This window comes from Pseudomonas sp. OVF7 (assembly GCF_030644265.1).
GTDB classification, from domain to species: Bacteria; Pseudomonadota; Gammaproteobacteria; order Pseudomonadales; family Pseudomonadaceae; genus Aquipseudomonas; species Aquipseudomonas gorinensis.
Genome location: NZ_CP128996.1, coordinates 2,570,815 through 2,800,851, shown reverse-complemented (window position 1 = coordinate 2,800,851; position 230,037 = coordinate 2,570,815). Strand labels below are relative to the sequence as shown.

The 230,037-nt window shown below is 55.5% G+C and carries 201 protein-coding genes, 2 tRNA genes, 24 pseudogenes and 1 other annotated feature (2 of these 228 cut by a window edge); of the genes and pseudogenes, 89 read left to right on the top strand and 138 right to left on the bottom strand.

The window, feature by feature from the left end; all coding sequences use genetic code 11:
• The 11 genes and pseudogenes from QU606_RS12870 to QU606_RS12820 form a co-directional block, all read right to left on the bottom strand.
• A protein-coding gene (locus QU606_RS12870) for a 2-hydroxychromene-2-carboxylate isomerase (protein WP_134939508.1) crosses the window boundary here: on the bottom strand, nt 1–53 show its beginning. 550 nt of this gene lie to the left of the window's left edge; only the first 53 of its 603 coding nucleotides appear in the window; it begins with the start codon at nt 51–53; its stop codon lies off the left edge, out of view.
• A gap of 204 nt (nt 54–257) precedes the next feature.
• On the bottom strand, nt 258–1,262 hold the full coding sequence (locus QU606_RS12865; RefSeq protein WP_134939507.1) for a dihydrodipicolinate synthase family protein: 1,005 nt from the start codon (nt 1,260–1,262) through the stop codon (nt 258–260).
• A 45-nt stretch (nt 1,263–1,307) separates the two neighbouring features.
• A pseudogene (locus QU606_RS12860) lies at nt 1,308–1,943 on the bottom strand (OmpW family protein).
• Nucleotides 1,944–2,015: 72 nt separating this feature from the next.
• The gene (gene nahC, locus QU606_RS12855) at nt 2,016–2,924 is read right to left on the bottom strand and encodes a 1,2-dihydroxynaphthalene dioxygenase (RefSeq protein ID WP_304998426.1); all 909 of its coding nucleotides are present in this window, start codon (nt 2,922–2,924) and stop codon (nt 2,016–2,018) included.
• A 27-nt stretch (nt 2,925–2,951) separates the two neighbouring features.
• Nucleotides 2,952–4,403, bottom strand: coding sequence for an aldehyde dehydrogenase (locus tag QU606_RS12850; RefSeq protein WP_134939504.1), 1,452 nt, complete (start codon nt 4,401–4,403; stop codon nt 2,952–2,954).
• Nucleotides 4,404–4,449: 46 nt separating this feature from the next.
• A complete protein-coding gene (gene hcaB, locus QU606_RS12845) occupies nt 4,450–5,229 on the bottom strand; it encodes a 3-(cis-5,6-dihydroxycyclohexa-1,3-dien-1-yl)propanoate dehydrogenase (RefSeq protein ID WP_134939503.1) in 780 nt (259 codons plus the stop codon).
• A 69-nt stretch (nt 5,230–5,298) separates the two neighbouring features.
• Nucleotides 5,299–5,880 carry an aromatic-ring-hydroxylating dioxygenase subunit beta gene (locus QU606_RS12840; protein WP_134939502.1) on the bottom strand — a complete coding sequence of 194 codons (582 nt, stop codon included), beginning with the start codon at nt 5,878–5,880 and terminating at the stop codon, nt 5,299–5,301.
• 15 nt (nt 5,881–5,895) lie between these two features.
• Nucleotides 5,896–7,245 (bottom strand): naphthalene 1,2-dioxygenase system large oxygenase NdoB, encoded by a 1,350-nt coding sequence (gene ndoB, locus QU606_RS12835; protein WP_134939501.1) that lies wholly within the window; start codon nt 7,243–7,245, stop codon nt 5,896–5,898.
• 52 nt (nt 7,246–7,297) lie between these two features.
• Nucleotides 7,298–7,624, bottom strand: a complete 327-nt coding sequence (locus tag QU606_RS12830) for a non-heme iron oxygenase ferredoxin subunit (RefSeq protein WP_134939500.1) — start codon at nt 7,622–7,624, stop codon at nt 7,298–7,300.
• 127 nt (nt 7,625–7,751) lie between these two features.
• On the bottom strand, nt 7,752–8,738 hold the full coding sequence (locus QU606_RS12825; protein ID WP_134939499.1) for a 2Fe-2S iron-sulfur cluster-binding protein: 987 nt from the start codon (nt 8,736–8,738) through the stop codon (nt 7,752–7,754).
• Between the two features lie 502 nt (nt 8,739–9,240).
• Nucleotides 9,241–10,273 (bottom strand): annotated as a pseudogene (locus QU606_RS12820) (IS110 family transposase).
• Nucleotides 10,274–11,030: 757 nt separating this feature from the next.
• Here QU606_RS12820 and gstA point away from each other — a divergent pair.
• Nucleotides 11,031–11,636, top strand: coding sequence for a glutathione transferase GstA (gstA, locus tag QU606_RS12815; RefSeq protein ID WP_134939338.1), 606 nt, complete (start codon nt 11,031–11,033; stop codon nt 11,634–11,636).
• Nucleotides 11,637–12,197: 561 nt separating this feature from the next.
• On the opposite strand, the gene QU606_RS12810 is transcribed toward gstA, so the two are convergent.
• On the bottom strand, nt 12,198–13,178 hold the full coding sequence (locus QU606_RS12810) for an IS5 family transposase (protein ID WP_134939339.1): 981 nt from the start codon (nt 13,176–13,178) through the stop codon (nt 12,198–12,200).
• A 636-nt stretch (nt 13,179–13,814) separates the two neighbouring features.
• A complete protein-coding gene (nahR, locus tag QU606_RS12805) occupies nt 13,815–14,717 on the bottom strand; it encodes an HTH-type transcriptional activator NahR (protein ID WP_134939340.1) in 903 nt (300 codons plus the stop codon).
• Between the two features lie 148 nt (nt 14,718–14,865).
• Between nahR and salA the strand changes: the two genes are divergently transcribed.
• The 12 genes and pseudogenes from salA to QU606_RS32925 form a co-directional block, all read left to right on the top strand.
• The gene (salA, locus tag QU606_RS12800) at nt 14,866–16,170 is read left to right on the top strand and encodes a salicylate 1-monooxygenase (RefSeq protein WP_134939341.1); all 1,305 of its coding nucleotides are present in this window, start codon (nt 14,866–14,868) and stop codon (nt 16,168–16,170) included.
• A 435-nt stretch (nt 16,171–16,605) separates the two neighbouring features.
• Nucleotides 16,606–16,926, top strand: a complete 321-nt coding sequence (locus QU606_RS12795; RefSeq protein WP_134939342.1) for a 2Fe-2S iron-sulfur cluster-binding protein — start codon at nt 16,606–16,608, stop codon at nt 16,924–16,926.
• 14 nt (nt 16,927–16,940) lie between these two features.
• Nucleotides 16,941–17,864 (top strand): catechol 2,3-dioxygenase, encoded by a 924-nt coding sequence (locus tag QU606_RS12790; RefSeq protein ID WP_134939343.1) that lies wholly within the window; start codon nt 16,941–16,943, stop codon nt 17,862–17,864.
• Nucleotides 17,865–17,898: 34 nt separating this feature from the next.
• The gene (locus QU606_RS12785; RefSeq protein ID WP_134939344.1) at nt 17,899–19,359 is read left to right on the top strand and encodes a 2-hydroxymuconic semialdehyde dehydrogenase; all 1,461 of its coding nucleotides are present in this window, start codon (nt 17,899–17,901) and stop codon (nt 19,357–19,359) included.
• A 7-nt stretch (nt 19,360–19,366) separates the two neighbouring features.
• Nucleotides 19,367–20,260 (top strand): alpha/beta fold hydrolase, encoded by an 894-nt coding sequence (locus tag QU606_RS12780; RefSeq protein ID WP_134939345.1) that lies wholly within the window; start codon nt 19,367–19,369, stop codon nt 20,258–20,260.
• Nucleotides 20,245–21,030 carry a 2-oxopent-4-enoate hydratase gene (gene dmpE, locus QU606_RS12775; protein ID WP_134939346.1) on the top strand — a complete coding sequence of 262 codons (786 nt, stop codon included), beginning with the start codon at nt 20,245–20,247 and terminating at the stop codon, nt 21,028–21,030. Before QU606_RS12780 ends, dmpE begins: the two co-directional genes overlap by 16 nt.
• Before the next feature lie 20 nt (nt 21,031–21,050).
• The gene (locus QU606_RS12770; RefSeq protein WP_016355711.1) at nt 21,051–21,974 is read left to right on the top strand and encodes an acetaldehyde dehydrogenase (acetylating); all 924 of its coding nucleotides are present in this window, start codon (nt 21,051–21,053) and stop codon (nt 21,972–21,974) included.
• 13 nt (nt 21,975–21,987) lie between these two features.
• Nucleotides 21,988–23,028, top strand: coding sequence for a 4-hydroxy-2-oxovalerate aldolase (dmpG, locus tag QU606_RS12765; RefSeq protein ID WP_016355712.1), 1,041 nt, complete (start codon nt 21,988–21,990; stop codon nt 23,026–23,028).
• The gene (dmpH, locus tag QU606_RS12760) at nt 23,025–23,819 is read left to right on the top strand and encodes a 2-oxo-3-hexenedioate decarboxylase (RefSeq protein ID WP_134939347.1); all 795 of its coding nucleotides are present in this window, start codon (nt 23,025–23,027) and stop codon (nt 23,817–23,819) included. Before dmpG ends, dmpH begins: the two co-directional genes overlap by 4 nt.
• 54 nt (nt 23,820–23,873) lie before the next feature.
• Complete coding sequence (locus QU606_RS12755) at nt 23,874–24,065, top strand: 2-hydroxymuconate tautomerase (protein ID WP_134939348.1); 192 nt, start codon at nt 23,874–23,876, stop codon at nt 24,063–24,065.
• Between the two features lie 46 nt (nt 24,066–24,111).
• Nucleotides 24,112–24,543, top strand: a complete 432-nt coding sequence (locus QU606_RS12750; RefSeq protein WP_304998425.1) for a heme-binding protein — start codon at nt 24,112–24,114, stop codon at nt 24,541–24,543.
• A 21-nt stretch (nt 24,544–24,564) separates the two neighbouring features.
• Nucleotides 24,565–24,844, top strand: a pseudogene (locus QU606_RS32925) (hypothetical protein); the annotation flags it as partial.
• 63 nt (nt 24,845–24,907) lie between these two features.
• Here the strand turns inward: QU606_RS32925 and QU606_RS12740 are convergent.
• The 14 genes and pseudogenes from QU606_RS12740 to QU606_RS12670 form a co-directional block, all read right to left on the bottom strand.
• A pseudogene (locus tag QU606_RS12740) lies at nt 24,908–25,270 on the bottom strand (DUF6691 family protein).
• Nucleotides 25,267–25,648 (bottom strand): annotated as a pseudogene (locus tag QU606_RS12735) (YeeE/YedE family protein). The pseudogenes QU606_RS12740 and QU606_RS12735 overlap by 4 nt, the downstream one beginning before the upstream one ends.
• 69 nt (nt 25,649–25,717) lie before the next feature.
• The gene (locus tag QU606_RS12730; RefSeq protein ID WP_134939350.1) at nt 25,718–25,930 is read right to left on the bottom strand and encodes a hypothetical protein; all 213 of its coding nucleotides are present in this window, start codon (nt 25,928–25,930) and stop codon (nt 25,718–25,720) included.
• Nucleotides 25,931–26,133: 203 nt separating this feature from the next.
• Nucleotides 26,134–27,534 (bottom strand): FAD-binding oxidoreductase, encoded by a 1,401-nt coding sequence (locus tag QU606_RS12725; RefSeq protein ID WP_134939351.1) that lies wholly within the window; start codon nt 27,532–27,534, stop codon nt 26,134–26,136.
• A gap of 225 nt (nt 27,535–27,759) precedes the next feature.
• Nucleotides 27,760–29,310, bottom strand: a pseudogene (locus QU606_RS12720) (IS3-like element ISPpu4 family transposase).
• A gap of 41 nt (nt 29,311–29,351) precedes the next feature.
• A complete protein-coding gene (locus tag QU606_RS12715; RefSeq protein WP_232566699.1) occupies nt 29,352–29,927 on the bottom strand; it encodes a methyl-accepting chemotaxis protein in 576 nt (191 codons plus the stop codon).
• A complete protein-coding gene (locus QU606_RS12710; protein ID WP_304998423.1) occupies nt 29,924–30,223 on the bottom strand; it encodes a hypothetical protein in 300 nt (99 codons plus the stop codon). Before QU606_RS12710 ends, QU606_RS12715 begins: the two co-directional genes overlap by 4 nt.
• A gap of 184 nt (nt 30,224–30,407) precedes the next feature.
• Complete coding sequence (locus tag QU606_RS12705) at nt 30,408–31,100, bottom strand: OmpW family protein (RefSeq protein ID WP_232566701.1); 693 nt, start codon at nt 31,098–31,100, stop codon at nt 30,408–30,410.
• Nucleotides 31,101–31,205: 105 nt separating this feature from the next.
• A complete protein-coding gene (locus QU606_RS12700) occupies nt 31,206–32,846 on the bottom strand; it encodes a long-chain-fatty-acid--CoA ligase (protein ID WP_134939329.1) in 1,641 nt (546 codons plus the stop codon).
• An 84-nt stretch (nt 32,847–32,930) separates the two neighbouring features.
• Entirely contained in the window at nt 32,931–34,589 is a 1,659-nt protein-coding gene (locus QU606_RS12695) for a GMC family oxidoreductase (protein ID WP_134939328.1), read from the bottom strand.
• Nucleotides 34,590–34,627: 38 nt separating this feature from the next.
• A complete protein-coding gene (locus QU606_RS12690; RefSeq protein ID WP_022963143.1) occupies nt 34,628–36,079 on the bottom strand; it encodes an aldehyde dehydrogenase family protein in 1,452 nt (483 codons plus the stop codon).
• Between the two features lie 41 nt (nt 36,080–36,120).
• Nucleotides 36,121–36,648 (bottom strand): rubredoxin, encoded by a 528-nt coding sequence (locus QU606_RS32920; protein WP_134939327.1) that lies wholly within the window; start codon nt 36,646–36,648, stop codon nt 36,121–36,123.
• Between the two features lie 40 nt (nt 36,649–36,688).
• Nucleotides 36,689–37,093 (bottom strand): rubredoxin, encoded by a 405-nt coding sequence (locus tag QU606_RS12675; protein ID WP_134939326.1) that lies wholly within the window; start codon nt 37,091–37,093, stop codon nt 36,689–36,691.
• A gap of 282 nt (nt 37,094–37,375) precedes the next feature.
• Nucleotides 37,376–38,584, bottom strand: a complete 1,209-nt coding sequence (locus tag QU606_RS12670) for an alkane 1-monooxygenase (RefSeq protein WP_134939325.1) — start codon at nt 38,582–38,584, stop codon at nt 37,376–37,378.
• A gap of 351 nt (nt 38,585–38,935) precedes the next feature.
• Here QU606_RS12670 and QU606_RS12665 point away from each other — a divergent pair, with 351 nt between their 5' ends.
• On the top strand, nt 38,936–40,027 hold the full coding sequence (locus tag QU606_RS12665; RefSeq protein ID WP_076611188.1) for an IS630-like element ISPpu2 family transposase: 1,092 nt from the start codon (nt 38,936–38,938) through the stop codon (nt 40,025–40,027).
• Nucleotides 40,028–40,053: 26 nt separating this feature from the next.
• On the opposite strand, the pseudogene QU606_RS12660 reads toward QU606_RS12665, so the two are convergent.
• Nucleotides 40,054–41,150 (bottom strand): annotated as a pseudogene (locus QU606_RS12660) (IS630 family transposase).
• Nucleotides 41,151–41,553: 403 nt separating this feature from the next.
• Here QU606_RS12660 and QU606_RS12655 point away from each other — a divergent pair.
• The gene (locus tag QU606_RS12655) at nt 41,554–44,028 is read left to right on the top strand and encodes a LuxR C-terminal-related transcriptional regulator (RefSeq protein WP_232566702.1); all 2,475 of its coding nucleotides are present in this window, start codon (nt 41,554–41,556) and stop codon (nt 44,026–44,028) included.
• A 48-nt stretch (nt 44,029–44,076) separates the two neighbouring features.
• Complete coding sequence (gene alkT, locus QU606_RS12650; RefSeq protein WP_134939323.1) at nt 44,077–45,234, top strand: rubredoxin-NAD(+) reductase; 1,158 nt, start codon at nt 44,077–44,079, stop codon at nt 45,232–45,234.
• Between the two features lie 86 nt (nt 45,235–45,320).
• On the opposite strand, the gene QU606_RS12645 is transcribed toward alkT, so the two are convergent.
• From QU606_RS12645 to QU606_RS12630, 4 genes and pseudogenes are all read right to left on the bottom strand, one after another.
• On the bottom strand, nt 45,321–45,533 hold the full coding sequence (locus QU606_RS12645) for a hypothetical protein (protein WP_134939322.1): 213 nt from the start codon (nt 45,531–45,533) through the stop codon (nt 45,321–45,323).
• Nucleotides 45,534–45,804: 271 nt separating this feature from the next.
• Nucleotides 45,805–46,281, bottom strand: a pseudogene (locus QU606_RS12640) (IS110 family transposase); the annotation flags it as partial.
• A gap of 277 nt (nt 46,282–46,558) precedes the next feature.
• Nucleotides 46,559–47,583 (bottom strand): annotated as a pseudogene (locus QU606_RS12635) (IS110 family transposase).
• 99 nt (nt 47,584–47,682) lie between these two features.
• Nucleotides 47,683–49,211: pseudogene (locus QU606_RS12630) on the bottom strand (IS3 family transposase).
• 80 nt (nt 49,212–49,291) lie between these two features.
• On the opposite strand from QU606_RS12630, the gene QU606_RS12625 reads away from it, so the two are divergent.
• Together QU606_RS12625 and QU606_RS12620 are read left to right on the top strand one after the other, a co-directional pair.
• Nucleotides 49,292–50,188, top strand: a complete 897-nt coding sequence (locus QU606_RS12625) for an IS3 family transposase (RefSeq protein ID WP_134939491.1) — start codon at nt 49,292–49,294, stop codon at nt 50,186–50,188.
• Nucleotides 49,508–49,624, top strand: a sequence feature (AL1L pseudoknot). (Overlaps the previous gene by 117 nt.)
• Before the next feature lie 41 nt (nt 50,189–50,229).
• Nucleotides 50,230–50,853: pseudogene (locus tag QU606_RS12620) on the top strand (transposase); the annotation flags it as partial.
• A gap of 122 nt (nt 50,854–50,975) precedes the next feature.
• On the opposite strand, the gene QU606_RS12615 reads toward QU606_RS12620, so the two are convergent.
• The gene (locus QU606_RS12615; RefSeq protein ID WP_232566710.1) at nt 50,976–51,272 is read right to left on the bottom strand and encodes a group II intron maturase-specific domain-containing protein; all 297 of its coding nucleotides are present in this window, start codon (nt 51,270–51,272) and stop codon (nt 50,976–50,978) included.
• A gap of 75 nt (nt 51,273–51,347) precedes the next feature.
• A complete protein-coding gene (locus QU606_RS12610) occupies nt 51,348–51,527 on the bottom strand; it encodes a hypothetical protein (RefSeq protein ID WP_134939492.1) in 180 nt (59 codons plus the stop codon).
• Between the two features lie 77 nt (nt 51,528–51,604).
• Here QU606_RS12610 and QU606_RS12605 point away from each other — a divergent pair, with 77 nt between their 5' ends.
• A complete protein-coding gene (locus tag QU606_RS12605) occupies nt 51,605–51,808 on the top strand; it encodes a hypothetical protein (RefSeq protein WP_134939493.1) in 204 nt (67 codons plus the stop codon).
• Nucleotides 51,809–52,399: 591 nt separating this feature from the next.
• Here the strand turns inward: QU606_RS12605 and QU606_RS12600 are convergent.
• Together QU606_RS12600 and QU606_RS12595 are read right to left on the bottom strand one after the other, a co-directional pair.
• A pseudogene (locus tag QU606_RS12600) lies at nt 52,400–52,648 on the bottom strand (integrase core domain-containing protein); the annotation flags it as partial.
• Between the two features lie 4 nt (nt 52,649–52,652).
• Nucleotides 52,653–53,399, bottom strand: a pseudogene (locus tag QU606_RS12595) (IS30 family transposase); the annotation flags it as partial.
• 68 nt (nt 53,400–53,467) lie between these two features.
• On the opposite strand from QU606_RS12595, the gene QU606_RS32915 reads away from it, so the two are divergent.
• Nucleotides 53,468–53,677: an HNH endonuclease gene (locus QU606_RS32915; RefSeq protein WP_134939495.1), complete on the top strand. Its 210-nt coding sequence runs from the start codon at nt 53,468–53,470 to the stop codon at nt 53,675–53,677.
• Nucleotides 53,678–54,245: 568 nt separating this feature from the next.
• On the opposite strand, the pseudogene QU606_RS12590 reads toward QU606_RS32915, so the two are convergent.
• From QU606_RS12590 to QU606_RS12540, 11 genes and pseudogenes are all read right to left on the bottom strand, one after another.
• Nucleotides 54,246–54,390 (bottom strand): annotated as a pseudogene (locus QU606_RS12590) (transposase); the annotation flags it as partial.
• Between the two features lie 263 nt (nt 54,391–54,653).
• A pseudogene (locus QU606_RS12585) lies at nt 54,654–55,289 on the bottom strand (IS110 family transposase); the annotation flags it as partial.
• 768 nt (nt 55,290–56,057) lie between these two features.
• Nucleotides 56,058–56,282 (bottom strand): YgdI/YgdR family lipoprotein, encoded by a 225-nt coding sequence (locus QU606_RS12580; protein WP_009399080.1) that lies wholly within the window; start codon nt 56,280–56,282, stop codon nt 56,058–56,060.
• Nucleotides 56,283–57,018: 736 nt separating this feature from the next.
• Nucleotides 57,019–57,531 (bottom strand): acyloxyacyl hydrolase, encoded by a 513-nt coding sequence (locus QU606_RS12575; RefSeq protein ID WP_080604754.1) that lies wholly within the window; start codon nt 57,529–57,531, stop codon nt 57,019–57,021.
• 158 nt (nt 57,532–57,689) lie between these two features.
• Nucleotides 57,690–57,946 (bottom strand): annotated as a pseudogene (locus QU606_RS12570) (type II toxin-antitoxin system RelE/ParE family toxin); the annotation flags it as partial.
• Nucleotides 57,946–58,218 (bottom strand): annotated as a pseudogene (locus QU606_RS12565) (CopG family ribbon-helix-helix protein). The pseudogenes QU606_RS12570 and QU606_RS12565, both read right to left, overlap by 1 nt.
• Nucleotides 58,219–58,299: 81 nt before the next feature.
• A complete protein-coding gene (locus QU606_RS12560; protein WP_232566703.1) occupies nt 58,300–58,671 on the bottom strand; it encodes a GIN domain-containing protein in 372 nt (123 codons plus the stop codon).
• Nucleotides 58,647–58,955, bottom strand: a complete 309-nt coding sequence (locus QU606_RS12555) for an OsmC family protein (protein WP_232566704.1) — start codon at nt 58,953–58,955, stop codon at nt 58,647–58,649. The genes QU606_RS12560 and QU606_RS12555 overlap by 25 nt, the downstream gene beginning before the upstream one ends.
• A gap of 14 nt (nt 58,956–58,969) precedes the next feature.
• On the bottom strand, nt 58,970–59,746 hold the full coding sequence (locus tag QU606_RS12550; RefSeq protein WP_009399088.1) for an SDR family NAD(P)-dependent oxidoreductase: 777 nt from the start codon (nt 59,744–59,746) through the stop codon (nt 58,970–58,972).
• Nucleotides 59,747–59,803: 57 nt separating this feature from the next.
• On the bottom strand, nt 59,804–60,388 hold the full coding sequence (locus tag QU606_RS12545) for a TetR/AcrR family transcriptional regulator (RefSeq protein ID WP_009399092.1): 585 nt from the start codon (nt 60,386–60,388) through the stop codon (nt 59,804–59,806).
• The gene (locus QU606_RS12540) at nt 60,385–61,065 is read right to left on the bottom strand and encodes a cupin domain-containing protein (RefSeq protein ID WP_009399094.1); all 681 of its coding nucleotides are present in this window, start codon (nt 61,063–61,065) and stop codon (nt 60,385–60,387) included. The genes QU606_RS12545 and QU606_RS12540 overlap by 4 nt, the downstream gene beginning before the upstream one ends.
• A gap of 251 nt (nt 61,066–61,316) precedes the next feature.
• Here QU606_RS12540 and QU606_RS12535 point away from each other — a divergent pair, with 251 nt between their 5' ends.
• The 3 genes from QU606_RS12535 to QU606_RS12525 all read left to right on the top strand — a co-directional run bounded on the left by QU606_RS12535 (nt 61,317) and on the right by QU606_RS12525 (nt 63,598).
• Nucleotides 61,317–62,528, top strand: a complete 1,212-nt coding sequence (locus tag QU606_RS12535) for a hypothetical protein (protein WP_057710746.1) — start codon at nt 61,317–61,319, stop codon at nt 62,526–62,528.
• Nucleotides 62,529–62,611: 83 nt separating this feature from the next.
• Nucleotides 62,612–63,088, top strand: a complete 477-nt coding sequence (locus QU606_RS12530; protein ID WP_229999811.1) for a hypothetical protein — start codon at nt 62,612–62,614, stop codon at nt 63,086–63,088.
• Between the two features lie 84 nt (nt 63,089–63,172).
• A complete protein-coding gene (locus QU606_RS12525) occupies nt 63,173–63,598 on the top strand; it encodes a hypothetical protein (RefSeq protein WP_057710748.1) in 426 nt (141 codons plus the stop codon).
• A 128-nt stretch (nt 63,599–63,726) separates the two neighbouring features.
• Here QU606_RS12525 and QU606_RS12520 read toward each other — a convergent pair whose 3' ends face one another.
• Both QU606_RS12520 and QU606_RS12515 read right to left on the bottom strand, forming a co-directional pair.
• On the bottom strand, nt 63,727–64,269 hold the full coding sequence (locus tag QU606_RS12520; protein WP_057710749.1) for a DUF1523 family protein: 543 nt from the start codon (nt 64,267–64,269) through the stop codon (nt 63,727–63,729).
• A gap of 199 nt (nt 64,270–64,468) precedes the next feature.
• Nucleotides 64,469–65,638 (bottom strand): hypothetical protein, encoded by a 1,170-nt coding sequence (locus QU606_RS12515; protein WP_169878783.1) that lies wholly within the window; start codon nt 65,636–65,638, stop codon nt 64,469–64,471.
• A 378-nt stretch (nt 65,639–66,016) separates the two neighbouring features.
• Between QU606_RS12515 and QU606_RS12510 the strand changes: the two genes are divergently transcribed.
• Complete coding sequence (locus tag QU606_RS12510) at nt 66,017–66,325, top strand: antitoxin Xre/MbcA/ParS toxin-binding domain-containing protein (protein WP_229999808.1); 309 nt, start codon at nt 66,017–66,019, stop codon at nt 66,323–66,325.
• A 705-nt stretch (nt 66,326–67,030) separates the two neighbouring features.
• On the opposite strand, the gene QU606_RS12500 is transcribed toward QU606_RS12510, so the two are convergent.
• The 9 genes and pseudogenes from QU606_RS12500 to QU606_RS32910 all read right to left on the bottom strand — a co-directional run.
• Nucleotides 67,031–67,786 carry a TIGR03747 family integrating conjugative element membrane protein gene (locus QU606_RS12500; protein ID WP_008437388.1) on the bottom strand — a complete coding sequence of 252 codons (756 nt, stop codon included), beginning with the start codon at nt 67,784–67,786 and terminating at the stop codon, nt 67,031–67,033.
• An 18-nt stretch (nt 67,787–67,804) separates the two neighbouring features.
• The gene (gene traD, locus QU606_RS12495; RefSeq protein ID WP_024073353.1) at nt 67,805–70,021 is read right to left on the bottom strand and encodes a type IV conjugative transfer system coupling protein TraD; all 2,217 of its coding nucleotides are present in this window, start codon (nt 70,019–70,021) and stop codon (nt 67,805–67,807) included.
• A 3-nt stretch (nt 70,022–70,024) separates the two neighbouring features.
• Nucleotides 70,025–70,435, bottom strand: coding sequence for a hypothetical protein (locus QU606_RS12490; protein ID WP_008437384.1), 411 nt, complete (start codon nt 70,433–70,435; stop codon nt 70,025–70,027).
• Nucleotides 70,395–70,679, bottom strand: a complete 285-nt coding sequence (locus QU606_RS12485) for a hypothetical protein (RefSeq protein ID WP_024073354.1) — start codon at nt 70,677–70,679, stop codon at nt 70,395–70,397. The genes QU606_RS12490 and QU606_RS12485 overlap by 41 nt, the downstream gene beginning before the upstream one ends.
• A gap of 7 nt (nt 70,680–70,686) precedes the next feature.
• Nucleotides 70,687–71,190 carry an integrating conjugative element protein gene (locus QU606_RS12480; protein WP_008437383.1) on the bottom strand — a complete coding sequence of 168 codons (504 nt, stop codon included), beginning with the start codon at nt 71,188–71,190 and terminating at the stop codon, nt 70,687–70,689.
• Nucleotides 71,187–71,744 carry a lytic transglycosylase gene (locus tag QU606_RS12475; RefSeq protein WP_008437382.1) on the bottom strand — a complete coding sequence of 186 codons (558 nt, stop codon included), beginning with the start codon at nt 71,742–71,744 and terminating at the stop codon, nt 71,187–71,189. The genes QU606_RS12480 and QU606_RS12475 overlap by 4 nt, the downstream gene beginning before the upstream one ends.
• A complete protein-coding gene (locus QU606_RS12470; RefSeq protein ID WP_024073355.1) occupies nt 71,729–72,481 on the bottom strand; it encodes a TIGR03759 family integrating conjugative element protein in 753 nt (250 codons plus the stop codon). The genes QU606_RS12475 and QU606_RS12470 overlap by 16 nt, the downstream gene beginning before the upstream one ends.
• A gap of 40 nt (nt 72,482–72,521) precedes the next feature.
• Nucleotides 72,522–73,238, bottom strand: coding sequence for a hypothetical protein (locus QU606_RS12465; protein ID WP_024073356.1), 717 nt, complete (start codon nt 73,236–73,238; stop codon nt 72,522–72,524).
• Between the two features lie 159 nt (nt 73,239–73,397).
• Nucleotides 73,398–73,629 (bottom strand): annotated as a pseudogene (locus tag QU606_RS32910) (DEAD/DEAH box helicase); the annotation flags it as partial.
• Nucleotides 73,630–73,820: 191 nt separating this feature from the next.
• On the opposite strand from QU606_RS32910, the gene QU606_RS12460 reads away from it, so the two are divergent.
• From QU606_RS12460 to QU606_RS12440, 5 genes and pseudogenes are all read left to right on the top strand, one after another.
• Nucleotides 73,821–74,153 carry a transposase gene (locus QU606_RS12460; RefSeq protein WP_073844970.1) on the top strand — a complete coding sequence of 111 codons (333 nt, stop codon included), beginning with the start codon at nt 73,821–73,823 and terminating at the stop codon, nt 74,151–74,153.
• Nucleotides 74,150–74,485 carry an IS66 family insertion sequence element accessory protein TnpB gene (tnpB, locus tag QU606_RS12455; protein WP_024073357.1) on the top strand — a complete coding sequence of 112 codons (336 nt, stop codon included), beginning with the start codon at nt 74,150–74,152 and terminating at the stop codon, nt 74,483–74,485. The genes QU606_RS12460 and tnpB overlap by 4 nt, the downstream gene beginning before the upstream one ends.
• Nucleotides 74,486–74,546: 61 nt before the next feature.
• Nucleotides 74,547–75,854 (top strand): annotated as a pseudogene (locus QU606_RS12450) (IS66 family transposase); the annotation flags it as partial.
• Between the two features lie 578 nt (nt 75,855–76,432).
• Nucleotides 76,433–78,094 carry a group II intron reverse transcriptase/maturase gene (ltrA, locus tag QU606_RS12445; RefSeq protein ID WP_024073359.1) on the top strand — a complete coding sequence of 554 codons (1,662 nt, stop codon included), beginning with the start codon at nt 76,433–76,435 and terminating at the stop codon, nt 78,092–78,094.
• Nucleotides 78,095–78,198: 104 nt separating this feature from the next.
• Nucleotides 78,199–78,420: pseudogene (locus tag QU606_RS12440) on the top strand (transposase domain-containing protein); the annotation flags it as partial.
• Nucleotides 78,421–78,458: 38 nt separating this feature from the next.
• Here the strand turns inward: QU606_RS12440 and QU606_RS12435 are convergent.
• Nucleotides 78,459–79,421 carry an arsenic resistance protein gene (locus QU606_RS12435; protein WP_024073360.1) on the bottom strand — a complete coding sequence of 321 codons (963 nt, stop codon included), beginning with the start codon at nt 79,419–79,421 and terminating at the stop codon, nt 78,459–78,461.
• A gap of 93 nt (nt 79,422–79,514) precedes the next feature.
• On the opposite strand from QU606_RS12435, the gene QU606_RS12430 reads away from it, so the two are divergent.
• From QU606_RS12430 to QU606_RS12415, 4 genes are all read left to right on the top strand, one after another.
• The gene (locus QU606_RS12430) at nt 79,515–79,949 is read left to right on the top strand and encodes a helix-turn-helix domain-containing protein (protein ID WP_024073361.1); all 435 of its coding nucleotides are present in this window, start codon (nt 79,515–79,517) and stop codon (nt 79,947–79,949) included.
• A gap of 265 nt (nt 79,950–80,214) precedes the next feature.
• Nucleotides 80,215–80,346: a hypothetical protein gene (locus QU606_RS12425; protein WP_024073362.1), complete on the top strand. Its 132-nt coding sequence runs from the start codon at nt 80,215–80,217 to the stop codon at nt 80,344–80,346.
• 514 nt (nt 80,347–80,860) lie between these two features.
• Nucleotides 80,861–83,320 (top strand): heavy metal translocating P-type ATPase, encoded by a 2,460-nt coding sequence (locus QU606_RS12420; protein WP_024073364.1) that lies wholly within the window; start codon nt 80,861–80,863, stop codon nt 83,318–83,320.
• 46 nt (nt 83,321–83,366) lie between these two features.
• Nucleotides 83,367–83,765: a zf-TFIIB domain-containing protein gene (locus QU606_RS12415; protein ID WP_073844972.1), complete on the top strand. Its 399-nt coding sequence runs from the start codon at nt 83,367–83,369 to the stop codon at nt 83,763–83,765.
• Between the two features lie 124 nt (nt 83,766–83,889).
• Here QU606_RS12415 and QU606_RS12410 read toward each other — a convergent pair whose 3' ends face one another.
• Nucleotides 83,890–84,150, bottom strand: a complete 261-nt coding sequence (locus QU606_RS12410) for a DUF411 domain-containing protein (protein WP_306418380.1) — start codon at nt 84,148–84,150, stop codon at nt 83,890–83,892.
• Between the two features lie 254 nt (nt 84,151–84,404).
• Between QU606_RS12410 and QU606_RS12405 the strand changes: the two are divergent.
• A pseudogene (locus tag QU606_RS12405) lies at nt 84,405–85,249 on the top strand (IS66 family transposase); the annotation flags it as partial.
• 761 nt (nt 85,250–86,010) lie between these two features.
• Here the strand turns inward: QU606_RS12405 and QU606_RS12400 are convergent.
• Entirely contained in the window at nt 86,011–86,685 is a 675-nt protein-coding gene (locus tag QU606_RS12400) for a heavy metal response regulator transcription factor (protein ID WP_019818115.1), read from the bottom strand.
• A gap of 495 nt (nt 86,686–87,180) precedes the next feature.
• Nucleotides 87,181–88,524: an OprD family porin gene (locus QU606_RS12395; RefSeq protein WP_024073368.1), complete on the bottom strand. Its 1,344-nt coding sequence runs from the start codon at nt 88,522–88,524 to the stop codon at nt 87,181–87,183.
• 392 nt (nt 88,525–88,916) lie between these two features.
• Here QU606_RS12395 and QU606_RS12390 point away from each other — a divergent pair, with 392 nt between their 5' ends.
• The 7 genes from QU606_RS12390 (at nt 88,917) to QU606_RS12360 (ending at nt 98,744) form a co-directional block, all read left to right on the top strand.
• Complete coding sequence (locus QU606_RS12390) at nt 88,917–90,188, top strand: TolC family protein (RefSeq protein ID WP_131672237.1); 1,272 nt, start codon at nt 88,917–88,919, stop codon at nt 90,186–90,188.
• 67 nt (nt 90,189–90,255) lie between these two features.
• A complete protein-coding gene (locus QU606_RS12385; protein ID WP_024073370.1) occupies nt 90,256–91,500 on the top strand; it encodes an efflux RND transporter periplasmic adaptor subunit in 1,245 nt (414 codons plus the stop codon).
• 24 nt (nt 91,501–91,524) lie between these two features.
• A complete protein-coding gene (locus QU606_RS12380; protein WP_024073371.1) occupies nt 91,525–94,677 on the top strand; it encodes a CusA/CzcA family heavy metal efflux RND transporter in 3,153 nt (1,050 codons plus the stop codon).
• 149 nt (nt 94,678–94,826) lie between these two features.
• Nucleotides 94,827–95,153, top strand: a complete 327-nt coding sequence (locus QU606_RS12375; RefSeq protein ID WP_019818112.1) for a DUF2790 domain-containing protein — start codon at nt 94,827–94,829, stop codon at nt 95,151–95,153.
• A gap of 789 nt (nt 95,154–95,942) precedes the next feature.
• Complete coding sequence (locus QU606_RS12370) at nt 95,943–96,362, top strand: GtrA family protein (protein ID WP_024073372.1); 420 nt, start codon at nt 95,943–95,945, stop codon at nt 96,360–96,362.
• Entirely contained in the window at nt 96,328–97,311 is a 984-nt protein-coding gene (locus QU606_RS12365) for a glycosyltransferase family 2 protein (protein ID WP_024073373.1), read from the top strand. Before QU606_RS12370 ends, QU606_RS12365 begins: the two co-directional genes overlap by 35 nt.
• Entirely contained in the window at nt 97,305–98,744 is a 1,440-nt protein-coding gene (locus tag QU606_RS12360) for a glycosyltransferase family 39 protein (RefSeq protein WP_019818109.1), read from the top strand. The genes QU606_RS12365 and QU606_RS12360 overlap by 7 nt, the downstream gene beginning before the upstream one ends.
• Before the next feature lie 187 nt (nt 98,745–98,931).
• Here QU606_RS12360 and QU606_RS12355 read toward each other — a convergent pair whose 3' ends face one another.
• From QU606_RS12355 to QU606_RS12340, 4 genes and pseudogenes are all read right to left on the bottom strand, one after another.
• Nucleotides 98,932–99,162 (bottom strand): hypothetical protein, encoded by a 231-nt coding sequence (locus QU606_RS12355; protein WP_019818108.1) that lies wholly within the window; start codon nt 99,160–99,162, stop codon nt 98,932–98,934.
• 575 nt (nt 99,163–99,737) lie between these two features.
• On the bottom strand, nt 99,738–101,153 hold the full coding sequence (locus QU606_RS12350) for a heavy metal sensor histidine kinase (protein ID WP_019818107.1): 1,416 nt from the start codon (nt 101,151–101,153) through the stop codon (nt 99,738–99,740).
• Nucleotides 101,150–101,824 (bottom strand): heavy metal response regulator transcription factor, encoded by a 675-nt coding sequence (locus tag QU606_RS12345; protein ID WP_019818106.1) that lies wholly within the window; start codon nt 101,822–101,824, stop codon nt 101,150–101,152. The genes QU606_RS12350 and QU606_RS12345 overlap by 4 nt, the downstream gene beginning before the upstream one ends.
• A 486-nt stretch (nt 101,825–102,310) precedes the next feature.
• A pseudogene (locus QU606_RS12340) lies at nt 102,311–103,217 on the bottom strand (cation diffusion facilitator family transporter).
• An 848-nt stretch (nt 103,218–104,065) separates the two neighbouring features.
• Between QU606_RS12340 and QU606_RS12335 the strand changes: the two are divergent.
• Nucleotides 104,066–104,806 (top strand): NADPH-dependent F420 reductase, encoded by a 741-nt coding sequence (locus QU606_RS12335; protein WP_073845723.1) that lies wholly within the window; start codon nt 104,066–104,068, stop codon nt 104,804–104,806.
• Between the two features lie 485 nt (nt 104,807–105,291).
• Here QU606_RS12335 and QU606_RS12330 read toward each other — a convergent pair whose 3' ends face one another.
• From QU606_RS12330 to QU606_RS12250, 17 genes are all read right to left on the bottom strand, one after another.
• A complete protein-coding gene (locus QU606_RS12330) occupies nt 105,292–105,516 on the bottom strand; it encodes a hypothetical protein (protein WP_019818103.1) in 225 nt (74 codons plus the stop codon).
• A gap of 83 nt (nt 105,517–105,599) precedes the next feature.
• Nucleotides 105,600–106,205 carry a DUF3275 family protein gene (locus QU606_RS12325; protein ID WP_019818102.1) on the bottom strand — a complete coding sequence of 202 codons (606 nt, stop codon included), beginning with the start codon at nt 106,203–106,205 and terminating at the stop codon, nt 105,600–105,602.
• A gap of 77 nt (nt 106,206–106,282) precedes the next feature.
• On the bottom strand, nt 106,283–106,618 hold the full coding sequence (locus QU606_RS12320; RefSeq protein ID WP_019818101.1) for a hypothetical protein: 336 nt from the start codon (nt 106,616–106,618) through the stop codon (nt 106,283–106,285).
• Between the two features lie 74 nt (nt 106,619–106,692).
• Nucleotides 106,693–107,190: a hypothetical protein gene (locus tag QU606_RS32905; RefSeq protein ID WP_019818100.1), complete on the bottom strand. Its 498-nt coding sequence runs from the start codon at nt 107,188–107,190 to the stop codon at nt 106,693–106,695.
• 108 nt (nt 107,191–107,298) lie between these two features.
• A complete protein-coding gene (locus QU606_RS12310; RefSeq protein ID WP_103451914.1) occupies nt 107,299–107,835 on the bottom strand; it encodes an STY4534 family ICE replication protein in 537 nt (178 codons plus the stop codon).
• 95 nt (nt 107,836–107,930) lie between these two features.
• Nucleotides 107,931–108,182, bottom strand: coding sequence for a hypothetical protein (locus tag QU606_RS12305; RefSeq protein ID WP_008437363.1), 252 nt, complete (start codon nt 108,180–108,182; stop codon nt 107,931–107,933).
• 1,535 nt (nt 108,183–109,717) lie between these two features.
• Nucleotides 109,718–110,158 carry a type IV pilus biogenesis protein PilM gene (gene pilM / locus QU606_RS12300; protein WP_019818097.1) on the bottom strand — a complete coding sequence of 147 codons (441 nt, stop codon included), beginning with the start codon at nt 110,156–110,158 and terminating at the stop codon, nt 109,718–109,720.
• Nucleotides 110,159–110,215: 57 nt separating this feature from the next.
• Nucleotides 110,216–110,653 (bottom strand): hypothetical protein, encoded by a 438-nt coding sequence (locus QU606_RS12295; RefSeq protein ID WP_124356003.1) that lies wholly within the window; start codon nt 110,651–110,653, stop codon nt 110,216–110,218.
• On the bottom strand, nt 110,586–111,902 hold the full coding sequence (gene pilV / locus QU606_RS12290; protein ID WP_019818096.1) for a shufflon system plasmid conjugative transfer pilus tip adhesin PilV: 1,317 nt from the start codon (nt 111,900–111,902) through the stop codon (nt 110,586–110,588). The genes QU606_RS12295 and pilV overlap by 68 nt, the downstream gene beginning before the upstream one ends.
• Nucleotides 111,892–112,833 carry an ATPase, T2SS/T4P/T4SS family gene (locus tag QU606_RS12285; RefSeq protein ID WP_008437359.1) on the bottom strand — a complete coding sequence of 314 codons (942 nt, stop codon included), beginning with the start codon at nt 112,831–112,833 and terminating at the stop codon, nt 111,892–111,894. Before QU606_RS12285 ends, pilV begins: the two co-directional genes overlap by 11 nt.
• A gap of 10 nt (nt 112,834–112,843) precedes the next feature.
• Nucleotides 112,844–113,359 (bottom strand): type 4 pilus major pilin, encoded by a 516-nt coding sequence (locus tag QU606_RS12280; RefSeq protein WP_019818095.1) that lies wholly within the window; start codon nt 113,357–113,359, stop codon nt 112,844–112,846.
• A gap of 25 nt (nt 113,360–113,384) precedes the next feature.
• On the bottom strand, nt 113,385–114,524 hold the full coding sequence (locus QU606_RS12275; protein WP_019818094.1) for a type II secretion system F family protein: 1,140 nt from the start codon (nt 114,522–114,524) through the stop codon (nt 113,385–113,387).
• Nucleotides 114,514–116,073, bottom strand: a complete 1,560-nt coding sequence (locus tag QU606_RS12270) for a GspE/PulE family protein (RefSeq protein ID WP_103451918.1) — start codon at nt 116,071–116,073, stop codon at nt 114,514–114,516. The genes QU606_RS12275 and QU606_RS12270 overlap by 11 nt, the downstream gene beginning before the upstream one ends.
• Nucleotides 116,074–116,085: 12 nt before the next feature.
• Nucleotides 116,086–116,658, bottom strand: coding sequence for a type IV pilus biogenesis protein PilP (gene pilP / locus QU606_RS12265; RefSeq protein WP_008437355.1), 573 nt, complete (start codon nt 116,656–116,658; stop codon nt 116,086–116,088).
• Complete coding sequence (gene pilO2, locus QU606_RS12260) at nt 116,648–117,979, bottom strand: type 4b pilus protein PilO2 (protein ID WP_024073376.1); 1,332 nt, start codon at nt 117,977–117,979, stop codon at nt 116,648–116,650. Before pilO2 ends, pilP begins: the two co-directional genes overlap by 11 nt.
• A gap of 3 nt (nt 117,980–117,982) precedes the next feature.
• Entirely contained in the window at nt 117,983–119,797 is a 1,815-nt protein-coding gene (locus tag QU606_RS12255; RefSeq protein WP_019818091.1) for a PilN family type IVB pilus formation outer membrane protein, read from the bottom strand.
• Nucleotides 119,797–120,954: a TcpQ domain-containing protein gene (locus QU606_RS12250; RefSeq protein ID WP_019818090.1), complete on the bottom strand. Its 1,158-nt coding sequence runs from the start codon at nt 120,952–120,954 to the stop codon at nt 119,797–119,799. Before QU606_RS12250 ends, QU606_RS12255 begins: the two co-directional genes overlap by 1 nt.
• 456 nt (nt 120,955–121,410) lie before the next feature.
• Between QU606_RS12250 and QU606_RS12245 the strand changes: the two genes are divergently transcribed.
• Genes QU606_RS12245 through QU606_RS12225 form a run of 5 tightly spaced genes read left to right on the top strand, consistent with a single transcriptional unit; the run spans nt 121,411 to nt 124,855 of the window.
• Nucleotides 121,411–121,761, top strand: a complete 351-nt coding sequence (locus QU606_RS12245) for a metalloregulator ArsR/SmtB family transcription factor (RefSeq protein ID WP_008437351.1) — start codon at nt 121,411–121,413, stop codon at nt 121,759–121,761.
• A gap of 22 nt (nt 121,762–121,783) precedes the next feature.
• Entirely contained in the window at nt 121,784–123,073 is a 1,290-nt protein-coding gene (locus QU606_RS12240) for an arsenic transporter (protein WP_103451920.1), read from the top strand.
• A 9-nt stretch (nt 123,074–123,082) separates the two neighbouring features.
• A complete protein-coding gene (locus tag QU606_RS12235; protein ID WP_008437349.1) occupies nt 123,083–123,553 on the top strand; it encodes an arsenate reductase ArsC in 471 nt (156 codons plus the stop codon).
• A complete protein-coding gene (gene arsH, locus QU606_RS12230) occupies nt 123,553–124,287 on the top strand; it encodes an arsenical resistance protein ArsH (RefSeq protein ID WP_008437348.1) in 735 nt (244 codons plus the stop codon). Before QU606_RS12235 ends, arsH begins: the two co-directional genes overlap by 1 nt.
• Before the next feature lie 19 nt (nt 124,288–124,306).
• Nucleotides 124,307–124,855 (top strand): arsinothricin resistance N-acetyltransferase ArsN1 family B, encoded by a 549-nt coding sequence (locus tag QU606_RS12225; RefSeq protein WP_008437347.1) that lies wholly within the window; start codon nt 124,307–124,309, stop codon nt 124,853–124,855.
• A 255-nt stretch (nt 124,856–125,110) separates the two neighbouring features.
• On the opposite strand, the gene QU606_RS12220 is transcribed toward QU606_RS12225, so the two are convergent.
• The 21 genes from QU606_RS12220 to QU606_RS12120 all read right to left on the bottom strand — a co-directional run bounded on the left by QU606_RS12220 (nt 125,111) and on the right by QU606_RS12120 (nt 144,817).
• Nucleotides 125,111–127,066 (bottom strand): DEAD/DEAH box helicase, encoded by a 1,956-nt coding sequence (locus QU606_RS12220; protein ID WP_024073377.1) that lies wholly within the window; start codon nt 127,064–127,066, stop codon nt 125,111–125,113.
• The gene (locus QU606_RS12215) at nt 127,063–128,943 is read right to left on the bottom strand and encodes a hypothetical protein (RefSeq protein ID WP_019818088.1); all 1,881 of its coding nucleotides are present in this window, start codon (nt 128,941–128,943) and stop codon (nt 127,063–127,065) included. The genes QU606_RS12220 and QU606_RS12215 overlap by 4 nt, the downstream gene beginning before the upstream one ends.
• Nucleotides 128,944–129,053: 110 nt before the next feature.
• On the bottom strand, nt 129,054–130,958 hold the full coding sequence (topA, locus tag QU606_RS12210; RefSeq protein WP_008437341.1) for a type I DNA topoisomerase: 1,905 nt from the start codon (nt 130,956–130,958) through the stop codon (nt 129,054–129,056).
• A gap of 99 nt (nt 130,959–131,057) precedes the next feature.
• The gene (locus QU606_RS12205) at nt 131,058–131,255 is read right to left on the bottom strand and encodes a CrpP family ICE-associated protein (RefSeq protein WP_073845721.1); all 198 of its coding nucleotides are present in this window, start codon (nt 131,253–131,255) and stop codon (nt 131,058–131,060) included.
• A gap of 178 nt (nt 131,256–131,433) precedes the next feature.
• Complete coding sequence (locus QU606_RS12200; protein ID WP_008437339.1) at nt 131,434–131,859, bottom strand: hypothetical protein; 426 nt, start codon at nt 131,857–131,859, stop codon at nt 131,434–131,436.
• Between the two features lie 110 nt (nt 131,860–131,969).
• Nucleotides 131,970–132,434: a single-stranded DNA-binding protein gene (locus tag QU606_RS12195; protein WP_008437336.1), complete on the bottom strand. Its 465-nt coding sequence runs from the start codon at nt 132,432–132,434 to the stop codon at nt 131,970–131,972.
• Nucleotides 132,435–132,449: 15 nt separating this feature from the next.
• Nucleotides 132,450–132,989, bottom strand: coding sequence for a DUF3158 family protein (locus QU606_RS12190; RefSeq protein ID WP_008437334.1), 540 nt, complete (start codon nt 132,987–132,989; stop codon nt 132,450–132,452).
• A gap of 5 nt (nt 132,990–132,994) precedes the next feature.
• Complete coding sequence (locus tag QU606_RS12185; protein ID WP_008437331.1) at nt 132,995–133,720, bottom strand: PFL_4669 family integrating conjugative element protein; 726 nt, start codon at nt 133,718–133,720, stop codon at nt 132,995–132,997.
• Between the two features lie 520 nt (nt 133,721–134,240).
• Entirely contained in the window at nt 134,241–135,542 is a 1,302-nt protein-coding gene (locus QU606_RS12180) for an STY4528 family pathogenicity island replication protein (RefSeq protein ID WP_019816979.1), read from the bottom strand.
• Nucleotides 135,539–136,234 (bottom strand): DUF2857 domain-containing protein, encoded by a 696-nt coding sequence (locus QU606_RS12175; RefSeq protein ID WP_008437329.1) that lies wholly within the window; start codon nt 136,232–136,234, stop codon nt 135,539–135,541. The genes QU606_RS12180 and QU606_RS12175 overlap by 4 nt, the downstream gene beginning before the upstream one ends.
• 28 nt (nt 136,235–136,262) lie before the next feature.
• On the bottom strand, nt 136,263–138,029 hold the full coding sequence (locus tag QU606_RS12170) for a ParB family protein (protein WP_008437328.1): 1,767 nt from the start codon (nt 138,027–138,029) through the stop codon (nt 136,263–136,265).
• Complete coding sequence (locus QU606_RS12165; protein WP_008437327.1) at nt 138,026–138,262, bottom strand: Arc family DNA-binding protein; 237 nt, start codon at nt 138,260–138,262, stop codon at nt 138,026–138,028. The genes QU606_RS12170 and QU606_RS12165 overlap by 4 nt, the downstream gene beginning before the upstream one ends.
• 33 nt (nt 138,263–138,295) lie before the next feature.
• On the bottom strand, nt 138,296–139,297 hold the full coding sequence (yejK, locus tag QU606_RS12160) for a nucleoid-associated protein YejK (RefSeq protein ID WP_008437326.1): 1,002 nt from the start codon (nt 139,295–139,297) through the stop codon (nt 138,296–138,298).
• Nucleotides 139,297–139,536 (bottom strand): type II toxin-antitoxin system HicA family toxin, encoded by a 240-nt coding sequence (locus QU606_RS12155; protein WP_008437325.1) that lies wholly within the window; start codon nt 139,534–139,536, stop codon nt 139,297–139,299. Before QU606_RS12155 ends, yejK begins: the two co-directional genes overlap by 1 nt.
• The gene (locus QU606_RS12150) at nt 139,533–140,054 is read right to left on the bottom strand and encodes a hypothetical protein (protein ID WP_008437321.1); all 522 of its coding nucleotides are present in this window, start codon (nt 140,052–140,054) and stop codon (nt 139,533–139,535) included. The genes QU606_RS12155 and QU606_RS12150 overlap by 4 nt, the downstream gene beginning before the upstream one ends.
• Before the next feature lie 180 nt (nt 140,055–140,234).
• A complete protein-coding gene (gene dnaB, locus QU606_RS12145; protein WP_008437319.1) occupies nt 140,235–141,584 on the bottom strand; it encodes a replicative DNA helicase in 1,350 nt (449 codons plus the stop codon).
• Entirely contained in the window at nt 141,581–141,799 is a 219-nt protein-coding gene (locus QU606_RS12140; protein WP_008437317.1) for a hypothetical protein, read from the bottom strand. Before QU606_RS12140 ends, dnaB begins: the two co-directional genes overlap by 4 nt.
• Nucleotides 141,783–142,502, bottom strand: a complete 720-nt coding sequence (locus tag QU606_RS12135; RefSeq protein ID WP_020301295.1) for an HNH endonuclease signature motif containing protein — start codon at nt 142,500–142,502, stop codon at nt 141,783–141,785. Before QU606_RS12135 ends, QU606_RS12140 begins: the two co-directional genes overlap by 17 nt.
• Nucleotides 142,499–143,200, bottom strand: a complete 702-nt coding sequence (locus tag QU606_RS12130; protein WP_008437315.1) for a DUF2786 domain-containing protein — start codon at nt 143,198–143,200, stop codon at nt 142,499–142,501. Before QU606_RS12130 ends, QU606_RS12135 begins: the two co-directional genes overlap by 4 nt.
• Nucleotides 143,197–143,955, bottom strand: coding sequence for a hypothetical protein (locus tag QU606_RS12125; RefSeq protein WP_008437314.1), 759 nt, complete (start codon nt 143,953–143,955; stop codon nt 143,197–143,199). The genes QU606_RS12130 and QU606_RS12125 overlap by 4 nt, the downstream gene beginning before the upstream one ends.
• 1 nt (nt 143,956) lies before the next feature.
• On the bottom strand, nt 143,957–144,817 hold the full coding sequence (locus tag QU606_RS12120) for a ParA family protein (RefSeq protein WP_008437313.1): 861 nt from the start codon (nt 144,815–144,817) through the stop codon (nt 143,957–143,959).
• 241 nt (nt 144,818–145,058) lie between these two features.
• Here QU606_RS12120 and QU606_RS12115 point away from each other — a divergent pair.
• Nucleotides 145,059–145,135: transfer RNA gene (locus QU606_RS12115), tRNA-Pro, on the top strand.
• 193 nt (nt 145,136–145,328) lie between these two features.
• Here QU606_RS12115 and QU606_RS12110 read toward each other — a convergent pair.
• From QU606_RS12110 to QU606_RS12100, 3 genes are all read right to left on the bottom strand, one after another.
• Nucleotides 145,329–146,627 carry an NAD(P)/FAD-dependent oxidoreductase gene (locus QU606_RS12110; RefSeq protein ID WP_017845476.1) on the bottom strand — a complete coding sequence of 433 codons (1,299 nt, stop codon included), beginning with the start codon at nt 146,625–146,627 and terminating at the stop codon, nt 145,329–145,331.
• A gap of 60 nt (nt 146,628–146,687) precedes the next feature.
• The gene (locus QU606_RS12105) at nt 146,688–146,861 is read right to left on the bottom strand and encodes a DUF3094 family protein (protein WP_024073379.1); all 174 of its coding nucleotides are present in this window, start codon (nt 146,859–146,861) and stop codon (nt 146,688–146,690) included.
• An 89-nt stretch (nt 146,862–146,950) separates the two neighbouring features.
• On the bottom strand, nt 146,951–147,580 hold the full coding sequence (locus tag QU606_RS12100; RefSeq protein ID WP_017845475.1) for a DUF1780 domain-containing protein: 630 nt from the start codon (nt 147,578–147,580) through the stop codon (nt 146,951–146,953).
• A 100-nt stretch (nt 147,581–147,680) separates the two neighbouring features.
• On the opposite strand from QU606_RS12100, the gene QU606_RS12095 reads away from it, so the two are divergent.
• The 3 genes from QU606_RS12095 to QU606_RS12085 all read left to right on the top strand — a co-directional run bounded on the left by QU606_RS12095 (nt 147,681) and on the right by QU606_RS12085 (nt 149,126).
• On the top strand, nt 147,681–148,148 hold the full coding sequence (locus QU606_RS12095) for an FAD/FMN-containing dehydrogenase (RefSeq protein WP_069075203.1): 468 nt from the start codon (nt 147,681–147,683) through the stop codon (nt 148,146–148,148).
• Nucleotides 148,145–148,834: an energy-coupling factor ABC transporter permease gene (locus QU606_RS12090; RefSeq protein WP_024073381.1), complete on the top strand. Its 690-nt coding sequence runs from the start codon at nt 148,145–148,147 to the stop codon at nt 148,832–148,834. Before QU606_RS12095 ends, QU606_RS12090 begins: the two co-directional genes overlap by 4 nt.
• Before the next feature lie 76 nt (nt 148,835–148,910).
• Nucleotides 148,911–149,126: a hypothetical protein gene (locus tag QU606_RS12085; RefSeq protein ID WP_003171680.1), complete on the top strand. Its 216-nt coding sequence runs from the start codon at nt 148,911–148,913 to the stop codon at nt 149,124–149,126.
• Here QU606_RS12085 and yacG read toward each other — a convergent pair.
• From yacG to QU606_RS12065, 4 genes are read right to left on the bottom strand one after another with little or no spacing between them, the layout of a single operon-like run.
• Nucleotides 149,123–149,323 (bottom strand): DNA gyrase inhibitor YacG, encoded by a 201-nt coding sequence (gene yacG, locus QU606_RS12080; protein WP_017845472.1) that lies wholly within the window; start codon nt 149,321–149,323, stop codon nt 149,123–149,125. The two genes, QU606_RS12085 and yacG, sit on opposite strands and share 4 nt — an antisense overlap.
• Nucleotides 149,320–149,943 (bottom strand): dephospho-CoA kinase, encoded by a 624-nt coding sequence (coaE, locus tag QU606_RS12075; protein WP_024073382.1) that lies wholly within the window; start codon nt 149,941–149,943, stop codon nt 149,320–149,322. The genes yacG and coaE overlap by 4 nt, the downstream gene beginning before the upstream one ends.
• Nucleotides 149,940–150,806 (bottom strand): A24 family peptidase, encoded by an 867-nt coding sequence (locus QU606_RS12070; RefSeq protein ID WP_069075202.1) that lies wholly within the window; start codon nt 150,804–150,806, stop codon nt 149,940–149,942. The genes coaE and QU606_RS12070 overlap by 4 nt, the downstream gene beginning before the upstream one ends.
• A complete protein-coding gene (locus QU606_RS12065) occupies nt 150,803–152,011 on the bottom strand; it encodes a type II secretion system F family protein (RefSeq protein WP_193690171.1) in 1,209 nt (402 codons plus the stop codon). The genes QU606_RS12070 and QU606_RS12065 overlap by 4 nt, the downstream gene beginning before the upstream one ends.
• A gap of 201 nt (nt 152,012–152,212) precedes the next feature.
• Here QU606_RS12065 and QU606_RS12060 point away from each other — a divergent pair, with 201 nt between their 5' ends.
• The 4 genes from QU606_RS12060 to QU606_RS12045 all read left to right on the top strand — a co-directional run bounded on the left by QU606_RS12060 (nt 152,213) and on the right by QU606_RS12045 (nt 154,638).
• Complete coding sequence (locus tag QU606_RS12060) at nt 152,213–152,626, top strand: pilin (protein ID WP_024073385.1); 414 nt, start codon at nt 152,213–152,215, stop codon at nt 152,624–152,626.
• Nucleotides 152,627–152,660: 34 nt separating this feature from the next.
• Nucleotides 152,661–154,070: an O-antigen ligase gene (locus tag QU606_RS12055; RefSeq protein ID WP_304998420.1), complete on the top strand. Its 1,410-nt coding sequence runs from the start codon at nt 152,661–152,663 to the stop codon at nt 154,068–154,070.
• A gap of 39 nt (nt 154,071–154,109) precedes the next feature.
• Nucleotides 154,110–154,182: transfer RNA gene (locus tag QU606_RS12050), tRNA-Thr, on the top strand.
• 150 nt (nt 154,183–154,332) lie between these two features.
• Nucleotides 154,333–154,638 carry a DUF6388 family protein gene (locus tag QU606_RS12045; protein ID WP_024073387.1) on the top strand — a complete coding sequence of 102 codons (306 nt, stop codon included), beginning with the start codon at nt 154,333–154,335 and terminating at the stop codon, nt 154,636–154,638.
• A 121-nt stretch (nt 154,639–154,759) separates the two neighbouring features.
• On the opposite strand, the gene nadC is transcribed toward QU606_RS12045, so the two are convergent.
• Nucleotides 154,760–155,608 (bottom strand): carboxylating nicotinate-nucleotide diphosphorylase, encoded by an 849-nt coding sequence (nadC, locus tag QU606_RS12040; protein WP_024073388.1) that lies wholly within the window; start codon nt 155,606–155,608, stop codon nt 154,760–154,762.
• Nucleotides 155,609–155,852: 244 nt separating this feature from the next.
• On the opposite strand from nadC, the gene QU606_RS12035 reads away from it, so the two are divergent.
• The 6 genes and pseudogenes from QU606_RS12035 (at nt 155,853) to QU606_RS12015 (ending at nt 162,210) form a co-directional block, all read left to right on the top strand.
• Nucleotides 155,853–158,003, top strand: a complete 2,151-nt coding sequence (locus QU606_RS12035; protein ID WP_304998419.1) for a DUF1631 domain-containing protein — start codon at nt 155,853–155,855, stop codon at nt 158,001–158,003.
• 61 nt (nt 158,004–158,064) lie between these two features.
• Entirely contained in the window at nt 158,065–158,628 is a 564-nt protein-coding gene (gene ampD / locus QU606_RS12030; RefSeq protein ID WP_024073390.1) for a 1,6-anhydro-N-acetylmuramyl-L-alanine amidase AmpD, read from the top strand.
• On the top strand, nt 158,625–159,461 hold the full coding sequence (gene ampE, locus QU606_RS12025; protein WP_024073391.1) for a regulatory signaling modulator protein AmpE: 837 nt from the start codon (nt 158,625–158,627) through the stop codon (nt 159,459–159,461). Before ampD ends, ampE begins: the two co-directional genes overlap by 4 nt.
• Before the next feature lie 184 nt (nt 159,462–159,645).
• Nucleotides 159,646–160,785 (top strand): annotated as a pseudogene (locus QU606_RS32900) (HAMP domain-containing protein); the annotation flags it as partial.
• A 348-nt stretch (nt 160,786–161,133) separates the two neighbouring features.
• Nucleotides 161,134–161,643 (top strand): annotated as a pseudogene (locus QU606_RS32895) (methyl-accepting chemotaxis protein); the annotation flags it as partial.
• A 129-nt stretch (nt 161,644–161,772) separates the two neighbouring features.
• Nucleotides 161,773–162,210: a hypothetical protein gene (locus QU606_RS12015; protein WP_304998417.1), complete on the top strand. Its 438-nt coding sequence runs from the start codon at nt 161,773–161,775 to the stop codon at nt 162,208–162,210.
• Here the strand turns inward: QU606_RS12015 and QU606_RS12010 are convergent.
• Nucleotides 162,157–162,933 carry a TatD family hydrolase gene (locus tag QU606_RS12010; RefSeq protein ID WP_277379134.1) on the bottom strand — a complete coding sequence of 259 codons (777 nt, stop codon included), beginning with the start codon at nt 162,931–162,933 and terminating at the stop codon, nt 162,157–162,159. The two genes, QU606_RS12015 and QU606_RS12010, sit on opposite strands and share 54 nt — an antisense overlap.
• A gap of 2 nt (nt 162,934–162,935) precedes the next feature.
• Entirely contained in the window at nt 162,936–163,931 is a 996-nt protein-coding gene (gene cra, locus QU606_RS12005; protein WP_024073395.1) for a catabolite repressor/activator, read from the bottom strand.
• Nucleotides 163,932–164,225: 294 nt separating this feature from the next.
• Between cra and ptsP the strand changes: the two genes are divergently transcribed.
• From ptsP to QU606_RS11985, 4 genes are all read left to right on the top strand, one after another.
• Nucleotides 164,226–167,084, top strand: a complete 2,859-nt coding sequence (ptsP, locus tag QU606_RS12000) for a phosphoenolpyruvate--protein phosphotransferase (protein ID WP_024073396.1) — start codon at nt 164,226–164,228, stop codon at nt 167,082–167,084.
• A complete protein-coding gene (pfkB, locus tag QU606_RS11995) occupies nt 167,085–168,026 on the top strand; it encodes a 1-phosphofructokinase (RefSeq protein ID WP_150055866.1) in 942 nt (313 codons plus the stop codon).
• A gap of 11 nt (nt 168,027–168,037) precedes the next feature.
• Nucleotides 168,038–169,756 carry a PTS fructose-like transporter subunit IIB gene (locus QU606_RS11990; protein ID WP_277379136.1) on the top strand — a complete coding sequence of 573 codons (1,719 nt, stop codon included), beginning with the start codon at nt 168,038–168,040 and terminating at the stop codon, nt 169,754–169,756.
• Nucleotides 169,757–169,845: 89 nt separating this feature from the next.
• On the top strand, nt 169,846–171,387 hold the full coding sequence (locus QU606_RS11985) for an alkaline phosphatase (RefSeq protein WP_304998416.1): 1,542 nt from the start codon (nt 169,846–169,848) through the stop codon (nt 171,385–171,387).
• Nucleotides 171,388–171,460: 73 nt separating this feature from the next.
• Here the strand turns inward: QU606_RS11985 and QU606_RS11980 are convergent, their stop codons facing one another.
• Together QU606_RS11980 and QU606_RS11975 are read right to left on the bottom strand one after the other, a co-directional pair.
• A complete protein-coding gene (locus tag QU606_RS11980) occupies nt 171,461–173,986 on the bottom strand; it encodes a sulfite reductase flavoprotein subunit alpha (RefSeq protein ID WP_304998415.1) in 2,526 nt (841 codons plus the stop codon).
• A 135-nt stretch (nt 173,987–174,121) separates the two neighbouring features.
• Entirely contained in the window at nt 174,122–176,404 is a 2,283-nt protein-coding gene (locus tag QU606_RS11975) for a TonB-dependent siderophore receptor (protein ID WP_024073401.1), read from the bottom strand.
• A 205-nt stretch (nt 176,405–176,609) separates the two neighbouring features.
• On the opposite strand from QU606_RS11975, the gene QU606_RS11970 reads away from it, so the two are divergent.
• Nucleotides 176,610–177,290: a Fe2+-dependent dioxygenase gene (locus QU606_RS11970; RefSeq protein ID WP_304998414.1), complete on the top strand. Its 681-nt coding sequence runs from the start codon at nt 176,610–176,612 to the stop codon at nt 177,288–177,290.
• Between the two features lie 2 nt (nt 177,291–177,292).
• Complete coding sequence (locus QU606_RS11965; RefSeq protein WP_304998413.1) at nt 177,293–178,042, top strand: tetratricopeptide repeat protein; 750 nt, start codon at nt 177,293–177,295, stop codon at nt 178,040–178,042.
• A gap of 50 nt (nt 178,043–178,092) precedes the next feature.
• On the opposite strand, the gene QU606_RS11960 is transcribed toward QU606_RS11965, so the two are convergent.
• From QU606_RS11960 to QU606_RS11940, 5 genes are all read right to left on the bottom strand, one after another.
• Nucleotides 178,093–179,256, bottom strand: a complete 1,164-nt coding sequence (locus QU606_RS11960; protein WP_024073404.1) for a type III PLP-dependent enzyme — start codon at nt 179,254–179,256, stop codon at nt 178,093–178,095.
• Nucleotides 179,257–179,671: 415 nt separating this feature from the next.
• The gene (locus tag QU606_RS11955; protein WP_024073405.1) at nt 179,672–180,829 is read right to left on the bottom strand and encodes a betaine/proline/choline family ABC transporter ATP-binding protein; all 1,158 of its coding nucleotides are present in this window, start codon (nt 180,827–180,829) and stop codon (nt 179,672–179,674) included.
• Between the two features lie 222 nt (nt 180,830–181,051).
• On the bottom strand, nt 181,052–181,744 hold the full coding sequence (locus tag QU606_RS11950; protein ID WP_168232455.1) for an ABC transporter permease: 693 nt from the start codon (nt 181,742–181,744) through the stop codon (nt 181,052–181,054).
• Nucleotides 181,745–181,756: 12 nt separating this feature from the next.
• On the bottom strand, nt 181,757–182,650 hold the full coding sequence (locus tag QU606_RS11945) for a glycine betaine ABC transporter substrate-binding protein (protein WP_069075193.1): 894 nt from the start codon (nt 182,648–182,650) through the stop codon (nt 181,757–181,759).
• A 20-nt stretch (nt 182,651–182,670) separates the two neighbouring features.
• A complete protein-coding gene (locus tag QU606_RS11940) occupies nt 182,671–183,423 on the bottom strand; it encodes an ABC transporter permease (protein WP_370531114.1) in 753 nt (250 codons plus the stop codon).
• 295 nt (nt 183,424–183,718) lie between these two features.
• Here QU606_RS11940 and QU606_RS11935 point away from each other — a divergent pair, with 295 nt between their 5' ends.
• From QU606_RS11935 to QU606_RS11915, 5 genes are all read left to right on the top strand, one after another.
• Nucleotides 183,719–185,302 (top strand): peptide chain release factor 3, encoded by a 1,584-nt coding sequence (locus tag QU606_RS11935; protein WP_024073408.1) that lies wholly within the window; start codon nt 183,719–183,721, stop codon nt 185,300–185,302.
• A gap of 249 nt (nt 185,303–185,551) precedes the next feature.
• Entirely contained in the window at nt 185,552–186,925 is a 1,374-nt protein-coding gene (locus tag QU606_RS11930) for a DUF6002 family protein (RefSeq protein ID WP_277379140.1), read from the top strand.
• A 27-nt stretch (nt 186,926–186,952) separates the two neighbouring features.
• Nucleotides 186,953–187,987 carry a hypothetical protein gene (locus tag QU606_RS11925; RefSeq protein WP_304998411.1) on the top strand — a complete coding sequence of 345 codons (1,035 nt, stop codon included), beginning with the start codon at nt 186,953–186,955 and terminating at the stop codon, nt 187,985–187,987.
• Nucleotides 187,980–189,179: an MFS transporter gene (locus tag QU606_RS11920; RefSeq protein ID WP_304998410.1), complete on the top strand. Its 1,200-nt coding sequence runs from the start codon at nt 187,980–187,982 to the stop codon at nt 189,177–189,179. Before QU606_RS11925 ends, QU606_RS11920 begins: the two co-directional genes overlap by 8 nt.
• 298 nt (nt 189,180–189,477) lie before the next feature.
• A complete protein-coding gene (locus tag QU606_RS11915; RefSeq protein WP_024073409.1) occupies nt 189,478–189,744 on the top strand; it encodes a hypothetical protein in 267 nt (88 codons plus the stop codon).
• Nucleotides 189,745–189,944: 200 nt separating this feature from the next.
• Here QU606_RS11915 and QU606_RS11910 read toward each other — a convergent pair whose 3' ends face one another.
• The 11 genes from QU606_RS11910 to QU606_RS11860 all read right to left on the bottom strand — a co-directional run bounded on the left by QU606_RS11910 (nt 189,945) and on the right by QU606_RS11860 (nt 206,588).
• The gene (locus QU606_RS11910; RefSeq protein WP_102624186.1) at nt 189,945–190,916 is read right to left on the bottom strand and encodes a peptide ABC transporter ATP-binding protein; all 972 of its coding nucleotides are present in this window, start codon (nt 190,914–190,916) and stop codon (nt 189,945–189,947) included.
• Complete coding sequence (locus QU606_RS11905; RefSeq protein WP_024073411.1) at nt 190,916–191,884, bottom strand: ABC transporter ATP-binding protein; 969 nt, start codon at nt 191,882–191,884, stop codon at nt 190,916–190,918. The genes QU606_RS11910 and QU606_RS11905 overlap by 1 nt, the downstream gene beginning before the upstream one ends.
• A 10-nt stretch (nt 191,885–191,894) precedes the next feature.
• Nucleotides 191,895–192,806, bottom strand: coding sequence for an ABC transporter permease subunit (locus QU606_RS11900; protein ID WP_026139829.1), 912 nt, complete (start codon nt 192,804–192,806; stop codon nt 191,895–191,897).
• Between the two features lie 10 nt (nt 192,807–192,816).
• Nucleotides 192,817–193,827, bottom strand: coding sequence for an ABC transporter permease subunit (locus QU606_RS11895; protein ID WP_003215992.1), 1,011 nt, complete (start codon nt 193,825–193,827; stop codon nt 192,817–192,819).
• Between the two features lie 76 nt (nt 193,828–193,903).
• The gene (locus tag QU606_RS11890; protein WP_304998409.1) at nt 193,904–195,502 is read right to left on the bottom strand and encodes an ABC transporter substrate-binding protein; all 1,599 of its coding nucleotides are present in this window, start codon (nt 195,500–195,502) and stop codon (nt 193,904–193,906) included.
• Nucleotides 195,503–195,582: 80 nt separating this feature from the next.
• Nucleotides 195,583–196,980, bottom strand: coding sequence for an OprD family outer membrane porin (locus QU606_RS11885; protein ID WP_024073414.1), 1,398 nt, complete (start codon nt 196,978–196,980; stop codon nt 195,583–195,585).
• A 171-nt stretch (nt 196,981–197,151) separates the two neighbouring features.
• Nucleotides 197,152–198,696, bottom strand: a complete 1,545-nt coding sequence (locus QU606_RS11880) for an ABC transporter substrate-binding protein (protein ID WP_370531113.1) — start codon at nt 198,694–198,696, stop codon at nt 197,152–197,154.
• Nucleotides 198,697–199,061: 365 nt separating this feature from the next.
• A complete protein-coding gene (locus QU606_RS11875; RefSeq protein WP_024073416.1) occupies nt 199,062–200,690 on the bottom strand; it encodes an ABC transporter substrate-binding protein in 1,629 nt (542 codons plus the stop codon).
• Between the two features lie 258 nt (nt 200,691–200,948).
• Nucleotides 200,949–202,550, bottom strand: a complete 1,602-nt coding sequence (locus QU606_RS11870; RefSeq protein ID WP_069075192.1) for an ABC transporter substrate-binding protein — start codon at nt 202,548–202,550, stop codon at nt 200,949–200,951.
• 110 nt (nt 202,551–202,660) lie between these two features.
• Nucleotides 202,661–205,336: a dermonecrotic toxin domain-containing protein gene (locus QU606_RS11865; protein ID WP_304998408.1), complete on the bottom strand. Its 2,676-nt coding sequence runs from the start codon at nt 205,334–205,336 to the stop codon at nt 202,661–202,663.
• A gap of 538 nt (nt 205,337–205,874) precedes the next feature.
• A complete protein-coding gene (locus QU606_RS11860; RefSeq protein WP_024073419.1) occupies nt 205,875–206,588 on the bottom strand; it encodes an SIMPL domain-containing protein in 714 nt (237 codons plus the stop codon).
• A gap of 205 nt (nt 206,589–206,793) precedes the next feature.
• On the opposite strand from QU606_RS11860, the gene QU606_RS11855 reads away from it, so the two are divergent.
• From QU606_RS11855 to QU606_RS11840, 4 genes are all read left to right on the top strand, one after another.
• A complete protein-coding gene (locus QU606_RS11855; RefSeq protein WP_024073420.1) occupies nt 206,794–208,056 on the top strand; it encodes an ATP-binding protein in 1,263 nt (420 codons plus the stop codon).
• Nucleotides 208,049–208,609, top strand: coding sequence for a response regulator transcription factor (locus QU606_RS11850; RefSeq protein WP_010565532.1), 561 nt, complete (start codon nt 208,049–208,051; stop codon nt 208,607–208,609). The genes QU606_RS11855 and QU606_RS11850 overlap by 8 nt, the downstream gene beginning before the upstream one ends.
• Before the next feature lie 100 nt (nt 208,610–208,709).
• A complete protein-coding gene (locus QU606_RS11845) occupies nt 208,710–210,434 on the top strand; it encodes an ABC transporter ATP-binding protein/permease (RefSeq protein ID WP_024073421.1) in 1,725 nt (574 codons plus the stop codon).
• Nucleotides 210,435–210,574: 140 nt separating this feature from the next.
• The gene (locus tag QU606_RS11840) at nt 210,575–211,600 is read left to right on the top strand and encodes an IS110 family transposase (RefSeq protein ID WP_024074122.1); all 1,026 of its coding nucleotides are present in this window, start codon (nt 210,575–210,577) and stop codon (nt 211,598–211,600) included.
• A 280-nt stretch (nt 211,601–211,880) separates the two neighbouring features.
• Here the strand turns inward: QU606_RS11840 and QU606_RS11835 are convergent, their stop codons facing one another.
• Nucleotides 211,881–212,318 carry a YhcB family protein gene (locus QU606_RS11835; protein WP_010568046.1) on the bottom strand — a complete coding sequence of 146 codons (438 nt, stop codon included), beginning with the start codon at nt 212,316–212,318 and terminating at the stop codon, nt 211,881–211,883.
• A gap of 147 nt (nt 212,319–212,465) precedes the next feature.
• Between QU606_RS11835 and QU606_RS11830 the strand changes: the two genes are divergently transcribed.
• The 3 genes from QU606_RS11830 to zapE all read left to right on the top strand — a co-directional run bounded on the left by QU606_RS11830 (nt 212,466) and on the right by zapE (nt 215,649).
• Nucleotides 212,466–213,095 carry an alpha/beta hydrolase gene (locus QU606_RS11830; protein ID WP_069075248.1) on the top strand — a complete coding sequence of 210 codons (630 nt, stop codon included), beginning with the start codon at nt 212,466–212,468 and terminating at the stop codon, nt 213,093–213,095.
• Between the two features lie 24 nt (nt 213,096–213,119).
• Nucleotides 213,120–214,475 (top strand): tryptophan--tRNA ligase, encoded by a 1,356-nt coding sequence (locus tag QU606_RS11825; RefSeq protein WP_069075249.1) that lies wholly within the window; start codon nt 213,120–213,122, stop codon nt 214,473–214,475.
• A gap of 79 nt (nt 214,476–214,554) precedes the next feature.
• Nucleotides 214,555–215,649 (top strand): cell division protein ZapE, encoded by a 1,095-nt coding sequence (gene zapE, locus QU606_RS11820; protein WP_024073425.1) that lies wholly within the window; start codon nt 214,555–214,557, stop codon nt 215,647–215,649.
• 112 nt (nt 215,650–215,761) lie between these two features.
• Here the strand turns inward: zapE and QU606_RS11815 are convergent, their stop codons facing one another.
• Entirely contained in the window at nt 215,762–216,682 is a 921-nt protein-coding gene (locus QU606_RS11815) for a GlxA family transcriptional regulator (RefSeq protein WP_190300997.1), read from the bottom strand.
• Nucleotides 216,683–216,902: 220 nt separating this feature from the next.
• Between QU606_RS11815 and QU606_RS11810 the strand changes: the two genes are divergently transcribed.
• A complete protein-coding gene (locus tag QU606_RS11810; RefSeq protein ID WP_024073427.1) occupies nt 216,903–218,039 on the top strand; it encodes an acyl-CoA dehydrogenase family protein in 1,137 nt (378 codons plus the stop codon).
• Nucleotides 218,040–218,176: 137 nt separating this feature from the next.
• Here QU606_RS11810 and QU606_RS11805 read toward each other — a convergent pair whose 3' ends face one another.
• Nucleotides 218,177–219,217, bottom strand: a complete 1,041-nt coding sequence (locus QU606_RS11805) for an NADP(H)-dependent aldo-keto reductase (protein ID WP_024073428.1) — start codon at nt 219,215–219,217, stop codon at nt 218,177–218,179.
• Nucleotides 219,218–219,465: 248 nt separating this feature from the next.
• On the opposite strand from QU606_RS11805, the gene rplM reads away from it, so the two are divergent.
• The 7 genes from rplM (at nt 219,466) to QU606_RS11770 (ending at nt 224,349) form a co-directional block, all read left to right on the top strand.
• Nucleotides 219,466–219,894: a 50S ribosomal protein L13 gene (gene rplM / locus QU606_RS11800; RefSeq protein WP_010568039.1), complete on the top strand. Its 429-nt coding sequence runs from the start codon at nt 219,466–219,468 to the stop codon at nt 219,892–219,894.
• A 14-nt stretch (nt 219,895–219,908) separates the two neighbouring features.
• Nucleotides 219,909–220,301 carry a 30S ribosomal protein S9 gene (rpsI, locus tag QU606_RS11795; protein ID WP_003171743.1) on the top strand — a complete coding sequence of 131 codons (393 nt, stop codon included), beginning with the start codon at nt 219,909–219,911 and terminating at the stop codon, nt 220,299–220,301.
• A 266-nt stretch (nt 220,302–220,567) separates the two neighbouring features.
• Nucleotides 220,568–221,161, top strand: a complete 594-nt coding sequence (gene petA, locus QU606_RS11790; protein WP_024073429.1) for a ubiquinol-cytochrome c reductase iron-sulfur subunit — start codon at nt 220,568–220,570, stop codon at nt 221,159–221,161.
• A complete protein-coding gene (locus QU606_RS11785; protein WP_003171746.1) occupies nt 221,161–222,372 on the top strand; it encodes a cytochrome bc complex cytochrome b subunit in 1,212 nt (403 codons plus the stop codon). The genes petA and QU606_RS11785 overlap by 1 nt, the downstream gene beginning before the upstream one ends.
• Nucleotides 222,372–223,148, top strand: a complete 777-nt coding sequence (locus QU606_RS11780; RefSeq protein ID WP_024073430.1) for a cytochrome c1 — start codon at nt 222,372–222,374, stop codon at nt 223,146–223,148. Before QU606_RS11785 ends, QU606_RS11780 begins: the two co-directional genes overlap by 1 nt.
• 146 nt (nt 223,149–223,294) lie before the next feature.
• On the top strand, nt 223,295–223,912 hold the full coding sequence (locus QU606_RS11775) for a glutathione S-transferase N-terminal domain-containing protein (protein WP_024073431.1): 618 nt from the start codon (nt 223,295–223,297) through the stop codon (nt 223,910–223,912).
• Between the two features lie 17 nt (nt 223,913–223,929).
• Nucleotides 223,930–224,349 (top strand): ClpXP protease specificity-enhancing factor, encoded by a 420-nt coding sequence (locus tag QU606_RS11770; protein ID WP_024073432.1) that lies wholly within the window; start codon nt 223,930–223,932, stop codon nt 224,347–224,349.
• A 65-nt stretch (nt 224,350–224,414) separates the two neighbouring features.
• Here the strand turns inward: QU606_RS11770 and QU606_RS11765 are convergent, their stop codons facing one another.
• Entirely contained in the window at nt 224,415–226,004 is a 1,590-nt protein-coding gene (locus QU606_RS11765; protein ID WP_304998407.1) for a glucan 1,4-alpha-maltotetraohydrolase domain-containing protein, read from the bottom strand.
• Nucleotides 226,005–226,235: 231 nt separating this feature from the next.
• Between QU606_RS11765 and QU606_RS11760 the strand changes: the two genes are divergently transcribed.
• Nucleotides 226,236–226,985: a FadR/GntR family transcriptional regulator gene (locus tag QU606_RS11760; protein ID WP_024073434.1), complete on the top strand. Its 750-nt coding sequence runs from the start codon at nt 226,236–226,238 to the stop codon at nt 226,983–226,985.
• 431 nt (nt 226,986–227,416) lie between these two features.
• Here QU606_RS11760 and QU606_RS11755 read toward each other — a convergent pair whose 3' ends face one another.
• Together QU606_RS11755 and QU606_RS11750 are read right to left on the bottom strand one after the other, a co-directional pair.
• Complete coding sequence (locus QU606_RS11755) at nt 227,417–227,791, bottom strand: hypothetical protein (RefSeq protein ID WP_304998406.1); 375 nt, start codon at nt 227,789–227,791, stop codon at nt 227,417–227,419.
• A gap of 136 nt (nt 227,792–227,927) precedes the next feature.
• Entirely contained in the window at nt 227,928–229,082 is a 1,155-nt protein-coding gene (locus QU606_RS11750) for a phospholipase (protein WP_304998405.1), read from the bottom strand.
• Nucleotides 229,083–229,316: 234 nt separating this feature from the next.
• On the opposite strand from QU606_RS11750, the gene kdgD reads away from it, so the two are divergent.
• Nucleotides 229,317–230,037, top strand: partial view of a 5-dehydro-4-deoxyglucarate dehydratase gene (gene kdgD, locus QU606_RS11745; RefSeq protein ID WP_024073438.1) — the 5' portion only. Its footprint extends 191 nt past the window's final position; 721 of the gene's 912 nt are visible here — the first part of the coding sequence; its start codon is at nt 229,317–229,319; the stop codon falls past the right edge of the window.

Genomic DNA, 230,037 nt, shown 5'->3' with positions numbered 1-230,037 from the left:
TTAGCTAAGTACGAGAAAGGGCTCAAAAAATCGAAATAGAAATCAATAATCACAATTAAAAACTCCAAATACAATAAAAACCCTGCAATAATAGGGTATTCTCATCACGGGGGGCATCCCCGTTTTCCCGCATCCAATGCTCATAAAGATCAGCACTCGCCTATACTTTGGTTACTGCCAGATCAACTAACCTGTTGATCTGGCGATTCCTATAGCAAGAAATTCTCTATATCTCGCTTATTTCCTGAGAAGGTGAGCTATTTCAACTCCTTACTATATTTAGTGTGCAGCGCAGCCCAAGCCTTGCCTGACTTTTGTGCGCCAGTGATGTAGTCTTCTGGAACAAGGTTGTAGGGTGGACGGCAGGGCCCCGCCGTGAGCCAGCCAGCGGCATCCATGCGTGCTTTTTCAAGTCCGATATTGTATTTCGAGAACTCCGAAAAGTCGCCACGCGGAAACAATGTCGAATCGGCTGCCCGCATATCATCGGAGATGTCTTTGGCTTTGACCCAGTCACCGGTGTTCTTGGCCTGCTCCACTACGTCACGCAACCTGATGGCGGTGGCGGGGCCGCACATAGAGCCGCTTGACCAAAACGCGGTCACCCGCTCGGGATTGATGCGTGCGGCCGCGTAATAGTCGTCTTCGTGTGGAAGGAAACGTATGTTGGGAGCAAGTGTTAGGTCCAAGTCAAGCATTCCGATACCTAGATACTTGGCAGTTACTACCTGCGGAATTTTTGACATTTCCGCCCAGAACGCGCGAGGAAAGTCGAACTTGAAGGCCTCTGGGTTGGCGTAAATCGCAATGGCAGCGTCTGGAACCGCCTCTGCAACGTCACGATAGAATTGGACCGCTGTAGGTAGATCCATTTTCACCCACATAGGAACACCGAGCATGGTGCCGCTTGCCCCAATATCCATAAGCTCACGAGTCTGGCGGATAACTTCACGGGTATTCAATGCCGTGGTTCCACAAAAATAAGGCACGCGACCACGAACGGTTTCGACAATGGTCGAAACATAATTACATTTCTCCTCCCAAGTTAATGTTGCACACTCCCCGAAAGTGCCCATACTCAAAATTCCGTTGACGCCTGCGGCAATCAACTCTTCAACTATGCGGGCAGTCTCCTTTACATCAACTGTATTAGCACTACGCCAGTTCGAAGCATCGGGAGTGGCCGGCGTTGGCATAATAGCCCAGACACCGTGTATCTCATCAGCAGTAATACGCGCTGGCTTAATAGTTTTATTCGACATAGAAATATACTCCTCAATTAGGTGAAAAATCTAGAGTTAACCTATTCAGAATCTGTATCCGATAGCGAGCGACGTCAGCAATGGATCTAGAGTTACCTTAGCTTTTGCCTCTTGGGGCCCCAAGTACCCAGAAGCGTCGGTTTTTAGGAACAATTTTCGGATATCGATGCTAACGAATCAGTTATTAGTTACGTCAATATCAGCACCAACTTGCAGCGCGGGGGCCCATGCGTGGTCTGCATCGAACGATTTGAGATTAGTATCCTCACTCGCCACAATTCGCGTATAATTTACTCCTGCGCCGATGTGAGGGCGAATTGGACCTAAAGAAGGTAGATTAAAGTTCAAAGTCAATACAGCTGGTGCATATTTAATCTTTCCCAACTGCATGCCTGGAAGAGAGCCTGCGCCTGTAACTTTGGTTGTGGGCGGAACACCAAAAATAAAACGTACATTCCACAGGTCGGTGATGTCGTATCCGATGTCAAAGGTGAGCGCGTTGTTATCGCTTGCATCAGCACTTCCTCCTGGCACCCTGTGCCCATCCAAGTAAACTTTGGCGCTTGCATCGAAGGCGACATTAGTCACTCCTACACGGTATGTCCAAGGCGACTCATCGGCCCATGCTGTGCTGAGCGAAGACACTGCTAAACAAGCGAGGAAAAACCTTTTTGTTAACATCGACTTCTTCCATATTATTTATTATTTTTATTTAATAAAGAAACGCAAGGTGTATACCTATTATTCAATATCTCAACTAAGCTTCACATCCAACCCATATCCAGCTGCCTCGACCTCATGTCCGAATATGTCCCCAACGTGATACTCAGATTGGTCGATGGACGTAGCGCCGCGCCAGCCGGGCTCAATAAGCCAGCCGGAAGGTGTTGCACCATAGAACGTCAACGCTTTGTCGTTGGCATGAATGCCAAGTTGCAACGCGATGTCAATCTCGTTTTTCACAAACTGCTGGTGGGTATATCCCAAGTCTTCCATGTGGGTGTACTCGATCATCAAGTGATTGAGTCGCTTAGTAGAGGGCATGGCACCAAATGCAATGGAGTGATCACGTGCGTTACAGTGCATGAACGAAAGCTCCGCAGTCATACCATTGGGCAGTGGAAGACGATATTCGACGTCCCCACGGAAGCCCAGTAGACTATAGAACTTATGTGCCGCTGCAACATCTGTTTGGCGAACAATGCAATGACCCAAGCCTTGTTCACCAGTCAGAAACTTGCCGTGCAGAGGGCGACCGGGATGAAACGGATTGCTCATGTCGATTCGCGGCCCCCAGAATATTTCGGTTGGATTCCCGCCTGGATCTTCTGTTTTCATTAGACCCAGCACCATACGCTCCTGAGCCTCGGCTTTGTCGCAGACGCGGACATTGTAACCGGCATCAATAAGCTTTTGACCCAGAGCTTCAAACTCCGGCTTACCGGAAACACGCCAACCTAGGTACTCCAAGTCGTCCTGTCCATTATTATGGACTATGATGCGATGATGCCAGTAATCCATCCTCAGATAAAAGCGGTCCTTTTCACCTTCATCTAGTACTTGCAGGCCCAACATATTAGTAGCGAATGATTTCCACGCATCAGGGTCTTTGACCGAGATACCCATGTATCCGAGCTCAATAACGCCAGCTTTCTCACTCATAGTTTGAGTCCTTGAAGTTAGTACTGATTAAAAGGGATACTGCTGCTTGATAGGCTCGATAGTTAGCCACTTGAGTTCTGTGAACTCGTCGAGCACCGCACGGCCGTCAAATCGACCGTAGCCGGTATTCTTGGTGCCCCCATAAGGAGCCTGTGCTTCACTCTGGACTGTCGATCCGTTAATGTGGACACAGCCATATTCTATGGACATGCCCACGCGCAATGCGCGGTTAATGTCGTGGCCAAATACGCCTGACGACAGACCATAGGCGCTGTCGTTGGCAATGCGAATAGCTTCTGCTTCGCCTTTGCAACGGATCACCACAGTGATGGGGCCGAAAGTCTCCTCATCGTAGATCCTCATGTCAGAATTGACGTGATCAAGTATCGTGGCTGGCATAACCGCACCTTTGGCCACACCTCCGCAGACAATTTTGGCGCCTTTGTCAATCGCGTCTTTGAGTAAACCATTGATCCGCTCGCCTGAGTTTGACGAGACCATCGGGCCTATAATGCAGTCGCCAGTCACGCATGGGTCGCCCGCGCTCAAATGCTTGGTCTTTTCGGCGAATTTTGCGACAAATTCATCGGCGATCTTTTCATCAACCACTAAACGCTCAGTGGACATACATATCTGACCTTGGAACAGAAAGCTACCGAACACCGCGGCGTTGACTGCGGCTCCAATGTCCGCGTCATCCAGAATAATAAGCGGGGACTTACCGCCTAGCTCTAGCAGACAGCGCTTGAGATGTTGTGCGGCTTTCTGCGCGATAATGCTACCGACGCGGGTGGAGCCAGTGAAGTTGATGCGTCGGATCTCCTTGGCGGCGATTAATGCGTCGGCGATCTCCGGCGAGCGATCAGGCGAAGAGTTGATGTAGTTGAGAGCTCCTGCAGGCAGCCCAGCTTCCTGCACGCACTGAGTAATCAGGGCATGCGTTGCGGGACTAAACTCAGAACCTTTGAGCACCACAGTGTTGCCGCAGACCAGCGGATAAGCTATAGCTCGTGCCGCCAACACGGCCGTGCCGTTCCATGGCACGATGCTCAGGATCGGTCCAACCGGTTGACGTAAAGTCATAGAAAGCGTGTCGGGTTTGTCCGTCGGGATAGTTTCTCCCTGTATTTGTGTAGCTAGCGATGCCGCTTCGCGGAACACATTGGCTGACATCTGGACATTGAAGCCAGCCCAAAGAGCGGAGGCTCCAACCTCCCTGGCCATCACTTCGACAAACTCAGGTGTTTTACTTTCCATAACCTCAGCGACTCTAAGCAGAACACGGCGTCGCTCCGAAGGTCCGACATTCTTCCATGTCTGGAACGCCTCTTGGGCAGCTTGGGCGGCTTTTAACGCATCCGTCACCGTGGCGTTTGCACACTCCGTCATCACCTCACCACTGACTGGGTGCTTTCGATCGAAGGTCTGTTGGTCACTGGAATTGATCCAGACGTTGTTGATAAACAATTTTGTATTCATTCGGTTTGACCAGAAATGTAGTTATAATTTTAAGGTACGCACAAACCTACTTGCGACCGAGCGCCATCCCACCATCAATGCTAATTACTGTACCTGTAATGAATTTTCCGTGATCTCGCGATGCCAACAACAAATAGGGTGCCACTACGTCTTCGGCCTTGGCTGCAAATCCCAGGGGTGTTAGGCCCTTGATCATGTCTTCGATACCGGGCATGTTGTTCATGTGTGTTTTTTCGAAGCCGGCGCTCGCAGGACCGCTTAGAGATGTTACGGTGCCGCCTGGTGCAACGGCGTTGACCCGAATATGAGGGGCTAATTCGTAAGCCAAAGCCTTCATCATTCCCAGGACCGCATGCTTGCTGGCGATGTAGCAAGAACCACCACCACCGACCGCATGGGAAGACACAGAGGCGGTCATCACCACTGATCCGTTAGTTTTTTTTAGTTCTAGCAGGGCCGCTCTTATACCGCTGAAATAGCTCTTGACATTGATGTCGAATACCTCGTCAAAACTGCTCGATATTTTCTCCCAAGGTTCTTCGATGCTGAGCATGTAATCCCAAATACCTGCATTTGCAATGAAGCAGTCGAGATGGCCAAACCTATCGATTGTTTGCTTTATCAGCTTTTCATTTGTTGCGTGGTCCCGTACATCACCCACGACAATCTCGAGTGTGTCCTTGAACTCGTTGAAAAGGCTTGCCTTTTGCTCTTCGTTTCGCACTAGGGCGGATACATAATAACCGGCCGATTTAAAGGATCGAACCAGTTCGAGACCAATTCCTGAGCCAGCACCGGTTATCGAAACGACTTGTTGATTGCTCATACACACAAATGTCCTTTTGAGAATGGTGGGCGCTTGTGGTGTCCACCATTTTTAGAAACGATCATTGGGTCACAGAAAGACCATTAGATTGTGCGTTTGAAGAATGCGCTCAGGATAATCCACCCATCGCCGGACCAGTTTGCGCACGCCATCTTCGCCGCGCTTCCATTTGTCTTCCCGTGTGGCGTAGAAGACATCGACTTGATTGCCGCGTCGTGCTCGTTGAAGAATCAGATTGGAGCGGATGTGAAGTACATCTTCATCCTCATCCATTGCGGCCTGGAGATTGGTGATAAACCGAGTAAAGCGTAACTTTGGGCTGTTTCCCCAGTTTTGCGGATCTAGTTGATGCTCGACTCGAACCATCAGTTGTTGATAGTTCTCATTGAAAATGTTCATGGTGTCATTGAGCCGATAACGGCGTTCGGAAGCTGCGCGCAGTTCGCGTGAGACAACCTGATATTGCACCTCTGAGTCCACACAGTGTTTGAGCCAGGCCCGGTAAGCCTGAATGTCCAACAGATGCGCTTCCCGGGTCAGCACCATGGCGGCTTCTTGTTGCAAAGCAATATCGCGGGAATTGAAGAAACGAAGAAACTCTTCAGCGTCATGGGCGGAGACAAGCTTGTCTTCTTGGATATTGATCATCATAATCCCTCTCGGCTGTTAGCGATCATTAGTCTTTGTCAGCTCGGTATGCCAATTACTAGAAGCATCCTCGAATTCAGCCCAGCTGGAGCTACTGATATGTGCGCCGTAAGCCCGATAGAATCCACGATAACTGGTCTCGCCAATAGCAGATTTTCCTACGACGCCAGGATAGGCCGTGTCACCATATACGTCCCCGCCGAAACCCAAGTTAGAAATAAGATCGCTATCTCGGGATTGATATTTTTTGGCGTTTTGCGATTCAGTTTCCATATTGTCATTGTCATCGCTTTCCCAGAAACCCGCAGGCCCGAACGTTCTCTGAACCGCGTCGGCCAAGCGTCGCTTGAGATCTTCAGGCATGTCTTTTTCGACCATGGCGTAGGTCCATACTTCAGTAGTATTCGCGTCGATGGGGTTCCATACCTTGAAGACACCCGAGCATGTCAGAAAGCTATTGTTCGGGAAAACAGTGCCGTTGAGGTGGCTGCGATAAATCCGCGCGCGAACGTCGCCAATTTCTTTGTTCAACCTTTCCTGTTTAGCACCGCCGAATGCCATTAAGTCCGGGACCAAGTCTGAGCTATGCACACCTGAATATCCGTCCCATAACACACCCATGCCACTGCCATATTTAGAGGTCATTTGCAGGCCTGCGCCTTCAGGGGGCAGCACTGCGTTGCCTGCTAACGAAGAGAAGATTGACTGACCCGAGCGAAGCGAAGACGCATGAGTCCAACCCACGTGGTATGCATCCCCCACAAAGTTTTCTGCGGGTGCTTTCCAGTTGGCCTTGATGATTACCTTTCCTGGGGGACCGATCAGTTCTAAACCACCAGAATGCTTGAAAATGGGCTCTAGGTACCAGGCTGCATCACCTAGGTAGTCCATAAGCGGTGGTGCCTCCTGATCGAAGCAACCATAAATGAAGCCATGGAAGCTCTCTACACGAGCGACTTCTTTCAATCCCATACATTTTTTGTTGAGCGACTCGCCATACAGTTCTTTTTCAAACGGGACGCTCTGTAGCTCACCGTTGGATCCGAAGCCCCAGCCGTGATAGCTGCAAACGAAACCTTTGGCATTACCGGCTTCAGCGTTCACTAGCGTTTTACCACGGTGACGACAAACATTAAGAAATGCACGGATCGAACCGTCGTTCTGCCGGGAGACTATGACTTCATCAATTCCCATTTTTGCGGTTACATAGTCGCCAGGGGAAGGAATCAGACTGTCATGGGTGAGGAAAAGCCAGTTACGCGCAAAAATGGTTTTCAGCTCGTGTTGGAAAAGCTCTTCGTCGCCATGAATCAAGTGTTTTTGAGTCAGCGCAGATTCACTTACCAAGTTTTTATTTTTGTAATTCATGCTTTCACCTAAAAGATGGAATGGGGGTACGCTCTAGGGTCCGGGGTGCCTCCTATTTAAACTCACAGCTCAAATCAAGCATTACTCGCATGTTTTCAATCTTTACAGGATATGTTTTGATATTCTGTGTCAGTGGAGCGCACAGGGCTCTGCCTGTGCATACATCAAACCGACCTTGATGCAAGGGACATTCGATTTCTCTGCCTTCGAGAAAACCGTCACTCATGCGGGCGGCGCCATGTGTGCATAGATTGTCGGTAGCGTAAATTTCGCCCTCCACTTCATACAACGCCAACTCCCTTCCCTCGACTGTCACGCCGAGGACGTCCCCTTGAGGGATATCTGAAAGAGCTACTGCTTCAATCCATCTTTTTGTCATAAAGCTATCTTCAAATTGGGTAAATTATGGATTCAGAGATCATTCCACTGTCGTAAATAATCAGACGCAGCTGTTTTTCTTGTTGAGGGATTCTCGATGCACAGAGATGCAGGGGCGGTGGGGTAATTCAAACCCCACTGGAGTAGAAGGCATCGGCATAAATATGTTCAGACGATATTCCAAGGCCTTTCACGACGCCGCAAAGCGCTTCAACCATCGCTGGTGCGCCGCATAGATAGGCTCTCCACCCAGCCAGCGAAGGAATGTCTTTTTCGATCAAATCAGTAATTAGGCCTGCTCGCTGGTCCTGATTAATTGGGCCAGTTGCGATCACTGTATGGATTTTGAGTTGAGGGTGCATAGCGGCGAGGTCGTACAATCTGTCTACGTCGTAAAGGTCTTGCTGACTGCGCACCCCGAAATATAGGTGGATAGGGTTCGTCATACCAGACTTCAGCGCCCCGCGGACAATCGACAGTACCGGCGCGAGTCCAGTCCCGCCGCCCACACACAGCATTGGCCCGGTATGGGCCTGACGCAGATATGCCGTGCCGAGAGGCCCGCTCAACTTGACGTTTGTACCTTCGCGAAGGTGCTCGAAAATATAGTCTGTAACACGCCCACCCGGCACTTTTCGTATGTGAAACTCCATTTCTTGGTCATCTGGCAGACCTGCCATGGAATAAGGACGCGCATGCTCGGGACTGAACTGCAGCATCGCATACTGTCCGGGTGAGAACTCGAATGGCTTGGCAAGGCGGATGCGGATGCGGCGGATATCGTGAGTGGGTGACTCGATGGCGACAACCATGCCTTTGATGACTCGCGCCGGGTGGGTGACTATGTCGTCAGCTTCTACGATTTCAATTGCGCAATTGCTCGTGAGTACTGACTGGCAGGCGAGCACATAATGTTCGTCGACGAGGTTTGAGTCACCACTTTCCGCCGCTGAACTGATGACGCTGCCATCTGTAATTCGGCAGCGGCATGTACCACAACGTCCAGACATGCAGCTATAGGAAATACCCACACCGTGCTCACGGAGTACTTCCAAAAGGTTAGCACCGGACTCAAATGGCAGGCGGCGGTTGTTCGGTTGTACGAGAAGTTCCATAGCTCTGATTCGTCATTATAGGTTTTGTGTCCACCATCCTCATAGACCAACTCCTATATGTCAATAAAGCATAAATGAATATTAGTATTACCGCTGTGAATAATGGTGCTTGGATCGTTCTCATGAAATGGCATGAGATGGCGCTTTTTTCTGGTGGAACGAGCGCTCTGAAAGGCAGGTAACCAGGTCGCGGTAGGGACGGCAGTTACCTGCCGCCCCCCGCACATACATGGACGCCCCCGGGTTGCCAAGCTTTCAATCTGTGACGGCTCGATGGTATAGATTACACTCATACATCTGGACTTTCGGTGCGGCGTTGCCGCTGTCCCTGATGGAATCCGCTGGCCGAGTTCTCAATAGATCCGTGTGCTCATGGCACGCTGTGCGGTTCAGATTTTCTTGGCCACGGTCTTACCAGTTTTGCCATCAATTCATGCTCACCTGAGCAATCAATAGCGTTGGTCTACTACAGGGTTGAGTTGACGTCTTCAAGCCACTCCGATTACGCGACGACGGTCGTGTAATCGGAGCGGAACTCGCGGTCACAGGCCAACAAGGCCCATATAATTCGGGCGTTTTTATTCGCCAGTGCAACGGCTGTCACATTGGCGTTACGCCGCTTAAGTAGCCGGCCAAGCCAGCTGTCAGAGATATCTTTTCGTTGTGCTGCGTAGATCATCGACCGTGACCCCTGGATCAGTAGCGTCCGTAGATAGGAGTCCCCCCGCTTACTCATCCCCAACAGCACCGTCTTACCCCCAGTGGAGTTCTGCTTCGGCACCAGCCCAAGCCAAGCACTCACCTGTCGGCCATTCTTGAAACTCTTGGCATCGCCAAGAGAGGCTACCATCGCACTGGCCTTGATTGGCCCGATGCCTGGAATCTTGGCCAGCTTGCGGCTGTTTTCGTTCACGCGATGCCAGGCGACAATTTGACTCTCGATCTCACGAACCTGATGATCGAACCCCTTCAACTGTTCCTGTAGACGCGGCACAAGCAGACGAAACAAGCCCGGCAACTCGTTGTGCTCATCCTCAATAAGCTCCGGCACACGCTTGGCGATATGTGCGATGCCCTGTGGGATTGGATTACAAGACCAAATTCGGCCAGCAGCCCACGGATCTGATTAGCCTGCGCTGTCCGAGCCTTCACCAATCCCTGACGAACCCGATGCAGCGACAGCACAGCCTGTTGCTCTATGTCCTTAATCGGCACAAAACGCATGTTTGGCCGACCTACCGCTTCGCAGATAGCCTCAGCATCAGCTACATCGTTTTTGTTCGTTTTCACATATGGCTTTACGAATTGCGGGGCCATCAGCCTCACATCATGACCAAAGCTGCGCAGCTTGCGAGCCCAATGGTGGGCGCTTCCACAGGCCTCCATACCGATCAGGCACTGCGGCATGATTGCAAAAAGGTGGCGACCTGTTCGCGCTTGAGTTGCTTTCTCAGAACGGTCTTGCCATGTTCATTAACACCGTGCACCTGAAATACATTTTTCGCCAGATCGTTACCAACGGTCATAATTTTCATGCCAGATGCTCCTCTTGGTTTGTGGTTTCTGAAGCACTTCTACTATTGCACGTTGAAGCCACTGGTTTGTGGATGGGGGCGTCCATACCAATAGATCCGTACGTGCGGAACTACCACATACGGCTCCTGCCTCGGATATGTGACGCGAAGTGATCCTCAGGGTAAGGATGTGCATTTCTAGGTCTAGGTATATAGAGGTCTGCAAGGCGTCCGTAGCGTGACCACTGGAGTCTATTACGCTTGCTGCGTCGCTTGAGGGCTTGCCGCCATAGACGGCATACCGCCAACCTAAAACCACCAAGACGTATCAGATTCCCCGGCACCGCGTGGTAATTGAAGTACCCGCTGATCACCCGGGTAAGCCACTGACCTACGACTCGAACTGGCTCATGACGTTGGCGTTTCAGCTCATCCCAAATGGCCAGCAGCGTCGCACGCATCCGCTTCTTGACCGTCAGCCGCAGTATTTGAAACCCACCGCTATCAAACAGGCCATTCGCGAGCGGTTCAGGGTATCTGCTCTTGTTCGGCGGTCATGCTGCTGCCGAACGTACCTAGGCTGACCTGGAGCCGCAAGTGTATATTGATCGTGGTGGGGAGTATTCCTCGCCAACGCCGACCTATCGGTGCTGGCGCATGGCCACGCCGTTCAATCCGCTTGATATCTCCACTGTCTATACCGTAGGTGAAAAAGGCTACCCCCAATTATCCCGCTTACGCAGGTTTGTAACTGCCACCACAACAAGGAGACACACTTATGAAACTGTACTATGCACCTGGTGCCTGTTCGCTGGCCGTACACATCGCGCTACAAGAAACCGGGTTTGACTTTGCGCTCGAAAAAGTGGATCTGGCCACGCATAGGACGGAGTCCAATATCGATTTCAGCACCATCAATCCCAAGGGCTACGTGCCTGCGTTAGTACTCGATGATGGCGAGCTGCTAACCGAAGTGTCGGCGATTTTACTCTACCTGGCAGATCGCGCCGACAAGAGCCTGGCACCTTCGGCCGGCAGCATGGCACGCTACCACCTGTACTCATGGCTCAATTTCATTACATCGGAGTTGCACAAAGCCTTTAGCCCCCTGTTCAATCCCTGCGCGCCTGATGAATGGAAAATACAGATCAAACAGACGCTGACAAAGCGGTGTGAGTATGTCGCGGCACAGCTTGCGGGCAAACAGTTCCTTCTCGGCGACAGTTACACGGTTGCCGATGCCTATCTGTTTACCGTGTTGGGTTGGTCGCGATTGGTGCAGTTCGATCTTGCGTCCTGGCCCACGATCAACGAATACCTGGGGCGCATCGCCGGGCGTCCTGCCATACAGGCGGCCCTCAAAAGAGAGGGCCTGCTCGGCTAAGGCACGATAATCGTTGGGTTGATCCTGAAAATAAGTGTTTCTCCACTTTTTACAGGACGCGGTACGAACCATCCTGTGTAACTTGCGGGTGGCTCGTGGCTGCGTTCCTAGGTCTGGGTATTTGACGGCTTCAGCATCAGCTCCGGCAGCAGTCGTCGAAATAGGTCGCTGGAAAGGATTCCAAGCCCGTCTACTTTCAGGGCCAGCTCAGTTCCAAACCGGGAATCGAACCCGTCCGATACAGATTGGTCAGTGCCGACGCATCAGTAGGCGGAGAAACACTACCGGAGCCTATCCCCTGGACACCAGTGTTTTCCTGCAGTAGTCGCCAGCGATCTTTGTCATCTCATTTAATTGAAAAGCCGTGTTGAACTCTTTAATTCCCCTGCCAAGCTTGATCTAGTGTGCTGTCTCTGAAATAAGTTTCTAACCCTAGGGATGCTCCGATCAACTTGCCGCGCAGCGGTGGCAAGCCGTAATTTGCCAGGCACATAGCGCTATTTTTCTGAAAACGGTCTGATGCAGTGTGAGTCGAGCGCGTTTTTCGCTCGGTTTTCCGTGTTAAGCGCGCAACTCACCCAAACCCATCAGTCGCTTTCGAGCCATCCACAGGTTCGACAGGGCGAACAGCGTGGTCAGTTGGGCCGTGTTTTTCATCAGCCCACGAAAGCGTACTTTCACGTAACCAAACTGGCGCTTGATGACCCGAAACGGATGCTCGACCTTGGCGCGTGTCTGCGCTTTGCAGTACTCGCTCTTGCGCTTGGCTTTGTACAACAGGCTGCGTTTGTTCAGCTTGGAATACGTGCTGCGCCGCGCCGCGATTTGCCAGATCACGTTACGATTTTCGTGCTCTTCACGCTTCTCGACACCGGTGTAGCCAGCGTCCTCATAGACCGCGTTTTCTTCCCCGTGGAGCAGTTCGGCGACTTGAGTGACATCGGCCACATTGGCCGCAGTGCCATGGACGTGATGAACCAGTCCAGACTCAACGTCAGCGCCGATGTGGGCCTTCATACCGAAGAAATACTGGTTACCCTTCTTTGTCTGATGCATCTCGGGATCACGCTCGCCGTCTTTGTTCTTGGTCGAGCTTGGGGCATGAATAATAGTGGCATCGACGATGGTGCCCTGGCGCAGCGACAGGCCTTTTTCCTGCAAATAACCGTTGATGACCGCGAGGATTGCAGGAGCCAGTTGATGTTTCTCCAGCAGGTGCCGGAAGTTCATGATCGTGGTGTCTTCCGGTATCGGCGCACTCAACGTCAGGCGTGCAAACTGGCGCATGGGGGTGATTTCGTAGAGCGCTTCTTCCATGGCCGGATCACTCAGGGAGAACCAGTTCTGCAGCAGGTGAATGCGCAGCATGGTTTCCAGCGGATAAGGTTTTCTGCCACCGCCGGCCTTGGGGTAGAACGGTTCGATCGGGCCCAGCAGACCTGTCCAGGGGACGACATGATCCATCTCGGCGAGGAAGCGTTCGCGGCGTGTCTGCTTGCGCTTGCTGGCATATTCGAAATCGGAAAAGCTCATCTGGCTCATGGGAGGCTCGGATCAGGTGGTCAGGCGATTTTCGCATAACCGGGACTTGTTCGGAGATTCCCTAGGTTCGGTTTATCGCTCAACGCTTTGAAGACACGACTGATCGAGTTTGATCGTTTTGCTGCGAGAAATTGTAGGAAGCGAGCCTTGGGTAAACCGGAGGCTTTTGACTGCCTGGGCTTTACACACTTGTAGGACCAACAGAACCGGTGGGTTTCAAATCCTGTGGCTGACGGTCAAGGAGTGGAGGCGTGCGATGCTGCTGGCCATTCGGGATAAGCTAAAACGCCGACGTCATGAGCCAGTTTGAGTCGTGGTCAGTCGCTTAACCGAGTGGTTAGTGGATTCTTCAAGCACCATGCAGTACAGGGAAATCTGACACGTCTCGGTGGTTTTCGGTTGGCGGCAAGCGCCTCAAGCGACGCAGCCAGCGTAACCGGCTCCAGTGGCCAATCTACGGACGCCTTGCCGCCCTCAACATACCTAAACCTAGGAATGGCACAGTCGGTGCGACTGGCGTATTGCTAAGGTCCCCCTGCATGAGTAGCTAGTTGCTTGGCTTCCTCGGTTGCCAACCAATATGCGAGCGGCTGCTCAAGATTACTGATAGCCCCAACGATCACCCCGGATTGTGGCTCAATTCGAAAACAAATCGAACATCAGTTGTCGCAACCAGATGTTGGCTAGGTCCTTGTGGTATTTTGCGTGCCAGAACATGTTAATGGGGATTTCTGGTAGGTCGATGGGGATAGGCAGCACGCTCAAGCCGAAGGGGTCTACACAGCAGTCAGCGAAGCGCTCAGGTACGGTCGCGAGTAGCTCCGTATGCTGGAGGATATGGCCGACGGCGACGAAATGCGGAACCTCTAGGCGGATGTCACGTCGGATGCCGGCCCGCGCCATATGGGAATCTACTTCGCCGTGGCCAGTGCTGGTGGCGATGACTCGTATATGGCCGTAGGCGCAGAAGCGCTCCAAGGTCAGTGGCTCTCTGGTGGCCGGGTGGTTCTTACGGCAAAGGCACACGTAGCGGTTGTGGAGCAGCCGACGCTGTAAGAAGCCGGCCTGTAGGTTGGGTAGCAGGCCTACGGCCAAATCTACTGTACCGTCTTGTAACGACTGTACCAAGCTCACCGAGCTGTCGCGTACAGTGCTGATTATGCAATGGGGGGCCTGATGAGTGAGCGCATCCATCAGCCGGGGCATGAAATATATCTCACCAATGTCGGTCATGGCCAGGGTGAAGGTGCGCTCGCTGGTCAGAGGATCGAAGCGCTCTTCGTGATGTAGTGCTTCGCGCAGACTGTGCATGGCATGGGCGATGGGCTCGGCTAAATGGGCAGCGTAGGGCGTAGGTTCCATGCCTTGGTGGGTACGTACGAATAGTTCGTCCTGCAGTGCGGTGCGCAGGCGCTTCAGGGCGTTGCTTACGGCAGGTTGGGTTAGACCTAGGCTTTGCGCGACGGTAGAGACACGCCTGTCGACGAGCAACTGATTGAATACTACTAGCAGGTTTAAATCCAGGTCATGTAGTTCCATGGAGCCTCGCTATGTTGTCGCTGTCGTTCTGCCTGAACGGCAGCATTATTCTCAATGCGAATATATAGTATAGGATTTAGTGTATTTATCAATAGTTATAGCTTCGCTATTGTTGGAGGCATCCAATAATAAAGTTGACAGGTATTGCATGAACAATAAGAAACCGGCCTTGCGCGTTGGTATAATCGGCGGCGGAATTTCAGGTGTCGCCTTGGCATTGAGCTTGTGCCAGCACTCCCATCTCGAGGTACAGCTATTCGAGGCGGCCCCCGCGTTCGGTGAAGTAGGTGCTGGTGTGTCCTTCGGGCCTAACGCCGTGCGCGCCATTGCCGGTTTGGGTTTGGGTGAGGCCTACCTGCAGGTTGCTGATCGTACCCCACAGCCTTGGGAGGATGTTTGGTTTGAATGGCGGCGCGGGAGCGATGCTAGCTATTTAGGTGCCACCATTGCGCCGGGCGTAGGTCAGTCTTCTGTACACAGGGCGGATTTCCTTGACGCCCTAGTAAGACACCTTCCAGAAGGCATCGCACAATTCAGGAAGCGTGCCACCGAGGTCGAACAGCAGGGTGGTGAACTGCAAGTGCTATTCGCCGACGGCACGGAGTACCGTTGCGATCTCCTAATCGGCGCCGACGGCATTAAGTCAGCGCTTCGTAGTCATGTGCTGGAAGGTCAGGGACTGGCCCATCTAGGACCACGTTTTAGCGGCACCTGTGCATTCCGGGGGATGGTAGATAGCCTGCAACTGCGCGAAGCCTATAGGATCAATGGCATCGCCGAGCACTTGGTGGATGTACCGCAGATGTACTTAGGACTCGATGGCCATATTCTTACCTTCCCTGTAAGAAATGGTAGCAGCATCAACGTGGTAGCCTTCATTTCCGACCGTAGCCAGCCGGAGCCAACTTGGCCCGCCGATGCCCCTTGGGTCCGGGAAGTGAGCCAGCTCGATATGCTTGATGCTTTCTTCGGGTGGGGGGATGCCGCACGTATCCTACTGGAGTGCATCCCGAACCCCACTCTCTGGGCATTGCATGATTTGGCGGAGCTGCCAACCTATGTGCATGGTCGGGTCGTCCTAATCGGTGACGCAGCCCACGCTATGCTTCCGCATCAAGGTGCCGGTGCCGCTCAGGGGCTTGAGGACGCCTACTTTCTCGCTCGTCTGCTGGGCGATCCTCATGCGGATGCAGAAACTCTACCCGAGCTGCTTAAAGCCTACGACGACCTACGCCGCCCTCGTGCCTGTCTCGTGCAGCGAACCTCCTTCGAAACCGGCGAACTATACGAATTGCGCGACCCCATCGTCGGTGCGAACGAGCAACTGCTGGGGGAGACCCTGGCGACCCGCTTTGATTGGCTATGGAACCATGACCTCGACACCGATCTGGCTGAGGCCCGAGTGCGCATGGGGTGGGAGCCGCGTGACCAAATTGCGCAGCGTCAAGGGTAAGTGGGCGTGTAGATTGTGGCTGGGGTTTCGAGGGCAAGTATTGAAGCATTTTCTGCGCACGGGTTACGTGATGCGTATGGGTTTGCCTTTGGTGCTAGGTGCAAGATATCACTTTGCTTCAGCCGCTAGGCCGACGCTGATGAGAGCCGTTGGATCTGTAGATAAACTTAGATTCTGATCTAAACACGGGCAGCCACCGCATTGGTACCAGGGCAACGCAGACACCACGGTAACCCATTAGTATTTCCTACACGCTGTGCCGAAGAGCACCGCTAGAGATAACAATGCAAACCAATAACAAGCGCTCGTTCCGTTCCACAATCAGAGCTCGCGCGATGACAATCAATACTTCCCTAGCAATCACCAAGCTGGCTAGGATTTGTCTTTTGGGGTCCTGCAGCTGTGCCCAGTGACGCAGGTGTCGATGGAGGCGGGATGCAAACTGTCTTTGAAATCACTGTGCGGCCTGATGGGGAGAGCTTCGTCTGCCAGCCGCAGCAGTCAGTGCTGCGTGCTATGGAGGCCCAGAACAAGTACTGCTTACCAGTTGGCTGTCGCGGCGGCGGGTGCGGCGTGTGTAAGGTGCGGGTGCTGACCGGTGATTACGAATGCGGACGTATGAGCTGCAAGCACCTATCTATAGAGGCTCGAGAACAAGGTTACGCCTTGGCATGCCGACTGTTTGCCCGTAGTGATTTATGTATCGAACGTTATTCAAACCCCCCAAACGAAGAAATAGTCAACCCACAACAATGAGAAAAGGTGACGCCATGAGTAAAGGGATAATGCGCCCCGGCCACGTGCAGCTAAGGGTACTGGATATGGCCGAGGCCCTAAAACACTACGTCGATTTATTAGGCCTGATCGAGATGGACCGTGACGAGCACGGCCGTGTCTATCTGAAGGCCTGGACAGAAGTTGACAAGTTTTCCGTGGTGCTACGTGAAGCCGATGAGCCTGGTATGGATTTTATGGGTTTCAAGATGGTAGATGAGGATTCTCTCCGGCAACTTGAGCAGGATCTGCTGGCATATGGCTGTGCCATCGAGCATGTACCGGCGGGCGAACTGAACGGCTGCGGTAGGCGCGTGCGCTTCCAGGCCCCCTCTGGACATCACTTCGAGTTGTATGTGGACAAGGAATACACTGGTAAATGGGGTGTGAATGAGATTAATCCCGAGGCCTGGCCGCGCGATCTGAAAGGGATGGCGGCTGTCCGCTTCGACCATTGCTTGCTGTATGGCGACGAATTACAAGCCACAAATGATCTGTTTACCGAGGTGTTAGGCTTCTATCTAGCCGAGCAAGTAATCGATGCAGAAGGTAAACGCCTAGCTCAATTTCTCAGTTTGTCGACCAAGGCACATGATGTTGCTTTTATTCAGCATGCGGAGAAGGGCAAGCTCCATCATGCCTCATTCCTCCTTGAGAGTTGGGAGGATGTGTTGCGCGCCGCCGACCTGATCAGCATGACCGACACCTCAATAGACATCGGTCCGACCCGTCATGGTCTAACCCACGGTAAGACTATTTACTTTTTCGATCCCTCTGGCAACCGCAATGAGGTGTTTTGCGGCGGTGATTACAGTTACCCGGATCACAAGCCTGTGACCTGGATGGCTAAGGACCTGGGAAAGGCGATCTTCTATCATGACCGGGTGCTCAATGAACGATTCATGACTGTCTTGACCTGAAGGCCCGAGTCGATATATTCCAGAGGTAGCGCAAATGAAAGAGATTAAGCATTACATCAACGGTGAGTTCATCGGCTCGGCCAGCGGCCGCACTTTCGAAGATATCAACCCAATCAACGGCCAAGTGATCGCCAGTGTCCACGAGGCCGGCCGCGCAGAGGTCGACGCCGCGGTCAAGGCTGGCCGTGCCGCGCTCAAGGGGCCATGGGGCAAGATGACGGTAGTGGAGCGCGCTGAGATTCTGCATCGAGTGGCCGATGGCATCACGGCGCGCTTCGACGAGTTCCTCGAGGCCGAATGCCTGGACACCGGCAAGCCTAAATCCCTAGCCAGGCACATCGACATTCCGCGCGGGGCGGCCAACTTCAAGGTGTTCGCCGACCTGCTTAAGAATGTAGCCAATGAAGCCTTTGAGATGGCTACCCCGGACGGTGCTGGTGCGCTCAACTACGGCGTGCGCAGGCCCAAGGGGGTGATCGGGGTGATCAGCCCGTGGAACCTGCCGCTGCTGCTGATGACCTGGAAAGTCGGCCCGGCGCTGGCCTGCGGCAACTGCGTGGTGGTCAAGCCATCCGAGGAAACCCCGCTAACCGCCACCCTGCTCGGCGAGGTGATGCAGGCCGCCGGCGTGCCAGCAGGCGTGTACAACGTTGTACACGGTTTCGGCGGCGATTCGGCAGGGGCCTTCCTCACCGCCCACCCGGACGTCGACGCCATCACCTTCACTGGCGAGACCGGCACTGGCGAAACCATTATGCGCGCCGCCGCCAAGGGCGTGCGCCAGGTGTCGCTGGAACTGGGCGGCAAGAACGCTGGTATCGTCTTCGCCGACTGCGATATGGACAAGGCCATTGAGGGCACCCTGCGCTCAGTCTTCGCCAATTGTGGCCAGGTTTGCCTCGGCACCGAGCGGGTATATGTCGAGCGGCCGATCTTCAACGAGTTCGTCTCCCGCCTCAAGGCTGGTGCCGAGAGCCTGGTGATCGGTCCGCCGGACGACACGAGCAGCAACTTCGGTCCGCTAGTCAGTCTCAAACACCGTGAAAAAGTCCTCAACTACTACCAGCAGGCGCTCGACGACGGCGCCAGCGTCATCACCGGCGGCGGCGTGCCGGACATGCCGGCGCACCTGGCTGGCGGCGCCTGGGTGCAACCGACCATCTGGACCGGGCTGGCCGACGATTCGGCGGTGGTCACCGAGGAAATCTTCGGCCCCTGCTGCCATATCCGTCCGTTCGACAGCGAAGAGGAGGCAGTCAAACTGGCCAACAGCCTGCCCTATGGCTTGGCATCGGCGATCTGGACCGAAAATAGCTCGCGCGCCCACCGCGTCGCCGGGCAGATCGAGGCCGGCATCGTCTGGGTCAACAGCTGGTTCCTACGCGACCTGCGCACCGCTTTCGGCGGCAGCAAGCAGTCGGGCATCGGCCGTGAAGGGGGGGTGCACTCGCTGGAGTTCTACACCGAGCTAAAAAACATCTGCGTGAAACTCTGAGGTGCCTATGACTGCATCATTGAAGGCCCCCCCGCAGGTTACGGAACCTAGCCCCGAACTGGGTCGCCAGATCCTCGCTGCGGGCTGGCGCACTAACCTGCATGACCAGGGTGAAGGTTTCCCGGTGCTGCTGATTCACGGCTCCGGCCCCGGCGTCACTGCCTGGGCCAACTGGCGTGGGATAATTCCGCAGCTGGCCCAGAACCGCCGGGTGCTCGCCCCAGATATGCTCGGTTTTGGTTTCAGTGAACGCCCGGCTGATGCCTTCTACAACCAGGCGCGCTGGGTCGAGCATGCCATCGGCGTGCTCGACGCGCTCGGCATCGCCCAGGCCGACATCGTCGGCAATTCGTTTGGTGGCGGCCTGGCGCTGGCCCTGGCCATCCGTCACCCCGAGCGGGTGCGTCGGCTGGTGCTGATGGGTAGCGTCGGCGTGACCTTCCCCATCACAGAGGGGCTGGATGCAGTCTGGGGTTACAACCCTTCATTTGAAGAGATGCGCCGCCTGCTTGATGTATTCGCCTATGACCGCAATCTAGTCAATGACGAGCTGGCAGAGCTGCGCTACCAGGCGAGCATCCGTCCAGGCTTCCAAGAGTCGTTCGCCGCGATGTTCCCGGCGCCGCGCCAGCGCTGGGTCGACGGCCTGGCCAGCGACCCGAAACAGATCAGCACCCTGCCCCACGAGGCGCTGGTAATCCATGGCCGCGAGGATCGAGTGATCCCCCTGTCCGCCTCGCTGGCCTTGTCCGAGCTGATCCCCAACGCCCAGTTGCACGTCTACGGCCACTGCGGCCACTGGACCCAGATCGAGCACGCCGGCCGTTTCGCCCGCTTGGTCGAGGATTTCCTCGCCGAGGCCGCCCCCCTTCCTGAGAGAGAACTATGGACCAGATATTAATCAACGAGCTCGGCGACGAGCTGTACCAGGCGATGGTCAACCGCGAGGCGATCGCGCCGCTGACCGAGCGCGGTCTCGCCATCAGCATCGATGACGCCTACCACATCTCCCTGCGCATGCTCGAACGCCGGCTGGCCGCCGGCGAGAAGATTATCGGCAAGAAGATCGGCGTCACCAGCAAGGCGGTGCAGAACATGCTCAACGTGCACCAGCCCGACTTCGGTTACCTGACCGACGCCATGGTGTTCAACAGCGGCGAAGCCATGCCGATCAGCCAGAGGCTGATGCAGCCCAAGGCCGAGGGCGAGATCGCCTTCATCCTGAAAAAAGATCTGCTCGGCCCCGGCGTAACCAACGCCGACGTGCTGGCCGCCACCGAATGCGTGATGCCCTGCTTCGAGATCGTCGATTCGCGCATCCGCGACTGGAAAATCAAGATCGAGGACACAGTGGCGGACAACGCCTCCTGCGGGCTGTTCGTGCTCGGCGACACGGCGGTGTCGCCACGCCAGGTCGACCTAGTCACCTGCGGCATGCTGGTGGAGAAGAACGGCCAGTTGCTCAGCACCGGTGCCGGCGCCGCGGCCCTGGGTTCGCCGGTCAACTGCGTGGCCTGGCTGGCCAACACCCTGGGCCGCTTCGGCATCCCGCTGAAGGCTGGCGAAGTGATCCTCTCCGGCTCGCTGGTACCCCTGGAGCTGGTCAAAGCCGGCGACTTCATGCGCGTCGAGATCGGCGGCATCGGCAGCGCCTCCGTGCGCTTCACCTGATCGAACAGAGGACAACCCCCATGAGCAAGAAACTCAAGGCGGCCATTATCGGCCCCGGCAATATCGGTACCGATCTGGTGATGAAGATGCTCCGTTCCGAGTGGATCGAGCCGGTGTGGATGGTCGGCATCGACCCCAACTCCGATGGCCTCAAGCGCGCCCGCGAATTCGGCATGAAGACCACAGCCGAAGGCGTCGACGGCCTGCTGCCACATGTGCTGGACGACGACATCCGCATCGCTTTCGACGCCACCTCGGCCTATGTGCATGCCGAGAATAGCCGCAAGCTCAACGCGCTTGGCGTGCTGATGGTCGACCTAACCCCAGCGGCCATCGGCCCTTACTGCGTGCCGCCGGTCAACCTCAAGCAGCACGTCGGCCGCCTGGAAATGAACGTCAACATGGTCACCTGCGGCGGCCAGGCAACCATCCCTATGGTCGCCGCGGTCTCCCGCGTGCAGCCTGTGGCCTACGCCGAGATCGTCGCCACCGTGTCCTCGCGCTCTGTCGGCCCTGGCACGCGCAAGAACATCGACGAGTTCACCCGCACCACCGCCGGAGCCATTGAGCAGGTCGGCGGCGCCAGGGAGGGCAAGGCGATCATCGTCATCAACCCGGCCGAGCCGCCGCTGATGATGCGCGACACCATCCACTGCTTGACCGACAGCGAGCCGGACCAGGCCGCGATCACCGTCTCGGTCCACGCGATGATCGCCGAGGTGCAGAAATACGTGCCCGGCTACCGACTGAAGAACGGCCCGGTGTTCGACGGCAACCGCGTGTCGATCTTCATGGAAGTCGAAGGCCTGGGCGACTACCTGCCCAAGTACGCCGGCAACCTCGACATCATGACCGCCGCCGCGCTGCGCACCGGCGAGATGTTCGCCGAGGAAATCGCCGCCGGCACCATTCAACTGCCGCGTCGCGACATCGCGTTCGCGTGAGAGGAGTAGCACCATGAATTTGCACGGCAAGAGCGTCATTCTGCACGACATGAGCATGCGCGACGGCATGCACGCCAAGCGCCATCAGATCAGCCTGCAACAGATGGTCGCGGTGGCCAAGGGCCTCGATGCGGCAGGTATGCCGCTGATCGAGATCACTCACGGCGACGGCCTTGGCGGTCGTTCGATCAACTACGGCTTCCCGGCGCACAGCGACGAGGAGTACCTGCGAGCCGTGATCCCGCAGCTCAAACAGGCCAAGGTGTCCGCCCTGCTGCTGCCCGGCATTGGCACCGTCGAGCACCTGCGCATGGCCCTGGACTGCGGCGTCTCGACCATCCGGGTGGCCACCCACTGCACCGAGGCGGATGTTTCGGAGCAGCATATTGGCATGGCACGCAAGCTCGGCGTCGACACCGTCGGCTTCTTGATGATGGCGCACATGATCAGCGCTGAGAAAGTCCTTGAACAGGCCAAGCTGATGGAAAGCTATGGCGCCAATTGCATCTATTGCACCGACTCGGCCGGCTACATGCTGCCCGATGAGGTCAGCGAGAAGATTGGCCTCCTGCGTGCCGAGCTGAATCCGGCCACAGAGGTCGGTTTCCACGGACACCACAACATGGGCATGGCCATTGCCAACTCCCTGGCTGCCATCGAGGCAGGTGCAGTGCGCATCGATGGCTCAGTCGCCGGCCTCGGCGCCGGTGCCGGCAACACCCCGCTGGAAGTGTTCGTCGCGGTGTGCAAGCGCATGGGTGTGGAGACCGGTATCGACTTGTACAAGATCATGGACGTCGCCGAGGACCTGGTGGTGCCGATGATGGATCAGCCGATCCGCGTCGACCGCGACGCCCTAACCCTGGGCTACGCCGGGGTGTACAGCTCGTTCCTGCTGTTCGCCCAACGCGCCGAGAAGAAATATGGCGTCTCGGCCCGCGACATCCTAGTCGAACTGGGCCGACGCGGCACCGTCGGTGGCCAGGAAGACATGATCGAAGACCTGGCCCTGGACATGGCGCGGGCTCGTCAGCAGCAGAAGGTGAGCGCATGAACCGTACTCTGATCCGCGAACAGGTGCTGGCCCTGGCCGAGCACATCGAAAATGCCGAGCTGAATGTCCACGATATCGGCAAGGTGACCAACGATTTTCCTGATATGACCTTCGCCGACGCCTACGACGTGCAGTGGGAAATCCGTCGGCGCAAGGAGGCCCGCGGCAACAAGATCGTAGGCCTGAAGATGGGGCTGACCTCCTGGGCGAAGATGGCGCAGATGGGAGTGGAAACGCCGATCTATGGCTTCCTCGCCGATTACTTCAGCGTGCCGGACGGCGGCGTAATCGATTGCGCCCAACTGATCCATCCGAAGATCGAGGCGGAAATCTCAGTGGTGACCAAAACGCCTCTGCACGGCCCGGGCTGCCACCTCGGCGATGTGATCGCGGCGATCGACTACGTGATCCCCACCGTCGAGGTGATCGACTCGCGCTATGAGAACTTCAAGTTCGACCTAATCAGCGTGGTCGCCGACAACGCTTCCTCGACCCGCTTCATCACCGGTGGCCGGATGGCCAGCCTGGAGGAGGTCGACCTGCGCACCCTCGGCGTGGTCATGGAGAAAAACGGCGAAGTGGTCGAACTCGGTGCCGGCGCCGCAGTGCTCGGCCATCCGCTGTCCAGCGTGGCGATGCTGGCCAACCTGCTGGCCGAGCGCGGCGAACACATCCCGGCCGGTACCTTCATCATGACCGGCGGCATCACCGCCGCCGTGCCGGTTGCGCCGGGCGACAACATAACCGTGCGTTACCAGGGCCTCGGCTCGGTGTCCGCACGCTTTATCTGACCCCCCGCGGCCGGTCTGCACGGACGGCCGCCCCCTTTTTTCGGAGGACGAGGTATGCCCATCGCTCAGTTGTACATCCTAGAAGGTCGCAGCAACGAACAGAAGGAAACCCTGATCCGCGAAGTCAGCGACGCTATGTCGCGCTCGCTGGACGCACCGATCGAACGAGTACGGGTCATCATCACCGAGATGCCGAGTAACCACTTCGGCATCGCGGGCAAAAGCGCCAAGGCTCTCGGTCGATGATCCCACCTGATCCTGCACAATCCTGGGTGCCCGACACGTGAAAACCATGACCGAACGCTCGCTGCACTGGGAAGTAGCCTCTGCCGTCGCACGCGCCGCCGTGGCCCATGCCGACGAGCTTGGCGTGCGCATTCACGTCAGCGTGGTGGACCGCGCCGGCCTGCCGCTGGCCTATCTGCGCATGAACGGCGCCTTCCTGCATTCTCAAGGTATCGCCGAGGACAAGGCCTATACTGCTGTCAGCTTCGGCTTTCCCACTCGCGACTGGCTCGAAGTGCTGGGTGATAACCCGCGCCTGTGCATCGGCCTGCCAAAACGCGAGCGGCTGGTGGTGTTCGGCGGAGGCCTGCCTATCCTTCTGGACGGCGAATGCATTGGTGGTATTGGCGTCTCCGGAGCCAGTGAGGAACAGGACGAAGCCTGTGCTGAAGCGGGTCTGTGGGTGCTCCGTGAATCTGCTCATGCACAAAACGACTGAACTTGCCATGTTTCTGCAGGGGATGCCGCTACGGCCTTCATCAAGCCGCGCTGGAAGCCGCTGGTGATCACCTCTGAACGCCTCAGCCTGCGTTTCTACGAAATCTGCGCCCTGTCCGACAGTACATGGAAGAGTGCATACAGCTGCTGGACAAGCAGATGGCCACCGTCACCTGGTTGGTCAAGGTCAACGGGCTGCGCGATGCCATCCTCACAGAGTCCGGGTTGAAGATCACCCCGCGGGATTCTGCGGTACCCGTTACCGAGCAGCGCTGAGCAACCAGACCAGCCAGTTGCTGCCGCCAGCGACAATGCGCAGGCTACGGTCAATGGTTCCAATGTTTGCTTTCATGGCGATCTCCCGATTAATGGTTGCGCCGGGTTTCCAGCGCGGTAAACAACAACATACCGGACTGCATGGCCAACATGAATACGATCGCTTGCAAGCGTCCTGTCAGCAGAATTGCCACTGCAGGGCCAGGACAGATGCCCGCTGCTACCGCCAATCAAGCGCGGGTCTAACTTATGTTTGATCGGTAACTGAATTGGTCTTCCCAGCAGCGAGCTAGATTGTTGTCGCGGCTTGGTTATTGGGCCAACGCCAAGGAAGGGTCTCAAGCACCAGTTAAATCCAGGAAAGCGAGTACTTTACTGAGGTTGGCCATACCTGCCAGAACCAGACCTAAGCAGACCAGCAGACCAGCAATGAATGCACTCAGTTTGATCATGTCACCCCCTTTAGAAGATGACGCAAGAAAACACTGTGGCGGACACGAACGTGAAACACACAGTTGCAACCATTGATCGCGGCGAAAGGTGCGATATGCCGCGCACCCCATGGCCACTGGTGCAACCTGAACCGTATCGTGTACCGGCGCCCACCAACATACCGGCGACGATCAACCCGAACCAACCACTTTGGAACTCAATCTGCGGCAGCGCGGCGAACAAGCCCCATAGAAGCGGCGCGATAAGCAGGCCCAGGAGAAAACGTACTTCTCACTCGCCCCACGCTCCCACGCTGTAAAAGACTACCGATCAGACCGCGGATGCCTGCGACACGTCCGTTGGCGACGAGAAATAGGCTTGGACGCCAGACCGATCAATACGCCGCCTGTAAGGGGTGACCAGGGCGCTGACGATAAAGCCGCTGATCACGCCTTGGTAGTAGGAGCTCAGCGGCCGCAGACCGGAAGCTTGGAGGCCACCAGCTTTTCGCTGGTGTCGGAACCCGACAGCGCCGAGCTGCTGCCGTATGTGAGCGAGTCGAAGTTAATCTCCGACGGCGACATGGCGAAAATCGGGCAGATGATCGAGGTCAGGAACGTCATCCACTTGGAGAAGTACATCTCATTGTATTCGACAACGAAGCGCTCGAAGGAGGCCATTGAGTCCTCATTCTTCGACAACAAGACCGGCAACGACCAAGCGGTGTTCACGCCCTTTACGGAGTTGTCTCACTAGCGCTTGAAAGCGTAGATGTCCTGGGCTGTGTAGTTATCGGACATGTGAAGCATCCCCTTCGGGATAGCGTTAGAAAAGCCTCCAGCACGACATGTCTGTGTTGAAGACGTGGATTTCACCTTGGGCATCAAACTTCGGGAAGGACTTTTCCGGGGTTCATCAGTCCTAAGGGATCCAGCGCTTGCTTGATCAAACGCATTACTCCAACGGCTGCACCATGTTCCAGCGCCATGTACTTTATTTTCCCCAAACCAATTCCATGCTCACCAGTGCATGTGCCGTCCAGCGCAAGAGCGCGCTCGACCACACGCTCATTGAGTGCCTCGGCCTCAGCCATTTCTGCTTCGTTATCCGGATCGACCACCAGTCCCAAGTGGAAATTGCCATCGCCCACATGGCCGACTACGCCTACGAAAAATGAGACCTTGGCGACATCTTCAGCTGTTTCGGCGATGCATTGGGTCAACGCCGAAATCGGCACGCACACATCGGTACTCCAGATCCGCGCATTCGGACGCATGGACTGCATCGCATAGTGAACATTGTGTCTGACACGCCATAGCTCACTGCGGGCATCAGCATCGGCTGCAGTCTGGAAACCCAGTGCGCCGTTGCTCTCAACAATTTCCTGCGTCAGTTCCACCTGCTCCGCAACGCTGGCCGGGGATCCGGCGAACTCGAAAAAAAGTGTCGGTGTTTCTGTCAGCCCCATCTGGGAAAATCGGTTTACAGCCTGCACCGTGCGCGCATCCAGCAACTCAACGCGTGAGACCGGGATCCCATATTGAATAATTGAAACCACCGAACTCACCGCCGCGGCAATTGTCGGGAAAGTGCACACCGCCGCGCATGTGGTTTCAGGAATGCCGTAAAGGCGCAGCGTGACTTCAGTGATGATGCCCAGAGTACCTTCCGAGCCAACCAATAATCGCGTGAGGTCGTAACCAGCAGCAGACTTGCGTGCACGGCCGCCGGTCTTGATCACCTGGCCATCGGCCATTACTACCGTGAGATTCAATACGTTTTCGCGCATCGTTCCGTAGCGCACTGCATTAGTGCCTGACGCCCGGGTCGCCGCCATGCCGCCTAAAGTGCTTTCTCCCCCCGGATCGACTGGAAAGAACAACCCTGTGGTGCGCAGTTCGGCATTTAACTGCGTGCGAGTGACGCCTGCTTCGACAGTCACGTCCAGATCGTCCGGACGAACGTCGATGATTCTCTGCATGCGGCTCAGGTCAATACAGACGCCCCCCATTGCGGCGCCCACATGGCCTTCCAGCGACGTGCCAGCACCAAAGGCGATGATCGGAACCCGCTGTGCGGCGCAGAGTTTAACGATAGTCGAAACCTCGGACGTTGACTCGGCATAACACACTGCGCCCGGCGGGAGTGCCTGATGATATGACTCTCCGCGCCCGTGTTGCTCGCATTCGGCACGGCTGGTACTCAATCGCCCACCGATCAGCTCGCGCAAAGCATCGAGCAGAGTGGGCGTGGGAGATATTTGTGGCGCATTGTGAGTGCCCATTGGATGGTCCATTTATTGTTGATTTAATAATCCAAGGTACAACAACTGGCATACAAGTTTAAAGCCGCCGTTCCGTTATCATTGTGAACCGCCCCGGCTATCGCGGAGGCTCCACCTTTTTAGAAACTGGGGCCACTATGCCAAAGCCACCGAAGTTTTCCCCTGATGTCCGCGAGCGCGCCGTACGCGGCGTTTTGCAAGGTAGTTGTCGCGTCAGCTGTGTTTTTATGCGGCTATTTTCAGTGTCGGTAAGTCCCTTTCCGGATTGAGTGTGACAGCACCGATGGGCTGCCAATTGCGTGTCGCACCCGACCAGCGGTGTGGATGCTGATTGCGGGCTTGCTGATACAGCGCATGACGCTTGGCTAAGATCTCTTGATCCTCGCCTCGATGACGCTGTGCCGGGGTCACGAAGCGGATGCGGCTGTGGCGGTGTGGTGGTTGTACCAGCGGATAAAATCGCGCACCCAGCTGCGTGCCGCGTCCAAATCTGCAAAACCACCAGGAGGCCATTGCGGGCAATATTTCAGGGTTCTAAACAGCGATTCTGAGTAGGGATTATCGTTACTCACCCGTGGTCGTCCGCGTGACGGGGTGATGCCGAGTTCGTACAGTTTGCTCAGCAACGTCACCGATTTCATCGGTGCACCGTTGTCCGAGTGCAGCACTAAGGGCCGTCCGGCGCAGCGTTCGGTGAGCACGGTGCGCTGCATCAGTTCGGCCGCCAGCTCGCCACTTTCTTGCTCGTAAACTTCCCAGCCCACGGCCTTTCGGCTGTAGATGTCCTCGATCAAATACAGATAGTAGTACTTCCCACGCACTGGCGATGGCAAGTAGGTGATGTCCCAAGACCAGACCTTATTGGCTGTGGTTGCGCTGTGAGTTGTCGGCGCAGCATGCTTGTGCGGTGCATGGCTGCGGCCACGTCGGTGCTGCTGATCAGCTTCCTTCAGGACGCGGTAAAAGGTTGCCTCTGAGGCCAGATAACGGCCTTGATCGGCCAGTATCGGGACGATCTGGCTGGGCGGCAGGCTGACGAATGGCGGACTGTTGCAGACCTCTAAAATAGCGCAACGCTCCTGTTCACTCAGGGCATTAAGTGGTCGCGGACGTGACGTGGTGGTGCGCACGTCGGCCTGCATCACAGGCGTCAGCGCCCAGCGTTGCAGGCTGCGCAGCGACAGCCCGATCTCCGCGCTGGCAATAGTTTTGCGTGCACCAGAAGCAACGGCTTGGTTAAAACGTTCAACGAGTTGTTGCCGTTCTGGCAGCGAGGTCAGACGTCCTCGCTGTCGTTTCCCCAGAAGGCATTCATCTTTTTCGCAGCACCAGAATCGCGGTGGTTTCTGCGAGCGCCTTGTCCTTGCGCCGCAGTTCACGCTCCAACTCGGCGATGCGTTTTTTGTCGGCGCGCGCCTGTTCTCGCTCGGCCTGGCGCTGTGCCTGGGCTGTTAGCTGGCCACTGATGCAGGCCTGTCGCCAAGCGCCGATTTGCTCGGGGTACAAACCCTTGCTGCGACAGTATTCGCTAAGCTCGATCTCGCTCAACGTGGCCGTGTGCAACACCGCTGCGAACTTGGCATCAGCCGACCAGTTATCGGCACTGCTTTTATCTCCGGGCACCACTGCGCCTCCTGCTTTGAGCTTGGTTCGCCAAGCATACAGGGTGGCTTGAGAGATGCCTTCTTGACGCGACAACTCGGCCACGGACATGTTTTGAGGCGGCAGCAATTTGTTGATAAGGGCCACTTTACGCTCAGGTGAATAGCTCGACATTACAGCTCTCTTTGGCGCCCCCGATCTATCGTTTTGATAAATCAGCTCAGGCGACAACTAGCCTGACACCGGGGGGAAATCTGTGATAGCGCACTGACAAATTCATCAATTTTACCTGCCGGATCACATATATCACTTGACGTGCTTTGTGAAATACTTAAAGCCTCGACTGCTGAATTAAAAAAATCACCTTGTACGTGTTTTATCGATTCAATCAAGGCACACACCCCAGCAGCCATCGCCATGATTGATGACTGCATTTTACCCACTTCATCATTGCTCGGTATAGTGCGGTATGTAAGATCACCTTTTGACATACCATCCATAACATGAACTATCTCATCTATTGAATTGCGAGTCTTTTTCATAAGAAGCAAAATAACAAAAAAGAAGATACAATTAATTGCCACAACAAGAAAATACGCATAGCTTTTAACACGCTTGGAAATATCCGCAACTCCCATCCCAAAGCGATCAGAGTTAGTGTACGACCAACTTACAAGCCGTTTCATTTCCTCGACGCGCTCAGAGTTTAATCCATCTTTAGAAATGCTACTTGCATACCTCACAAGCTGCCCAAGCTTTATTTCTGAAGCATCAGATAGCTCAAGAATCAATCCCTTCCCAATAATCTTAAAAGAGCTTTATCGCCATCCCACAAACTGTTTACAGACGTAGTTTGTCTACGCGCCCTCTGCACCTGCTCTACTATAAAATTTAAATTTACATTTACATTTACATTTACATTTACATTTACATTTACATTTATATTTATATCTATTTCTTTTTTCTGCAGTTCATAGTGTACCTTGCTCAAGGCAAAAACATGTTCCCTTTCATAATAAGAAAACTCTGTCAACTTGTGCATTAAGCGCATTCCGAACAGCGCAACAAAAAAAGAAAATCCTGCCATAATAAGATTCAAAAAAAAATCGACAGCGCAGCGAACAGTTGATATTCATACCACCCCTTAACACCATGAATGGAATATTATATCTCAACCAATATTGAAATATATTTATTCTTAGGCAAGATATAAAACAGCACTCTTTCTACAATCTAGAAGAGCGCTGTTAAACGAGCAAAATTATAATACCTCAGAACTTATATGATGCTCCAAGACTCAGAATGAAAGGATCAATCTCAATCTTGGTAGAAACAGGTGCAGCCCCAAGTGTACCAGAAACATCTGTTTTGAAAGGAATATAGCGCACATCTGAATTTAACATCCATGAGTTACCAAAATCATATCTAAGGCCGACCTGAACAGCAGGCGCCCATTTATCTTTGATATCAAATGAAGTCAAGGCACCATCAGTTTTGTCGAAGAAAAACACTCGACCGACACCTAGTCCGACATATGGATAAAGTCGCTCAAAATTATCAAAATGATACTGAAGTGACAAAATTGCAGGGCCATAATCAACTTCACTGACTCTTCCCAGCGCAGAGATGGATTTTTCACCTTGAAACTTAGCTTTAGCTGGAATCCCGACGAAAAAATCCAAAGCTACATTGTTACTAATAAAATAGGAAATATCAAAAGAAACTGTTGTATCATTACCGATGCTTACAGCAGCATTGGGTACAGTAGCCCCACCTACATTTAGGGAGCCTAGCGTCTCGTCTACATAAACTTTAGACATATTAAAGCTAGCAACCCAGTCGCCCTGATTGTAGCCAGCAGTTTCAGTCGAATAGATTTCACCTGACCACGCACTGGCCCCACCCAACACAAAACTAGTTGCTAATATCGACATAGCGAGTTTTTTTAAAATAGGCGGATTCATTATACTTCTCCATTTTTTGTTATATAAGTGAATTCATAAACAAGTTACTACCTTTCACAGAGGCTGATTTTCGAAAAAAATTAGCCAAAGTCCGTACCAAAAGCGTTACTCAAGTGCCGAAGAATCATTACACGAAAGAATATCAGCATATTTCTCACGCAAACGATTCTTCAGAATCTTACCAGCCCCATTGCGCGGCAGTTCATCAATAAATATAGCGGCGTCTGGAATTTGCCACTTAGCCACCTTACCTTCGAAATAACTAAGCAATTCATCATCCGTTAGCACTGAATTAGGGGCTCTGACTGCAACAAGAAGAGGCCGCTCATCCCATTTTTTGTGCTTTACTGCTATGACTGCAGCATCAACTATCGCGGGATGCGCAATCGCAACACCTTCTAGCTCTACCGTACTAATCCATTCACCACCAGACTTTATAATATCCTTTGCGCGATCACAAATTGTCATAAAGCCATCCTGATCAATAGTGGCCACATCCCCAGTTGAAAACCATCCATTCGAGAGTGTTGTACCAATAGTGCTACGAAAATAATCTTTAATAACCCAATGCCCTCGAACCATAAGATTGCCTTTGGTAACACCATCTTCAGATAGTGTGACACCCTCATCATCAACTATCTTTAGTTCGACACCATAAGGTGGGCGCCCCTGGCTTTGGCGCAGTGCAAGTTTTTCATCCCATGGCAAATTCACTTGATGCCCGAGTGGCGTGTTTGCCGTACCAAATGGCGAAAGCTCAGTCATACCCCAAGCATGAATAACTTCGACACCATATAGATCGTTAAATTCTTTAATCATAGAAGGAGGGCAGGCCGAGCCTCCTACAACAGTTCGCGTAAGGCTTTCTGCTTTCGAACCACTTTCCGCTAGAGAGGCTAACAACCCCTGCCAAATAACTGGCACTCCAAGAGCAATACTGACACGTTCCTGATCAATTAGCTTCGCTAAGCTAGCGCCATCAAGTGCCGGGCCAGGAAGAACTAATTTTGCACCAACCATTGCAGCGGAGTATGGAATCCCCCACGCATTTACATGAAACATCGGAACAACTGGCAAAATTGTATCTCGCGCAGACAAATTGAGCGTATCAGGCATTGCAGTCGTCATTGAATGTAAAACTGTCGAGCGGTGTGAATAAAGTACCCCCTTAGGATTACCCGTAGTACCCGAAGTATAGCAGAGACTAGAAGCCTCTTTTTCATCTACATCGGGCCACACATAGTCATCATCACCTTGTCCAATCAAATCTTCGTAGGCAAGTAATCCTGGAATCTTGGCGGATGCCTTTAAATTTGCACATCCCATCAAGACAAAGGCTTTGGCTGTTGTTAATAGCCCATCTAACCCAGCAATTATCGGCAAGAATGTCTCGTCGAAAAATATTACCTTATCCTCCGCATGATTTATCACATAGGCAATCTGCTCTATGAAAAGCCTAGGATTTATCGTATGACATACCATCCCTGCACCTGAGACACCGAAGTAAATCTCAAGATGGCGGACATTATTCCACGCAATGGTTGCACAACGATCACTTTGTGTGAGCCCCATCTTGCCTAGCGCAGAAGCAAGCTTACGGGCACGCAGCGCCACTCCTGACCAATAAGCTCTTGTTACTTCACCAGAGGTTTCAACAGAAACCACCTCTGTATTACCATGGTATCGTGCAGCATGCTCAATAAGTGAACTTATGATCAACGGCTGACGCATCATCTGACCAATCATAGCGCTGCTCCATATCGATAACTAAACTCAATTGAATCAGTAAATTTAGTCAAAAATTATTTTTCTATTACGTGCAAACTAATTCTACAGCAGTTCTGGCTCTAAATTTTGGCGAGTAAAACCAATACTTGCATCTAATGATGCCATATCAACTTTTCGCACAATTATTTCCGCGGCATTTTCAGCAATCATAATAGTCGGAGCGTTTGTATTCCCTGCGACTAAATTCGGCATAATTGATGCATCAACGACTCTAATGTTTCTTAAACCGCGCACCTGCAAGCATGGATCAACGACTGACGCTGGATCTTTACCCATTCTACAAGTACCTACCGGATGATAAATCGTCTCAGCTCGACTACGAATATCTGCAACTATTTCATCATCGCTAGTAACAGCAGGACCAGGAACTATTTCCCGTTTAAAATGCTTAGCCATGGATGGGGCATCAAAGATAGCGCGACCGATCTTTATACCAGCAATCATAGTCTTAATATCTTCAGGATCACTAAGGTAGTTGGGGTCAATCAGTGGATCATCCATAGGATTAGCACTTTTAAGTCCAATCCTACCTCGGCTTTTAGGTAAAAGATCACATATGTGTAGCGTATATCCATAACCAACGGCTATTTTACGACCATGATCTTTTAAATAGGTTGGCAAAAAATGAAACTGCAAATTAGGCCGATCACGCTCAGGGGAACTTTTCACAAAACCACCTGACTCAGCCACATTGCTCGTCAGAAAACCCTTGCGCTTAAAAATATAGGAAAACAACCCCACAAGACCACGAGGTATGAAAGAAAACGCCACACCTATCGGCGTTCTAGAATTTGCGGCGCACATTAAAGTAATATCTAAATGGTCTTGAAGATTTTTTCCAACTTCAGGAAGGTCGTGCACTAGAGCAATTCCATGCTCCTTAAGCTCGGCTGCCGCACCAACTCCAGAAAGCATTAGAAGTTGAGGTGTGTTAACCGCACCAAGAGAAAGAATCACTTCACCACTATCTGTAGTCTTAACTTGCTGATGCATATTTTTTTGAATATAAGACACCCCTACTGCCTTACGATCTTCGAAAAGTACTTTTGTAGCATGCGCTTCAGTAATTATATCTAGATTAGGTCGATCAATCACATCATGTAAGAATGCACGAGCTGAGCTCCAGCGCTGTCCATGCTTTTGTGTTACTTGATAAAATCCTACTCCCTCTTGGTGCGCACCGTTAAAATCACCGTTGAAGCTAATTTTAGCCTCCATACCGGCCTGAACGAATGATTTGCTAAGCGGGTTGAGATCCTTTAAATCACTAACGGCCAGTTCTCCGTCCGTCCCATGATAGTTTGACTTATCAAAGCGCTGGTTGTGCTCAAGTTTTTTGAATAACGCGAAAGCACGCTTCCATCCCCAATATTCCCCCCCCGCTTGCTCCCAAGCCTGGTAATCCTCCTCATGCCCCCGGATATACACCATCGCATTGATCGAACTTGATCCACCTAGCGTCTTCCCTCGGGGCCAAAATAGACTACGTTCATTGAGGTGTTGTTGTGGTGCAGTTTGAAATGCCCAGTTGAGTTTTTTACTATTTGAAAGTAAAGCAATACCTAGCGGCATATGAATTAGCGGATTTGTATCTCGCGGCCCGGCCTCAAGTAAGCAAACTCGTTTCGATGGGTCGGCTGAAAGGCGATTAGCAAGAACACACCCAGCGGATCCAGCACCAACAATTATATAATCATACATTTTTTGTTATCCTAAAAGATAAATATTGCAATAACACTTCAGCTCAAATACCTTACCGTCATGCTAATTAATCGCTTCACCTTTCCAGTGTAAGGGGGGAACAACAAATGTGTAATTGAGAACCTATCCAGCAGAATGGGCTTCTCGTGAGAAAACGCCTGGAAACCGTAAAACCCATGAGCACTACCAATACCGCTATTATTAACTCCGCCAAATGGAAGATTGGGATGCAAAAATTGGACAACGCTTAAATTTATCCCAACTGACCCAGAACTTGTGCGACCCACAATATCCTGAGCAAACTCTTTGTCTTCAGAGAAAATATAAAGCGCTAGAGGCTTGGCGTTATCGTTTATCTGCTTAATCACATGATCTATATCATCGTATTCAATAATCGGCAGTAATGGGCCAAATATTTCTTCACGCGAAATGTCCATCTCAGGCGTGACTTTGGATATTATAGTTGGCGCTACAAATCTATCCAATGCATCAATCTCGCCCCCTTGTAAAATTTTCGCGCCTTTTGATTTTGCGTCACCTATGAGCTCATAAAGTCTATTAAGGTGCTGATCATTTACAATTCTGCAATAGTCCGGCGATTTCTTCTGCGCCTCAAAATCCTTCCCATAAACCCGCGTCACTTCTTCCATTATGATTTTATGAAAATCATGGGCTATGCTTCTATGCACAAATACATGGTCAGGTGCAATGCACGTCTGTCCATTATTCGAAAATTTGCCCCATACGATGTTACGCGCAGCTTTTTTTAAATTTGCTGTCGGACCAATAATGGTTGGGGATTTTCCGCCTAGCTCCAACGTAACCGAAGCGAGTGTTTTCGCCGCTGCTTCCATTACTAATTTTCCAACTCGTGGACTCCCTGTGAAGAAGATATGGTCAAAAGGTAGAGTCAACAGCTCTTGGGAAACAGCGGCGTCGCCCTCCACCACAGTGACTAGATCAACGGAAAAAGCCTCCCGAATGATAGAGCCGATCAATGAAGCAGTGTGCGGTGTCAACTCAGATGGCTTTATAATAACGCTATTACCTGCCGCCAGCGCAGAAACAAGTGGGCCAAAACTAAGGTTGAAGGGATAGTTCCAAGGCGCAATGATTAAACAAACCCCCTTTGGCTCGAAACTAAGCCTTGCTTTGGTGCCAAGTACACTGAGTGCTGCCTTCACTCTTCGTGGCATCATCCAGGTTTTTAGGTTCCGTTTTGCGTGACTGATTTCTTGCAATACCGGAAATATTTCTGTCAGTTTTACCTCACTCGCCGGTTTACGGAAGTCTGCCGCAAGTGCAGCGATAATTTCTGACTCACGACGCTGAATTATTTCTTTCAGTATATTAAGGGCCGCAATACGCTCTGCTAAACTAAATTTTCCACGGCGAGCGCTACTTGCTTTTTTTTGCGCATTAAAGATGTCAATGACTGAATGGCTTTCAGTGCTTGAGTTGGACTCAGCTAGCCTAGTGTGCATAGTCATTTTTATTATTTTCCTGTATTATTCTGAATGACTTAATATTTTTAGCCTAACTTTTCCTGATAGAGTACATAGTCTTCTTTAGTGGCCCCACAATCCGGACAGCACCAGTCATTAGGGATATCCTCAAAGCGAGTACCTGGAGCAAAGCCCTCGACCTCGTCACCCAACGCCTCGTCATATATATGGCCGCAAGTAATACAAATCCATTTAAGGAATGCTGCTCCGCTCTGCAAATTAGTTACCCGCGGCTTACGCCCGTTCAGATGCTGTCCTTCAGTTGCAACGTCAAGCGCTATCTCTGCACTCATCGTCGTATTTGATATTTCAGTGTTTACATCAGAGCTGCTCACTTTTGCCGAAACTGAAAGAGTGTTGTTTGAACTGATATTTTTCTCGCCTGTACTTCCCTCAATCAATACGAAATCTAGCTTGTCTCGAACGGCACAGTCGGGACAACACCAATCCTCAGGAATGACGATCCAAGGAGTATTTGGGGCAAACCCTTCATGTTCTTCCCCCTTACTTTCATCATAAACATATTGACAATCTGGACACTGATACCTAGCCATATCTATTACCGTGTTAATGAGTTGCGTACTCTACAGTACGTTAACGCTTGTTATTCTTTATCTTCTTTACGGAAGACCTACGCACAGCTTGTGATTGACTTCGTCGCTCAACTTTATTATCAGGCGTATTTTCACGCTCATCAGTTATACTGATTTTTTCCGCTGTAAACTCTAGCTCTGCACTCAATATTGAAGGCTCGGATAACGTGTCTTCGATAATATTGTTATCTTGCTTAATGACGGGATCGTTTTGCTTTAATTGTGTGATTTCGCACCGTGGATCCGCGAGCATCTTAAAGTCAATTTTGTCTCGAACAGCGCAGTCAGGGCAGGCCCACTCTTCAGGGATTTCCCCCCAATTAGTATTAGGCTGAAAACCCTCGTGCGGCTCCCCCTTGCATTCATCATAAATATACTGACAATCTGGACACTGGTACTTCGCCATTACCCCTTCTCCTTTTAGACCGGTGCTCGCATCCCTTGAGGCTACCGCTTATTTACTGAGCAAGTCTAACTATGAAATTTATTATTATGGACGTCTGCCGATAGATCCATAGAAATGAATCTATCGGAAGAGCTCAATTATATAAATAACTTGCAGAATGCAACAGTTAATCAATCGTCAGACTTCTAGTGCATAAGGCTCATTACAATTTAACTTGTTTACGCACGACGAACTCAAACAGATATATTAAAAATCCACCGTTATTTCTGCATGCTCTCACCACTATGATGCTACCGCGGTTGCGCCCCGTTTATCATCCGCACCAACATTATGAGTAAACTTTTTTATGTATTCTGCGCGCATTGAATCTTCAATTTGAATCTTGCTCAGGTCGCCATTAGCCCAATTTACCACCTTAGGGTCCATCACCGATCTAAACCATTGAGGAATCATTGCCATCAAAAATGCACCGGGGTAGCCAGTCGGAAGTGCGGGAAGGCCGGGGAAATCACGTAATGACTGGTAAGAGCGAGTTGGGTGCGCGTGGTGATCAGAGTGCCGTTGAAGGTGAAACAGAACCAGATTTGACACGATGTGGTTACTGTTCCACGAGTGATGTGGCTTTTGATGTTCATATCGTCCATCGGCCATTTTTTCACGCAGCAAACCGTAGTGTTCAATGTAGTTCGCGCTTGTTAACTGCCACCACCCGAAAGCCATCTGAATTGGAAGGAACACCAGCATCTTCGGACCAAAGAAGGCAAGCAGGAGGGTGTAGAGAACAACTGTGATGACCATTGGCTGGAGGATCTCATTATCGAAACTCCAAACGCTTTGCCCGCGGCGCGAAAGGCGTTGTTCCTCAAGCCCCCAAGCACGACGAAACGCTCCAGGAATCTCACGGGTTGAGAATTTATATATATTTTCTCCCATACGTGAGGTCGCAGGGTCCATCGGTGTAGCAACATCACGGTGATGGCCTTTATTATGCTCAATAAAGAAGTGGCCGTACCCGACAACCGCCAGCACAATTTTCGCCATCCAACGATCAAAGGCTTCTTTTTTGTGACCCAGTTCGTGGCCTGTATTAAGCGCTAGGCCATTCACGATGCCCAGTGACAAGGCAAGTGCGACGATTTCGAACCAAGACATTGACTGAGTCCCTACCCACCATGCAGACACGATTAGTGCTGCGTAATGCATTGGAACTGTTAGATACGTTAAAACTCGGTAGTAACGTTCTTTCTCCAGTTTCTCCACTACCTCCTCAGGCGGATTATTAAAGTCCTCACCGAACATCGCGTCAAGCAGTGGAAGAACCCCGTACCACACAGCTAGAACTAAACCATAAAAGATACCCCAGCCAGTCTCATTGGCCAGCCAGATTCCGATCATCGGAGTAGCCGGCCAAAAAGTTGAAAGTATCCAAAAATATTTCTTTTTATCCACGTATTCTGGAGCAGAATCCAGAACGCTGCTTTTGCCATTCATTTTGTTGTTCTCCTATTGTCCAATAAGTCTCTGCGAGCACCACACAACCTAATTCCTGTCCCAACAGGGAAAATCAGGCCATCTACTCTCACATCTGACATGGTAAAACTGCACTCACCTTAAGCCTGCTTCAACTACTCCTTGGTGTAGTTATCTGAATAATATTAGCCATCTCAGCGACGAGACCCGCAGTCAATGTCATCCCTCCAGGCCAAGGCGAGCCAGTGTCCTGGCCTTGAATTAGGCTATGTACCCATTAACTGTTGCAAGGCCTAGTGGACTGAGCGGGTAGTTCATTTATCTACCGGTAACGGTATACTGTGCATCCAATGTCATGGATTGGTTATACGCATGGCCCGACCGACTTCCCCCTTTGCTTTAATGCCTTCAGATCTCATCGCCCTGCAAGGTTGGTTGCGTATGAGTACGCTGGAACAGAGCCTCGCCCAGCGAGCGCGCATCCTGCTTCTACTGGCTGATGGATTGACGCCCAAGGCCGTCAGCGAGCAGTTGCAGGTCACGCCACCGACGGTATTCAAGTGGCGAAAACGCTATCTGGAGGCGGGAATCGAAGGGTTGAGCGATCTGCCGCGCAGCGGCCAGCCACTCAAACTGGGGCCCGAAAAAATCAACGAAATCCTGACATTGACCACCCGGCGTGTACCCCAGGAAGCCACTCACTGGAGCGTTCGTTTGATGGCCAAGTATGCGCGGGTCACCACGTGGCAGGTTCGGCAGGTCTGGGCCGCTTCCGACCTCAAACCCCATCGCTTGAAGACCTTCAAAATCAGCAACGATCCTCATTTCGCCGACAAGGTAGTCGACGTGGTCGGGCTCTATCTGAACCCGCCGGATAACGCCCTGGTGTTGTCGGTTGACGAGAAAACCCAGATCCAGGCGTTGGATCGCACCCAACCGATGCTGCCGCTACGTCCAGGTCAAGTTGAGCGTCGCACGCATGATTACAAACGCCATGGTACGGCGAGTCTGTACGCAGCTTTCGACATCCTGACCGGCCAAGTCATCGGACGGATTACCCAGCGCCATCGAGCCAAGGAGTTTCTGGCTTTCCTGCAACAGATTGACCGCAGCACGCCAGCCGGCCTGGATCTGCATGTGATTCTGGATAACAGTTCGACCCACAAAACGGCTGCAATCAAGCAGTGGCTGGAAAAGCATCCGTGTTTCAAGTTGCACTTCACACCGACCAGCGCGTCTTGGCTGAACGCCGTGGAAGGCTGGTTTGCACAGCTGGAAAGACGAGCGTTGTACCAGGCCGCCTTCACCAGCGTCGCCGACCTGAAGGCGGCTATCCGCCAATTTATCGAGGCTCACAATGAGCATTCAGCCAAGCCGTTCAAGTGGAATAAAACGGCTGAGGCCATCATTAGCTTGGTACATAAAGCGAAGCTGAGCGTGATAAAAAATAAGTTAATGAATTAACCGCTCAGGCCAAGCGGACTGTTTGGTTAGTTCAATAACTTATTCTTGATTGCGGTGAGCTTTGCGCGACTAACAGAGTTGATGATGGATTCAGCCGTTTTGTTCCAGCGAAATGGCTTGGCTGAATGTTCATTATGGGCTTCGATAAAACGGCGAATTGCCGCTTTCAGATCCGCCACGCTGCTGAACGCATTGCGATACAGCGCCCGCCGTTCCAATTGAGTAAACCAACCCTCTACGGCGTTCAATCATGAGGCACTGGTCGGCGTGAAGTGCAGCTTGAAGCGGGGATGCTTCTCCAGCAATGCCCTGACGGCGGCTGTCTTGTGAGTCGAGCTGTTGTCCAGAATCAAATGCAGATCCAGCTCGGCAGGCGTCGCGCGGTCGATCTGTCGCAAGAATTCAAGGAACTCTTTGGCCCTGTGTCGTTGGGTGATGCGATGCGACCAATGACCTGGCCCGTCAGGATGTCGAAGGCGGCATACAAACTGGCCGTACCGTGACGCTTGTAGTCATGCGTCCTGCGTTCGATCTGACCCGGCTTGAGCGGCAGCATGGGCTGGGTGCGATCCAGCACCTGGATCTGGGTTTTCTCGCCCACTGACAGCACCATCGCATTGTCAGGCGGGTTCAGGTACAGCCCAACCACATCGACCACTTTGCCAGCAAAGTGTGGGTCGTTGCTGATCTTGAAGGTCTTCAGCCGGTGGGGCTTGAGGTCGGCAGCGGCCCATACCTGGGCGACTTGCCAGACGGTAACGCCCACGTATTTGGCCATCAGGCGCAGGCTCCAGTGTGTCGCCTCACGCGGTACACGCTGGGTCGTCAGGGTGAGGATTTCCTTAATCTTCGCCTCGTCGAGCTTGCGTGGATGTCCGCTACGCGGGAGATCGCTCAGCCCATCGAGGCCAGCTTCCTGATAGCGCTTGCGCCATTTGAATACGACAGGTGCCGAAACTTCCAACCGATCACTTACCTGCTTGGGCGTGAGACCGCTGGCCAGCAGCAACAGAACTCGGGCACGTTGCCCAAGGTTTTGCGGCAGAGTTCCCATGCATAACCAGCTTTGCAGCGTCTCAACATCAGTGGGTTTTAAACAAAAAGAAGCCGCTGGTCGAGCCATGCTACAGACGCCGAAAAAGGAGGGATGCACAGTATATTTGTTATCCCCCTATCGATAAACGAACTTTACGGACAGCCAACTAAGCCAGCAGTGGCCTGGGGGCTACCCGACTAAGAGGCAGCATTTTGCACCACCGATCATATCGACTACACTTAAGTGTAGTTTAAATATTTTACACCGTAACCTATGGTGAGAATATGCAGTCAGCTGGCGCGAGAATAGCATAATGAAAATAAAAATAATAAATAATGATTTCCCGGTTGCCAAGATCGGGCTGGATCGAATTACGACTCTAGTAAGTGCCAAAGTGCATAACTGCATATATCGGCCCAGATTGAGTATCGCGGATGGAACTGCACCCAGAGTATGCCTTTATAGAGCCCCGCCTGGATATGGAAAAACCGTGGCTCTTGCGTTCGAGTGGCTACGCCACAGAACAACCGGACGTCCTGCAGTGTGGATTTCTTTAAGAGCCAGTTCTTACAGTGAATTTGATATCTGCGCAGAAATTATTGAGCAGCTTGAAGCGTTCGAACTGGTAACATTCAGCCATGTGAGAGAGGGTGTGAGCAAGCCTACGCTCTTGCGAGACCTTGCATCCAGTCTTTGGCAGAGTACCTCGAGTAACGAAATAGAAACGCTAATTTGTTTGGATAATATTAATCAGGGCTTGGGCTTGCCGTTGTTGCACGCGCTTATGGAGTTCATGTTAGAAACACCAAAAAGTATCAGGTTTGCAGTCGCAGGTAATACAATAAAAGGGTTCTCGCGGCTTAAACTTGCAGGCGCTATGCAGGAGCACACCGAGAAAGATTTGGCCTTTAGCGCAGACGAGGCAGTGGCGTTAGTGGAGGCAGAGGCTGTTCTTGGAGTTTCTGAGGTACAGATAGAGGCCTTGGTGCAAGAAATGGAGGGGTGGCCTGTTCTTATCGGGTTTTTGTTAAAATGTGAGTTGCCGGCCAAGTCTATTTCAACAGTAGTTGAAATAGACAATTACTTTAATGATGAAATATTTGAGGCGCTTCCCGAGCGGTATCGTGTTTTTCTTGTAAATTCTTCATTGCTCGATGTCGTGACGCCTGATGGCTACAATTATGTATTCAAATGCGTCAATGCGGCCTCATGTATTAAATATCTGAGCACGAATTACATGTTACTTCGCCATGTAGAAGGTGAGCCGGCGCAGTTTACACTACATCCAGTATTGCGCGATTTTCTTCAAGGAATTGCTTGGGCTGAAAATCCTGCTAAAAGATCCTACTTGCTTAAGCGCGCAGCTTTCTGGCATTGGCGTAGAGGCGAATACCAGTACGCAATACGAATAGCCCTACGGGCGAATGACTGTCGCTGGGCTGTCGGCATGAGTGAGGGAATAATTTTAGATTTGTCATTTCGTCAGGGCGAAATAGATACGCTGAGACACTGGCTGTCGGAGCTGCCAGTGAAGGACTTGCACAAGAACCCCATAGTACTTATTTGTTTCGCGTGGGTATTGTATTTCAGTCAGCAAAGCGCGCGAGCAGAGAAGTTACTTAAAGACCTAATTACCCCGCCCGATAAAAAAAACAAATGGCAAGAAAAAGGATGGCCGCAGCTTGTGTTTGCAATAGGTAAAGCAACGAATGATGAAATGCTTTTGAGTGAGGAGCTCTGTAATAAGTGGATTAGTTTATTTGGGGATTCAAACGCAGTTGGGAAAGGGGCCGCGCTAACCTGCTTGGCTTTTATTTTTGCCAGTGAGTATAGATTTGCAGAGTTAGAGAAGGTGCTGGCTCAGGCCCAAGCCGTGAATAAATTTGCAAAACAAGATTTTGCTTTCGGTTGGCTGTATGTCGCCAAGCTTCAACAAGCGCTAGCAAGCGGGAAAATGAGCTGGGCCAGGCAGCTTATAACTCAAGCACGCACAGACAGTGGCGCGCAGATTATGGAGACCGCGTTTACCTCGAAAATGCTGGACGCTCTAGAGCTTGAGTCAAATTATGAATTGTGCCGCTTGGACACCTCAGAAGAAAAGTTCTCCGAAATTTTAGAGTTTATTGCCAATCACGGGGTGACAGACGTGTTTTTTTCCGTATGCCGTGTTGTGTCAGCTTGGCGGCTTGGAAGGAATGACCTGAATGGTTCCATTGAGATTTTGGAGTGGGCGAAGGCATATGCGGCTGAAAAAAATCTACCAAGATTGGAAGTTATGAGCCAAATTGAGATCTATCAACGCTTGCTCTTTCAAGGCGTAACGTACATAAATACGTTACAAGCTTTTGAAGATCGCAAGATTTTCTCCGGACCGCACTCAGCCCCCCTAAAGGCACGCCTGCTGCTTGTTCAATCACTCGCGCTTTCCCGAGATCAGAACTTTCATCTTGCCGCGCACAGAGCGCTATTGGCTATTCAGCAAGCCCGTAAAATTAGCGCAGGCCAATTGGAAGTCCGTGGCTTATTGTATTTAGCCGGAGCGCAAGCAGGTGGCGGCACATTAAAGAAGGCTCAGCATAACATTGCTTATGCATTGGAGATGGCAAAACAGCTTCAATGCTTTCAAACAGTGCTGGATGAAATACGTTTGATTAAGAGATTAATACCGACTTCATGTGAAGTCTTCGCAGCAGTTAATTTAGATCAAGCGATTGGAGCTTTTAGTCTGCCGCAAATGGTGGAGATTAGAAAATCCGCAGAAAATAAAGCTGGTGATTTTTTGACACTGAAGCAGGTCAGTGTCTTGAAACTTGTAAAAGAGGGGTGCTCAAACAAACAAATAGCAACAAAGATGTATGTCACCGAAGATGCTATAAAGTGGCATATGAGGAAAATATTTACCATCCTTAATGTAAAGAGTCGCACGCAAGCAATAATTGAAGCCGAACGTCAGGGTGTTATCTGAGGTGATCGGCATTAAGCAATATAGTGAAAATATATCAGAGAGAATATTATGGCAATTGTTATTGTTGGCGCTGGTACAGCTGGAGTAAATGCTGCGTTCTGGCTTCGTCAATATGGTTATAAAGGGGGCATTAGACTTTTGAGCCGGGAGTCTGTGACACCTTATCAGCGGCCTCCCCTATCCAAGGCTTTTCTGACAAGTGAGACTGCAGAATCCGCAATACCACTAAAGCCAGAAAGTTTTTATACGAATAATAATATTAGCATTTCGTTAAATACACAGATTGTATCAATTGACGTGGGGCGTAAGGTAGTTGCTGCTAAAGACGGAGAAGAGTACGCGTATGAAAAATTGATTCTTGCAACAGGTGCTAGCGCGCGTAGGTTAACCTGCGAGGGATCTGAACTGTCTGGAGTCTGCTATTTACGCAGTATGGAAGACGCCAAAAATTTACGTAGGAAACTTGTGGAGAGTGCGTCTGTTGTTGTGTTGGGCGGCGGAGTGATCGGGCTTGAAGTCGCCTCAGCTGCGGTGGGCATAGGGAGGAGGGTCACAGTGATAGAAGCCGCCCCGCGTGTAATGGCGCGCGTGGTTACGCCAGCAGCAGCCAACTTAGTCAGAGCCCGCCTGGAGGCTGAAGGAGTTGGGTTCAAGCTGAATGCGAAATTAACGTCCATAAAGGGCAGGAATGGCCATGTTAATCAATGCGTACTTGAAAGTGGAGAAAAAATTCAGGCGGATCTGATTATAGTTGGAATCGGTGCTATCCCTGAGCTAGAGCTGGCAACTGAGGCGGCCCTTGAAGTGAGTAATGGTGTTGTGGTCGATGATCAGATGCGTACATCGGATACCAGTATATATGCGATCGGCGACTGCGCACTGGCTAGGAATCTTTTTTTTGGAACGATGGTACGTTTAGAAACAATTCATAATGCGGTTACACAAGCTCAAATTGTCGCAAGCAGCATCTGTGGCACGTCAACGCCTGCACCAACCCCACCACGGTTCTGGTCTGATCTTAAAGGGATGACGCTGCAAGGACTTGGTGCTCTAAAGGACTACGATAAACTCGTTGTTGCAATTAATAACGAAACTGTTGAACTAGAAGTCCTTGCGTACAAGCAGGAGCGACTGATTGCAACTGAGACAATAAATCTGCCTAAACGTCAAGGTGCGCTTGGCGGGAGTATAAAATTACCTGATTAGCAATGATGCTCAGCCACTCGAACCAACCGCAAGGGTTGTGAGGGGGCAGGTAGTGGCGGCGATTAGTAGACACGAATGCCGCGTACTCAGATCGAAGCGTCGGTTAAATCGGTAAGCGTCTGGGCGTAACGTCGGTAGTGCTCGACGAACTGGGTGTAGCGGTAGGTCGGCTGCCCCGCATGCGCGGCGAGATATTCCTCCCACAGCAGTTGCAAGGTGACACCCTTGCGGCGCAGCTCGCGGTGGATGCTCAGGTCGCGGTAGGGACGGCAGTTACCTGCCGCCCCCCGCACATACATGGACGCCCCCGGGTTGCCAAGCTTTCAATCTGTGACGGCTCGATGGTATAGATTACACTCATACATCTGGACTTTCGGTGCGGCGTTGCCGCTGTCCCTGATGGAATCCGCTGGCCGAGTTCTCAATAGATCCGTGTGCTCATGGCACGCTGTGCGGTTCAGATTTTCTTGGCCACGGTCTTACCAGTTTTGCCATCAATTCATGCTCACCTGAGCAATCAATAGCGTTGGTCTACTACAGGGTTGAGTTGACGTCTTCAAGCCACTCCGATTACGCGACGACGGTCGTGTAATCGGAGCGGAACTCGCGGTCACAGGCCAACAAGGCCCATATAATTCGGGCGTTTTTATTCGCCAGTGCAACGGCTGTCACATTGGCGTTACGCCGCTTAAGTAGCCGGCCAAGCCAGCTGTCAGAGATATCTTTTCGTTGTGCTGCGTAGATCATCGACCGTGACCCCTGGATCAGTAGCGTCCGTAGATAGGAGTCCCCCCGCTTACTCATCCCCAACAGCACCGTCTTACCCCCAGTGGAGTTCTGCTTCGGCACCAGCCCAAGCCAAGCACTCACCTGTCGGCCATTCTTGAAACTCTTGGCATCGCCAAGAGAGGCTACCATCGCACTGGCCTTGATTGGCCCGATGCCTGGAATCTTGGCCAGCTTGCGGCTGTTTTCGTTCACGCGATGCCAGGCGACAATTTGACTCTCGATCTCACGAACCTGATGATCGAACCCCTTCAACTGTTCCTGTGTAAGCGACCCATAAATCTATGGTCACCCCCGTTTTTGCAATACTGATTAGCGGGTGAAGTGGTTGGCTTGCTTAAATCTATCCGGCGTCTATCTGGGGCATGCCCCGCGCCACGATGAGAGTCGCGCCTGACGATCCTAAAAACCCCAGCGGCTTTATATAGCCGGTTTATGGATCAGGTTCTTCGCCAGGCCGGAGGGCCGTTCACGTCATCGATTGTTCAGTCATCGCAAAACCTAGGTGGGTGATTCTTAGCACAGCACAACATCAGCTTCAGGCAGCTAAAGCCTCTGGCCCGGTTTCAAATTGCGTATGGTGAGCCGCTATCGCCCATGCGATTCGTGCCAGCTTGTTGGCCAAAGCGCAGGCCACGACGTTCGAGTGGCGACGACAGAGCATTGAGCGCACCCAATCGGCCAGAGCGCCGTGCTGATATTTCAGCCTAAGCATGTAAACCCTGGCGCACTGCACCAACAATCTTCTGAGGTTCTTATCGCCTCGTTTGCTGATTCCCAGCAGAGTCGCCTTGCCGCCCGTGCTGTGCTGCCGGGGCACCAGCCCTACGGACGCGGCGAAATCACGGCTACATCCGTATTGTTTGCCATCCCCCATTTCGGCAGCCAGCAGGCTGGCGGTGATCGGGCCGACACACGGTATGCTCAGCAAGCGACTGCCAAGATCATCGTCGGCAAGTTGGCCGATAAGCTCTTTATCCATTTCCTTGATCTGCTCATCCAGATAACTGAAGTGCTTATGCAATCGCTGTAGCAACACCGTCAGTCGAATCGGCAGTTCATGCTCGCTCAGAATACTCCCCAAACGCTTCATCATTGTTGGGCCTTTCGGCAGGCTAATCCCGAATTCAAGCAGAAAGCCATGCATCTGATTGACCACTTTAGTGCGATCGTGCACCAGAGATTCCCGCATGCGATGCATCATTGAAAGCAGTTGCTGAACCTCTGTCTTGGGTGTGACGAAACGCATTGTCGGACGTGCGGCAGCCTCGCAGATCGCCTCAGCATCTACAAAGTCGTTCTTGTTGCTTTTGACAAATGGACGGACGAACTGCGGCGAAATCAGCTTGGCCTTATGCCCCATCGCCATCAGCTCTCTAGCCACAAAATGCGAGCCAGCGCAAGCCTCCATAACTACGGTGCATGCAGGGAGATTGCAAAAAAACTTCATCATCTGCTGGCGAGAGAGTTTCTTGTGAACAGCTCTCGCCCTGGCTTGTCCTGACCGTGCAGGTGGAATGTATTTTTGCCGAGATCGATACCGACTAATGCTAACTCGCTCATGATTAAGGTCTCCGAAATAAAACACCCTGTGAAAGCGTAGCCCTCACAAGGTGCCGGGGGTCGGCGTTTTGCAAGGTAGTTGTCGCGTCAGCTGTGTTTTTATGCGGCTATTTTCAGTGTCGGTAAGTCCCTTTCCGGATTGAGTGTGACAGCACCGATGGGCTGCCAATTGCGTGTCGCACCCGACCAGCGGTGTGGATGCTGATTGCGGGCTTGCTGATACAGCGCATGACGCTTGGCTAAGATCTCTTGATCCTCGCCTCGATGACGCTGTGCCGGGGTCACGAAGCGGATGCGGCTGTGGCGGTGTGGTGGTTGTACCAGCGGATAAAATCGCGCACCCAGCTGCGTGCCGCGTCCAAATCTGCAAAACCACCAGGAGGCCATTGCGGGCAATATTTCAGGGTTCTAAACAGCGATTCTGAGTAGGGATTATCGTTACTCACCCGTGGTCGTCCGCGTGACGGGGTGATGCCGAGTTCGTACAGTTTGCTCAGCAACGTCACCGATTTCATCGGTGCACCGTTGTCCGAGTGCAGCACTAAGGGCCGTCCGGCGCAGCGTTCGGTGAGCACGGTGCGCTGCATCAGTTCGGCCGCCAGCTCGCCACTTTCTTGCTCGTAAACTTCCCAGCCCACGGCCTTTCGGCTGTAGATGTCCTCGATCAAATACAGATAGTAGTACTTCCCACGCACTGGCGATGGCAAGTAGGTGATGTCCCAAGACCAGACCCTATTGGCTGTGGTTGCGCTGTGAGTTGTCGGCGCAGCATGCTTGTGCGGTGCATGGCTGCGCTTCCTTCAGGACGCGGTAAAAGGTTGCCTCTGAGGCCAGATAACGGCCTTGATCGGCCAGTATCGGGACGATCTGGCTGGGCGGCAGGCTGACGAATGGCGGACTGTTGCAGACCTCTAAAATAGCGCAACGCTCCTGTTCACTCAGGGCATTAAGTGGTCGCGGACGTGACGTGGTGGTGCGCACGTCGGCCTGCATCACAGGCGTCAGCGCCCAGCGTTGCAGGCTGCGCAGCGACAGCCCGATCTCCGCGCTGGCAATAGTTTTGCGTGCACCAGAAGCAACGGCTTGGTTAAAACGTTCAACGAGTTGTTGCCGTTCTGGCAGCGAGGTCAGACGTCCTCGCTGTCGTTTCCCCAGAAGGCATTCATCTTTTTTCGCAGCACCAGAATCGCGGCGGTTTCTGCGAGCGCCTTGTCCTTGCGCCGCAGTTCACGCTCCAACTCGGCGATGCGTTTTTTGTCGGCGCGCGCCTGTTCTCGCTCGGCCTGGCGCTGTGCCTGGGCTGTTAGCTGGCCACTGATGCAGGCCTGTCGCCAAGCGCCAATTTGCTCGGGGTACAAACCCTTGCTGCGACAGTATTCGCTAAGCTCGATCTCGCTCAACGTGGCCGTGTGCAACACCGCTGCGAACTTGGCTTCAGCCGACCAGTTATCGGCACTGCTTTTATCTCCGGGCACCACTGCGCCTCCTGCTTTGAGCTTGGTTCGCCAAGCATACAGGGTGGCTTGAGAGATGCCTTCTTGACGCGACAACTCGGCCACGGACATGTTTTGAGGCGGCAGCAATTTGTTGATAAGGGCCGCTTTACGCTCAGGTGAATAGTTCGACATTACAGCTCTCTTTGGCGCCCCCGATCTATCGTTTTGATAAATCAGCTCAGGCGACAACTAGCCTGACACCGGGGGTACGGATGGTCTATGAAGTCCGTGAGTCGCGTGCTTCCCAGTGGGCGGCCATTGAGGCGGTATTCAGCAAGATCGGTTGCACCGCTCAGACCTTGAGCAACTGGACTCGCAAGGCCTCTTCCCCCCTCAACACGCAATCCGTCGGTAGATCCTCGTATCAAAGAGCTGGAGCGCGAGATTCGCGAGCTCAAGCGGGCCAACGAGATTCTAAAGGTCGCCAGCGCTTATTTCGTCCAAGCGGAACTCGACCGCCGTTTGAAGTGATCTGGTTACTCATCGACGAGCCCCGGAAAACCTTTGGGGTCGAGCCAATGTGCAGCGTGCTGCAGGTGTCCCCATCGGCCTATCGACGCCATGCTGCGCGTTTACGCGACCGATCACGGCAATCAGCATGCGCAATACGTGACGAGGCGCTTATCGTGCAGATTCGTCCTGTCTGGCAAGAAAACTACGAGGTCTATGGTGTCCGAAAAATCTGGCGTCAGATGCTCCGCGAACGCCAGACCGTAGCGCGCTGCACAGAGGAGCGGGTGATGCGGGACATGGGGCTGCGTGGTGTAACACGAGGCAAGGCCGTAAAAACCACACACGCCGACCCTAGCAATGCCAATCCCAGAGACTTGGTGAAGCGGCAGTTCACGGCTGAGCTCCCCAACCAGCTCTGGGTGGCCGATTTCACCTTCGTTTCAACCTGGCAGGGGTTTGCCTACGTCGCTTTCATCGTGGATGTCTACTCCCGGTTTATCGTTGGCTGGCGTGTCGGTCGGCACATGCACACGGAGTTTGTCCTCGATGCGCTCGAACTAGCACTTCACAGCCGTCGGCCTGAGCCGCACCGGCTGGTTCATCATAGCGACCGGGGCTCGCAAGGCGAATTCAACCGGTCGTCGCAACACCTTTGATCGAGGTGTTTATGGGACGACATGCAGGACCTGCAGGCTGGATGCAGAAGTTGACCGGGCGAGGAGCGATGCGTTCGCTAGGTACGCCAACACTTCGCAATGAAATTGAGCGGTTGTTCTGGAAACAGATCGCGACCGGGATCACAAGTGAAAAGGCAGCGGAGGCCACTGGCGTATCATCAGTGGTGGGCACACGCTGGTTCCGTCATCGGGGCGGGATGCCATTGTTCATGTCTAATCAAATATCCGGAAGGTACTTATCGTTCGCAGAGCGAGAAGAGATTGGGTTGCTTCGGGCGAAAGGTGTTGGCGTGCGTGAGATTGCCCGTCGTCTTGGGCGAAGCCCATCGACAATTTCACGGGAGCTTACACGTAATGCTGCAACTCGTTGCGGTCGGCTTGAGTATCGAGCTTCAGTCGCGCAATGGAAGGCTGAGCTGGTTGCTAAGAGGCCAAAGCCAGCGAAACTGGTGACTAACCCGCTACTGCATCACTACGTGCAAGACCGTCTGGAGGGTAAGGTTCAGGACGCTGATGGCCGTGAGATTGTTGGGCCTCGACAAGCTCTCTTTAAAGGCCGAAATAAACCACATCGCAGTGACCGTAAATGGGAAAATGGCTGGTCGCCCGAACATATTACCAATCGACTCCAGATCGATTTTCCGGCAGCCGCTTTGATCTTGATGTGCCGTACAATTGGCGTATCAGATTCCTGCAGAAGACTGCGCTCCCCCTTAGTCCCGTCTTCATTTTTTTCAGTTGCAGAAAACACCCAGTTGCGGGTGCCCTAGGACTTGAAATATTTCTTCTTGACCCAGCGCTTTCCCTTGTTCGGATGCCGCCTTAATGCCCATTGCCACAGCATTGACCAGACTATTGAATCAACTCGATTGAAGGTTGCCTTAGCGACTACGTGACAGTAATAATGGGCCCATCCCCGTAATATGGGATTAAGCAGTCTTATCAAATTTGCCTGATTAGACGTCTTGTTGGCCTTGATGACTTCCCGGATTTTTCCTAAGTGCTCATCGTGTTGGGCGGTTTTCTTCGCGTGGATGCTGATACAGCAATCAAAGCGGGTCACTGTCACAGCCAAGACAATCACTCATGCGTCTTGGTATCGGATGGCCAGTCTTGGCAGCTACGCCGTCCAGTGTAGTCAACCACGCACAACATCGGGTTGTTGTTTCTCGTATTCGCCAGCGTAATCAAAAGAACGGCGCGATAGCCATTCCAATCTTTCATAATTGAAGTGATCTATAGGATATTCAGGTAATAGCAGACGTTTATGTTGGCAATAAGCAGATTGAATTTGTGGAAGTCTCTGGCACAGTGCCATGCACATTCTCCTTGACAAGCCTTACGAATAAAGTATCAAATTGCCATTATTCCCATAAAAAATATGTGGTTAAACAAATGGAATCCAAACCACCTAAACACACCTTCCAAATTTGGCGGGAAGATTATCTTAAGGGAGCAACTCTTAACGAATGTCAATATGAGCGGGCGCTGCTCGCGGCGGACAGGCTCAACGCAGTGGGGCTGATAACAAACCAGACGTGGATGGAAATGGTCCGGTTAGCTAATGCTGCTCTGATCAACGGCGATAAATCCAAATGATCCGATAAGCGGTTGTGTGAAAATGTGCGATATGTAAAGGGGGTGCTAGGTTGAATCAGAGCCAATCAAAAGGGTTTGACCGCTATGAAAATTGAATTTATCTATACCCCCTCGAATCCTTATCTTGTAGTTAAAGATGGAGTAGACATAGGTGCAATGATTGACAATGTATTATATCGGTTCGATTAACATCAAAAAATACATACGGAAAAATATTTCCTCATTGATAAATCTTTTTTTTAAATTTTACAAAGAAATTGGGCGTTTAGTTTGGAGAGAAGTGGTTATACAGAACAGCGGTGAAATTCTTATATTGACGCTTAACTGATTTTTTGTTCGAGCAAGCTAGTGTGCGTTGATGGATAATCTGCCAAGTTACTCCCCCTACGGGGTCGCCGATTTTGCATGTTCGTTCAGAACGAACTTACCATCTACATAGCTAATCCAGAACGGGCAGCGTTTAGTGATAACACCGCCTTTCTCACCCTTTAAAAGGTTTTGAACCGCCCCGGGTTTCGCGGAGGCTATCGTATTTGAGTCAGGCGGCAACTGGGATTGCTGCCTGACTCTGTTCGTATAGTGCCTCAAATTCGCTGGTGGCCTATTTCTAATTGGTTCCAGCAAGCGCTGTTGGTTGAACCAGGTCGCCAACTTCAGCGTTTCTCATTCCAGAGCCTCTACAGTTTTCCATGGCCCTTTCTAGTGGATCAACTCGGTCTTGTAGAGTCCGTTGATGGTCTCCGCCAAGGCGTTGTCGTAGCTGTCGCCGATATTGCCAACCGACGGTTCGACACCGGCTTCACCCAGCCGCTCGCTGTAGCGAATTGACAGATATTGGGCGAATTCAACCGGTCGTCGCAACACTGGATTGTTGGACAGATTTTAAATACTCATTCAGTGCTTCGGCAGGTGTTATCCAGCCGAGTGTTTTTCGGGGGCTCGTGTTCATAGCGTGGGCTACTGCTTGGATCTTTTGGGCACTAACGAGACAGGTCGGTGCCTTTCGGAAAGTATTGCCGTAGAAGACCGTTTGTATTTCATTCGTGCCGCGCTGCGATGGACTATGGGGGACAGCAAAGAAAACCTTCACTCCGGATTCGATGGTAAATCGAGCGAGATCAGATAGCTCCTTCCCACGATCCCAGGTCAAAGATCGCCACAGTTCGACGGGAAGATCAGTCACCCTCTTCTTCAATGCGTTGGCCATGCTAACAGCCCCATAGCCGCCATGCGCCGGCCCGTTCTTCGTTCGGGGAATTAGCCCATAACCTTCCTGGCGAGGTAGATGGACGACCATGGTGAATCGGGTTGAGCGCTCGACCAGCGTCCCAATCGCAGAACGGTTCATACCGATGATCAGGTCGCCCTCCCAATGCCCGGGTACACCCCGGTCTTCCACCTCAGCAGGGCGACTGGAGATCATGACATCCTCGCTGACGTGTGCCCACGCTTTGGCCTGCGCCCGGGCTCTCGGCACGCGCAATGCTCTCCCAGTACGCAGGCAGCTCACCAGTTCGCGCTTTAGAGCCCCTCGCCCCTGAATGTAGAGCGCCTGATATATGGCTTCGTAAGAGATGCGCATGGACTCATCATGCTAACCCGCAAGACCCGCAAGACCCGCAATAGGAACCGTATTTCGAAGCCCGATGGGTCAAGAAAATGCTGAAATCGGGACGCGGTCGCGCGAAGTTTTACCGAGTCTGGTTAGGGCAGAACTGCATTGCCACCATTGCCATCACAAAATCAACGCCGTGGGCATGTCGCCACATTGTGAAGCGGTCAGATGGTGGAACTGACGCGGTAAACAACCTCCAAATGCACCATCTCAATTGCCATAGGCGGCAGCACGCCGAAAAAGAAGTTGTATAATCAGGTGTCAAAAGATGCCTTTGAAAGGCTCGAGCTGGGTGCACGGAAACTTGCGCGCTCAGTTCCTCGGGGGGCTGGGCGCGGGTGACCGCGTGGCTACCCAACAACCGTAGGCGCGCGACGTGAAGTCGCACCTGTTATTGTCTCACCTCGACAGAGGCAGTGAGACTCGTTGCTCCTTCAACGGTTGTCTACCGGTGCAGGCGAAGCTGGCAACGGCTCGGTCTGAAGCCATCGGGACAATGAAGTCCTTCGAAAGAGAAGGAAAAGCCGCGAGGTGATTCCAACCGCTGCCAGCATCAGGTGGCGAGGATGCTTGGCTGGATAATAGGACCAACATAAGTGAACTGTTGATAAACCTCGTTTTTTTAACAAGCAAAAGATGCTGACAGGCTTGGACCAAAAGGTGTGTGGTGGGTTGTTCGATTACGTACTGCGGGCACAGGGACAAAAACATCACCGGGGGAAAGACAGGGTCCACGTTATTCGTGTAACTGGTGTGGAACACGGTAAGCCCACATTTCTGCCCTGAACATCTGGCAAGCAAGCTGCAGGAACGCTGATGGAGGATACCGTTGCGCCGAGCGACGACCCGACACACTTTGCCCTGGCTCAAGGCTCTCGCGAACCATGGCCAGTTTTTGCTTTGGGCTCCAGCGGCGTCCCCGCTCCTGGCCCAAAAGCTCACCACTCTTATCGTTGCTGTTAGTCATAAACATTCTATGGTCACCACCCATTTTTCCAGTGCTGACTAACGGGCGGTGTGGTGGCTTGCTTAAATCTATCCGGCGTCTGTTGGGGCAAGCCCCGCGCCGCGGTGAGAGTCGCGCCTGGCGTTCTTTGAAAAAACCGTGCGGCTTCAAAAGCCAGATGTTTATCCAGGATCTTCCCCAGGCCGGTTGGCCGCGCACATCATCTGTTGTTCCGCTATCGCAAAACCTGAAAGGTGAATCGTGGTACAGCAACAACCGCGGCGTCAGGCGTTCAGCGCGTCTGGCCCTTCTTCGCATTGGGAGTGGTGCGCTGAAATTGCCCAGGCTATGCGGGCCAGCTTGTTGGCCAGCGCGCAGGCAACCACGTTGGATTGCCGCCATGTCAGCAGCGATCTTACCCAGTCTGCCAACGCGCCCTTCTAGAACTCCAGATGCCGCATATAATTGCACTAACAGGCGTCGCAGGTTCTTGTCGCCCCGCTTGCTGATACCCAACAAGTTGGCTTAGCCACCTGCTGTACTGCCTAGGCACCAGGCCTAGTGACGCCGCGAAGTCCCGACTACAGCCGTACTGCTGGCCGTCGCCGATTTCCACAGCCAGCAGGCTGGCGGTGAGCGGGCCGACACATGGCGTGCTCAGCAAGCGACGACCTAGATCATTGTCAGCCAGTTCTTTATCCAATTGCTTGATTTGCTCGTCCAGGTAGACGAAATGATCGTGCAGGCGCTGCAGCAACACCGTCAGCCGAAGGCAACTCGTGCTCCGCCAGAACAGCGGACAAGCGTTTCATCACGGCCAGGCCTTGCGGCAGACTGATACCAAACACGAGCAAGAAATCATGCATTTGATTGACCGTCTTGGTGCGGTCTCGGATCAGCGATTCGCGCAGCCGATGCAATTGTTCCTTCGGGCGGCTTCACGTACACCATCAAGTTCCATCGACGCGCAACTGATCCGGCTCAGTGTCCGGGACGTGGGGGGCATGTAGGTGTTTCCCTTGGCTACGTCCCTTTCCTCCATTATCTCCGCCGGGCCAGGCCCTTTGTTCGATGGCTTCTCAGGTACTACGGACGTATCCAACTTCTCAGCGACGTGGACAGCAGGGTTACGGCTTTTGGCCTTTCCTGCTCCGCCCGGTGCGTGCGCACCGGGCACCGCTGTGATCTCCCAGTTCCTGGGCGGAGGACTTCCCGACGTGCACAGGGTCTCCGACCGCGCGGGATCAGAGCATGACTGGCGTATATCGCCATGCCCCGTATTGCCTTCTGCTTCGTATAACAGCATCGGCATCCCGGATTCCTGATTACGCGGCTCAACGGCTGGCCCAGCGGTTTCCCCTGGCAACGCTTCACCCTGCACCTCACGGTGCAACATGCATGACTCGGGGTATGGTTGATTCGCCATTTCTTACCAGCATCGAACTTTCATCGACTATTTTCCGCCAGCTTTAACTGGCGCTCTATCCGTTCGGGGCAGCACATCTTTCTGACTCCATCGAGTGATGCTGATGGCACCCGATCAAATGCATTTCCAGCAGGGGATATCCACATAGCTCATATGCATAACTCCCGGTCTCAAATGAAGGCATGAGGCGAGACTTTTGCTTTGAAGCGACTATAATCACATAGCGTTACTGCCATAAGCACAACATCATAGTCCGGATAGATTAATCCTCTTCTTTTATCGTAGCAACCTCATCAGATCTCACCTTCACATGTTTACCTGACACATCATCGAACTCATAGAAACCGTCTTTTGTTTTGGTCTTTGGTATATCTTTGGTGATATATTGTGTGCCGTCCTGAAGGGTAACCACTGTGGTGGTAGAACACCCGGCCAGTAATACACAATAAAAAAACACAGCAACTATATTAAGATTTTTAATTTTCATAGCGTCCTTCTGATTTTGTAATGGAGGCTGATTCCGGCTTTCTCTTACCGTTTGATTCCTGTGCTTTGCTCTAGTTCCCCATGCCTACAACGATGGGTCATATGTCTTTAAATCTGCTTCGGTACTCCTACCTTTACTGCTCCTTGCTAGCCCTGATTGACCCTTCACGAAGCATTGCGAACGGCAATGCTCCATGTGGTTCTGTTACAGCGCCTCAGAGGTAGCGCTATATAAGACGGTCATCCGGCCAGTTTGCTCGGTCGAGAACGCACCGGAGGCAGCGGAGGTAACGTCAGCCAGAATGGTCACGTCAGGGGAATCCTCAGGCCAAACGCTGGCCTCAGCACTTTAGCCAAAAGCATCTTGAGTACAGAGTTTCTCTCTTTGGCTTCCCTCTTTTCGCATATATCTAAAAGCTATATACGCTATACTAAACATAACAAAATGCCATTAAAATAACGCGAACGTGTATTTTGCCTGGCTGTCTACTCTTTTGAACTTTAGAAAGAAAGGATCTACAGTGAATGCAGAGGACTACAGTATGAAACGCAGAATTATTGAGGATGATGCCAGCTATGATGAAATCGACCTATCTAGGCCTTTAGAAATAACAGGCCTTAGTGGCCTGATCCTTTTGTTAATCGCCGCTAGTCTAGGAATAGCATGCTTTTAATAGAAAAAATAATTTCGAAGCGTAACGACTTCCAATAGTACAGTCAGTTGCGCTCCGTTTTATTCAAAGCGAATGACTATAAAAGAGTGAGTAAGATTCGATTCCATCATTTGGCTGTTTTATACTGGCATTTGAATAGTGAATAGCACGAATGCCGATTTTTTGTGTATTACCTATTTTTAACCCAGCCCCTATGCGGTCTTCGAAATTAAAAGCTGAACCAAAATTCTGATCCCCAGCATTAGTTCCGCTAAATATAGAAGCGCCAATTCCTGCTTCAATAAAAGGTTTAATATTTCCTTCGCCAAACTCATACACAAAAACCGGCGCGAAGGATACGCTATGACGGCCGCCAGCTTGGTCCCCTGCTTGCCAGTAGGTATATCCTAAATCCCAATAGCCAGTTACTTTCCCGATAGAAGTTTGAAACCAAGATTTTTCCCAGTCGAACCCAAGGGCAAGACGAGCAGTTCCGCCGCCCTGACTTGTGGCGCCGACTGCACTGGTCAGCTCTGCCGCATCAACGCTAAGACAGGAAATTGACAAAGCAGCACCTAAAATAGCTAATTTTTTCATGGTATAACCCTAATAAACCAAATTTTGACAGTGTATTCACGAGCAGCTACTTCGAACACCGAGCCTAGCTTACATGAGGATCCTTGGGAATAAGCATGCATTTCTGGCCAATTAGGCTTGCAACCCTACAGTTGCGATCATCAGCGGTCCTCGCGGGTTTGCCATAAACGCAGCAGGTAAATAATAGAGCCTGCAATCTCATAGCGCATTTCATAGTGGCCGATCTGAATTCGGCGCACATCCCGTGGTCGAACTCTCCCAGGCGTTCGCCAATGCGCGGATTGGCCTGCAGCGTGGTCGGAGCAGCCGTGAGTTGCTGTACCGTGCGTGCGGCAGCAGGCTGATTCACCGCCGCCAGAAACTCGTACAGCCTGGCAATGTCGCAAAGCGCCTTGTTTGTCCACTTCAGCTCCATCAGCGCGGTACAGGCAACGGAGTGTCGGTACTGAGGCTATCAGCCCAGGCTTGGACAGCCTGGTGATCAATCACGCGGCCAGCATCCACCTTGGCCAAAGCCTGACGGGTCAGATGACTATGCTCTTCTTCCTGGTCGATCCAGGCGGACAGGGCCTGCTTGACGATCCAGTTCTTGGAGCGCTACAGGCGCTCAGCCATCAAATCGACCTTTTCGGCCAGTTGCACAGGGACGTGAGCCGTGACAGATCGGTTTTTTGCGGTAGTTGCCATGATCGGGTTACTCCTGATCAATGGTCGGTACAAAGTGGATGCTCTGCCGGCGTTCTGTAACAGTCACTTCCGGCTGGAGCGTTACTTCTTCTTGAACTTGATGTCGCCTGAGCCGGTAACCGAATGATCGCGGATCGGTGGGTTACCGCGGATTACGATGTCGCTAGAACCCATCACTCTGGCCTTCACGGAGTCGCTGACATAAGCGTCGATATCGCCGGAGCCAACCATCGACAGCTTGGCGGACTTAGCCACCAGCTCACTGGCATCCACATCGCCCGAACCGGCCACCTCGGCGTCCAGAAGATCCACTTGGCCAAACGCCGTGATGTCACCCGATCCCTGGACACCGAGATCGAGCTCAGCCTGCAGAAGGTCATACAAAGTCACATCGCCACTGCCCTTGATGCGGATGCTTGGCGCTTCAGTCAGTGCGGCTCCGCAGTCATGCATGCGTTCAACGCAGCCAGGATCAACTCTTGTGGATTAGCGGCCGTGTCGGTACCGAGCAATTCTGCCGGTTCGTCCGCGTCGATGACAAAGCCGCGCGCCAAGGCTGTGTCACCCAGGACGAGCGGCATGGTTCGCGCACGCGTCCGGGTGCCCCCCTTCCAGGTTGTCACGACGCCAAACGTCGCGATGCCTGCGGCGGGCTTTGCTGCGACCTGATCTGCAAACTCCCGCAATGCACCGACGTTGATCCCGTTGTCGGGCGTTCCTTTAATGTTTGTGTTCATTTCTCGTTCCCCCATTATGCGTTACGCCCGGCCATCACACCGCCGTCAACGTCCCAGATTGCGCCCGTCACCCATGCTGCCTTGTCCGACAACAGAAAGATGATGACCTCGGCTACGTCTTGTGGCGTCCCAACCCTGCCGATTGGGTGGAAGCTGTTGAATCCCTGTAAGGCGCCATGAACCTCGGCCTTGGGTATGAAACCCTCGTAAATCGGCGTTTCGACAACCGCAGGAGAAACGGCATTGACCCTGATTTGTTTGGATGCCAACTCCATCGCAAGGTGCTGGGTCAGCGAATGCAAACCTGCTTTTGCCATCGAATACGCGGACGACGGCGTAGCCGCGATCGCCTGTTTGCCCCACATCGAGCCGATGTTCACGATGGCGCCGGGACGCTCGCTGGCCACGAGGTTGGCCACGACCTTTTGTGTGATTAAGAAGAACGCTTTATTCAACGACAAATATTGCTCGTAATCACTTTCCGTGTGCTCAAGAAACGCCTTCGGGAAGAACACCCCAGCAGCGTTGACCAGAAGATTGATGTCCTTGTGGTTCTCATCGATGGTATGCAGGAGTCGCTTCACATCTTCGACCCGCGAGAGATCGGCAGTCAGGGCTGTCACGGCGCCCAACGACGACAGCTCCTTGCGGGCCTCTTCGGCTTTGTCTTCGCGGTGACCGACGATGACGACGCTTCCGCCTTGCTCGAGAACCATGCGGGCAGTTTGCAATCCCATCCCACTAGTGCCGCCGATGACCAACAGCTTCTTGCCATTAAATTCAGTGTTCATAATAACCTCTTAAACTACCAACTAAATGGTAGGATCATGTTGCAAAAAGTGCCGACCTTAGGTCAACACGGTAGAAAGAAAAGTGTTTCCAACATCGGCCGGTCCGCGTGGCGATCGCATGCCACGGCCCACCACCATCGAGCCCTCCAACGCGCACAAGAACGCCTCTGCGAGAGCCTCTGCGGCGGAATTTGAGGTGATCAGCGCGGCACGCTGACCGTCGGCAACGACAAGAGTCAACCAGTCGAGATTGACTTTAAAGAATCGCTTGACCTCGCTCACAACGGCGTCCGGCAGCGAGTCCGACTCGGCACCCAACATGCCGCAGACACAAAGGCGCCGGTCCTTGGCGAAGGTGCGTTCGAAAAGTGCCGCATACGCAGTTAGCCTATCAGGCGCTTTCGCATGCTGCCCTTCGATGCTCAGCAACTCCTCACGAAACCGGTGCGTGTAGCGCTGTGCGACCACGGCCACGAGTTCTCCCTTCTTGGGGAAGTGGTGGTGGATGCTTGGTTTTTTGATGCCTACCAACTGGGCCACGTCGTCGTATGAGAAGCCGTTGTAGCCATGCCGCTGTACCAAGCCTTCAGCGGCATCGACCACGCGCTCGGCGGTCGGCGAGATTTCGGAGAAATGCTTCATGCAAGTGCCTCATTTGATTCAGCGACTGGCAGATGGCCTGTCTTGACCAGGATAGTGCAGCCTTCATTGCTGAAGGGGCGGTGAGCACTCAAATGCGGACTGCGCATCCATGTGCCGGCAGGGTAGCTTCCGAACTCATCCTCAAAGACGCCTTCCAACACATAGATTTCTTCACCGCCGTAGTGACGATGCGAATTGAATCGTGTCCCCGGAGCCCAGCGCACCAAAGCCGTATGTTGGGTGTCGAACTCAGAAAGTGGCATCACCGACAGACCCGGCACGAGGCCTGGAAACCAGGGTCCGTTACGAGTGTCGACCACGGTGCGTTGGCTGTCGGCTAGATCAAGATGGCGCAGCTTGACGAACAACGTGCAACCCGTCGCGGAGCTTGGTGCATGCGAAGAACCTGGTGGATTTTTGATATAAGTCCCAGGCCCGAAGGTTCCGGACTCATCGGTGAACATACCATCAAGAACGAGGATTTCTTCGCCCAGGTGATGAACATGGCGCTTGAACCTCGATCCTGGCGCATATCGCACGAACGAGGTGGCCCTCGCCACTTCGTCGCCATCACGCTCCAGTAACTGGCGTTGAATCCCAGTCGCTGGCGAATCGACCCACTGTAAGCTTGAAGGCTCGACGACGACACGCTGCGAAAGATCTGAATTAAGTTTCATGGCTTTATTTTCATATACCGACTAATTGGTAGGTAGAATGGAAGTCGACGGTTCGCTTGTCAAGCAGCTTTCGCCATTTTCTTTCACACATTGAAAAACAGTGAATTGGTTACGAGAACTCGCGAAGCTTAGCGTACGATTTTTTCCGAATTCTGAGGCGCCCCCGACTTCAACTGGACGCCTGCAGTCTCTCAGCAGCACGTGATTGATTGGCAGCAAGCATCCGCTCAAATTCAGTAAGGCAACCGACTATGAAAACGATGAACAAGAAGCACATCCTCATCGCCGCTGCGGTCGCCGGTATTGCGATTCTTGCAGCTGGTGTGGGGTTATCGAGCTCCGGCAAGAAGCAAGCGCTGCGTCAGTACGATGAGATGAAGGAACAGTACTTCCTAGAAAACGTCCTGAGCGAGGGAGATATTTCCTATTCCTTCTGGTCGGGAAACGTCACCGTTGAAACACCAGAAATCCGCCTGGTTGCAGCAGAGACCAACGGCGCAGATAAATTCCTCAAAGGGATTATGGGGCTGCTCGGTGGAATGGACTCCGGGGCAAAAGAGTCTGCCCTGGTCGAATGGTCACGGTATCTGCTTTCGACCAGTACTGGTGGCGGCCGTGCCGGTGGCGTTTACTTGAAGGCCGACGCCCTCAAGGTTAGCCGCGAAGGTGATAACAAGAAGGGCGAGATTCATGTCCAATTGTTGGGCATGGACATGAGTTCTCCTTACCTGTCGCACAAAGGCACGGATGTGGTCCTGCCCTCGGAAGTAGCGGATGAGATCCAGCCGCGCGCGGAGATGGATCAGTACGGAGGCGTGGTCAAGTCGCCCTACTCGTGGGGTAGCAATATCGTCCAACGTCTGCCGTTCACTGGTGCATTTATCATCGGCGCTACAGGGCAGTTCGGCACCAAAGTTGACTTGGACTTCAAGCTCACGCGCTCCAGCGACGGCGAAGGCTCGGTCGAGTTTGTAGTGGTGCATCGTAATGACGGCAGTGAAGTTGGCCGGATTGTACGCGAGGCTAAATTTGCGTCCATCCCAGAGCTTGACGATGTCCAGGTGCAACTCAAGAGCGCGCTAAGTGGCTTCATCATGGGGGCTTACAGTACGTCCATGGGCCAGGCCGTAATTGCGGAAGCCGCAGGTGACTTTGCTCGTAAGACCAAGGTGTACAGCTACTCGCTGACCTACAAAGGCTTCGACCAGTTAAAGGAGTCGTTCGACGAATTCAAGGCCGCTACCAAGCGTGAGGAGTTCACCGGCTTTTGCAATGAAACAGGCCTATCAGGTTATCAGAGTGACTTTGGAGTCAAGGGCAAGGATCACAGCGATTCGGAGTGCGCGATCGCTCAAAAGCTGGCTACCGATGCCAAGTTTGAAGAGTCCTACATTTTCAAGGAGGACAAGTCGTTATTTTCTGGCCTTTTCGTGAGCAAAAGCTTCACGCTTGAGACGAACTGATCATCAAGTTTCCTAGAACCTGGAGTACGGTCCGCCGTACTCCACGGTCACTAAAAAAATCTCAAGACAAAGGTAAGAATTTCATGACGAGTGTTTCCAAATGGGCAATCATGGCGTTCTGCTCGATGCTGCTGGCTGGTTGCGGTTCAAGCCAGGACAAAGCTGAAGAATTGGTCAAGTTGATGGGCATGGACGTCCAATACAAGATGGTAGTGCAAGTCGCAACGTCGGGTTATGCATCCAAATATCGCGAAGTCGCGCCAGAAAAAATCAAGGCCGTGATCGAGGACAACATTTCCCAGGACCTCTTGAAAGATACCTTGGTCCAGGTATATGCGAATCACTTTGATGCCGACGAGCTCGAACTGATGATCGAGGCCAACAAGCATCCTGATCAGGCGATGAAAATTATTATGAGCTCTAAGGACGGCATGAAGCTGGCAAAAAAATCCATGGACGTCCAGGTGGATCTGCAGCGTGATATGGCCAAGGCGTTCGAGGATCGCGATGAGGACATTGTCGACGAACTGGACGACCTCCGAAAGGATGCCCGCGGCTGATCCTTCATTTGCTCCGAACCACGGTAATCGACGCGGCTACTACGAACAGTTCGAGGTAGCGTTTGGCAATTCATGGAGGGTGGGATGAGGTTTATTTTGGTAATGCTGCTGGTGCTCAGCGGCTTCGCTCACGCCGGTTGCGGCAGCATCAACAACGACGATCAACGCGCCTACTGCTATGTCAAAGAGGGGAATGGGAGCTGCGCGAGCATTAAGGACGACGATCTGCGCGCTACCTGCTATGTGGAGGCCGGCAATGGCAGTTGTGCGAGTATCCGTGATGATGACAAACGCAAATACTGCTACGTGAAAGAGGGCAACGGAAGCTGTGCAAGCATCAACAATGACGACTTACGTAACGCCTGCTACGTCGAAACAGGCAACGGGAGTTGCGCGAGTATCCGTGACGACGATCAGCGATACTTGTGCTACGCCAAGACTGGCAATGGCAGCTGCGGGAGCATCAAAAACGATGACTTACGACGTCAGTGTGAAATGGTAAAGCGCTGACTGGCTTGCTTTAGCCAGGCCGGATAAAGGAATCTCACCTACAAAAAATGCCAGTCAGGTAACTGACTGGCATTTTTCATTCTGCGGCTAACGATCTTCCAAGCTGAAAAGGCGAGTGGTTCAACCGCTCAACCCAGTACTTCGCCCCTGGACTTGCGCTTGAATCGCCGGCGCAGGAAAAACACCACAAACAAAATAAGCAGCGTTCCTACGGTGAGGAAAATCGTGTTGAACCAAGGAAACGGCTCTTCGCGACTGTTCGTGGCTTCGATGTCTGTTATGTTTGGGAACACGGACAAGATTTGAATGCGCCAGCCGTAATAACGAATGAGAGCCAGCTGCTGGGCATCTCGTGAGTAACCCTGGGCCTTTGCCTGAATGTCGGCCGAGTCAAACTTGAAGTACCACGGAAAACTCCACCCGGTATCTTCATTGCGATAGACCATTACGTTTTTCGATGTTGGGTGTTCAGTGTTAATGAAATACACATCCCGGGTAGGGCCGTCTGCTGGGTTTTCAGCATTGATGACGCCGTCATCGTCCACACGTTTTACCTCAACGCCGGTGATGGCCACCACGTCGTACTGCGGTAAAACATAAAACAGACCCAGTCCCGCACCAGTGATTACGAGCAAGATTGCGCAGATAACCACCCCTTTAATCCACTTCATTTATGTGCTCCATTTTGATCGTCGAATTCTGCCCCAATTAGATCTTGGGTTTTCACCTTTGACCGCTGGGGTGCTACTAAACTTGGTTAGCAAATGTGTAGGTGCTGCAGTGATAGTAACGACGACTCAAAAAAAGCCCAGGAAATCTCCCAGGCTACTTGTTTTCTGAAGAACGCGATCGCGTTCCGATCACCCTGGCTTATGCAGGTGCTGTGTCAAATTCCAGGCATTCGGAAAGTGAGGTGAACTCAGGTCGCCGGCAGACCCAGGCAGTAAAAGCGGTGTAAGCCACCGTTAAGCCTGTGATCAGAGCCATTGTTTGCTTCTTCTCTCGACTGTTTCTCGCAGCAGCACGCACTTGAGATTCACCTTTGCGTCGAGCACTGTTCGAAAAGAGAGACGCGATCAGCATTCCAATCACCGCATAGAACACGGTGATGAGAGTGAGCTTGGCAACAATAACTAGGGTGATACTCAGAGCTCCCTGGTTTGTCCGGAAGGTCGCGAATACGGCGTATGCAATGGCCAAGATAATCCCGGTACCCAACGCTATCCCTGAGACCAAGCCAGGCATTTCAAGCCAACGAAGGATCAGAGCCGAAACGGCACCGATCGCGGGCAGCGCATTCGTGATCGCAGCATCGGTGTAGTCGGTGTAGATCGTGGCAGCCTCTGTGTGGTGTCTCCAGATCGCCAGGCAGGTGATCATAGAACCTATCAAGAGCGTGTATTTCCATGTCGGGCCTGCCCAGAAGGCCTGCCACATGCGTAACACTGCTGGTTTCTCAGCTACAGACTCAGCAGGGCGCACTTGCTGTGCCGAAACCACATAGGCTGGGCTCTGAGAGGAGAGCGCCGGTTGCACACTTTGAGACGGTGTCTGAGCCACCTGATGCTGCTGAGCAGATTGCTGTCTTTGTTGACGGGATTGTTCCTGAGCGATCCGGTACTGCTCATCTCTTTGGGAGCTGGCAAGTTCCTCTGCCTGGCGCTGAGCTTCATACTCATCTTTGCGCAGCTTCTCTTCTGCAGCGTATGCCTTACTTTTTTCAACGCGTGAGTAATTATCCAGAAAGGTGACACGAGCTCCCATGGTTTGATCGAGACACTTCTGGGTGGTGCACTGATCTCGTACGGACAGCCACTCGCGTTGTGACTGGCGCAGATCATCCGGGTGCTCTGTTTCAGCGAGGACTTTTTGATAGGCTCGATCGAGAATACTGTCGACGCCACTCAGATAGCCGTCTTTACAGATGCTGGACTCCGCGAAATTTGCAGCCTTTGAACAATCAAAGCTCGCTGCCATTGAGCTACTAGTAACCAATGCCAGCGTAAGTGCGAGAGCGTTGCGAATTATCATCCGGTTCATCCCTAATTCCGTTATTCAGTGCCCGTAGCAGGGCATAGTGGTATCGGCCGGGCATGTGAATACGTGAGGAGAACATGCATGCTCGTGTGGACGCGTCAGTTAAAGTCTTGAGCAGCAGCATTTCCTTCCCGGGGAATTTTTGTTGTCAGATGCCGACGTTGACAGGGCTGTACTACCAGCCCATCTTTCCTAGAAGAACGTCACCCGTTGTGGAACATAGCCGGTCAAGAGGCTACCTATGTTGGCTGAATTGCTGCCCAAACCGGTGTACCGTCACTACCGACGTCATCTTGGATTTCACTGCAAATTGCCGTTGGGGCATCAGAGCAAGAGATCCACGAGATTATCGCGGCAGGATTCGCAGCCGAGGGATTCAAATTGCTTAGCGAATCTGGCGTGTACGACGCAGTCGCCCTTGAAAAGATTATGCCGGTTGGGACCCTTAACGCCCGATTGGCTCGCCGACAGCGCTTAAATCTGGACGAGAGTGATCGGTTGTTCCGACTTGCACATGTGACAGCAATGGCAGAGGCGCTGTTCGGAGACGTCAAAAAAGCCCAGCGCTGGCTGAGCAAGCCTAAGCAACGTTTTGCCAAGGAACAGCCCCTCGCACTGTTATCCACTACCCAGGGCACTCGGATTGTCGAGAAACTGCTGATTCAGGTTGCCGAGGGGATGGTCTTATAACGAGTGCACTGATCTTTGGTGGCAAGTCGATGAGCCACGCTACATCGATTTTACAGAAACCAACTCTACAAGGCGGTAATTCTTCCTGGCCGCTTTGATCGCCTCCTGTTCTGCGAGACGCGTACTGAGCGTATCCGCCTCATGGACCATTGTGTGCTTCCTACCCTCAAACTCATTACCGATCCGCAGCGTGACCCTTAACACGGGGGTGAACGCTTTCACCGATCTTCTTTTTCTCCGCAGCCTTCACTGGCTGGATGTTCGAGTTATCCGAAAGATTGTCATGTTCATGTAAGGCATGAGTCTGCGCAAGTGGCAGCACCGCCAAACAGTGCTCGGCGAATCTCTGCTTCAGTGAGGTCGTGATCTTTGTATATAGCCTTGGCGTAGGTTTGAACTTGCCGCTAGTGCTTGGCTCGGCCGCAAATTGTCGTAATTCTCATCGGCTTCGGCACTGCCTTTTCAAAGGCACGTTTGCATTTACCCAAATATAACTGTCAATGTTTGGAAGCGTTAAGAATCTGAGGTCGGATGCCTCTGTCAATCTTCCACTTTTCGCGTTCCTGATGCGTCAATATCAGGCGCAAACATTGACTGTCAATGAGCAGTTCACTTACTCAGTGGGAAAGCCCAATCTTGCTGGCCTACTGCTGTGTCAATGGTTAGAGACGTAGCTGATACGTGTGTCCACTGCATGGGCAGCTCCTAAAGGTATTTTTTGAAGCTTGAGACGGTGATGTAGACGGACACACCCAACAGCACCGCGCAGGGCAACAGAATCAAAAGGGGACTGATGCTGATGGGGATGGCCAAGTAGACCGTCCAGGGCACGATGGTCAGCGGAATGATCGTCCCCCGGGCTTTGTGATACAGGTAACTTGACTCGCGGCCGGAGCCGAATTTTCGTAGATCACGCCGCACCAGGCCATCGACCAAGCCAGTGAACGCCGCCAGGGCGAACAGTGGAATCGTCAACGTCAGAATGACCATTCGCACACAGAAGGTCAGGACTGTGTATAACGCGGCTAAGCCATAGTCCTGGAATTTGATCATCGCCCGACCGAGTTCGTAGCGAAGGTTCAAGGTTCCCGTTTGTTGTGGTGATGTTGAGCGAGCGTACTGTGTCAGTGCATTTATATTGTCCTGCATGCCGGTTTTCACCATCAGCCAGTCATAGACCGTTTGTGCCAGCCAGGTTGCCGTACGCCCCGGTTCTTTGATGACAACGCTGTGCAGCAGATCCTGGGACAGCCAGCCCAGTTCATGTTGGAACATCTGCTGAGCATGTTTCCAGCCGGCATCCGGCCAGAACGTGTACATGCAAAGCCATTCAACGACGATGGCGCCGAGCAAGGAGCCGAACATCACCCCCAAGAAATGAAAAGGGGTAGAGAACAGCATGCCCAGGAAGTTTTTTTGACCTTCCTGCTGTTGCTGGGCTTTTTCCGCGATATCGGCCATGGCTCTGTTCCTTCAAGCCTATGCGGCTTTTCCGTTATTGGCCATCTGGCGGAAGTCGTCTACCAAGTCATCAGGAAGCGACTCACTTAGTGCGTCATATCCCGGTGCTTGCCACCAGTCGCTGCTGGTTCCGGATCCTTTACGCATGCCCTCAACCAAGGCCTGAAGATCCTTGGGCATCACTTCATCGGGATCGCTTGCCGGCAACGGCATACGAATCTTCCACAAATTCCCGCCCTCTATCAGGGCAAAGCATTGCCCCTTGGGTAGGGCAACCACATGCGCCGGTTCGATCATCGGTACGCTGACACTTTGGATCTGATCGTGAGTGTTAGAGGTGAAAGCGGTGTTGCCGTTAATAGCGTCGTTTGCACTGCTTGCTGGTGTACTGGTAAACACCTGGACCTTTGGCAACTGGTTGGTCAGCAGCTCGGCGGTTGCAGTCTCACGTACACGTAACATGAACAGGTTGTTGAAGTTACCGATGACTTGGCCAGCTTTAGCCCGGTTACCGATTTTTGCCTCAATATCGCTCATGGTTTGGGTATAGGCCGTGACCTGCATGCCGGCACCACCGCCTTTGTTGATCATCGGTATGAATTCATCGCCCATCAGTTCGTTGAATTCGTCCGCATGTACGTTAATTGCTACCTTGCCGCCGGTGGCCCCGGGCAAGCCATCATCGATGCCAAACTTATAGATGTGACCCGCAACTGACACCAGGTCGCTGAACATCGAGTTGCCCACCGCTGCAGCTACCTCTGTATCAGATAAAGCGTCCAGGCCGACATAGACCACTGCCCGTTTGCGGATGATCTGCATCCAGTCAAAGATTGGTCGTGGGTCCTCAAGATCCATGTAGTCGGGAGATAGCAGCTCTGCAATCCGGCCTGTGGTCAGTTTTTCCAGCAATGGCAGAAGGCTGGCCACGATCTTGTCGAAATAGGTTTTGTCATAGCGTACGGCTGATCGCAGACCCTCCATCACTGGGTCGGAGATGCGTTGCTGAGTGAGGTACATGTCCAGGGCCACCACGCGTAGCGGTCGATCCTTCATGGCGAAACTGAGGTTCTTACGATCGATCTTTCCTTCCAGCTCAACGATGGTTTGCCAGGCTTTGGGATCATTTTCAGCAAAGTGCTTCTGCGCATACTCAATAAACAGCGCGTCAATGTTTGTCACATGCTTGAGGATCTGTTCATAGTCCGGCCGACGTCCCAGTGCCACGAGGGCGCGCGCGATGATGTTGACGAAACGCCAGGCGAATTCCCGGAATGCCGCGGAATTGCCTTCCCCCGAAAGTTGGCCGGCAATGCGGGTGGCAACCTCCGAGATCCGACCAAACCGGCCGACGGCGTTGTAGCGAGCGGAGTGATCGGGCCAGCCTAGGTGGAACACGTAGAATTCCTCCAGTCGGTTTGCGCGCTTGCATTCGATGTACATGCGCTTCAGGAGGTCTGCGTCGCCTTTAGGATCGAAGACAATCACCACTTCGCGGTCCAGGTCCATTTCTACATTGCGCTGGCTTCGATGAACGGGTTGCACGCGGCGCCCCATATGAACGCGGCGCCGGGGGCTACGGCGGGTACGCCTGATGTCTTGGGTGATAAACAACTCTGCCAAGCGGGTTTTTCCAACACGAGTAGTCCCCAATACAAGGGAGTGTCCAACCCGCTCACCCAGTGGCAGGCTGACATCCGCTTCGTTCGGCTCTATACCGTGTAAGCGCGGTAGCCCCCCGACTGGAGGAAGTGGACGCGCCGGGTTAAATGGCACATCCCACGAGGTAGCCTTTGACAGCAATTTGAGTGGAAAGGGTGCGAACTCCAGACGCTCCTCAATTCTGCGAGCAAAGGTATAGATAGACGTGGGCTCGACATACTCGGCGTACTTTGGGAGGTAAGTCTCCATCAACCGCTGAGTATGTTTTTGGGTCCAGCGAAAGCCTTTACCGATGAATAGCCGCTCATTGCTGACCGGCATGTCTTTGCTGGTCATGGTGTAGTGGGGTAGGCGCCGAATATTGCGCCGGTAACGCAGCACTACCAACGCTTGTTTGAGGCGGACGAACCCTAGACCCAGAAAGCCTGTACCGGCAACCATGCCGAATAAAGGCGTCAGAGCAACCGCCCAGGGCGCGAAAATACAGAGCAACGCCGCAGCGGCACATACGCAAACTGTGTACAGCTCAACAGCAGGGCGTAGTAACGACTCAATGGTGTAGGAGGTGGTCATGGATCACTTCCTATGAGTGAAAGGGGACAATGGCCCCACTGTTTCGAAATGGAAAACGACTGGCTTGCCTGTCTCAGCGATCAGCCCATAGGACTTGGCCAGGCGGTATATGGGGTGGTAGCTGTTAAGGGAGTTGACGTGTCCAGCAATGCGCTCTCGCCAGACTTCTAGTGGCATCGCTGCCTTGCTCAAATTACACGGCACGCACGCGGGCATCATGTTGCTGATGGCGTGGTTCTCTGGCCGCCCCAAAATGATGGCACCGGAGTACTTGCCGTCCACCCTCTCTGGTTCTCGCCATACTGCTTCCATGTGGTCCGCATGCCACCGGTCACCCAACAGCACACCGCAGTATGCGCAATGGCCCGCGAATTTAGCGTGAAGCTCGCAGCGTTGCTTCTTGGTCAGCTTCATGGGGCCGGGATCCTCCTTTCATGCGTGATGATGAATTGGCCAACTCTTGCCTCGCTTGCTCAACTGCCTCGGGCAGTCGTTCTTTTAGCCGCTGACATAGCTCCACCTCGTCACCAGGTACGCGGGCGATGACGGTGCCGCCATAGAGCTTGGCGACATAGGTGACCTGTTCAAAAAGCAGTTGGCCTGCTCGTGGGTCATCTGGTTGCTTGATGACCAAGGTGATGTGCGTAAGAGAGGCCATACCCTGGTTACTGCTGGATCGTTGTGGCAGTGATCAACAGCGGGTAATGCTGGACTCCCAAGCGCTGTGCCAGATCATTTGATGGAGCCGGGACCAACTGTAGATTTCCTGCCCATCGTTGGATTTCGGCAAACCGCTCGGCGCTGGCCACGTTAACCACAAGGCCCACTGCCTGCAGTTGCTGTAACTGATCGCGGCGCTGTGATAACCACTTTCTGGAGCTTTCATCGTCGCCTACAAGAAACAATGGTTGCAGGCCAGGTGCATTGATTACCCGGCCCTGTACCTGCCCGGGTGTCAGTTGGTCAGAGCGCACTGGAAACGAGCCTTGCCCACGCACACCAATATTCTCTGACTGTGCTGACTGCTCAGTAGGTTCTGGAGCCAAGTACTGGTAGTAGGGCAGAGCGGAAACACCCCCTCGGTCTTCAACAACAATCAGCGAGGTGGCATGCACTGCCATGGGGGAGGCCAAAGACAGCAAAACAGGCAGATGCAGCAATCTATTCATGGATTATTCGCCATCAGGTTGATACCGGTGACCCGGCTGAGGTGTTTGGCAAAAGCTCGTCGGTATCGGGCAGCGGGTTCGCCTCCGGCAGGGCGGTGGTACCGACCAGCAGCGGTGATCCAGTCGCCTCCTTTGGCTTTTTGCTCAGCCAGGATCTGGGCCGTAACCGAGAGGTTTTTGTACGGATCCAGCCCTTCGCAGGGATAGCTATAACGGTGGCCGTTGGCACCGATGTTGGTTTGTCCAAGCCCGACGTCGACTCTATTTGGGCCTGCGGTCTGAAGGGCGATCATCAACGCTCTGCAAGCATCGCTGCGTGTCGCAAAGCGATATCCGGCGCCGGCGACATTCAACGTCCAGGGCCAGGGGACGATCTGGCCGCGAAGTCGGGTGCCACTCTCTTGCAGTGCAACGGAGTACAGCACCTCGGACGGAACGCCGGCAGGCAGGGCAATCAACTGATAGGCCGGTGGCGGAACCTCGGCACCGTTAGCAAATGCCGCGGTGAGCAGTAGCCCCCCCGTTAAAGCCGCGCGAATTACAGACGCTGCCATTGTCCATTCACCTCGCGTACCACGGCCGGCAGCTCACCGCCGAGTCCAAGGCCAAGCCATCGACCGGCATCGTGATTCAATGTGATCTGTCGGCTTCTCACGCTGGCCGGTTCGACTCCAGCCAAGATGGCCCAGCGGCGAATTATTTCGTCATCACCTTGACTACCAACGAAGTACAGATCAAAGGACTGTTTCTGGTTTTGTAAGTCTTTGACGCGGTCAATACATGCGTTGCAACTGTCTTGAACAAAAACGGCTAGTCGTCCAGTGCCTTTCACAGCAGTTAACGCTCCCGAGCCAGGAGCAGATGCAGGGTTGGACGATAGTTGGATGACTTTTTCATTGGGGTAAAGACGTGCGAAGGCTTGGTCATAGGCCCTTTGGTACGCCAGTTCCTTATCGATACGCTGTCGCTCGGCTCGCACCTGCAGCTCTGCATAGCGTCGCCGCTCCTCCTCCGACTTCGCTTCGATGCCAAGTGCTGTCAGAGGATCCAGGCCTGGCGAATAGATTCCGCGAGGACCCTCCATCACAGTTTGAAAACGGGACCATTCTTGGGGGGTCAATCCCCACTCGCGGGCGAGTTCTGTCTGACTTGCTCCTTGAGAAGAGTTGTGAACTTCACTGTTCTGAGTGTTCGAGATCGACGTTGATTGCCCCGAAGCCGCATGACAGCCGTATGCAAACGCGAAGGTGGCCAAGCCTGCAATGAAACCCAAAATGTTCCTGGGCTTCATTGTTTTCGAGGAAGTGGTAGGGGAGTGCATAAAGGAGGTCCTATTGCGCGACGGTTACGGTTTGAGGTGTTCCGGCCACGTCAAAGCGTGCGGATCTTCCGTCCAGCGCGTTGAGTCGCCAGGCGGTGCCCGCCACAGCGTCACCAGGTCGGATAAGGTAAATTTGATTCAACTGCGTGCTGCCAGGCGGTGCTACGGACAAAAAGCGTTCACCGCCGCGATACTCGATACCGACAACGGTAAAAGGGGGTGTTTGCGGTGTGACAGTGGCGGTAGCGGGCGGTTTTGGCCGCTTTGGTTGGCGGGCAACGGGCTTAGGCTTGGGCTTGAGGGGCACAGCAGTGGTTTGTTTGATGCGTGACTGACTGAGTTCTTGAAGACGGCTATCGAGTGTTTCGACGCTGGCTTTGAGGACTAGCAATTCACCAGCAGACGCAGCATTTTGAGAGATTTCTTGCGCTGACTCCGTCGCTTGCTTTGCATACGCTTGTGCGGCATCAATTCGATTCGATAAAGCCTGCTGCCCAGCTCGGAAGTCCTCGTTGGTCACCAGGTGGTTGCCGGCTACCGTGCCCAGTCGCTCATCGACTTTGCCAAGCCGCGTCAACAACGCATCGAGCGACTCTTTGTCTGCAGTCGCAGCCAAGCTGGTGCGGAGTTGGGAGAGTTGATGATGCTCATAACACAGAATGCCTGCCAATAATGCAAGGCACAGACTGAGTATCGCTGTGGTTCGAGTAGGGCGTGGTAGGTTCATGGGCGTCCTCGCGCAAAAGCGAATACACCCTCTCAAACCAGTCTCTTAGGTGCATCAGGAAATAGGTTTTCCAGGACGCATGGTTTTTGAAGTGTCGAGTTGGCCGCTGGTAAATTGGGATCGTTATAAAAAAATGGCCACCCGAAGGTGGCCGTCAAACTATGAAGCAATGAGCTGCCTTGCAAGTGTCATTTCAACTGAATCACCATCTTGGTTCAGCGAGTCGAGACCAGAATCTGGCACATCTCCCGACGTGCTTTGAATCACGGCGATTTTCTTGGCCATCAACTGCAGGCAAGTAATCTGAGAGCTGCCGGCATAGCCAAAAAAACACCCTCACTGGCTGCTTTTGCCCAATCCGCCATCACCGTCGAAATGCCTGTTGCAAGGTGTTGGGTAAAGCCATATACCGTAGCCCCACTGCGCGGAGTAAAGTCTTAAAAACCCGTGATAATGATCTGCGGAGTCAGAATAAAGTGGGTAACCGTCCGGCCAGGTCATCTACCCAGCTCTGCAAAGCGAAGACATGGTGTGCATTTAAATTAAGTGGACACCAATTCTAGCCTTTCAAGCGGGTATTTCATGCAGCCAACACGCCGTTCCTATTCCAAATCCTTCAAAGCCCAGATCATTCAAGAGTGCGCCCAACCAGGCGCTTCGATTGCCAGCGTCGCGCTCGGCCATAGCCTCAACGCAAACCTCGTCCACAAATGGATTCGGCTGCAAACGCAGAAAATTCCGGCACACCCACCTGCATTTATTCCGTTAGCCATGCCGCTGGCGGGGGCGAACTCCCATCCAGCATCATCGAATATCTGCGTTGAAATACAGCACCCGCGCGCCATCATCAAAGTGGACTGGCCCACTGAAAGTGCTGCCGCCTGCGCGACTTTTCTTCGAGATATTCTGCGATGATTCACATCGACTCCATCTGGCTCGCCACCGAACCGATGGCCATGCGCGCAGGCACCGAAACGGCGCTAGCCAAGGTGATCGCGGTGTTCGGTGCGGCGCAGCCGCACTGCGCTTATCTGTTCGCCAACCGCCGCGCCAATCGCATGAAAGTGCTGGTGCATGACGGCTTCGGAATATGGCTGGCGGCGCGCCGGTTAAACCAAGGCAAGTTCCACTGGCCTGGCATCCGCCATGGTCCTGAGATGGAACTGGATGCCGAGCAACTTCAAACGTTGTTGCTGGGGCTGCCATGGCAACGCGCAGGTTCTGGAGGCTCGATCACACTGCTTTAACGGCAGCCATTAGCCTATCGGTCTATCGTCGCGAAACGCCCGCTCTGGCAAAGTCCGGCGTATGACTTCTTCGCCCAATCTCGACCAACTGTCTCCCAATCAACTGCGCGTCCTCGCAGCGCAGTTGCTCTCGCAAGTCGACACTATGGGCAAGAAAATCAACCGTGATCAAACAGTCATTGAGAAACAGACCCACGAGATCGCCCAGCTCAAGCGTTTGAAGTTTGCCAAGCGCAGCGAGCAGATGAATCCTGAACAGGCCAGCCTGCTAGATGACCTGATCGATACTGATATCGCGGCGATTGAGGCCGAGCTTCAGGCGTTGCAAATAGCACCAGAGGCGACCGAGGAAAAGCTAAGGCCCAAGCGCACGGCATTGCCGGCAGAATTTCCGCGAACGTTGATCCATCACGAACCGGACAACACTCACCGCCCATGCGGCTGCGCCCTGAAGCGCATCGGTGAGGACGTTAGCGAGAAGCTGGACTACACGCCCGGCGTGTTCACCGTCGAACGCCATGTCCGTGGCAAGTGGGTCTGCGATAACTGCGAAACGCTGATCCAGGCACCGGTTCCGCCGCAGATCATTGATAAGGGCATCCCGACTTCGGGCCTGCTCGCACACGTCATGATCGCCAAGTTTGCTGACCATCTGCCGCTTTACCGTCAGGAATCGATCTTAGGTCGAGCGGGCTTGGCGATTCCACGTTCAACCTTGGCTCAATGGGTTGGCGTGACCGGAGTTCAGTTGCAGCCGCTGGTCGATGCGCTGCGCGAAGTAGTGCTTGGGCAACAAATCATCCACGCAGATGAAACACCGGTGCAGATGCTCATGCCGGGAACAAAGAAAACCCACCGCTCCTATGTGTGGTCCTACGCTACCAGCCAGTTCTCGGATGTGGCAGCGGTGGTTTATGACTTCAGCCCCAGTCGCGCCGGAGAGCATGCTCGCGACTTCCTTCAGGACTGGAATGGCAAGTTGGTCTGCGACGATTTTGGCGGCTACAAGGCCAGCTTTGAACTCGGCGTGACCGAGATCGGCTGCATGGCCCATGCACGGCGCAAGTTCTTTGAACTGCACGCTACGAATAAAAGCACGCTCGCCGAGCAAGCCCTGCGCTATATCCAGTTGTTGTACGAAATCGAAAGAGAAGTCAGAGACCTGGAGCCGGATTTACGGCGCCGAATACGGCAAGAAAAAGCCGTACCGGTGAAGGATAGGCTGCATGCCTGGATGAACGCGCAGCGTGATCTTGTGCCCGAAGGTTCGGCCATCAGCAGAGCGCTCGATTACAGCCTTAAACGCTGGGCAGCGCTGTCGCGCTACCTCGATGACGGGGCGGTTCCCATTGATAATAATTGGGCGGAGGTGCGACACGAAGTCGCTTAATGAAGTTGTTCCCCCTTGGTGGGAACCACCCGTGTCACCGGGTGAATCTAGAAGGCTGAATCAAGAGCGCCTTCGACAATGTTACGAGGCGCCGCAAGGTGCGGGGTACCAATCGTGAGAGGCGTACCCTTCTGGCAGCCATGGCCGGACAAGTGCTAGATAGTTGGTATGGTGAACACACGTGAATCTGCGCAACGATCGTTAAATTAAGCGAGCGGAAATGGCTTACACGCTCGAACCAAAATGGTAATGGAGGTGGGAACTGCGTCTTTCTACTACGCATTCGTGACCCACATGCCTCCCGGTCGATAGCAGGCACCTAACCCGACGCACTTCAGTAAGCGGAACGTGGAAATCCCGTATCGCTCCCGTCAGGGAAAGCCGTTTGTAAAAATTGCCCATGGCGGTGCGGGCGAAGGAACGAGGAAAAAGCGAACGCCGTCCTGTAATGGGTTGGATAGAGGTTGAAACATCACTTCACGCGAAAGCGGGCAGACGTCCTCATGGTCTCTCTTCACACGAGAGTAGGTAGAACCCTTTCAACGGAAGGAGAGCAAATGAACGCAGCAGCATTGGCGTGTGCACCTTCCGGCACGTCGTGGGACAGCATCGATTGGATCGCCGTACAACGTCGTGTCAGAGGGCTGCAAGCGCGTATTGTGAAGGCTGTACAAGATGGCAGACATAACAAGGTGAAAGCCCTGCAATGGCTGCTGACTCACTCGTTCAGTGGCAAGGCATTTGCTGTGAAACGGGTGTCTGAAAACAAAGGCAAAAATACCCCCGGCGTGGACAAGGTTACTTGGAATACGCCTAGGGCCAAGCTCGGCGCGATAGAGTCGTTGACGCGGCGAGGTTACTCGCCGCTCCCGCTTCGGAGAGTGCTTATTCCGAAGAAAAACGGCAAAACGAGACCTCTTGGAATTCCCGCGATGAAATGCCGGGCCATGCAGGCGCTTCATCTGCTGGCTCTGGAACCGATAGCGGAAACTACCGGCGACCCGAACTCTTATGGGTTCAGGCCGGAACGCTCAACTGCGGATGCCGTCGCACAGTGCTTTGGTGTGCTGTCACGAAAAGCAAACGCGGAATGGGTGTTAGAGGGCGACATTCAAGGCTGTTTCGACAATATCAGCCATGACTGGTTGATCGCCAACATTCCCATGGACAAGGCGATTTTGCAGAAATGGCTCCGGGCTGGTTATGTCTACCAAAAGCAGCTATTCCCCAGCCACGCCGGAACCCCGCAGGGAGGCATCATATCCCCGGGGTTGGCGAACATGACGCTGGATGGGTTGGAAGCGATGCTGGCGAAGAGATTTCCCAACGCGAAGTGGACAGCCCGAAAAATGCGCGTGGTGCGTTATGCAGATGATTTCATCATCACTGGTTGTTCGAAAGAATGGCTGGAGAATGAAGTCAGGCCCGCCGTGGTTGAATTTCTGGCAGAGCGTGGACTTGTCCTCTCTCCGGAAAAAACCAAGATAACGCACATAGGGGACGGGTTCGACTTCCTCGGATGGAACCTGCGCAAGTACAACGGCAAGCTCCTGATCAAGCCGTCCAAGGCGAACATCGGGGCTCTACTTGCCAAGCTGCGAGAGTTGATCAAGACCAACAAAACGATACGACAGGCTAACTTGATAGGTTTGCTCAACCCGGTTCTACGGGGCTGGGCGAACTATCACAGTCATGTCGTCGCCAAGAAGGTCTTCAACCAGGTGGACAGCGCAGTGTGGGAAATGCTCTGGCGATGGGCGGTACGTCGCCACCCTCGCAAGACACGCCGATGGGTGAAGGATCGGTATTTCAAAGTACAAGGGGCGCGCCGTTGGGTGTTCTCGTGTACTGAAAAATCCGCCGATGGTCGGAAGCGTCAGTACACGCTAGTAGACGCCTCAGACACACCGATTGTGCGACATATCAAGATTAAGGCTGCTGCCAACCCTCACGACCCTGCATGGGATGAGTACTTCGAGTCCCGCTGGGGCAAGAAGATGCTCACTTCCGTTAAAGGTCGAGCCAAGCTGTATCGGGTATGGGTGCAACAGGGCGGCAGGTGCTGCGCCTGCTTCAAGCCGGTGACCAAAGACACACCGTGGCACAGTCGCCATATTGTGAAGCTAGGTCATGGCGGGACGGACGCTGCGGCTAATCTTGAGATTTACCACCTGCGTTGCCCACGAGATGTGCAATTTGCCAATGTCGACGATGTATAACCGGGTGCCCAATGGCGCCTTAGCAGAGGCTTGAGCCGTGTGCTGGGAAACTCGCATGCACGGTTCTTAGGGGGTTGGACGCGGGCAACCGCGTCTGACTACCCGACAACCAGATCCGGCCATGGGCTCTTGGGCGCAAGAACTGGCTCTTCGCCGGGTCGCTACGCAGCGGAAAACGGGCTGCGGCGATCATGAGCTTGATCCAGTCAGCGCGGCTGAATGGCCATGATCCGTACGCCTATCTAAAGGATGTTCTCACGCGCCTGCCGACGCGGCGCGCGAGTGAGATTAACAAGCTGCTGCCGCACAGGTGGGCACCTGTTTAATCGCGCAGGGTGTTTTGTGCTTATGTCTTCCCTGGCATCTACATTTTGCGCCACACCAAAGCAGGAATTGCTCGGATGTAAATTAGTTCGCTGACCAACTCAATCAGCGTTTGAGTAATCACTGCTGCCGCAGCGAGCCCTCTGATTTCCTCGGGCAAGGCCAATGCCAATGGTAGAACTACCAATGAGTTTCGTGTCGAACTGCTGAAAGCGACAGATCTTGCCGTGCTAGCCGGTAACTTAAACGCCCGAGCCACCAGCGCACCCACCACGGGTGCCAAGAGCATGAAACCAATGTAGACGGGAATAACAGGCAGCAGCTTGTCCATGTCTCTGACCACCGTTGAAATCTGAGAGCCGATCACTACGACCAATACAGCCGCCATAGCTGGCACAGGCATCCAAGCCCATACATTGTTCCAGCCCTCAACGATGCGTGACCCCTTTGCCCCGGCAGCTGTTGCTACTGCCAAGACCAAGGGTAAAGCGATCAGCACTACGAAGGCCTCAACAAATGGGCCGACCGATATAACCACCGCCGAATCATCACTCACCATGAAGGCTAGATAGAGGGGTAGTAGCACAAGCTGAAGCACGAGTAGTAATGGTGTTGCCGCCAGAGTCAGTTTGGAGTCGCCCTTACCGATATGGGTAAACACAACAACATAATCGATACAAGGCGTCAGCAAGACCAATAGTGCGCCCACCAAAATCGCCGGGTGGTCGGCTAGGCCCATCGTCAACGCCCAAACCAACAGGGGGATGGCGACGAAATTGGCGGTCAGCAGCGCGGTCATGAAACGCTTGTTTGCAAGCCCTTTGCGAAGATCCAAGAATGGGATCTGCAGAAACATGGCGTACATCAGCACAGCGATGGCTGGTGTCACCAACGCACCTAACGCTTGAGAGGCATCAGGTGCGAGCAGGCCCCCGATAGCCGCGACAATGACCGCGACGAAGTAAACGGGAATCTGGTTCTTCTCTAGCTGTTCTCTGTCCACGGAATGCCCTTAAAACGCGTGAAATCATTTTTCGATTGAGCAGGTTAATATCTGTAGCTACTACAGGTTCAAGAAAATGCTTGGGGAGTTTGGATGTCAGGAATCGGAGCGCTGTCGAAATCAACGGGTTGCCACATTGAAACGATTCGCTACTACGAGAAAATAGGCCTTCTCCCTCCGGCCCTACGGTCGACAGGGCGGCATCGAATCTATACCGAAAAGCATCGGTCACGACTCATCTTCATCAGGCAGAATCGTGAACTGGGCTTTCCACTCGACGATATCCGCGAACTCATTGCGCTCGCGGCAGATGCTGATCGTCCGTGTGCTGATGCGTTGTCGGTGGTCAAGAAGCACTTGGCAGAAGTGGAATCTAAGGTAGCTAAGCTCCTGCAGATCCGGATAGAGCTGCTCTCAATGGCAGGCACGTGTGAGTCAAGATGCCTAGGCTCGAACACTCCAGACTGTACGATTATTGAGTCACTGTTCGAACCCGCTGCTGGGGCTCGCTCTGGTTGCTGCTCCTAGACGAGTCAAGAGCATAGGGGAGCAAGCTGCCATTGAAACCGAATAGCGCGATAGTCTCGACAGGGTCTTTCGAGCGTCCGTCTACACCAAACGGGCTGGTGCAAGATGTGTTCGGCAGACGCTTACTAAAGTGGTGCGCCACTGCTGGCATAAAAATATCAAGCTATAGTGTTTGGGGCCCTCAATCTCGTGACCGTACTGAGCGAACGCTTACACGGCAGACGTTTGCCAGGGCATATACCTATCAACTGAAGGAGCAAGTTCTATGGCCATCAAACCTGGGCCCAAGCCAATTGCCGAATCAACCGGCAAGACAGACCAGCGTCGCCGTGTAACCCCCGAGAACAAGCCTAAGCATCCCGACCTGGACGTGCATAAGCACAAGAAGGGTGATTGATGAGACCCCGCCAGACATGGCGGGGTTTTATTCTCGGTTAGCAGGTGTCACCGGATTTCCAGTGGGCATCTCCTAATTAATGCCGAAAAGCTTGTAGTAGGGTTGTTGAGGAGGACATGCTGGTGCGACTGTGTCGAGGAGCTTTCTGGATATTTCTACCCTTAACCCTGTCGGCTACCGATGGTAATGAGCGCTTAGAGAGGTCTACAGCCGACACATGCCAATGGCGTCGAAAACCATCATGGCGGATTTCTCCAAACGTTTACTCGTAGGCTTCACAACGCGATTGACGACTTGCTCGATATGCATGACTCCCAGGGTGAAAGCTGAGTGGGCATTTGAGGTGCTGACCAACCTGGCTGATGCATCGCAGCATGCAGCTATCAGGCGCTCGCACTGAGGGACGTAGACTCGAGCGGCGCCCTCGGCCCAGTCGAAATTTCAAACTCATTGCTTGACACTGTAGCTACTACAGGCTGTTCAATGACGCCATATCCTTATTGGTAGATGCGTCATGAGCCAGGAAAACCCGTCGAAAGCCAAATTGCACCTCGTGCCGAAGTCGGACGATTGCTGTTCTGCTGACCCCCGCGAGACCTTCGCCAAACAGGTTCATTCTCGTGCACATCATGTTGAGCATGGGCCTGATCACGCCGAGAGCTTGGGCAGAACGGGATCGCATGCGTGCGGTTCGAAGGATTCTCAGCCTTGTGGAGCCAAGTCCACCGACCATAATCAAGACCATAGCGCACACGATCATGGCACTTCAGCTCAAGCCCATTCCGATGCCGACCATTGCTGTTTGAGCAAAGTGGATTCCGCAGGGGCGGTGACTTCACATTCGGCCATGGCTGAGCCAGAAGGCACGACCCTGGTTCGGTATCGCATTGATAAGATGGATTGCCCTACCGAAGAGCGGCTAATTCGTAATCGCTTAGAGCCGATGCCTGGCATCGCACGACTTGATTTCAATCTGTTGGATCGTGAGCTGACAGTGCATCATCGCTTGGATGATCCGAAGGCGATAGTCATCGCTTTGACCGCGCTGGATATGGGGCCCAATCTCATCGAGGCCGGCGCAACCCCGAATGCCATTTCACCTGCTCTGACGACGCGCTTGAAAGGGCTGCTGGCGGTCAGCGGTCTAGCTGCCATCGCCGCTGAAGTGATCGCTTGGACGACCGGACAGGAGGGTTCTTTGCCTGTAATGTCCTTGGCTGCGCTGTCCATTCTTACTGCTGGTCTACCAACTCTGAAGAAGGGGTGGATCGCTGTAAAGAACTTCACATTGAACATCTACTTCTTGATGTCTTTGGCTGTCTTGGGTGCCATGGTGATTGGCAAGTGGCCGGAAGCCGCGATGGTGGTTTTCCTTTTCGCTATTGCCGAAGCCATCGAAGCACTCTCACTTGAGCGAGCGCGTAACGCGATTAAATCGCTGACTGCATTAGCTCCTGAGACTGCGGAAGTCATGACCGAAGCTGGCTGGAAAGAACACCCGGTTGAGAATGTCGTTCTCGGCAGCCGTATTCGTGTTCGCACAGGGTCGCGGGTACCGCTGGATGCGAGGGTGGAATCTGGTCGTGCTGCTCTCGACCAAGCCCCTATCACTGGTGAAAGCTTGCCAGTAGATAAGGCAGAGGGGGATCCGCTATATGCTGGCAGTATCGTGACAGACGGCGTCGTGGAGGCGACTGTCACGGCAGTCGCTGGCGAAAGTACGCTCGCTCGTATTGCTGCCGCGATTCAGGATGCGCAGTCTCAGCGGGCGCCGACGCAGAGGTTCGTTGACCAGTTCGCACGGTATTACACCCCAGCCGTAGTGGCGGTGGCATTTCTTGTTGCCGTTTTAGGCCCAGTGCTGCTTGGTGGTACGTGGGGTGAATGGTTGTATGAGGCCCTGGTGTTGTTGGTCATCGCGTGTCCTTGTGCCTTGGTCGTCTCAACGCCTGTCACTGTTGTGAGTGGTCTTGCCGCAGCCGCACGGCATGGAATCTTGATCAAGGGTGGTGCCTACCTGGAAAGCGGGCGCCTGCTGAAGGTGGTTGCTCTGGATAAAACAGGCACGTTGACTCAGGGCAAGCCAGTTCTGACTGACTCAGATATATTCAGTGACTTGTCTATCGAGAAGGCAACTTTGATTGCTGCGAGTCTTGATGAGCAAAGTACCCACCCAGTAGCGAAAGCATTGGTCAATGGGTGGAAATCGCAGCAGCCTGGCGCTGTGGCTCTGCCTGTCAGTGACTTCAGTGTGCTAAATGGCCGAGGCGTGAAAGGCACGATCGACGGTCATCTTTGGCATCTAGGCAACCATCGTTTGGTTGAGGAGTTGGGCGTGTGTTCTTCGGAGCTGGAGGCCAGACTTTCACGGCTTGAGGAAACTGGCAAAACGGTGATCGTGCTATGCGGCAATAGCGGCCCCGCCGCGATATTCGCGGTCGCAGACACAGTCCGACCGGAGAGTGTTGAAGCTGTGGCTGCTTTGAAGGCTTTGAACGTGGTTCCAGTAATGCTGACTGGGGATAATCCTGCGACGGCGAGGTCGATCGCTGAGCAATTGGGCATCGAGGATGCCCGTGGAAATCTGATGCCAGAGGACAAGCAGACTGCAGTCGCTGAACTCAAACGCAGATATGGCGCCGTTGGGATGGTTGGTGACGGCGTTAATGACGCCCCCGCCTTAGCGCAATCCGATATAGGTTTCGCAATGGGAGCCGCAGGGACAGCGACAGCTCTCGAAACAGCTGACGTTGCGATCATGGACGACGACCCTCGAAAAATCGCGTACTTTATCAGCCTGAGTCGCCGATCCGCCTCGGTTCTAAAGCAAAACATCATTTTGGCTCTGGGCATAAAAGTTGTCTTCTTGGCGTTGGCTCTCTCTGGTTTCGCGACATTGTGGATGGCCGTTTTCGCCGACATGGGGGCGAGCTTGCTCGTCGTATTCAATGGCTTGCGGCTGCTGCGTCGGTGAAATGGCTGCTGCGTTTTATATAGCTCATTCGCTGGAGGAGAGAACCATGCACTGCCCAGTTTGCAAAGAAGTACTGTTGGTAATGTCGGAACGTCAAAACGTTGAAATCGACTATTGCCCGCAATGTCGAGGTGTTTGGCTTGACCGGGGAGAACTCGACAAGATCATCGAGCGTAGCCAGCAGGAAGAACAAGAAGCTCGTTTTCTTCCACAGAGCGTATCTCAGTCGCTGCAAGGTACACCTCCGTCTGAACCTGTGTATGCCCAGCCGTCTTCTGGCCACCATGACAACAAACGCGGCACTAAGCACGGCCACTCCGCGCCGCAGCCTGGTCACGGTGGTGGTTGGCGGGACGGATATCAGAACGGCCATCAGAATCAGTCGAGGCATCAGGAAGAGCAGGTTTATCATAAGAAATCGTTTTTACGGGAAATTTTCGACTAATATTTGCTTGGATACAGCGATCCGCTAATCAGACTCCAGCCGGAAGATTTGATCAGCCGGCTGTAGCTTTTTCGAAACCCGGTATCCGGTATTCAACCAGTTTAGTAGAGCGGTTCCTCAGCCACTAGCGGGCCCGAAAATCCTGTAAAACCGTCTCTCCCCTTGACTTGCTCATCCCAATTACCGGGTAGGCGCTGCGTCGGTCACCTGACTCCATTCCGAGCGATCCCACGGGCATACCGAAGGCAGCTATTCCGTCCAGATTGGCTCGTCGACTTAGTTCAGCAATTTGTGTGACCGGAACATGGCCTTCGACGAATTTCCCACTTACAACTCCCGTGTGGCACGACGCCAGATTTACGGGTACGCCGAGCTTCTCGTTCATATCGCTAATGTTGTTTTCCATATAGTCGACCACTCCTTCAGATAAGCGATCCACCTGGTCCAGCAGCCACAGTTAGGGGCTTTGTAGACGGCAATTGATTACGCTGCCTGTAACAATGAGGCTGCATTTAGCGTTGCAACGAGTGCAATGACTTGAACGGTCTTTTTGAATGAATTCATGGCTGATGCTACTTAACGAAGAGAAAGAGAGGAGGAGTTAGCGTGCATAGCCTCACCGACGGTGGCCAGATGGCCGTGACTGGGGTTCAGTTCCAGCCGCTGGTTGATGCGCTGCGCGACGTGGTTCTCGGGCAGCAGATTATTCAAGCCGATGAGACACCTGTGCAAATGCTCATGCCGGGAACTAAGAAAACCCACAGTTCTTATATTTGGTCCTATGCCACCAGCCAGTTCTCGGACGCGGCAGCGGTGGTTCACGACTTCAGCCCTAGCCGCGCCGGAGAACACGCTCGCAACTTCCTGAATGACTGGAAGGACAAGCTGGTCTGCGATGATTGTGTCGGTTACAAAGCCAGCTTCGAACTAGACGTGACCGAGATCGGGTGAATGGCTCATGCGCAACGTAATTTCTTTGAGCTGCACGCTAAGAATAAAAGCACGCTTGCGGAGCAAGCTCTGCGTTATATCCAGTTGTTGTACGAAATTGAAAGCGAAGTCGCGATCTGGGGCCGGATTTACGACTCCGAATACGGCAAGAAAAAGCTGTACGGGTGATGAATATGCTGCACGCCAGGTTGATTGCCTAGCGTGACCTCGTGCCTGAAGTCTCAGCCATCAGCAGAGCACTCGATTACAGTCTCGAACGCTGGGCAGCGCTGTCGCGCTACCTCGATGACGGGGCTGTACCCATAGACAATAACTGGGCAGAGAACCAGATCCGATCATAGGGCCTTGGGCGCAAGAACTGGCTCTTTGCAGGGGCCTTACGCAGCGGAAAACGTGCGGCAGCGATCATGAGTCTGATCCAGTCTGCGCGCCTGAATGGTCATGATCCGTATGCATATCTGAAGGATGCTCTCACGCGGCTGCCGACGCAGCGGGCGAGTGAAATCGATCAGTTGCTGCCGCAATCTTTTTAATCACGCAAGGCGTGATGCCCGGACGCTTATGGCGATACTCAAGCTAATGCAAAAGTTCTGACGATTGAGCAAGTGTGACGGCTTAACCCGACGGCAAGGGGAGGTGTCGAATATCGTCAACCATCAACGCAAAACGCCGTAATCGTTTCAATATGTAGCTTTCACTGTAGAGTTTAAAAGCGTTATGCAATGAGCTTGCAAGGTATCTAGAGAGCCGGAGTGATTCACTTGCTCGCCTTCAGAGATCATAGAGTATGCGACCTTTAAGTCACGACCGTATTGTCCACTCCATGGCATGCTTAGGCTTCATGCCCCGGTAGATTTATCATATCCACACGCAACTACATGGATATGTGCGCCGTGGCACCGTCACGTAGTTCGTCTCACCAGATTATGAGAGTATCAACTGATAAAAATCCACGTTCCTTGAACTACACTTTATCATCGGCAACTACGTTACTCACAAATACCTAAAGTGAAAGCGGGTCTGAACGCTTCCACATACATTGGACACTGAAATCCAGCTTGTGGATAAGCATTATCGAGCGCTGTTTCGGGGGGGTATGGTGTTTTTTCGCACCACGGTTTTGGACCGGTAGGCGAGTTGAAAGCTTCGATTAGCAAGTTTTTTGCGCGCCGAAATGTATATCCGACGCGGTAGGCCAGAAGCGCCAAGTGAAAGACAAACTTGGATGAAACCTGAAGTGCCCGTGAGTCGGCGAAATCACAGGAGCGTATGTGATTGCTTCAAGAACAGCACGCTAGCGTTTTTCTAGAACATATCCTACGCCTCTGAGTGTATGTATCAGTTTGTTTTCAAAAGGATCATCCATCTTGGCTCTTAATCTTCTAATTGAAACTTCTACAACATTTGTATCGCAGTCGAAATTCATGTCCCATACCTGAGATATGATCTGTGTACGACTCAGGACAATTCCCGTATTTCTCATTAAATAGTGCAGAAGTGCGAATTCCTTCGTTGTTAAGTCGATACGCTGACCGTCTCTAAACGCCCTATGACGGCTTTGATCCAGCTCCAGATCGGCTACGCGAATGATCTCAACAGATGCTGGATTATCAGACCTGCGCATCAGTGCGCGAACTCGAGCAAGCAGTTCCGGGAATTCAAAAGGCTTAATTAGGTAATCATCTGCACCATTCTCTAGTCCTCTGATTTTATCAACCAAGCGACTTCGAGCAGTAAGCATCATAATTCTACAAAGACAATTGTTTCTTCGCAACAATTCAAGTACCTGCCACCCATCCATCTCCGGCAGGTTGATATCTAGGATGATTAACTCGTACATATGTTGTTTGGCCAGAAAAAGCCCGTCGTATCCGGTATGTACGCAATCCACGATATAACCGCTCTCCGTAAGGCCTTGGCGCACATATTCGGCAGTTTTTACTTCGTCCTCAATTACCAGAATTCGCATTGGATTTTGTCTCGATATGACTGAGCTGTTTTAACTACGCGAATGCGCTGTCATCATTGGCAGGAATGATAATTCAAAACCACTTGGGTGGGGGCTAAATAACGTACTTGTAATCAGTGAGCAATACACTTGATAACATCGCGATATATTATATCGTGGCTCGGACCAACCAGTTGCGGGTTATTTCTCTACTGCTGAATTGACCTTATGAAATGTTGGGTTGTTTTTTTTATTATGGCCATTTTATTCCGTGCAGATGAGGGCGATTTTTCTCATGCTGAAGAAGGCGGTCACTGGTGCAGTCATGAACTCCATCGGGACGCGGTGCGCGTACTCGAAGATTTACTCGAATTTTAGGTAAAAAAAAGCGCCCCAGGGGGGCGCAAAATATTCACCTTTTACCAAAGGAGCATTTAAGCAACTCAAGGTGAATTCTTTAAGCTCGCTATTTTTGTTTTAGGCGAGTCACATGAATAAATCGATCTTGTTTAGGGCTCACAGTATCGAAAGTGGATATTCAACGATCAGGCGTACTTCATCCAAGTCCGATTCGAATGCAGTGGCACGAGTATTTGCTTGACGTAATCGCAAGGAAAGATCTTTCGCCGCACCTGTTTGTACGACGTATTTGACTTCAATATCACGCTCCCAACGTTTTTGATTCGTGAGCGGATCGCCGTTACCATCAGTGCGCATATAGAATTGATTGGCGTTCGAATAGTCTGCACCAGAACCTCTGGCATAACGAGTCATGAACGATAGCCCCGGAATACCGTAGCTGGTCATGTTCAAGTCGTAGCGCAGCATCCAAGAGCGTTCCTTCGGTGAGTTGAAGTCGCTGTACTGTATTGAGTTGTCAACGAAGATTGAGTCTGATTGACGAAGGTAGTCGAAGTCGTCATCGCCATTGTTTCGCTGATGAGACAGTGCAAGAGTATGCGCACCGTACCGGACGCCGAGCTTGGCGCTCCATATATTGTTGTCGAATTCGCCCAGGCGCTTCTTGCCTTCATCTACAGCTTTGTAGTAGTTGAATCCGCCGATAAGCGTCAAATCATCGCTGAGTGGGTAAGTGAGGCTGCTACCGGCATAGTATTGATTCCAAACATCCTTCAATTGGCTGGCGTAAAGGCTCACCGTGATGTTGTCGTTGACTTGGTAATCACCGCCGCCGTACCCAATCCAAGGCGAGTTGACCGGGCCGGCATAAAATGTGGCAAAGTTATCGTTCAAGTTGCTGGAACCAGGCTGGCTCATCGCATGCAGTCGACCACCCTGCAAGGTTAGGCCTTGAATGCTACTATTTTCGACCGTCACGCCGCGGAAACTTTCAGGGAGTAAGCGAGAATCTCCCGATGCCACGACGGGTGTTGCGGGGAAAACATCTCCAACCTTTACGACAGTATCAAACAGCCGAAACTTCGCTGCTCCACCCACCTTAGTGTATTCATCACGTGCTTCGCCGTCACCGTTAACAGGCAGCACGTCAAAGCTGCTACGGCCACCGTTGCGCCCGCCACCAGTATCAAGCTTGATGCCAATCATTGCAAACGCATCTATACCAAAGCCCACAGTGCCCTGCGTAAAACCAGAGTTGAATTTAGTGATTATCGCATGTGCCCAAGCTTCGGAATAACCGTTGGTATTGCCTTTGCCGCTGTTGAAAGTCGGCGCAGATGCATCACGATTATCACGATTGAAATAGAAGTTGCGGTTTAGAACAGTAAGGCTGCTACCTTCAATAAAACCTTCTGGTTTACCTTCCGCTTGTGCCGTGAGGGCATAGCTTCCAGAAAAAGCTGAAACCGCAGCCAAATACAAAGTTACTTTGTGTCTCATGCGATGCTCCTTTGATTACGGCAGTTTTTATTATGATTTACCTACGCGGGTATAGTCTGTTGTTTTGGCCCGGTGGAGCACTTAGAATAGCGCCTGGGTCATATTTGCAGATCAAAGATAACGAGTCGGTGACGGGGTGATTACAATTCTGTTATCAGGTATTTCCACCGTTGCAGGGCTTCCAGAATCTTTTTCACTAAATCCCTGCGTTTCGCCTGAAAGCTTTCTATTTCGACTATCCCCCCAGGGTTTCTAACGAAATTGTAATTTTATAGCCACCCCTCTGATAGTGATCGCTGATTAGAGTGCCATCACCTGATCCAGAGGAGCTTGGCAGCTGTTTAGGCGTTCTCGCCAAGCTTTATCAAAGTTTGTGCATGAGGACTATCAAAGTGCCCTGGTATAATCACATTGCTTTATCTAAAACCCCCATCTTTCCTTTGAAAGTCTTTGTGTTCTGTATGGTCTTGTCTGGATTGTGGGTGCCTGCCGCATTTGCCCAGAGTCTCAGTCTGGCTGAAGCGCTTTCGACGGCAATAGACGCTAACCCCGATCTTGCAGCAGCACGTCAAGAGATCGGAATCTCTGAAGGAGTGCGCAAGCAGGCTGGACTCATCCCCAATCCTGAAATTTCTTATCAAGTAGAAGACACCCGTCGTAATACCAGCACGACGACTGTCGCGCTTAGTCAGCCGTTAGAGTTGGGTGGCAAGCGACGTGCTCGTGTCGAGGTTGCAACCTACGGTCAAAGCGTCGCGCAGTTAGAGCTGGACCGTCGAGTCAATAGCCTTCGTGCAGATGTTGTTCAATCTTACTACGCTGCTTTGAGAGCTCAGACCGGCTTGAATCTGGCAAAACAATCATTGGAGCTCACCGAACGCGGTCTGCGCATCGTCGATGGACGGGTGCGTGCCGGTAAGTCCTCGCCGGTGGAAGCCACGCGCGCTCAGGTGCAACTGGCTGAAGCCAAGTTACAGGTAAGGCGCGCTGAAACCTTGAAGTCAACGGCTTACCAGCAATTGGCCCAGTTAATAGGCAGTTCGGTCACTGCATTTGATCGTCTTGACTCGCCAGACCTATCTCCCGGCAAGCCGCCGCAAGCTACAGAATTACTGGCGAAGCTCGATCAAACCGCAGATATGCGTCAAGCGCTTGCTCAAATAGATAAGAGCGATGCCTCACTAGGCGCGGAAAAGGCGCAGCGCATCCCGAATCTCACCGTGAGTGTTGGTAGCCAATACGACCGCTCTATTCGCGAGAGGGTCAATGTCGTGGGGCTGTCGATGCCTTTACCGCTGTTTGATCGCAATCAGGGCAACATTCTTTCCGCTTCTCGCCGCGCAGATCAGGCCCGAGACCAGCGAAACGCTGTTGAGCTCAGGCTACGTTCCGAAACTCAAACCGCAGTGAATCAGTGGGCTACCGCCATGCAGGAGGTCGAGTCCTATGACAAGACGATCCTGCCTTCAGCTCAACAGGCCGTGGATACCGCAACTCGTGGATTTGAGATGGGCAAATTCGGTTTCATCGAAGTGCTGGATGCTCAGCGCACCTTGATAGTTGCTCGTGGCCAGTACCTCGACTCTTTGGCGGCTGCGACCAATGCGCGTGCTCAAGTGGAAAGGGTGTATGGCGACGTCGGCTTGACTGCCAATACGCGCTGAACAGGCCAGGCATTTTCCTTGTATGCGTCTTTGAATAAGCCGGTACCTAAGATCAGCAGGAGTAGCAATGGATAACAAACGCAAGATCGCGCTCGCGGTAATCGCTGTGGCAGTCCTCGGATTTGGCAGTTTCGCCTGGAACTCCAGTTCCGAGCAGCCTCCAGTCAGTAAGGCCGAACATGGCACTGAAGATGGCCATGAGAGAACTGCTGTAGCACCTGCTAAAGACGGGGGGGATGAAGGTCACGGTGAGGAAGGCCACAGCGAAAATGCCAATGAGGAAGAGGGCAAGATGACGCTTAGCGCCGAGCAGATTGAGGCTGCGGGCGTCGTTCTGGAAGCAGCTGCTCCCCGTGAGATTAGCACTATTGTGACTTTTCCTGGCGAAATACGGTTTGATGAGGACCACACCGCACATGTGGTACCTCGCGTTCCTGGAGTTGTTGAAAGCGTTCAGGCGAACCTGGGCGAGTCGGTCAAGAAGGGCCAAGTCCTTGCGGTGATTGCCAGTCAACAGATCTCGGATATGCGCAGTGAGCAACAAGCTGCACAGCGACGTGTTGAGTTGGCACGCTTGACTTTTGACCGCGAGAAGCAGTTGTGGCAGGACAAAATCTCCGCCGAGCAAGATTACCTTCAGGCGCGACAAGCTTTGCAAGAAGCTGAAATATCACTGGCCAACGCTAAGCAAAAGGTCGGAGCAATCGGCGCTTCGGTCAATTCTGCAGGCGGTAACCGCTATGAACTGCGTGCGCCTTTCGACGCAGTTGTAGTGGAAAAGCACCTGACCGTCGGTGAGGTGGTCAGCGAGGCAACCAATGCTTTCATCCTGTCCGATCTTAATCAGGTGTGGGCAACTTTCGCGGTTCCTCCTGGCGATCTCGGAAAGGTCGTGACTGGCCGCTCGGTAAAGGTTTCTTCTCCTGACATGAAGGCTGAGGTCGAGGGCAAGGTGGGTTACGTAGGCAGCCTTTTGGGCGAGCAGAATCGTGCAGCGCCCGTCCGTGTCACTCTGACCAATCCCAATGGGGCCTGGCGACCGGGGCTGTTCGTGAGCATCGCAGTCACGTCACAAACTGATCAAGTTGCTGTAGCTGTTCCAGAGTCAGCGGTGCAGACCGTCGAGGAAAAAACTGCAGTTTTCGTGAGGACCACTGAGGGCTTCGACACTCGCAGGGTAACTCTAGGTCGCCGTGCCGGTGGCTATGTGGAAATAACCGAAGGCCTCCAATCGGGTGCCCAAGTGGCAACCAGTGGCAGCTTCACGCTCAAGTCTGAGCTTGGCAAAGCGTCTGCCGAGCATGGCCACTGATGCGAATTTACAGGATGATTTCTTATGTTTGAACGTATCATCAGATTCGCCATTGAGCAGCGCATCGTAGTAATGATCGCAGTTCTAATCATGGCCGGTATAGGTATCTACAGCTACCAAAAACTGCCCATTGATGCGGTGCCTGATATCACAAACGTCCAGGTGCAGATTAACACTGGCGCCCCTGGTTACTCGCCGTTGGAAACCGAACAGCGGATCACGTTTCCAGTTGAAACGGCCATGGCCGGTCTTCCGGGCCTTCAGCAAACCCGATCCCTATCTCGCTCCGGCTTGTCACAGGTCACCGTGATCTTCAAAGACGGTACTGACATCTTTTTTGCCCGCCAACTCATTAACGAGCGTTTGCAGGTTGCAAAGGAACAGTTGCCAGATGGGGTCGAGGCCGTCATGGGGCCTGTATCCACCGGGCTTGGTGAAATCTTCCTGTGGACCGTTGAAGCGGAAGATGGCGCACTCAAAGAAGATGGTACTCCTTACACTCCCACCGACCTGCGAGTGATCCAGGATTGGATTATCAAGCCGCAGCTGCGCAACGTCCCTGGTGTTGCCGAGATCAACACCATCGGTGGCTTCGCCAAGCAGTTTCTGATTGCGCCGGACCCGAAGCGGTTGGCTACCTACAAGCTGACACTTAATGACCTGGTAGTTGCATTGGAAAGCAACAACGCCAACGTGGGCGCCGGTTACATCGAGCGTAATGGTGAGCAGTTGCTCATTCGTGCGCCGGGTCAGGTAAGCAATATCGAAGATATTGCCAACATCGTAATTACCAGTGTAGATGGCACGCCGATTCGCATCAGCAACGTTGCTGAAGTCAGCATCGGTAAAGAACTGCGAACGGGGGCTGCTACTGAGAATGGTCGCGAAGTAGTACTCGGTACCGTATTTATGCTGATTGGTGAAAATAGTCGTACAGTGTCCCAAGCTGTGGCCACCAAATTGACCGACATCAACCGCACCCTGCCGAAGGGCGTGGTTGCTGTGACCGTTTATGACCGTACCAACTTGGTTGAAAAAGCCATTGCGACGGTGAAGAAGAACTTGGTGGAAGGCGCGATTCTGGTAATTGCTATTCTCTTCCTGTTCCTCGGCAACATCCGCGCAGCACTGATCACCGCAATGGTGATCCCGCTGTCCATGCTATTTACCTTCACAGGTATGTTCAACAACAAGGTTAGTGCAAACCTAATGAGTTTGGGAGCACTCGACTTTGGCATTATTGTAGATGGTGCCGTGGTTATAGTAGAAAACGCGATCCGCCGACTGGCTCATGCGCAACACAAGCATGGTCGCATACTCACCAAAGCAGAACGCTTCCATGAAGTCTTTGCCGCTGCAGGTGAAGCTCGCCGGCCACTGATATTTGGCCAGTTGATCATCATGGTAGTGTATCTGCCGATCTTCGCCCTAACCGGCGTCGAAGGAAAAATGTTCCACCCCATGGCATTCACTGTCGTAATGGCGCTGCTGGGGGCAATGATTCTTTCCGTAACCTTTGTTCCTGCTGCTATCGCCATGTTCATCACTGGCAAGGTCAAGGAAGAGGAGGGCGTGGTAATGCGCACCGCCCGACAGCGCTATGAGCCGATACTGCAATGGGTTCTTGGGCACCGGAACATTGCGTTCTCGGCTGCAGTAGCTCTGGTCGTACTTAGCGGTATACTTGCAAGTCGTATGGGTAGCGAGTTCATTCCCAGCCTTAGTGAGGGCGACTTTGCGATGCAGGCTATGCGAGTGCCCGGAACGAGCCTTACTCAGTCCGTCGAGATGCAACAGCGCCTGGAGAAAGCGGTAATAGCGCAGGTCCCAGAAGTAGAGCGGATGTTCGCACGCTCGGGTACTGCAGAAATCGCATCTGATCCAATGCCGCCTAACGCCTCTGACGCCTACATAATGCTTAAGCCTCAGGATCAGTGGCCAAATCCCAATAAGCCTCGTGATGAGCTGATCGCTGAGGTGCAGAAAGCCGCAGCAGGTGTCCCGGGAAGCAACTATGAGTTGTCCCAGCCGATCCAGTTGCGTTTCAACGAGCTGATTTCGGGCGTGCGTAGTGACGTTGCGGTGAAAGTTTTTGGCGATGACATGGACGCGCTCAACAGCACCGCCAACAAAATCGCGGCATCGCTTAAAGCGGTACCGGGCTCATCGGAGGTCAAGGTTGAGCAGACTTCCGGCCTTCCTGTGTTAACCATCAACATCGACCGCGAAAAAGCAGCACGCTACGGTTTGAACATCGCGGATGTGCAAAACTCAATTGCTATTGCTGTGGGTGGCCGCCAGGCAGGTACATTGTATGAGGGCGATCGTCGGTTCGATATGGTGGTGCGACTGCCTGAGACCGTGCGCACTGACGTAGCGGGTATGTCCAGCTTGCTGATTCCTGTGCCTGCTAATGTTGCTCAGGATGCTAATCAGATAGGGTTCATTCCTCTGTCCCAAGTCGCTAATCTTGACTTGCAGTTGGGCCCGAACCAGATCAGCCGCGAAAATGGGAAACGGCTGGTAGTAGTTAGTGCAAACGTTCGAGGCCGTGACCTAGGCTCGTTCGTTGAAGAAGCGACTAAGTCGCTGGCTACTGTGCAGATCCCAGCAGGCTACTGGACTACCTGGGGTGGCCAGTTTGAGCAGTTGCAATCAGCAGCCAAGCGTCTGCAGATCGTTGTTCCAGTCGCATTGCTTCTGGTCATGACACTGCTGTTCCTGATGTTCAACAACTTGAAGGATGGCATGCTGGTCTTCACCGGAATTCCATTCGCACTCACCGGCGGTGTAGTTGCACTGTGGTTGCGGGATATCCCGCTGTCTATCTCGGCGGGAGTTGGCTTCATTGCGCTGTCCGGTGTGGCAGTTCTAAACGGCCTGGTTATGATTTCTTTTATCCGCGGGCTGCGGGAGGAAGGACGTACCCTCCGGCAAGCGGTAGATGAAGGCGCGTTGACACGGTTAAGGCCCGTTCTGATGACAGCCCTAGTCGCATCCCTCGGATTTATCCCGATGGCTCTCGCAACAGGTACCGGTGCTGAAGTTCAGCGGCCACTGGCGACAGTGGTGATTGGCGGGATTCTTTCGTCTACCGTGCTTACTCTGTTGGTGCTTCCTGCTCTGTATCAATGGGCACACCGCAAAGATGATGATGGTGATGAAGCGGGTAGCTGATAGCCCATAACAGAAGCCCACAGCAACGTTGTGGGCTTTTCATTCTGGATATTGTTGTCACCTTTCAAAATTGTAAGTTTACCGTCATGCCGGTGATGCCTGTGAGTTGATAAGGTTACTCCCAATAAGATTGATATTGAGAGGACCTTATGAAAAAGCTTATCATTGCGGCAGCCCTAGCTGTTTTGCCTATAGTTTCACAAGCTACTACGTTTTCCGAAAAGAAGCAGTTGCAATATATTCAGGAACATCAGAACGCCGTGGCTAGCTATGCGGCGAAAAATAATAAGCCAATACCAGAGATTCAGGACTACAAGTATGGAATGAAGATTGATGTTGCAAAATTTGTGCGTCAGTCCCAGGATCCCCGTACTTGCGAGGTGTATCAACGGTTGATGACCTACGAAGACTCGCGGGGTGAGCTTAATACGATTCGTTATTCTTTGTTTTCCCAATGTGTCAACAACAAAAATTGAATGCATCGATAGGATTTTTAGAGGCCATAGAAAAACGCCAGGCGATGCCTGGCGTTTTCTATGGTCCTTGACATGTTTTAACCAAAGATTGTCAGTCCTTGCCCCCCTCCCCAAAAGTAAGTCAAGTCCAGCTAAAAAATTTAGGCCGGCGAATTTGCACTCAGAAGCAGCGAATTTTGAAAAAAACTGATTTCTGTGACATCCAGGCAAAGCATGAGCACTGACTCAGTCGAAGTGCGGCTTGATAAGGGTGTTTATTGGAAAGTTTATAATTGGCTCGGGGCTTAGGCTTACTTAAAGACTTAACTCCGGATAATTGCTTTAGGTGAGTCCTCAGGCTTTGAACGAAAAACGAAAGTCGATGGTGTGGCAGCAAGTTCTGGGTCGTACTAGCTTGCTACCCAACCAAAAATAAACACTGAATATATGGGCTTAGCTCGACGACACGTACGTTTAGCAGGTTGCTTCTTGTTTAAACTGATGGGCGCTCGTGAGAAAATGGATCACTGGTTGGTAAGTTGATACTTAATTGGTGTAATTATTGGTGTCGTTACTGGTTTTCATGTTTTGAGAAAGTGCTTAATTGTCCAAGATCTAAAGTGCCATCATGTATATGCTCTTATCAGAATTGTAATCTCTGGATCATGCTAGAGTTATTTGTTCAGTTTATTATTAGGGTTTTTTGGTGTTTGTTGGGTGGCACAGCTATTGTCGAGGTGCTGCATCATTTAGTTCTGAAATTACATGCAGTTCACTTTTTTTTCACTTCGGGTTGTTTAGTCTTTGTAGATGGAAAATACAAGCATGTCGATCATAGCTTTGCTTATTCGTTATCTAGGCATTGGATTCGTAGCAACCGGGGGGCACTATTTTGTATTTCTCCTGCTTATTGTAAATGGAGTTACTGATCCAGTGTTAGCCAGCGTTGGCGGAGGCGTGATAGGCGCTATTATTAGCTATATTGGTAATAGAAGGCTCAGTTTCGTGGCGACGGGAATTTATAAGCTTCAACCTATCAGGTTTGTACTTGTCTCGTTGGCAACTAATATCGGTAATGGTGTAGGTATGTGGGTTCTGATTAAATTCAATCTCTCACCGCTTGTCTCTCAGATTTTAGTGACTTTAACCCTAACTGCGCTCGGATTCACTGCGCATCGTTTCTGGACATTCAATCATGCGGACATCACATCGGCTTTCCGAACGCGCTGACCCCTTGTTAACAATAGTGGTTCCTTGCTTTCAAGAAGAGCAAACCATTCCGGAATTTCACAAGCGCATCACCAGAGTTGTAAAGCGCCTGCCTGTTTCGTGCGAGATTCTCTATGTCGACGATGGTAGTAGCGATCAAACTGCAGACCTACTTCGACACTATCAAGATGGATCAAATGTACGATGCCTGTTCCTAAGTCGGAACTTCGGAAAAGAGGCTGCGTTAAGTGCAGGGATCGACCATGCACGCGGTAGCGCATTGATCTTCATTGATGTCGACCTTCAGGATCCACCTGAACTCATCTCGAGTATGGTATATCATTGGCAGATGGGTTACGACGTTGTGAACATGCAACGCGACTTGCGAACTGGCGACTCCTGGCTAAAACGCACGAGTGCACGTAGCTATTACTGGATCATGCAGCGCCTGGTGGAGAAAGTTGATCTTCCGGTGGATGTCAGTGACTTCCGTCTGATTGGTCCTGCTCCATTGGCCGCCTTAAGAGCGCTGGACGAACGCTCCAGAATTCTTAAGGGTTTGATCGGCTGGGTAGGCTTTCGCACCATTGAGTTACCCTACAATCGCACTTCCCGTCATGCCGGCAATACCAAGTGGAACGCCGCTAGCCTGCTGGACCTAGCCATCGAAAGTATTCTCAGCTTCTCCCGCAAGCCGCTTCGTATATTCAGTCTCATTAGCTTCAGTTTCTTTGTCTCCAGCATCTGCTACCTGCTCGCAGTACTGGTAGCAGGCTCCTTTGACATCCATCACCTGCTTGTCGGAATTGCTTCATTCATGTGCGTGGGTGTTGCACTGGTGGGCGAGTACGTAGGCGTAACGCTCGCGGAGGTCAAACGCCGCCCCCTTTATTTTCTAAATAGTAATAATGAAGCGCGACCCATGACTATTCATCCTCCGGCTTCCTCACTCGAGGGTAAGAAATGCTGAATTTGAAAAGCGAGCGAACATTGTGGTTCATCCTGAGTTCGATTCTGCTTTTGCGTCTCCTGGGGCTGGGCGTATATCCCCTGATGGATACCTCTGAAGCACGCTACGCTGAAATGGCACGCAAGATGGTTGAACTGAGTGACTGGGTGACTCCGATGTTCGATTACGGAGTTCCATTTTGGGGCAAGCCACCGCTGTCTTTCTGGACCCAAGCGGCGAGCATGACGGTATTCGGCACCAATGAGTTTGCTGCTCGATTCCCAGCCTGGTTTCTCCACTTGGCAAGCTGCTTCATCATCATCAGGCTCGCGACACAGGAGGTATCGCGCAAGGCGGGCATTTGGGCAGCCATCATCTTTTCCGGCACGGCGCTGGGCTTGGTGTCCAGTGGTGTTGTGCTGACTGACCCCGTTTTATCGTTCTCGATCCTGTTGGCCAGCTATGGTTTCTGGCGTTGGATGAAGTGCGCAGGCAAAGGGGATGCCTACCTTATGTTCTTAGCTCTCGGCTTGGGCCTGCTTGCTAAAGGGCCACTGACCTTGGTACTGATGGGCGCGCCAGCATTTTTTTGGATCGTCATCTACAAGCAATGGAATCGGGTATTGAGGCTTCCTTGGGTAACGGGGATTGCTCTCATGTTAGGTATATCAGTGCCTTGGTACATTGCAGCCGAAATGAAGACGCCGGGTTTCCTTGAGTATTTTTTTGTCGGCGAGCACTGGAGCCGATATGTTGTAAGTGATTGGGCCGGGGATCTCTACGGGAGTGCTCACGCCAAGCCCTACGGCACCATATGGATTCAGCTTGGCTTAGCGTTGCTTCCTTGGACTTTCTTTCTACCCCTCGTTATTAGCAGGCGTGGGACGATGCAGCGCTTCGATGTATACCTTTGGCTTTGGGCATTGGCGACACCTGTTTTCTTTACTTTCTCTGGTAACATTCTCTGGACCTATCTTCTTCCTGCTCTGCCTGCATGGACGCTACTCCTTGCCGAATGTATCAGCGAAGTGGGCAGAAAGACTGCTTGGGCTGCTGCAGCGAGCGCTCTGATGCTGCCAGTCGCGGGCGCCGGTATTATCTATAACGGTGTGCTTGAGGATCGTCCTCAGAACCAGCGAGATTTAGTGCAGGCCTGGCTGGATGTGCAGTCGTCTCAATCGGGCCCCCTGATTTATCCTGGCCGCCGCTCGTATTCGTCGGAGTTTTATAGCCGGGGAATGTCCAAAAGCATCAAAGATCCTGACAAGTGGCCTCGCGACAGATCGTTCTACCTTTCCAGGCGTTTGCGCGACAGCGATTCTGATCTACCTGTAGACGTTGGTTGCAAAATAATCACTGAAACGAACGCGAGCCAACTGCTTCTATGCCGCTGGAAGGACACTGCACAGGATGGTGAAAATATTCTAGGAGATAGTGCTACTGGCTCCCGTTGAAAGTAAGAGCCCGGCGAAGAGAGTATTTAAATTTCTAGCTGCTTTTCAGTTTAAAGTGAATAATCCATCTCAGGATTTATCTTTGATGCTGAAAAATTATTTAATAAGTACAATTAGGGAGAGGTTGCTAAAAAGCCAGATATTAATCTGGCTTTTTGTCGATGGCTTTGATCGTGTTAATTGTTTTTTACTGTCTCTTAGTTGTCGACTTGCTGCTAATGCCCTTAGGTTCTTTCTGTTTTTCTTGAGCAATTTTCTGCTTACTTTTCTCCGATACATCAGGACCCCATAGACGAGCTTGCTCGGCTCGGAAGTTATCTTTGAAATTTTTGGTTCGCTCGAAACCGTCTTCAGCAAAAGCGGAACTCATAAATCCAGTCAGTACGATACCAATAGAGAGGAGTTTTATGAATTTCATTGTGCCCTCGATGTTTACTAGGTCTGCTTAACTAGCAGCCTTTGTGGTTTGATAGTTTAGGATTTTGAAGCTAACAGCAGGGTGAGGGAATCATTACAATTTCGTAATTTATGCGTTTGGTGAAACGGTATAAATTTTGTGTTTGTGAAAGCTCCGAAGCAGGCTATTTTTCTTTCATAACCTTTAATGTGATATCTAAGCCATTGATGTTTTTGGATTTTTTGCCACTAGTGGAAGCTAGCCATAAACGATCTAAAGACTGTGTAGCAGCGATTGGATATTTTTGTTTACGCATCGAAGCTAACGGCTAGATTAGCTGGCATCTCAAATGCGGCGCCGTTGGCGGTTAGTCAAACTGGCTGTCGAATTTTTTTGACTCCGTCTGTGGTTCACCTCTTCCGATGTGTGCCGATAAGGTCGCGTTATATGTGGCTGCTCGCCATATTTTCGGGTAGGGCTGCCTTCCCCTCTAGACGTCGAGCTAAAGACCAAAACAATACGGCAGCCCTCAGGCATTAAAGCTTTCAAGTAAAAAAGAGAGCTCTTCTAAAATCGGCCCCCTCCATATACGGGACCTAGGCTGCGCCCATTTGCGTTTGCTTCATTTGGGTGTCGGGAAAGTTGAGGTGAAACCAGGTAAAATTCTGATCAGTCACTTCTACGCTCGCAGAACCCTGATGCAATCCCATAATTGACTGTACTATAGCTAGGCCCAGACCCGTACCACCTTCATTTCGTGCTCGGCTTTTGTCTACACGGTAGAACCGCTCGAACAAATGCACCTGGTGTTCCTTGGCGATTCCGCGCCCCGGGTTACCAACACTCAAGGTAGTTCCGTTAGCACCGCGTTGAACTTTCACGTAAACCGTCCGGCCTCTTGGGCAGTAGCGAATCGCGTTCGAGACAAGGTTCGAGATGGCTCGTTGAATCATTATCTGATTGCCACGCACCACGCCATTTCCTGTGAGCTGGAGTTGTATTTCGCCTTCTTCGGCCGTAATGCTGAAGAGGTCGCAGACCCGCTGAATTTCGTCGAGCAAACAGACATTTTCGAATTCTACCATTGACGCGGGGTGGCTGACCTGGGCTAGAAATAGCATGTCGGAAACCATTCGACTCATGCGGTCCAACTCTTCCGTGCACGACTCCAAGACTTCTCGGTACTCAGGAAGAGACCTTTCCCGGGTCAGCGCAACCTGAGCCTTACCCATGAGATTGGACAAAGGTGCACGCAGTTCGTGAGCAAGATCGTCCGAGAACTGCGATAGCTGCTGAACCCCATCATCTAGACGCATCAGCATGATATTGATTCCATCGCCGAGCTTCTTCAGTTCTGCCGGCATCCCCTTCGTTGGTAGGCGATGATCAAGGCTCTCGGTGGAAATTTTCGAGGCAATCCTCAAGAACTTGGTCAGAGGCAGTAGTCCTCTGCGCACAGTCCACCATCCAATGGCCAAGATCAGCAAGAGAATAAGAGGCGAGACCATCAGCGCCCAGGTTAGCAATGCATCGAGCAGGGCTTGGTTGGCTGACTGGTCCATGGTCATGAACACACTAACTTCGGTTCCATCGCCTAGATTCATTACTCGCGAAGCGCTAAGTAGCGGGCGACCCGTGGAGTCACGCCACTCGTGCTGTTTAACCTGCTCGGTTGGCTTGAACTTGTGCACTTCCAGGTTGACTGCCTTCGAACCTATTGAGAGCAGTGGAGTTTGCGTTTGTCCTGACTCAAAGATGCTGACGTACAGATTATTGTGCCCCATGACCAAGTCAACTAGCTGGTGCGCGTCTGGATTGACATCAGCGATACTAGTGATAGCGGATAGGTTGTGAGTCATACCCGCCATTTTCACTTCGAGGTCCATTCGGGAGTTTCTCTCGAGAGCTTGGCTCACCATCACATACCCAAAGGTGGCGAAAAGGAGGAGCAGCGCTGCGCTCATCAAACCGACTTTGAATCCCAGCTTCACAGCCAGACTGAACGGCCTCATGCGCGCTCCTCCAGAACGTACCCTATGCCTCGAAGTTTATGTATGAGCTTGGTCTCAAATGGATCATCGATCTTCGAGCGTAATCGCCGGATAGAGACGTCAATAACGTTATTATCGCAGTCAAAGTTCATGTCCCATATCAGCCAGATGCTCTGAGAGCGTGTAAGTGCTTTGCCAGCTCGACTAATGAGAAGGTGCAGGAGAGCAAATTTCTTGGTGTTGAGGTCTATGCGTGTAGATCCACGGAACACCCGATGGCGCACAGAGTCGAGCTCTACATCCGAAATTCTCAGCGCGTTTTTCTCAAAAAGCTCGTCGCCACGTCTTTGCAGCGAGCGCATGCGAGCAAGCAGCTCGGGAAACTCGAAGGGCTTGACGAGGTAGTCATCTGCGCCACCGTCCAAACCCTTGAGCTTGTCGTTGGTTCGTCCCCAGGCAGTCAGCATAATGACGCGGACCCGGCTGGTTTCTCTAATGACTTCCAAAAGGTCCAAGCCATTGATGTCAGGGAGGTTCACATCGAGAAGCAGAAACGAATAAATATTAGTATTGAATAAGTGAGCGGCATCAACACCATTGTTTGCTATATTTACGATGTACCCGCTTTCAGAAAGGCCCTGCTGAAGGTATTCTACGTTTTTGGTTTCGTCTTCCACAACTAGAACGCGCATAACTTATCTCAGGATGTGAGTAAAATAATAGTCCAATCGGCCGCCAGTGTGGTTATACGCTGATTGGTAGTACTGCTGTGTGCTTGGTGTTTAATTTCATTATTTATTTTCATGCGCATTACATTAACTCAATAATAACTGATCCTAGCGCGAATTGGCTAAATGCGCGTAAGCTTTGCAAATTTGTAATTTTTGCGCAATATTATTGATAGTTATGATAAATTGATTGTTTGGAATAATCGAGAATCTGTCAATGGTAAGGTTTTTAAGGCCAAAGCTGGCGGATGCCTTCAGTGCGCGTAGCAGGCGAATCTGCCTGAAGGCTCCTTTAATATTGGCCGCCGGTCAACTCGATTAGTCGTTAAATTTAGAGGTGGCAGTAATGCATATTTAAAAGCGCGTATAGTCTTGGGGAACGCATCTTAAGTCGATTTTTCTTAGGGCTTCTGCCTGCAAATACAACAATTAGCGTCATCAAAAAAACGACTAGTGTGAAGGCTTCGGAGCATTATCATGAAAGGCTGCTTGCTCCATTTGAATCGTGCAGTGATGAATTTCGAACGATTTACTCACCGCGTCAATGACTGATGCGAGAATAACATCTCGATTTAATGAATCTCGCACGACTACGTGCGACGTCAGGATATTGCGGCCACTACTTAGAGCCCAAACATGCAGATCATGGACCTCCATGACCCCATCTACTCCAAGTATCAGGGACTCTATTTCCGCAATATTGAGATTGTCGGGTACCCCTTCCATAAGTACCCCCCAAGCTTTCGCGCAACAACTGCCAAGTACGTGGAAACACCCATATACCGATTGCTACGGCGACAATCGTATCGACCCAGCTCCAACCTGTAAATCGGATGACAAGTGCCGCTATGATCACGCCCAATGAACCAAGCATGTCGCTCCAGACTTCAAGATAGGCTCCCTTGAGATTCAGACTTTCACTGCTGGCAGAGGAGAGCAGACGCATCGATATCAGGTTCACAAAAAGACCCCCAATTGCGATCCACATCATCGCACCGGTAGCAATCTCCGACGGTACTAGCAAGCGCTGATACGCCTCGTACAAAATGTAGGCAGCGACCATAAAGAGTAATAAGGCATTGAACGTTGAGGCTAGGATCTCTATGCGAGCATATCCAAAAGTCCGTTTCTGGTCCGCTGGCCGCTTGGCTATTTGGAGAGCAATCAGTGAAATTGCCAGAGCAGCAGTATCTGTGAGCATATGTGATGCATCAGACAGCAGGGCTAGGCTGCCGGTAACGCATGCTCCGATAACCTCCGCAATCATAAAAATACCAGTCAGGGCAAGCGCCATGAGTAGTTTTTTCTGGTGTCCTTCACGTAGAGCGGCACCGCCATGAGCGTGATTGGATCCCACATGCTTCTCCTTGCCTAATGTAGTGGTTGGCTTCAATCTAGATTCTCATCGCTACAAACAAAAACACAAATATGGATCCTACCTTTCAGAACGGCTAATAAAACTCATTTAAACTAATTGTAGTTTAGGATGAAAGTATGTTGTTGGTATGCGATTTTTTGCAGACCTGCGTCTCCTCTAGCCGGCGATACGGTGCTAGTCAACAGCCTACTTTGACACGGCTCAAAAAAAGAAGGTTCCGCTGGGATTGTGTCAGAATTGTAATTCTGCTGTAGCTATCTCGTTATCCGTCGTCAAAAATAATACGGCTAGCTAAAAATTTACGCTACGTAGCGGTGTCGCTAAGCACAGACACGAAATTACCTCAAACTCCTCGCAACGCTGCTGAGTAACATAATTACCTAGTTTTTTAACGCCGGCCGCGGTCAATATTTTCATCGCAAATTCTGATTCCTTAATCACTGAACTATCTCGTAAGGAAGAAACCGCGGGTTTTGAAATGATGCTCGGCGATACGGAGCTCGAGAGTGCCGTTCGATGTGAGGGGTTAGGTCGATGACACCGTTGAGATGCGGAACGGACTGAGGCTTAACCATTAACACCGATTGTCGAAAGTGGTCGTCGCTACCGACCCAAAAGGGGCGAATGGCGGTAATTTGGATGCCGCTAGACGCTGGCATCGTGTGCCGATTACCGACAGCGTAACCTTTCATTCTTGAAGAGTCGTATTTACCTGAGTCAAGCGACATGCGTGCTCACCCCAGATCGCAGCGGCTTTGCGACACGCTTGATTCATTCGCACACCTAGCCAGGTAGCAACTTGAATATTGGTTGTGGGTGAGGAGGTTATTGAAGTGAAAATCGGAGTTAGCGGCGCCGGCAATATTGGGGCTACCCTTGCCCGCAAGCTCGTCGCGTGCGGCCATGAAGTTAAGCTGGCAAATTCGAAAGGCCCCGAAAGCCTTCAAAACCTGGTCAGTGAAATCGGCGCACACGCTGTGACCAAGGAAGAGGCAGTGTCCGAGGTAGGCGTTGTGATCCTCTCGATACCCTTCCCAAAATATCCAGATCTCAAACAGACGTTAAAGAATGTCCCCGAGAAAGTCGTTGTCATTGACACGTCCAATTACTATCCGGGACGCGACGGGGCAATCATAGAAGTTGACGACGGCAAGCCCGTGAACGTTTGGGTAAGCGAGCAGTTTAGCCGCCCGGTCATTAAGGCTTGGAACGCCGTCCTTGCAGCGACTCTTGCCGACAATCGGCAACCAACTGGATCTTCGACACGCATTGGCTTACATGTAGCAGGGGATGACACTCATGCAGAGGCCGTCGCGCAGGATCTCGTTGAGGATACGGGCTTTATCGCGCTTGCCGCTGGTAGCCTTGAAGATTCGTGGCGTCAGCAACCAGGAACACCAGCCTACTGCACCGAGCTAACATTGCCGGAGCTGAAGATGGCGCTGGAGGCGGCAGACAAGGTACGGGCACCTCAAAACCGAGACGCACTTATCGCAAAATTTATGGTTCCCGGCAGTCAGTTTACAGATGAGCAAATTGTTGCCACAAATCGCGCTAGGACGGCCTGACTACCGGATTAGGCGGGATTCTTTGCTAGAATTTCGCCTAATTGATCTAGTCGCTAAACTCATCTCTTTACGTAAACAGGGCACTGCAGACGCGTGCCTAACTCAGCGTCTGGATGAGGCCGCGAATTTCCTAACCTGTCCTGTATCGCGGCCTAGGCCACGTCACGTTGTTCAAGCATCCGCTCAATCTCAGCGCCAGCTAAAGCGTCGCAAGCGTGCGGCGTGGTCTACTACCGATCTCAACTATTAAGGCGTTGGCGTCAGGAAGGCGTGTTTACCGGACGCTTACCTTCAAGGAATTCCGGGCAACACAGAAACAAGAACGCCGATTTGATTGATGATGTTCGTGCGAGCAAACACATCTAACAAACCGGCGTTCTTATGTGCGATATTATACTTTTCTTCCTTTTTGGGAGGGCTTTTCTGTCGTTAACACAAAGCCTGATGGTGATGCCCTCCAGATCGATCTGACTCCCCGCGCCAAACTAGACCGTCTCGTTTTGAAATAGTGGGCTGTGCCCAGTGAGAAAGATTTGCCCCAGGTATTTGGGGCGAAGGGCAACGGCGCCATCGGCTTGTTCTGCCGTCATTTCGAGCTCCTCTACGAAGAAGTCCCAAAGCTCCTCATTCGTCGATACCTCGTTATTGGCGAGCTGATCTTCGATGTTTTCAAGGATTTGTTGGGTCAGGTTATTGAAGATTAGATTCATGTGCTGCTCCTGTTGAGTCGAGGAGCGCCCAGGAGGGAGCCTCTCATGAATGTGCCGATTGGCTTGGCGTATCGCCGGCATCGTTAGGTATTGGAGATATTCCATACCTGCAGTTTGAAGTTGTGTAAATAGCCGAGCTCCGAGAGCCGACTGCACTGTTGGCGTAGTTGCTGACGATCAACAGTTGTGTCCAGCCTGACTGTATAGCTTAGAGGCCAGATTGTGCCGAACAACTCGGCATCTGCCTCGAGGTCGTTGGTTGCGCCGGTCGGGGTCATCCCGAACGGGGCATCCTCTTTTGATACCTGTTTATTGGTGGCCGGTAGGGCGGGCGGATTATTACGCTGCACAGGCTTGGAGAGGTTGGAAGAAGACTCTTCATCCATAGGGTCAGGCTCGTTTGGCGAGAGCCTGGCGGCGTCTTCTGGTGTCAGATTGTCGACGTCGTCGAGGCTCATGCTTTCCAGCCTTGCACGGATCTCAACGATCAGGCGGCCTGCTGTGGAGTAATACGAAGGACGGATCTCCGTTATCAGAAAGTCGCCTCGGTATTTGCCTTCATCGTACTGATCGAGGAGTGCGTCTTTGATCACGAACTCACCGATAGAGGTCGAAAGCCGTCCGACGTTGAATTCGCCATTACGGCCGCTGATGGTACGGATGGCCAGTTGGCCGGGGATGTTGATCATGGGCAGCTCCACACTGCTACGAATGAAAAAAGCCCGACAGGTGTCGGGCTTTGGGCAGTGCTGTGATTGTCGAAGGATTACGGGCAAGAAGTATGAGTTTCTTCCTTGAGTGAGATGTACAGATAGAAAACGCCTGGCGGTGATTCTATACGGTCAAGTTTTAGGTCCAGCCAGACTCGATCAGTGCTATTGCCGGCAGGCAATAAACGATAGAGGCCGAAATGGATCTGTGTGCTGTCAGGTTGCAAGTGCAGTTCTCGGTAGGCCTCCAGGACAACTTCGCCCAGTCGCTCACTGACAACACTTGCATCCTGAGGGTTTTCAATATGCACCGCTTCCTGCCAGGCCCGGGGTGTTAAAACGACCGGGAGCTTGAGCAGGTCAGACGACACGAGGTTAGTGGTGCTTTGCATGTTTATCTCCAGGTGTGAGAAACCACCCGGCCCGTCCGGGAAGTGGTTTCCCGGTTAGGTATGTTTTGGTTATGTCAGGACCAGCACACGTGGCGTTGTGTCCAGAGGTTGAGGTCAAAAGCTTGTTTCGCGGCATATTCGCTGCGGTAGTATTCTTCGGACTCCCTTGATACCGGTTCAAACTCATCAGCGGTACCAATGTAATAGCCCGCAGCGCTCTTCAGTATTTGGAGGGGGTACTCGATACCGCACTCGGCGAATGCAAGTTTCCCGTATGCAAAATCCGACACAATGTATGGTTCCGGTGTTATTAGCTGCTGCTGGTCTTCTTCAGTAAAGCGTGACCAACCGCCACCATTAATGGCCGCGTTCACTCCTTCGCCCCAAGCTCGACTGAGCGCAGGAACGGTTTTGAACAGCTCGGGTACGATCGGCTGGCCGGCGCGGTACGCGTCGGCACCCAGAATATGAGCCTCGATCTCAGCCTCATATTGGGTAATCTCGTCGCCATAGATTTCCGCTTTTGCATAAGCAACGCGTATATCGAGAGATTGCGTAAATAACGTGTTCATAAAGGTGAGTCTCCAACGGACGAGAATCACCGTGCCCGGAAGGGAGGTGTTCCCTGCGGACTTTGATAATAATGAAGGCACCCGAAGGGTGCCTTTCAACAAAGTGAATCAAGATGCCGTACGCTGCTGTTTAGCGGGCGTTGGCTTGGATTGTTCCTCTGCTACTGGCTCGGATGCTTCTTCGCTTGCGAGCTGTGCTTCAGGTTCCGCTTCGCCGTCTTCAACAACTGGTTCTACTTCACGAGGCTTTGCTTCATAGACGGTTTGGCCATCCACCTTGATCCAGCCGATAAACAACAGGCGTCCCTTGAGGCTTGCTCCAGGTTGACCTTTTTTATCGCCTTTCTCGTAGGTAAATGCGTCGGTCCAGATATCACCGATGTGGAAGCTCACAAGGACCTTCTTTCCGGCTTCAACGGCTGCTTGGCTGCGACGAATCAGCTTTTCAGCTTCAGCGCCGACCACGTTGCAGTCGATATAGGAATACTCGGCATCATCCATCGAGCCGCGCAGAGCCGCAACGGTAACTGCCATGAATGGCTTACCTTTGCCGCGAGGTTTCACTTCACGGATACGGTTGAGATAACCGATACCAGTGGTGTGAAGGTCGAAGAATTTTGCTTCGTTGGATTGATTAGTGCTCATGGTGATTCTCCAGTTTCGAAATAACAGAAAGCGGAGAAACACTTCGCCCTAGGGGGAAAGTATTCCCCGCGAGGGTGGGTGGAGCTTAAGGTTGTTTAATGCATCAGCTTCATTGCAGCAATCATTACACCGACAGCTGCAGACAACATGACGCCCATGCGAATGGTGAGCTTGACTTCAAGCTGTGAAATCTCAGATTTGAACTCTGCAGCAAGAGCAGTTAAATCTGCCTTGGTAGCCAAACGTGAAAGCATGTCGGTCTCCAAAGCTTCAATAACAGCATTTGCCTTCTGTTCCGGGACGTTAATCGAAATCAACGCCTGGTAGAGAGCCAGTTCAGTTTTCATCAGACCTCCAAAAGTGAGAGGCCTGCCCTGACGGGGTAGGCCCGTCATGGGTGGGAAAGGTGCTTCCATCGACTAAGTCGACTGATCGCGCTACCGGAAGCTATGGCGATCTTGGGAGTGGATCAATGCAGAAAACCGCATCGTAGTCTTGCGGATCCAGACTACTTGGGCATGTTGCTGACGACGTCAGCGATACATGTGCAGATCATGGAAATACGATTGTCGCTTGTCAAGCCCCTACCGTGAAAACTCTGAGGAAACCTTCCCTTTGGGAAGGCTCCCTACAGAGGCGAAGGACGCAGACTTAGCAAGTTGCTGGCACCAACGAGCGTGCAGCTGGCTTCTTACGCGGTTTCCGAGCTGGCTTTTCGACCACTCGAGTGTTAGCCGCGTACCAAAGGTTCAGGTCGACACCTTTACGAGTTATTGCCGGTACATGATCCATCTCACGTACGAGACCCTCAGGTACGCAGGGCGGTGGAAGCAACGGAGCTGCTTTGGTATGGATAGCTGTGGGCGCAGCGCTGGTTTTCTTTACCGCACGCAGAAACTGTCGCGTGATGGTGCCAAGCGCGAAACCGAAGCCATAAGCAAGTTTGGACATGGTGATTCTCCTGCAGGTTGAATGCGGAGAACCCACTGACCCCGTTGGGGAAGTGATTCCCCGCGAGGTGAGTTGCATAAGGTGCTTCCATCGACGATTGTCGACCGACCGCGCTACCAGAAGCTCAGCGGTCTTGGGCGGATCTGACACGAACATCGTGTCGCAGTCTTCAAGATCCTGACTGCCTGGGCATGATGCTGACGACGTCAGCAAAGCACGTCCATATCATCGAAGGGGGGATGGTGATGTGTCAAGCGGAGAGGGATATTTCGCGGAGGGCAAAGAAGGTTCAGGTCGACAGGAGAAGCTACCGAGAGTAGCTGGGTCAACAGTCACTCTCGGATGTAGTAAGTAGCGTCTTTCAGAAAAAAATACCACCTGTGCGGGATGAAGGCGTTGTTGATCCCTGGGCTGTGATCTGAACGTCTTACTTCCAACACCTGGCCGATTATCGTGGCTGAGGCCAGCTAGCATAAGGCACGCATCCGCGCACAAAGGGAGCCCTGCGTTTCGCCGGCGGGCCACCGGCAAGGAAAAGCAGCTACCAATAGGTAGCCTGATCATCCTTTGCAAGATGATCAGGCTACCTATTGTGTGAGCTTTAAAAAGTGTGGGCCACAACACCAGTGTGGCCCTTAGACTACGGTGCTTCGAACCTCAACAGAGCCCTATGTGCCTTTGAACTCGCAATTCACGAGTTAGACGGCTGCGTGTCTGGCTTGAACAGGGAGACACAGGGAGAGCTCTGAACCAGGTCCGCACGCCCTTCCCGGAGCTATGCGTGCTTTGGGGTTGGTGATGAGGCAAGCCGCATCACCGGGCGCTACTGATGACCGCCAGTAGCCAACGGGGTGGAAACGTTGTTGTGATCATTATGTTGATAGGCCGGAGCTTATGCAACCCGGCGCCTTTCAAAGTCGGTCGACTCAGACTAATTGACTGCGACGACCGCACCTTCGGGAACAGGGGACGGAATTGCTATACCGGTCGCCCCAGTTATCTGTGAAATCAGCATTCCTGAACGCTTTAAACCAACGGTAGTTGTCTTTGTCAGGTCTACCAGCACAGAAGGCAAGCCTGACGGTGCAACCCCATCAAAATAAGTATAGGCCGTTCCTGATGAGATGTAAGAACCTACGCCCACAGGTTTCACAAACCACCCAGGTAGGTTGAGCGCAGAATCGCTCGGTACTCCGCTGAAGCCCGGGTTGGCCTGGGCATATTCGGTAGCGGCAGATCGGTACACCAGAAAGCCGCGACCCAGTGAGTCGAGGGTAGCGTAGTCGGATGTACGTTGGTCCTGATGTTGGTTCTCCATGAAAATGCTGGAGGCAATGAGCACAATCATCAAAACGAGCCATTGCATTGTCATGATATGAGCTCCATCCACAAAATGGTGGTTGTTACCACCTACGCGTCAATAACAAAACTATTTCGTGAGGATAATCAATGTTAAGCAAATTCCTACTAGGCCAAGCGCAATGACAGTCCACTTTGCGGCTCGCTTGATGCTCATTGGTTTGCGTTGTGGATTGATTAATTCCATAGTGGCGATCTTTTTTACTAAATAACGACCAGAGGCCGTTGGTTGTAACTTGTAAGTGAACTCGCCGACCTCGAATGCCTCTTTTTCTTCTAGTGCGCGACGCCATAGCACAGTTGAGCATATCCTGCTTCGGGTGCTTAGCCAGGTCTGTAATTCTCCAGCACTATACTCAACGTTATTCTCAAGCGTCTGCACTGCAATAATCCCCATAAACATACTATAAAACGTTTTTGAAATTTTATAAATGGATGCTTTATTTGAAGCAGCTCCAATAGAAAAGACCTGGCCAGGAAAGTCGAGATGTGGAGAGAAACCATCCACTTGCATTTCTGAAGATGTACCCAGTCTCACTATCCCCGATGCCAAAAGCGCCAGTTAAAGAGCATGACTTCCATGTAGTGTCGCCAAGGGAGCAGGTCACACTTCCTCTGGCAGGCGCCTGGCAGGTGCCCTGGATCAGCTGGAATTCCCACCCACCTGGTCTTTTCCATAAGCCTTGTTCGCAGGACAACGTTATTCCCGCGGCGCTTTTTGCAAGAAGGGTTCGGTCACTGCACTGTTGCCCCTCGGTAGCTATGCCTCCCAGGGACAAATATTCATTTGTCTGAATGCGATCATAGGCCGTTATCTTGCCCGTCGAGGTTATCTTTCCACCCCATAGTTCACCTCCGGTTGAAAAGTTTTTGTCGTTATAAACTTGGACCCAGTTGGGGCTATTTTGATAAATCCCGCCTCCCCATTTTTCGCTGTACCAGCCTGTGTCACCACGTGTTCTGAACCAACCACCTGTGCTGGTATCACCGGTAATGGTTGCAGTAGCGGCATTAACATTGGCTGTGGCGATAACGTTTCGAGCTGTAATGTCGGCGTTAGCTGTTATGTTGCCTGACGCTGTGATACTTCCTGCGTTGTTAATATTGTGGTTGCCCATCGTGATATCAGTATTCATCGTGTTGAATTCTGGATGATTGGGCACTGCGTTTCGATATAGATAGTCATTAGCCAACGCTCCATCCATAAGAAAAAGTGCGCTAGCTGTATGTCCTGGGCCAGGAGCTATAGCATAGTTACTTAGTGCTACCTGCCATCCACCCCGCACGCCCTGGACGATGTTCGGATTGGCAGAAGAGATGAACCCACCAGGTCCTCCGAGATTTTCAGCGATGGTTCGAATACCCATTTCAGGAATCGTCTGCCCACCTGTAGTAACCACAATCACTTCCAGTTGATTGGCGTTGGGTTTCCGGGCGAGGCCGACAATGGTCTGCCCAAAGGCGTTAGTGGGGCTATAACCTGCAGGAAGGTAGTTGGTGTTGACGAGCATCGGAACGGTTATTTGCACCGGTACGGTTGCTGCCGCGTTGGCCAGCACCACGCTGTAGTTATCCTTCAGATATTTGGCCAATGCCTCTGAAATGGTTCTCTGTTGATCAGCCGCAATTCGATAGTCCTGAGAATCCATCTGCTTGATTTGCCATGCGATCGCCAAAGTGACGACAACGGAGAAAACGGCCAATCCGATCGCCATGTCCAAGCTCAAGAACCCCCGCTGCTTGATCCTACTGGTCATTCCAGAGACTCCTTGATGATTGGTGAGCGATGTCGTGATCGAGCATCGTGATCTTTCCTGCATGGACTTTCTCTCGGATGCCCGGTCCGTCATCGCCTGTGAAAAGCAGGCTCTGCAGGGTTAATCGACGACTTCCTTCGTTGCCACTTGATAAGGACTGGTGAAGAACAGCCACCAACCCCTTGGAGAGCAGCTCTCGGGCGTTATTGAGTAACGGCTGAGCCAGGGCTGATATACGTTCAATGCCTTGAGTAACGCTGCCGGCATGACCTGTGCTGATAATGAGATGGCCATTGATCGAGGCTTGAATTACTTGTGCTGCTGTCGAGCTGTCGCGAATTTCTCCCACGAACAGGAAATCGGCTCTTGTGCGCAGCGCTAGGATCAAAGCTTCCTCGTATCCCCCCATCCGGCGAGAGACCGGAACTTGAATGCAGCGCCCACTCCCATGCCTGCCATTCAAAAATGGTTCTGGAGGATCCTCTACAGCCACACAAATGCCTCCCCAGGCCTCGAGACGTGCTTTCACCAGTGATGCAGCACTTGAGGTTTTCCCTGTGCCCATTTCCCCACAAATAAATATCAGGCCGCGTACCGTGTCGCTCATCAGCGCGTCCTGCAGATAGTCGGGCAGACCCAGCATGTCCAATGGACGGATCTGGACTGAGGATTTGCTTACGACAAACACAGGCTTGCCATTCAAATCCAGCAACTGGGTTACACGAAGGACGACGCCATCTTCAATTAGGGCGAACTCTGGATCCTGGGTTGCCTTGTGCTTTTCCTCGCACTGCGCCCGTAAGCGCTCAAGGTCTGCCCGCCATTCGGCGGGCGCTTCAACCCTTCGTGCCTGCCCAGGGAGACCTTTGGCGTCGGCAAATCCATCGCCGAGGTACAGGTCGACGAATTCAGCATCAGAGATCACGCTCACACTGAGTTCCTTAGTACGAAGTCCAAGCGATGGTATTGGCGTCCGAGGAGCAGCTGGTCGCAGCTGCCACCGCAGTGATTTCGCCGGCAATTGCAGTGCCGCCATTGATCGCCGTCGTTGTCTGTTTGTCCTTGGCCATGTTCGAGGCAAGGGTGATGCAGGCATTTTTCGGAAGGTTGGATTCTGTGATGGTGAAGGTCATGCCGTTGCTCATTACGGTCACTGCGCCGTTCCAGCGGTTGGACAGGGCATTACCGTTGATGCTCATGCCGCCAGTTGCCTCGAGGTTGATCAAAGAAGGCGCCAAGTTGGTGCCTGCCGTGGCGTAGCCCGTGGTGCTTTTCAGTCGTTTGGTATTGCTCAGCAACGTGCCGAGATTGCTCTGTTCAATGGTGACGTCCGAGCTGCCGAACGTTCTGTAGCCCATGAACACGATGAAACCAAGTGCCACCGCGATCAGCATCAACCAGAACATCCCGTCCAGGGAGAGAAATCCGCGTTGGTTGTTTTGAGTGTTTGTTGGCATTTCCAGTACCTCATTTAGGTTTGATTTAAAGCGTTGCAGTCACATTGCCGGCCAACTGGAAGATCCCGACCACTACCAGAATCATCATGACCCCCATGGCCATGGAGGACATGCCGATAAGAGATTTGGCGATGGCTTCGACGCGCTGAAGCGTTTGCTCCAGCCACCGGTTGGAAAACCGTTCCATCGACTCAGCGAAGCCTTTGCGGGTGGCGAGCACTTCCAGAAAATGCATCGCCATGGGGTCTGGGAATTGATGACCCGCAAGCTTCAATGCGGTACCGAAGTTTTTGCCGGCGCTCACTCCGTAATGAATGGCGCTCAGGCGCTCTTTCAACCATGGAGAGGCATTGCGTTGAAGAGAGGTCAGCGCATCTAGTTGGTTGATGCCGGAGCGCAGCATCACAGCCATGTTGAGCAGAAAGATCGATCCGTGGAGCGCCTTGTAGACTGACCAAGGCGGGAGCCTCTCTGCTCGGACTCGCAGGACCTGGAGCAGCTTGTTCAACTGCAGCTTCCACGAAGGGCTGGCGGCCGTAATCTGAAGGCCGCAAAACACGGGTAGAGTGATGATCGATATGAGGATAAAGACGATTACAGCTATCAGCGTCACTAGCCCGTAGTGGGTCACGAAATTCGATAGGGCATAGAGGAAGGCCGGCACGCCGGTCCACGCCTCGGGGTTGGAGCGTCGTGTCATGGAGGGCACCATCCACACTGCAATCACATACAGCAACGCCGCCATGACGCTCCACACCATGGAGGGGAAAACGGTGGCGGACGCTACGAGTTTGCTGATCCGCTGACGTACTTCGATGATCCTCACGCAGTCCCGAAATGCCTGCACCAGGTTGCCGGTGTCTTCCCCGGAAGCGATCAAAGAGTTCTCGTCATAGGGAACCCAGCCTTCGCAGGAAATGCTCAGCGATTTCCCACCTTTTACCGATTGCGCGATATCCCTGCAGGCAAGGGACACTGGATGGAGCTTCTGCCCGTTATCGCTGAATGCTCTGGCCACCGTGTGCAGTGCGTCTTCAAGCGACACACCATCCTCAAGGATGCCCATCAGGCTCTCGTAGAACTGGATTCTTTCGTTTTTGCCAAACTGCTTGGCATAGAAGGTCTCTGCCCAACGATTCAGCATCGCTCTGACGTCACTCAGCATGAGCGAGCTCCAGGATTTGCCGGTCAAAGTCCAACGGCCCCACCGTCATTTCGGCGTGGCGGGGGTCTACTAATCCTTGTTTCAGTTTGATGATCGTGTGTGCGGTCTTGGTAATACCGCCCATTTCCTTGACCCAGTGGCGACGTGCCGCACTTGCACCCTGCCCATTGAAAACGCGCATGAATTCAAGGTCGGTGAGCAAAGTTTCCGCAACCACCGTGCGACCGGTGATGCCCAAGCCTTTGCAATGCGGGCATCCCGGTCCTTTGAGGTAGGTCTCATCAATCGCTTCCAAATCGCGCAAGTGCTGCACCAGCGCACTGTTGAGCTGCCCGAGATGCTCGCGTGCGGGGACGCGGCAGTGGGAACACAGCACGGGCAAGAGGGATTGATTGACCACGCTTGTCATCAGTGCAGGATCAGTAACCAGGTGTCGGTCTACACCCATGTCGATCAGTCGTTGAAGAGCTGCTACAGCGTTGTTGGTGTGCAGTGTCGTCAGCACCAGGTGACCAGTCATACCGCCGCGGAAAGCCGCTTGTGCTGATGCAAGGTCCCGGATCTCCCCATACATGAGAATGTCAGGGTCGAGTCGCATGGAATTGGTGATCCCGTCATTCCAGGTTTCACCGGCGCCCAGCGGTGACTGATTGGCGAGAAGTGGATATTCAGGTGGATCTTCCATCGTCAGAATGTGTTTTGTTCCACCGCACTCTTCGTGCAAGAGGTTCAGGTTTACCTGCAGCGACTTCGATTTGCCGGAACCGGTGGGTCCAGTGATCAGGTTCACCCCATAAGGCAAGCTGCGGATGCGGCTGAATGCATCAATTTGCTGCGTCAGGAAACCGAGATCACTAAGCGTCATTTTGGTTTTGTCGTCATACAGCAGACGCAAAACCATCAGAGGGCCATCTACGAGCGGCCGAGTGGCGACTCGGGCACCGAACAAACCGAGTTGGTCGACATAGGCGCGTTTTACCCTGGCGTCCTGGCTCACCTGCGGCTGGTAGTGGTCTTTCGCGACATCGCACATGCTGTTGTAGAGGGACGAGCAGAGCTCCATGCCCACCTGGCTCTGGTGCTGTTCTGCCTCCCACAAGAGCCCGTGGATGCGAAAGAAGATTCGAGTGATATCGTGACCTACGACAAAGTGGACGTCGCTGGCATTGCGCCGGTGGGCTTCTCCTAAAAGCTGCACCACCTGGGCCTGGCGCTTCGTCTCAGTCGCCGATAGTGCTTTACCATTTGCATCATCATTGGCGCGGTAGAGTGCCTTGATTGTGCTCATCGAGCAGACCTTGACCTCAAAGTGGTGATTTTCGTGTTCCAGCTGGTCCTCGAATGCCATGACATAGGCATCCGTTTGGTGTTGGGCTGACACATACAAAATCCCATCGCTGGTCAACGCACATAGTTGACGCAGCTCGGGTTTCAGCTCAAACGGTCCACCAGGGGCCGTCAGCAGTGTTTGGTGCGACGTCAGTAGGACTGCAGCAGACTCATCACTGTCAGGCTCTATGACATCTGGTTTTTCAGTCAGGATCGTCATCGAACTTCTCAATCAACGTTGGCCAGGGATCAGCCCAGGCGGCATAGGTGCTGATGGGGTAATGCTGGGGGCTGAATTGTTAACGTTGCTCAAGCTGGCCGGGGGCGTACTGGAAAAGCCGAGGGGGTAGCGCTTACCGCCACGCTCGAGGGTCACGTTTTCGACGGAGAGGATGGCCATGCGATAGCCACCGGGTAACTCCCGAGATGAGGCATCTGCGTCTACTTCAAATCCGCTGCTGTAGAGCAGAGTCGCACGCAGCCGTTTTGCTGAGCCGAATACCGCTTTCACGACAGGCAAGTCAGACTGTGTATCACTGCTGTGCGCCGAGGCTGCAGCCGGCTGTGTGAGGTTTCCTTGAGAAAAAAACACAGTTGACGGCTGCGTCGTCGCACTTTGGTCTTCGCCCTTGATCGATCTTTCGGCCTTGGCCTTCTCGGCTTTGGCATTCAACAAGATCGTCTGGCTTTGAATCTGGGCCAGCTCGCCGACGTTCACCCCAGATAGGGTGTTCTCATCTGCCCAGCTCGATGGTGCCCCTAACGCAAGGATGGAGCACAAAAAGCACAGCGCTTTATTTCGCATATAGGTCACCTATTACTGACCAGACAAGGTGGCCGGTCTCATATTTGGTTGTGATTTCGCGCAGCCGTAAGCCCTGACTGGGTGCGCCGGATAATGAGTCCAGCGGCGTAATGCCAGTGGCATAGCTCAGCTCGAATTGCTTCCATTGAGGCGGTGGGGGCGGCGGTGGCGCAGGTTGGCCCGGTATCGCTGGTTGAATGGGCACAACGACCGGCACTTCTTTCAGCACTGGGGTTTGAGTGAAGCTGTGCAGCCAAGACGACAGGTTCGCCAACATCACGATGGCGTCTTTTAGAGGCTCATCACCGGCTGCGGGTAGAGAGATGTCGAATTTCAACGTGGCCGAGTTGCCCTCGTCAAAGAAGGCCGGCCGATCAGAAAAGTGGCCCTGCGTCGCCTGTATCAGTTTGTCGGCCGTGCTATTGCCCGAGCGCTTATAGGAGGACAAAACCTGTGCGCCGTCGCAGACGGCACTCGTGAACTGCCATCCCTGAATGGACAGAGGCAACTGATAAATGACGTTGCTGCAACCCTCCAGGAAATCTGCAACAGATGGACGTTTGGCCCAAGGGTGTTCAAGCGCTTGGGGCGTCTGTTCCATACCGGATTCTTTTTGCAGTCTGGCCAACTCTGCCAGGCGTTGCTGTTCAGCCTGGAAAGCCGCCTCTTTGGCTATCTGGTCCTGATGGTTCTGCCATTGAGCCCATCCGATGATGCCGGCAGCGATCAGCACGCCAAGAACCGCCAGCTGTACAAGTTCTGGTTTGGATAGCCCAAAGACGAGTGGCCGTAGCCGGTACTCGCGTTTTAGATGCGACGGCTGAAGCAGCTCTGCCACGTCCAGTGGTTGACCGCCCATATCGAACTCTGGGGGCAGGTACTCGTTGTCGAAGTTGATCCCACGACTGCGTTGTTGCGCGACTCGGCGGCGGACCTCAGCACCAGTGCCGATCATGTCGCAGCCAGAGATCACGCCACCTTGATACACAGCAACGAGGGCATATTGGTCAATCTCGCTTTCAGTTTTCCAGGCCGCGATCCATGAGTCCCCCAGCTGTCCAGCCAGGGTGGCCGCGAGCGAGTACATCCCTTTGATGACCTCCTCGCTGCGCGCTACAAAACCTGCCTGAATAATGGCTGGTGTTCTTCTAATGGCGACAATGTCGAGGTGGTGCTCACGACCGTACTGGCGCGCTTCCTTCATGTGCCCGGTGACACTACCCAGCGGATGCCAGCGCAGACCGGTGACAAATGATTTTCCACGATACTGGAGTACCTGGACTCGAGCAGAGCGTGCATTTTTTGAGGTTTCCGCAACCATGGCTTACCCCTTGGAACCTGTGCAATGCAGCAGTGGGGTAGGGCAAGAGCCCCAAGGCTCGTTGGCAGCAGGTGAAATCACCGCGCTGGGGCTGCCTGTGTCGCTATCAACAACAGGAGTAATCAGCACTACGAGTACGCTGTGCCCTGTGGTGCGGACACGGCTGCCGCCCAAACCGAAGAATCCAGGATCCCCTACGCCAGACTTGGTTGCGTTTTCGCTGTTCTCCTCAAAACCAGTCAGTACGAGGGTTTGACCGCTGCGCAATTTGACCTTGGGCGACAGATTCTTGGTGTCGTAATCCGCTGTCTGGACACTGGAGCCGTTGCTCGTAAAAGTGGTGAAGGTCGGTTTGCTACTCATGCTCAGGGTGATCATCAGCAACATGTTGTCCTGGTCGATGATTCGAGGGAGCAACATCATGTTGAAGCCGCTGGTGATAGTCGCGGGGGTGAGCGAAGTAGACGATCCAACGGAAGCCGTAGTGGTTGTCGAGCTTGATGCGACATAGCTCTTTACGTTGCCGATCTGGATGGGTGCCGGCTGCAGATTCAGCGTGGTGACCGACGGCGAGCGAACGTTCGAGATTCGGCCCTGTTCGGAAAGTGCTTTGATGATTAAGTTGGAGCCAGCCCAAGGAGACTTCGACGTGTCCAAAATACTCAACGAGCCCGACACCGCGCCCGTGCTTATGCCGGTGGTGGCATTCTTCAGCGAAAAGCCCCATTTGTTGCTCAAGGACGTATAGACAGCCGTCCAGTCCAGGCCGGTCTGGTCTGTGTCGGTGAGAGTTACCTCGAAAACTTTGACGTTGAACAACACCTGACGGGTGATACTGCTGTTGATCGAATTCAGGTATTTAGCAACGTTTGAGAGTACTTCTGGTCGATCACTTACCGTCAGGGTGCCAGTGGAACGCGAGAGGAACATCCGACCTTGGGGCTGTTGGCTCAGCATCGCCTTGACGTTTTTTTCAATGTCTCCGATCAGCGAGGTCTTGATGGTAACGGTGGTGCTCTGGTTGCTGCCTGATTCACCCGATGCACCTGTCGACGAAGATCCGCCGCCACCACCACCGGAACTGCTCCCGCTGCCTGTAGCGGTCAGCAAGCCCGACTTCACTGTGCTTTCAATGACCTGGTCATCACCAAATGCCCAGACGTCGAACGTCTTGGTGTCGAAGTAAGTGACATGCACGCTTCGATCATCGGAGGAATAATTCCACGCTAAGCCCAACTGGGAGGTCGCTTGATTCAACAACCCTGACAGCTTGCCGCTGTACTTAATGGGGAATGTGTTGGGTGCAGTCAGCCCAATCGAATTCATTGAGCGGGCGTTGCTCGGAACATTGCCGATGACGCCGGCGGGCATGAAGTTGGTCAGGTTGTCGGCAGAGCCCAAACCAGGTGGAACTGCAGGTCCTGAGTTGCCCTGCGTCGAACTGGAAAGGACACTTGGGTCGATTGCGTCAGGGGCTACGATGACCGGTACACCACATTCACTAGTGATGTACTGCGCGATCTCAGCGATCCCAACGTTATATGAGGGGCGATAGGTGATGTCGCAATCCATGGTCAGCGGTAAACCACGCTTGGCGACCAGCGGTTTTTTGGACACCCATGGTTTGTCGCTGAACACCACCGTAGCGCGCGCGGACTCTTGCTGCTGATTTCTCAGAAATCGGCTGTATTGAGAGGCTGTCGCAGCGTCATTTTCAGCTCGGCTGGCCGATTCATTCACACGCTGCAGCGAACAGGAACTCACCAGTGCGACGATAAGTGACAAGGCTGTGCTTTTGATCCAGAGACGAGCAGTCATCATTTGTTCCTCTCTGTAATAAAAATCAGCCGCTGTGAGGAGTTACTGTCGACCACATCGACCAGAAAGGACCGTGGAGCCGAGTCGTAGAGAGGGAAAATCGACCCAATGGCTTCTTGGAAACTGCCCTCAAATCGAAGTGGAGCGTCAATTGAGTAATCCAAATCATCGACCTGCCACATCAGTTTCCAGCCCGCTTTTTCAGCCCAGCCTTCGACGGTTTGACGAAGGGTTGAGCCAGTTGAAGCCGTCCATGTCTGGGCCAGCGGCTTCGGCGCTGCAATGTCCGTCGCAACCGGCTTTGGCGCTGCAGAAACTGCGGACGGCGCGGTGACCAGTTTCGGAGTTGAAGCGGCCTTGGCATCTGGGTTGCTGGACGAAGTCGAGGCCGGACTCTGAGTCGGCAAGGCAGACGTTTGTTTTGTAGAGCCATCCTTGGTAATCACCGTAGGAGGGGCCACGGTTTTGGCTGGTGCAGCGTTCGCCACAGGGGTAGCGGCTGATGCCGTTGTTGTGAAAGGCGCTGTTTGGGGAACGGCGGCGACTACTACTTGGCTGCCCGCATCATTGTTATTGCTCTTCGCTGCGATAGGCTGTGCAGCTGTCGATGTGTTGAGTTGAGCAATCTGAGTTGATGCAGGACGTGGAGAGTCCGGGAGCTGGTAGCCAGGGCGCAGGACGTAGCACACCTGACGGTTGACCTCGTCGACCTTCACCTGCCAGGCCGGACCTGCGAGCACCTGCAGGGTGTTACGCAGGGTCATAGGGCCAAGTTTATATTGGGCTGCTGGGAGTGGTCGGGTGTAAAGGATGTTGACGTGGCCAGAGTCTGCCGAGCAAAGCGTATAACCTGAACGGTCCACCACGTACTGCATGGCCTCATGCACATTTGGGTGCATGTTGGCTGGAATGCTGATGTCGATAATCTGAGCCATCAGGTCACGTTGGCCAGAATCTGGCAGCGTGCTGACGAGGGTGTAGCGGCCATAGCGCACTACTGGTTCTTTTTCAGGAACGGCGCCGCCAGGATAGAGGTCTGGCGTCAACATGTCCGGATTGCGACTGCTGTCGAAAGCGGGCTTGGGTGTCTGCGCCGTTTGGGTCGTGCAACTGGCGATTAACGCTAGAAGCGAGAGCGTGGTGACGTGCCTGATCATGTGCCGAGAGGCCCCCTGTAATGATAGGGGAACGGTGACAGGCTGGTACCAGCTGCGCAGTAGGAAATAGAAAACTACGTCTATAGGTATTTATAGGCTATACAAAGATGACGCGACCGAGGTGGAAAATTACCTAGTATCTGATCACCCATTTCCATTCACGCTGAGCATTCATTTGCATTCACGCTGACCACTCAATTGCATTCGACCTGACCAGCTATCCTGCCATTACGCCTAGAGTAATGAATCCAAAATCGCGTTCAGCGAACATCCATTCGAACATCAAATCTCCGTCCGCGTGCTGAGGCGATTGTTAATCCCTCCTGGTCGTTACCCTGTGGTCGACCGGTGAGCATTGATCCCCATCGTTAACTCCCGCCACAGGCATTTGTGCAAGCAGGCTGAACGTGGTTAAATCTGCATATTCGATTATCCACATATGCAGAGCGATTGCTTATGAGCCTTACACCACACACATTCTTCAAGTGCTTGGGTGATGAAACTCGCGCCCGGATCATGCTCATGCTTTCGGCTGAGGGTGAGTTGTGCGTGTGCGAGTTAATCTGGGCACTGGACGATAACCAGTCGAAGGTCTCCAGGCATCTTGCCCAACTGCGTGCTTGCGGGTTACTCGCAGATCGGAGGCAGGGTCAGTGGGTTTACTACCGGCTGCATCCCGAGCTTGAACAGTGGGCACTGGATGTTCTGAACGTCACTACGCAGGCACACCAGTCCTGGGTTAACGACCATCAAGGACGGCTGGCTTCCATGGAAGACAGACCCGTGCGCCAAGCCTCCTGCTGCTGACATCCTGATCTGGAACATACTCATGCTCATCGCAGCATCGATTTTCGTAGTTACGCTCGTCTTTGTTATCTGGCAACCCAAGGGGTTAGGTGTCGGCTGGAGCGCGGCAGCGGGTGCCGTTCTGGCACTACTGACTGGCGCCGTAAGTCTAGGGGATGTGCCGGTTGTGTGGCACATCGTCTGGAACGCTACCGCGACCTTCATTGCTGTGATCATCATCAGTTTGTTGCTCGATGAAGCGGGATTCTTCAAATGGGCGGCGCTTCATGTCGCTCGCTGGGGTCGGGGCAAAGGCGGACGTCTGTTTGCGCTGATGATCCTGCTCGGTGCAGCCGTTTCGGCACTGTTCGCCAATGATGGAGCCGCACTGATTCTGACCCCAATCGTCATCGCGATGCTGACGGCGCTTCGCTTCAGCCCGGCATCCACCTTGGCATTCGTGATGGCCGCAGGCTTCATCGCTGATACCGCCAGTCTGCCGATGGTGGTGTCCAACCTGGTGAACATCGTTTCGGCAGACTTTTTTGGCGTGGGTTTCGGTGAATACGCTTCTGTCATGTGGCCAGTGAACCTAGTGGCCGTGGCCGCGACACTGTTCATGCTCTGGATGTTCTATCGCAAGGACATTCCCGCCCAGTACGACGCGGATCAGCTTGAGGCCCCGGAGTCGGTGATTCGAGATCGGGCGACCTTCATTGCTGGCTGGTGGGTACTTGGCCTGCTGCTGGTTGGTCTGTTCGCACTGGAGCCGTTAGGTATCCCCATCAGCGCTGTTGCTGCTGCGTGTGCAATGATCCTGCTGGTCATCGCAGGTAAAGGCCAAATCATCTCCACGAGAAGGGTCATCAAGGACGCGCCCTGGCAAATTGTCGTGTTTTCGCTGGGCATGTATCTGGTGGTCTATGGCCTGCGTAATGCTGGCCTAACCGACTCGCTCTCGGGGCTGCTGAACATATTTGCCGAGCATGGCCTATGGGCCGCTACCTTGGGCACCGGTATCACCGCTGCGCTGTTGTCCTCGATCATGAACAACATGCCGAGTGTGCTTATCGGCGCTCTGTCCATTCAGGGCGGCGACGCTACAGGACTGGTACGTGAGGCCATGATCTACGCCAACGTCATCGGTTGCGATCTTGGCCCCAAGATCACGCCCATCGGAAGCCTGGCCACGTTGCTGTGGCTGCATGTGCTAGCGCAGAAAAATATCCGCATCACCTGGGGTTACTACTTCAAAGTCGGCAGCATCCTCACCCTCCCTATCTTGCTGGTAACGCTGGTGGCACTGGCGTCGCGGCTGAGCATCCCTGTCTAGGAGAAACCCATGAAAGTGCTATTTATGTGTACGGCAAACAGCTGCCGGAGCGTTCTCTCGGAGGGGTTGTTCAACCACCTGGCCCCGAGCGGTTTTAACGCCGTCAGTTCGGGCAGCTTCCCAAGCGGACAACTGAATCCACGCGCCGTGAGTACGTTGCAAGCGCTTGGTATCGACACCACAGATCTCTACAGCAAAGGCTCAGAGGTGTTTTCGGACTCACCACCGGATGTGGTGATCACCGTGTGTGATAAGGCTGGAGGCGAACCCTGCCCGGTCTATTTCGGGCCTGCTGTCAAAAGCCACTGGGGCCTCGCCGACCCTTCCGATGTAGAAGGCACAGACAGCGACATCCAAGCCGCATTTGACGCGACCGTCGTCCAGATTAAAAAGCGTTTCGAGGCATTCTTCAGCTTGGATCATTCGGCGCTCACACCGCAGGAACTGAAGCGCGAGCTAGATCAAATAGGTGAACTGTAATGGACGAATTTTCCTCGGAAAGCAGCCTGGATCTACCTAATCTGGATCAGTCGCTAATCGACTTCGTCACACTGGATCGCCTGCAAGGCAACGAGCAACCGACTCACAAACCACGCATCTTGTTGCTGTATGGCTCAACCCGTGAGCGCTCTTTCAGCAGGCTGCTGACCCAAGAGGCCGCGCGCATCCTGACCCTAATGGGAGCCGAGACCGTCATCTTTGATCCCTCGGGTCTGCCTCTCCCTGATGACGCTCCGGAAGACCATCCAAAGGTTAAAGAGCTGCGGGATCTGGTTCTGTGGTCAGAGGGACAGGTGTGGTGTTCGCCAGAGCGTCACGGTGCAATGTCTGCTGTATTCAAAGCCCAAATAGACTGGATACCTCTCACGTTGGGCGCTGTCCGCCCCAGCCAGGGCAAGACGTTGGCCGTCATGCAGGTCTGCGGTGGATCACAGTCCTTCAACACGGTAAACCAGCTTAGGATCCTCGGGCGCTGGATGCGGATGATCACCATCCCAAACCAGTCGTCAGTACCCAAAGCCTTTCTGGAGTTCGACGACGCAGGGCGTATGAAGCCATCCGCCTACTACGACCGTGTTGTGGACGTGATGGAGGAACTGATGAAGTTCACGCTGATGGTTCGGGGCCGGGAAACGTATTTGGTAGACCGCTATTCGGAGCGCAAGGAAAGCGCCGAAGCACTCTCGAAACGAGTCAATCAAAGATCGATTTGAGCGACCAAGGGGATAGAGGATGAGCAACACCACAGTAAGGATTGCGCAGATTTCGGACGCTCAAGCCATCCAGGCAATTTACGCACCGATGGTTGAGCATACGGCGATTTCGTTTGAGCTTGAGCCGCCCACAGTCGAAGAGATGGCCAAGCGGATTGGGTCGACTTTGCCGACTTACCCGTATCTGGTAGCGGAGCGAGACGGCCAGCTCATCGGCTATGCATATGCCAGTCAGCACCGGGCTCGTGAGGCCTATCGCTGGTCGGTCGACGTCACCGTTTATATATCGCCAGAAGCGCACCGTAGCGGGGTCGGCCGGGCACTGTATGGCGTGTTGCTGCCGACATTGAAAAGGCAAGGGTTTCACGCAGCCTTTGCCGGGATCGCGCTGCCAAACGATGGCAGCGTGGGGCTGCATGAAGCACTAGGCTTCGCTCACATCGGTACGTATCCAGAAGTAGGATTCAAGCATGGCGCTTGGCATGATGTTGGATATTGGCGTATCGCGCTGGATTCAACGAGTCCGCCAAAACTGTCCGTGCCTTTCAGTGAGATCAGTCTCTTCTGAATGGGTCTCGACGGCCATTATGAGCGATGGGAAGATTCTAATACGTAACAAAGTCAATTATGTTCGACTCCTCGAAATGAATACGAGCAAAGTGGGTAAAATCGAAATAGATTTGCCACTTTCGGAAGTTTGCAGATATCGAACGAAACTATTGTTGCCGATGGGGAGGCCTATTAGATTCCAGAAAACAAAAGTAATGGTTCCAAGTACGTTTACAAGGTCTCAGCCACTAAGAAGCAGTGATATACCGCAGATCTACAAATTGGTCGCCAATGCTTGTCTCGCGTTGCCGGCCGCGTCGGGCTCAATGAGGTCACTTGCCAACTGACGCTTATCCTGCAGCATTTGCCAAAGCATCTGGTCGATTGTGTTTTCCACCAGCGGGATTTTCACCACGACCATGCGCAATTGCCCATTGCGGTAGGCCCTGTCCTCAGCCTGGTCCTGCAGTCCAGGCGTCCAGGGGAGGCCCAGGAACATCACATAGTTGGCCGCAGTGAGGTTGTTGCCGGTGCCGGCAGCGGAGGTAGTGGCGGCAAAGACGCGGGTTTCTGGATCACTTTGGAATTGATCGATCGCCTTCTGCCGTTTGCCTACAGAGTCACTGCCGACAACCGTGACGCACCCGTACTCAGCTTGCTTGCACCGAGTGCGAAGTGTTCCTACCGTATCCTTGAACTCACAGAACAAGATTACTTTGTCCTCCGCGTCCAGTTCGCACAGCAGATCCATTACGACACGAATCTTTACCTGCTCAAGCAACTGACGCAGTGATCCCAACCTGGCGAGGCTAGGCCTGTCTTCGAGCCGAATTTGATCGTATTGCTTGCGCTCTTCAGCAGTGAGTTCGATGGGTAAAGTTTGGCGCTGTTTGCCCTTGAGACCGGGCAAGACATCCTTGCGTCGACGGAGCATCCAATCGCCGATTGCGCCCCGCAGATTCATGCGGAAATCCTGACTGCCGGCGAACTGTTCGCAGAATTCTTTCAAGGGCAGTTTCCCAACGGGGTGGCCGGATAGCCGTAGCAGCGTGTGCAGCTCAGATTCTCGGTTGAGGACTGGCGTACCCGTCAGCAGGTAACGGTTGGGTATCTTGGCGGCAATGTCGAAGCCGTGACGTGTCCACGCGGCGGTCGGCTCTTTCAGGCGGTGCGCCTCGTCGATGATCATCACTTCAAAGTGTCCTGCATGCAGAACAAAATCGCCAAGGCGTTCGTAGTTGGTGATAATCCATTGCGAAGAGGGATCAAAGACCTGTTGGCCGATAGTGGCCTTGGGATACACCATCTGGATTTCGCGTTGCCAGTTGATGATCAACGTCGACAGGGTGATAACCAAGATGGGTCTATTAGCTGCTCGGATTGCAGCGGCAATGATTGCTTGGCGAGTTTTACCAAGCCCCATGTCATCCGCAAGCAAGGCGCTTGTGCGCTGTAGCAAGTGCCGGATGCCTGCCGGTTGATGGTCCAGTAAAGAATAACCAGCCAATGCCTGGTTAATCTGTTCGGTAGTGGACCCGGTGCGCTCGATTGAGGGCACCGCGGCTAAATACACATCGGTTGAGGTGCTATCGTCAGCCGCTTTTGCTGCGCGCTCTTGTGGCGGTCCACCAAGACTGATGCGGGTGATTTCATCAGCTGGAACAACGGATCCGTCGGTCAGCAGCTCTTGCACGGTGTCGAGGATTTCGAACTGATCCTCCGACAATCCAAGCTCCAGGATCAAGTTGCTTCGCACCACTTCCGCACCAGCGTCAATGCGCCAGGACTTGGAATGCCCGAGAAACACGCCGTGCATGCGCCTTGAAACGGCGACCGCGCCAGGATGGTAGTCACCTGACAGCAGGATCCCGCCCTGAACGAGTGGAGCTATCCGAAAGGTCAGCCCCCACGTGAATGCCTGCCGATCTGGGTCGTTTTGTGCGGCTGTGATTTTATGTGAAAACGTCTCCCAACTTTCATTGAAACGGTCCTCGGACAACTCCATCAAACGGTGGAAGAGCACATCCAGGTCATCCAGCAACTTGCCTTTTGGTAATCGCCAATAGCGATGTTGAGGATGCTCGGCACGCCGAATATAGAAACCATTACGTTCGAGAAACAGCCGGTTCGCACCCTCAACGTATTGCATTAAGACCCCGAAGTCATAGCCGTCAAAAATGACTTTTTCGACCAGGTCCTGCCGGCGGTTCATCAGACGTGGACGACTCATGTCCTGCTCAATCGTTGGTTGATCCATTCCGCACAGGCCTGGGCATGCATTTTTTTCCGGTTTCGATTTGTATAGCGCGACATGGATAGTGTTTGGTCGGGCCATTCCAGGTTAATGGCGAGCTCACCCGATTTGATCTTTGCCCAAAACCATTGATAGGCCCGGTCAACCCTGGAGCCCGACTTAGGTGTGCGATTGCGGAGCCCTCTCAGTTGTATCGTCACCAGGTGTTTGGGAGTCAATTTTGCTAACGTTTCGCCCCAGGCACTTTCATCCATTTGGATTTCTGCAGAGGCCAACGATTTCCCGTTTTCGCGAACCGAAAAAAGACGGCAGATGCCCCGATAAGCACTGTAGTCGTAACCATCAATGCAATGGCCCAGCGCTCGATGTTCCGCATCAAGATCGGCGGGGCACTTCAGTTCGATAATTTGCAGCCCATTTGGACTCACGAGGGGTGTGCTGGTTGAATAAAGCAGCGGCTTCCAGGGCGTTAAAGAGTCTGTTCTTGTTTGTGGATCTACTGCATCTAAAGCCTCACGGATGTCTATCAACGCGAGGTGAAAGCCATTCACCAAGCTGGCGATCTGGTGATAGGAAGCAGTAGCAATGAAGCTTTTGAGTTTCTGCAGTGCTTCACCAGAAGCTGGTCCGTCGCTCTCATCAACGTTGTTAAAGAGCTCGTTCAGGTCTCGAAAGTCGTCGGCGATTTTGGACCAATTGTCGTCCGACCAATCAGTTGGACACCCTGACAGCAGCCTGTTCCAGTCCTGCGTTTGATCCAGCAGTTGATACGGGATTTTATCCAGCAGCGCGAAGAGAGTGATCCAGTGCGCTTTTTTAAGAGGACGGCGATTGCCCAGTGAGGCTCCCAGCAGCAGTCGATGCCAGGGTCCTTGTGGCCCCTCGCGGCTGATACGGGTCAATGCACTGCCGGTATCGAATACCCGCTGTTGACCCAGGTAGCGCACTGCAGCGCGCGGCGCCTGTAGCAGCCAAGCCAGTGTGTCGGAAAGGGGGAGGCCCGCGTCGGCTATGCGACCTACCAGGCACTCTTCAGCGGAAATCAAATAACGGTCCTCACTCCAGTATGGGCGCCACGCCTGAAGTTCATCCCATGGGCAGTTCATGTATACCTGCTGCTGCCCATCCCACGGCCACGGCCATTGATCTGCTAGTACCAGAAGTGGAATCAGTACTGGCTGGGCTTTTAGGGCCTGAAGGCGGCGTTTTCGGTCACCTTGAGCCAGCCAGTTATAGAGCTTGGGTGAGGGACATTGCGCTGAACGAATGGCGAATAAAAGCTCTTGGTCCAGACACTGGCAAAACTGCTTCAGCGTGCTGCCAATCTGCTTCAGGTAAAATCGGGTGCGGGGATTGAAGTACCGATTGTTGCTCGCCGTCCAATCGAAGCCGCGGCGATTAAAGCTTCCTAGATCTTCAATCGAAAGGGCTTTCGCCCTCTCTCCAGCAGACTTGCAGAAGGAGGTCAGTAGGACGTCTGCATACCAGCGTTTTTCAAACCTGAGCAGTAGCTGCTGGGCCACCATTGCGGTGGGTTTTCTCTTATGCACGCGGTCCTTGCTGAAGATTTTGCAGGCCTTAACCTGATGACCATCGAAGTACTGGAGGTGATCGCCGATTCTGGCCAGGAGCCGCCGTGTTTGATCATCTGTAGAGGGCAGGGCTACGCACCAGCAACGAGTATGGACAGTGGAACTCAGATAGGTATCGATGAAGGAGGTCAGCTGGGAGGGCGGTACGTTAAATTGTAAAGCCCAGGTCTGGGCGACTTCAATTTGCCGGTCTGAGAACTTCTCCAGCTTCGGCGCTAAGATGCGCAGCCCCACCACCGATTGTCTCTTCTGTACGCTCACCCATGACCTCCTCTGCAATTTCGCAGAGGACTGTCAGGTATAGGAATGGTGGGCTTCTAGGGTTAATGCGTAACGGCGTTGTCGGTGATTTATATCGGCAATGGCAGAAGTCACACCCCTCTGGGTTTATTGAGATCTGGTTTGCCATTCAAGTTTGGAAAACTCACCTTGCATCCATTCGATTTGAAGCCTGTGCAACCCCAAAAGTCATAGCCACCGCCCCCTTTTTTTTGTCGCCTTGCGAGGGGTTGATTGCACTTGGGACAGTTGAAAGCGCCACCTGCTGTGGCTGGGCGTGGAGCGGACGCCATCGGCACACTCGGCATTCCACGTTGCTGAGACAGTTCCTCTTCCAGGCGTCTATGCAGACGCGCAACGACAGCTCCATAGGTGTCTTGGCCCTGGGCGACTTTGTCCAAATCCCGCTCCAGCTCCCTCGTAAAATCGAGCTCCACGAAACTGTAGAACCCTTCCAGCTTCGCGATTGTTTCCTCCCCCAGCGGCGCCGGTACCAGCTTGCGGCTTTTTTCCTCAATCATTCCTTTGCTGGTGATGTTCTTCAAGATCGAGGCGAACGTGCTGGGACGACCAATACCGCGGCGCTCCATTTCTTTGATTAGACTGGCCTTGGTGTAGCGGGATGGCGGCTGAGTTTTCTTCTTCAGCAGTTCTCCGTTGTGCACAGAGATGATCTGTTTTGGTGTGAGTGCAGGAACTGGGTTGCTCGCTGCTCCATCTTCCTCATCGTCTGTGTCATCGCCCTTGAGCAGTTTCCGCCACCCAGGATGAAAAAGGGTTTCACCAGTTGCATTGAATCGCAAAGCCTTACCATTTGGGCCAACCGCGAGCAGTTTTACAGCACGCACGTCGAATACCGCCGCTTCGATCTGGCTGGCCAGCGCCCGGACCCAAATCAACTTGTACAGGGCGAGTTCCTCGTCGTTCTCACCAGCTTTTGTATCAGCCCAATGCGTCGGGGTAATAGCGGGGTGGCCTTCCTGCGCGCCTTCGGCGGCCTTGAATGTACGTCGCTCGTCGACGGTCTTCAATCCGATAGATCTAGCTACGGTTCTAATATCCTCCATGGCCTCGTCTGGTACGTTGGGATTATCCGTCCTGTGGTAGGTGATCACGCCTTGTTCATACAATCGCTGGGCGACTTGCATGGTCTTGTCCGGGTCCCATTTCAAGGCGTTGCTGGCTGCTTGTTGAAGGGTGGAAGAGATGAAGGGCGCGGGTGGGTGGCGCTCGGCCTTGCGGTCTTCACAGGACTCGACGACGACATTACGTGTGCCGGCGACGAGTCGGGCCAGGTTGGCATCTTGAACGTAAGGAAAGTCTTTGCTCGCGAAATCCGGTACCGGTTGCCAGTCTGCATACCAGGTGGTGCCCTGATTCATATCCACAAAGTTCAGACGCACACCGAAGTGGTTGATTACCTGAAAGTTGCGGATCTCGCGCTCGCGCAAAACCACCAGGTATACGGCAGGCGATTGCACGCGGCCTGCAGAGGTGGGCTTGCCCATCAGTCGGCGTAGCTCCTGAGTCACCAGGTAACCCACCAAACGATCAAGTACACGCCGGCATTCTTGTGACGCGACTCTGTTCAAATCGATTTGGCGAGGATTGGCTAGAGCCTCTGCGACACGCTTCAGGGTGATTTCATTGAAGGTGATGCGTTTGTAGGATTTGACCGCCAGTACCTGCTGGATGTGCCAGCTGATGCTTTCACCTTCGCGATCCGGATCGGTTGCGAGGTAGATTTCATCGGCCTGTTTAGCTGCGGCCTTGATGGTCCGCACGGCCTTGGCGCTCTTATCCAGGATCTCGTACACCGGTGTGTAATTTTTGCGGACGCCTGTGGTGATCATGCTGTCGTCCTGCCCTCTGGCGGGCAAGTCACGTATGTGCCCACCACTGGCGACAACCAACCAGTGTTCGCCTGGGCGCAGTTTCTTCATCATTGGCTGAAGCTTTTTCAGCTTCCCAGGTGCCTCGATGATCAATAGCTTCACGGTGTGCCCCTTCTCAATTATGCAGAGCGGGACTGTCACGTCATGGCAGGTAAGGCTTCAATGGGAAATGGTCAATGCACAACGGGAGGCTTTTAGCGGCTAGAGGTCCAGCGTCAGCTGCTGTTCCTGGGCAAAGCCCTTTAGCCACGACGCGCGCATCGCAGGATGGTGGTAAGGGCAGTCATACACCCGTAGCCCTTTTCGGGCGGCGTCAGCACCGGCTATTTGAACGGCAGTATGGGGGTTATTGAATTGCCGCCTATCTGCTGGTTTCAAAGAAGTTCGAGATTGCGCCATTGGCTATCGGTCCCCGAAGAACAGATCTATCAGACAGTAACATCACGAATAGCGCATTTTTTTGCATCAAAAACGGAAGTTTTAAACTTCTGTGCTTGAGATAGCCGAATGGAAGTGTGACTCAACCTGAAAGTTAACGAATGGCGCGATTTTTTGCCAACCAATTGGCGGTTTGATGTCAATTCGAAGCTGGCTCGTCCGTCCAGTTCGCAACTCTGATCCACGCGATGAAGTCCTGAGTGGATTGTCCGCTTTGAACACGTAGTTGTTCCAGCTTGCCGTATAAGTGTTCAGTCATTTCGTCGTCGTCGTCAAAGTCGACGCGGTATTCAGTATCTAAGCGGTATTCATCGAGCAAGGTGTTGATAAATCGGCGGGCTTGCCAGGTATCAAGGTCTGTCTCTCCACGGCCCCCCATCAGATACTCTCCCGTTCGCCACCCAACTGGAGCCCATGATGCTCGGTTTATGTCCAGGGTGAGCCCGTAGTAGTCCGGAGCATTCACCTCGCTTTCATCAAAGTAAGCCCAGTAAACACGGCCTAAAGCTGGGTGCTCTGCGCCAATGACAACGTACCCTGTTGGGTCCCTCAAAACTTCATCCATCGGCACGTCCTAATTTGTAGTGGTTCTCTAATGAGGTCGGGGGAAACGATGAGCTGTTTCCCCCAACACCGACAGCTACACGAATGGGCCGAAAAATTAAGCCCCTGTTTTCAGAATTGCGGTGGATCGGTATCTGGATATTCATCCGGGCCTGGAGCTGGCTGCGGCCGCGATTCGGGTCTGTTGGACTGTTGCGAATTCTGGTTTTGCGAAGGCGCCAGATTCACCATGGTCACGCGGTGTGGCAGCATGCCGACCCGGCTGGCCTGGATTTTCAAAGCTTCGAATTCGCCATCGTCGTTCTTCCAACGGTCCATAACGGCGCGACCGGAAACCAGCACTCGCATACCTTTCTGGAACAGTTGCGAATAATGCTCGGCGTCCTTGTGCCACCACTCCACATTCGCCCAAAAACCGCCACGATCTTCGTAGCCGCCTTTGCCATCCGGAATCGAATTGTCGAAGTAAACGTTGGCTCGCATGAGTCGACGTGGGTCTTTATTGCCGTTGGGGAATTCTTTGAATTCCGGTGCAGAACCGATATTGCCTTCCCAGCCTTGTACGGGCGTGCCCATGAGTATTCTCCGAGGTTATTGGTGTTGCGTTGGGTTGTTGAGCTGCTGCAGGCGAGCGGTATACACGGCCTCTGCCTGGCCCATTTTTTCTGCGCACTCGGCGGCCTGTTTGGTGATCGAGTGCAGCAAACTCATTTGCATATTCAAGGTGATGCGCTGCAGCTCCATCACGTAAAGATCCTGCAGCATGGATTCCGGTGTTCTGGGTGAGCCCATCATTTCTGCCCAAACCCCTACGCCCATCCGCCGATCTGTCACCTGCTGCCATCTCAAAAACTGGGTGCCGGCTTGGGTGTTCTGCTCAGTCAACCGCACTGGAACTAGGGTGAATGGATATCGGCGGGCCTGGCTCAGCACTTCCTGGGCAAGAGCTTTTAAGTCCGATTCTTGAGCTCGGCAAAGATCGGCAAATTGGGTCAGCTCCCCCTTACCTTTAAAAGGCTTTAAAAGGCCCTTTAGTGAGGCAGCCTGTTGCAGTCGCTGAAAGGCTTCCTGTTGCAGTGGCCGGAAGGCGGTCTGTTGCAGCGACCCATCATTGGAGGGAATCTGGCCCATGCTCTTTAACCCTCAACGGGGTCATCGAGATGATCATCCGTCTCGGTTTGCTGCTGACCGCGGATGATCGGTGGCGCGAAATTCGAACGGCGGGTGCCTTCCAGGATGTCTTGTGGCAGCTCACCGTACCGCTCGTACATTTTGCGGGCTGCTTCAGCCTTGGCATTGTTTGCAGCGAAGTCGTCGCGGGCAGCGCCTGAGTACTTATAGATCTGGGCCAGACCAAACAGTCTCCGCAGTACCGCTGCGCCTTCGTCGATCCAGGTTTCCATATCGTGGCGCCCGACAAGGCCAACGTGCTGGGCCAACAGAATGCGTCTGACAATTTCGTCGTAGTTCGTCAGCAGGTACACAGCCTGAAATCCCAGGGGATTGGAGATGTACAGCGGGAGGCTGACAGGCTGGATCGAGAGGTTTTCGCTAATGCTGATGGCCGGTGGAAGAGAGGCCATGGCTGTGTCCAGGCGATCTTCGATGGTCTTTAACGCTTCCTTGGAATCGTTGATCTTTTCCTCGAGGAGGATCATCCACCAGTCAGAGTAGGGATCATCCTGTTGGGCGCCTCGAGACATTCGATTGACGACAGTGCAGAACCCTGACAGACCAATGATGCCGGCTTTGAGGTCATTTTTAGGGCGCCCCATCCATATACGAGCGGCGTGGTGAGTGTGAAGGGTGAGCTTCACATCGCTGCGCAGTGAACCGATGTTGAGCCGGAAGTTATCAGCCATGGTGCAGTGTTTCCTTGGGAAGAGGATTGACGTACCCATGCTGCAATTTGGCTATAGGAGACGCAGCATTAAATACGTAGCCCGATGGAAGGGGATTTGTTGAGGCTTCTATATAGGAAGAGCTGAAACTCGCCGGTGCGGACCGAATCCCTTGCGTGGCGGCCACCTCCGGTGCCGGATGCTGTCAGGGTGTTGTGGGCCACAACACTTGCCATGTCGCCGGCACGGATGCCGGATCCTGCCAAGGTGGTGCGGGCCGCACCACTTATATGGCGGCCACCTCCGGTGCCGGATGCTGTCAGGGTGTTGTGGGCCACAACACTTGCCGTGTCGCTGGCACGAATGCCGGATCCTGGGCAAGTGATTTGGGCCGAGTCACTTGCGTGGCGGCCGCGGCGTATTTCGGTTCCTGTCAGGGTGTTGCGGGCCGCAACACTTGCTGTGTAGCTGGCACAGATTCCGGTCACGACCGCTTCGCTCTGGGCCGCGTTACCACGATATTCTGGTTGTCCACCTGACATCATGGATGTGTACCCCGATTAGGCTTCAGCAGATGCAGCATTCCGCTGAGTGTGTGTTTTGCGGTTTGTATCGACTCAGGGCTACGCGTCTGCGTTAGCGTCTTCGTCGGCTGCTCTGCGCCCTCTGGCGGGGCTGAAGCGTCTTGACGCTCGGGGCTCGCTTTTGCCTTGTCGTCAGGGTTCCATTGGCTGTTGAAATCGCCGCGAACGGCCATGCCGACGAGCGTCATTAAGTATCCAAGCGGGTTTCGGACCCCTCCCGAGTCACAGCGGTGGACCCATTGTTTGATGAGCGCGGTTTTCAACTCTGCTGGAACCTTTTGCAGCGCCAGGACCGCGTTCTGTTTTTGCTCGACCGGTAGTCGATGCAGTGCACCGAGCAAATCGGCAGCGATGTCGTTTGGTGTGGGCGGTACATGTACAGAGCTTTTACAAACATCTTTGTGTGTATCTGTATACGTACTATATGAGTTCGGATGCCGAACTAAGTCCGAACTCAGTGATTTACGGCTGAGTTCGGCATCCGAACTCTGCTCCAAAGCGATTCGCTCTTCGCCTTTTTCACTGAGTTCGGTATCCGAACTCAGTGGAGATAGAGCTATATTTTGCTGAGTTCGGATTCCGAACTCAGTCGCTTTAAGAACGACTGGAGCCTGCGCTTTGGTCCAGGCCTGGCTATTCATGCGGGATTCGATGATGTCCAGCCTGCTAGGTAAGCGTTGGCCAACATCAGGATCAGCTGCAAATTCCTTCCAGGCAATTTCTGCCACTTCGCGAATCACCTTGGTCTGGTGCTGCATTGACTGCGCGAGTAGCTGCAAGTAGTCCTTGTCGAACTCTATAGCTTCGGCCGGTGTGACCGGTTCGTCGTGAAGCAGGTAGACGTTGCCTTGCACTTGTCCACTCAGATCATTGCGCACCCGTCGCCCCAGGCTAAGCCAACGGGTGAGACGTAAGGTCACTAATGCTTTTGATACAGTTTCACGCGAGGCAGGCCTACCGGGTTGCATACCCAAATATGGCCGCAGTTGGTCATAGGTAGGGAACGCCGTAAGGCCGTCGTCATTGATCAGTAGGCGAAATACCTGCCAGGTGTTTCTTTCAAGCGGGGTTAAGCGATCATCCAAAAGCAATCGGCGAGGAACCGTTTCGTGTGGGTTCCCGCTGAAAATAATTCCGGAGTAGGGGGAAGACCCTTCAATCCCCGGAGGCGCCGACTCTTTTTTCTGAAGCAAATGAGCTTCAAGGTGACCCGAGGCCGAGTCTAAAAGCGTCGACAAGGGAAGCCGAGACAACCTCATAATACAGAGTCACCTTCCACCGATGTCGCTGCAGGCTGTGCAAGTCGTTGAGAAGACACAAGCTGTAGCCTTCTCGGAAGGCCAGGGTTTGCAGGAGGGTAAAGCCCTTCCTTTATCCAGGACTGAATGCGATGCCAGATGATGGCCAGGCTGAGGTTTTCGTGGGTCTCATCTGGGCTAGTATCCTGTGGAGCATTGAGTTCCTCGGCGACCAACATGGCGATGTCCAGCAACGCGAGACTGTCGCCAAGCTCTACCTGATGCTCTTGCATTAGGTGCGTCCATCGGTACCAAAGCTGAGCGTCCATCTCCTCACTGAATTCGCGCCAACGGCCACGACGTGCCGTCACGCCGATCATTAGGCGTTGAAGGGCCACATCCTGCGGAGACAGCCCGAAGAACTGTTGCAGCATTTGAGTGGTCGCGCCAAGTCGCAGCGCACGTTCAATCATGCGCACTTCTTCATCAGAACGCTGCGCGCCTGACAGTAGTTTTTTTACCATGTCCCCATCAATGGTGACGTTGCACCAAGACACGGGAGTGTTAAGCAGCAAGCTCAGTACTGAAGGTTGTTGGAGCTGAGCCAATATCTCTGGCTCCAGGCCCATTTCGATGCAGCGCCGAAGTTGGCCATTACGCATGTGATGAAGCACCTGTGACAGGATTGCTTCATTTATTGGTGTCTTGGACATGACGACTCCCCCTTGTAGAGTCCGTGTGTTAACTGGCTGAATTCGGACCGTTGTTGGCGACTGACTGGATTTCCAGGTCAATCAAACGTCTTGCGAGACGAATAATGCGGAACAGCTTCACTAGAGCGCCGTCGCTGAGACGGCATTCACTTTCAGGGGGCTGATCTTTTGTGTGAGGCTGGCCCAGTAAGATCTGGCCCAGTCCGGCTGCGAACTCAAAGTCAGCCAACGCGTCGATTTGAAGCTTGGGTTGCTGCTGAATCATTTTCAGTACGATGGCCATCGAGCCGCTCAAAGACTGGAGCAGCGTCAAGGTATGTTGGGCTGTGGCAGTAATTTCGACTTCCGCTTCGGGGTGTCGGTAGCTGAACCCGACGCCACCATCGATATCGATAAATTGACCTGGGGCTTTGACCGAGCTGGCTATTTCGCGAGCCAATTGAGCGATGTGCTGACGCAGGGTCGCGGTATTGTCTATTTCGCGTTCGATGTACCAAAGGTCAGAAATGGGATTGAGTCCGCCAGCTTGAACAGGGATGGCCACCAAGGCATTGGAGGCGAAGTCGGGCAAGACCTCACCGTCAAGCGCAGCGAGCTCCCGTTTCATCTTGTCGACTCTGGGAGAAGTCTTCACAGGGCTCGCAACGTGCCCATCGATACGTGCTTGGCGCTCTTGTGGGCTCATTTGCTCCTGCGGAGTTGGGGCCAGTTGCTGTTGCACCCCTTGAGGTGAAGGACTCTCTTTGGAGGGCGTCGTCTTATGTGTGCTGCCCCCCGAAGTAGTAGGGGGTAGTTGTAGAGGGTTCTGATTAGCCTCAATGCCATTGTTCGAAACGTTAAGTTGAGTCCCCCCCTCAAATTGCGATGCAGGGTACTGTGGCAGCTCAAGAACCGGCGTAGACCGGCGCAATTGGTCCTGGTTCTGAGTGATTTCCAACAGTATTTGCTCGTAGCCGAGGTTCAGCGGCTTTTTAAGGTGATCTATCAGTTCGTCCTGAAATCGCTGGAATAGAAATTCTTCAGCGTCGCCCTCAAACTGGGACAGTACATCTTGGAAAAGCGTATCGAAATCAAGGTGCTGCTCCTGCTCTTGATAATTGCGATCCCAGCACTGAAGAGCTGTTTTGCGCAAAGACAGAAGCTTTATGATTCTGTCTACTCCCAGTCCAGAGTACAGCGCGCCTGGAATTGCTGGCAGTAAGTACCGAATGGTGTCGTGCATACGACTCAAGTGAGACGCGGAGACCGGGTAGCCATCCGCTGACAGCCGCCGTGAAAGCTCACGTAATGAGATAGACTCCCCTGCCTCTGTTTCATACAGCGCTCTCGCTTTGTCGACCCCAATAGCCCGCTCAATGAACAGGAGCTGGCCTTGGAGGTCGTTTTCAGCCAAGTGGCCGGTGAGCGAGATGATTTCGCCCCGAACGGCGTCCCAGGGTCGAAATAGGCAGTGAAACTTGAAGTACTTCTCGTCGCCGGTCTCACGATACAACTCGTTTAAAATTGCCAGGCGAGTGTTGCCGCCGTTGCGGATCCGGTACTTATCTTCCCCAGGTTTACGAGTGACGGGAGGTGGCGTATCGAGTCCCCGATTTCGTATCGACTCTTTAATTTCATCGTACTTCGGGTTACGAGTCGTCCTTGGGTTTTCGTCATACGGCAGCGTTTCGTCGAGAGTCAACAGCATGGGGGTATCGACGATGGGGTCGCTCATTCGCGCTGCCACCGGCGACTTCGATTCAAACGCCGGCAGCAACAGCTTATCTTTCATGGTTTGGGCCAAAGACGCTTTCATACTCTGGCTCCTGGCTGCTCATAAGCCGGGCTTGCCGCCAAAAGCTGGTCAATGATTTTCAAAGCACGATCCAGAGCAGCTTCAAGTTCGGCAGTTGTCTCCAGCCGATAAACAATTTCTGAGTTCATCGACCTGGCGTTTTCACGTGCTTCCAACGCGATGCGTTCGCGCATCCCGTCGGGCAGGCGAATAACGAATTTTTCTTCATGCAGACGCTGTGGTTTGTTACTCATGGTGGGCTCCGATGCCTAGGGTAGAAAGTGTGTTCAGCGACGTTTCAACTGATCAGTGAGTTGGGTAGGTAACCCCTTGATGACTAATGAATTGGACGCCTCGTCGTACTCGATCTTGTCCCCTAGCAGATGCGCTTCAAAACTGATGGACAAGCCTTCGGCACGGCCGGTGAACCGACGGAATTGGTTGAGAGTGCGTTTATCCAGGGGGATTTCCGGCGACAGGCCGTAGTCCTTATTGCGGATATGGTCGTAGAACGCCTTGGGGCGATCTTCATCGATCAAGCCTGACAGTTCCTCCAGGCCCATGGGTTCACCGAGCTTGGCCTGGCTGGTGGCGTAGTCCACCAGGGCCTTGGTTTTCTCGCGGGCCGATTCGTCTGGCAGGTCTTCGTTTTCAACGAAGTCGCTGAACGCCTTGAGGAGGGCGCGGGTTTCGCCCGGGCCGTCGACGCCTTCCATGCAGCCAATGAAGTCGCTGAAATACCCCGAGATCTTCTTACCGTTTTTGCCTTTGATGTACGAGATGTACTGCTTGGATTGCTTGTTGTTCTGCCACTCGGACAAGTTGATACGCGCTGCCAGGTGCAACTGGCCAACGTCCAGGTGGCGTGAAGGAGTGACGTCCAGATCGTCAGTAACCACCACGCCTTCACTGTGGTGGAGCAGGGCGACAGTTAGGTAGTCGGTCATGCCTTGCTGGTAATGGGCAAACAGTACGTGGCCACCGGTGGAGAGGTTGGACTCTTCCATCAGCTTTTGCAGATGCTCGACCGCCGTGTGGCTGAAGGCGGTGAAGTCCTGGTCACCTTCAAAGTACTGCTTTAACCAGCCGCTAAACGGGTGCGCGCCGGACTCGGCATGGAAGAAACCCCAGGCCTTGCCTTGTTTGGCGTTATAGCTCTCGTTGAGGTCGGCAAGCATGTTCTCGATGGCGACCGATTCGGATAGCTCCGAATCGCGTGCCTGGAGAACAGCAGGTGTGCCATCGGGTTTTTTGTCGATCAGGTGGACGATGCAATGACGGATAGGCATTAGATTGCCTCCTGCGAGTGTAGGGTTTGAGCTCGATCAGCACGACGAATACGGGCTTTGGCGTTGAGGCCTGAGCGGTAATCGCTTGCGGTTGATGAGGTGTAAATCGATCCAAGGCCAGATTTCGTGAACTTGATATGGCCACCTTGAGTGCGAGACACCGTCCAGCCATTCGCTTCAGCAAACTTCACGAGTACACGAAGGCTCTCGCTTTTTCCGCGTAGGAGATTGGTGGTCATAGCTCTGCATCCCTGTCTGCCAGAACGTTACCGGTCTGGATCGCGATGATTTCAGCCTGATCGCCAGGAAACTTGGTACCGAGCTCATGCAAAAAGTGACGCGTAGCCTCACGTGCTCCAGGCACGCGGAACACCACGCTGCAGTGCTGAACTTCCGCGGGGTGTTGCAGGTGAGACATGACGGCCACTTTCAGCGAGCAGCACTGGAGGTAGCGGGGCACCCAAACCGACCAGAAGTAGCTGGATAGCAAGGCGCCCGCACAGAGCAGTTCAACGGTAATTGTTGCGCTGGGCGTGTTGGTCAGCTCGACGTAGCCGAGCTTCTCAAACTCCAACAGATCCTCACGCATGCTCATTGGGACCACGGTGCTGTGGTCACGAGCAAGGCGGCCGATCGCTTGAGCTAATGCGTCGAGCTCCACCGGGTTGATCCCAGATTTATGGGCATGAGCCACAGCAGAGGCTTCGAACACGGCACCGGCATGGATACTAGGAAATAGCTCGGCGCTACTGTGCATCCGACACCTCCTGAAGCTCCTCGATGTCATAGCTATTGCAAGTAGGGCAAATAAGCTCGTCCACTTCACCGCCGGGTAAGGCTGGAGCGCCACTCACTTGATGTTTCGGGTGGTGGCTATCGCATTGAAGGCACCAGTGAGTGATGCGTACGAGAGTATTCATCGCTGAGGTGTGCTTTTTCATAGTTGAGCCCCTTGCCAGCCGGCGTTGGGACTGAGGTTGGCAAACCGGGTCTGATTGGCGATGAAGGCTGTTCGTACGGTCCCAGTTGGGCCGTTACGCGCCTTGCCGAGAATGATTTCTGCAATGCCTTTGTGTTCGCTCTGAGGGTGGTACACCTCGTCCCGGTAGACGAACATAATCAGGTCCGCGTCCTGTTCAATCGCACCGCTATCACGCAGGTCTGCGTTGATCGGACGCTTATTTGGCCGTCGCTCCAGTTCTCGGTTGAGCTGGGAAAGCGCAACCACCGGGCAATTCATCTCTTTCGCTAGGGCCTTGAGGGACTGGGATATAGCGCTGATCTCGTTGGCCCTGTTTTCCTGACCTGGGCAGCGCATGAGCTGCAGGTAATCGATCAGGATCAAGCTCGGGTGTCCGAAGCGACGAGCTGCTCGACGAGATTTAGCTCTGATTACTGCAGGCGTGAGCGCTGATGAGTCGTCGATGACCAGCCGCTCTCCATAGCCATTAATACGAGAAACCGCTGCAGTCAGCTTCGGCCAATCATCATCATCGAGCTTGCCCTTCAATAGCCTGCCCAGATCGATATGGCCTAGGATGCCCATCAATCGATACATCAGTGCTTTGGCCGGCATTTCCATGCTGAAAACCTGAACTGTACGATCAAGCTTTGCCTGCAGAGCCGTATCTATGAAGTTCAAGGCCAGAGAGGTCTTCCCCATAGACGGGCGCGCGCCGAGGATGATCAGGTCGGCTTCTTGAAAACCCGACGTCAGCTCGTCCAGGTCCTCCAGGCCTGAAGGCAGGCCGGTCACGGTGATATTGCCGTTGAAATGTTCGTCTATTTGTTCGACGACGTTCGTCAGGCATTGGTTGATATTGACGAATTCCGTTGCGCTCTTGCCTTCACCCAGAGCGAACAGTTGCTGTTCAATTGATTCTTGAACATCCTCCGCACTTGCCAACGGGTCTGTCGCCTCGCGAGAGCATTGGTATCCAAGGGACATGAGCTGTCTGAGCCGAGAGCGATTACGCACGATGGATGCGTAATGCTCGATGTTGGCTACAGACGGCGTGTTTTTGGCCAGCTCGCCCAGATAGCTCAGCCCTCCGGCTTCGTCTGGCTCCTCCAACGCGTTGTGGACGGTGACGATGTCGAACGGAATGGACTTGTCAGCAAGGCTTGCCATTGTCCGGAACAGCAACCGATGGTCGTGTCGGAAAAAATCAGAGGCATCCAGTTTGTCTGCGACGAGATCCCAGGTGTTGTTGTCGAGCAGTAGCCCACCTAACACACCTTGTTCAGCCTCTACGGAGTAGGGAGGTGAGAGGTCAAGGTGATTCATTTCCCAGACTCCTGGCCTATCTGAAGAAAACCACTCCCGTTGCGTGCCCCCAGGGCTTTGACCATGTCGACTTCAACCTTCGCTGAATTGATCATGACCTGAGCAACCTCGGCAACCGCTTTGGCCCGTTCGATTTCCATTGGTCTTTCTGGGTCCAGGAGGCTCTCGATCGCGACGAACAGGTGATTACGTAGATCTTCAATCTTGTTCTTCATGTTCAACCTCCCGGATGGTGCGTTTGAGTTTGCCGATAGCGCGTATTGCGGATTTCAGCTCTTCCGGATACCGATGAATGGTGTTCCGACGCATACGTTCTGCTCTCGTCAGCAACTCCAGGTTATTCAGGGCTATATGGGCCTTGTTGCCGTCCTTGAAGCACACGCACATGTTTATAGGGACTGGTCCGTGATGCTCCTCCCAAAGCAGTACATGCACGGCTTTCCAGTCAACGGGTGGGTAACCGGTATCGGTGATTTTCTTCTGCTGATAACCGTCAGGAGTTGTGCGCAGGCTGCCAATAGGCAGCCAGTTCCCCGGTTTATTGCCGGCCTTAAACTGCGTCTGAGTCATACGGCCAGAGGAGGGGAGCCCCTTAAGGCCCTTATTCCATGGGACGGATCCCTTGGGAAAGCGGAATTCTGCGCCCAACTTGCCGTCAAGCCGGCCACAGAGACTACTGCGAAGAAACTCGGCGCTTTTGCTCAAGCCCAGCCGTTTGGCTTTGGCATAGACCTGATAGACGCTGAGCCCCAATTCGGCGGCTAGGACCTGAGTCGGTTCATTGGGATAGCGGGCAATGAGCGAGCGCTCTTCTGCCTCACTCCAAACATGGTGTTTGTGAACCGGGGCAAGCCCAAGTTGGGATCTGGCTTGTTCCAGCGCCGCCATGGCCAAAGGTGAAAGCGAATGAGTTCTCATTGGCTCCCTCCATGCCCAAGGGCTCCTTGTGACTGCTGTCCGACACCACGATGCAGCCTGGCATGCTTGCCCTGGTCCCATCCCGCTTGCAAAGAGCGGGTGTCATGACCTTTGGCTTCGATGGGCTTGATAATGGCTAGCGTTAGTTTTGGATGATGCCATTCCAGGTAGGCTTGGATCTCCAGCGCAGTGTTTTCGTCTATCCCACCTGCAAACTGGTTCACCTTAGAGGCGACGGCATTGAGCCAGCCCTCGGCAAACAGTTGGCCGCGGTGACGTTTGGTTTTCAGTTGGCAGCGCTTCTGCTGGGCAACATGAGCTCGTCGGGCTGCGACAAGCTGGTGATGCAGCGTTGAATAGGTGTGAGCTGCCAGATCGGGTGAAATACCTTTCCCCAAGAACTTGAAGGACCAGCCAAGTAGCGGATTGAAATACGCCAAGTGGCTGCAATCGAAGGCTTGGGAACAGATTGAGGCCAGGTTGTGCAGCCAATCCTGCGGTGCCCGACGGGTTTTGGTACCCACAATGGATTCTTCGATTGTATGGGCAGCGACTTCGGTGTGTTCCAAGTTGTACTGATTCATCAAATGGCGAGCTTGACGAAGTGCAATTTCCACTTCGTTTGGGGCAGCGCCTTGTGACTTGGCCAGCGCCATGAGTTTGGCGACCTTGCTGAGGACTTTTTGCTTGTCCATCATTCACCCCCTTCCTGTTGGAGGCGGGGGGAGAGCGCCTCTGACCACAGGCGAAGTGTTTCTTCCTCATCAGCAGAGAGGTGAGTCCGGGCAAGGCAGTCCGCAACCTTCTGTTTCAGGGCATCAAGGCGGTCTTGAACACTTGACCCATCGTCGTAAGCAATCTCTTGCTCAACAGCTTGCACAACGTCATTACGAAGAGAGAGAACCGTGCTTATCCAAAAAGCACTTGGGCTGGTCCAGCCAATGAGCTTTCGAGTTCTGGCAGGCGACAGGTAATCACGGAGCCTGAGATTGAACTCCCTAGGGGAATAACCATTCCTGAAAACGTCTGCTCGATTAAGCGTCAGCGCTGTTTTAAGAATATCTAGAAGAGGGTCCAAAGCCGTTGGCTCAGGAGCAAAGGGTTCTAAATATGTTTCAGCTACCAGGCGTTTGGCTTCGGCATATCGACTTTGCTGACGGCGTTTGGCTTGGTTTTCGTCGCGGCCGCGCTTTTCCTTCGCGTGCTTAATGTTCGAGTTCACTGACTCGATAAGCTTCGCGGCGTCCTGCAAAAGCTGAAGCTGGTCAACGCTCAACTGAGCGCCAATCCGACCGGGTAATTGGTAACCGCTTGTCAGGGCTCGGATTTCTCGTGCGGTTCCACTGAGCTTGGCTTGCAAGCTGCGCAATTGCTGAGCGCTGTAGTACTTGCCAACCTCTAGGATGAGGTTTGCAGTAATACTGCGGGCGTCGGTAATGGAGGGCTTCGCCATTTCAACGACCCTCCCTCACCAAGTTAGCTACCTTTTCCTCGGTCATGGCCTCGAAGCGGTCACGCCATTCTGGAAAAAGCTCAATGGCCAATTGGCGGATCACGACAAGGGCTGCAGGGGATATGCGGTTGGAAGGCTGTCTGTATTCCAAGCGGTGTACTGGGACGCCCAGGGATGAACTGTTACGAAACACCACTGCGGAGGGGACGACGCATTCCAGAACGTTGATTTCGTCATTGTCCTGGAAAATTTCCCGTACCGACTGCTCGATCATTTGCGCGTCGGTGGTTTGGTCGAGATTGTTGACGACGATCCGCACAGGAGGGATTTTCATGCCCAGGCGCCCATAGGCGCGCAGGCCGTCCAGCATCTGCATGGATCCCCGGCTGAACTCCCGTGCAGCGAGCATATTGGGCGGAAGTGGGGATATGACCAAATCAGAGGCTAGGACCACCATTTCGAGCATTGCCGACCTGGCGCCTTGGGTGTCAATCAGTACCAGGTCGAAATGATCTTTGAAGCCCGGCATCAGGTTGGCGAGTCGCAACCGTCCGTCAGGTGCTTGCAGGATCAGGCTGTTCAGTTGGTTGTTGATGTCGTTGGAAATGACAAGCGACAGGTTTGGTATCGTGGTGCTGGATATGATCTTGGCTGATTCGGTGATATTGAATGCCAGCAGGTCGTAGATGCCTCCTTGAGCTTCATCGACCAATTGGTAATACGAGGAGAGCGAAGGCTGTGCAGGATCTAGGTCGATCATGAGCACGCGCAGGCCTGCATCCGCACAAAAAGCGCCGAGGTTGGCCTCGATGGTAGTTTTGCCTACGCCGCCTTTGGTCGAAACGACCGCAGAGATTTTCATGGTTTGGAGCCTCTAATGTGGGTTCATTAGAGGCTGCGAGGCCACGGAAACAGCTATGTGTAGCGAACACGATCCTGGGCTATGAAGCACTAAAACCAATTGTCTTTTAACCAATTGGTCGTAGGTTCGAATCCCACACGACCCACCATTTTTGAGACCAGTTAACGCTGGAATCAGATCTTAAGATCAGAGGTCAAAAGCCCTGGTCGTGAAAGGCGACTGAAAGGTCGCCTTTTTTTACCGGGGTATAGCGCAGTCCGGTAGCGCGCCTGCTTTGGGAGCAGGATGTCAGGAGTTCGAATCCCCTTACCCCGACCATATTAAAAATCCTCGTATCGAAAGATACGGGGATTTTTTTTGCCTGGAATTTTCTCAAATCCAACACAAAGCGAATATGGGAGGGGGCTTGCTCCCGATAGCAGTGTGTCAGCCACTCATTACTCAGCCGACTCACCGTCATCGGGCGCAAGCCCCCGCCCACATTAGCCGAGCCCCATCAGGGACCGTGTTGTCAGTGAAGCTTGAGTCGTGGCTCGGTCCCGCGCCCGATCCTGCTGCCCAGCATCAGCATCGCCGTGCGGAAGACGCCATACAACGCCATCTGGTGCATGCGGTACAGCGACACGTAGAACATCCGCGCCAGCCAGCCTTCGAGCATCACGCTGCCTGTCAGGTTGCCCATCAGGTTACCCACCGCCGAGAAGCGCGACAGCGAGATCAACGAGCCGTAGTCGGTGTACTTGTACGATGGCAGGTCCTTGCCTTCGATCCGCAGCTTCAACGATTTGGCCAGCAATGAAGCCTGCTGGTGCGCGGCCTGGGCGCGTGGCGGCACGTTGCGGTCGGTGCCGGGTTGCGGGCAGGCGGCGCAGTCACCGAAGGCGAAGATGTTTTCATCGCGGGTGGTTTGCAGCGTCGGCAGTACCTGCAGTTGATTGATGCGGTTGGTTTCCAGGCCGTCGATGTCCTTGAGGAAGGCTGGCGCGCGGATGCCGGCGGCCCACACTTTCAGGCTGGCCGGAATCACTTGGCCGCTGCTGGTGATCAGCGCGTCGGCCGTCACTTCGCTGACCGCCGAGTTGGTCAGCACCGTCACGCCAAGCTTCTCCAGGGTCTTATGCACCGGCCCGCCAATCCGCTCCGGCAGGGCGGGCAGCACCCGTGGGCCGGCTTCGATCAAGGTGATATGCATGTTTTCGGGTTTGATGCGATCCAGGCCATAAGCAGCCAGTTCGTGGGCGGCGTTATGCAGTTCGGCCGCCAGTTCGACACCGGTTGCTCCCGCACCGACGATGGCGACGCTGATCTTTTCCACCACGTCGGTTTGCCCGGCATGGGCGCGCAGGTAGTGGTTGAGCAGTTGCTGATGGAAGCGTTCCGCCTGTTTGCGCGTGTCGAGGAACAGACAGTGTTGCGCCGCGCCTTCGGTGCCGAAGTCATTCGTGGTGCTGCCGACCGCGATCACCAGGCTGTCATAGCCCAGCACGCGCGCAGGCACCAGTTCGCGGCCTTCTTCATCGAGGGTCGCCGCCAGCTGGATTTTCTTCTGTTCACGGTCGAGCCCGCTCATGCGCCCCAGTTGGAACTCGAAGTGGTTCCATTTGGCCTGGGCGACGTAGTTGAGTTCGTCTTCCGAAGAGTTCAGCGAGCCGGCGGCCACTTCATGCAGCAAGGGCTTCCAGATATGGGTCAGGTTGGTATCCACCAGCGTGATGCTGGCGGTGCCGCGTTTTCCCAGAGTCTTACCCAGGCGGGTAGCCAACTCCAGGCCGCCGGCGCCGCCGCCGACGATAATAATACGATGGGTCATGGGGATATCTCGCAAGGCTAAAAGAAATCGGAGCAGTTCCCCCCGCGAGCGCCAGGCAGCTCATAGCGTCAGGTAACTCAAAAGGCGGCTCAGCAGGCCGAGCCCAATCACCGCCACCAGCACCACCACAAGGAGCAGCCATGGCCGGAAAGGCTTGCGCTCGACTTGGTTCTGGGAGAGTTGCAGGTACTCTTCGACATGCTGTTGGTCATCGGGGTTCAGGCGGCTGGTCATAAAGGCCTCGTCAGGTAGACGTTGCAGAAGGGCGCCACGTTACAGTCGGTGGGTGGGCGCAAACGCTATAAGCGTAGCCTGTGCCCGTGTCACAGGCTGATGCCCACGTCGAACACTATGCTGCGGCCCAGGTTGTTGCGCAAGAAATCCGGCGCGTCCGGGTGGGCGAACAGCACCCGTGCAAACGTCGGCCCCACCAGTGACAGCGAGCGCCAGCCCTGGCGCAGGTACTCGGTGGGCGGCGGGAAGTGACTGTTGAGGTCCAGGACTTCGCGCTTGAGGCTGGCAAACGCGACGATATCCAACTCGCCCAGGTCCATCCCGCGCTCTTTGTAGTTGTGCGCTTTTTTGCGCAGGGTCGGCGCCAGGCGCAACAGGAACTCATGGGCCGGAATTCGTCGCGGCTTGGCTTCGCGCCGAACCAGTTGGCTCAGGGAGAACGCACTGCGCCGACGCAACAGTTCATCGCGCCATTCGTCGTTCAGGCGCCGCCCCTCATCCAGTACGAAGAACACCTCGAAACTGGCGTCGCGAAACAGTACGTCCGGAGGCTCCTGCCCGGCGGCGTGAAACTCTTCGGCGCGGTACGGCACATTCAAGCCTTGCAGCAGGCGTTGGCAGACCCAACGCTCACGCTCCCATTTGCGGGCATTGGACAGGAACGCGTTGGCTTGTTCGGCCGCTACGGTGAGCAGGCGCAAATAATCTGAGTCATCCATGCATGCAGCTTAGCGTCCAAATGATGACGGCAGGAAGTCCCGCCGCAAAAGCTCGGTGTAGACTGGCCACTTGTCCGTTCTCCCTAGCATGAGGTGTGCAGTGAAGTTTTTTGCCGTGCTGTTGCTGAGCCTGTTGCCTGTCTGGGCCCAGGCCGTTGAGGTGGGCGAGCGCGTGGCGCCCTGGACCCTGTTGGATCAGTTCGATCAGGCCTACACCCTGGATGACCAGGCGCAGATCCTGTTGGTCGCCCGCAGCATGGACGCCGCCAAGCAGGTGGACGCGGCTTTGCAAGGCCAGCCCAAAGGTTATCTCGAGGCGCGCCACGCGGTGTTTGTCGCAGACATCCAGCGCATGCCTCGGCTGGTCGCCAAGTTGTTCGCAGTGCCGGCGATGCAAGCCTACAACTATCGGGTGATGCTCGACCGGGACGCCCGTATTGCTCCGCGCTATCCCGCGCCCGCGGATAAAGTGCTCTGGCTGCAACTGGATAACGGCAAGTTGATTGCTCAACACGAGTACAGCTCGGCCGCGGAACTGCGCCAAGCCCTGGAACAGGTCAAGCCGTGATCAGTGCGGCAGTGCTGGCGCCGGCTACCCTCGGCATTGGCTGGTTGCTGTATGCGCCTGTGCTGCTATGGGCGATCCTGCGCTCGCCGTGGGTCGAGCTGTTCGCCGATCGGCGGCGCCAGCATTTGCTGTTTGGCACGGTGTTCGCGCTGTTCATGTTATGGCTGGTGCGGCGGGATTTCGACACCGGCGTCTCCTACCACTTTATCGGCATGACCGCCGTTACTCTGTTGCTCGATTGGCCGTTGGCAATTGTCGGCGGGTTTGCCGCCCAGTTGGGCTTGATGCTGTTGGGGCGCCAGGACCTGGCTGCGGTAGGCATCAACGGCCTGCTGCTGGTCGTGCTGCCCGTGCTGGTCACCGAAGCCTGCGCGTTGCTGGTGGAACGAGCGCAGCCACGCAATCCCTTCGTGTATATCTTCTGTTCCGGTTTTTTTGCCGCTGCGCTGTCAGCCTTGCTCTGCCTGCTGGTGGGGCTGGGGTTGTTGTGGTTCGACGGGCGTTTTGCAATGCCGGAATGGCTGGAGGATTTTGTCGGTTACCTGTGGCTGATCATCTTTCCAGAAGCCTTTATCAACGGCATGGTGATCAGCGCGCTGGTGGTGTTTTGCCCGGAATGGCTGGAGACATTCAATCGCACCCGCTACCTCTCGGCACCCTGGAAGGACGACGATTCGCAGACTTGACCCAGGTCAAATCGCTCGCAGCGGGGCAGGCCCATGCTTTGCGAAACTTTTCCTGAGCAAGGCGGGAGTACAAATCATGAGTGTGTATGAGTGGGCACGGCAGGAGTTGCGCAGAAGCCAGGACGCGGCGCAGGAAATCGGTTTTGACCCAGGCTTGACCCTGCGCGCGATGCTCAGCGCCGTGGTGCAGCAGAGCAAAGGTGTGCGCAGTTTCGAAGACCTGGCCGACGAGTTGCAATACCTTGCAGAGAACCTCGACGACCAGCAGGAATATGCCTTTATGCGGCCTTAATGGCGCGGCGGCAGGTCTTCGGAAAACAGCTCGTCTTCGGCGTCCGGCGCCACGGGGATCTTGTGTTCCTCAGCGGCCCAGGCGCCCAGGTCGATGAGCTTGCAACGGTCCGAGCAGAACGGCCGGTTGAGGTTGGTCGCTTTCCATTCCACGGGTGCGCCGCAGGTTGGGCATTCGACGGTCAAGGGTTGGCTCATGATCGGCCTCCACGCAAAGTAAGGTAAAAGTGGTGCAGTCGCTCGACCTCGCTGTGCAGCCAGGCGAGGTCTCGGTCATTGACCAGTACGTCATCGGCATGGTTCAGGCGGTCTTCGCGGCTGGACTGGGCCTTGAGAATCGCCTGCACCTGTTGTTCGCTGATGCCGTCGCGCAGCAGGGTACGCTGAATCTGCAGGGATTGCGGTACATCGATCACCAGGATGCGCTGGGTCATGTGGTACTGGCCGGATTCGATCAGCAGCGGTGACACCAGGATCGCATACGGCGATCGGGCGCGGGCCAGGTGATTGCGAATCTCCTCGCCAATCAATGGGTGCAGCAAGGCTTCCAGCCAGCGGCGTTCTTCGGGGACTTCAAAGATCAGCTTGCGCAGCGCGGCGCGGTCCAGTTGGCCGTCGCGCTGCAGCACGCCGGCACCAAAGTGTTCGGCGATGCGGGCGAGCGCCGGACGGCCAGGCTCGACCACCCAACGGGCGGCGTGGTCGGCATCCACCAGGTCGACGCCCAGGTCGACAAAGTGCTGGGCCGCAGCGCTTTTGCCGCTGCCGATACCGCCAGTGAGGCCAAGGATCCAAGGTGTTGCAACAGAAGTGGTCATCTGAAACCGACAGACTGCAAATAGAAGTCGGTTATTTGACCACCCCAGAGCACGGCAATCCAGCCGGCAATTGCCAGATAGGGACCAAACGGCATCGGTGCCGAGATCTCAGCCTTGCGCAAGCGCATCAGAATCAGCCCTACGATCACGCCCACCAGCGAAGACATCAGTAGCGTCATCGGCAGAATCTGCCAGCCGCCCCAGGCGCCAAGCAGCGCCAATAACTTGAAGTCACCATGGCCCATGCCGTCCTTGCCGGTCACCAGTTTGAACAGCCAGAACACTGTCCACAGACTTAGGTAGCCGATCACCGCGCCCCACAGTGCGTCCGGCAGTGCGGTCAGCAGGTCGGCGCTGTTGATGATCAGCCCCAGCCACAGCAGCGGCAGGACCAGGATATCGGGTAGCAGTTGGTGATCCACATCGATCAGGCTCATTGCCAGCAGCCCCCAGCTCAACAACATGACTGCCCCGGCTTGCCAGCCAAAGCCAAAATGCCAGGCCACCATGGCCGAGATCAGCCCGCAGGCCAGTTCAGTGATGGGGTAGCGTGCACTGATCGGCTGCTGACAATGGGCGCAACGCCCCCGGAGCATGAGGTAGCTGAGCAGCGGGATATTCTCCCACGGGCGAATCGGGTGATTGCAGTGCGGGCAGCAGGAGTTGGGGTGCATCAGGTTGTAGGTGGGCCCGGCGGGGTCGGCGGGCATGCCGAGCACTTCAAGGGCTTGTGCGCGCCATTCCCGCTCAAGCATTTTCGGCAGGCGCCATACCAGTACATTGAGGAAGCTACCGATGATCAGCCCCAGTACCAGGGCCACTGCGACAAACGCCCATGGCTGCTCAGTCAGCAGCAGGTTCAAAACGCTGTACCGAGTTGGAAGACCGGCAGGTACATCGCAATTACCAGCGCCCCGACAATGCCCCCCAGCACCACCATTATCAGCGGCTCCATCAGGCTGGTGAGGTTGTCGACCAGGTTGTCGACTTCCGATTCATAGTGGTTCGCGACTTTTTCCAGCATGCGCTCGAGTGTGCCCGACTCCTCGCCGATGGCCGTCATCTGAATTGCCATGCCTGGAAAGAGACCGCTGGCGGCCATGGATTGGTTCAACTGCATGCCTGTGGATACCTCATGACGCATATGTTTGATCGCCTGCTTGTACGGCCCGTTGCCGACGGCACCTGCCACTGAATCCAATGCCTGTACCAGCGGCACCCCAGCCGCGAACGTGGTGGAAAGCGTGCGGGCATAGCGTGCCACGGCCGATTTCTTCAGCAGTGTGCCTGCCAAGGGGGCTTTCAACAAACCCGTATCCAGCCCCTGACGAAAGCCAGGGGCTACGCGATAGGCGTGGCGCAGCGCGAAAAAACCGGCCCCGAGGCCAAGCGCCAGAGCCCACCAGGCTTGCTGCATGAACGTGGACAGGCCGATGACGTGCAGGGTAAAACCGGGCAACTGTCGGTCGACTCCGGCGAACAGGTTCTGAAATTGCGGCACTACGTGGATCAGCAGGATGCTGCTGACCAGGCTCGCCACCACCAGGACGGCGATCGGGTAGGTCATGGCTTTCTTGATTCGCGCCTTTAGCTGCTCACTCTTTTCCAGGTGAGTGGCAACGCGCTCCAACAGCGTTTCCAATGCCCCGGCCTGTTCGCCGGCGGCAATCAGGTTGCAGTACAGGTCATCGAAATAGCGTGGCTGTTTGCGCAGCGCGGTCGCCAGTGCGGTGCCGGCGGCGATGTCCTGCGTCAACCCCTTGAGCAGTTCCTGCATCGGCCGGCTCTCGAAGCCGTCGCTGATGATGTCGAAGGCTTGCAGCAGAGGAATGCCGGCTTTCAGCAAGGTCGCCAACTGGCGGGTGAGCAGGGCGATGTCAGTGGGTTTGATCGGCGCGGCGAGGCAGGCCAGGCCGGGGAATTGCCTGCGCACGCTGCTGGGGCGGATCCCTTGCTGGCGCAGCTTTGCCTTGATCAGGGCGAGGTTGTGGCCCGTGGTGTGCCCGGACACCCTGTGCCCCTGGCGGTTGGTGCCTTCCCACGCGTAGGTCCTTGAAGCGTTGTCCATGTCCATTTCCGCACCCAGTTCGTCGAAGTTTTATAGCTTAGTCAGGTGACAAATTCGGGCGGCCTGGTGTTGCACGATAAAATGTCAGAATGTGCGTCTTGTGCGCGATGGGCCGCTCGCGGGTGAGTACACTGGCGCGGCTGTGAAATACGGGGTGCAGGACGCGCCTTGTCATGGGTTCTATTCTGGAGAGTGAATGTGATGCGTCAGAAAGGCTTTACCTTGATCGAGTTGTTGATCGTCGTGGCAATCATCGGCATTTTGGCCACCATCGGCTTGCCCATGTACACCACGCACCAGGCCAAGGCCAAGTTCACCGCGGGGCTGGCTGAGATCACCGCGTTGAAAGCCGGCTACGAGGATGTTTTCAACCAAGGCACCGAGCCGAAGCTGGAACTGGTCGGCGGCACCAGCCCGACCGCCAACTGCAAGATCGACGTGGCCGGGGATGTCGCCACCGGTAACGGTTCCATCAGTTGCGAAATACTCGATGCCCCGGCGCCGGTGCTGGGCAAGACCATCACCCTGACGCGCAGCGCCACCGCCGGCTGGAAGTGCGTGACCACCGCTGAGGCGAAATACGCCGCCAAGGGTTGTGATGCCAGCGGCGCTTAACGTCAAGCCCCGCACATGGATGTAAAGGTGGCCAATGTCGTTATCCCTGCAGCAGCGCGGCAATGTTTTCCTGGTGGCAGCGGTGTGCCTGTTGGTGCTGGGTATCTGTGCCCCCTTCAGTGGGCACGACCTGCAACGAGGGGTGCAGATTGCCCTGGGATTGTGTGCGGTGCTGTATGGGCTGTCGGTTTCTCCGATTGAGCGGCTGGTGGATCGGCCCACCGCCATCGGCCTGGTGCTGATTATCGGGCTGGGCCTGCTGTCTTCGGCCCTGGCCCACCAGCCACTCTGGGCATTCACCGAGGTGGCGCTGTTTATCGTCTGTGGGGCGATTGCGCTTGCATTTGCCTTGCTTCGGCGCCACGGCGGTGAGCCTTTGGACCGCGTCCTGGTGCTGGTCGTGGTGCTGTTGTGCCTGATCAAATCGATCCAGTATCTGCATGCTGGCCTGCTGGTTATTACCAATGGTCAACGGTTACTGGACCCTGACCTGCTCCTGTCAGGTTTTGCCAATAAGCGTTTCTACGGTCAATTCCAGACCTTCACTCTGCCGTTGCTGGCCCTTCCCCTGCTGCTGCCCGGCGTCAGCCGTCCCGTACGAAGTGCGGTGTTGGCGTTGTTGTGTGTCTGGTGGTTGATCGCAATCAGCGGCGGCACACGTGGCACGTGGCTTGGCATGGCGATGGCAAGTGGGGTGCTGGCAGTGCTGGGGCCTTGGGGGCGGCGCTGGCTGGCCTGGCAGTGGGTGGCACTGTGCGGTGGGCTATTGCTGTATTGGCTCTTGTTCACGGTGCTGTTGGGGTACCTGGGCATCGAAGTTTCCCAGGCGGCAGCCGATCGCCTGACCACCTCTCTGTCGGGGCGCGGCCCGATCTGGTGGCAAGCGTGGCACATGCTGGTCGAGCATCCATGGTTGGGTTTTGGGCCGATGCACTTCGCCGATATTGCCAACAACATTGCTGCCCACCCCCATCAGGCGATCCTGCAATGGGCCAGTGAATGGGGCATGCCATCGGCCCTATGCGTGGCAATTCTGGCGTGGCGGGCGAGTTGGGCCACCGTTGGCGTACTCCGTGAACGGGCGCAATTTGCAACGTGTGCCGACCTGCTGCGCACCTGCCTGTTTGCGTCGCTGATCGGCGCGCTGACGCAGTCCATGGTGGATGGTGTGATCGTGATGCCTAACTCGCAGGTGTGGTTGGCGCTGGTGGTGGGCTGGCTGATGGCGTTGCATGCCTGGCGCACCCCGGCAACGCCCGCATTGCCCCTGGCCTGGGGCGCCTGGAACGTGGCGAGTGTGTTGGCCGTTGGTCTGCTGGTGTGGGTGGCCGTGCGTGACCTGCCGCATCTCCAGCAAGCGCAGCAGCGCTATCTGGATACCCGTGGCGGGTACCTGCAACCGCGCTTCTGGGCTCAGGGCGTGATTGCCCTCTCACCGCCGTAAGTTGCCGGACGCCCGATGCGGTGCTAGCTTTAGCCCACCGCCCGTGTAGCTCAGCCGGTAGAGCAGCGCACTCGTAACGCGAAGGTCGCAGGTTCGATTCCTGTCTCGGGCACAAAGGCAACAGTGTTTCAAAGGCAACGTTTTCAGATGATCCCAGAATGGTTCTGAAGGCCAGACGAGCCGGCATTCGTGCCTGTTCTTTTGTATCTGCGCAACCTTGATGACCCAGATGCATCCCCATTCCTCGATCTAAGAGAACAACATGACCACGACTGAGATGACCCAGGAAGTTCGGCACCAAGCAGCCCTCGACAAGTACATCGGGGAATCGCCGCAGCTTAAAGAAGAGATCAAGGACCTGAGCGCTGAAGATCAGCGTGACCAGATCCAGTGGGCATTCGAGGACGAGGCCGAGAGCCAGGGCTTGCAGCCTTGGGAGCTGACCCTCAAGTACACCTCGACACCGGAAGAGTTCGAAGCGGCACGGCTGGCCCTGCACAAGGAAGCGGCCGAGGTGCTGGGTGTCGAGTGGGAAGAGTACTGCGAGATGAATGACCTGGTGGTTTAAGCGCTTGCTTGTGTAGGAGCGAGCTTGCTCGCGAAAATCGCTAACGATGACGCGGGCTGCCTGGTACCCTGCGGCGTTCTCAGGTTTTTCGCGAGCAAGCTCGCTCCTACAGTTAAGGTGCTCAAATACTGAGGCGCATCGACAAATCCACCGCCTTCACATCCTTGGTCATCGCGCCGATGGAGATGTAATCCACTCCGGTTTCTGCGATGGGCAGCAGGGTGTTTTCATTGATCCCGCCGCTGGCTTCCAGCTTGGCCTTGCCGCCATTCAGGCGCACGGCTTCGCGCATGTCATCCAGGCTCAGTTCATCGAGCATGATGATATCGGCGCCCGCCGCCAGGGCTTCACGCAATTCGTCCAGGCTTTCCACTTCGATTTCCACCGGCTTGCCTGGGGCGATCTGGTGCGCGGCGTTAATGGCCTGGGCAATGCCTCCGCAGGCCGCGATATGGTTTTCCTTGATCAGAAAGGCGTCATACAAGCCAATACGGTGGTTGTGGCAGCCCCCGCAGGTCACGGCGTACTTCTGCGCCAGGCGCAGGCCGGGAAGGGTCTTGCGCGTGTCGAGCAGCTTGACCTGGGTGCTGGCGACAAAATCGGCGAGGTACTGGGCCCGAGTGGCTACGCCTGACAACAACTGCAGAAAATTCAACGCACAACGCTCGCCGCTGAGCAGCGAGCGTGCCGGGCCTTCAAGGTGGAACAGCGCCTGGTTGGGGCTCACGCGTTCACCGTCGGCGACTTGCCAATGCACGGCGACCCGCGGGTCCAGCTGGCGGAACACCGCGTCTACCCAAGCGGTACCACTGATCACCGCCGCATCGCGCGTGATGATCGTGGCCTTGGCCAGCCGTTCGGCCGGGATCAACTGTGCGGTGATGTCGCCACTGCCGATGTCTTCCAGCAGTGCGCGGCGCACATTGGCTTCGATTTCGGCGGTGAGGTCGGCAAGACGGAGGTTCGGCATAACAGGCTCCACAAACAAAGTGCCCCGATTATAGGGGCAGCGCGCGTTTGAACCCAGCCACCTGCTCATTTACACGCCAATGACAGAGTTTGCTGGCGCAACGGCCCTCATTTGCAAGATAATCTCGCGCCTTGCAATTGGCGTCATAGCTTTGACGTACTGGTGATAACCGGAAAACCGCAGTGCCCAGCCGGCCCTGTACCCGATCGTTCCCCAACCCACACCGCCGTTTCAGGAGGCCAGGATGCACAATGACGGAAAGGTGGTGCCTATTCACAAGGCACAGGCCACGCCATCGCCGCTCGCTCGCCTGCCGGTGGTATTGCTGCAGGTTCGCGACAAGTCCGCGCAACAATTGCAGCAGGGCTTGCAGGAACTGTTCGATAACGCCGACGACACCCTGTTCGAAATGGCCGACAAGGCCCGCAACAACATCGATCACCATATTTTCTTTGAAGCCATGCGTGACTTGCGCCTCAAGCGCAAGAATTTCGAACGGGTGTTCATGGAGCAACTGTTCGAGGCCTTTGCCAACCTGGGCCAGGCTGGGCGCGGTGACCTGCAGTTGGTTCCGGTGGTTTCCTACGATACGGCGTCAGGCACCTCCAGCGATGACCGGGAAAAAACCGTGGCGTTGGAGGCCATGCTGGTTCGCGTGCGCCATCGCGATGGCTTGGCCCTGGGGCAATTGACCGCGCGCCTGAATGCATTGCTGGATAAGCACCTGGATGAGCGTGAGAACCCCCTGGGGCCGGCGTTGTTGTGTGAGTTCTTCCTGCGGGCAGGGCGCAGCCTCGGGGTGGAAATCCGCGTCAAGCTGATCATGCTCAAGCTATTTGAAAAGTACGTCCTCAGCGACGCCGACTACCTGTACGGCGAGGCCAATCAGTTGCTGGTTGCCACGGGGGTGCTGCCCGAGCTCAAGGCTGTGCCGTCGCGGCGCCTCGGCGGGCGGGCGACACGCGAGCATCCGCGTGAAGACAATGTGCCGACGTCCGATCAACCGGTCGACGAAAACGGCCAGCAAGCCTTTGCCGCCCTGCAGGAACTGCTGGCGGCCGTACGTGGCAGCGTGGCGCCCACCCTCGAAGCCAGTGCCGAACCTCAGCCGATTGCCACCCGTGACCTGTTGCGCCTGCTGTCGCACTTGCAGCAATACGTACCGGAGCCGGACGTCGAGGACGACTTCGACTTGCGCAACCAGCTTGAACAGCTGTTGACCCGGGTCAGTGTCAAGAGTGGCAAGTCCCGCGTGGTGGAGGATGCCGACGAAGACGTGATCAACCTGATCGCCCTGCTGTTCGAGTTCATGCTCAATGACCCTGGCGTGCCTGACGCCTTCAAGGCCTTGATCGCACGCTTGCAGATTCCCTTGCTGAAAGTGGCGGTGCTGGATAAGAGTTTTTTCAGTCGCCCCAGCCACCCGGCCCGTCGGCTGCTCAATGAAATCGCGGCCATGGCCATGACCTGGAACCCGTGCGATGAGTATCAGCGCGACAGCCTGTACGTGCGCATCGAGCAGGTGGTACAGCGTTTGTTGAACGAGTTTGTCGAGGATCCGGCGATTTTTACCCAGCTTTTGACGGAGTTCTGTGCGTTTACCGCGAACGAGCGGCGCCGCAGTGAGCTGATCGAACAGCACACCCGTGACGCTGAAGCCGGGCACCTGCGTACCGAAGAGGCTCGCCAGCGCGTGGCGGATGTGCTGAACCGCCGGCTGCTGGGCAAAGTGCTGCCGCGCGCGGTGGTGCAGTTTCTCCAGCAGGCCTGGAGCCAGGTACTGTTGCTGGCCAGCCTCAAGCACGGCGAAGAGTCGGTGCAATGGCAGGCGGGGTTGCGGACCATGGACGAGTTGATCTGGAGTGTGAGCCTGCAGCAAGACACCGAGGCCGGGCGGCATTTACTGGAGCAACTACCGGGCTTGCTCAAAGCGTTGCGCGATGGCTTGACCAGCGCGGCGTTCGATCCTTTCAGTACGCGTGAGTTTTTTGTGCGGTTGCAGGCCCTGCATATTCAGGCGGGTGAGGGCGTCGAGACCCTGGTCGAAGTCAGCCAGCCGTTTGTGCTCAGCCCGGGCCTGCCCGACACCGCCGAGGACCTGCCGCTGGACGATCCCGCGCGGCTCAAGGTCCAGCAACTGCGTGTCGGAGGTTGGGTCGAGTTCCAGGCGCTTGAAGAACCCCCCCTGCGCTGCAAGCTTACGGCGATCATGGCACCGTCCAACCGCTACATTTTCGTCAACCGCATGGGGCTCAAGGTCTTGGAGAAAAGCGTCGGTCAACTGGCGCTGGCGTTCAAGCGTGGCACCTTGCGCCTGCTGGACGATGGCCTGTTGTTCGACCGCGCGCTGGCAGCGGTGACGAACACATTGCGTCAACTCAATCGCGGCAAGTGATCGCACCCACCGGGTGGAACGCGGCATACTGGTCACACTTCGTCACGTTCAAGGATCCTGTATGCAGTTGGACCCCACCAGCGGCTGGTGCCAGGGCATTGCGCATTGCCCTTCGCCCAACTTCAACGAGCGCCCCACCGGCGAAATCTCACTGTTGGTGGTGCATAACATCAGCCTGCCGCCAGCGCAGTTCGCGACCGGCAAGGTGCAGGCGTTTTTCCAGAATCGCCTGGATGTCACGGAACATCCCTACTTTGAAGGGATTGCCGACTTACGGGTGTCTGCGCATTTTCTGATTGAGCGCGACGGCACGGTGACGCAGTTTGTATCGTGCCTCGACCGGGCCTGGCATGCCGGGGTTTCGTGCTTCGATGGGCGTGAGACCTGCAATGACTTTTCCCTTGGTATCGAACTGGAAGGTACGGATGACTTGCCGTTCACGGATGCGCAGTATGCGTCGCTGATCGACCTGACGCGCCAGTTGCTGGTGGCTTACCCCGACATTACCCGTCAGCGCATTTGTGGCCACAGTGATATCGCGCCGGGGCGCAAGACCGACCCTGGCCCCGCTTTTGATTGGGTACGCTTTCGTAGCGCCCTGCAGGATGGAGGACACGCACAATGAGTTTCCTGGTATTGGTGCTGGCCGTGTGGATCGAGAAATTCTCGGCCTTGCGCCAGCGGTTGCAGCGTGATGGCGGCTGGTTACGCGAGCTGGCCAAGTTGGAGGCGAGCCCGCGCATGGGCAAGCAGCCGTGGCTGATCCTGGCGCTGCTGGTGTTGTTGCCGGTGGCCTTGCTGGCCTTGCTGCTGCTGGTACTGGAGCCGGTGGCCTACGGCCTGTTGGCGTTGCCGGTGCACCTGTTGGTGGTGATCTACAGCCTGGGGCGGGGGGATCTGCTCGCCGGCCTCGGACCGTTTCGCGATGCGTGGCGCCGGGGCGACTTGCAGGCCGCCGAGCATGTGGCCGAGCGAGACCTGAAGATCGCAGCGGACAGCGGGGAACAACTGCTGGAACGGGTTCAGGGCCATCTTCTATGGCAGGCCTACCAGAGTTTCTTCGCGGTGATCTTCTGGTACTTCCTGCTGGGCCCTGTCGCGGCCCTGGCTTATCGCCTGCTGGCACTGGCCAGTGAGCACAGCCAGAACCCCTTGGTAGCCGAGCGTGCCGGCCAACTGCGCCATGCCTTCGACTGGTTACCGGTGCGCTTGCTGGCGGCCAGCTTTGCCCTGGTGGGCAACTTTGTCGCGGTCAGCCGTGTGATGCTTCACGAATTGCTGAGCTGGGATATCAGCGCCGCGCAGTTGGTCGAAAAAGTCGGTCTGGTGGCCGCTGAGATTCCGCCGCCGGTGGTGGGGGCTGATGGCATCAACAGCCTGGATCGCCTGTGGGAACTGCTGCTGCGTGCGGCGGTGCTGTGGTATGCCGGGTTCGCCATCTGGACGGTGCTGCCCTGACCTGGGAGGAGCCGGCCCGCCGGCTCCGTTCTCGTTAACCTTAAGTTACAAAACTCCCTTTCGATTTGAGCTATACAGACGGAGCGCCAAATAGTGGCTTTCTGCCGCCGCCCTGCGCCTCAAATAAAAATAATAGGAAGGGAGTTCACCCGTGAAGAGCTTGCTCTATCCCGCCGTCGCGCTGATGAACCGCCTGAGCTTCGGCATGAAGTTCAGCCTGATCAGTGTGCTGTTCCTGCTGCCCATGCTGGCGACCAACTATTTCCTGGTGCGTGATTCGTGGCGTGAATTTCAGGGCACCCGCATCGAACTGCAAAGCCTCGATCTGCTCGGCAGCAGCCTGGCCCTGCGCCGCGACCTGGAAACCCTCAACAACCAGGTGCAAATCAACGCAACCCTGGGCCAGTCCGGCAAGGCTGGCGACCTTGAAGGCAAGATCAGCACGTTGGAGCAGCATGTGTTGGCACGGGTGCAGGGGCTCACAGCCATGACCACCGACCCTGAGCAAATTGCCGCCTTCGATGCCAAGCGCGACGAATTGATCGCTGCCTTCAAGGCCCAGCAGCAGGAGTCCTCCCTGCTGAGTAAAAGCGCGCTGATCGGCAAGTTGCTCAACAAAGCGCAGATGCTCAGCCAGATCATCGCCAGCCAGGCCGGCTTGAGCCGCGACCCCCAGAGCGATTTGCGCCAGCTCAGCGAGCTGATCACCAGCATCACTCCGCAGGTCACCCAGACGCTGGGGGAGGGGCGGGCGATGGGCGCCTATTCCCTGGGCCAGGGGTTCCTCAATTCGTCCTCCAGCACCCGCTTTGACGAGTTGCTGCAGCAACTGGAAAAACTCCACGCCGAATACGCCCTGAAACTCCAGGACGCCCTCGGTTCCAGCCAGGCCGCCCACGCTGCGCTCGACAGCCTGGCCAAGGCCAGCAATGCCAGCCTCAAGCAAGCCAGTGAGGTCTTCGAAGAGCAGGTGGTGATGGCTGAAACCCTCGACGCACCGTGGCAGGGTTTCTACGACAACGTCAGCCAACTGATGGCCCAGACCTATCAGCTCGATGAAGCCACGCTGGCGTTTCTCGGGCACCAGCTGGAGCAGCGCCTGGCGCAGTACCGTACGCACATGGTGGTGCTGGTGTGTGCCCTGGCGGCGGTGTTTTTGCTGATCTTCTATTTGTACGCTGGCTTCTATGCCTCCACCCGCACCACCCTGCGACGCCTGGGGGGGATGATGGACAAGGTGGCGGCGGGCGACATGACGGTCACGTTCGTCGCTCATAGTCGCGACGAGCTGGGGGAACTGGGCGAGGTGTTCAATGGCACCGTGGCCAAGATCCACGACCTGATCGAGCGCGTCGGCCACACCGTCGGCCAGGTAGAGCTGCAAGCCAGCCAAGTGGAGGCGGTCTCAGTCCGCAGCAACCAGGCGGTGTCCGGCCAGCGCAGCCAGATCGAGCAAGTGGCGACCGCCATGAACCAGATGTCCTCCACGGCCCAGGAAGTGGCGCGCAATGCGGCGGCGGCGGTCAGCAGCGCCCATAGCGTCAACGATGAAACCGTCAGCGGTCGTGGCCTGGTGCAATCCCAGCAAGGCAGCATCGCGCGCCTGGCCTTGGACCTTGATGAGTCGGTGCGGGTGATCAACCAGTTGGCGACCGATAGCCAATCGATCAGCAGCGTGCTGGAAGTGATCAAGAGCATTGCCGAGCAAACCAATCTACTGGCGCTGAACGCCGCGATTGAAGCCGCTCGCGCCGGAGAGCAGGGGCGCGGCTTTGCGGTGGTGGCCGATGAAGTGCGCACCCTCGCGCGGCGGACCCAGCACTCCACCGAGGAAATCGAGCAGATGATCAGCCGTTTGCACAGTGGTGTCGACGCGGCGGTCAAGGCTATGGGAACCAGCCATGCCATGGCGAATGGCACGGTGGGGCAGTCGGAAAAGGTCCAGCAGGCCTTGGAAAACATCCTGGGTGCCGTCGGCATGATCGTCGATCAGAACCAGCAGATTGCGGCGGCCGTGGAGCAGCAAACCGCCGTCGCCCACGATATCGACCAGAACATCGTTGAAATCAATCGTGCAGGTGAACATGCCGCCCAGGGTGCCCATCAGGCCGAGGCGGCCAGCCGGCAGTTGTCGCGCCAGGTGATTGAGTTGAAGCAATTGATCGGCGCGTTTCGCGTGTAAGACTGTTGAGTAGGATGTTTCTTTTACGGGAGTGGTACTTGTCTTGATTTTCTTGTGCTTCGTCTTTGCTGCCGAGAATGGGTGAGAATTTGTTTCAGCCAATAATCACAGTCCAAGGGAGGCAAGACGATGAGCGCTGCCATAGGCATCAAAGGGCACTGCGCCCATTGCGACATCACCTTCGAACTCAAGCCTTGGCAGTTGAATGCCATTGCCATTGAAGAGCCCTTCGATTGCCCGTACTGCCATAGGATTCTGCAGTTGTGCTGCACCCGGCAACTGCGTCAGTTCAGGGCACTGGACCATTGGGCCTTGGTACGACTGAGCATGGTGGTGTTCACCTGCGTGGCCCTGATCGTGGCGTTGGTGGCAGAGTGGCTCGGGCTGATCAGCGTTATCGGGCAGTTGAATATTTCATTGCTGGTGCTGTTGGTGCATTTCCTGGTGGCACGCTACGCCCGTCATCGGCAGCGGATGACCTTGGACCTGCAAGTGGTCAGGCCGGTCAACGCCCTACCAATTGAACAACTCGCACGCATTGCGTGTGCTCGCTTCAGCCAGCAATAGCGGGCTGAGGCCCATGCGTTCGGCCAGCGCGGTGCAGATATCGGGCAAGTGTTGCGGGCTGTTACGCTGGCCGGGGTACATGGCGGGGGCCATGTCCGGCGAATCGGTTTCCAGCACCACCGCGTCCAGGGGCAGTTGGGCGAGCACCTTATGCATGCGCAGGGCCTGGGGCCAGGTGGCGGCACCGCCCAGGCCCAGCTTGAAACCCAGCTTGATGTATTCGCGCGCTTCTTCCCGGCTACCGGCAAAGGCGTGGATGATGCCGCCCCGTGGCAGGCGGATACGCTTGAGGGTGGCAATCACAGCGGCATGGCTGCGGCGCACGTGCAACAGCGCTGGCAGTTGGAAATCGACGGCCAGTTTCAGTTGGGCTTCAAACAGGTGTTGCTGGCGTGTGCGGTCCAGTTGTTCGAGGAAGTAATCCAGGCCGATCTCGCCTACAGCGCACAGTTGTCGATGGCCGTGCAGGCGGGTCAGCCAATCGCCCAGCTCCTTCAGGTCGGCGGGGCGATGGTCATCGAGGTACACCGGGTGCAGGCCGAAGGCGGCGAACAAGCCTTCATCGCCTTGCACCAGGTCCCACAACCGCTGCCAATTCTGCTGATACACCCCCAGTACCACCATGCGCTGCACGCCGAGTTGGCGGCTGTGGGCGAGGACTTCCCGGCGATCGCTGTCGAAGTCCGGAAAGTCGAGGTGGGTGTGGGTGTCAATCAGCTCCACGCTCAAGCCTCGTGAATACGCCGCTTGAAGGTCCGGCCGATGGCATGCACGCCGGGTTGGTACTGCTCTTCTTCGATGGCGGCCAGGGCCAGGCGCAACGCCGTGTCGGCGATCAACTGATGTTGCTGGGCCATGGCATTGACCGGCAACGGCAGGAAGTCCAGCAACTGCGTATCACCAAAGGTCCCCAGGCGTAGCGGGCGCGATCTGAGCGGGAAATCATGCAGCGCGTCGAACACCCCTTGCAGCAGCACGTAAGAGGTGGTCACCAGCGCGTCAGGCAAATGCCCCAGTTGATGGAGAAGTTGCTCCATCAGTTGGCGGCCACAATCGCGGCTGAAGGCCTCGCCCTGTTCGACGATCACTTCGCCGGTAAAACCTTGCAGTGCTTCACGGAAACCGGCGGCGCGCTCCTGGCTGATGCTCAACTCAGGCCGCGCACCGATCAGCGCGATCTGCTTGGGCACCGGTTGCAGCAGGCTGCTGGTCAGTTGCTGGCAGGCCTGGCGGTCGTCGCTGACCACCGAGCAGAACTGTTCGGCGTTCATCACCCGGTCGATGGCAATCACCGGCAAACCCTTGGTTTGTAACTCGCGATAGCTGTCGTCGCTGGCCGGCAGGCAACTGGCGACAAACAGCGCATCGCAGCGTCGGGCGCGGAACAGTTGCAGCAGTTGGCGTTCGCTGTCGGCATTGTCGTCGGAGCTGGCGATCAGCAATTGATAACCGCGCGCGCGGGCGCCTTGTTCCAATAGCTTGGCGATCCGTGCGTAACTGGGGTTTTCCAGGTCCGGCAGGATAAAACCCAGCGTACGGGTATGCCGGCTGCGCAGCCCGGCTGCCTGGGGGTTGGGCGTAAAGCCATGGGCTTCGACCACCGCACGCACGCGCTCGACGGTCGCGCTGCTGATGCGTTGCTGTTCGGCTTTGCCGTTGATGACATAACTGGCGGTGGTTACGGACACACCGGCCAGACGTGCGATATCACTGAGTTTCAAACCGGGATTTCCTTGTTTTTTAGAGCTGGCCCCGACATTTTGTCCAATCGTAACCGATTACTGCACACGACTAATGTCTCAGCTCAAGTGCCGAGTGGTTCTTCAAGGATGCGCAATTAACGCGTAATCTGCCATAAATTCTAGATTAAACGTTTCAGCAGGCGTATTTTTGCGATGTTCGCTACTGAGTGGCTACTGCCAATTGACTGCTCAGTCGCTTATTCATGATCAACTTTATACTGATTTATTCAAAACAATACCTAGTGCGCCCGCCGCACTAACTAGGAGAACGGCATGCTTGAGCTCACTCACGAGCAGATATCCATGGGCCAGGTGGCTGTGGATAAATCTGCTGCCTTGCACCTGCTCGCTGACCAGTTGGTGGCCGATGGCCTGGTCGCCGAGGGTTATCTCAGCGGCTTGCAAGCCCGTGAAGCCCAAGGTTCGACCTTTCTCGGCCAAGGGATCGCCATTCCCCACGGGACTCCCGAAACCCGCGACCAGGTATTTTCCACCGGCGTGCGCCTGCTGCAGTTCCCCGAAGGGGTGGATTGGGGCGACGGCCAGATCGTTTACCTGGCGATTGGCATTGCCGCCAAATCCGATGAACACCTGCGCTTGCTGCAACTGCTGACCCGCGCCCTCGGTGAAACCGACCTGGGCCAGGCGCTGCGTCGTGCCGGTTCCGCCGAGGCCTTGCTGAAGTTGCTGCAAGGCGCGCCGCAGGAGTTGGCGCTGGATGCACAGATGATCAGCCTGGGCGTGTCGGCCGACGATTTTGAAGAACTGGTATGGCGCGGTGCTCGTCTGCTGCGCCAGGCCGACTGCGTCAGCAATGGCTTTGCCGCGGTGTTGCAGCAAGTCGATGCGTTGCCCCTGGGCGATGGCCTGTGGTGGCTGCACAGCGAGCAAACGGTCAAGCGCCCTGGCCTGGCGTTTGTCACGCCGGATAAACCCATGCGTTACCTCGGCCAGCCGTTGAATGGTCTGTTCTGCCTGGCCAGCCTCGGTGAAGCGCACCAGGCTTTGCTGGAGCGCCTGTGCGCGTTGTTGATCGAAGGTCGCGGCCAGGAACTGGGGCGCGCCACCAGCAGCCGTGCGGTACTCGAAGTGCTCGGCGGCGAACTGCCGCCCGACTGGCCCAGTGTGCGCATCACCCTGGCCAATGCCCATGGGCTGCACGCGCGGCCGGCGAAGATCCTCGCGCAATTGGCGAAAAGCTTCGAGGGCGATATCCGTGTGCGTATCGTCGATGGCCCGGTGGGCGCGGTGTCGGTAAAAAGCTTGAGTAAGCTGCTCAGCCTCGGTGCACGGCGTGGTCAGGTACTGGAGTTTGTCGCGGAACCTACCATCGCCGGCGATGCGCTGCCTGCGTTGTTGGCGGCGGTGGAGGAAGGGCTTGGCGAAGACGTCGAGCCATTGCCGACCGTGGTGGCCCAGGTTGAAATCCTCGATATCGAACCGCTGGCCAGCGCGCCGTTGGCCGGCAGCCAGCTCCAGGCCATCGCCGCCGCCCCCGGCATCGCCATCGGCCCGGCGCATATCCAGGTGCTGCAACCCTTCGACTACCCGCTGCGGGGTGAGTCTTCGGCCATTGAGCGCCAGCGCTTGCAGGCCGCACTCAACGACGTGCGTCGCGATATCCAGGGCTTGATCGAACGCAGCCAGGCCAAGGCGATCCGCGAGATTTTCATCACCCACCAGGAAATGCTCGACGACCCGGAACTGACCGATGAAGTCGACACCCGCCTCAAGCAGGGCGAAAGCGCCGAGGCGGCCTGGATGAGCGTGATCGAAGCCGCCGCCAAGCAGCAGGAGGCGTTGCAGGACGCCTTGCTGGCCGAGCGCGCCGCTGACCTGCGCGACATTGGTCGCCGCGTGCTGGCACAACTGTGCGGTATTGAAACGGCCCAGGAGCCGCACGACCCCTACATTCTGGTGATGGACGAGGTCGGCCCATCGGATGTGGCGCGGCTCGACCCGGCGCGGGTCGCGGGTATCCTCACTGCCCGTGGCGGGGCGACGGCCCACAGTGCCATCGTCGCCCGTGCCCTTGGCATCCCCGCGTTGGTGGGCGCCGGCCCGGGCGTGTTGCTGCTGGCCGCCGGCACCCTGTTATTGCTCGATGGCCAGCGAGGCCGCCTGCATGTCACCCCGGACACTGCCACCCTGCAACGCGCCACCGTTGAACGCGACACCCGCGAGCAACGCCTGCAAGCCGCCTCGGCGCAGCGCCACGAACCTGCGGTGACCCGCGACGGTCACGCCGTGGAAGTGTTCGCCAACATCGGCGAAAGCGCCGGCGTAGCGAGTGCGGTGGAGCAGGGCGCCGAAGGCATTGGCTTGCTGCGCACCGAACTGATTTTCATGGCCCACCCGCAAGCGCCGGACGAAGCCACCCAGGAAGCTGAATACCGGCGTGTACTGGACGGCCTCGACGGTCGCCCGCTGGTGGTGCGCACCCTCGATGTGGGGGGCGATAAACCGTTGCCGTATTGGCCGATCGCCGAGGAAGAAAACCCCTTCCTCGGGGTGCGCGGCATTCGCCTCACCTTGCAACGCCCGCAGATCATGGAGGCGCAATTGCGCGCGCTGCTGCGCTCGGCGGATAACCGGCCGCTGCGCATCATGTTCCCTATGGTGGGCAGCGTGGATGAGTGGCGCGCAGCACGGGACATGACCGAGCGCCTGCGCCTGGAAATCCCGGTGGCCGATCTGCAACTGGGGATCATGATCGAGGTGCCGTCGGCTGCGTTGCTCGCACCGGTGCTGGCCAAGGAAGTGGATTTCTTCAGCGTTGGCACCAACGACCTGACCCAATACACCCTGGCCATCGACCGCGGCCACCCAACGCTGTCGGCCCAGGCCGATGGCTTGCACCCGGCCGTGTTGCAACTGATCGATATCACCGTGCGCGCGGCCCATGCCCATGGCAAATGGGTCGGTGTGTGCGGCGAGCTGGCCGCCGATCCGCTGGCGGTGCCGGTGCTGGTGGGCCTGGGCGTGGACGAGTTGAGCGTGTCGGCGCGCAGCATTCCCGAAGTGAAGGCGCGCGTGCGCGAATTCAGTCTGAGCGAGGCCCAGGGCCTGGCGCAAAAAGCACTTGCGGTGGGTTCGCCCGCCGAAGTGCGAGCCCTTGTGGAGGCCGTGTAGATGGCAAGGATTCTGACCCTGACGCTGAACCCGGCGTTGGACCTTACGGTGTGCTTGGCGCGCCTGGAGCCCGGTGAAGTCAACCGCAGCGAACCCCTGCAGACCCACGCGGCCGGCAAGGGCGTGAACGTGGCCCAGGTGTTGGCTGACCTGGGCCATCAAGTGACGGTCGGTGGTTTTCTGGGGGAAGACAACCCCCAAGCGTTCGAGGCGCTGATCGCTCGCCGTGGTTTTGTCGATGCGTTTATCCGCGTGCCGGGTGAAACCCGCAGCAACATCAAGATTGCCGAGCAGGATGGCCGCGTCACCGACATCAATGCGCCGGGCCCGCTGGTCAGCGAGCAGGCGCAGCAAGCGTTGCTCAACCAACTCATGCTGATCGCCCCCGGGCACGATGCGGTGGTGGTCGCCGGCAGTTTGCCGCGTGGCGTCAGCCCGCAGTGGTTCGAAGGCCTGTTGGTGCAGTTGAAAGGCCTCGGTTTGAAGGTCGCTCTGGACACCAGCGGCGCCGCGTTACGCGCCGGGTTGAACGCTGGCCCATGGCTGATCAAACCCAACACCGAAGAATTGGCTGACGCCCTGGATTGCCCCACGGATTCCGTCGCGCAACAAGCCGACGCGGCTGAGCATCTGCACGCGCGGGGCGTTGAGCATGTGGTGGTATCCCACGGTGCCGACGGCGTGAACTGGTTCAGCCCGGGCACGGCGCTGCAGGCCACGCCGCCCAAGGTCCGCGTCGCCAGCACCGTAGGCGCGGGGGATTCGTTGCTGGCCGGCATGCTCCACGGTTTGCTCAGCTTCGATGTACCCGAAACCACCTTGCGCCGCGCCACGGCGATTGCCGCCATGGCGGTGACGCAGATCGGCTTTGGCATCAGCGATGACGCGCAGTTGGCGCGCCTCGAAAGCGGCGTCCATGTGCGCCCGCTGACAGAACAATAAGAGGGTTTGTGATGAAGTTAGCCATTGTTACCGCCTGCCCGAACGGTATGGTCACCAGTGTGCTGTGCGCGCGCTTGCTGGACGCTGCCGCGCAGCGCCAGGGGTGGAGCACCAGCGTCGAAGTGGTCGACGTGCAGCGCCCGGAACGGCAGTTGTCCCAGGCGATCATCGACGACGCCGAATGGGTCTTGCTGGTCAGCAGCACCCCGGTGGACATGCAGCGGTTTGTCGGCAAGCGCGTGTTCCAGAGCACCCCGGCGCAGGCGTTGCAGGACGTTGACGCGGTACTGCGCCGTGGCGCAGAAGAAGCCCGGGAGTATGTCGTCAGCCAAGCCTCGGTGGCGACGAAGCAGGCCCCGCGTATCGTCGCGATTACCGCCTGCCCCACCGGTGTCGCGCACACCTTCATGGCCGCCGAAGCCTTGCAGCAGGCGGCCAAGCGCCTGGGTTATGACTTGCAGGTGGAAACCCAGGGATCGGTCGGCGCGCGCACACCGCTGAGCCCGCAGGCGATTGCCGACGCCGACGTGGTGCTGCTGGCGGCGGATATTGAAGTCGCCACCGAGCGCTTCGCCGGCAAGAAGATCTACCGCTGCGGCACCGGCATCGCCCTCAAGCAGGCCGAGGCGACTCTTAATAAGGCCCTCGCCGAAGGCGCCGTGGAAAGCGCGGCCAGCGGTGCGGTAGCCAAGTCGGAAAAAACCGGGGTGTACAAACACCTGTTGACCGGTGTGTCGTTCATGTTGCCGATGGTGGTGGCGGGCGGCTTGTTGATCGCCTTGTCATTTGTGTTCGGCATCCATGCCTTCGAAGAAAAAGGCACCCTGGCAGCGGCCCTCAAGACCGTTGGCGACCAGGCCTTTATGCTGATGGTGCCGCTGCTGGCGGGCTATATCGCCTACTCCATCGCCGACCGTCCGGGCCTGGCCCCCGGCATGATCGGCGGGCTGCTGGCCGGTACGCTGGGCGCCGGGTTTATCGGCGGGATTCTCGCCGGTTTCCTCGCCGGCTACTGCGTCAAGCTGATCACCCGCGCGATACGTTTGCCGCAGAGCCTGGAGGCACTCAAGCCGATCCTGATCATCCCGTTGCTGGCGAGTTTGTTCACCGGCCTGGCGATGATTTACCTGGTCGGCCCACCCGTGGCGCGTCTGCTCACGGGGCTGACGGATTTTCTCAGCACCATGGGCACCACCAACGCGGTGCTGCTGGGCATTCTGTTGGGCGGCATGATGTGTGTCGACCTCGGCGGGCCGATCAACAAGGCCGCGTACGCGTTCTCCGTCGGCTTGCTGGCGGCATCGAGCGGCGCACCGATGGCTGCGACCATGGCGGCGGGTATGGTGCCGCCGATCGGCATGGGCATCGCCACGTTCCTGGCGCGGCGCAAGTTCGCCCAGACCGAGCGTGAAGCGGGCAAGGCCGCGATGATTCTGGGCTTGTGCTTTATCTCGGAAGGCGCGATCCCGTTCGCCGCCAAGGACCCACTGCGGGTGATCCCCTCCAGCATCGCTGGCGGTGCCCTGACGGGAGCGCTGTCGATGTACTTTGGCTGCAAGCTGGCGGCGCCCCATGGTGGGTTGTTTGTGTTGATCATCCCGAATGCGATGAACCATGCGCTGTTGTATCTGCTGGCGATCGTCGCCGGTAGCCTGCTGACCGGGCTGGTGTATGCACTGATCAAACGTCCGGAAGCGGTGGAACTGACGGCCGCGCCCGCCCAAGCCTGACGCCATGGACAATGTGGGTGGGGCGGTGTCATATCCACTTCATCCACGCGTGTTCAACTTGCCCTTTTGATACTCAAGAGGGCACCTGCATGAGCCACTTCGACCTTGGCCGTCGCCGCGTGATGCAAGTCGTCGGCGCCGGCCTGTTGCTGCCTGGCCTGGCGCCGGCGGTAATCGCGTCGGTCAAAGACCGTCCGCAACTGACCGATGGTGTGCAGTCCGGCGACCTGCTCGGTGATCGCGCGATGATCTGGAGCCGCAGCGACCGCCCGGCGCGGATGGTGGTGGAGTGGGACACTCGCAGTGTGTTCAGTAACCCGCGCCGATTCGTCTCGCCGCTGGCCGACAGCCGCAGCGACTTTACCGCGCGTGTCGAACTCACCGGCCTGCCCGCCGACCAGGCGATTTTCTACCGCGTGCATTTCGAAGATGCCCAGACCGGCGTCGCCAGCGAACCGTGGTTCGGCCACTTGCGCAGCGTGCCGCAACAGCGCCGCGATATTCGTTTTGTATGGAGCGGCGACACCGTCGGCCAAGGCTTCGGGATCAATCCGGACATTGGCGGCATGCGCATCTACGAAGCCATGCGCCTGCGCTTGCCGGACTTTTTTATCCACAGTGGCGACACCATCTACGCCGACGGCCCGGTCCCTGCGCAACTGACCACCGAGGGCGGGCGCATCTGGCGCAACATCACCACCGAAGCCAAGAGCAAAGTTGCTGAAAGCCTCGACGACTATCGTGGTAACTACCGTTACAACCTGCTGGATGAAAACGTGCGGCGCTTCAACGCCGAGGTGCCGCAGATCTGGCAGTGGGACGACCATGAGGTGGTGAACAACTGGTCGCCGAGCAAGCAGTTGGATGAGCGTTACCAGATCAAGGACATCAACACCCTGGTCGGCCGCGCGCGCCAGGCGTGGCTGGAATATTCGCCGATGCGCCGACAAAGCGCCGACGGTGGCGGGCGCATCTACCGCAAGCTCAGTTATGGCCCTTTGTTGGATGTCTTCGTGCTCGATATGCGCAGTTATCGCGGCCCCAACGACGACAACCTGGGCGGCGAAAAACCCTTCCTTGGCCGTGAGCAACTGGACTGGCTCAAGCGCGAACTCAAGGCCTCCCAGGCCCAGTGGAAGGTGATTGCCGCCGACATGCCTATCGGCCTCGGTGTGCCCGACGGTGAAGTCAGCCCCGGCGTGCCGCGCTGGGAAGCCATCGCCAACGGCGACCCAGGCCCGGCGCAAGGTCGTGAGTTGGAGATTGCCGAATTGTTGGGGTTTCTACGTGCCCAACAGGTACGCAACCACGTGTGGGTGACGGCCGATGTGCATTACTGCGCGGCGCACCATTACCACCCGGATCGTGCGGCGTTCCAGGATTTCGAGCCGTTCTGGGAGTTCGTCGCCGGGCCTTTGAATGCGGGCAGCTTCGGTCCGAATCCGCTGGATAAAACCTTTGGGCCTGAGGTGGTGTTCGAGAAGGCCCCACCGGCGCAGAACACCTCGCCGTTTGCCGGGTTCCAGTTTTTTGGCGAGGTGCAGATTGATGGGCAGACGGCAGAGTTGACGGTGATGCTGCGCGATCTGGATGGGGTTTCAGTGTTCGAGCAAAAGCTGCAACCGGCCTGACTTGGAATACAGTCAAAAACTGTGGGAGGGGGCTTGCCCCCTCCCACATAGGTTCTTCAGTGGCTAGAGGATCTCAGTACACGTCGCGACGATAGCGGCCCTGTTCGATCAGGCGCTCCACCACCTCGCTGCCCAGCACCTCATGCAGTACTTGATCCACCCCGGTCGCCATCCCCTGCAAGCTTCCACACACATAAATCGCCGCACCGTCCGCCAGCCATCGCCGCAACACGTCTGCCGATTCGCGCAGGCGATCCTGCACGTAGATCTTCTCCTCCTGATCCCGGGAAAACGCCAGGTCCAGCAGGGCCAGGTCACCACTGGCCAGCCAGCCTTGCAGCTGGTCCTGGCACAGGTAGTCGTGGGCGATATTGCGCTCGCCGAACAATAGCCAGTTGCGCTGTTGGCCGTTGGCAATATTCGCCTTGAGCAAGCTGCGCAGACCGGCCAGGCCGGTGCCGTTGCCGAGCAGGATCAACGGTACTGGCACCTGCGGCAGGTGGAAGCCACTGTTGCGGCGCAGGCGCAGGCTGATCGCGGTGCCAATGGCGGCATGTTCGGTGAGCCAGCCGGAGCCCAGGCCCAGGCTGCCGTCCGGGTGGCGCTCCTGGCGTACGATCAGTTCGAGTACGCCGTCGCTGGCAATCGAGGCGATGGAGTATTCGCGCATGCCCAGCGGCACTAACGCGTCCACCAGGGCCTGGGCATGCAGGCCGACCAGGTGCGTGCGGTTGTCCGGCAGTTGGCGGGTTGCCAGGGCCTGGTCGAGGGTGTGCGGCAGGCCGTCGAGCAGGACTCCATCGCTGCCAGCCAGGCCCAGGCCCCCCAGGAAGCGTTCGATGGCCTGCGGGCCATTGCGTGGCAGGATTTCGACCAGGTCGCCGGCTTCCCAGGACTGGGGCGACGGGCTGGTGAGGCCGAGCAGGTAGACGGCCGAACCGGCGCTGCCACGGTTGAGCAGGGTGCGTTGGCTCAAGGTCCAGTTTTCATATTGGGCGGTCGGCCAGGCCGCCGTCGGTGCGTGGCCGGTTAACTGCCCCAGCTGTTGTTGCCAGTGCAGCAGCGCAGCGCTGTCGCCGCTGTCGACTTCCACCGGGGCGAACAACGGGGTGCCGCCCTGGTGGGTCAGCCAGAAATGCAGGCGCCGGGCAAAGCCGCAGAAGTGTTCGTACTGGCGATCACCCAGGGCCAATACCGAGTAGTTCAAGCCTTTGAGGGGCAGGTTCTGGCCCAGCACGCTGCGTTCGAAAACCCGCGCGCTGTCCGGGGCTTCGCCGTCGCCGAAGGTGCTCACCACAAACAGCGCATGTGCCGACTGGCGCAGGTCTTCGGGGCTTACGCTGCCCAGGGACTGCACCTTCACTGGCAGCCCCGCGGCCTGCAATTGTCCGGCGGTCTGCCAGGCCAATTGCTCGGCAAAGCCGCTCTGGCTGGCAAAACCGATCAGCCAGGCCGCTGCATCGCTGGGGTTGGCTGCCAGGCCGTTGCGCGCATCACGCACCTGGCGTTTTTTGCGGCGACGGTCGAGGTACAACAGCCAGCCGGTGATAAAGAACAGCGGCATGAGCAGCGAACTGACGGTGAGGACAATCCGTCCGACCAGGCCGAAGTAACTGCCGGTGTGCAGCGCATAGACACTGGTCAGCAACTGCGACTTGAGGTGCTTGCTGGCGTAGCGGTCATGGGATTTGACCTCGCCGGTGGCCGGGTCCAGGTTGAGCTGGTTGAGCGCGCGATCATGGGGGGAGTTTGCCAGCAGGTAATACACGATGGCCGGTTGCCCGGCGACCGCCGGCATGCGGATGTTGTAGGCGCTCAAGCCGGGGCCGGCGTTGCTGTAGATGCTGCTCCACATCGCGTCATAGTTGGCGACCGGCGCCGGCCCCTGAGGGGGTGGACCACGCTTGCGCATCCGCTCGTTCTGCGGGGCGTCGGACAACAGTTTGGTCACGCCTTGGTTGTACCAGTCGTAGGACCAGTACAGCCCGGTCAGCGCGGCCAACAGGTAAAACAACAGGCACCAGGTGCCGAATACCGAGTGCAGGTCCCAGTTGAAGCTGCGGCCTTTTTTGCGCCAGTCCAGGGTCAACCACGCGCGCCAGCTCGCCACTTGGCGCGGCCAGCGCAGGTACAGGCCGGACAGGCAGAAGAACAGCAGGATCAGGGTGCAGGCCCCGGTGATTTGGCGGCCGGTTTCGCCCATGGCGAGGAAACGGTGCAACTGCAGGATAAAACCGAACACGTCCTGGCCGACGGCATCGCCCATATAGTCGCCGGTGTAGGGGTCGAAGTAGCGCATCTGGCCACGGCGTTCGCCGGGTGGCGGGGTGAAGGACACGCGCGCGGCGTTGCCGCTGTCACTTTCCACCCACAGCATCGAAACGGTCTTGCCTTCGGTGGCTTCGAGCTTGCGCACCAGTTCGGCGGGTGGCAGTACGCCGGCTTCGCGCTTTTGCACGAACAATACGCTGGGGTTGAGCGCGCGCAGGATTTCATCCTGAAACGAGACCGCAGCCCCGGTGATCCCCATCAAGGCCAGCACTAGACCGGCAGTGATGCCGAAGAACCAGTGCAACTGGAACAGGGTTTTCTTCAACACGTCGGACCGCCTCGTCTATCTGGATATGTAGGGCACGGCGCGCATTATGCCGTGGCTGTTCGAGAAACATTCTTTTTTACACGCAAAAAGCCCCGCGCATCCGATGCGTGGGGCTTGGGCGAGCGGTTGGCCGCCTTAGAAGTGGAAGCTGGTGGTCAACAATGCCGTACGGCCGGCTGCCTGGTTGGCGAAGTGGGTCGAGAACGCCTTGTCGTAGTAGGTCTTGTCAGTCAGGTTTTGCACGTTCAGTTGCAGGTCGACGTTCTTGGTCAGCTTGTAGCTGGCCATGGCGTCGAAGCGGGTATAGGACGGCACGTAGACTGTGTTGCCTGCATCGCCGTAGACATCATCGACGTAGAACGCGCCGCCGCCGATGGTCAGTTTCGAGGTGATGTCGTAGGTGGTCCACAGGCTGAAGGTGTTCTTCGGCGTGTTCGGCATCTGGTTGCCTTTGTTCGAGCCCGTACTGACGACGCCGTTACGTCCATTGAGGCCGGCGCTGACCAGTTCGCTGTCGAGGTAGCTGTAGCCAGCGAACACTTGCCATTGTTCGGTGAGCTTGCCGCTGGCGGACAATTCCAGGCCGTCGACGCGGGATTCGCCGGCGTTCTGGTAAGTCAGGGCGTCGACCAGGATGCGGGTGTTTTTCTTCTCGGTGCGGAACACCGCGGCAGTCAGTGACAGACGATCGTGGAACAGGTCCCACTTGGTGCCCAGCTCGTAGTTGACGGTCTCTTCCGGTTGCAGGTCGCTGGTGGCGGCGCCCGCAGACAGTGGGTTGCCGTCGGCACCTTCACCCACCAAACCACCGGCTGGTGTTGCCGAGGTGGCATAGGACGCATAGATACTGCCGTTCTCCACCGGCTTCCAGACCAGGCCGGCCTGCCAGTTGAAGAACTGGCTGTCGTCCTTGATCTTGGTGCGGCCGGTGGTGGCATTGGTGTTGGCTTCGGTGTCGAAGGTGTCGTAGCGCAGGCCGACGTTCAGCAGCCATTGCGGGTCAAGTTCGATGGTGTCGAACACATAGGCGGCACGGCTGGTGGCCTTGGTGTTGGTGCCGTTGTAGTTGCGTGCGACGCTGCCGGTCCAGGCATCATCCGGGGTTGGGTTGCTCAGCGACGTACATTGGCCGCCCAGGCTGCCCTTGACCACGGTGCACGTCGGGTTGGCGTTGGGGCTGACCGTGTAGCCGCTGACGCGGGTTTCTTCGCCGGTGAACTCCAGGCCGGTGGAGTAAGTGTTCTTGAAGCCCAGCGCCTGGAAGCTGCCGAACAGATCGGTCTGGTTGGTGGTCGTGGTGGTGGTTGAGACACGGGTGTTGGCGCGGCGCCACACGGTGCCGTACTTGTTGACGTTGAGTTTGCTGTCGTCCGGTTGCGTGAGCACGTAGTCCTGGCCGGTGCTGCCATGGCGCAGGGTGTTTTTCAGCGTCATGGTGTCGTTCAAGTCGTGCTCGAAGGAAAACGTGCTGATGTCAGCGCGGGTCTTGCGGAAGTCGCGGCTCTTGAGGCCATAGAAGTTATTGCTGTCGCCACCGTCGTTGGGTTTGTCATGCACGTGAGCGGTGGCGGTCGAGGAGCCGTAGCCGTAGGGGATTCCCGAGTCCGGCAGGTCGTCGCTTTCCATGTGGTAGTAGCTGACGTTGACGCGGGTCGGCGTACCCAGACCGAAAGTCAGCGAGGGCGCCACGCCCCAGCGGTCGTAGTTCACGGCGTCGCGACCGGCCACGTTTTGTTCGTGGCTCATCAGGTTCAGGCGGAACGCGGCGGTGTCGAGGAACTGACGGTTGACGTCGAGCACATAGCGGCGCGTCTGGTCGGAACCATAGGTGAAGCCACCATTGGTGAAATCCCGCGCTTGTGGCGTCTTGCTCACCAGGTTGAGGCTGCCACCGGCCGAGCCGCGCCCGCCGAACGAGGAATTCGGGCCCTTGCTGACTTCAATGGATTCAATGTCGAAGATCTCACGGCTCTGGCCGCCGGTGTCGCGTACGCCGTCCAGGTAGGTGTCGCCCTGGGCGTCAAAACCACGGATGAACGGGCGATCCCCCTGTGGGTTGCCACCTTCGCCGGCGCCGAATGTAATGCCCGGTACTGTGCGCAAGGCGTCCTGCAACGAGGTGGCGGCGGTGTCCTTGAGTACCTGTTGCGGCACCACGGTGACTGAGCGCGGCGTATCCACCAGCGGCGCGGTGTACTTTTGCGAAGAGGCTTTTTCGACCTGGTAGGAGGTGTTGTCCTGTTCTTCGCCGGTGATGCTGGTAGCCCCCAGGGAGATGCTGTTGCGCTGGCCTTTCTGCCCGGTGTCTTCGGCCGCTTGCGCCAGGTGGGCGACGGAGCTGGCACCGAGGGCGACGCCGATGGCCGAAGCCAGCAGACGTGGTGAACTGGCAGGTGTTTTTAGAGTGGTGCGCGACATGACGTGTCCTTTCCCCAAGGATGTGAGGTCGCGAAATATAGGTGTAACAAGATTTTATATCAATTGAGATACATTGCTATTTGTACTGAATTTACATTCTTTACACTTTTGGCTTACGGTTTTTACACGCTCATCCGTCTAGGCGTTTTACAGAGAGGATAAGAATCAATACCATTGGCGCCTCTTCGTTCCCAGGTATCGTCCCATGCTGCTGCACATTCCCGGCCTGTTCTCTCGTGAGGAAGTGCTGCGCATCCGCCAATCCCTGGAAACCGCCGATTGGGCCGACGGCAAAATCACCGCCGGGCACCAGTCCGCCAAAGCCAAGCACAACCTGCAATTGCCCGAAGGCCACCCCTTGGCCAAGGAAATCGGTGCGGCGATGCTCGAGCGCTTGTGGCAAAACCCGCTGTTTATGTCGGCAGCGTTACCGCACAAGGTCTTCCCGCCGTTGCTTAACTGCTACACCGCAGGAGGCAGTTTCGACTTCCATATCGACAACGCCGTGCGCCAGCCCAAGGGCAGCCATGAGCGGGTACGCACCGACCTGTCGTCGACGCTGTTCTTCAGCGACCCGGAGGACTACGACGGCGGCGAATTGGAGATCCAGGACACTTTCGGCCTGCAACGGGTCAAGTTGCCGGCCGGCGACATGGTGCTGTACCCCGGCTCCAGCCTGCACAAAGTCAACGCGGTAACCCGCGGCGCACGCTACGCCTCGTTCTTCTGGACCCAAAGCCTGGTGCGCGAAGACAGCCAGCGCACCTTGCTGTTCGAAATGGATGGCGCGATCCAGCAACTGACCGCCGCTGTCCCCGACCACCCAGCGTTGATCCAGCTCACCGGCACTTACCACAACCTGTTGCGCCGCTGGGTCGAGGTCTGAGCATGGGGTTTTTATTGCGGCGTGAAGAAGTGCTCAACGTCGAGCAATTGCAATCCATGCTCGATGACTCTCCCGTTCGAGCAGCCCAGGCGATCCTGATCGCGGCCAAGGAGGGTGTGGTCGACGCCCAGGCTTTACTCGGGCAAATCCTGCTGGAGGGCCGTGGTATCGAGCGCGATGAAGCGCTGGCACTGCGTTGGTTCCAGATCGCGGCCCAGGGCGGGCACCGGATGGCGCGCAATATGCTGGGACGTTGCCGGGAGCATGGCTGGGGGAGCGCCGTGGACGAAGCGGCAGCGGCCCGTGAATACCGGCTGGCGGCAGACGCCGGGTTGGATTGGGGGTTGTACAACTACGCCAATCTGCTGGCCACCGGGCGCGGTGTTGCCGAGGATCAACCCCATGCGTTGGCGTGTTATCGCCAGGCGGCAGAGCAAGGCCACGCCAAGTCGATGAACCTGCTGGGGCGCTATCTGGAAGAGGGGCAGTATTGCCCGAGGGATCTGGATGCTGCCGTGGCCTGGTATCGACGCTCAGCCGAAGCCGGCGATTTTCGTGGCCAGTTCAGTTATGCAGCGGTGCTGGCCGACAGGGGCCAGGTCGACGCGGCGCTGGAGTGGTTGCGCAAGGCGCTGGCCGGCGGGAACCTGAAGTTTTTGCGAGTGGCGCACAAGGCGCTGGCGGCGGCGAATGATCCGCAGATTCGGGCGATGGCTGATGCCTACCGACAACGGGCCGCGAGCCTTCCCTGAGCCCTAAAAAAACCCATGACACGTCATGGGTTTTTTTCAGCGCAGCGGTCTTAAATGTAGTACGACTTCAACGGTGGAAAGCCATTGAACTCAACGGCGCTGTAGCTGGTGGTGTACGCACCGGTCGACAACCAGTACAAACGATCACCGATCGCCAGGTTCAGCGGCAGGCCGTACTTGTAGTTTTCGTACATGATGTCGGCGCTGTCGCAGGTCGGGCCGGCGATGACCACTTCTTCCATCTCGCCTTTCTTCTCGGTCCAGATCGGGAACTTGATGGCTTCGTCCATGGTTTCGATCAGGCCGGAGAACTTGCCCACATCCGTGTACACCCAACGCTCGACGGCGGTACGGGATTTACGTGCAACCAATACCACTTCACTGACCAGGATGCCGGCGTTGGCGATCAACGAACGGCCCGGCTCCAGGATGATTTCCGGCAGGTCGTCGCCGAAGTCTTCCTTGAGGAAACGGATGATTTCCTCGGCGTAGGTTTCCAGGCTGTTGGTACGGGTGATGTAGTTGGCCGGGAAGCCGCCGCCCATGTTGATCAGCTTGAGGTGGATGCCGTCTTCTTCCTTCAGGCGTTCGAAGATCACTTTGACCTTGGCGATTGCCGCGTCCCACACGCTGATGTCGCGTTGCTGCGAGCCCACGTGGAACGAAATGCCGTACGGCACCAGGCCCAGGTCACGGGCGAGGATCAGCAGGTCCATGGCCATGTCGGTCTGGCAGCCGAACTTGCGCGACAGAGGCCAGTCCGCCGTGGTCGAACCTTCGGTGAGGATACGTACATACACTTTCGAGCCCGGCGCGGCCTTGGCGATGTTGCGCAGGTCGGCTTCGGAGTCGGTGGAGAACAGGCGTACGCCCTTCTCGTAGAAGTAGCGGATGTCCTTGGATTTCTTGATGGTGTTGCCGTAGCTGATACGGTCGGCGCTGACGCCGCGGTCCATGACCTTGTCCAGCTCGTAGATCGAGGCGATGTCGAAGCTCGAACCCTTGTCTTTCAACAGGTCGATGATCTCGACGGCAGGGTTGGCCTTGACCGCGTAATACACCTTGGCGAATTCGAAACCGGCGCGCAGGTCATCGTAGGCCTGGCTGATCATCGCGGTGTCGATCACCACGAACGGGGTTTCTTGCTTGTCGGCGAACGCCTTCATTTTGTCAAAAGTGGCGCGCGCGAAATAATCTTCGACGTTGATCGACATGCTGGGAACTCCTAAGGGCAAACTGATTTGATCAATGGGTGCAACTGAACGTCCTCCGTATCCCCACTTTGGTTCGCCTACTTCCCAAGGCATGTCGCCGAAAGCAAAAAGGCCATGGGGCTATCGCTACCCTTGGCCTTGCTGTCTCGTCGTCAGTACTTGAGCCGGATGGATCGTTTCCAGCATGGACGTTCGGCGCGAACTTTAGGACGTGAGGGGCCATAGATCAACTAAAAATGTCGCGTTTTTGCACGCGTTCGTCGCGGGACCGCGTGCAGCTACTTATGTAACCGACAGGTGTGACGGATTGATGTTCCCCGCAGGCGGATAATTAGGGGGATTTCCCTGACACACCACAGGCCAAATGTGGGAGGGGGCTTGCCCCCTCCCACAGTTTTAAGCGTGTTGTGTCAGATCAGGCCAGGGCAGTCTCTGCAGGCGAAACAATACTGGTCTTGCCCCCACGCGACTTACCGGAACTCAGGTACTCGGCAATCGACTCCTGGGTCACCTCACCCAGGAACACCCGCTCCGCATCCATCACCGGCAGCCACGAGCGATTGAACTCGTACATGCGTGACAACAGGATGCGCAAATGCTCGTCGTACGCCGCCGTGGCGTTGAACTCACGCAGGTACTGGCCGCAGGTGCCGGTTTGACGGTGCAGGTCGCGACGACGTACATAGCCGAGTGCCTTGTTCTCGGTGCACGTGACTACCACATAACGGCGGTCAGTTTCGTCCATCAGCTCCAGGGCCTCGGCCACCGGGGTTTCCGGGCTCACCGACGGGGCGTTGTCGGCCGCATCTTCAGCCTTCACCAGCAGCAGGCGCTTGAGGGTGCTGTCCTGGCCCACGAAGTTGCTGACGAACTCATCGGCCGGATGCGCCAGCAGGGTGTCCGGATGGTCGATCTGCAGCAGCTTGCCGGCGCGGAAGATGGCGATCTTGTCACCCAGCTTGATGGCTTCGTCGATGTCGTGGCTGACCATGATCACGGTCTTGTTCAGCGCGCGTTGCATCTCGAAGAACTCGTTCTGGATCATCTCGCGGTTGATCGGGTCGACTGCGCCGAACGGCTCATCCATCAGCAGCAGCGGGGCATCGGCCGCCAGTGCGCGAATCACGCCGATCCGCTGTTGCTGGCCGCCGGACAGTTCACGCGGATAGCGATGCAAATACTGCTTGGGCTCGAGCTTGATCATGCTCATCAACTCGCGGGCGCGGTCGTGGCATTTTTGTTTGTCCCAGCCGAGCAATTTCGGCACGACCACGATGTTTTCCTCGATGGTCATGTTCGGGAACAGGCCGATTTGCTGGATCACATAGCCGATGTTGCGGCGCAGGGTCACTTCATCCAGGTCGGTGGTGTCTTCGCCGTTGATCAGGATCTTGCCCGAGGTGGGCTTGATCAGGCGGTTGATCATTTTCAGCGTGGTGCTCTTGCCGCAGCCCGAAGGGCCGAGGAATACGCAAATCTCGCCTTCGTTGACGGTCAGGCTTACGTCGTTAACGGCGGAGACAGTTTTGCCGTTGCTTTGAAAAGTCTTGGTCAGGTTTTGAAGTTCGATCATTTGAGCAGTCCTAGTAGGGGGTGTTCGCCGCAAATGGCGGAGCGCGTTGGAGCTGTGATCCCGCCGGGCAAGGCGTGGGACGCAGGAAATGTCGTTTCCTTTTCAAGTCCCACAACGCAGCCCGGCGGGATCACAGCTCCAACCCGGAGGGCCGTGCCCCACAAAGCGCAATCCGTCGTTGCTCGTCGTTCATTTGAAGAAACCAAATCTCTCTCCTCGCGCCTAGTCTTGCGCTTTGTGGGGCGACGGCGCGCCCGCCATTTGCGGCGAACACCCCCTACTCGTCAGCGAGCGTTGCAGCCATTGCAGAAGCAGGTCGGCGAAGATGGCCAGGAGACTGACCAACACGGCGCCAACGATCAGCATCGACATGTCGCTGCGGCTGATGGAAGCCAGAATAAGTACACCCAGGCCGCCGGCGCCGATGGTGGCGGCGATGGTCATCACACCGATGTTCATCACCACGGCGGTGCGTACCCCGGCGAGGATCACCGGCACGGCGATGGGCAGTTCGACCATGCGCAGGCGCTGGCCGAAGGTCATGCCGATGCCTTTGGCGGCCTCGCGAATGCCCGGATCCACGCTTGTCAGGGCCAGGTAGGTGTTACGCATGATCGGCAACAGGGAATAGAGGAATACCGCGGTGATCGCTGGCATCGGCCCCAGGCCCTGGCCGAATTTGGAGTAGAACGGCAGCAGCAGGCCGAACAGCGCGATGGACGGTACGGTCAGCAGCACCGTGGCGCTGGCTTGCAGGGGGCCGGCGAGGGTTGGGAAGCGGGTCATCAGCACGCCGAGGGGCACGCCGACGACAATCGCGAGGATGACCGCGATGCCGACCAGGGTGATGTGCTGCCAGGTCAGGTGCAGGACTTGGGCCCAATCAAGATGGGAAAAGGCGTTCAGGAATTCCATGTCTTCTCCTTCTTAGTTGATCGGATGTTGGCGCAGGAAATCGGCGGCAACAGCGGATGGGCTTTCATGGTCGACGTCGACCCGCGCGTTCAACTCGCGCATGGTCTTGTCGTCGAACAGCGCGGCCAGGGGCTTGAGGTCAGCCTCCAGTTGCGGATGCGCGTCCAGGTAAACCTGGCGCACCACGGGGGCGGCGGTGTAGTCCGGGAAGTAGTGCTTGTCGTCTTCCAGCAGCTTCAATTTGAACGCGTTCAGGCGACCGTCAGTGGTGTAGACCAGGCCGGCAAACACCTGGCCATTACGCAGCGCGGTATAGACCAGGCCGGCGTCCATCTGCCGGGTATTTTTGCGCGTGAGGTTCATGTCATACAGCTTGACCATGCCGCCCATGCCGTCGGAACGGTTGGCGAATTCGGTGTCCAGGGCGACCAGGCGCGTGCCTTTGGTTTTCTCGGCCAAGGCTTGGGTCAGGTCACTGATGCTGTTGATCTGCGGGAACTCCTTGGCGACGTTCTCGGGCAGGGCCAACGCATAGGTGTTGCTGAATTTCGACGGCGACAGCCAGACCAGGCCTTTTTTCGCGTCGAGTTCTTTCACCCTGGCGTAGGACTGTGCGCTGTCGAGCTTCTCGTCGACGTGGTTGTAGGCCACCAGCGACACGCCGGTGTATTCCCAGATCAGGTCCAGTTGCCCGCTTTCCTGGGCACTGCGTGCCAGGTTGCTGCCCAGGCCACCGGTCACACGGGCGTCGTAACCCTTGGTGCGCAGGTACTGGGAGGTGATTTCGGCGAGCAGGGTCTGTTCGGTGAACACCCGGGCGCCGATGCGGATCACGGGTTTTTCAGCGGCTTGCGCAAAACCTGCAAACAGCAGGACGCAGCTCAATATCAGAGTCAGTTTTTTCATGTGATTTCCTTTGCCGAGCCTTAAGACGGACGCAACCCGCGTTCCAGCCAGAGGCGGCTGGCCATGGTCACCAGGCCGTCGAGCAGCAACGCCAGCAACGCGGTGCACGCGGCGCCGAGCATCAGTTGCGGCTGATTGTTCAGGGCGATGCCGGGGAAAATCAGGCTACCCAGGCTGTTGGCGCCAATCAGGAACGCCAGCGGCGCGGTACCGACGTTGATCGCCAGGGCCACGCGCACACCGCCGATGATGATCGGCACGGCGTTGGGCAATTCGACGCGAAACAGCACCTGGCGCGGGGTCATGCCGATGCCGGTGGCGGCTTCTTTCAGCGAGCCTTGAACGTTTTTGAGGCCTTCGTAGGTGTTGCGCACGATGGGCAGCAAGGAGGCGAGGAACAGCGCGAAGATGGCCGGGCCGCTGCCGATGCCGAGGACGCCGAGGGCGATGGCCAGTACGGCCAGGGGAGGGACGGTGTTGCCGATGTTGAAAATCTGCATGAAGCGTTCTGCGCGCCCGACCATGTTCGGTCGGCTGAGCAGGATACCGGCGGGGATGCCCACAATCAGGGCGGCCAGCATGGAGACCAGGACGAGAATCAGATGAGCTTGCAGGTAAAACAATAAATCGTCGCGGTACAGTTCGATCGTGTTGATGCCGATCCAGTGGACCAGCAGGGCCAGGAGAGCGACGACAACCGCTCCTCCTATCAGCCCTTTGCCATAGCGAATAGCCACAGGCGGACTCCTTTTTTCTTCTGTCGGCGAACACATTCCTTCGTGGCATGCCATTCCTGGCTGTCTTCGAATGTGGTCGCGAAAAGCAGCTTGCCAATGCCGGCAAAAGCGGCATGAGGTCAAGCCATGAGCGCAGCCTCGTCAGGCTAACTTGCTGATTTTTCAGCCCCTGTTCCGAGTGCGGTAGCAGGGGAGTGGACGTCTCTACCTTTTAAAAGGTTCCACACTTGGCAGTATTTAGCCACCCCCAATGGGGTGAACGGTGGTCCGCCAGCCTGGGTTTGCGCTATACTCGCCGCCCTTTTTTGACTCACCTGCCAGGCGATTTCCCATGACCCACCAGGCCGCCGAAGTCGCGAAACGCCGCACTTTCGCCATTATTTCCCACCCCGATGCCGGTAAAACCACCATCACCGAGAAGCTCTTGCTGATGGGCAAGGCAATCGCAGTGGCCGGCACGGTGAAATCCCGCAAATCTGACCGCCATGCCACCTCCGACTGGATGGAAATGGAAAAACAACGGGGTATTTCCATTACCACGTCGGTCATGCAGTTTCCGTATCGCGATCACATGATCAACCTGCTCGACACCCCGGGCCACGAAGACTTCTCCGAAGACACCTACCGCACCCTGACCGCGGTGGACTCGGCCTTGATGGTCCTCGACGGCGGTAAGGGCGTCGAGCCACGTACCATCGCCTTGATGGATGTGTGCCGCCTGCGTGATACGCCGATCGTCAGCTTTATCAACAAACTCGACCGCGATATCCGCGACCCGATCGAACTGCTCGATGAAATCGAAGCGGTCCTGAAGATCAAGGCTGCGCCGATCACCTGGCCGATTGGTTGCTACCGCGACTTCAAGGGCGTGTACCACCTGGCCGACGACTACATCATTGTCTACACCGCCGGCCACGGTCATGAACGTACGGATGTGAAAATCATCGAGAAGCTCGACTCCGACGAGGCCCGCGCCCACCTGGGTGACGAGTACGACCGTTTTGTCGACCAGTTGGAACTGGTGCAGGGTGCCTGCCATGAGTTCAACCAGCAGGAATTCCTCGACGGCCAGTTGACCCCGGTATTCTTCGGTACGGCCCTGGGCAACTTCGGGGTCGACCACGTGCTCGACGCCGTGGTGGACTGGGCGCCGCGCCCACTGCCACGCGTGGCCAACGAGCGCACCGTGGAACCGGTGGAAGAGAAGTTTTCAGGTTTCGTGTTCAAGATCCAGGCGAACATGGACCCCAAGCACCGCGACCGTATCGCCTTTATGCGCATCTGTTCCGGCCGATACGAAAAAGGCATGAAGATGCGCCACGTGCGTACCGGCAAGGACGTGCGTATCGGCGACGCCCTGACGTTCTTCTCCTCCGAGCGTGAGCAGCTTGAAGAAGCCTACGCTGGCGACATCATTGGCTTGCACAACCACGGCACTATCCAGATCGGCGACACCTTCACCGAAGGCGAAACGCTGGGCTTCACCGGCATCCCGCACTTCGCCCCGGAACTGTTCCGCCGTGTGCGCCTGCGCGACCCGCTGAAATCCAAGCAGTTGCGCCAAGGCTTGCAGCAATTGGCGGAAGAGGGCGCGACCCAAGTGTTCTTCCCCGAGCGCAGCAACGACATCATCCTCGGCGCTGTGGGCGTGCTGCAGTTCGATGTGGTCGCCAGCCGCTTGAAAGAGGAATACAAGGTTGAGTGCTCCTACGAGCCAATCACCGTGTATTCGGCGCGTTGGATCGACTGCAGCGATAAGAAGAAGCTGGAAGAGTTCTCCAACAAGGCTGTGGAAAACCTTGCGGTCGACGGCGGCGGTCACTTGACCTACCTGGCGCCGACACGGGTCAACCTGGCGCTGATGGAAGAGCGTTGGCCGGATGTGAAATTCCGGGCTACTCGCGAGCACCATTAAGGTCTGAGCGGTAAGGAGAAGGGCGAAGCTGTGATGGCTTCGCCCTTTTTTGTGGGACTTCCCGATGAGTGCCTATAGTGGCTTTCTAAATATTTATCTGTGGTTTTTTTCTTATAAAGCAGTAGTCCAATTCCTTCATATAAGTAGCTTTATTCTATTTCTTTGTTCGTCTTGATTTTCATGATGACAAGGGTTTTTCCTACGTCTAGCTTCTATGTCGCGCTACCCTATTTTATGGAGTAACTACAGATGGATAATGCTAATCCGGCAGCGGCGTTAAGAAGCGTGGAAGGAAGAGTCAATGAAAGGGTCGCTATTTTAGAACGCTACTACGATTTACTTTCACAAAGTTCTGCCGGTTTTGAACCGCCTAGTTCTAATGGCGGGTTCGAACCGTCAATGGAACTGCCGTTATTAAATGAGCCTATGCGCCAATTTCTTTCAGTAGCGACAGCGCAGTTTTTTGAGCTTGGAGAGTATAGGGACGTACCACTACGCTTGCTTGATCTGAGAGGAAATCCAAATACACAAACAACGAAAACACTTGCATCGACTCTGATAGTTGCTCGCGCTATCTGTCATATCCAGAAAACAGGGGAGAGGATTTTACTGTTTTCACCTTCCTCGGGAAATAAGGCAATAGCATTGCGCGACGCTGTACTGCGTGCCCTGCAAGCAAAATTGGTTGATGAAACACAACTGAGGATTATTACACTGACCCCAGCCCAAACTGTCGAAAAGCTTAGGTCTACAGAACTATATGACAACCCTAGGCTTCGTGCTCTAAATCCAATTTTCGTGCTAGATACGGACTCGCCAGAACGAGTGAAGGTGATCGGTCAGGGTTTTAAGGAGGCGTTTTCTAGGGCGGGGATCAGCGACCTAAAGTTATGGCATTCGCTACGCCTTGAAAACTACCGCTTTTCTGACCAAACCCGAGCGTTTTTTGACTTCGAATACGGAGACGCCTGGGATGTGGGCAGAAAAACAATACATGTGCATGCAGTCTCAAGCGCATATGGACTCTTAGGCTATTTGTCAGGCGTAAAATTTTTAAGGGAAAACAACCACGCTGTAGCATCGCCATCATTTCTATTGGTCCAGCATTTGGCTACAAGTGACATGGTACTCCACATGCTGGATGGTGATTTTTCCGGAACGTCTACGCCTCACTATTCACGTTTGGTCGGCGGACTATGGGGGCAATCAGCATCCCCACATTTTCCTGCTACGACTTGGAGTCCAAGTGAGGTCCTTGAACCAACTTTTTATACACATCAGCCTACTACTGCTGATGAGATGACTGCAGCAATAAGAGAAGGCGGCGGTTCAGGTATTGTTGTATCTCTTCATGAATGCTTGCAGCGTTATAGCGAGTGCGTGCAATTATTAGCGAATACGCCGGTGAAGCTACCCTCAGACCCTCGGGATCTCAAGGAGTGGTCATTAGTCATGGCGCTCTGCGGGTGTTTGAATGCAATTGATCGTGAATTATTAACGCCGAGTAACGGATGTACCATACATGCTTCTGGCTCCTACTCATGTCAGGATTATAAACGCATCCCTGCAAATGGTTTGACTTATATAAACACTGCTGAAGAAATGCTGGCGTTTTTTCGCTAGCGTTAATCATAAAGTTGGGTTGTGAGTATGTCGGTAGATAAGTTATGCCATTTTCGCGTTGTCAAAGGGTACTCTATATTAGGTGAAGAGGCTGAAATTACATATGTGGGTGTCAGAGAGGGTTTGGTCTATATTGCGCCGTTTATAGAAGAGCGTTTTTTCGAACGCTCATCTGTAGTCCGCCAAGGCGCTTTTGAATGGAGAGAGCTTGAATGCTTTCTGCAAATAGTCAAAAGCGAGATGTTATGTCTAATGGCCCCTAAGACGATCATTAGCCACTTTGCGCTGGACGGTGATGTTGTGGGGGTAAGTCGTATCCATCAGGCGGTTGATGTGTCTGGACCCTGGGATGACATAAAGAGCCAGCTGTCTAAAAGAGAGGGTAAGCGGCGAGAGCAATGTGTCGCTCAGGGATTTCATTACAATGTTTCGTTTGAAGATCATGATTTTTTTAAGTTTTATCACTCGATGCATTTGCCAACGATGAAGAGTCGCTATGGAGATCTGGCGCGTAGCGTCGAGGAAAAAGAAGCATACGCTCGCTTGTTCAAACAAGGTGTGTTGTTTCGGATATACGATGCCAAGGAGTGGGTCGCGGGAAGCGTTTCGCAAATTGATAAGTCTGGTCGGATACTAAATGCGCGGCTAATCGGAGTTAAAAATGGGAGCGGTACTTATCGAGTTAACGGCTCTCAAAACTTTGTTTATCACTCAATTATAGAGTGGGCGGCGAATAATTCAGCTATTGACTATGTTGATTTTCAGGGGTGCGAGCCATTTCTGACTAAGGGGACGTTTCAATATAAGAAACGGTTTGGTACGAAAGCTGTTATTCCGGAAAATAATTTCGGTGATTGGCGTTTGCTTATTCGGATGGCAGCACTTAGCCCCTCAGTCAGGTATTTTTTAATAAATAACCCTCTGTTAATAGAGGCTGGGTGTAAGTCGTTAAAGGCGCTATATTTTTACGATGCAAATAATGTTGCGCGCTTAGATATTCCGTTCGAGTCAAGAGGAATAGATGGGGCGGTGTTTCGGGATTTGGATTCGCTATATGGTTAGGTTTAATTTCTTTGCCTCTCGACTTAACCCTTATTTCAGTCAAGTGGCTTGGGTGCTTGCATCACTGATTTTTATTAATCGAGTGAGCGCCATGGTCAAGCTGTTTATGGCGCTGTATCTCCGTCAAATTCTGGGTTTGCCTATTGAATGGGTCGGCTGGTTGTTGTCGGGTTATGGTGTCGGCCTTTTAGTAGGTTCGTTGGGTGGGGGCTTATTAAGTGATCATGTCCCTTGCGCAAAACTTACTCTAATACTTTTATTCGGATGTGGCATCGTACTGGTTCTCTTGGGGCTTAGTACGAATTTGTATGTGCTTGCTGGGCTTCTGGTATTAGGCGGTGTATTTGATGGGGCCATTCGAACGCTGCACCAACGTTTAATTATGGAATATTGTGACGTGATGGAAAGGCCTCGGGCCCAGGCATTGAATCGCGTCGCAGCGAATTTAGGAATGGCGGTTGCAGGGGTGATGGGCGGTGCATTAGCACAAATCGACTTTCGATGGTTGTTTTTTGTCAGTGCTGCGGTGATGTTTTCTGGGCTTCTGTGGTTTGCCTATTCGATTTTACATAGAGCTGTAGAAGTGCCGTGTGTTCCAGACGACTTCAATAAAACTTCCCAAAAGCCCTACAGAGACCGATCTTTTCTCTGGCTATTGGCGGCCAGCGTTTTACTTGGACTTGCCTTTGAACCGATCTACAGCATGCTTGGGAATTACTTGATTGACTACTATCACCTCGGTGCGGACTTTATAGGATGGCAATTTGCATTGAATGCTGGATTGATTGTGGTGCTGCAAATTCCAATTTCTCACTGGACTGAGCGCTGGGGGGCTCGTCGCCAGATTTTAACCGGCAGTCTGCTGCTTGCTGTTGGGCTAAGTATGTTGCCTTTTGGCTCTCACCCATTTTATGTTTTTATATCAACTGCACTTTGGACGCTTGGCGAAATTCTGTTTTTGCCGACCCTCAGCGTACTTGTTATGCAGTTTGCGCAATCTGGTAAAAGCGGGCATTACTTCGGTCTTTTTTCTGTTTGCTGGAGTGCCAGTGCCGTTTTTGGTCCGGCATTGGGCGGACAAATTTACGGTTTGTTCGGTGGGCATAGCATTTGGGTGGTAACAGCTACATTGGCAATGTGTTCAATGCCCTTTATCTATCAAGCCACTCGTTTCGAACCCGAACCCTTATAGATTCCTGGTATTTATGGAGACGCGTTGGCCGGATGTGAAATTCCGCGCGACCCGCGAGCACCATTAATTCCTGAGCGTCGCCAAACAGAATGTGGGAGGGGGGCTTGCCCCCGATAGCAGTGTGTCAGCCCGTACATTGGGGGCTGGCACTCCGCCATCGGGGGCAAGCCCCCTTTCACATTTTTGCTTTCGACCAGGCAGGGGATTGGCAAGAATCCGGCATCGGGACTAGCGTCAACGCTGGCGGTACTAAACGGCCGCCGTGCGCGATTCACCTACTGACCGGACGGAATCAACCATGAATATTGTTCAACGCTTAGTGTTGTTGCTGAAGGTACTGGTGCTGTTGTCGTTGGGGATGTCGACGGCCTGGGCACATAACCCGGTGCAGAGTGGGGCGGCAGTGTCTGCGGCGCAGAGTGGGCATGGCAAGGTCCTGCAACTGGCCAAGTCCGAAGCGGAGCCAGGCGACGAGGGCCAAGGTGGCAGCAAGGACGATGACGACTCCACCACCGACGAGCCGGACGATGATAACCCGGATGATGAAGGCGATAGCCAGACGTAGACCTGGCAAAAAAAAAGCCCCTCCCGCCCGGTTGATGCGCAACCTGACGGGAGGGGCTGTAGAACGCGTTAGCCCCCAACCTCTGTAGGAGCGAGCTTGCTCGCGAAAAAACGGAGAGCGCCACGATAAACCTGAAAAGGCTGCGTTATCGTTGACGATCTTCGCGAGCAAGCTCGCTCCTACAAGAGGGTGGGGCTGCTTCAGGCCACGAATTGCTCCGCGTAGTGGCATGCCACCTGACGGTTATCCAACGGCCGCAACAGCGGCTCCTCACTGCTGCAACGCTCGGTCGCGTACGGGCAGCGCTTGTGGAAAGCGCAGCCAGGCGGCGGATTCAGCGGGTTAGGCAGCTCGCCAACGATCTTGATCTTCGGCTTGTTCGGGTCCGGGTGGATGGTTGGGGTGGCCGACAGGAGTGCCTGGGTGTAAGGGTGCAGAGGCCTGGCGTAGATGTCTTCCTTGGGGCCCACTTCCACCGGGCGGCCGAGGTACATCACCATCACGTCATCGGCCACGTGCTGCACCACCGCCAGGTTGTGGGAGATGAACACATAGGCGGTGTTGAATTCCTGCTGCAAATCCATGAACAGGTTGAGCACCTGGGCCTGGATCGATACGTCCAGTGCGGAGGTCGGCTCATCCGCCACCAGCACTTTGGGTTGCAGCATCATGGCGCGGGCCAGGGCGATGCGCTGGCGCTGGCCACCGGAGAACATGTGCGGGTAGCGCTGGTAATGCTCAGGGCGCAGGCCCACCTGCTTCATCATCGCCTGGACCTTTTCGCGACGTTCGGCGGCGGACAGGTGGGTGTTGATCAGCAGCGGCTCGCCCAGTTGATCACCGACCTTCTGGCGGGGGTTCAACGAGGCATACGGGCTCTGGAACACCATCTGCACGTCTTTGCGCAATTGCTTGCGTTGGGCCTTGTCGGCGCCGGCGACTTCCTGGCCGGCGATTTTCAGGGACCCCGAGGACGGTTCTTCAATCAGCGTCAGCGCGCGGGCCAGGGTGGATTTGCCGCAACCGGATTCGCCCACGACCGCAAGGGTCTTGCCGGCTTCCAGCTCGAACGACACACCATTGAGCGCGCGTACCAGTGCGTGGCCCTTGAACAGGCCACGGGACACTTCGTAGTGACGGGTCAGGTCGCGGGCGGTAAGAACGACGGCCATTACGCCACCTCCTGGTTCAAGGGGTAGAAGCAGCGCGCTAGGCTGTTGGATTTAGGGTCAAGACCTGGGCGGGTCTGGCGGCAGCTTTCCTGCACGTACGGGCAGCGCGGCGACAGCAGGCAACCCTGCGGGCGGTCATAGCGGCCGGGCACGATACCCGGCAGCGTGGCCAGGCGCGTGGCGCCGAGGCTGTGCTCGGGGATCGCCTTGAGCAGCGCTTCGCTGTAGGGGTGTGCCGGGATGTCGAACAGTTGCGGCACCTGGCCGACTTCCACCGCCTGGCCGGCGTACATCACACACACACGCTGGGCGGTTTCCGCCACGACGGCGAGGTCGTGGGTGATCAGCACCAGGCCCATGTTCTGCTCTTTCTGCAACGCCAGCAGCAGGTCCATGATCTGCGCCTGGATGGTCACGTCCAATGCGGTGGTCGGTTCGTCGGCGATCAGCAACTTGGGCTCGCCGGCAATCGCCATGGCGATGGCCACACGCTGGCTCATACCGCCGGACAGTTGGTGCGGGTAGGCGTCCATCCGGCTGGCAGCGCCTGGGATCTCAACCTTTTCCAACAGCTCAATAGCGCGCTTGCGTGCTTGCTTGCCGGACATTTTCAAGTGCAGGCGCAGCACTTCTTCAATCTGGAAACCCACGGTGTAGCTGGGGTTCAGCGCGGTCATCGGGTCCTGGAACACCATTGCCAGGTCTTTGCCGACGATTTGGCGGCGCTGGCGGTTGCTCAGCTTGAGCATGTCCTTGCCGTCGAAGTTCAGGGCGTCGGCAGTGACGATGCCGGGGTGCTCGATCAGGCCCATCAGCGCCATCATGGTCACGGATTTACCCGAGCCAGACTCGCCAACGATTGCCAGTACTTCGCCTTTGTCGACACTGATGTCGAGGCCATCGACCACCGGCACGGCGGTCTTGTCGCCGAAGCGCACGTTGAGATTCTTGATTTCTAACAGTGACATGGGAATCTCCTCAGGCGGCGTTCTTGAGTTTCGGGTCCAGCGCATCGCGCAGGCCGTCACCCATCAAGTTGATTGCCAGCACGCTGAGCAAAATGGTCAAGCCAGGCAGGCTCACCACCCACCAGGCGCGTTCGATGTAGTCACGGGCCGAAGCCAGCATGGTGCCCCACTCCGGGGTTGGCGGTTGTACGCCAAGGCCGAGGAAGCCCAGGGCCGCGGCATCGAGGATCGCCGAGGAGAAACTCAGGGTGGCCTGTACGATCAGCGGTGCCATGCAGTTAGGCAGCACGGTGATGAACATCAGGCGTGGCAGGCCGGCGCCGGCCAGGCGTGCGGCGGTCACGTAGTCGCGGTTCAGTTCGCCCATCACCGCAGCACGGGTCAGGCGGACATAGGACGGCAAGGACACGATCGCAATGGCGATCACGGTGTTGATCAGGCCAGGGCCGAGGATCGCGACAATGGCAACCGCCAGCAGCAGGGACGGCAGGGCCAGCATGATGTCCATCAGGCGCATGATGGTCGGGCCCAGCAGGCGCGGGAAGAATCCGGCGAACAGACCCAGCAGGATGCCCGGGATCAGCGACATCACCACCGACGACAAGCCGATCAGCAGCGACAGGCGCGAACCCTGGATCAGGCGCGAGAGCAAGTCACGGCCCAGTTCGTCGGTGCCGAGCAGGAACTGGATCTGCCCGCCTTCCAGCCATGACGGCGGGGTCAGCAGGAAGTCGCGGTACTGCTCGCTCGGGTTATGCGGCGCCACCCAAGGGGCGAAGAGCGCGCAGAACACGATCAGCAACATGAACAGCAGGCCGGCGACCGCGCCTTTGTTCTTGGAGAAGGCTTGCCAGAATTCTTTGTACGGGGACGGATACAGCAGGCTTTGATCGACTGCTGACACGGGAGTAGGTGTGGTCATGGTCATGATCTCAGCGCTGGTGACGGATGCGTGGGTTGGCGAAGCCGTAGAGGATATCCACCACGAAGTTCACCAGGATCACCAGGCAGGCGATCAGCAGGATGCCGTTTTGCACCACCGGGTAGTCCCGCGCGCCAATGGCTTCGATCAGCCATTTGCCGATGCCGGGCCACGAGAAGATGGTTTCGGTCAAAACCGCACCGGCCAGCAGGGTGCCGACTTGCAGGCCAACCACGGTCAGCACCGGGATCAGCGCGTTACGCAGGCCGTGGACGAACACCACGCGTGCAGGCGACAGGCCTTTGGCCTTGGCGGTACGGATGTAGTCTTCGCGCAGCACTTCGAGCATCGACGAACGGGTCATCCGCGCGATCACTGCCAAAGGGATGGTGCCGAGCACGATGGCCGGCAGGATCAGGTGGTGCAGCGCATCCCAGAAGGCGTCCGGCTCGTCAGCCAGCAGGGTGTCGATCAGCATGAAGCCGGTGCGCGGCTCGATGTCGTAGAGCAGGTCGATACGCCCGGAAACCGGGGTCCAGCCCAGGCTTACCGAGAAGAACATGATCAGGATCAGGCCCCACCAGAAGATCGGCATCGAATATCCCGCCAGGGAGATGCCCATCACCCCATGGTCGAACAGGGATCCTCGCTTCAGGGCCGCGATCACCCCGGCCAACAGGCCCAGGATGCCGGCGAACAACAGGGCGGCCATGGACAGTTCCAGGGTCGCCGGGAAGAGGGCGGTGAACTCGGTCCACACGCTGGTCCGCGTGCGCAGCGATTCGCCAAGGTCGCCATGGGCGAGCTTGCCCACATAGTCCAGGTATTGCGCATACAGCGGCTTGTTAAGGCCGAGGCGTTCCATTGCCTGTGCGTGCATCTCGGGGTCGACGCGTCGCTCGCCCATCATGACTTCGACGGGGTCGCCGGGGATCATGCGAATCAACGCAAATGTCAGCAACGTGATGCCGAAAAACGTGGGGATCAATAACCCCAATCGGCGGGCAATAAAACTAAACATCTTGTGGTGTACCTCAATCAGCCGGTTAGGCAAGTCCGGCACCGTCAAGGTCGACGGTGCCGAGCGTTTTTCTTATTTACTTCACCTGGGTGGTGGCGAAGTTATTGGTACCTAGAGGGCTTTGGGTAAAGCCTTCTACGTTTTTGCGCATGGCGGTGAACAGTTTCGGGTAAGCCATGGGAAGCCATGGTTGGTCCTTGTCGAAAACGTCCTGTGCCTGTTCATAGAGTGCAGCGCGCTGGGCGGGTTCAGTGAGGGCACGCGCCTTGTCGATCAGGTCCTGAAATTCTTTATTGCACCAACGGGCGTAGTTTTCGCCGTTCTTGGCCGCATCGCAACTCAGGTTGGGCGTAAGGAAGTTATCCGGGTCGCCGTTATCACCTACCCAGCCTGCGGAAACCATGTCGTGCTCACCGGCTTTGGCGCGCTTGAGCATTTCGCCCCACTCCATGACCTTGATGTTGACCTTCAGGCCAACCTGGGCCAGATCCGCCTGCATACGCTGGGCGCCCATCATTGGGTTGGGGTTGGTCGGGCCGCCGTTGGCGCGAGTGAACAGGGTGAACTCGGTACCCTCCGGCACGCCGGCTTCCTTGAGCAGGGCACGAGCCTTGTCCAGGTCACGTGGCGGGTTTTTCAACTTGTCGCTGAAGCCCAGCAGTGTTGGCGGATACGGGCCGGTGCCCACGACTGCGTTACCTTCGCCAAACAGTGCTTTCGTATAGCCGGCCTTGTCGAACGCGATGTTGATCGCGTGGCGTACCCGCGCGTCGCTCATGTATTTGTGGGTGGTGTTCAAGGCAGTGTAGCTGGTGGTCATCGCCGCCAGTTCATCGACCTTCAGGTTCGGGTCTTTCTTGATGCTTGGGATGTCATCCGGCTTCGGATACAGCGCGATCTGGCATTCGTTGGCCTTGAGCTTCTGCAGGCGCACGTTGTTGTCGGTGGTGATCGCCAGGATCAGCGGGTCGGCCGGCGGCTTGCCACGGAAGTAGTCCGGGTTGGCCTTGAAACGCACTTGGGCGTCCTTGGCGTAGCGGGTGAAGATGAACGGGCCGGTGCCGATGGGCTTGGCATTGAGGTCATCGGTCTTGCCGGACTTGAGCAACTGGTCGGCGTATTCGGCAGAGTGAATCGAGGAAAACGCCATGGCCAGGTCGGCCAGGAACGGTGCTTCAGGGCGGGTCAGGGTGAAGACCACGGTGTGGTCGTCAGTCTTCTCGACGCTCTTGAGCAGTTCCTTGAAGCCCATGCTTTCGAAGTAGGGGTAGCCCACGTTGGACTTGGTGTGCCACGGGTGTTTCGGGTCCAGTTGGCGCTGGAAGCTCCAAAGCACGTCGTCGGCGTTCAGGTTGCGCGTGGGTTTGAAGTAGTCGGTGGTGTGGAACTTGATGTCGTCACGCAGGTGGAAGGTGTAGGTCAGGCCATCGGCGCTGATCTCCGGCAGGGCCTTGGCCAGTGCGGGAATCACTTCGGTGGTGCCGGGCTTGAAGTCCACCAGGCGGTTGAACATGGTTTCAGCGGCGGCGTCAGCTGTGACGGCGGTGGTGTACAGGACCGGGTCGAAACCTTCCGGGCTGGCTTCGGTGCAGACCACCAGCGGTTTGGCCGAAACGCCGATCGCAACGCTCAACAGCGCAGCGGCAATAGCGGCTTGTAGCGGGAGCATTTTCATTCGGAGCCCTCTGCAATCGATGGGACCAGACAAGCGTAGACGGCGGGCTCGGATTGAGCCCGCCGTCTACCTGGCGCTAATTAAAGGATGTTGAACGGGATGGTGGTGACCAGGCGGAACTCTTTGATGTTGCCATCCGCTTGTTGCGCGCTGGCGCGGTGAGTCACGTAGGTGCCACGGATGGTGGTGGCCTTGAGTGGGCCGCTCTGAATCGCGTAGGACGTGCCAACGCCGTATTCCTGGTGTTTCTCGCCGTCCATCAGGCGCAGGTCGCTACGCGAAGCGCCGGCTTCACCGTAGGCGGTACCGTTGTAGTGAGTACCGTCGATGCCCCAGCCGCGCGCCGAGTAGACGTTGAACTTCAGGCCTGGCACGCCGTATTCGGCCATGTTGATGGCGTAGGCGACCTGGAAGGACTTCTCGTTCGGGCTGTTGAAGTCCGAGGTCAGGGAGTTGGCCAGGTAGATGCCGTTGGTTTCGTGCAGGTAGTCGAAGTACTCGTCACCGTTAACTTCCTGGTACGAGAAGGTCAGGCTGTGAGCCTGGTGGGTCAGCCCCAGGGACAACGAGTAAGTGTCGTTGTCGATGTTGCCCATCTTCTTGCTGCCGGTGTCGGTGGTTTTGTAGTAGTTCAGGCCGGTGGTCAGTGCCAGGGTCTGTGCATCACCCAGTTCGTGGGTAGCGCCGAAGTAGTACTGGTTCCAGAAGTCTTCAACGTTGGCGGCGAACACGCTGGTTTTCAGGCTTTTGAACGGCTGGTAGTTGAAGCCCAGGGTTTTGACCTTGTCGGTTTCCTGGCCATTGCCGTACTCGGAACGGAATTTCGACAGGCTTTGTTCGGTACGCGGCGAAACGCGATCGAAGATGCCGCCCTGGAACGACAGGTTGCTGAACTCTTCACTGTTGAAACTCACACCTTCGAAGCTCGAAGGCAGGGCACGGTTGCCGATAGTGTCGACGATTCCGCTGCTGAAGTTCTGGCGACCGGCGGTCAAGGTGGTGTTGGACACGCGGAACTTGACGTTAGCCAAGCCCAGTTTGCTCCATTGGCCTACTGCATCACCGTCGGAGTCAGCCAGGGTACGGTTGGAACCGCCCTTGATATCACGCTTGCTACGGTCCAGGACTACAGCGTTGTAGGCCGCCACTTCGGTGGCCACGCCCACGGTGCCTTGGGTGAAGCCCGAGGAGTAGTTGAGAATGGTGCCTTGCACCCAGTTCGTGCGGTTGGCGTCAGTGCGTGCCTGACCGTGCTTCTCATAGGTAAAGCGCTGGCCGCGGAATTTCTTCTCGCTGGAGAACCAGTTGCGAGTGGTACCGCCCAGGCTTTGACCGTCGATAAAGCCTTTGGCTTCGCTTTGCGCGCTGGTGCCGGCCAGGGTGGTAGGCACGAAGTCCTGGCTCTGAGTGTCCGCATAGGCGGTGGCCGTGATGCTGCTGATGGCCAAGGCCAGAAGCGCTTTGCTGCTCAGTTTCATGGGTGAAGCTCCTTTGGTTCTCTTTTTTATGCCGGTCTTTTTAGGTGAACCGGCTATTGGGTGTGTAACTCGATCAAGCTATTGCAAACGTTTGCTGTAGGAAAATTCCCAAAACAAGGCTGCACGTTTGCGAGAGAGCCAACTTCGCTCTCTGCAAATCCGGTTATTTTTTTAGGGGGTGATACTGACGCCTGAGAACACGTTGCGGCCGAAGGGGCTCACTTTGAAACCTTCGACTTTGGCGCTTAACGGCTGGTTGACCGTCGAGTGGGCGACGGGCGTGATAGGCACCTGCGCTTTAAGCAGTTGCTGCGCCTGTTTGTACAGAACAGTCCTTTGTTCGCGGTCGGTGACGACCTTGGCTTGCTTGATCAGCTTGTCGTACGCCGGGTCACACCACATGGAGTAGTTGTTCCCGCCGATGGCGTCGCAGCTGTAGAGAGTGCCCAGCCAGTTGTCCGGGTCACCGTTGTCGCCGGTCCAGCCGATCAGGCTGATATCGTGCTCACCGTTCTTGGTGCGCTTGATGTATTCGCCCCACTCGTAGCTGACGATCTTGACCTTGAGGCCGATCTTCGCCCAGTCGCTTTGCAGCATCTCGGCCATCAGCTTGGCGTTGGGGTTGTACGGCCGCTGCACCGGCATCGCCCACAGGGTGATCTCGGTGCCTTCCTTCACGCCGGCGGCCTTGAGCAGTTCCTTGGCTTTTTCCGGGTTGTAGGCGGCGTCCTTGATGCTGTCGTCGTAGGACCACTGGGTCGGCGGCATGGCGTTGACTGCCAATTGCCCCGCGCCCTGGTACACGGCATTGAGGATGCTCTGCTTGTTCACTGCCATGTCCAGCGCCTGGCGCACTTCAAGCTGGTCGAACGGCTTGTGGCGCACGTTGTAGGCGATGTAGCCGAGGTTGAAACCGGGCTTGGTCAGCAGTTTCAGGTTCGGGTCGGCCTTGAGGGCGTCGACATCGGCCGGACGCGGATGCAGGGTGACCTGGCATTCCCCGGCCTTGAGCTTTTGCACGCGCACCGAGGCGTCGGTGTTGATGGCGAAAATCAGTTGGTCCAGCTTGACCTTGCTCGGGTCCCAGTACTGTTTGTTGGCCACAAAGCGGATCTGCGAGTCTTTCTGGTAGCGCTGGAATACAAAGGGCCCAGTGCCGATCGGCTTCTGGTTGATGTCGCTGGGCTTACCGTCCTTGAGCAACTGCTCGGCGTATTCGGCCGACAGGATGGCGGCAAAGCTCATGGCGATGTTCTGCACGAACGCGGCGTCGATCGTGTTGAGCGTCATCACCACGGTGTGTGGGCCGGTCTTCTCGACCTTGGCGATGTTCTTGTTCAGGCTCATCCCGTTGAAGTACGGAAACTCGGTGGGGTAGGCCTTGCGAAACGGATGGTCGGGGTCAAGCATGCGGTTGAAGGTGAACAGCACGTCGTCGGCGTTGAAGTCTCGCGTTGGCTTGAATTCCTTGTTGCTGTGGAATTTCACCCCTTCGCGCAGATGGAAGGTGTAGGTCAGGCCGTCTTCGGAAACCTCCCACTTGGTCGCCAGGCCAGGCACCACGTTGGTCTCGCCCTTTTCAAACTCGACCAGCCGGTTGTACAGCGGCTCGGCGGCATCGTTGTCGGTGGCGGCGGTGTATTGCGCGGTGTCGAACCCTGCCGGGCTGCCTTCGGAGCAGAACACCAGGCTCTTCTTGTCGGCGGCTTGGCCCATCGTGGCCACAGCCAGCAGGCTGGTGCCAAAAATTGCGGATAGAACGGTGGTATGGCGCATGACGATCCCGATCCTTGTTTGTAGTTGTCATCAGCGAGCAATCCCCCGGGCTTTCGGCCAGGGAGACATCACTGATCCCACTCGCAGCAAGTGCCTTTCCGAATTAGATGCCTCTGCTGTCCTACGACGTTATGGGTCGCGGACTTCGCAGTAAATGCGTCAAATCTGACTGACCTTGTAGGCAACGGAGTCGCAAATCGCAGTTCGTTACCGTAGGACGGCAGCGATTGCGAATGTGGTCTGTTTCCTACGGTCCAGGCGGATGTAATAACGGCGACGTTCTGAAACGCCGCCGCCAGTGATCCTTACTTGCCGCTTACGCTCACGCCGTAGAAGGAGTTCAAGCCAAACGGGCTGATCTTGAAGTCCTGCACGGAGTTGCGCATGGGTTGATACACCGTCGAGTGCGCGATAGGTGTCATCGGGACTGCATCTTTGAGGATATGTTGCGCCTGCTTGTACAGCTCGGTGCGTTTGGCGACATCCGATGTGGCCTTGGCTTCTTTGACGATGCCGTCGAATTTCTTGTCGCACCATTTGGAGAAGTTGTTACCGGCCAGCGAATCACAGCCGAACAGCACGTTCAGCCAGTTGTCCGGGTCACCGTTGTCGCCGCTCCAGCCAATGATCATGGCCTGGTTCTCGCCGCCTTTGGAGCGCTTGATGTACTCGCCCCATTCGTAGCTGGTGATCTTGACCTTCAGGCCGATCTTGGACCAGTCGTTCTGCAGCATTTCAGCCATCAGCTTGGCATTCGGGTTGTACGGACGCTGAACCGGCATGGCCCACAGGACGATCTCGGTACCTTCCTTGACGCCGGCTTCCTTGAGCAGCGCTTTGGCTTTCTCCGGATCGTACTTGGCATCCTTGATGGTGGTGTCGTAGGACCATTGAGTCGGTGGCATGGCGTTGACGGCCAGTTGACCGGCGCCCTGGTAGACGGAGTCGATGATCTGCTGCTTGTTCACCGACATGTCCAGCGCCTGGCGCACGCGCAGGTCTGCCAGCGGGTTAGGCTGGTCGCTGCCCTTGATCTTGTCCATGACGTTGTAAGCAACGTAACCCAGGTTGAAACCGGCCTGGTGCGGCAGTTTCAGGTCCTTGTCTTCGCCCAGCGCCTTGAGGTCGGCCGGACGTGGGAACAAGGTGATCTGGCATTCGTTTTTCTTGAGCTTCTGGATGCGTACCGATGGGTCGGTGGTGATGGCGAAGATCAGGTTGTCGATCTTGACGTCTTCAGGCTTCCAGTAGTCCTTGTTGCCGGTGTAACGGATGTTCGAGTCTTTCTGGTAGCTCTTGAACACGAACGGGCCAGTGCCGATCGGCTTCTGGTTGATGTCCGGGGCTTTGCCTTCCTTCAACAGTTGGGCGGCGTATTCAGCCGACTGGATCGACGCGAAGCTCATCGCCAGGTTTTGGATAAAAGCGGCGTCCACGGTGCCAAGGGTGAACTTGACGGTGTGGTCATCGATTTTCTCGATGTTCTTGATGTTGGTGTCCATCCCCATGTCCGTGAAGTACGGGAATTCGGTGGGGTAGGCTTTACGGAATGGATCGTCTTTATTGATCATCCGGTTGAAGGTGAACAGTACGTCGTCAGCCGAGAATTCACGAGTGGGCTTGAAGTACGGGGTGGTGTGGAACTTGACGCCTTCGCGCAAATGGAAGGTATACGTCAGGCCATCCGGGGACACGTCCCAGCTGGTGGCCAGGCCAGGAATCACAGCGGTGCCGCCGCGTTCGAACTGGCTCAGGCGGTTGAACATGGTTTCGGCCGAAGCATCGAAGTCTGTTCCGGTGGTGTACTGGCCTGGATCGAAACCGGCCGGGCTCCCTTCGGAGCAGAACACCAGGTTAGTTGCCGCATGGGCAAAGGGGGCGGCGGCCATAAGGCCAGCGCTCACTAATAACGGAAGGACTGCGTGTTTAAGCATGTTGGCCTCATGATTTGTTGTCATTTTTGGTGGTGAGGGCGACCTCGTGAGTCGGCCTGCGGATACTTATGCAGGGGCCATACCCATTGCAAGATGCTGAACGGTTGCAAGCGGCAAAGAGTGGTACGAACGTACACGAATGTCGCAATTATGAAAGTTTTGACACAAATGGGCATGTTTAGAGGGTTTTTTCGGTGCGCAAGGCGCACCAAAAAGACCCATATGGCGCGCCTGGCGCACCCGGTTGGGGCGCGGCTGTTACTTATCTAGACTCACGCCGTAGAAAGGTGTCAATCCAAACGGGCTGATCTTGAAGTCGCGCACTTCTTTTCGCAGGGGTTGGAAAACCGTCGAGTTTGCAATAGGCGTTATAGGTACTTGTTCCTTAAGGATTTTTTGTGCTTGCTGATACCACTTTATGCGCTGCTCGCGATCGCTGCTGAGTTTGGCTTGCTGGACAAGTTTGTCGTAGGCCGGGTTACACCATTTGGCGTAGTTGCTGCCCTTGACCGCAGCACAACTGTAGAGCACGCCGAGCCAGTTATCCGGGTCGCCGTTGTCGCCGGTCCAGCCGTAAATCATCGCATCGTGCTCACCATTCTTGGCGCGCTTGATGTATTCGCCCCATTCATAACTGACGATGTTGGCCTTGATGCCGATCTTGTCCCAGTCCTGCTGGATCATTTGCGCCGACATGCGCGCATTCGGGTTGGACGCCCGTTGCACGGTCATGGCCCACAGGTTGATGGTCGTACCTGGTGCAACCCCTGCTTCTTTTAGTAGCGCCCGAGCCTTGGTCGGATCGTAGGGGGCGTCCTTGATGGTCGGGTCATAAGACCACTGCGCCGGTGGCAAGGCGTTCTGCGCCAATTGTCCGGCGCTTTGGTAAACGGCCTTGATGATCGCGGGTTTGTCGATAGCCATGTCCAGGGCCTGGCGCACCTTGAGCTGGTCCAGCGGCGGGTGGGTCACGTTGTAGGCCAGGAAGCCCAGGTTGAAACCGGCTTGCTGTAGCACGCGCAGGTTGGGGTCCTGTTTCATCACCTCGATGTCGGCGGGGCGCGGATAGCCACTGACCTGGCATTCGCCGGCCTTGAGTTTCTGCAGGCGTGACGCGGCATCCGGGGTGATGGCGAATACCAGGTTGTCGAGCTTCACATCCTCGGGCTTCCAATAGTGCTTGTTGGCCACATAGCGAATCTGCGAGTCCTTCTGGTAGCGCTTGAACACAAACGGCCCGGTGCCTACCGGCTTCTGGTTGATGTCTTCGGCCTTGCCTTCCTTCAGCAATTGAGCCGCGTACTCGGCGGACTGCACCGAGGCGAAACTCATCGCCAGGTTTTGTACGAAGGCGGCGTCGACATTGTTCAGGTTGAAGCGCACGGTGTGCTCGTCGAGTTTGTCGACGCTCTTGATCGTGGTGTTCAGGCCCATGTCGGTGAAGTACGGTGACTCGGAGGGGTAAGCCTTGCGAAACGGGCTGTCGGCGTCCAGCAAGCGGTTGAAGGTGAACAGCACGTCATCGGCGTTGAAGTCGCGGGAAGGCGTGAAGAAATCGGTGGTGTGGAACTTGACGCCATCGCGCAGGTGGAAGGTGTAGGTCAGGCCGTCTTTGGACACCTCCCAACGGGTCGCCAGGCCGGGCTCGACTTCGGTGCCGCCGCGCTTGAACTGGGTCAGGCGGTTGAACACGGTTTCCGCCGAGGCATCAAAATCGGTGCCGCTGGTGTACTGGCTGGGGTCGAAACCGGCGGGGCTGGCTTCGGAGCAGTAGACCAACGTGCTGGCGGCCTGGGCCAGCGGCATAAAGGCCAGCAGGCCAGCGGCGAGGAGCAGTGGTTTTAAGGTGATTCTTTCCATGGAGACTCCTGAAGTGGCAGGCATACAAAGTTGCCCAGACAAAAAAACGGCGGTCACCGAGGTTACCGCCGTTCAGGCTTTTCAGGTCAGTCGAGAACGTTCTATCGTTATTACCCTACCGACAGTTGCAGGCGGGAATTCGAGGGACCTTCAATTTTGAATCGATCACCTTCTGCCCCGTTGCTCTTGCGGATCTTGAAAGTGCGCGTCGATGAGATGTCCATATCCTTGATGGGCTCGAGCTCAGCGGAGTCTGTATCAGTCAGCTTCCACTTGGCAGAGATCGTGACGTCGGCGTCTCCGGCCGCCGGGTTGTAGTCGATGAGAAAGTGACGGTCACCCGCACTGGTCAAGTAGTTGTCCTTGAGCAGGGGGGGACCCAGCTCCTGCCACGTGGACGCTGCTGCTCCCTGGTGGGCAACTTCGGAAATCCGCGCGCGCAGTTCTGGATCGGGCACTGCTTGTTCAAATTTGGCGAGGTTGTCTCGCAGGAAGCTGTCCTCCAGGTTTGCAGGTGGATTTTCAAAGCTGGCCTTGAGTTTGTTGAAGTCCATTTCAATTTCGTTTGCGCCAACGCGCAGCGTATAGGGGCTACGGTGCAGGTCTTTGATGAAGTTCGGCGCGTACTCGCCGGCCCCGAACTCTGACGGGATTGCCCTTTCGGAGTCTGACACCGAATACACGCCGTCATTGGCCGCCCAATCGATCTTCAGCCTACGCTTGATCTCGCTACCTTGTTCATAGTGCTCACTGGAAAAAGTGAAGTTGGTTTTTGTGTCGGCATTGACGTACTTGTCAAAGATTTTTGCCCCTGCCATCTGGGTGCCATCTACTTCAACAAACTGACTCGAAACGCTGGGGACTTTGTTCAGGACTTCATCCTGGGTCGGTGCTGGGATCTTTTTTTTCCATGGCCACTCGCGGGCACCTCCTGGGCCGATACCCGGTGCCCACTCACCATCGCCGGTGGAATGCACGGTCATCACCGGCTTGCGGGTTTGTGGGTCGATGATCTGAACGTAGTCGTCGTGCAGTTTGAAGTCGCTTCTGATCTCGTAGACCTTGGGCATACCCGTAGCGTCGGTGTAGCGGATGAACCACCGGTCTGCGCCGGAAGCATCTTTAAGCTGATGCATGCCTTTTGCATTTGCCTGCAAGCCTTCAATAACGCGTTCGCCATCCGGGATTGCATAGGCGCTGATATCGGCGGCCTGGGACGGGCGGAGACGGTTGGCAACGTTTTCCTCGGCGCGGGGCTTGATGTCGACGGGCTTTTCCGGGATTTCGCGTGAGGGTGGCGATAGTTCTTCTGCGGCATTCGCTGCGACGACTTCGCCCTCGGCGGCACCGGTGACCAGTTTGCTGGCGCCATGGACGACGCTAGGCAGTGCATTCAGCACACCGAACACAATATGGTCTGCGCCGCCTTGCTTGCCATGCTTGAGGTCGTCGGCGCCAACCCCGGCCTCCACTGCGCCGGCGGCAGCGTAAAACACCTCCAGCCCTATCGCCACTTCTGGCATGACCATGGCCAGCGGGGTCATCATCAAGGCGATTTTGCTGGTGTTCTCCAGCACTTCCAGGAGGGTGGCTTTGGTGACGTCGCCGTCCGTGGTGATCTCGGTTTCGGCGTCGGCGTATGAGCGTTCTTTCTGCCGCTGGGTCATGACCGCGAACGGGTCGCCGGACAGTGGTTCGGTGGTGATGAATTGTTGCGGATCGAATTCGTTCAGCCGTTCGAGAGGCCCGGCATCGGGTGCATTTTTTTTGGTCCAGCCGCTGACACCGACCAACGTTTGATTGACGCCTTCGGAGAAGAAACGATCAGCCTGGTCGCGCAAGCGGAAGTGCATCGATAGCGCTTCACGCTTGACCGGGTCGTCAGCCTGTTCAGCCAGCCATGTCTTCATCCGGGCGTGGCTGTCGAACGTATGAATCGGCGAGGAGTTTCCCGGGATGTACAGCAACGTACGGTTGATGGGGGTGCCGTCGTCACCCAATTGGGGCTTCTTGTCGGTGATGTAGAGCAAGTCCGTGGACTTGAAGCCGTTGATACTCAACAGCCCTACTTCCACATCGGGGTCTTTGCGGGTGGCGGGGGCCAGATCGTCCAGTTTCAGACGCTCCCAAGTGGTATTCGACGGCAGGCCGGCGGCGCGCATGACCAGGTCGGTATCACTTGCCTTCAAACTGTTGTTCTCAAATTGCCGCAGGGCAGCACCCACCAGGGATGCTTTGCTCATTTGTTCGTATTTGCTTTGATGGGCAGGCCAAAAGCTATTCAGGAAGTCGGTGTAGGGTTTGCTCCGTTCGGTGTTCCACACGATCTCCCGGAAGGCGGCTGGGGGCTCGCGCAGCAGGTTTGTAGCGCCATAAACCTCCCTCTGGCCGGGGGCCGCCCCGACAAAGATGCCTTCGTAGGTCTTCTGCGGCTGCGCCAGCGGGTCAATCTTATTCTCCAGCACCGACAAAGGGTTCAACGGCGCCATCCGGTTGAGCCAGGTGTGCAGGGTCGACCGCTGTTTTTCGGACTCCGTCTGGTGTTCGTCTTTCTTATTGGCGCGCTGTACGTTATGTAACGCGGCTTTGGTCAGCGATATCTTGTTTAAGACTTTGCCACCCCTGGGTTTTGGCTGCTTGGGGTCGTAGTTCAACGTGACAATAAACGTGTTATCAGGATCAATGTCCTTGCGCCACCGTGTTTTCAACTCGGCCTTGATAATTTCAGCGGTACTTTGGCTCGGCGTTTTAAAACCTTCAGTGGCTTTAGCGATGTATTTATCCACCCCTGGGTTATACGGTAGACCGGGGATCAGTGTTTGGTGATGGTGTTTTCTCCTTGGGCTTTTTTGCCGGGGTGCATGTTCTGTGTTATTGCGGGAAGGCTGGGTGGCGAGCTCTGGTGAGGTGCGAGGCCCATTTGGCATGGATGTCGGAAGAGTGTTTGAGGCAGATGTAATCATTCGGTATCGATCTCCGTAAATTAGCCTCCCTGGCGATTATGTGTTCGATACTTGCGTGGAAAATGATCGTACTGACGTTCCTGCTTTTGGCTTTGTTCTCGTTACACATGGTTGCGGCTGACATCTACTGAAAAGACCTGGCGGCTGATTGCATGACTTCGTCGGATAAAGGCGCGTATTCAGCGTGCGGTAGGGGGGGAGAATGAAGAGGCGTGTAATGCGCCATGTGTTCTGATTTATGAAGTTACGGCTGCACCGATAAAAAAGGCGCGTCCTCAAGGCCGCGCCAGATGCCAATCCGTCAGAGAACGGGTTCGGTACTCAGTGAGTTTTCAGGAACCCGTTTGCTTCAGTCAGTACTTTATTGTTGCAGCACTTCGATCACGCCATCGGCGGTCATGCTGACCTGGCTGGTGCCGGCTTCTACTTCAGGGGTAGGGGCCGAATCGGCCAGGGCACCTTTCATCATCATCCCGGCACGGGCGTAAGGCATGGGGTAACCATTGGTGTTGAGGTTCAGGTTGACGATCTTGTAGCCCTTGCCGCCCAGTGCATCGGTGGCCAACTGTGCGCGTGCCTTGAATGCGGTGACCGCTTCCTTGAGCAGCGCATCTTCACTGGACTTGCGCGTGGCGTCGGCGATGGTGAAATCCATGTTTTCCATCTTCAAGGTGTTCAGCAGTTCGCCGGTGAGCTTGGACAGCGCCGGGAAGTCCGCGCTCTCCAAGCGCAACGCGGCGCGTTCACGCCAGCCGGTGATCTTCTGGTTCTTGTTGTCGTAGATCGGGTAGCTGTTGCGGCTGCCCTGGCGCAGGGTCACGCCTTTGACTTCGCGGGCCTGGTCGAGGGCCTTGTTCAGGGTGGTAGTGATTTCGGCAGCGAGCTTGGCCGGGTCGCTGTTCTGGGATTCGGTGTACAGCGTGACGATCATCTTGTCGCGGGCCACCTCCTGGCTGACCTCGGCGCGCAGGGCAATCTGGTTGTAATGCAGCTCATCGGCGGCCATGGCCTGAAGGCTGGCGAGGCTGCCGACGCTGAGGGTGACGATGGCTGCACTGCGAATGAAACGAGACATGGAAGCTCCTTAGGGGGGGTCGTATCGGTATGACTGTAGACGGTCACGTTGGGTTCTTCGGGTTTACACATTAGCTACAGGTTGGGGCGCTGCCGACGAACGGTCATTTGCCCGCCCTGCGTCAAAGAGCCACACACGCCGTGTCGGCGGTGCTGCTTCGTTTATACTCCTGCCGATCCGCCTGCAGCGCTCATCGGGAGAGCTCATGCTCGCCGCCGTAAAACTGACTTCCGCCACTCGCCAGAACCTCTGGCGCCTGACGTTCATTCGTACCCTGGTGCTGGCCGCGCAGGCCGGCTCCGTCGGGCTCGCCTATTGGTTCGACCTGCTGCCTCTGCCGTGGCTGCAATTGGGCGTGACCCTGTGCTTTTCCACCGTGCTGTGTGTGTTCACCGCGATCCGGCTGCGCACCACCTGGCCGGTGACCGAACTCGAATACGCGCTGCAACTGGCCTGCGACCTGTTTATCCACAGTGTGTTGCTTTATTTCTCGGGCGGTTCCACCAACCCGTTCGTTTCGTATTACCTGGTGCCACTGACCATCGCCGCCGTGACCTTGCCGTGGCGCTATTCGGTGGTGCTGTCGGGCATCGCGCTGACCCTGTACACGCTGTTGCTGGCGCAGTTCTACCCCTTGCAGACCTTCCCCATTGCACGGGAAAACCTGCAGATCTACGGGATGTGGCTGAGCTTCGCGTTGTCCGCTGCGGTTATCACCTTCTTCGCTGCGCGCATGGCCGAAGAACTGCGCCGTCAGGAAGAGTTGCGCGCCATCCGCCGCGAAGAGGGCCTGCGCGACCAGCAACTGCTGGCCGTCGCCACCCAGGCCGCGGGTGCCGCCCATGAGCTGGGCACGCCGCTGGCGACCATGAGCGTGCTGCTCAACGAAATGACCCAGGACCATCACGACCCGGCGCTGCAAGAGGATCTCGGCGTACTGCGCGAACAGGTCAAGCAGTGCAAGCAGACCTTGCAGCAACTGGTGCGTGCTGCCGAAGCCAATCGCCGCCTGGCGGTGGAGATGCAGGACGTGACCCAGTGGCTCGACGAAGCCCTGAACCGCTGGCACCTGATGCGCCCCGAAGCCAGTTACCGTTTCCACCTGTTGGGCCAGGGCAGTGTGCCGCGCATGGCGCCGCCGCCGGACTTGACCCAGGCCTTGCTCAACTTGTTGAACAACGCTGCCGATGCCTGCCCCGAGGGCCTGGAAGTGCAACTGGATTGGGATGTGGACGACCTTACGATCAGTATTCGCGACCACGGCGCCGGTGTGCCGCTGGCTATTGCCGAGCAGATCGGCAAACCTTTCTTTACCACCAAGGGCAAAGGCTTCGGCCTCGGCCTGTTTTTGAGCAAGGCCAGCGTGACCCGCGCGGGCGGCTCAGTGAAGCTCTATAGTCATGAGGAAGGTGGCACGCTCACCGAGCTGCGCCTGCCCCGTGTCGCACGAGGAGATATCGATGAGTGACGAGATCCAAGTCGAAGGCGAAGAACTGCCGCACCTGTTGCTGGTAGATGACGACGCCACGTTTACCCGCGTGATGGCACGCGCCATGAGCCGTCGCGGCTTCCGTGTCAGCACCGCAGGCTCCGCCGAAGAAGGCCTGGCCATCGCCCAGGCCGACTTGCCGGACTACGCCGCGCTCGACCTGAAGATGGACGGCGACTCGGGCCTGGTGCTGCTGCCCAAGCTGCTGGAGCTCGACCCGGAAATGCGCGTGGTGATCCTCACCGGTTACTCCAGCATCGCCACCGCCGTCGAGGCGATCAAGCGCGGCGCTTGCAACTACCTGTGCAAACCCGCCGACGCCGACGACGTGCTGGCCGCCTTGCTCTCCGAGCATGCCGACCTCGATACCCTGGTGCCGGAAAACCCCATGTCGGTGGATCGCCTGCAATGGGAGCACATCCAGCGTGTGCTGACCGAGCACGAAGGCAACATCTCCGCCACCGCTCGCGCCCTTGGCATGCACCGCCGCACCCTGCAACGCAAGCTGCAGAAACGTCCGGTACGGCGCTGAACGAAGTCTGAACAATCTGCTTCAGGCTGCACGGCGCCCTGAACCGATCGTCTATGATCGGTTCAAACGCCTGTCATGTTTTTCCTACCGAGCCTGAACAATGAATCAGAACGCTGAGTACTCCGCGGTCAATGACGCGGTGCGTGGGCAGTTTTTCCGCCGAACCTGGGCGATGATCACGCCCTATTGGCGCAGTGAAGAGAAGGGCAAGGCCTGGTTGTTGCTGGCGGTGGTGATTGGCCTGTCGCTGTTCAGCGTGGCGATATCGGTATGGCTCAACCACTGGTACAAAGACTTCTACAACGCCCTGGAAAATAAGGATACCGCCGCCTTCTGGCAACAGATCATCTATTTCTGCGGTATCGCCACGGTGGCGATTCTCGGCGCGGTCTACCGCCTGTACCTGACCCAGATGTTGACCATTCGCTGGCGTGCCTGGCTCACCGAAAAGTATTTCGCGCGTTGGCTCAGCCACAAGAACTACTACCAGTTGGAGCAGGGCGGCTATACCGATAACCCGGACCAGCGGATTTCCGAAGACCTCAACAGCTTCACCTCCAATACCTTGAACCTGGGCCTGGGGCTGCTACGCAATGTGGTCAGCCTGGTGTCGTTCTCCATCATCTTGTGGGGCGTGTCGGGCAGCATTGAAGTGTTCGGTATCACCATCCCCGGCTACATGTTCTGGTGCGCGTTGGTCTACGCCGGTGTCGGCAGTTGGTTGACCCACTTGATCGGTCGACGCTTGATCGGCCTGAGCAACCAGCAACAACGGTTTGAGGCGGACTTGCGTTTCTCCATGGTGCGGGTGCGGGAGAATGCCGAGAGTATCGCCTTGTACAACGGCGAGCCTAACGAAAACCAGCGCTTGAGTGCGCGGTTCGGCAAGGTCTGGCATAACTTCTGGGACATCATGAAAGTGTCCAAGCGCCTGACGTTCTTCACCGCCGGCTATGAGCAGATCGCCACCGTGTTTGCGTTCATTGTGGCTGCACCGCGCTACTTCTCCGGCAAGATCGAGTTGGGCGAGCTGATGCAAATCAACTCGGCGTTCGGCAACGTGCAGGGTAATTTCAGTTGGTTTATCACGGCCTACGCCGACCTGGCCAGCTGGCGTGCGACCAGTGATCGTCTGCTGAGCTTCCAGCAGGCCATGAGCGAGAACGAGCAACGCCCTGCGGCCATCGATGTGCAGCCCCAAGGCGAACGCCTGGTGGTGCAGGGCCTGGGGATGGACCTGGCCGACGGCCGTCATTTGCTCACCGACGCCGACATGACCGTGGAACCGGGCGAGCGGGTGATGCTCAGTGGGCGATCGGGCAGTGGTAAAAGTACCTTGCTGCGTGCGATGGGCCACTTGTGGCCAGCCGGCCATGGCAGCATTCGCCTGCCGGCCAAGCGCTACCTGTTCCTGCCGCAGAAGCCCTACCTGCCGATTGGTACGCTCAAGGATGTGTTGAGTTATCCACAGGACGACAGCGTGTACCCGGCAGAACGTTATGCACAGGTCCTGGAAACCTGCCGCCTGCCGCACCTGGTCGCTCGCCTCGATGAAGCCAACCACTGGCAACGGATGCTCTCGCCGGGCGAGCAACAGCGCCTGGCCTTTGCCCGCGCGTTGTTGTTCGCGCCGCAATGGCTGTACATGGATGAAGCGACTTCGGCCATGGATGAAGAGGATGAAGCCACGTTGTATCAGGCGGTGATCGATGAGCTGCCTGGATTGAGCATCGTCAGCGTCGGCCATCGCAGTAGCCTCAAGCGCTTCCATGGGCGGCATGTGCGGATCGAAGGCGGGTTGTTGCAGGAGCAACCCGTGTCCTGAGGCAGGGCGCGATCACTGCAGAGCGAGGCCCAACAAAAAGCCCGGCTGATCATCGATCAGCCGGGCTAATGAGATGGTCACCCCCACACCCTGCGAGGGCTACGCTTTCGCAGGGTGTTTTGTTTTTGGAGGCCATCATCATGAGCGAGTCAGCGCTGATCGGGATCGATCTCGGCAAACATAATTTCCACCTTCTGGGCCAAGACAAATCGGGCCGCGAGGTGTTTCGCAAAAAGCTCTCGCGAGCGCAGATGATGCGGTTCTTCGGCAACTTGCCGAGCTGCGTCGTGGTAACGGAAGCCTGTGCCGGCTCTCACTTCATCGCCCGTCAGCTTGCGGCGATGGGGCATACGACCAAGTTGATTTCACCGCAGTTTGTCCGCCCTTTCGTCAAGGGCAACAAAAATGACTTTATCGACGCAGAGGCCATTTGCGAGGCGGCTTCCCGTCCGTCCATGCGCTTCGTTACGCCTAAAACCGAGTCTCAGCAAACCCTGTCTGTCCTGCATCGCATGCGCGAGTCGTTGGTGCATGACCGCACCAAGACAGCCAATCAGATGCACGGTTTCCTGCTGGAATTTGGCATCAGCCTGCCCAAAGGCTCAGCCATCATGAAGCGTTTGGCAGCTGTTTTGGCCGAGCATGAGCTGCCTGTGCGGCTGACAGTGCTGTTGCAACGCCTGCACGATCACTTCGTTTACCTGGATGAACAGATCAAGGAACTGGACAAACAACTGGCTTGCCAGCTGGCCGACGATGATCTGGGGAGCCGTTTGCTTAGCATGCCGTGTGTCGGTCCGATCACCGCCAGCCTTCTGGCTGTAGAAATGGGCGATGGCAAGCAATACCGATGCAGTCGCGATTTTGCGGCTTCAGTGGGCTTGGTGCCGCGACAGTACAGCACGGGCGGCAAAGCCAATTTGTTGGGGATCAGCAAGCGGGGTGACAAGCACCTGCGGCAACTGCTGGTGCAATGCTCCAGGGTTTACATGCAGAGGCTGGATCATCAGAAGGGGGCTTTGGCCGACTGGGTGCGAGCGCTGCTGCGCCGACGACACTCGAATGTGGTGGCCTGTGCCCTGGCCAACAAACTGGCGCGTATCGCTTGGGCGATAGCGGCTCACCATGCGCAATATGAAGCAGGGCCAGACGCCTTGAACGCCTGACCCTGCGGTTGTTGCAGTACCACAATTCACCCTTCAGGTTTTGCGATAGCTGAACAACGGATGACGTGAACGGCCTACCGGCCTGGCGAAGATCCTGACATAAAAATCGGCTTCAGAAGCCGACGGGCTTTTAAGGATCGTCAGGCGCGACTCTCATCGTGGCGCTGGGGCAAGCCCCAAACAGACGCCGGATAGATTTAAGCAAGCCAACCACATCGCCCGTTAATCAGTATTGCAAAAATGGGGGGGACCATAGATTTTTTACAGCGCTCGAAAAGGCTTACTTCTTCAAGCCGTAATGCTCATCCAGCATGCCTGGGGCGTTCGGCGTCTTTGGCGCGTAGTCCCGTGGCGGCTCCTGGTTTTCCCGTGGCGGGGTCAGGCGCTCCCGTGGGGTTTGCGGTGCATCGGAATGCAGCGCGGCCAGCAGGCGCTGACGGGTGATGTCGTCGAGTGCCAGGCGGTTGGCGCCATCGGCGAGGTGATCCTGTACTTCCTGGTAGCTCTGGGTGAGCTTCTTGACCAGGGTCGCGGTGGTGTTGAAGTGGGTAACAACCTCGTTCTGATAACTGTCAAAACGTTCCTGGATGTCATCCAACTGACGCTGCGTGCGGTTAGGCGCGGCATTCGGCAGAAGGCGAGCAACCAGGAATCCAATGGCGACACCGGCAACCAGGGCAAGAGTCGGCAACAACCAAACTAAGAGCGAGTGTTCCACGAGTCCTTCCTCTATAAACGGCTTTGCTTTACGTTAACGGCTCGGACCTGCGCTGTATACCGCGATTAAGCTCGCAATGATGCCATGCACAGACTTTTAGCTAGACGAGTCGACCCCTTGAGAGGTCACGGAGTTCATTCCTTGCTCATGCGTGAAACCCCCGTTTTGATCGATGGCCCAGTAGGCCAGTTGGAAGCCTTGTACCTGGATCACCCCGAGCCACGTGGCCTGGCGCTGATCTGCCACCCTAACCCGGTACAGGGTGGGACCATGCTCAATAAAGTCGTATCGACCCTGCAACGCACTGCCCGCGATGCCGGTTTGATTACTTTGCGTTTTAATTACCGTGGCGTGGGTGCCAGCGCCGGCACGCACGATATGGCCACCGGTGAAGTCGATGATGCCGAAGCGGCCGCCGCCTGGCTGCGAGAAAAACACCCGGACCTGCCGATCACCTTGCTTGGGTTTTCTTTCGGTGGTTATGTGGCGGCCAGCCTGGGCGGTCGCCTGGAAGCCAAGGGCGAAAAGCTCGCGCACCTGTTCATGGTCGCCGCGGCAGTGATGCGCTTGCGTGATACTGACGTGTTGCCTCAAGGCTGCCCATTGACCCTGATCCAGCCGGAAACCGACGAAGTGGTCGACCCGCAGACCGTCTACGATTGGTCCGCCGCCCTGAAACGTCCCCATGAGCTGCTGAAAGTGGCAGAATGCGGACACTTTTTTCATGGCAAGCTGACCGATCTCAAGGATCTGGTACTGCCGCGCCTCTCGAATTGATAGCAGTCTGACAAGCGATTACCCATGACGACTCGTACCCGTATCCTCACCGGCATCACCACCACTGGCACGCCGCACCTGGGCAACTACGCCGGTGCGATTCGCCCGGCGATCCTCGCCAGCCAGGACGCCAATGCTGATTCCTTCTACTTCCTGGCCGACTACCACGCCCTGATCAAGTGCGATGACCCGCAGCGAATCCAGCGCTCGCGCATGGAAATCGCCGCGACCTGGCTGGCCGGTGGCCTGGACGTGGACCGGGTGACTTTCTATCGCCAGTCCGACATCCCGGAAATCCCCGAGTTGACCTGGCTGCTGACCTGCGTTGCCGCCAAGGGCCTGCTCAATCGCGCCCATGCCTACAAGGCGTCGGTGGACAAGAACGTGGAAACCGGCGAAGACCCGGATGCGGGCATCACCATGGGCCTGTACAGCTACCCGGTGCTGATGGCGGCGGACATCCTGATGTTCAATGCACACAAGGTGCCGGTGGGACGCGACCAGATCCAGCACGTGGAGATGGCGCGCGACATCGGCCAGCGCTTCAACCACCTGTTCGGCAACGGCAAGGAGTTCTTCACCATGCCCGAGGCGTTGATCGAGGAAAGCGTCGCCACGTTGCCGGGCCTGGATGGCCGCAAGATGTCGAAGAGCTACGACAACACCATCCCGTTGTTCACCAGCGCCAAGGACATGAAGGACGCCATTTCGCGGATCGTCACCGACTCCCGCGCGCCCGGCGAAGCCAAGGACCCGGACAACTCTCACTTGTTCACCCTCTACCAGGCGTTTGCCAGCAAGGCCCAGGAAGAAGCGTTCCGCGCTGAACTGCTGCAAGGCCTGGGCTGGGGCGAGGCGAAGAATCGTCTGTTCCAGCTGCTGGACGGCCAGTTGGGCGAAGCCCGCGAGCGCTATCACCAGTTGATGGCGCGACCGTCGGATATGGAAGACCTGCTGCTGGTGGGAGCCAAGAAAGCCCGCGCCGTGGCCGCGCCGTTCCTCGCCGAGTTGCGTGAGGCGGTGGGCCTGCGTTCTTTCGTGAACCAGGCCGCGGCACCTGTGAGCACCAAGAAGAAAGCGGCGAAAGCCGCGCGTTTCGTCAGCTTCCGTGAAGACGACGGCAGCTTCCGGTTCCGCTTGCTGGCGGCTGATGGCGAGCAGTTGCTGCTGTCGCGCAACTTTGCTGACGGCAAGGCCGCCGGCGCGGTGACCAAACAACTGCAGAGCGGTAACGCGCTGGATATACGCACCGAAGCCCTGGGTTTCAGCGTATGGCTGGACGGCGCCGCAGTGGCCGACAGCGCGTCATTTGCCGACGACGCAGCGCGTGATGCCGCCATCGAAGCCTTGCGCGTCGCGTTGACCCCCCTCGAGGATTAACCCGACCAAGGGTTGATTGCCATTATCCAGGGCCGTCGTTACAGTGACGGCCCGTTTTTGTTGCCTTGCTAACGAAATTATGACGCCCCTAGAACGATATCAAGCTGATCTGAAACGCCCCGAGTTCTTCCACGACGCTGCCCAGGAAACGGCGGTGCGTCATTTGCAGCGCCTGTATGACGACCTGGTCGCGGCCTCGCAAAGCAAGCCTGGGATGCTCAGCAAGCTGTTTGGCAAGAAAGACCGCACGCCGGTCAAGGGCCTGTACTTCTGGGGTGGCGTGGGCCGGGGCAAGACGTACCTGGTGGACACCTTCTTCGAAGCGCTGCCGTTCAAGGAAAAGGTCCGGACGCACTTCCACCGCTTCATGAAGCGCGTGCACGAAGAGATGAAAACCCTACCGGGCGAAAAAAACCCGCTGACCATCATCGCCAAGCGGTTCTCCGAAGAAGCGCGGGTGATCTGCTTCGACGAGTTCTTCGTCTCCGACATCACCGACGCCATGATCCTTGGCACGCTGATGGAAGAACTGTTCAAGAACGGCGTGACCTTGGTCGCGACGTCGAACATCGTGCCCGACGGTTTGTACAAGGACGGTCTGCAACGTGCGCGTTTCCTGCCGGCCATTGCGCTGATCAAGCAGAACACCGATATCGTCAACGTCGACAGCGGTGTCGACTACCGCCTGCGGCACCTTGAGCAAGCCGAGCTGTTCCACTTCCCGCTGAACGACGCGGCGCACGAAAGCCTGCGCAAAAGCTTCCGAGCCCTCACGCCGGAATGCACCCAGGCGGTGGAAAACGATAAGTTGATCATCGAAAACCGTGAAATCATTGCGCTGCGCACCTGTGATGACGTGGCCTGGTTCGATTTCCGCGAGCTGTGCGACGGCCCGCGCAGCCAGAACGACTACATCGAGCTGGGCAAGATCTTCCATGCGGTGATCCTGAGCGGCGTGGAGCAGATGAGCGTCACCACCGACGACATTGCGCGGCGCTTTATCAACATGGTCGACGAGTTCTATGACCGTAACGTCAAGTTGATCATCTCGGCGGAAGTCGAGCTCAAGGACCTCTACACCGGCGGCCGCTTGAACTTCGAATTCCAGCGCACCTTGAGCCGCTTGCTGGAAATGCAGTCCCACGAGTTCCTGTCGCGGGCGCACAAACCCTAGGACCGACACCGTAAAAAATGTGGGAGGGGGCTTGCCCCCGATAGCGGTCTTTCAGTAACAGATGCACTGACTGATCCACCGCTATCGGGAGCAAGCCCCCTCCCATATTTGCTTACGCAGCCTGTTGGAACTGCTGGCGGTACTGGTTCGGCGACAGCTCGGTGTGCTGCCTGAACAACCGCGCAAAGAAACTCGCGTCGTCGTAACCCACCTCATAACTGATGGTCTTGATGCTCTTGCGGCTGCCCGAGAGCAAGCCCTTGGCAGTCTCGATGCGCAGGCGTTGCAGGTAATGCAGCGGCTTGTCGCCGGTAGCGGTCTGGAAGCGGCGCATGAAGTTGCGGATGCTCATCCCGTGTTCCCGGGCGACGTCCTCGAAGCGGAACTTATCGGCGAAGTGTTCTTCGAGCCAGTGCTGGATCTGCAGGATGATCACGTCCTGGTGCAGTTTCTGCCCGCCGAAACCGATACGCCCCGGCGCATAGCTGCGCTGTACTTCGTAGAGGATGTCCCGGGCCACGGCCTGGGCGATGTTGGCGCCGCAGAAGCGTTCGATCAAATAGATGTAGAGGTCGCAGGCCGAAGTGGTGCCGCCGGCGCAGTAGAGGTTGTCGGCGTCGGTGAGGTGCTTGTCCTGGTTGAGCTGGACCTGGGGGAAGCGTTCGCTGAAGGCATTGAAGAACCGCCAGTAGGTGGTCGCCTCCTTGCCATCGAGCAAACCGGCCTCGGCCAGCCAGAACACTCCAGTGGCCTCGCCGCAGAGTACGGCGCCACGGGCATGTTGTTCGCGCAGCCACGGCAGCACTTGCGGGTAGCGTGTGCACAGGGTGTCGAAGTCATCCCAGAAGGCCGGCAGCACGATGATGTCGGCATCTTCGAGGCCGCCGTCCACCGGCATGATCACATCACTGAAGCTGCGCACCGATTGTCCATCGGGGCTGACCAGGCGCGTTTCAAACCCTGGCGTCAGGCCCAGGCCTTGTTGCTTGCCGTAACGCAGGCTGGCGAGGTGGAAGAAGTCCTTGGCTTGCATGAGGGTTGAAGCGAACACCCGATCAATGGCCAAAATGCTGACGCGCCGCAGGGGCGTGGAGATTTGGTTAGACATAATTTCATTTATTCTTATAGGGGAAAGTGGTCACCAGACGGCTGGATCGTCTTATTTTTTGTCGCATGTGTCCAGTGTCCCGTGACGCCTTCGCGGCATAGGCTCTGTGGTTCGTCTTTGTCCGACAATCCACGCAGGTGACTCCATGATCCCCAGAACGTTGTTCAGCCCGGAACACGAACTCTTCCGCCAGAGCGTGCGCACCTTCCTTGAAAAAGACGCCGCGCCGTTCCATGGGCAATGGGAGAAACAGGGTTACATCGACCGCAAGCTGTGGAGCAAGGCGGGGGAGGCGGGGATGCTGTGTTCCCATCTACCGGAAGCATACGGCGGCCTGGGCGCGGACTTTCTCTACAGTGCGGTGGTGATCGAAGAGATCAGCCGCCTGGGGCTGACCGGTATCGGTTTTTCCCTGCATTCGGACATTGTCGCGCCGTACATCCTGCATTACGGCAGCGAGGCGTTGAAGCACAAATACCTGCCCAAATTGATCTCCGGCGAGATGGTCACGGCCATCGCGATGACCGAGCCGGGCGCCGGGTCCGATCTGCAAGGGGTCAAGACCAGCGCCGTTTTGGACGGTGATGAATACGTGATCAACGGCTCCAAGACCTTTATCACCAATGGCTTTCTCGCCGATCTGGTCATTGTGGTCGCCAAGACCGACCCCAAGGCCGGCGCCAAGGGCACCAGCCTGTTTGTGGTCGAGGCTGATACACCGGGCTTCGATAAGGGCAAGCGCCTGGAGAAAGTCGGCATGAAGGCCCAGGACACCTCGGAGTTGTTCTTCCAGGACGTGCGGGTGCCCAAGGAAAACCTGCTGGGCCAGGCGGGCATGGGCTTCGCTTATTTGATGCAGGAGCTGCCCCAGGAACGCTTGACCGTCGCGATTGGAGCGCTGTCGTCAGCCGAAGCGGCATTGCAATGGACGCTTGACTACACCCGAGAGCGCAAAGCCTTCGGCAAGGCGATTGCCGACTTCCAGAACACCCGGTTCAAGCTGGCGGAGATGGCCACCGAGATTCAGATCGGCCGGGTATTCGTAGACAAATGCATGGCGCTGCACCTGGAGGGCAAGCTCGATGTGCCGACGGCGGCGATGGCCAAGTACTGGGCCACGGACCTGCAATGCAAGGTGCTCGACGAGTGCGTGCAACTGCACGGTGGCTATGGGTTCATGTGGGAATACCCGATTGCCCGGGCCTGGGCGGATGCGCGGGTGCAGCGGATTTATGCCGGGACCAATGAAATCATGAAAGAGATCATTGCGCGGGCGCTTTGATTTTTTGCGGGTCTTGAATGCGTCATCGGGGGGCAAGTCGAATCGTCGCACCGCCCCTCCCACACTTGGAATGCATTCCAATGTGGGAGGGGCGGTGCGACGATTCGACTTGCCCCCGATAGCGCTCTACAGATCAATCAAGGCGCCGGATTCGGATGATCCTTCTGAATCGCCTCAATCCCTTCCAGTACGTCCTTCGACAGCTTCAGATCGGCACTGGCGATGTTGCTGTCCAGTTGCTCCAGCGACGTTGCGCCAATAATGTTGCTGGTCACGAACGGCTGTTGCGTCACAAAGGCCAGGGCCATTTGCGCCGGGTCCAGGCCGTGTTCGCGGGCCAGTGCCACATAACGGCTGCACGCCGCTTCCGACTGTGGATTGAAGTAGCGGCTGAAGCGGCTGTATTCCGTCAGGCGCGCTTTTGCCGGGCGCGCGCCACCTTCGTACTTGCCACTGAGCATGCCGAACGCCAGGGGTGAATAGGCCAGCAGACCGCATTGTTCACGAATGGCGATTTCCGCCAGGCCCACTTCAAAGCTGCGGTTAAGCAGGTTGTAGGGGTTCTGGATCGACACCGCGCGGGTCCAGCCGCGCGCTTCGGCCAGGGCCAGGAACTTCATGGTGCCCCACGGGGTTTCGTTGGACAGGCCGATGTGACGGATTTTGCCGGCCTTCACTTGTTCGTCCAGTGCTTCGAGGGTCTCTTCCAGCGGCGTCAGGTCGTCTTCGTCCTTGTGCTTGTAGCTCAGTTGGCCGAAGAAGTTGGTGCTGCGCTCTGGCCAGTGCAATTGGTAGAGGTCGATCCAGTCGGTCTGCAGGCGCTTGAGGCTGGCATCCAGGGCTTCGACGATGTGCCTGCGGTTATGGCGCAGGTGGCCACCGCGGATGTAGTCGATGGTGTTGCCGGGGCCGGCGACCTTGCTGGCGAGGATCCAGTCGGCACGGTCGCCGCGGCTCTTGAAGTAATTACCGATGTACCGCTCGGTGGTGGCGTAGGTATCGGCCTTGGGCGGCACCGGGTACATTTCGGCGGTGTCGAGGAAGTTGATCCCTGCGGCCTTGGCCCGTTCGATCTGTGCAAAGGCCTCTGCCTCGCTGTTCTGCTCACCCCAGGTCATGGTGCCCAAGGCTATCGCGCTCACGTTCAGATCGGTCCGGCCCAGCTGTCGATAATCCATCGGGTACTCCTTCAGGGAAAACAATCATAAAAGCAGGTTGAATTTTTTTTCGCAATCTGCATAATTGCCCACCTCTTTCTGCAGTGGAAGTGATGCGCCGCCTGCCGAAGAATCTTGCCGTTGAACGGACGCGCCGACCCGAGCCCCCGATAGCGTCTGTATCCGGCTGCCTTTGACTTGTCAAAGTACGCACTATTCAGTAAGATCCGCCGTCTAATTTACAGGGCGGCCCCTGAGGCTATTAAAGAATGACAACTTTTACTGCAAAACCGGAAACAGTTCAGCGCGACTGGTTTGTCGTCGACGCCGCTGGTCAGACTCTGGGTCGTCTGGCCACTGAAGTCGCCAGCCGTCTGCGTGGCAAGCACAAGCCTGAGTACACTCCTCACGTTGATACCGGTGACTACATCGTGATCATCAACGCTGAGCAGGTACGTGTTACCGGCAACAAAGCGCAAGACAAAATGTACTACCGTCACTCCGGTTTCCCAGGCGGCATCAAGTCTTCCAATTTCGAAGGCCTGATCGCTAAGAAGCCTGAGGCCCCGATTGAAATCGCGGTTAAAGGCATGCTGCCGAAGGGCCCACTGGGTCGCGATATGTTTCGCAAGCTGAAAGTCTATGCGGGCGCTGCTCACCCTCATGCTGCTCAGCAGCCCCAAGAACTGAAGTTTTAACGGAATAGTTCATTATGTCGGCGACTCAAAATTACGGCACTGGCCGTCGCAAAACCGCAACCGCACGCGTTTTCCTGCGTCCGGGCACTGGTAACATCTCGATCAACAACCGCACCCTGGACAACTTCTTCGGCCGCGAAACTGCCCGCATGGTAGTTCGTCAGCCGCTGGAATTGACCGAGACTGTTGAAAAGTTCGACATCTACGTCACTGTTATCGGTGGCGGTGTAAGTGGTCAAGCTGGCGCAATCCGCCACGGTATCACTCGCGCTCTGATGCAGTACGACGAAACCCTGCGTGGCGCTCTGCGCAAAGCTGGCTTCGTGACTCGTGATGCCCGTGAAGTTGAACGTAAGAAAGTCGGTCTGCGTAAAGCGCGTAAGCGTCCGCAGTACTCGAAGCGTTAATTCGCTTTACGTTCCACAAAAACGCCCAGCCTCCTCACGGAGCTGGGCGTTTTTTATTACCTGCGATTTATGCACAAATTTCAGCGTGACAACTTGCCACATCCGTAGACCCCCTATACTACAAGGCCTGGAGCTGGAGCTCCGGGTAATTCCCTTGTCAGAGGTGGGGCTTTTCATTACCATTCGGCAAAATTTTTATAAGTTCAGATTTAATACTTAGTAGACGCCTGATTTAACAGGCCAAAAAGCTGATGGGAGAGGACTGAATGAGCAATGACGGCGTGAATGCAGGCCGGCGTCGCTTCTTGGTAGCAGCCACATCCGTGGTGGGTGCTGCAGGAGCGGTGGGGGCTGCGGTCCCGTTCGTGGGGTCATGGTTTCCCAGTGCCAAGGCGAAAGCCGCAGGTGCACCGGTGAAGGTGAATATCAGCAAGATCGAACCAGGTCAGCAGATGATTGCTGAATGGCGCGGCCAGCCGGTGTTCATTGTTCGTCGTACAGAGGAAATCCTGGGAAATCTGAAAAAGATCGAAGGCCAGTTGTCTGACCCCAAATCTGAGAAATCCGACCAACCCGCCTACGCCAAAAACGAAGTACGTTCGATCAAGCCAGAGATTCTGTTGCTGGTCGGTCTGTGTACCCACCTGGGTTGCTCACCAACCTTCCGCCCGGAAGTCGCCCCTGTCGATCTGGGCAAGGACTGGGTTGGCGGTTATTTCTGTCCGTGCCACGGTTCTCACTACGACTTGGCCGGTCGTGTCTACAAGTCTCAGCCTGCTCCCTTGAACCTGCCCGTGCCTCCGCATAACTACGAATCTAACGACATCATTGTCATTGGTCTCGATAAGGAGAACGCGTGATGAGCAAGTTCATGGATTGGGTGGATGCACGCTTCCCCGCCACTAAAATGTGGGAAGACCATCTCAGCAAGTACTACGCCCCGAAGAACTTCAACTTCTTCTACTTCTTTGGTTCCCTGGCACTGCTGGTGCTGGTCAACCAGATCGTCACCGGTGTCTGGTTGACGATGAGCTATACCCCCTCGGCGGAAGAGGCGTTTGCTTCCGTCGAATACATCATGCGTGACGTCGAGTACGGCTCGATCCTGCGCCTGCTGCACTCCACGGGCGCCTCGGCGTTCTTCATCGTGGTCTACCTGCATATGTTCCGTGGCTTGCTCTACGGTTCGTACCAGAAGCCTCGTGAGCTGGTGTGGGTGTTCGGCATGCTGATCTACCTGGCGCTGATGGCTGAAGCCTTCATGGGCTACCTGCTGCCGTGGGGCCAGATGTCGTACTGGGGCGCGCAGGTGATCATCTCGCTGTTCGGTGCTATCCCGGTGATCGGCAACGACCTGACCCAGTGGATCCGGGGTGACTACCTGATCTCCGGCATCACCCTGAACCGCTTCTTCGCCTTGCACGTAGTGGCCTTGCCGATCGTGATTCTCGGCCTGGTGGTGCTGCATATCCTGGCGCTGCACGAAGTGGGTTCGAACAACCCGGATGGTGTGGACATCAAGAAGCACAAGGACGAGAACGGCATCCCGCTGGACGGCATCCCGTTCCACCCGTACTACACCGTGAAAGATATCGTCGGCGTGGTCGTGTTCCTGTTCGTGTTCTGCTCGATCGTGTTCTTTTTCCCGGAGATGGGTGGTTATTTCCTGGAAAAACCTAACTTCGAACAGGCCAACGCCTTCAAGACACCCGAGCACATTGCCCCGGTCTGGTACTTCACGCCGTTCTACGCGATCTTGCGGGCGATTCCCGACAAGCTCATGGGCGTGATCGCCATGGGCGCGGCCATTGCGGTGCTGTTCGTGCTGCCGTGGCTCGACAGAAGCCCGGTCAAGTCCATGCGCTACAAGGGCTGGCTGAGCAAGATCTGGCTGTGGGTGTTCTGCATCGCGTTCGTGATCCTGGGTGTACTGGGCGTGTTGGCGCCGACTCCTGAGCGTACGCTGCTGTCGCAGGTCTGCACCTTCCTGTATTTCGCCTACTTCATTCTGATGCCGTTCTATACCCGGCTCGAGAAGACCAAACCGGTTCCGGAAAGGGTGACTGGCTGATGAAAAAGTTATTCGTTGCATTGATGCTTGCGGCGCTGCCGCTACTGTCCTTCGCTGCCGAGCATGGCCCGGAGCTGGAAAAAGTCGCTATCGACGTGTCTGACAAGGCTGCCCTGCAGGACGGCGCGCGTACGTTCGCCAACTACTGCATGGGCTGCCACAGCGCCAAGTTCCAGCGCTATGAGCGCGTGGCCGATGACCTGGGCATTCCCCATGAGGTAATGCTCGACAAGCTGGTGTTCACCGGCGCCAAGATCGGCGACCACATGAACATCGGCATGCAGCCGGCTGACGCCAAGACCTGGTTCGGTGCTGCACCGCCTGACCTGACCCTGGTTGCGCGCGTTCGCGGCACCGACTGGCTCTATGGCTACCTGAAGTCCTTCTACGAAGACCCGGCACGTCCTTGGGGTGTGAACAACCGAGTGTTCCCGAACGTCGGCATGCCTAACGTTCTGGTCGGCCTGCAAGGCAAGCAAGTGGTAGGATGCAAGCAGGTTCAGGTCGTTGAAGACGGCAAGAAGCAATACGATCCGTTGACCGGCACGCCTTTGACCCATGAAGCGTGCGATCAGCTGAAGATAGATACCCCCGGTGCACTGACTGACGAGCAGTTCGACGAGAAGGTCAAGAACCTGGTGACCTTCCTGGCCTACTCGGCCAACCCGGTCAAACTGCAGCACCAGCGCATTGGTACTTACGTCTTGCTCTACCTGGCCTTCTTCTTCGTATTCGCCTATCTGCTCAAACGCGAATACTGGAAGGATGTGCATTGATCCAACCGTAAGCAATTGCTGTTAATCTTGCGCGCCCAGCGGCATCTCTGAACCGTAGCGACCTGGACTCCAGGTACTACAGAGACGCTCTCTGGGCGCGCTCGTTTTTGAGCTTTCGATAATTTCAACAAGCGAGGAGGACCGCCATGGGCGTGACCAACCGGTTGGCCTGTTACTCCGACCCCGCCGACCACTATTCCCACCGAGTACGCATCGTGCTCGCAGAGAAGGGTGTCAGCGCCGAGATCATCAGTGTGGAAGCGGGACGTCATCCGCCGAAACTGATCGAAGTGAACCCTTACGGCAGCTTGCCCACCCTGGTCGATCGCGACCTGGCGTTGTGGGAGTCGACCGTGGTGATGGAATACTTGGATGAGCGTTACCCGCATCCCCCTTTGCTGCCGGTGTACCCGGTGGCGCGTGCCAACAGCCGCCTGCTGATCCATCGGATCCAGCGTGACTGGTGCGGGCTGGTGGATGTGATTCTGGATACCCGCAGCAAAGAAGCGGCACGTGTGCAGGCGCGTAAGGAATTGCGCGAGAGCCTGACCGGTGTTTCGCCGTTGTTCGCCGACAAACCTTTTTTCCTCAGCGAGGAACAAAGCTTGGTGGATTGCTGCCTATTACCGATACTCTGGCGTTTGCCGATTCTCGGTATTGAACTGCCGCGGCCGGCCAAGCCGTTGCTTGATTACATGGAGCGCCAGTTTGCGCGTGAGGCTTTCCAGGCAAGTCTGTCTGGTGTCGAACGCGATATGCGCTAAGGCTTAAGGAGCCGCTGATGAACTCCAGTCGACCCTACCTGGTCCGCGCGCTCTACGAGTGGATTGTGGACAACGATTGCACCCCGCACATGCTGGTCAATTCCGAATTTCCTGCGGTGCAGGTACCGCAGGGGTTTGCCAGTGATGGGCAGATTGTGTTGAACGTATCGCCCAGTGCAGTGCGCCACCTGCACATGGACAACGAAGCGGTGAGCTTCGAAGGGCGTTTCGGCGGCGTGCCGCATACGCTGTTCGTGCCGATCGGCGCCATCCTCGGGATTTACGCCCGGGAAAATGGCCAAGGCATGGTCTTTGATCTGGAATCCCCTTTCGAGGACGATGAAACGATCGAAAGCGAAGACGGCGATGATGTGCCACCACCGGATTCAGAGCCGCCGCGTCCAAGCGGTCGGCCGAGTCTGAAAGTGGTGAAGTAAGCCCCTGTAGCCAGCAGGCGAATAGGGGAATGCCTCGGCTTTGGCCGAGGCATTTTTTTGGACGATCAAAAGTGCCCCACGCTTTCGGTTTGAGTGCCTGGCGAGGCACGGTTATTAGGGTCGGCTTGCCAGTCAACCTGATTGATATTGTCGAGGCTGCGGATCACACATTTCCACTCGATGGCCTGCTGCGCCGGTAGCGTTACGATGCCACTCCATCGATTAGGGGCGCTGGGTTGCAGGGGGATCGCATGAGCAGGGTCCCATGCGCTCAGTTCCAGCGGTGAACCGACGGCGTAGACCGCTTGCCTGTTCCCTGGCTGAGCGTTGTCGCAATGCAGCGTGAGGGGGACATCCTGTGCCGTCGTGGCGGTTTTCCAAATGCGGATGCGTTGCCCATCGGCATTCATAACGGGGGTGAAGTCGTCGGGGACTTTGTTCAAGTCGGAGTCCAAGGCCATCAGTATCCGCTGTTGAGTGCCATTGGTGGCGGCCACCAGGCCGGAATATTGGGTCTGGAAACTGATCGGTGAGTCGGCCCTGATGCCGGCACTCTTGCGCAGGGCTATGAGCGTGCGGATCAGGTTGCCACGCCCCCAGTCATACATGGCGGGCCAGTACACGACGGGTATTCCGGGGGCTAGGAGGATGTAGGCGTACGCGAGGTTAATCATCGGATCGGGCAAAGGCCAATGATGTTGACCACCATATTGCCCCGGCGAATAACCGGTATCGTGATTGTCTACGAATGTAACGGCGATTTCGCGCCAAGACTTGACGGGGTTGCCGTTGAGGCCGTGGCGCCATTCGGCGATGCTGCCGTTTTGCATGCGCTCCTTGAGGGCGAAATCGAACACGGCGCAGTGCGAGCGATCTGACCAATCCTTGAGTGCGTCCTGCCAACTGGCCTTGCTGCGCCAGTCGCTGGCGGGGAATTCGCCGGGGCTCTTCCAGAACTCGCCGACACAGAACGCCTGGTCGTTGAAGTTTTTCATCCACAGGTCGACCCGCTCAGGTGAGTAACCGCGTACATAGTCGAAGCGCAAGTCGTGGGCGCTGTAATTGTCCCGCAGGTTGCGAAACTCCTGCATGAAGCGTGGTGAAACCTCTGGGCTGGCGGTATTGAGGTCCGCCGCACCGTCCTCGAATGGATCGCCTTCATCGCAATCGCTGGGGGGCGTGCAGTCATTGCGCCACAGTTTGTAGCCCCGGGGGAAGCGCACCATCACGCCGGGAATCTTGTCGTTCATGTGATTCGGCACCACGTCATACATAACCTGCACGCCGGCTCTCGTCAGGGCCGTGGCAGCTTGCTTGAGTTCAGCGTCGGTGCCGTACGCGCTGTTTTTATCGAAATCGTTCCAGTAGTAGCCTTCACCTCCGCCCGAAGTACCTTTGGCCGGATCGCTCCAGCTGGACTTATCCACCCACACGGGCGGTAACCAGATCTTGGTGAAACCGTCCTGGCCGATAACGGGGGCCATTCGGGCAAGCACTTGGTACCACTTTTCAGGTGTGTTGCGACTGGAGTTCCAGTGAAAGCCTTGCAGGATGATGTCTTCGCCGCCGCCATTACGCAGGGGCGACGGGGCCCCGGTAGCGAAGTTCGTCAGCAGGCTCAGGAGAACGGTGCAGTAGAGAAGTTTGCATTTCATGACGGGTCTCCTGTTGATCAAAACAGGTTTAACTCTGCGCGGTATCGGAGGCGGCGTCTGCTGTGAGAAATGACAGCTCGTCGAGACGTTTTTGCACTAATCCCCAGGACACAAATAGCTAAATCTATTATCGAGCGCGCAGGGTTTGATGAAAGTCATGCCAGGAACGGTGATCGTACAACCGCCATGGGCTATGATGCTTTCTCAGTTCACCCACAAAGATGACCCGATATGCAAAATGCCAACACCGCCCCTCGTCTTCCTCGCAAGCGCCGCAGCCTTGCCCAGGAATTGGTCACGGTGTTGTCCGAGCAAATCCGCGACGGCCAGCTCAAGCGTGGTGACAAATTGCCCACCGAGTCGGCGATCATGGAGGCCCATGGCGTCAGCCGCACCGTGGTGCGCGAAGCCATCTCGCGCCTGCAGGCGGCGGGGCAGGTCGAAACCCGCCACGGTATCGGCACCTTTGTGCTGGACACCCCAAGCCCGAGCGGTTTTCGCATTGATCCGGCCACGGTCGTGACCCTGCGTGATGTGCTGGCGATCCTGGAGTTGCGGATCAGCCTGGAAGTGGAGTCGGCAGGCCTGGCTGCGTTACGCCGCAGTGATGAACAGCTGGCGGCCATGCGTGCAGCCCTCGACGCGCTGAATGAGAGTGCGGCCCACGCCGGCGATGCGGTGGCCTCCGACTTCGCATTCCACCTGGAAATTGCCCTGTCCACCGGCAACCGCTACTTCACCGATATCATGACTCACCTGGGCACCAGCATCATTCCGCGTACCCGCCTGAATTCGGCGCGCCTGGCCCATGATGACCAGCAGCACTACATGAGCCGCCTGAGCCGCGAGCACGAAGAGATCTATGAGGCGATTGCCCGCCAGGATTCGGATGCGGCGCGGGCGGCCATGCGCTTGCATTTGACCAACAGCCGGGAGCGGCTGCGCCATGCCCATGAAGAAGCGGAGGCGCAGCGGGGATAAATCAAGGCTGAATGACGTCTACGTGTAATTCGATATCATTGATTTTGTCTTCTTCGGTGATCTTGTATTTCTTGTGTACGACTATGAACACAACGTTGGGTAGAAGCGCGAATTCAAGCCAATCACCTATATTGATGAAGCGATCAAACGAGACCTCTCTCCTTGGAATTTTCAGGTTTGCGGGGAAGATGACCTGGTATTTGCTGTCCATGGATACCTCTGCGTATTGATGGGTTTCCACGTATTGGGGGCTCAATCCGAGCGCAGAGATACTGTGAGAAATCACAGTTCTGACAAACGGCAGGCTCCGTGTGCCGATTTATCTGCTGCTGTGCGCCGAGGGGTATCCGCGTCGATGGCGTCGAAATTTGACCAACACCGGGAGCGGCCGCGCCATGCCCATGAAGAGGCGGAGGCGCAGCGGGGTTGAGCTATGTGGTGATGGTCAGCGAAATCGGCTCAGAGATGATCTGCATGTTGGACTCACTCTGGGCTATATAGCGTAGCAGCGTGGTTTGGTTCTTGAAGCGCAATAAATCCTGTTTTGGCACCTCGAGTTTCAGGTTCGAACGCCGTTGATATTGTTCCGTGTCCTTTTGCCATTCACCTGCGTCGATTTGGGCTCCCTCCCAAGCTGGCGCGTCCGAATTCGGGCCCAGGATCACGTACACCTTGCCCCTCGGAAAGAGCTCGGCATCGTTTGGAATGCTGACCACGAGCGGCCCTGTGAATGTGGAAAGGTTAACCTCTGCTTGGTCAAAGGGCCCTGTGATACGAATGTTCAGGCCGGGGACTGGATTCGTCATGATGAAATCTCCGTGGTTGTCACAGCGGTGGCCGGGTCAATTCAGGGGCCGGGTTTCTGGCCCCTGAGCAAACTTATCCACTGCAACGACATTGTCCGGAACTGTTAGAAATCCCAGTGTCGACAAACGGTATTCTTCAAGCTGGCGTATTCGGCTTGTAGTCCTTAAGCAACAAATACGTACTCCACCCCCACCAATCATTGGTCCAGTGCTTGTCGTTCAGGTCATTCACGTCCTTGCGCCGCAGTACCTTGTCCCCCTCCATCTTGAACAGTGGCGAGAAGTTGTTCGCCGGATTTTGCGCCGCGTTCAAATCTGGCACATGCAGCGGAGCCTTGAAGTTGGCCGGGGAGGGCGCTACGCCGCTGATAAAGGTCTCGAAGATTTCATCGGCTGAAGCCTGCACCGCACGTTTGACTTGCGTCCGGTTATCCGCGTCGATGGCGTCGAAGTAGCGTTTGTCGCCATACGCGTGCCACTGATCACCCAGGGCGTTGTGCACGTTGAGCCCTAACTTGCTGTCTTCGTCATGCATGAAACGGCTGATCAGCGAGCCCAGTTCGCCAGGTGTCACCACCGCTGCCAATTGTTTACGCGGGACCCGCAAGTGGCCTGCGGAGAACAGGTCGGTTAAGAAGTGATCAGCAAAACTGTTCATGGCATAGGCCAGTTCCAGTGCCTGGTCGGTGCCGGTTTGATGGGCGACAACGGCCTGTTGCAGGGCTGCCGTATGCCCGGCCAGGTACGCTGACAGCGCCCATTCGCCAAAGTGGTCGGCATTGTCCGCCGCCAACTTCAGGTAGCGGCCCAATGGGATCAATGCCGACACTGCGCTGCCGCCACCGGTGATGCGGTTCCACTCTTCCGACAACGTATCACCCAGGGCATCGTAGGCTTCATGGGCTTGCTTGCCATCCTTGATTGCCTGGTTGACCGCGTTTATCTCCTTTTGCATCACCGCGAGGATCTTGTGAGCTTCTTCCCGTGAGGCGGGCAAAACCGCCAGGGAGTTGAAGGCGGCGATGAAGCGTTGCACGCGTTCGGCTGCCGAGGCGCCATCGCTGATGGGCTGGCCGGGAATCCCATAAAAGTCACCGCCCAGTGCGATCACTTGGCCGTAGGTCAGCGCCAGGCCGTTGGGCAGGTGCAGCTCGACTTGTCGCGCGGGAATCGCCGGGGCGTCCTTGACGAAGCGCAACAGGGTGTCATCGCCGATGGCGGTGTGTTCGCCACCTTCGAAGCGCAGGGTAGGCGGGTTTTTGGTGGGTGCTGCGAGTTCAAGACCTGACATGTTAGCTCCTTGCTATGCCGTAGGAATCTTCCTTAATAACTGTATGTATATACAGTAGTCCGGAGAATAGAGGAAAAAATTCCTACGTCAAGAAGGTGAGCCTCAGCACCCTGTGCAAGCACGATCGATGAATTACAGTTGACGAATTATTTTATAGTTGTACGATGACGTACGACATCAACAGAACCAACAACAACCTTTCGCCAGAAAATCTTTGCCCAGGGTGTTCGAATAATGAATCCACAAGAACTGAAGTCCATCCTCTCCCACGGTCTGCTGTCTTTCCCCGTGACCGATTTCAACGCCCAGGGTGACTTCCACCAGGCGGGCTATATCAAGCGCCTGGAATGGCTGGCGCCCTACGGCGCCACTGCGTTGTTCGCGGCCGGCGGCACCGGCGAGTTTTTCTCCCTCGCTGCCAGCGAATACTCCCAGGTGATCAAGACCGCCGTTGATACCTGCGCCACCAGCGTGCCGATCCTTGCCGGTGTCGGCGGTGCCACCCGCCAGGCCATTGAATACGCTCAGGAAGCTGAACGCCTGGGTGCCAAAGGCCTGCTGCTGCTGCCGCACTACCTCACCGAAGCCAGCCAGGACGGGGTTGCCGCCCACGTTGAAGCCGTGTGTAAATCGGTGAAAATCGGCGTGGTGGTCTACAACCGCAACGTCTGCCGCCTGACCGCGCCCTTGTTGGAACGCCTGGCCGAGCGCTGCCCGAACCTGATCGGCTACAAGGATGGCTTGGGTGACATCGAGTTGATGGTGTCGATCCGCCGTCGTCTCGGTGATCGTTTCAGCTACCTCGGCGGCCTGCCGACCGCAGAGGTTTACGCCGCTGCCTACAAGGCCCTGGGGGTGCCGGTGTACTCCTCGGCGGTGTTCAACTTCATCCCGAAAACCGCGATGGATTTCTACCACGCCATCGCCCGTGACGATCACGCCACTGTCGGCAAGA

Bases quoted from the DNA above. Each gene is read 5' to 3' on its own strand.
- QU606_RS11845 (WP_024073421.1), top strand. From the start codon at position 208,710: ATGAATCAGAACGCTGAGTACTCCGCGGTCAATGACGCGGTGCGTGGG.
- QU606_RS12710 (WP_304998423.1), bottom strand. From the start codon at position 30,223: ATGGCAGGATTTTCTTTTTTTGTTGCGCTGTTCGGAATGCGCTTAATG.
- zapE (WP_024073425.1), top strand. From the start codon at position 214,555: ATGACGCCCCTAGAACGATATCAAGCTGATCTGAAACGCCCCGAGTTC.
- QU606_RS12225 (WP_008437347.1), top strand. From the start codon at position 124,307: ATGAGCAACACCACAGTAAGGATTGCGCAGATTTCGGACGCTCAAGCC.
- pfkB (WP_150055866.1), top strand. From the start codon at position 167,085: ATGGCAAGGATTCTGACCCTGACGCTGAACCCGGCGTTGGACCTTACG.
- QU606_RS12770 (WP_016355711.1), top strand. From the start codon at position 21,051: ATGAGCAAGAAACTCAAGGCGGCCATTATCGGCCCCGGCAATATCGGT.
- QU606_RS11825 (WP_069075249.1), top strand. From the start codon at position 213,120: ATGACGACTCGTACCCGTATCCTCACCGGCATCACCACCACTGGCACG.
- QU606_RS12540 (WP_009399094.1), bottom strand. From the start codon at position 61,065: ATGAAACTTAATTCAGATCTTTCGCAGCGTGTCGTCGTCGAGCCTTCA.
- QU606_RS11895 (WP_003215992.1), bottom strand. From the start codon at position 193,827: ATGTTTAGTTTTATTGCCCGCCGATTGGGGTTATTGATCCCCACGTTT.
- ndoB (WP_134939501.1), bottom strand. From the start codon at position 7,245: ATGAATTACAAAAATAAAAACTTGGTAAGTGAATCTGCGCTGACTCAA.
- QU606_RS12605 (WP_134939493.1), top strand. From the start codon at position 51,605: ATGGAATCCAAACCACCTAAACACACCTTCCAAATTTGGCGGGAAGAT.
- QU606_RS12665 (WP_076611188.1), top strand. From the start codon at position 38,936: ATGGCCCGACCGACTTCCCCCTTTGCTTTAATGCCTTCAGATCTCATC.
- QU606_RS12825 (WP_134939499.1), bottom strand. From the start codon at position 8,738: ATGGAACTTCTCGTACAACCGAACAACCGCCGCCTGCCATTTGAGTCC.
- QU606_RS11830 (WP_069075248.1), top strand. From the start codon at position 212,466: ATGCGTGAAACCCCCGTTTTGATCGATGGCCCAGTAGGCCAGTTGGAA.
- pilO2 (WP_024073376.1), bottom strand. From the start codon at position 117,979: ATGGTTGCGGAAACCTCAAAAAATGCACGCTCTGCTCGAGTCCAGGTA.
- alkT (WP_134939323.1), top strand. From the start codon at position 44,077: ATGGCAATTGTTATTGTTGGCGCTGGTACAGCTGGAGTAAATGCTGCG.
- QU606_RS12175 (WP_008437329.1), bottom strand. From the start codon at position 136,234: ATGTCCAAGACACCAATAAATGAAGCAATCCTGTCACAGGTGCTTCAT.
- QU606_RS11750 (WP_304998405.1), bottom strand. From the start codon at position 229,082: ATGTCAGGTCTTGAACTCGCAGCACCCACCAAAAACCCGCCTACCCTG.
- pilP (WP_008437355.1), bottom strand. From the start codon at position 116,658: ATGCGAAATAAAGCGCTGTGCTTTTTGTGCTCCATCCTTGCGTTAGGG.
- QU606_RS12310 (WP_103451914.1), bottom strand. From the start codon at position 107,835: ATGAGCACTAATCAATCCAACGAAGCAAAATTCTTCGACCTTCACACC.
- QU606_RS12015 (WP_304998417.1), top strand. From the start codon at position 161,773: ATGAGCGCTGCCATAGGCATCAAAGGGCACTGCGCCCATTGCGACATC.
- QU606_RS11885 (WP_024073414.1), bottom strand. From the start codon at position 196,980: ATGAAACTGAGCAGCAAAGCGCTTCTGGCCTTGGCCATCAGCAGCATC.
- QU606_RS12065 (WP_193690171.1), bottom strand. From the start codon at position 152,011: ATGGACAACGCTTCAAGGACCTACGCGTGGGAAGGCACCAACCGCCAG.
- QU606_RS12240 (WP_103451920.1), top strand. From the start codon at position 121,784: ATGCTCATCGCAGCATCGATTTTCGTAGTTACGCTCGTCTTTGTTATC.
- QU606_RS11985 (WP_304998416.1), top strand. From the start codon at position 169,846: ATGAGCCACTTCGACCTTGGCCGTCGCCGCGTGATGCAAGTCGTCGGC.
- QU606_RS12580 (WP_009399080.1), bottom strand. From the start codon at position 56,282: ATGAAAATTAAAAATCTTAATATAGTTGCTGTGTTTTTTTATTGTGTA.
- QU606_RS12830 (WP_134939500.1), bottom strand. From the start codon at position 7,624: ATGACAAAAAGATGGATTGAAGCAGTAGCTCTTTCAGATATCCCTCAA.
- QU606_RS12400 (WP_019818115.1), bottom strand. From the start codon at position 86,685: ATGCGAATTCTGGTAATTGAGGACGAAGTAAAAACTGCCGAATATGTG.
- nahC (WP_304998426.1), bottom strand. From the start codon at position 2,924: ATGAGTGAGAAAGCTGGCGTTATTGAGCTCGGATACATGGGTATCTCG.
- QU606_RS12395 (WP_024073368.1), bottom strand. From the start codon at position 88,524: ATGAGACACAAAGTAACTTTGTATTTGGCTGCGGTTTCAGCTTTTTCT.
- QU606_RS12670 (WP_134939325.1), bottom strand. From the start codon at position 38,584: ATGAATGGCAAAAGCAGCGTTCTGGATTCTGCTCCAGAATACGTGGAT.
- QU606_RS12060 (WP_024073385.1), top strand. From the start codon at position 152,213: ATGCGTCAGAAAGGCTTTACCTTGATCGAGTTGTTGATCGTCGTGGCA.
- QU606_RS12330 (WP_019818103.1), bottom strand. From the start codon at position 105,516: ATGAATCTAATCTTCAATAACCTGACCCAACAAATCCTTGAAAACATC.
- QU606_RS12555 (WP_232566704.1), bottom strand. From the start codon at position 58,955: ATGAACACAAACATTAAAGGAACGCCCGACAACGGGATCAACGTCGGT.
- QU606_RS12480 (WP_008437383.1), bottom strand. From the start codon at position 71,190: ATGAATAGATTGCTGCATCTGCCTGTTTTGCTGTCTTTGGCCTCCCCC.
- QU606_RS12165 (WP_008437327.1), bottom strand. From the start codon at position 138,262: ATGAGTAACAAACCACAGCGTCTGCATGAAGAAAAATTCGTTATTCGC.
- QU606_RS12370 (WP_024073372.1), top strand. From the start codon at position 95,943: ATGGAAAATACAAGCATGTCGATCATAGCTTTGCTTATTCGTTATCTA.
- QU606_RS32920 (WP_134939327.1), bottom strand. From the start codon at position 36,648: ATGGCTAGGTATCAGTGTCCAGATTGTCAATATGTTTATGATGAAAGT.
- QU606_RS11935 (WP_024073408.1), top strand. From the start codon at position 183,719: ATGACCCACCAGGCCGCCGAAGTCGCGAAACGCCGCACTTTCGCCATT.
- QU606_RS11875 (WP_024073416.1), bottom strand. From the start codon at position 200,690: ATGCTTAAACACGCAGTCCTTCCGTTATTAGTGAGCGCTGGCCTTATG.
- QU606_RS11785 (WP_003171746.1), top strand. From the start codon at position 221,161: ATGAGCAAGTTCATGGATTGGGTGGATGCACGCTTCCCCGCCACTAAA.
- QU606_RS12110 (WP_017845476.1), bottom strand. From the start codon at position 146,627: ATGACCCATCGTATTATTATCGTCGGCGGCGGCGCCGGCGGCCTGGAG.
- QU606_RS12525 (WP_057710748.1), top strand. From the start codon at position 63,173: ATGAGGTTTATTTTGGTAATGCTGCTGGTGCTCAGCGGCTTCGCTCAC.
- dnaB (WP_008437319.1), bottom strand. From the start codon at position 141,584: ATGAATCACCTTGACCTCTCACCTCCCTACTCCGTAGAGGCTGAACAA.
- QU606_RS12250 (WP_019818090.1), bottom strand. From the start codon at position 120,954: ATGATCAGGCACGTCACCACGCTCTCGCTTCTAGCGTTAATCGCCAGT.
- QU606_RS12730 (WP_134939350.1), bottom strand. From the start codon at position 25,930: ATGGCCTCCTTCGAGCGCTTCGTTGTCGAATACAATGAGATGTACTTC.
- pilV (WP_019818096.1), bottom strand. From the start codon at position 111,902: ATGACCAGTAGGATCAAGCAGCGGGGGTTCTTGAGCTTGGACATGGCG.
- QU606_RS12055 (WP_304998420.1), top strand. From the start codon at position 152,661: ATGTCGTTATCCCTGCAGCAGCGCGGCAATGTTTTCCTGGTGGCAGCG.
- QU606_RS12750 (WP_304998425.1), top strand. From the start codon at position 24,112: ATGACCGAACGCTCGCTGCACTGGGAAGTAGCCTCTGCCGTCGCACGC.
- QU606_RS12100 (WP_017845475.1), bottom strand. From the start codon at position 147,580: ATGGATGACTCAGATTATTTGCGCCTGCTCACCGTAGCGGCCGAACAA.
- QU606_RS11920 (WP_304998410.1), top strand. From the start codon at position 187,980: ATGGTTAGGTTTAATTTCTTTGCCTCTCGACTTAACCCTTATTTCAGT.
- ampD (WP_024073390.1), top strand. From the start codon at position 158,065: ATGCAGTTGGACCCCACCAGCGGCTGGTGCCAGGGCATTGCGCATTGC.
- QU606_RS11815 (WP_190300997.1), bottom strand. From the start codon at position 216,682: ATGCAAGCCAAGGACTTCTTCCACCTCGCCAGCCTGCGTTACGGCAAG.
- QU606_RS12360 (WP_019818109.1), top strand. From the start codon at position 97,305: ATGCTGAATTTGAAAAGCGAGCGAACATTGTGGTTCATCCTGAGTTCG.
- QU606_RS12515 (WP_169878783.1), bottom strand. From the start codon at position 65,638: ATGAACCGGATGATAATTCGCAACGCTCTCGCACTTACGCTGGCATTG.
- QU606_RS11945 (WP_069075193.1), bottom strand. From the start codon at position 182,650: ATGAAAAAACTGACTCTGATATTGAGCTGCGTCCTGCTGTTTGCAGGT.
- QU606_RS11810 (WP_024073427.1), top strand. From the start codon at position 216,903: ATGATCCCCAGAACGTTGTTCAGCCCGGAACACGAACTCTTCCGCCAG.
- QU606_RS12140 (WP_008437317.1), bottom strand. From the start codon at position 141,799: ATGAAGAACAAGATTGAAGATCTACGTAATCACCTGTTCGTCGCGATC.
- QU606_RS12120 (WP_008437313.1), bottom strand. From the start codon at position 144,817: ATGAAAATCTCTGCGGTCGTTTCGACCAAAGGCGGCGTAGGCAAAACT.
- rpsI (WP_003171743.1), top strand. From the start codon at position 219,909: ATGTCGGCGACTCAAAATTACGGCACTGGCCGTCGCAAAACCGCAACC.
- ampE (WP_024073391.1), top strand. From the start codon at position 158,625: ATGAGTTTCCTGGTATTGGTGCTGGCCGTGTGGATCGAGAAATTCTCG.
- QU606_RS12365 (WP_024073373.1), top strand. From the start codon at position 96,328: ATGCGGACATCACATCGGCTTTCCGAACGCGCTGACCCCTTGTTAACA.
- ptsP (WP_024073396.1), top strand. From the start codon at position 164,226: ATGCTTGAGCTCACTCACGAGCAGATATCCATGGGCCAGGTGGCTGTG.
- nahR (WP_134939340.1), bottom strand. From the start codon at position 14,717: ATGGAACTACATGACCTGGATTTAAACCTGCTAGTAGTATTCAATCAG.
- QU606_RS12415 (WP_073844972.1), top strand. From the start codon at position 83,367: ATGCACTGCCCAGTTTGCAAAGAAGTACTGTTGGTAATGTCGGAACGT.
- QU606_RS12755 (WP_134939348.1), top strand. From the start codon at position 23,874: ATGCCCATCGCTCAGTTGTACATCCTAGAAGGTCGCAGCAACGAACAG.
- QU606_RS12520 (WP_057710749.1), bottom strand. From the start codon at position 64,269: ATGAAGTGGATTAAAGGGGTGGTTATCTGCGCAATCTTGCTCGTAATC.
- QU606_RS32905 (WP_019818100.1), bottom strand. From the start codon at position 107,190: ATGAACACGTTATTTACGCAATCTCTCGATATACGCGTTGCTTATGCA.
- QU606_RS11960 (WP_024073404.1), bottom strand. From the start codon at position 179,256: ATGTCGATCAACGTCGAAGATTATTTCGCGCGCGCCACTTTTGACAAA.
- arsH (WP_008437348.1), top strand. From the start codon at position 123,553: ATGGACGAATTTTCCTCGGAAAGCAGCCTGGATCTACCTAATCTGGAT.
- traD (WP_024073353.1), bottom strand. From the start codon at position 70,021: ATGACCACCTCCTACACCATTGAGTCGTTACTACGCCCTGCTGTTGAG.
- QU606_RS12125 (WP_008437314.1), bottom strand. From the start codon at position 143,955: ATGGCGAAGCCCTCCATTACCGACGCCCGCAGTATTACTGCAAACCTC.
- QU606_RS12695 (WP_134939328.1), bottom strand. From the start codon at position 34,589: ATGTATGATTATATAATTGTTGGTGCTGGATCCGCTGGGTGTGTTCTT.
- QU606_RS11870 (WP_069075192.1), bottom strand. From the start codon at position 202,550: ATGGAAAGAATCACCTTAAAACCACTGCTCCTCGCCGCTGGCCTGCTG.
- QU606_RS12275 (WP_019818094.1), bottom strand. From the start codon at position 114,524: ATGCTGAGTGACGTCAGAGCGATGCTGAATCGTTGGGCAGAGACCTTC.
- QU606_RS12425 (WP_024073362.1), top strand. From the start codon at position 80,215: ATGGCCATCAAACCTGGGCCCAAGCCAATTGCCGAATCAACCGGCAAG.
- QU606_RS12785 (WP_134939344.1), top strand. From the start codon at position 17,899: ATGAAAGAGATTAAGCATTACATCAACGGTGAGTTCATCGGCTCGGCC.
- QU606_RS12130 (WP_008437315.1), bottom strand. From the start codon at position 143,200: ATGATGGACAAGCAAAAAGTCCTCAGCAAGGTCGCCAAACTCATGGCG.
- QU606_RS12475 (WP_008437382.1), bottom strand. From the start codon at position 71,744: ATGGCAGCGTCTGTAATTCGCGCGGCTTTAACGGGGGGGCTACTGCTC.
- QU606_RS12725 (WP_134939351.1), bottom strand. From the start codon at position 27,534: ATGGGCACTCACAATGCGCCACAAATATCTCCCACGCCCACTCTGCTC.
- QU606_RS12465 (WP_024073356.1), bottom strand. From the start codon at position 73,238: ATGAACCTACCACGCCCTACTCGAACCACAGCGATACTCAGTCTGTGC.
- hcaB (WP_134939503.1), bottom strand. From the start codon at position 5,229: ATGAGCAATCAACAAGTCGTTTCGATAACCGGTGCTGGCTCAGGAATT.
- QU606_RS12410 (WP_306418380.1), bottom strand. From the start codon at position 84,150: ATGAACGAGAAGCTCGGCGTACCCGTAAATCTGGCGTCGTGCCACACG.
- dmpH (WP_134939347.1), top strand. From the start codon at position 23,025: ATGAACCGTACTCTGATCCGCGAACAGGTGCTGGCCCTGGCCGAGCAC.
- QU606_RS11770 (WP_024073432.1), top strand. From the start codon at position 223,930: ATGAACTCCAGTCGACCCTACCTGGTCCGCGCGCTCTACGAGTGGATT.
- QU606_RS11965 (WP_304998413.1), top strand. From the start codon at position 177,293: ATGGGGTTTTTATTGCGGCGTGAAGAAGTGCTCAACGTCGAGCAATTG.
- QU606_RS12185 (WP_008437331.1), bottom strand. From the start codon at position 133,720: ATGGCTGATAACTTCCGGCTCAACATCGGTTCACTGCGCAGCGATGTG.
- QU606_RS12850 (WP_134939504.1), bottom strand. From the start codon at position 4,403: ATGAATACAAAATTGTTTATCAACAACGTCTGGATCAATTCCAGTGAC.
- QU606_RS11990 (WP_277379136.1), top strand. From the start codon at position 168,038: ATGAAGTTAGCCATTGTTACCGCCTGCCCGAACGGTATGGTCACCAGT.
- QU606_RS11805 (WP_024073428.1), bottom strand. From the start codon at position 219,217: ATGGATTATCGACAGCTGGGCCGGACCGATCTGAACGTGAGCGCGATA.
- QU606_RS12700 (WP_134939329.1), bottom strand. From the start codon at position 32,846: ATGATTGGTCAGATGATGCGTCAGCCGTTGATCATAAGTTCACTTATT.
- QU606_RS12170 (WP_008437328.1), bottom strand. From the start codon at position 138,029: ATGAAAGCGTCTTTGGCCCAAACCATGAAAGATAAGCTGTTGCTGCCG.
- QU606_RS11970 (WP_304998414.1), top strand. From the start codon at position 176,610: ATGCTGCTGCACATTCCCGGCCTGTTCTCTCGTGAGGAAGTGCTGCGC.
- ltrA (WP_024073359.1), top strand. From the start codon at position 76,433: ATGAACGCAGCAGCATTGGCGTGTGCACCTTCCGGCACGTCGTGGGAC.
- QU606_RS12350 (WP_019818107.1), bottom strand. From the start codon at position 101,153: ATGAGGCCGTTCAGTCTGGCTGTGAAGCTGGGATTCAAAGTCGGTTTG.
- QU606_RS12200 (WP_008437339.1), bottom strand. From the start codon at position 131,859: ATGGATGAAGTTTTGAGGGACCCAACAGGGTACGTTGTCATTGGCGCA.
- yacG (WP_017845472.1), bottom strand. From the start codon at position 149,323: ATGAGCCAACCCTTGACCGTCGAATGCCCAACCTGCGGCGCACCCGTG.
- QU606_RS32915 (WP_134939495.1), top strand. From the start codon at position 53,468: ATGCTGAAATCGGGACGCGGTCGCGCGAAGTTTTACCGAGTCTGGTTA.
- QU606_RS11880 (WP_370531113.1), bottom strand. From the start codon at position 198,696: ATGGGCCAAGCCGCCGACAAGAAGAGCCTGGTGTTCTGCTCCGAAGGC.
- QU606_RS11910 (WP_102624186.1), bottom strand. From the start codon at position 190,916: ATGGCCGTCGTTCTTACCGCCCGCGACCTGACCCGTCACTACGAAGTG.
- QU606_RS12190 (WP_008437334.1), bottom strand. From the start codon at position 132,989: ATGGGCCAGATTCCCTCCAATGATGGGTCGCTGCAACAGACCGCCTTC.
- QU606_RS12270 (WP_103451918.1), bottom strand. From the start codon at position 116,073: ATGACGATCCTGACTGAAAAACCAGATGTCATAGAGCCTGACAGTGAT.
- dmpG (WP_016355712.1), top strand. From the start codon at position 21,988: ATGAATTTGCACGGCAAGAGCGTCATTCTGCACGACATGAGCATGCGC.
- QU606_RS12255 (WP_019818091.1), bottom strand. From the start codon at position 119,797: ATGACTGCTCGTCTCTGGATCAAAAGCACAGCCTTGTCACTTATCGTC.
- QU606_RS11915 (WP_024073409.1), top strand. From the start codon at position 189,478: ATGAATATTGTTCAACGCTTAGTGTTGTTGCTGAAGGTACTGGTGCTG.
- salA (WP_134939341.1), top strand. From the start codon at position 14,866: ATGAACAATAAGAAACCGGCCTTGCGCGTTGGTATAATCGGCGGCGGA.
- coaE (WP_024073382.1), bottom strand. From the start codon at position 149,943: ATGACCACTTCTGTTGCAACACCTTGGATCCTTGGCCTCACTGGCGGT.
- QU606_RS12795 (WP_134939342.1), top strand. From the start codon at position 16,606: ATGCAAACTGTCTTTGAAATCACTGTGCGGCCTGATGGGGAGAGCTTC.
- QU606_RS12500 (WP_008437388.1), bottom strand. From the start codon at position 67,786: ATGGCCGATATCGCGGAAAAAGCCCAGCAACAGCAGGAAGGTCAAAAA.
- QU606_RS12705 (WP_232566701.1), bottom strand. From the start codon at position 31,100: ATGAATCCGCCTATTTTAAAAAAACTCGCTATGTCGATATTAGCAACT.
- dmpE (WP_134939346.1), top strand. From the start codon at position 20,245: ATGGACCAGATATTAATCAACGAGCTCGGCGACGAGCTGTACCAGGCG.
- QU606_RS12625 (WP_134939491.1), top strand. From the start codon at position 49,292: ATGGTCTATGAAGTCCGTGAGTCGCGTGCTTCCCAGTGGGCGGCCATT.
- petA (WP_024073429.1), top strand. From the start codon at position 220,568: ATGAGCAATGACGGCGTGAATGCAGGCCGGCGTCGCTTCTTGGTAGCA.
- QU606_RS12545 (WP_009399092.1), bottom strand. From the start codon at position 60,388: ATGAAGCATTTCTCCGAAATCTCGCCGACCGCCGAGCGCGTGGTCGAT.
- QU606_RS12690 (WP_022963143.1), bottom strand. From the start codon at position 36,079: ATGACTATGCACACTAGGCTAGCTGAGTCCAACTCAAGCACTGAAAGC.
- QU606_RS12150 (WP_008437321.1), bottom strand. From the start codon at position 140,054: ATGCACAGTAGCGCCGAGCTATTTCCTAGTATCCATGCCGGTGCCGTG.
- QU606_RS12575 (WP_080604754.1), bottom strand. From the start codon at position 57,531: ATGAAAAAATTAGCTATTTTAGGTGCTGCTTTGTCAATTTCCTGTCTT.
- QU606_RS12780 (WP_134939345.1), top strand. From the start codon at position 19,367: ATGACTGCATCATTGAAGGCCCCCCCGCAGGTTACGGAACCTAGCCCC.
- QU606_RS12840 (WP_134939502.1), bottom strand. From the start codon at position 5,880: ATGATGATCAATATCCAAGAAGACAAGCTTGTCTCCGCCCATGACGCT.
- QU606_RS12220 (WP_024073377.1), bottom strand. From the start codon at position 127,066: ATGAGTCGTCCACGTCTGATGAACCGCCGGCAGGACCTGGTCGAAAAA.
- QU606_RS11890 (WP_304998409.1), bottom strand. From the start codon at position 195,502: ATGAAAATGCTCCCGCTACAAGCCGCTATTGCCGCTGCGCTGTTGAGC.
- QU606_RS12355 (WP_019818108.1), bottom strand. From the start codon at position 99,162: ATGAAATTCATAAAACTCCTCTCTATTGGTATCGTACTGACTGGATTT.
- QU606_RS12385 (WP_024073370.1), top strand. From the start codon at position 90,256: ATGGATAACAAACGCAAGATCGCGCTCGCGGTAATCGCTGTGGCAGTC.
- QU606_RS12550 (WP_009399088.1), bottom strand. From the start codon at position 59,746: ATGAACACTGAATTTAATGGCAAGAAGCTGTTGGTCATCGGCGGCACT.
- QU606_RS12610 (WP_134939492.1), bottom strand. From the start codon at position 51,527: ATGGCACTGTGCCAGAGACTTCCACAAATTCAATCTGCTTATTGCCAA.
- QU606_RS12085 (WP_003171680.1), top strand. From the start codon at position 148,911: ATGAGTGTGTATGAGTGGGCACGGCAGGAGTTGCGCAGAAGCCAGGAC.
- QU606_RS12420 (WP_024073364.1), top strand. From the start codon at position 80,861: ATGAGCCAGGAAAACCCGTCGAAAGCCAAATTGCACCTCGTGCCGAAG.
- QU606_RS12135 (WP_020301295.1), bottom strand. From the start codon at position 142,502: ATGAGAACTCATTCGCTTTCACCTTTGGCCATGGCGGCGCTGGAACAA.
- QU606_RS12195 (WP_008437336.1), bottom strand. From the start codon at position 132,434: ATGGGCACGCCCGTACAAGGCTGGGAAGGCAATATCGGTTCTGCACCG.
- QU606_RS12345 (WP_019818106.1), bottom strand. From the start codon at position 101,824: ATGCGCGTTCTAGTTGTGGAAGACGAAACCAAAAACGTAGAATACCTT.
- QU606_RS12810 (WP_134939339.1), bottom strand. From the start codon at position 13,178: ATGAGCCAGATGAGCTTTTCCGATTTCGAATATGCCAGCAAGCGCAAG.
- QU606_RS12205 (WP_073845721.1), bottom strand. From the start codon at position 131,255: ATGGCGCAATCTCGAACTTCTTTGAAACCAGCAGATAGGCGGCAATTC.
- QU606_RS11765 (WP_304998407.1), bottom strand. From the start codon at position 226,004: ATGAAATGCAAACTTCTCTACTGCACCGTTCTCCTGAGCCTGCTGACG.
- QU606_RS11840 (WP_024074122.1), top strand. From the start codon at position 210,575: ATGAGCGAGTCAGCGCTGATCGGGATCGATCTCGGCAAACATAATTTC.
- nadC (WP_024073388.1), bottom strand. From the start codon at position 155,608: ATGCCGAACCTCCGTCTTGCCGACCTCACCGCCGAAATCGAAGCCAAT.
- QU606_RS12790 (WP_134939343.1), top strand. From the start codon at position 16,941: ATGAGTAAAGGGATAATGCGCCCCGGCCACGTGCAGCTAAGGGTACTG.
- QU606_RS12460 (WP_073844970.1), top strand. From the start codon at position 73,821: ATGCAGCCAACACGCCGTTCCTATTCCAAATCCTTCAAAGCCCAGATC.
- QU606_RS11925 (WP_304998411.1), top strand. From the start codon at position 186,953: ATGTCGGTAGATAAGTTATGCCATTTTCGCGTTGTCAAAGGGTACTCT.
- QU606_RS11940 (WP_370531114.1), bottom strand. From the start codon at position 183,423: ATGTGTTCGCCGACAGAAGAAAAAAGGAGTCCGCCTGTGGCTATTCGC.
- QU606_RS12865 (WP_134939507.1), bottom strand. From the start codon at position 1,262: ATGTCGAATAAAACTATTAAGCCAGCGCGTATTACTGCTGATGAGATA.
- QU606_RS12155 (WP_008437325.1), bottom strand. From the start codon at position 139,536: ATGACCACCAATCTCCTACGCGGAAAAAGCGAGAGCCTTCGTGTACTC.
- pilM (WP_019818097.1), bottom strand. From the start codon at position 110,158: ATGACAATGCAATGGCTCGTTTTGATGATTGTGCTCATTGCCTCCAGC.
- QU606_RS12320 (WP_019818101.1), bottom strand. From the start codon at position 106,618: ATGCAAAGCACCACTAACCTCGTGTCGTCTGACCTGCTCAAGCTCCCG.
- yejK (WP_008437326.1), bottom strand. From the start codon at position 139,297: ATGCCTATCCGTCATTGCATCGTCCACCTGATCGACAAAAAACCCGAT.
- QU606_RS11860 (WP_024073419.1), bottom strand. From the start codon at position 206,588: ATGTCTCGTTTCATTCGCAGTGCAGCCATCGTCACCCTCAGCGTCGGC.
- QU606_RS11905 (WP_024073411.1), bottom strand. From the start codon at position 191,884: ATGTCACTGTTAGAAATCAAGAATCTCAACGTGCGCTTCGGCGACAAG.
- tnpB (WP_024073357.1), top strand. From the start codon at position 74,150: ATGATTCACATCGACTCCATCTGGCTCGCCACCGAACCGATGGCCATG.
- QU606_RS11955 (WP_024073405.1), bottom strand. From the start codon at position 180,829: ATGATCGAACTTCAAAACCTGACCAAGACTTTTCAAAGCAACGGCAAA.
- QU606_RS11900 (WP_026139829.1), bottom strand. From the start codon at position 192,806: ATGACCACACCTACTCCCGTGTCAGCAGTCGATCAAAGCCTGCTGTAT.
- QU606_RS12035 (WP_304998419.1), top strand. From the start codon at position 155,853: ATGCACAATGACGGAAAGGTGGTGCCTATTCACAAGGCACAGGCCACG.
- QU606_RS12675 (WP_134939326.1), bottom strand. From the start codon at position 37,093: ATGGCGAAGTACCAGTGTCCAGATTGTCAGTATATTTATGATGAATGC.
- QU606_RS11850 (WP_010565532.1), top strand. From the start codon at position 208,049: ATGAGTGACGAGATCCAAGTCGAAGGCGAAGAACTGCCGCACCTGTTG.
- QU606_RS12180 (WP_019816979.1), bottom strand. From the start codon at position 135,542: ATGAGGTTGTCTCGGCTTCCCTTGTCGACGCTTTTAGACTCGGCCTCG.
- QU606_RS11775 (WP_024073431.1), top strand. From the start codon at position 223,295: ATGGGCGTGACCAACCGGTTGGCCTGTTACTCCGACCCCGCCGACCAC.
- QU606_RS11855 (WP_024073420.1), top strand. From the start codon at position 206,794: ATGCTCGCCGCCGTAAAACTGACTTCCGCCACTCGCCAGAACCTCTGG.
- rplM (WP_010568039.1), top strand. From the start codon at position 219,466: ATGACAACTTTTACTGCAAAACCGGAAACAGTTCAGCGCGACTGGTTT.
- QU606_RS11950 (WP_168232455.1), bottom strand. From the start codon at position 181,744: ATGGAATTCCTGAACGCCTTTTCCCATCTTGATTGGGCCCAAGTCCTG.
- QU606_RS11780 (WP_024073430.1), top strand. From the start codon at position 222,372: ATGAAAAAGTTATTCGTTGCATTGATGCTTGCGGCGCTGCCGCTACTG.
- QU606_RS12470 (WP_024073355.1), bottom strand. From the start codon at position 72,481: ATGAAGCCCAGGAACATTTTGGGTTTCATTGCAGGCTTGGCCACCTTC.
- QU606_RS12645 (WP_134939322.1), bottom strand. From the start codon at position 45,533: ATGTATGTGCGGGGGGCGGCAGGTAACTGCCGTCCCTACCGCGACCTG.
- QU606_RS12235 (WP_008437349.1), top strand. From the start codon at position 123,083: ATGAAAGTGCTATTTATGTGTACGGCAAACAGCTGCCGGAGCGTTCTC.
- QU606_RS12490 (WP_008437384.1), bottom strand. From the start codon at position 70,435: ATGAAGCTGACCAAGAAGCAACGCTGCGAGCTTCACGCTAAATTCGCG.
- QU606_RS12430 (WP_024073361.1), top strand. From the start codon at position 79,515: ATGTCAGGAATCGGAGCGCTGTCGAAATCAACGGGTTGCCACATTGAA.
- QU606_RS11755 (WP_304998406.1), bottom strand. From the start codon at position 227,791: ATGACGAATCCAGTCCCCGGCCTGAACATTCGTATCACAGGGCCCTTT.
- QU606_RS11760 (WP_024073434.1), top strand. From the start codon at position 226,236: ATGCAAAATGCCAACACCGCCCCTCGTCTTCCTCGCAAGCGCCGCAGC.
- QU606_RS12560 (WP_232566703.1), bottom strand. From the start codon at position 58,671: ATGCATGACTGCGGAGCCGCACTGACTGAAGCGCCAAGCATCCGCATC.
- QU606_RS12325 (WP_019818102.1), bottom strand. From the start codon at position 106,205: ATGATCAACATCCCCGGCCAACTGGCCATCCGTACCATCAGCGGCCGT.
- QU606_RS12530 (WP_229999811.1), top strand. From the start codon at position 62,612: ATGACGAGTGTTTCCAAATGGGCAATCATGGCGTTCTGCTCGATGCTG.
- QU606_RS12305 (WP_008437363.1), bottom strand. From the start codon at position 108,182: ATGAAAACTGAACTGGCTCTCTACCAGGCGTTGATTTCGATTAACGTC.
- QU606_RS12485 (WP_024073354.1), bottom strand. From the start codon at position 70,679: ATGGCCTCTCTTACGCACATCACCTTGGTCATCAAGCAACCAGATGAC.
- QU606_RS12045 (WP_024073387.1), top strand. From the start codon at position 154,333: ATGACCACGACTGAGATGACCCAGGAAGTTCGGCACCAAGCAGCCCTC.
- QU606_RS12105 (WP_024073379.1), bottom strand. From the start codon at position 146,861: ATGACCAGCCGCCTGAACCCCGATGACCAACAGCATGTCGAAGAGTAC.
- QU606_RS12375 (WP_019818112.1), top strand. From the start codon at position 94,827: ATGAAAAAGCTTATCATTGCGGCAGCCCTAGCTGTTTTGCCTATAGTT.
- QU606_RS12380 (WP_024073371.1), top strand. From the start codon at position 91,525: ATGTTTGAACGTATCATCAGATTCGCCATTGAGCAGCGCATCGTAGTA.
- QU606_RS11930 (WP_277379140.1), top strand. From the start codon at position 185,552: ATGGATAATGCTAATCCGGCAGCGGCGTTAAGAAGCGTGGAAGGAAGA.
- QU606_RS11975 (WP_024073401.1), bottom strand. From the start codon at position 176,404: ATGTCGCGCACCACTCTAAAAACACCTGCCAGTTCACCACGTCTGCTG.
- QU606_RS12280 (WP_019818095.1), bottom strand. From the start codon at position 113,359: ATGCCAACAAACACTCAAAACAACCAACGCGGATTTCTCTCCCTGGAC.
- QU606_RS12535 (WP_057710746.1), top strand. From the start codon at position 61,317: ATGAAAACGATGAACAAGAAGCACATCCTCATCGCCGCTGCGGTCGCC.
- QU606_RS12245 (WP_008437351.1), top strand. From the start codon at position 121,411: ATGAGCCTTACACCACACACATTCTTCAAGTGCTTGGGTGATGAAACT.
- gstA (WP_134939338.1), top strand. From the start codon at position 11,031: ATGAAACTGTACTATGCACCTGGTGCCTGTTCGCTGGCCGTACACATC.